The following is a 230,686-nucleotide window of genomic DNA, read 5'->3' on the forward strand; positions in this document are numbered from 1 at the left end:
GCGCAGTGTAGTACGGCCGATCCGATCTCGCCAGCCCGACACGCGACGTTTGGACACCAGACGGCCGGCCGGATCCTGCAGAATCAACTACATGGATCGGGATTTCTTCACCGGAAAGTAGTCTAGCCGCTGACGGCCGGACGCGGCGGGCTTCAACCGCCGCTGCTCGGCCCGCCGACCAGCACGACGTTCAGCAGGATCGCCGTCGGCCGGGCCAGCGCGGCCAGGGACCGGCCTCGCCTCACCGGTTCGGACGTGGAGACGTCCACCGTCGTCGCGCTTGCGCTCTTCATTGAAACAGTTGTTTAATTCACTTGTTTCACGTCGAGAGGTGTCATGAGACGTTCGTGGATCCGGCTCGTTCTCCTCCTCGGGCTCGCCGTCGCGGGCGGCGCGTACTACTACGTGCGCGCGCGTCCCGCCGCCCTCGTGCTCACCGGCATCGTGACGACCGACGACGTGCGGGTGAGCGCGCAGGTGCCCGGCCAGATCGCCCGCCTGCTCGTGAAGGAGGGGGACGCGGTCGCGCGCGGCCAGTTGCTGGCCGAGCTGCGCCCCGACGAGCTGCAGGCGGAGTCGGTCTACTTCGCGCAGGCGGCGGCCGGCGCGTCGTCGCAGGTGCAGCAGAGCGAAGCTGCGCTTCGCTGGGAACGGCAGCAGGTCGAGAACCAGGTGGCCCAGGCCGAGGCGGCGGTGGCCGCCGCCGAGGCCGCGCAGCGGTCGGCCGAGGCCGACCTCGAGCGCGCGCGGCTCACGTTCGAGCGCAACCGTCGCCTCGTCGACCAGGGCGTCGTGGCCGCCGAGGAGTTCGATCAATCGCGGACGGCGCACGACGCGCTCGCGGCCAGAGTGGCGTCGCTCGCGCGGCAGACCGACGCGGCCCGCGCCGCGGCCGCCATCGCGCGCTCGAACGCCGAGCAGGTCGCGATCCGCCAGAGCCAGGTGCAGGCGAGCCGGTTCGAGTCGGCCGCCGCGCGCGCGCAGCGGCGGAAGGCCGACGTGCGGCTCGCCTACACGCAGGTGCTGGCGCCCGCCGCCGGCATCGTGGACGTGCGGGCCGCGCGCGAGGGGGAAGTGGTCACCGCCGGTCAGCCGATCGTGTCGCTCATCGACCCGGACGATCTCTGGGTTCGGGCCGACGTCGAGGAGAGCTACATCGATCGCGTGCGCGTTGGCGACAGCTTGACGATCCGGCTGCCCTCCGGCGCCGAGCGGCCCGGCGTCATCTTCTATCGGGGCGCCGACGCGGGGTTCGCCACGCAGCGCGACGTGAGCCGCACGAAGCGCGACATCCGCACGTTCGAGATCCGGCTGCGCGCCGACAACCGCGACCGCCGGCTCGCCGTTGGCATGACCGCCTACGTGCTGATGCCGGTGGGGCAGTAGCGTGCCGGCCATCAGCGTCCGCCAACTGGTGAAGCGCTTCGGCGACTTCACCGCGGTCAAGGGCATCAGCTTCGACGTCGAGGAGGGGGAGATCTTCGGCCTGCTCGGCCCGAACGGCGCCGGCAAGTCCACGCTCATCCGCATGCTCACCACGCTCATCGAGCCCACGTCGGGGACGGCGGTGATCGCCGGCGCCGACGTCCTGACCCAGGCCGACGAAGTGCGGCGCGCGATTGGCGTGATCCCGCAGGCGATGACGAGCGACACCGAGCTGAGCGTGCGCGAGAACCTGGTCATCTACGCGAAGCTGTACGGCGTGCCGCGCGATCGCCGCAACCGGCTCATCGGCGAGCTGCTCGACGCCGTCGAGCTGACGGCCTGGGCCGACAAGCCGGTCAAGTTCCTGTCGGGCGGCATGCGGCGCCGCGTGGAGATCGCGCGCGGCCTGGTCCACGAACCCCGCGTCTTCTTCCTCGACGAGCCGACCACCGGCCTCGACCCGGTGTCGCGCGTCGCCGTCTGGGACATGCTCCGGCGGATCAAGGAGCAGCGCAGCCTGACGGTGCTGCTCACGACGCACTACATGGACGAGGCCGATCGGCTCTGCGATCACATCGCCATCGTCGACCACGGCGAGCTGAAAGCGCTGGATTCGCCGCTCATGCTCAAGGCGTCGATCGCCGGGACGAATGCGCTCGAGGTCAGCTTCTCGGCCGTGCCGCAGGGCTGGGACGCACGGCTGCGGGCGCTGCCGGCCGTCGGCGAGGTGGCGCGCCAGGATGCAGTGTTCCGCATCGCGACGGCGAACGGTCCGGCCACGACGCGCGCGCTGTTCGACGCGGCCGAGTCGGCCGGCGTGGCCGTGCAGTCGCTCGCGGTGCACAGCACCACGCTCGACGACGTCTTCGTGCACTACACCGGCCGGGCGCTGCGGGACGCGCTCCAGGACCCCGCGCCCCGCGACTTCTCGTTCATGAGGCGCTGACCCGTGTCGCGCACCTGGGCCATCGTCGAACGCGAGCTGCGGCGCTTCCGGCGGAGCCCCACGCTCATCGTGATGTCGCTCATCTTCCCGATCCTGCAGCTCGTCGTCCTGGGGTACGCGTTCGGCGGGAACGTGAAACACCTCCGGCTGGCCATCGTCGACCAGGATCGCGGGGTGCCGGCCATCCGCATCCGCGAGCTGGCGCTCGCGGTATCGGCCAACGCGCAGACGTTCGACCCGGTGCTCTACGCCGATCAGGGGGACGCCGTGGCCGACCTGCGCACCGGCCGGGTGAACGGCGTGCTCACGATTCCGCCCGGCTACTCGCGGCGCGTGCTCGCGAACGACGGCCCTCGGCTCGCGCTGATCGAGGACAACAGCGACAGCTTCGTGACCGCCACGCTGGCCGCGCAGATCGGCAACCTCGTCGCCGCGGCGGGCCGGCCCGCCGTGGACGTCGCGCGCGTCGGCGGCGCGCCGGCGCTCGACGTCGTCGAGGTCTATCCGTACGTGCCGTACATCCAGTACCTGCTGCCCGGCTCGATCGTGATGTCGATCTTCATGATGGTGATGATCGGCGGCGGGATCATCTTCATCGACGACAAGGCGCGCGGGCTGCACGAAGGCTATCTGGTGACGCCGATCTCGAAGCTCGAACTGATCGCCGGCTTCAACCTGTCGGGGACCATCAAAGCCGTGCTGGCCGGCACGGTCCTCATGACGATCGGATCGGTGATCGCCGGCATCCCCGATCCGTTCGCGCCGATGCGGCTCCTGCGCGTCTTCGTCGTGATCGTGTTCACGGCCTTCGCGCTGATCAGCCTGATGTTCCTGATCATGGTCCGCGTCACGGACCCGCTGGTGCCGCGCGCGATCTTCGGGATCCTCAACACGCTGCTGTACTTCCCGAGCGGCGCGGTGTACCCGCAGCAGGGCTTTCCGGGGTGGATGCAGGCGATCGCCGCCGTCGATCCGTTCACCTACGCCGTGCACGCCTTCAAGAGCCTGCTGCTGAAGAACACGGGCTTCGACGCGATCGGTCCGGACCTGCTGTATCTGGCGGCGTTCTCGTTCGTCGGCATGACGCTGGCGGTCAGGCTGTTCCGGAGGACGCTGTGAGACGGGCACCGGCGGATCAGGAGACGCGGCGGCGGCTGCTCGACGCCGCGACGCGCCTCTTCGCGGAGCGCGGGTACTGGCACGTGACGGTGCGCGAGATCTGCGCGGCGGCGCGCGCCAACGTCGCGGCCGTCAATTACCACTTCGGCGACAAGATGGGCCTCTACCGCGAGGTCATCGACTCGGCGGCCGCCGTCGCCCGCGAGAGCACGGCGCTCGCCATCCGGGCGGGCGCGGGCGTCTCGCCGCGCGAGCAGCTCTGCCGCTACATCGACGTGCTGTACCGCCGGATGTCGTCCGCGACCGGGCCGCTCTACCTCCAGCAGATCGTGCACCGCGAGATGACCGAGCCCACCGGGGCCGTGACGACGTTGGTCGATCGGCTGCTGAAGGGACGCTTCGAGTACCTGCAGCAGGTCATCGGCGCCATGCTCCGGTTGCCTCCGACCGACGCGCGCGTCGCGCTCGCGGCGACCACGATTCACGGCATGATCATCATGCACCGCCCGACGCCGCTCTCCGAGCGGATCGGCAAGGCGCTGCAGTTGTCGTTCACGCCGGCCGACGTGAGCGCGCATCTCGTGCAGTTCGCCCTTGGCGGCCTCGACAGCTATGCGGCCGACGGGCGCGCGCGCGAAGCCGTCGTGCGCCGCTCGCGCCGGGCCGGCAGGCGCCCGCCTGTTGCCGAGCAGCACTGAGGCCGGCGCCTCGCCGTCTACTCGTAGAGCAGGAACCGTTGCCGCACGGCGAGGAACGGCTCGACTGCTGCGGCCCAGCCCGCGGCGATGTCCTGCGGCCGCTCGCCGCGCGCCATCGCGTCGCGCAAGCCCGACGAACCGTACAGGATGTCGATCGGCATCTTCGTGTGCTCGTACTCGTACGGCGGGTCGCGCCACGCGAAGCGGTCGGGCGCCGCGCGGCGGAACGCGTCGACGAGCGCCACGCCCGTTGCGACGGCGCGGAACGCGCCGCGGTCGAGCACGTGCACCTGGCACCCGCCGCAGGCCGTCTGCGCGTGTTTCTGGAACGTCGGTTCGAACATCACCGGGCGGAACCGCACGCCGGGCAGGCCGAGCGCATTGAGCGCAGCCGAAAACGGCTCCGGATCCACCCACGGGGCGCCGACGAGCTCGAACGGCCGCGTCGTGCCTCGCCCCTCGGACACGTTCGTCCCTTCGAACAGCACCGTCCCGGGATACACGATGGCGCCCTCGAGCGTCGGCAGGTTGGGCGACGGCAGAATCCACGACAGCCCGGTGGCGTCGAAGTACTGGTCGCGCCGCCAGCCGCGCATCGCCACGACCTCGAGCTTCGCGCCGATGCCGAAGTGCTCGTTGAACAGCCGCGCCAGCTCGCCGATCGTCATGCCGTGTCGCATCGGGATCGGGTACTCGCCCACGAACGACTCGAAGCCGTGATGGAGCATCGGCCCTTCGACCGCCACGCCGCCGATCGGGTTCGGGCGATCGCACACCACGATCGGGAGGCCCTCCCGCGCCGCGGCGACGAGGCAGTGCGCCATCGTGTAGACGTACGTGTAGATCCGCGTGCCCACGTCCTGCAGCTCGACGACGAGCGCGTCGAGGCCGCGGAGCATGTCCCGCGTCGGCTCGCGCGTTTCACTGTAGAGCGAGTAGATCGGGACGCGCCGGCGCACATCCTGCGCGTGCGGCGACTCGATCATGTTGTCCTGGACGTCGGATCGAAACCCATGCTGCGGACCGAAGATCGCCCCGACGCGCACGCCGGCGTCTTCGGCGCGATCGATCGCGTGCGCGAGGTTCGCCGAGACCGACGCCGGGTTGCACACCAGGCCCACGGTCCGGCCTTTGAGAAGCTGCTGCTGGAAGAGCACGTCGGACCCGAGCGTCACGGACATGGAGGAGATGATAGAACGACGGGTACGACGGGTACGACTGGTACGACGGGTACGACGGGCGAGAGGAACGAACTGACGTGGGCCAGCTTCTTCGGGTACGACGGGTGCGATTGGTACGACGGGGCACTGACGCTGGCCAACCTTTTTCGGGTACGCCAGGTGCGACTGGTGCGACGGGTACGACGGGCGAGAGGAACGAACTGACGTGGGCCAGCTTCTTCGGGTACGACGGGTACGACGGGTACGACGGGTACGACAGGCGACTGGAACGCACTGACGCTGGCCAACCTTTTTCGGGTACGACAGGTGCGACTGGTGCGACGGGTACGACGGGCGAGTGGAACGCACTGACGTGGGTCAGCTTCTTCGGGTACGACGGGTACGACTGATACGGCGGGTACGACAGGCGACTGGAACGCACTGACGCTGGCCAACCTTCTTCGGGTACGACGGGTGCGACTGGTACGACGGGTACGACTGGTACGACGGGTACGACAGGCGAGAGGAACGCACTGACGCTGGCCAACTTTCTTCGGATACGACGGGTACGACCGGCACGATGGGTACGCCGAGGACAACCGGTACGACGAGACCCGGCTCCTGTTCGTCAACGGCGTGTTGACTCGCACGCGAGCGCGACGGTTGTTGGGGCCACAACGCCCTCGCTGGTCGTTGTGCGCCTGCCAATCCTCGCGCCGGATTCCGGGCGTTTTCGGAGCGCCGCCGGCGAGACCGCGCGCGGGTGGTGGTCGCGACTTCCGATCCTCCAGCGCCGCATCACCGTGCCGGTGACGGTGCACCCATTTGGCGACCGTCCGGACACTGATGGCCATCCTGCGTGAGCTGGACGGCGGCAACGGTGTCCGCGTGCTGCTCCAGCCGCAGCACTTCGGGAAAGGTGCGGCTTGCTCCGCTCGGGACTGACTCCAGCCCTACTTCCTCACGCGGGCACCAGCGGCTGTCGCATCCTCGCGGTCGTCTTCGCACTACAGCGGAATCTCATTCGGGAGTCCCTCCAGAAACAGTGGCTTGGTGTGGTAACCGCTGTTGTTTCCAGAGATTTCCCGAATGAACAACCTGCGTAGCATTCACAGTTCGGGCGAGACGTCTACTTTCGGTGTAGTCATGGCGCCGGAGCTCGAGCAGTTGGTGGTCTCGGCAACCGACTCTTCGTTCGGGTGCTCGTCCCGAACGTCTCGTCGGAGACTCCACGTTCGCGTTGTCGATCAGCTCGCGGCCGCAGGATGACGCGCAGCGTCTGGGCCCATCCAGGCATCGAGCGCGTCTTCCACAGACTCCTCGGGGTCGTCGACGACGACGATCGTGCGGAGGTCGCGGTGCGGCTCCAAGCGATCCAAGCTGCGGACGACGCGCATCAGCGGGCGGCTGTCGCCTTCGATGGCGAGGCGCTCACGTGTGAGTCGTCAACGACGTTGAGCCTGCGAACTGGCCAGCAGCGGCAAGCGCGTCGCGCATGAACCACCGATCGCACTCGCCACGCGCCGTCATCGCTGGCAGGACGACGGCCCCGGCCAGCCAACCGTCACCGCCGTATGAATCGTACCCGTCGTCCCCGAAAAAGGGTTAGCGCGCGTCAGTTCGTTCCTCTCGCCCGTCGTACCCGTCGCACCCGTCGTACCTGTCGCACCCGAAAAGGTGACGAGCGTCAGTGCGTTCCTGTCGCTTGTCGTACCCGTCGTACCGGTCGTACCTGTCGCACCCGTCGTACCGGTTGTACCTGTCGCACCCGAAAAGGTGACGTGCGTCAGCGCGTTCCTGTCGCCCGTCGTACCCGTCGCACCGGTCGTACCTGTCGCACCCGAAAAGGTGACCCGCGTCAGTGCGTTCCAGTCGCCTGTCGTACCCGTCGTACCTGTCGTACCTGTCGCACCCGAAAAGGTGACGTGCGTCAGTTCGTTCCTGTCGCCCGTCGTACCCGTCGCACCCGTCGCACCCGTCGTACCTGTCGCACCCGTCGTACCCGTGCCCTATCGCTGCCGCCAGACCGTCCAGGCCTCGACGAGCAGTGCGACGCCGAACCAGGTCGCGACCGCGGCCAGCGGCCACGCGAGCAGCCAGGGCACGAAGAAGACGACGACCGCCAGGGCGACGAGCAGGAGGCCGAGCCAGACGACCGGCTGGACCTCGAAGTCCTCGAGCCGGCGGCTGCCCGTGAGCGCGGCGCCGAACGTGCGGCCGACGCCGGCGACCGTCCGCATGACCCGCCGCGACGGCTTGTAGCCCGTCCCGGCGCGGACGCCCGGCAGCCGGCGGGGGCGCGGCGCCGCCGGGCGCGGGCTGCCGAGCACGATCTCCGTCGACCGCGCGAGATCGTCCTCGAACTGCGCGGCGAGCGTCGACGCGACCCCCTCGTGCTCGATCGCGACGTCCATTTCCCAGTTGCCGATCCAGCTCGTGATGTTGAGGTTGGTCGATCCGATCCGCGCCCATCGCTGGTCGGCGATGGCCGTCTTGGCGTGGATCATGGTGCCGTTCCACTCGAAGATGCGGACGCCGGCCTCGAGCAGCGGCCGGTAGAGCGACCGTGACAACGGCACGACCCACCCGACGTCGCTGTTGCGCGGCAGCAGCAGCCGCACGTCCACGCCGTCGCGCGCCGCGCGCTTCAGTCCCTCGAGATACGGGCCCGGCCCGACGAAATACGCGTCGGTGATCCAGAGCGACTGGCGCGCGAGCGCCGCGACGAGCAGATCCAGCCGGAAGAGGTTGGCGGTGAACGGCTCGGTGGGAATCAGCCGCAAGCTGACGTCGCCGGCCGGCGGCACGAACGTCGGCAACGGGACCTCCGACGGCGTGCCGCCCACCAGCCGCCAACTGTCGGCGAACGCCGCCTCCGCGTGCGTGACCGCCGGCCCCGTGATCGCCAGCCCGGTGTCGCGCCAGGGCGCGAGCCCCTTCTCCGGGATCCCGAGCCAGAGCTGGCCGATGCACAGCCCGGAGACGAACGCGATCTCTCCATCCACCGTGAGCAGCTTGCGGTGATTGCGCCGCAGCCAGCCGAGCGCGCTCGACAGGGCGGGCGGATTGAACGCCCTCACTTCGCCGCCAGCGGCGACGAGCGGAGAGAAGAGCCCGCGCAAGGGCCCGAGACCACACCCGAACCAGTCGTAGATCACGCGCACCGCGATGCCCTCGCGCGCCTTGGCGGCGAGCGCCTCGACGAACCGCCGGCCGACGGCATCGCGGTGGACGATGTACATCTCGACGTGGATCGATCGGCGTGCCCGCTCGATCGCGCGCTCCCACGCCGGGTAGTTCTCGGTCGCGTCGCGCAGCACGTCGACGTGGTTGCCGGTGATGAGCGGCGCGCCCGCGGCACGGCTGAACGCCTGATCGGCGAGCGTACGCAGCGTCTCGAGATCCCGCGGCGCCGGTCCGGGACGCACGGCCGTTCTGGTCGGCATGGCTTCAGCGTACGACAGGAGCGCCGGCCGACGGCCACGAGCGGCCGCGCGCCGAGTTGACGCTCCTGAAGTCGAGGCATACAGTCTTTCACAGGTATGTTCGCAGCGAAGCGGCACTGGATCGCCCGCGTGGCGCTGTTCGTCCTGCTCGGGACGTTCTCGTCGCCGCTCTTCGCCGCGATGCACCTCGCTTCGGGCGACGATCCGGCCTGCGATCCCTCCGGGCTCGGGCCACGGCACGCGTCCTCGCAGTTCGAAGCGGCGCAGCCGCCGCCGGCGAGCGGGCACTGCGACGTCTGTCACTGGATCCGCGTCGTGACGCATCGACGCGCCGCCGGGCCGCCGAGGATGGACGTCCCGCGGGCGGCCGAGCTGGTCGCCCCCGCCCCCTACCAGACCTGGATCGGCCAGCCCCTTCTCTCGCCACGCGCGTCACGCGCTCCGCCCGTCGTCTCGCTGTAGTTCCGCGTCGCCGGAGCCCGGCCACCGGCCCGCCAGGTTGGCGGGCGCTGATCCGTGTCATCCGGGTGGACCGATCCCAGTGAGATGCGAGGTGTGAGATGAACCGTCGATTCTGTGTTGTCGCAGCCACGGCTGTCGGAATCGTCGCGGCGCTGGCGTTCGCGGCGCGCGCCGAGGCGCAGCCGGCGCCGCGGACAGCCGCGTCCGCCGCCGACGCGCCCGATGACGTCCGCGCGCTCCGCGAGGAGCTCGATCGGCTGCGAGAGGAGTTCGCCGCGATCCGCCGGCAGTACGACGATCGGCTGTTCGCGCTCGAAGAACGGCTTGCGGCAATCAGCGGAGGGCCGCGCGTGATTGCGCCCGATGCGGCATCCGTTGCGCGTGGTGCGTCCGCTGAGGAAGCGGCGGCGCCACGGTCGCCTGCCCCCGAGCGTCCGGTGCCGCAGGACGCCGCGCTCCAATCCGCCACTCCGCCAAGCTCCGCCCAGGTCTTCAACCCCGCGACCTCGGTGATCGGCAATTTCGTGGCCGCCGCCGGGAGGAACGCGGCGAGTGCCCAGCCTTCGTTCGAGCTGGGCGAAGCCGAGGTTGCCTTTCAGGCCGTCGTGGACCCGTACTCCCGCGCCGACTTCTACCTCGCCGCGTCGCCCGAAGGCCTCGAGATCGAAGAGGGCTACCTCACGTTCACGGCGCTCCCGGCGGACCTGCTCCTGAAGGTCGGCAAGCTTCGCGCGCAGTTCGGGAAGGCGAACACCCTGCACACGCACGCGCGGCCGACGGCCGACGTGCCGCTCGTGGTCGAGAACCTCATCGGCGGCGACGAGGGGCTGTCGGACGCCGGCGTGTCGCTCTCGCGGTTGATTCACAACCCGTACGTGTTCCTGGAGGCGACCGGCGAAGTCTATGCCGGCACGTCGGACGTCTTCGCCACCTCGCGCCGATCGCGGCTGACCTACGTCGGCCGGCTCCGCGCGTACCGCGATCTGACGGAAGACAAGAACCTCGATCTCGGCGCGTCGTTCGCGTACGGGCCCACGGAGGGGTTGCTGCCCGACACGCTGTTCGGGCCGGACGGCGTGGTCCCCGAGCTCGGCAAGCGGCTCATCGGCGTCGACGCGACCTTCCGGTACCGGCCGCTGCGGCGCGCGATCTACAGCCGGCTGAACCTGCGGACCGAGCTGGTCTGGAGCCGCCAGAGCCTGCCGGCCGCCAGCCACACGACGGCATTCGGGTTCTACGGTCTCGGCGAGTACCAGTTCGCACGCCGGTGGTACCTCGGCGCTCGCGTGGATCGCGCCGGCCGCGTCTTCGACGGGACGTCGAAGGACTACGGCGGGTCGTTCTTCGTCACGTTCTGGCCGACCGAGTTCAGCCAGATCCGCAGCCAGTACCGGCGGACGCGTTACGCGGAAGGCCTCACCGCCAACGAGCTGCTCATGCAGGTCAACTTCGCGATCGGGGCTCATGGCGCCCACGTGTTCTAACGCCACGGAGAAGGTCATGCGCACATCAGCGTTCCGTCTCACGTTCCTCGCCGTGCTCGCCGTGCTCGGTGCGGCCGCGCCCGCCCGCGCGGCGCTCAGCGTCGTCACGACCACCGAGGACCTCGCCGCCATCGTGCGCGAGGTCGGCGGTGACAAGGTGACCGTCACGGCCCTGGCGAAGGGCTATCAGGATCCGCACTTCGTGGAGCCGAAGCCGAGCTTCATCCTCGCCGTCAGTCGCGCCAACCTGCTCGTCGTCGTCGGCCGCGAGCTCGAAGTCGGCTGGCTGCCGACGCTCATCACGAGCAGCCGGAACGCCAGGATCCAGCCGGGCGCGCCGGGCTACCTCGATGCCTCGCTCAACGTCCGGATTCTCGAGATCCCGACCGGACAGATCACCCGCGCGATGGGCGACGTCCATCCGCAAGGCAATCCGCACTACTGGCTCGATCCGGCCAACGGCCGCCGCATCGCCGAGGCCGTGCGCGATCGGCTCGCGCAGCTCGCGCCGGCGGACCGCGCGACGTTCGAGAGCCGCTACCAGGACTTCGACCGCCGGCTGGCCGCGGCCGAGAAGCGCTGGGACGCCGCCATGGCGCCGTACAAAGGCACCAAGATCGTCACGTATCACCGCTCGTGGCCGAACTTCATGGATCGCTTCGGCCTCGCCGTGATGGGGTACGTCGAGCCCAAGCCTGGGATCCCGCCGTCGCCGTCGCACACGGTGGAGCTCATCGGCGACATGAAAGCCCAAGGGGTCAAGCTCATCGTCGTCGAGCCGTACTTCGACAAGAAGACGCCACAGGCGATCGCGGCGCAGGTCGGGGGGCTCGTGCTCGAGCTGATGCCGTCGGTCGGCGGCGACAGGAGCATCACCGACTACATCGAGCTCTTCGACTACGACATCGACCTGCTGACGGCGTCGTTGCGGAAAGCGACGGGCCGATAGTGGATCCCGTGCTGCTCACGTTCCTCGCGGCACCCATCGCCGCGAGCCTGATCATCGCCGGCATCCACGCCTACCTCGGCCTGCACGTCGTCGAGCGCGGCGTGATCTTCGTGGATCTGTCGCTCGCGCAGATCGCGTCGCTCGGCGCGGCCATCGCGGTGTGGCAGGGAGCCGATCCGCACGCCCCGTCGGTGTACTGGATGAGCCTCGCGTTCACGATGATCGGCGCCGCCGTGTTCGCGCTCGTCAAGGGGCACGACGCGAACATCCCGCAGGAGGCGATCATCGGCATCTCGTACGCCGTGGCGTCGGCCGCCGTGATCCTCACGATGAGCCAGTCGACGGGCGAAGCCGAGCACTTGAAGGACATGCTCGTGGGCAACATCCTCGCCGTGCAGTGGCCCGAGGTCTGGCTGACCGGCGGCGTCTACTTCGTGATCGGCCTGTTCCACTATGCGTTCCGCCAGCGGTTCCTCGAGATCTCGGTGGATCCCCGGGGCGCCGCGGCGCGCGGCGTCAGCGTGCGCGCCTGGGACTTCCTCTTCTACGCGTCGTTCGGCCTCGTCGTCACCCGGTCGGTCGCGATCGCGGGCGTGCTGCTGGTCTTCTGCTATTTGATCGTGCCGTCGGTCGGCGCCATGCTCTGGGCGCGGCGCATCGGGGCGCGGCTGGCCATCGGCTGGGTGATGGGCGTCCTCGTCTCGATCCTCGGGATGTACTTCTCGGTGGTGTTCGACCTGCCGACCGGCGCCACCATCGTGTGCACCTTCGGCCTCGTGCTCATGGCGATGGCCGCGCTGCGGCCGCTCGTCGCCGGCCGGCGCTGACGGGATTCGGCCGTCCGGCGCCCGCGGTTTGCGGTATAGTGTCCGGTACACCTTATTGGACTGGTCCATGCGGGGCGATTCAGTTCGTGACTTCTACGCGAAGACCCTGGCACTGCTGGGGCTCGGCGTGCTGGCCGGCACTGGCGCGCTCGTGGACTACTGGCCCGCGTCGAAGGTGAACCTCCCCGCGGCCGATCCCGTCTTGGTCATGCCGGACGTCGCCTGGACGGCGATCCCGGCTGCGCCGGTTCGGCCGGTCGAGCTTCGGCTCGCGCCGCTCGTCACGCCGATGACCGCCGCTCCCGCACCCATTCTGCCCGTGCCCGAGCCGGTCTTCGTCATGCCGGCGCTGCAGCGCGTCGTGCTCTCGGCGCCGCCAGCCGACGTCTTGACGCCCGTCGTCTGGACGGCCTCGCAGCCGCACACCGAGATCGCGCTCTCCGATTACCAGCCGTTCGAGCCGGTCGCCGTCCTGGCGTCGAGCGATCTTCGCGAGCCCGTCGCGTCGCTCGCGACGACGTCGTCGCCGGACGACGATGACTGGTGGATTACGGCGGCGGCGAAGCGCACCGGCTCGTCGATCGCGCGTACCGGCGTCCGCACGGGCGCCTCGTTCGTCGGCCTCGTCCGCGCCGTCAACCGCGCGGTGCGGCGGGCGCTCCCGAACTGATCGTCCCGATCCCGCGCCACCTCGGCGACGTCGAGTGAGCCCGTGCGTCCGATCGCTGATTCCATTCTCGAGACGATCGGCGACACGCCGCTCGTGCGGATCCATCGCCTGACCCGGGGCGTCGTGCGCGCCGAGGTGCTCGCCAAGCTCGAGACCTTCAATCCCGGCCACTCGACGAAGGACCGAATGGCCGTCCGGATGATCGAGGACGCCGAGCGGCGCGGACGGCTCGTTCCTGGCGGCGTGATCGTGGAAGGCACGTCGGGCAACACCGGCATGGGGCTGGCGATGGCCGCCGCCGTCAAAGGCTATCGCTGCATCTTCACGACCACCGACAAGCAATCGAAGGAGAAGATGGACGCGTTGCGGGCCTTCGGCGCCGAGGTCGTCGTCTGCCCGACCGACGTGGACCCGGAGGATCCGCGGTCCTACTACTCGGTGGCCGCGCGGATCGAGCGGGAGACGCCGAACGCGTGGCGCGCGAGCCAGTACGACAACCCCGCCAATCCTGCCGCCCACTTCGAGCAGACGGGACCGGAGATTTGGGAGCAGACCGGCGGCCGCATCACGCAGCTCGTGTGCGGCGTCGGCACCGGCGGCACGATCTCGGGTGCGGGCCGCTACCTGAAATCGAAGAATCCGGCCATCAAGGTCTGGGGTATCGACACGTACGGGTCGGCGCTGAAGACGTTCAAGGACACGGGCGTCTTCGACAAGAACGAGAGCTACCCGTACATCACCGAAGGCATCGGCGAGGACTTCCTGCCGGCGAACGTCGACTTCGACGTCATCGATCACTTCGAGAAGGTCACCGACCGCGACGCCGCGATCATGACCCGGCGGTTGACGCGCGAAGAAGGCATCTTCGCCGGCAACTCCGCCGGCGCCGTGATGGCCGGCTTGCTGCAGCTCGCGCCGCACTTCACCGGCGCCGACGTGGTCGTCGCGATTCTCCACGACCACGGCACCCGGTATCTCGCCAAGATGTTCAACGACGAGTGGATGCACGCCCACGGCTTCCTGGACAAGACGGGGCTCGTGGCGCGCGACCTCGTGGCGCACCGGACGCGCCGGACGCTCGTGACGGTCGAGGCGTCCGCGCCCGTGAGCCGCGCCGTGCAGGTCATGACCGAGCACGACTACTCCCAGGTGCCGGTCACCGAGGATGGGCGCATCGTGGGCTCGGTGAACGAGCCATGCCTCTACTCGGCGCTCGTCAACGATCCCGGCGTCCGCCTGCAGCCGGTGCGCACCGTGATGCAGGCAGCGTTTCCGTTCGTCGACATCTCGACGGGGATCGACGCGCTGGCGGCGATGATCACGGCCGACAACCCCGCCGTGCTGGTGCGCGACTTCAAGTCGAACGAGACGTTCATCATCACCCGCTCCGACATCATTCGCGCGATGGGGTAGCGGGGCGAGCGCGGCCGGTGACGCCGGAGCCGCGTGCGATGATGAAGGGCATGGACGAGACCCCTCCCGCCGACGATCTGGCGCAGGGCGCCATCGAGCCGCTCGAGCCGTTGTCTCGCCGGCTGGCGCCGACGCGTCAGCGGCTGCGCCGCCGGACCGGCACGGGCGATCCGGAGCTCGACGCCCGGATCCGCGCGCTCGTGGAATCGATCGAGGTCGATCATCCGGCGCTGCTCGAGGACATCGTGCAGACCGCCTTCGTCATGGCACGCAGCGCGGACCGCGGCGAGATGAAGCTCGTCAGCCGATCGCTGCGGGAGCTGAGCCGCGCGTTCCGCATCTTCGGCCCGTACCGCGGTCGGCGCAAAGTGTCGATCTTCGGATCGGCGCGGACGCAGGCGCACGAACCGGAGTACGTCGCGGCCCGCGACTTCGCGGCCGAGATGAGCCGCCGCGGCTGGATGGTGATCACGGGCGCCGGCCCGGGCATCATGGCCGCCGGGCACGAAGGCGCCGGCGCCGCCAACAGCTTCGGCGTGGGCATCAAGCTGCCGGCCGAGCAGGAAGCCAACGCGTTCATCGCGCGCGATCCCAAGCTCATCGACTTCAAGTACTTCTTCACGCGCAAGATCGCGTTCATCAAGGAGTCGGACGCGTTCGCGCTGCTGCCCGGCGGATTCGGCACGCTCGACGAGGCGTACGAGCTGCTGACGCTCATGCAAACCGGCAAGGCGGCGATCCGGCCGGTCGTGCTGATCGATCCGGAGGGCAGCCGCTACTGGCACGAGTGGCGAACGGGGGTCGAGGAGCATCTCGTCGCGAACCGGCTCGTGTCGGCAGACGATCTGTCGTTCGTCAAGCTCGTCTACGGGATCCCGGAGGCGGTGGAAGAGATCGAGCGGTTCTACGCCAACTACCAGTCCGCGCGGTACGTCGGCGAGCGGCTGGTGATCCGGCTCGAGCACGCGCCGACGCCGGAACAGCTCGCGCGGCTCAACGCACAGTTCTCGGACCTCGTCGCCGCCGGGGCGATTGAGTCGATTCCCACGACCGCCGAAGAGCTCCGCGACAACGACGTCGTCGACCTGCCGCGGATCGCGTTCCAGCCGAAGTACGACTTCGCGCGCCTGCGCCAGTTGATCGACGCCATCAACGCGTTCGCGACGCCGGCCGCGTGACGCGGCGATGGCCCTCGACGCGCGGGCAGACCGGCGCCTGTGCAGCCCGGCGAGCGCAGCCTCGCATGTTCGGGCAGGCGGACGAACGACGATCCCGTTGGCGCGTCGTCCGACGATCCCGCCGACGGGAGACCGGCTGTACGCCGATCCTCAGCGCACGCGGTAGAGCTCGAGCGGGCCGTCGGCGCCGGCCGGCTGCAGGTGGAGCGTCGTGATCAGGAACCGCCGCGCATCGTCCGGTACGCGGTCGCGATCGACGACGACCCAGCCGAGCCCGACCTGCGCGACGAACGCATCGGCGGCGTTCGCCGCGCGCTGGAGGGCCTCGGCCTGCGGCTGGCGCTCCTCGCTCCACGCGATCAGCACCGACGCGTACGGGTGCTGTTCGTAGATCGCTTTGGTGCGCTCGTCGACGCGTGAGAGGTATCCGCCGACGATCGGCTTGCGGTGCGTGGTCTGGTAGAGCAGCGACCCCGGGCCGAAGTTGCCGATCGACGACAAGCCGTCCCGGACGCCGAACGGCACCTCGAGCACGCTCGCGGGACGCGGGTCGTCCGCGATCGTGCGATACACGTCCGGCGTCGCGGCGGTGTAGAGCGGCCGAGGCGCGGGCAGCAGCTCGATCGCCAGCGCGGCGGCGACCGCGGCCACGATCGTCCGGCCCCGCGACGCCGGCGCGGCGTGCAGGATGGCGGCCAGCGCCTGGGCGAAGATCGCCGACAGCCCGAGGAACATGAGGATCCCGAACCGCTGCGGCATGCGGGCATCGCCGATGACCGGCAGGTAGCGCAGGAACGTCCACGGCGTCGGCACGAACGTCTGGTGCCCGGCGACGCGCAGGAAGGGGCCGAACGCGAGCAATGCGAAGCCGATCGTGATCACGAGCCAGAGCCGATCGATTCGAAGGCCGGCGCGTCGCGCGCAGAAGATCGTCGCGGCCGCCACCCACGAGATCGAGAGCACGTTCTCTTCGTAGCGGCCGGGCTGGCGCGCCACCCAGTCGACGATCGCCGACGGCGCCCACGGATGGTTCGGGTTGGGCAGCAGGAACGCCAGCAGGTCGGCGCCGGGAGCGCTCGATCGCCAGAGCACGGGCGCCCGCACGAAACGCGACTCCGCGGCGAGTTGGCCCAGCGCGTAGAGCTCCGGCGCCATCAGGATTGCCGCGGTCGTCGCCATCACGATCGCGCCGATCCAGATCCGGCTCGGCAGCGGCCGCCAGCGGACGGCGAACGTCCACGTCAGCAGCACTCTCGCGGCCACGAGCACCGACAGCAGCAGCATCGGCGTGTACAGCGTCCGCATCGACACGCTGCCGGCGCCTGCGCGCAGCGTGCCGCCGCTCAGCCCGTAGACCGTCGTCATCACGACGACGAGCGCGGCGGCGACGACGTCGATGGTGCGCCTGGCGCCGGCGCCGCGTTGGCGGCGGCCGGCGATCGTGATCTCCACGACCCGGACCGCTGCGACCACCACGGCCAGCATCGCGCAGTAGATCGCGTAGTACGGATCCGAGTACGCGGCCCACGCCACCGCGACGCCCGCGAGCGCGGCATCGCGGACGCGGCGATGCTGCCACGTCACGTCGAACCAGTACAGGAAGAACGGCAGCGCCGCGGCCGAGGCCAGGCTGAAGTGGGCCGTTCCGCGCGCGACGAGAAAGGGCGAGGCCGCGAACATCGCGCCCGCGACCCACGACACGGCCGCGCGGCCGGTGACGTGGTGCGCCAACACGAACATGCCGAGGCCGGAGAGCGCGATACCCAGCATGAAGACGACGTTGAACGCCCCGACGACGCCGAGCCACGGCTGCAGCGGCAACGTCAGCAGGTCCGCCGCAGCCGTGTAGTTGTGCAGGCCGAGCGGCGCGGCGCCCGCCAGCAGGAGGACCATCGAGGTCGAGAAGGGCCAGTGCTGGCGTTCGAGGAGCTCGTGACGGAAGACCCACGTGTTCCAGACGTACACGCCCGTATCGCCTCCGGGGATGCCGGTGACGTGCGTGGAGAGATGGAGAGCCAGCGGCCAGGTCTGGAGGACGGCGAGCAGGCAGTACCCCGCGAAGGCCGGCAGCGCGAGACGTCGAAGAGACGAGGGCATGCGGATCGCGCGCGAGTGATGCGTGTCAGGCTGGGCGCAACCAGCCGACCCACGCCGAGGCGCCCAGCGCGACGGCCCACCCGAGCATGACGATGCACGCGAGACGTGGAACGCGGCCGAGCGGCCAGGCCCAGCTCACGCCGGCCGCCGCGAGCAACACGATGGCCGGGTACGTGCCGAGAAGCGTTCGCGAGATGAACTCGTCCGCGTACCGAACGTAGCGCGGATCGACCGCCGTCATCGTGCCGGCCGCGGTGAAGACGATGAACGCGAGAAGCCAGGCGCCGATCGACAGCACGGCGGGATCGATCGTGCGGCGCCGCGCAAGGGCGGCCGCGCCCACCGCACCGAGCATCAGCACCGGCACGCCGACGGCGCGCATCGTCGCGCCGGCCGCGCGGGCGGCGCGGCCGGACGCCGGCGCGGCCACGGGCGGCGGGCTCGACGAACCCGCCGCGACGGCCGCGCTCGCGCCCGAGGTGCGCGCGGCCGCGAACGTCCGGTACGACTCGCCGAAGTGCGCGTAGTAGAGCGCGATCGAGAAGAGCACCGCCGCCGCCGTGCCCGCGGCAATCACCATACCCGTCACGCGCCGCTCCCGTGGCCCCACCGCAATCGAGAGGCCGGCGAGCGCGGCGAGCGTGAAGGTGAGCAGGGCGAACGTGCTCACGTGCGACAAGAGCGCGAGGGTGACGACCGCCACCCACGCCATCATGGACGCGCGCACCGGCCATCCGACTGGCACGAGCGGGATCATCGCGATCGCGACGAGCGCGACCGACTGGGCGAAGGCGTTCGTCAGGTTCGCGTTGCCGACGACGTCGAAGGGCAGGGGCACGACCGAGGCGATGAGGGCCGCGACGGCGCCCGCGAGCGGATCGCGCCACGCGCGCATCGCCATCAGGCCGAGCACGCCGCAGGCCACGGCGTCGACGACGACGACCACGAGCCGAAGCAGCGTGACGTAGTCGGAGGTCAGGCCGATGAACGGCAGCGCGGCGACGTAGAGGCCGATCGCGTACGGGAACTGCACGCCGCTTTGAATGGGCTGCGTGAACAGGTAGCGGCCGTCGAGCACCCACTCGAGGCGGTGCGCGTGGAACACGGCGTCGATGAGCGGCTTCTCCGGATGGAGCAGGGCGACGAGCTTCAGGTGCGCCATCGCCGCCGGCACGAGCAGCACGGCCAGCTCGAGGAGCGACAGGCGACGCCCCAACCGGCGCTCGACGAGCAGCGCGAGCGCCGCCGACAGCATCGCGATCCACACGCCCACCCACAGCACGGCGCGCCGGTACGCCGGCGCGTAGGGCGCGGGGCCGAGCGTCATCGGCCAAGCCTGGGCTGCGCCCGTGATCACGGCGATGCCGATCGCAAGCGCGGGGCCGCCGCCGGCCAGGGCGGCGGCAACGCCGAACGCGGCCGGTGCCGACGCCGCGGGGATGACGCCGGCGATCGACGGCCACGTCCATCCGTCGGGCTCGCACCGGATCTCGTCGACCTGCACGCCCAGCCGCCGCCGATCGCCGGGCCCCGGCACGAACGTCGGATCGGCGCGCAGCGTCAGGCGCAGGCCGGAGGCGTCGGGCCGCGCCGGCGCCACGACCGTGACGGTTTCGAACTCGTTGCCGAGCATGCGCGGCCCGGTGGCGCGGCCGTCGATCTCGAGCACGACGATCGCCGGAGGCACGGTGTCGGGATGCGCGCCGCGCAGCCGCACGTCGCAGCGCCAGGCCACGCGGCGGCTCGCACCGGCGAGCGTCACGCCGGCGCGCTCGCCGGTCCACGCGAACGTGAGCTCGCCCGCGCGCTCGACCGGGTACAGTCCCGACGTGATGCGCGGAAGGTCTTCGTCCATCTCGAAGACGACCTGCGGGTGCTGCCGCTGCCAGAAGACGACGGCGCACGCGGCGGCCAACGCGCCGGCCGCCGCAGCTACCAGCGCCAGTCGAAGCCGCGCACCCGCAATCGCGTTCATCGCTGGGGGACGACGGCCCGTGCCCGCGTCTCGGCATCGGCGCCGGCGGGAGTCACCGGGACGCGCGTCCAGTCCGCCCAGTGACGATAGCCGACCGACAGCATCGCCATGGCCGGCACGGCGAGGAACACGCCGACGATGCCGCCGAGCTCGGCGCCGATGAGCACGCCCAGGATGATCGTCAGCGGGTGCAGGTGCGTGCCGTGCCCGATGAGACGCGGGTAGATCACGTAGTCCTGCACGATGCGCAGGACGATCAGGAAGGACACCACCCACACGGCGAGCAGCGGCGCCTGCACGGCCGCCACGATGCCGGCCGCCACCGCGGTGACGAGCGGACCGACGAGCGGGATGAACTCGAGCACGCCGGCGGCCGCGCCGAGCAGCGCGGCGTACGGGACGCGCAGCACGGCGAAGCCCAGCCCGCACGTCACGCCGACGATCAGGCAGGCGAGCAGTTGCGCCCTGATGTACGCGGCGATCGCGGTGTTCAGCTCCTGCACGAGCCGGTAGCCCGGACCGCGCCACGCGGAGGGGAGCGCCTGGACCGCGTAGTAGCGGAGCACGTCGACGTCGCGGAGGAAGAAGAACGCGAGCACGGGGATCAGCACGAGCCAGGGCACGAAGCTCACGAGCGAGAGCGACGCGAGGAGCGACTCCTGCCCGTACACCACGCCGGCCGCCACGGCCGCCGCGATCGCCTCGTCAACGTGCGCCTGGAACTCCGGCGGCAGCTTCGCCCGTTCCCAGGCCGCCCAGTCGGCGCTCCACGCGCGCACGGCGCTCACGTAGGCCGGTCCACGCGCCGCGATGTCCGAGGCCTGGAGCGAGAGCCGCGGGACGAGCAGCACGAGCGCGGCGCCCGCCGCGGCCATCATCGCCAGATAGACGAGCCCGGTTGAGATCCCGCGCGAGGTCGTTCGCGACATCGACGGCCGGCGTACCGTGCGCTCCACGGCGGCGACGAGCGGTGCGATCAAGTACGCGAAGAACACCGCCAGCACGACCGCGAGCAGCACGATCTGGATGCGGTAGAGCACGACGAGCGCGAGCGCTGCGGCCAGCACGAGCGCGATCACCTGCGCGGCGGGCCGGAGCACGGCCGGCCGGGACGGCCCGGTCGTCACGGCGTCGCTCCCGCCCGCGGGATGACCGCCACGCGCAGCGAGTCGGTGTGCCCCGGGCCGGCTCGCGGCGAGCCGGCGAGCACGACGACGATGTCGCCGGGCCGCGCGAGCCCGCCGCCGACCGCTTCGGCGATCGCGCGATCCATGACTTCCTCGGTGGAGGCCGCCACGCCCGAGAGCAGCATCGGCTGCACGCCCCAGCAGAGCGACAGCCGCCGCAGCGCCTGCACGTCGCCGGTCAGGCCGTACAACGGCGCGAGCGGCCGGAAGCTCGCCATCTTGCGCGCGGTCGCACCGGTGCGCGTGCAACAGAGGATCGCCTGCGCATCGAGGTCGTGCGCCGCCTGCCAGGCCGCGTGCGCCGTCGCGACGTTGACGTCGGACAAATCGCGGTTGCCGAGCACGAACGACTGGAGCGACGCCGGCGTGAGCTCGGCCTCCGCGCGGCGCGCGAGCCGATCCATCGTCTCGACGACGAGCACGGGGTCGTGGCCGACCGCGGTCTCGGCCGAGAGCATCACGGCGCTCGCCTGATCGAGCACCGCGTTGGCGACGTCGGTCGCCTCCGCGCGCGTCGGCGTGGGGGCCTCGATCATCGACTCGAGCATCTGCGTGGCGACGAGCACCGGTTTGCCGTTCCGCACCGTCTCCCGGATGATCCGCTTCTGCAGGTGCGGCACGTCCTCGATCGGCAGCTCCGTGCCGAGATCGCCGCGGGCCACCATGATGGCGTCCGACGCCGCGATGATCTCGGCGAGGTGGTGCACGGCGGGCGCGGTCTCGATCTTCGCCATGAGCCACGGTCCGCCGCCGCCGACGGCCGCACGGACCGCGCGCACGTCCGCACCGGAGCGGACGAACGAGATCGCGATGATGTCCACCGGGTCGTCGCGGAACGCCGCGATGAGCTCCAGATCTTCGGCCGTCGGCACGGCGGCCCTGAACCGCTCCGTCGGCACGCGGACGCCCTTGCGTCCGACGAGCGTGCCGCCGTTCGTGACGCGCGCGTGGACCTCGTCGCCGGCGATGCGCTCGACGGCCAGGTGCACGATGCCGTCGCCGATGCCGAGCACGTCGCCCGGACGGACGTCGGCGGCGAGCGTGTCGTAGTCCACGACGAAGCGGGCGGCCGTGCTCGGCTCGTCGTGACCGGCGACGAGCGTGACGAGGTCGCCCGGCGCCAACTGGGCCGGCTCGCCGAACCCGGTCGTCCGGACTTTCGGTCCCGGAAGATCGACCATGACGGCGACGGGCTGGCCCAGCGCATCGGCCTCGGCCCGAACCGCCGCGACGAGCGCGCGCTGCGCGTCTCGCGTGCCGTGCGCGAGCGTGATCCGCGCCACGTTCATGCCGGCCGTGATGAGCGCGCGGATGGCCGCCGGCGACGATGAGGCGGGCCCGAGCGTCGCGACGATCTTCGTGCGGCGGATCATCGGAGACGAAGCCACACGGACGCGCCGGACGTCATGGGACGAGAGTCTTGCACAGCTCCGTTGGCGCCGCCACCCCAGGACCCCTTCGCGGCGCCGCCGGGATTTCTCGCGGTGCCGGCGGCCAGGTGAAACGGCGCGGCTCTCTGGCCGTAATCCTGTTGTGGACGAAGTCTTGCAGCACGGGTTTCGTCGACGCTCCGTGAGGCTGGTGTGACTTCGACTCGGCGGATGCCGGACAGGTGCATGGCGGCGGCACTCGTGGTGGCCCTGATCGGGTTGCCCTTGCTCCCCCCGACGCACGTGCATCGGGCCGGTATCGAAAGCCGTTCTGCGGCGATCGCGCACAGTCACGTCATCGCGGATCAGGCCACGAGCGAAGGGGCCCCTCGCGGAGCGTCGCTGGCTCCCCCGCACGGTAACCACGGCAATGCCGTGTTTCTCGTCGCGGCGTACGAACCCACCGCCGGCTCCACCCTCATCACCCCGCCGCTCATCGTCGGCCGGGTCGTCATTTCCGCGCCGGAGCCCGTTCGTGCGGGCGTGGTCGCGCCCTCGGGCGCCCCTGCTCCGCGCGGATCGCCGTCCCCACCCGATCCCGTTCGCGGACCGCCCTCCAGACAGACCTTGGCCTGAGCCGAGGCCCGGAGCTTTTGCGCTCCAGGCCGGAGGCTCGAACGTTGGCTGCCCGTCTGTCTGGAGGAAACCATGTGTACATCGGACCGCCGCGGCGCGCGGCGGCGCGGATGGCGTCGCGCCGCCGGCCGGCTGCTGATGCCGGCCGCCGCCTGCGTGGCGTCGCTCGCTCATGCAGCGGCGGCGCAGCCCGTCCTGCCCCCGCAGGCGCAAGAGACGCGGCCGCCGCTCACGCTCGAGCGAACGATCGCGTCGGCGCTCGCGCGTCATCCGCTCGTCGAAGCGGCGCGCGCGCGCGCCGAAGCGGCCCGCGCAACGAGAACCCTCGTCCAATCGGTGCCGAACCCGATTGCGACCGTCTGGCTCGAGAACATCGGCGTTCAGGGCCGCCCGGCATCGGCAGGAGCCAGCAGGGAAGTGCAGGCGTACGTCACCTGGCCCATCGAGCAGCTCATCAGGCGGCCCGATCGCGTGCGGCAAGCCGAAGCGGAGATCGATGTCGCCGAGGCGGCCGCGGCGCTCGCGCGCCGGCAGGTCGTGAGCGGGGCCGTGCGGGCCTTCTTCGAGCTGGCCCTGGCACAGGCGCTCCGGGATGAAGCCGAGGAGAACCGCGACCGGCTGGCGCAGTTGGCGGCCTACAGCCGGGCGCGCGTCGAGCAAGGCGTCACGGCCGAAGGCGAGCTGCTGCGGATCGAGACCGAACTGGATCAGGTCAGCACGGCCGTGGTCCTCGCCGGCGTCGCGCTCACGCGGAGTCAGGCCGCGCTCGAACCGTACCTGTCGTCTGACGCCATCTCGGGCGGGCTCGACGCCCTCCGCGTCGTGGTGCCCGACGAGCCAGGCGGTGGCCCGGCCGCGCTGCCCGCCGTCGGCGATCTGCTCGAGCGGTCGGCGCGGGCGCGTCCAGAGCTCGTCGCCGGCCGGGCGCGGGTCGAGAGCGCGACCGCGGCGGCCGCCTACGAACGCACCGCGAGCTGGCGACAGCTCGGCCTGACGTTCGGCGGCAAGCAGCTCGACGGGCAGACGTCGATGATCGCGAGCGTCAACCTGGCCGTTCCGATCTTCAACCAGAACCGGGGCGGCATCGCGCGGGCGACGAGCGAGCGGATCGCGGCCGAGGAGGAGCTGCGATGGGCCGAACGGACCGTCGCCGCCGACGTGGAGGGCGCCTATCGGGCCGCGCAACAGCTCACCCGGCAGATCGAGCGGCTGCGCCAGTCCTTTCTCTCGCGCGCCGAGGCCATCCACGAGTACACGGTCGGCGCGTACCAGGAGGGCGGCGCGACGCTGCTGCAGGTGCTCGACGCGACGCGCACGCTCGCCGACGCGCGCCTGACGTTCCTGCGCACGCTCCTGGCCGAGCGCGAGAGCCTGTTCGTGCTCGCGCTCGTCGCCAGCGCCGATCCGAGCGGTGCGCTTCAACTGTTCCACACCTGGACCGGCTCGCCGTCAGCGAGCCCTGCGCGGGGAGCACAGCCATGACCGACCGGCATCATCTGCAGCATCTCTCTCGTCGCGCGGCGGCCGGCGCCGCTCTGCTGGTCTCGGCGATCTCCGTCGCCGGCTGCGGAGGCGATGCGACGCCTGTCGAGCAGCCTGCGGCCGTTGCGCCGGCGGCTGACCGTCTGACCCTGACGCGCGAGCAGGTGGAGCACGGCGGCGTGCGCTGGCAGGCCGTCGAGGCGTGGCGCATGAGCGACACCGTCGCCGTGCCGGGCCAGCTTGCGGCGAACGAGGACCGCACGGTGCGCTCGAGCGCTCCGGCGCGCGCCCGTGTCACGGCGCTGCACGTGCGTCTGGGAGACCGCGTGCGCGCCGGCGAGCCGCTCGTCACGCTGCTCAGCGAGCAGGCCGCGGCCGTGCGATCGGAGTTGTCCAAGGCGCTCGCCGAGCTCACCGCGCAGCAGACGCGGACCCGATATGCGCGTGCGGCGCTCGAGCGTGCCGAGCGGCTCCTCGAGCTCAAGGCGATGTCGCGCCAGGAAGTGGAGCGCGCGCGCGTGGACCTCGACGAGGCGCAGTCGAACCTCGTGCAGGCGCAAGCCGAGGTCGATCGTGCGCGGGCCGTGTCGAGCCAGCTCGGTCCGGCCGACGAGCGAGGCGCGATCGTCCTGACGGCGCCGTTCGCCGGCGTGGTGCTCAGCCGCGACGTCACGCTCGGCAGCGTCGTCGAGGCCGGCACGCCGCTCGTGACCGTGACCGAGCCGGGCACGCTGTGGCTCGAGATCGCCGCGACCGAGCGCGTGGCGCCGCTGTTGGCGCGAGGCGTCGGCGTCACGTTCACGGTCGCGGAGCTCTTGCCCGAGACGTTCCACGCCGTCGTGCAGAGCGTCGGCGCGGCGCTCGATCCGGTCACGCGCACCGTGCCGGTGCGAGCCCTGGTGAAGAATCCTGCCGGGCGGCTTCGACCAGCGATGATGACCACCGTCGTCCTTGCCGTCGGCGTCGCGCGTGACGGCGTGGCGGTGCCGGACGCCGCGCTGCAACGGCTGGACGAGCGCCCGGTCGTGTTCATCGCCACGCCCACGGCCGACGGCGGCGCGCGGTTCGAACGCCGCGACGTCGAGATCGGCACCACCGTCGGCGATCGTGTTCACGTCGTCAACGGTCTCAGGCCCGGCGACGTGATCGTCACCGGCGGGGCATTCGCCGTGAAGTCCCAGTTCGCGCGCGCGGCAGCGCCGGCCCAGTAGGAGGGCGCCATGATCGACCGATTGATCGACGCCGCCCTGCGATTCCGCATCGCCGTCATCGCCGGCACGCTCGCGCTGATTGCGGCGGGCATCTGGGCGGTCACGAGCATCAGCGTGGACGCCTTTCCGGATCTCACCCCGAATCAGGTGCAGGTCATCACGCCGGCCCCCGGGTTGTCGCCCAACGAGGTCGAGAACCTCGTGAGCTACCCGATGGAGATCGCGATGATGGGACTCCCGCGCGCCCAGCTCGTGCGCTCCGTGTCCAAGGCCGGCATCTCGGTCGTGACGATCACGTTCGAAGACGATGTCGATCTGTACTTCGCCAGGACGCTGGTGCAGCAGCGCATGCAGGACGCCGCCGGGAGCCTGCCGGATGGCGTGCGGCCATCGCTCGGGCCGCCCGCGACGCCGATGGGCGAGGTGTTCCAGTACGTGCTCGAGTCGGACGCGCGGTCGCTGATGGAGCTGAAGAGCCTGCAGGAGTACACGATCAAGCCCCTGCTGCGGACGATCCCCGGCGTGGCGGACGTGAACTCGTGGGGCGGACTCGTCCAGCAGTTCCACGTCGAGGCGGATCCCGGCCGCCTGCTGGGCTATGGCCTGGCGCTCGCCGATCTGGAGCGGGCGCTCCGGGAGAACAACGACAACTTCGGCGCCGGCTACCTCGAGAGCCGTGGCGAGCGGTTCACGATTCGCGGCCTCGGCCGGCTCGCCGGCGCTCAGGACATCGCCCGCGTCGTCGTCGCGACCCGCGGCGGCACGCCGATCCACGTGGATGACGTGGCCACGGTGTCGATCGGCCCGATGCCGCGCGAAGGGGCGGTCTCGCGCGACGGGCGCGGCGAGACGGTGGCCGGCATGATCGTGATGCTGAAGGGCGCCAACGGGCGAGAGGTCGTGCGGCTGGTCGAGGAGCAGCTCGCCGGCATCCGGCGCCTGTTGCCCGAGGGCGTGACGATCCGCCCGTTCTACGACCAGGGCGAGGTCGTCGATCGCACGACGCGGACCGTCGTGCGCAACCTCGTCGAAGGCGGTGCGCTCGTCGTGCTCGTGCTGTTCGTGTTCCTCCGGAACCTGCGCGCATCGCTCGTCACCGCCACGGTGATTCCGCTGTCGCTCCTCTTCGCGTTCGTCGCCATGCGGCGCGCCGGCGTGTCGGCGAACCTGATGAGCCTGGGCGCGCTGGACTTCGGGCTGCTCGTGGACGCCTCGGTCGTGATGGTCGAGAACTTCGTGCGGCGGCTCGAGGACCACGACCACGACGCGCCCGCCGAGCGGCTCCGGATCATCCGGCGGGCGGCCGTCGAGGTGGGACGGCCCATCGTGTTCGGCGTCTGCATCATCATCGCCGTCTACATCCCGATCTTCTCGCTGCAGGGGCTCGAGGGCCGCATGTTCGCGCCGATGGCCTTCACCGTCTGCGTCGCCGTCCTCGGGTCGCTGCTGCTGGCACTGACCTACGTCCCGGTCATCGCCTCTCTCCTCCTGAAGCACACGGTCGAGACGCCGTCGCGCTGGTTCGAGGCGCTGCGCCGCGCGTATCGGCGCGTGCTGGACTGGGCGATCGGGCATCGGGCGATCGTGCTCGGCATGGCGGCGGCGCTGCTCGTGGCCGCGCTCGCATCGGTGCCGTTTCTCGGCACCGAGTTCATGCCGGAGCTGGACGAGGGATCGATGCTCATCGAGACGCGGCGGCTGCCGAGCACCTCGCTGCCGCAGGGCATGGCGATCGCGAAGGAGGTCGAAGCTACGCTGCGGCGCTTTCCGGAAGTGACGGGCGTCGTGACCAAGGTCGGCCGTCCCGAGCTGGCGACCGAGACGATGGGGCTGTACGCGGGCGACGTGTACGTGGGCCTGAAGCCGCACGATCAGTGGACCGAGCGGTCGGCCGAGGCGCTCATCACGAGGATGGACGAGGCGCTCCGATCGATTCCCGGCATCGAGTACAACTTCACCGCGCCGATGGCGATGCGCCTCGACGAGGCGATCTCGGGCGTGCGTACGGAGCTCGGCGTGAAGCTGTTCGGCGACGATCTCGCGCGGCTCGAACGCACGGCGCGCGACATCCGCGACGTGATTCGGACCGTGCCGGGCGCGGCCGACACGTCGGTCGACGTCACGGCCGGCGCGATGCAGGTGCAGATCACCCTCGACCGTGGCGCGCTCGCGCGGTACGGGCTGAGCGTCGGCGACGTCCGCGACGCCGTCCGCACGGGCATCGGCGGCGCAGAGGCCACCGAGATCATCGAAGGCCGCAAGCGATTCCCGGTGATCGTTCGCCTCGCGCCGGAGCACCGGGAGACCCCCGAGGCCATCGGCCGCCTGCTCTTGACGACGCCATCTGGCGGCAAGGTGCTGGTCTCGCAGGTGGCCCGCGTCGAGATCGTGCAGGGGCCGGAGCTCATCAACCACGAGAACGGCGAGCGCATGGTCATCGTGCAGAGCAACGTGCGCGGGCGCGATCTCGGCGGGTTCGCCGCCGACGTCCAGCGGCAGATCGCTCGGCGCGTCGATCTGCCGCCGGGCTACCGCGTGACCTATGGCGGGCAGTTCGAGAATCAGCAGCGCGCGATGCAGCGGCTGTCGCTCATCGTGCCGGCCGTGCTCCTGCTGATCGTGATGCTCCTCTACGCCAGCCTCGGTCACGCGCGGCAGGCGCTCCTCGTGATGTTGAACGTGCCGTTCGCCCTCGTGGGCGGAATCGGCGCGCTCTGGCTGCGCGGGCTCCACCTGAACCTCAGCGCGTCGGTCGGGTTCATCGCGCTCTTCGGCATCGCCGTCCTGAACGGCGTCGTGCTCATCGCGTACCTGAACCAGTTGCGCGACAGCGGCCAGCCGCTCGAGGAGGCGGTGCGGGCTGGATCGGAAGTGCGCCTGCGGCCCGTGCTCATGACCGCGCTCGTCGCGAGCTTCGGGTTCATCCCCATGGCCACGTCGACGAGCCCGGGCTCCGAGGTCCAGCGGCCGCTCGCGACCGTCGTGATCGGCGGGCTCGTCACATCGACCGTCCTGACCCTCGTCGTGCTGCCGCTGCTGTACGAATGGCTCGAAGAGAGATGGCCGCGCTGGGCGAACAGGATCGCGCGGCGATTCCGCCCGGGGCAGACGGACGACAGCGCGGGCGCGACCGTGAGATCCTGAACAGTGAACGAAGCGTTGGTACGCGACCGCCTGGCGATGGCCGGCATGACGGCGCGTGCGCGCGATGAGGAGCGTGGAGATGTCGATGATGCACCGCAGGACGGGTCTCGCAATGCTGGCCGCCGCTTTCGCGCTGACGGGAGTTCCGTCCGCGTCGATCGCGCAGACTGCGCCCGGCGTGAACGTCCGGCAGGCCTGGGTCCGTGAGGCCACCGCCGGGCAGGCGAGCACCGCTGCGTACTTCACGATCGAGAACCACGGTTCGGCGCCGCTCACGCTCGTGGGCGTGAGCTCGCCGGTGGCGGCTACCGCGGAGCTCCACACGATGCAGCAGACGCCGGGGCGCGGCGCGATGGGCAATGCGCCGATGGGCGGCATGATGCGCATGGCCCAGGTCGATCGCGTCGTCGTGCCGGTGCACGGCACGGTCGAGTTCAAGCCCGGCGGATATCACGTCATGTTGTTCAAGGTGACGCGCGCGCTGGCGACGGGCGAGGACGTCGAGCTGACGCTTCGGTTCGAGGGCGGCGAGACGAAGACCGTCGTCGCCGTGGTCGGTTCCCGGGCCGCGGTCGCGGCGCCGGGCCAGTGAACGCCGGCGATCGACCATGCGCCGGCGATTGGTGACCCTCGTGATGCTCGCGCTCTCCGCCGCAGGCGTGGGCTGCGGTCGCGGCGGGGACGGCCCGTCGGCGGGGGGCAGCGCGTCGGGCGGCGTCGAGCTGCGCGAGTACCCTCTCGGCGGCGACTTCACGCTCACGAGCCATGAAGGCACACCATTCAGGCTGACGGATGTTCGCGGCAAGATCGTCTTCCTGTTCTTCGGCTACGTGACCTGTCCGGACGTCTGCCCGCTGACCATGTCCAAGCTGGCCGATGCGGTGAAGCGCGTGCCGGTGGCCCGGAACGACGTGGTGGTGCTGTTCGTGACCGTGGACGTGGATCGCGACACGCCAGCAGCCCTCGCGCGGTACGTGCGGTCGTTCGATCTGCCGATGATCGGCCTCACCGGTACTCGCGCCGAAGTGGACGCCGTGGTCGCGCAATACAAGTCGGCGTACGAGATCACGCCGTCGGCGTCGGCCGGCGGGCCCGAGGTGAGCCACACGAGCTACACCTACGCGATCGATCGCGCCGGCAAGGTGCGGGCGCTCATCTCGCACGACGATTCGGCTGAAGATGCCGCGGGCGTGCTACGGTTGTTGCTCGAGGAATAACATGAGCACGAGATCGTACTGGCGTATGACGGTCCTGGTGTGCGCGGCCGGAGTCGCGGCGGCCGTCCCGTTCGCCGCCGATCCGATCGCGGCGGACGAACGGCAGGCCGGGGCGCGGCAGGCGGCACCGCCGGCGTCGCGCGGCGCGTCGCTGAAGCCGCTCACCGATGCCGCCAGCCTGGCTCAGGGACGCGCGCTGTACGAAGGACAGACGTACATGTGCGCGAACTGCCATCGTCCGGATCTCGGCGGCCTCGTGGGCCCGAATCTCGTCGACGATTTCTGGACCTCGGGCTGCTCGGTGACCGACGTCATGACCGCGACCGAGAAGGGATTCCCTGCGCGGGGCATGATGCCGTTCGGCAGCGGCAAGCCGATGACGTCGCAGCAGTTGCACCAGCTCGCCAGCTACATCCTCTCCAAGCGCGGCTCGGCGCCGGCCAACGCCAAGACGCACGATCCCGCGCGCGACAAGCCCTGCAAGTAGCGTCGGCTACCGCGACCGCGTCGCCTTGTAGAGGCCGGGCCGCGTGATCTCCATGTAGCCGGCCGGGTTGGCCGGGGGCGAGAAACCGACGCGTCGGTAGAGCGGGGTCGGTCGAGATCTCGAACGGCCCGCGCGTGCGGCCCGAACGGAGCCGTCGTGCTCATGCCGCGACCGCTGCGGACGCCCGGCCTCGGTCAGGCCGTCGCGGGCTACCGGTTGAAGTACGCGGCCCACTGCTGGTGCGTGTCGGTGCGATGCCGGAACCGCGCGACGCGGCCGGCGCTGTCGAAGTGCCAGAGGTGGATCTGATCCTCTTCCACGATGCGCCGCCCGGTCTGGCGCACGGTGCACTCGAAGTCGAGCACGGCCACCACGAGCGGTCCGTCTTCGAGGAAGCGCTTCGGCTCGAACCGGTGGATGTCGAGCGCGCCAAGGCTCTCGAAGAACCCGACGATGCTGGAGCGGCCGCGTCTGAGGGTGAGCCACGGCGGCGCCGATTCGCCGGCGCCGTACTCCCACTCCACGTCCTCTGCCAGCCGCTCGAGGATTGCCGGAACGTCACCCTGCCCGAACGCCTGGTAGATCGCCTTGACGGTCTCCGCGTGCGACATGAGCCCTCCGTGCGAGTGAGTCGTGCTGCTCAGCTTCCGAGAAGACGCTCATAGTACACGCGCGGCGTCTGCCGGTAGACCACGCGGCGCCCACGGCATTGTGTCTCGAAGAAGCCGGTTGTCGCGTGTGGACCTGCGCTTCGCGGCACATTGGCGAACTTGCCGCACCCCGCCTCCGGGTGGGAAGATGCCCGTTTGGCGGCTTCGAAGCACCGGCAGAAAGGCACGAGCGGATGGTCGTAGTCACGGGAGCGGCGGGGTTCATCGGCGCGCGGCTGGTGCAGGCGCTTCGTGCGCAGGGGCTGGACGTCACGTCCGTGGACCACGGCTCCCACTTCGACACCCGTCCCGAGCACGCGGACGTCGAGTTCGGCACCCGCCTCGAACCGGAGCGCGCGGTCGCCTGGCTCCAGTCGCTCGACGCGCCGCCCCGCGCGATCGTCCACCTCGGCGCGTGCACCGACACGCGGGAGCAGGACGTGGCGTACCTGACGCGCGTGAACCTCCGCGCGTCCCAGGAGCTCTGGCGTTACGCGTCGGACGCTGGCGTGCCGTTCATCTACGCGAGCAGCGCCGCCACCTACGGCGCCGGCGAGCACGGCTACGACGACGACGAGCGTCTCGTCCCGCGGCTAAAGCCGTTGAACAAGTACGGCGAGTCGAAGCAGCAGTTCGATCTCTGGGCGCTCGACGAAGCGCGCGCCGGCGCGCATCCGCCGGCCTGGTGCGGCCTGAAGTTCTTCAACGTGTACGGGTTCGGCGAGCGTCACAAGGGACCGATGGCGAGCGTCGTGCTGCACGCCTACGACCAGATCGCCGCGACCGGCCGGGTGCGGCTCTTCAGGAGCCACGAGCCGGGCGTGCCGGACGGCCACCAGGCCCGCGACTTCGTCTTCGTCGACGACGTCGTCGACGTGCTGGCCTGGCTCGTGAGGCAGCCCACGCCGCGCGGCATCTTCAATCTCGGCACCGGCAAGGCGCGCACGTTCCTCGACCTGGCCCGTGCCGTGTTCGCGGCCGTGGGCCAGCCCGAGCGGATCGATTTCATCGACACGCCGGAGGACGTGCGCCGGCACTACCAGTACTTCACCGAAGCGCGGATGGATCGGCTGCTGGCTCACGGGTACGCGCGGCCGTTCACCACGCTCGAGGACGGCGTCGCATCGTACGTGCGCAGCCTCAGGACCCACGCGGCCGCCTCGGCGGCCGCCGCGGGCCATCGCGATCGGGAGTGAACGCAACGTGGTGAGCGACAATTCTCTCGTCGGCCGCGGCAGGACCATCGGGGTGCTCGGCGCCGGCGTCATGGGGCAGACGCTGCTGAAAGGGCTCTTCGACGCCGGGCTCATCACGCCCAGCCAGGCGTGGGCATCGTGCAAGACCGAGGAGAGCTGCGAGCAGGTGCACGGCGCGCTGGGGGTCCGCGCGGTTCGCGACTACCACGACGCGCTCGCAGACACCGCGTTGCTGCTCCTGTGCGTGAAGCCGTCGCAGGCGCCAGCCGTGCTGGCGACGGTGCGCGACGCGCCGCTGCCGCCCGACGCGCTCTGCATCTCCATCCTCGCCGGCGTGACGACCGCCCAGCTCGAGTCGCTGCACGGCCGCGCCAACCCCTGGGTGCGCGCGATGCCCAACACGCCCTGCGTCGTCGGGGCGGGCATGACCGTCGTGGCCGCCGGCCGGCACGCGACGGCCGCGCACCTGGCGATCGCTGAACGCGTGTTCACCGCGGTCGGCCGCTGCGAGGTGGTCGAAGAGCAGTACTGCAACGCCATCACCGCGCTCAGCGGCAGCGGCCCGGCCTACATGTACCTCGTGCTCGAGGCGCTGGCCGATGCCGGCGTGCGCGTCGGCTTGCGGCGCGATCTCGCGCTCACGCTCGTCGCGCAGACGATGCTCGGCTCCGCGAAGATGGCGCTCGAGACCGGCCGCCATCCGGCGTCGCTGCGCGACGACGTGACGACGCCGGCAGGCTGCACGATCGCCGGGCTGCTGATGCTCGAGGACGGCAAGATCCGATCGGTCCTCGCCCGTGCCGTCGAAGAGGCCACGCGCATCGTCGAACGGCTCGGCAGGCCTGCGGGGCAGGCGAGCCACGCGGAGGACGCCCGGCGATGACGACCGCGTCGAACACCAGGGCCGACGACCTGATCGGCATCGAGGACCGTTGGGGCGCCCACAACTACCATCCGCTGCCGATCGTCGTCGAACGCGCCCAGGGCGTGTGGGTGTACGACGTGAATGGGCGGAAGTACCTCGACTGCCTCAGCGCGTACTCGGCGCTGAACCAGGGGCACGTGCACCCGGCGATCCTCCGGGCGTTCACCGAGCAGGCCGCGCGCGTGACGCTCACGTCGCGCGCGTTTCGCAACGATCAGTTGCCCGCGCTCTGCCGCGAGCTGGCGGAGCGCTGCGGCCTGGACGTCGTGCTGCCGATGAACTCCGGCGCCGAAGCCGTCGAGACCGCGATCAAGGCGGCCCGGCGATGGGGCTACGAGCGGAAGGGGATTCCGGACGGTGCGGCCGAGATCATCGTCTGCGCCAACAACTTCCACGGCCGGACGACGACGATCGTCGGGTTCTCGTCCGATGAGGGCTACCGGCGGCACTTCGGGCCGTTCGCTCCGGGGTTCGTCACGGTCCCGTTCGGCGACGCCGATGCGCTGAAAGCCGCGATCACGCTGCGCACGTGCGCGTTGCTCGTCGAGCCGATCCAGTGCGAGGCGGGCATCAACGTGCCGCCCGACGGCTATCTCGCCGAGGCCGCCTCGGCCTGCGCCGTGGCGAACGTGCTGCTCATGGCCGACGAGATCCAGACGGGACTCGGCCGGACGGGACGCTGGTTCGCGTGCGAGCACGAGGGCGTGCGGCCCGACGTCTACATCCTCGGCAAGGCGTTGTCCGGCGGCTTCTACCCGGTGTCGGCTGTCGTCGGCCGGCGCGACGTGATGGAGGTGTTCACGCCGGGCAGCCACGGCAGCACGTACGGCGGCAGCCCGCTGGGCGCCGCGGTGGCGCGCGCGGCGCTCCAGGTCATCGCCGACGAACAGCTCGTCGAACGCGCCGCCCGGTTGGGCCCCGTGCTGCTGGACGCGCTGCGGGCGCTGCGCTCGCCCGTCGTACGCGAGGTGCGCGGCCGAGGGCTGCTCGTCGGCATCGAGCTCACCGAGCCGGCGCGGCCCTATTGCGAGCGGCTGCTCGAGCGCGGCGTGTTGTGCAAGGAAACGCACGAGCGCGTGATCCGCATCGCTCCGCCGCTCGTCATCGGCGAATCCGAGCTGGAGTGGATGATCGAGCAGGTCCGCGCGGCGTTCGGCTGACGCCGTGGCGGGATCAACTCCTGAGTGACGATCACAGCAGGCCGCGCCGTGTCCGTGCTGTCCGCCGAGAACGTCGTGCGCACCTACGCGGCGGGTGAGTCGCGGGTGACGGCCGTGGCAGGCGTGAGCCTCGCGCTCGAGCGCGGGGAATTCGTCGCGCTCGTCGGCCCGTCCGGCTGCGGCAAGTCCACGCTCCTGCACCTCTGCGGCGCGATGGACCGGCCGACGTCGGGCCGCGTGCGGCTCGACGACGTGGCGCTCGATACGCTGTCGGACGATGAGCTGACGCGCGTGCGGCGCACGCGCGTCGGCTTCGTGTTCCAGTTCTTCAATTTGCTGCCCACGCTCACCGTGAGCGAGAACATCGCGCTGCCGAGGCTGCTCGCCGGCGCCAGGCCGGACGATGCGGATCGGGACGCGCGCGCGCTCGTCGATCGCGTCGGCCTGCAGGCGCGCGCCGGGCACTATCCGCGGCAGCTCTCGGGCGGCGAACTGCAGCGCGCGGCGCTCGCGCGTGCCCTGATCCATCGGCCGGCGCTGATCATCGCCGACGAACCGACCGGCAATCTCGATTCGGAGAACGGGCGGATCGTGCTCGATCTGCTGACGGCGCTCAACCGCGAGACCGGGGTCACGATGCTGCTCGCCACGCACGCGCCCGAGATCGCCGCGGCGGCGCACCGGGTGATCCGGATGCGCGACGGCCGGATCGAAGCCGACACGCCGGCGCATGCGGCTGTTTAGGTGGTTCATCCTCCGCCGGCTGGTTCACGAGCGGCTCCGCTCGGCGACCGCGGTCCTCGGCATCGCGCTCGGCATCGGCGTCGTGGTGGCGATTCAGTTGACGAACGCGAGCTCGCTGCGCGGCTTCCAGGCCGCGCTCGACACCGTCTCGGGCCGCGCGTCGCTCGAGATCGTCGGCACCGGCGTGGGCCTCGACGAGACGCGGCTCGCCGAGATCGCCTGGCTTCGCGAATTCGGCGACGTCGCGCCGCTCGTCGAGGGCGAGCTCGTGATCCGCCAGGAGGGGCGGGCCGCCGAGACGCTGCGCGTGCTCGGCGTCGACGCGCTGCGCGACCGCGCCTTCCGCGACTACGCGCTCGTGGATGCCGGCGTCGAGCCGGGCGATCGGCTGCTCGATCGATTGCTCGATCCGCACGCCGCCATCCTCACCGCGCGGTTCGCCGCATCGCGCGGGCTCTCGATCGGGTCGACCGTGACGGTCCTCGCGGGCGATCGCCAGGTGCCGCTCGTGGTGCGCGGCCTGCTCGAGGACGAAGGGCCCGCGCGCGCGCTCGATGGCCGCTTCGTGCTGATGGACATCGCAGCCGCCCAGCTCGCCCTCGACGAGATCGGCCGGCTCGATCGTGTGGAGGTCAGGCTCGCGGACGGCATCGGCGTCGACGCGGCCGAGCAGGCGATCGCCGCGCGGCTGCCGGCCGGCATGCTCGTCGAGCGGCCCGCGCAACGGGGGCGCGAGGTCGAGCAGATGCTCGCCGCGTTCCATCTCAACCTCACCGCGCTCTCGTACGTCGCGCTCGTCGTCGGCCTGTTCCTCGTCTACAACACCATCTCGGTGGCGGTGCTCTCGCGGCGCGACGAGATCGGCATCCTGCGCGCGCTGGGCGTCGGCCGGTGGACGGTGCGCGCGCTGTTCCTGGCGGAGGCGGCGGCGCTGGCGGCGGCCGGCACCGCCGCCGGCATCGCGATTGGGCGGCTGCTCGCCGACGCGACGGTTGCGCTCACGGCCACGACGGTTTCGACGCTGTACGTGGCGACGGCGGCAGCGCCGCCCGCGCTCGACGCGCGGATCCTCCTGCTGGCCGTGCTGACCGGGGTGCCGCTCTCGCTCGTGGCTGCGGCGGTGCCGGCCAACGAGGCCGCGCGCGTGCCGCCGATCGCCGCCATCAGAGGCGAGGAGGTCGGCGGCACCTCCGCGCGGATGTCGATCCGGGGCGTCGCGCCCGGCCTCGCGCTGATCGGCGCGGGCGGCTGGCTCGCGACGCTGGGACCGGTGAACGGCCTACCGCTGTTCGGGTACGCGTCGGCGCTCGCCATCATCTTCGGCGCGTCGCTGCTCGTGCCGTCGCTGCTGCACGTGGCCGCGGGCGCGTTGGAGCGGCCGATCCGGCGGCGGCTCGGCGTCGAGGCGTGGCTCGCGCTGACGAACGTGGCCGCGTCGGTGCGGCGGCTCTCGATCTCGGTGGCGGCGCTCGCCGTCAGCCTCTCGATGATGGTGGCGATCGCCGTGATGATCGGCAGCTTCCGGGAGACGGTCGTCTACTGGGTCGAGCAGACGCTGCGGGCCGACCTGTTCGTCAGCCCGGGTTCGACGGGCCGGCCCGGCGTCGACGCCACCCTGTCCTCGGACGTCGTCGAGCGCATCGTCTCCAGTCCCGGCGTCGCGGCGGCCGATCGCTACCGCATCACGGACGTCCCGTACGACGGCGTACGCGTGCGGGTGGGCGGGGGCGACTTCGGCGTGCTGCTGGCGCACGGCTCGCTGCAGTTCAAGGCGCCGCCGGACGCGCGCGTGGCCATGCGCGGCGCGATGGGGCGCGACGCGGTCGTCGCGTCGGAGCCGTTCACGCTCAAGCACGGCAAGCAGGTGGGCGACGAGGTGCTCGTGCCGACGCGCGCGGGGCCGCGGCCGTTCAGGATCGCCGCCGTGTACTACGACTACTCGAACGATCGCGGCGTGCTGATGATGGATCGCGCCGTGTTCGAGCGCCATTTCGGCGACGTCGGCGTGAGCGGCGTCACGGTCTACCTCGAGGCCGGCGTCGATCCGGAACGGGCGCGCGAGCGGCTGCTGGCCGCCGCCGGCGACCGCCGCATCTTCGTCAACACCAACCAGGCCCTGCGGGCCGAGGTGCTCCGCATCTTCGACAGCACGTTCACGATCACCTATGCGCTCGAGATCATCGCGATCGTCGTCGCGATGCTCGGCGTGTCGGGCACGCTCGTCACGCTGATCCTCGAGCGCGAGCGCGAGGTCACGATTCTCCGGCTCGTCGGCACCGACCGGCGGCAGATCCGGCGCATCGTCCTCGGGGAAGCGGTGCTGATCGGCCTCGTCAGCCAGGCCATCGGCATCGTCGTCGGGCTCGCGCTCTCGATGGTGTTGATCTACGTGATCAACGTGCAGAGCTTCGGCTGGACCATCCAGTTCCATCTTCCGTGGGCGTTCCTGGCGCAGTCGTCGCTGCTCATGGTCGCCGCGACCGCCGTGGCCGGCCTGTATCCCGCGAGCCGGGCGGTGCGGCTGACGATGAGGCGGGACGAGTAGGAGGGCTGGCGGGCGAGCGGAACGACGCCGGCGCTCCAGGTCGATTCCAGGCGTCTGCGTGACGCGGTGGTTGAATCATGGTCGCGACGCTGCGCTATGTCGGCGGACAGTGCACGACAGATACGTTCTGAAGTGTGACAGGGGCGGAGCTATTTGCTGTCGCGCCAGGGCGCCAACGTTTCGTCGTCCATCAGCTCGAATAGGCGTTCCGGTCGGGCCGTGTTGGTCAGGCCGCCAACAGCTGATCGCCAGATATCGATGCGGTCGCTCGAGCGACGGGACTGCTTGATACGCGAGACCACGACGATTGCCGAGACTGCAGGACCGATCAGGAAGTCATCGTCCTGCGTCAAGAAGAGGATCTGCTCGTCCTGGAGGCGTTCGCGAACCCGCGTGTCAGAAGCGCCGCGCAAACCAAGCGTGATGATGTGCTCAGCAGCGAATCCGTCAGCGTGCAGGCGCCGGAGCAGCCCGAGGGGGAAAGTTCTCGTCGAGCAGAACCTTCACGACGCCTGTCGAACCGCCGGCGGCAGGTGTGCCGCGACGTGGGCGGCGTAGCTGAGAGCCGACCGCACTTGTTCGACGGACAGCGCGTACTCCTCGGCCACCGTTTCGACCGTCTCATCCGCGGCGACGGCGCCGACGGTCGTGGCGACATCGATCCGCGTGCCGGTGAGACAGGGCTTCCCGAACCGAACGTCGGGATCCATCGAAATGCCCGGGAATACCTCCATGTCCTGCACCGTTGACTCTACCATGCGACGGAGATCAGCCTCTCACGACCTCCCCAGGCCGAGCGGCACGAACATCCCGAGACCAAAATGACAGAACTCGCCGATAGCGAAAGGCCGTGCGGGTTGTGACGAGTCGAAGCGGACTCTGAGCATAACTCCTGGTCCCTTCGCTCGGTCCCGCCTATCGCGGACGCGCTGGAACCCAAGGGCCGGGACGAAACGCAGGCCATCTGCTACGAACACGCCGCGACTCACTCCAAGCGGCACAGGATCGTCAGGGTTTCGCACGCAGGCGTTGGGATAACGCGGGTCATCGATCTCGGGGGCTGAAGTTGCCAGACTGTCCATAATAGTTCCAACTGCAATCCCCCCGCGCTCGACGACGACTTCACCACGCGTGTCCTTCAGCTCGTTCTGCACGTGAGCGACGAACCGCCGCCGCAGATCACGCTCGCGGTGGCGACCGAGGGACGACGGATCGTAGTCGAAAACGATCTCGTCAATTCGAGCAGCGGCAGGTACATGACTCTCTTGCAGCGACCTGCCGATCTGTGCCTTCAGTGATCGTCGTCTTCCGGAGCGACGCGTCAGATGAACGGGGCAGAAGTAAGGAGTCGCCGACACGAAGTCGAGAGTAGACCCGGAGCGTGCCAAGCTGCTTGGACAATCCTCCCACTTCCCCTCGAAGAGAGGTGTCAGCAGCAGGTCGTGGCGGGATGGGCCATGCTGCCGGATGCGGTTGAGGGTCCTCAACGCGGCTGCGTCTCTCTCTGAGAAGCCGTTCTTGCAGAGCAGAACGAGGTGATCCAGGAACCCGTCGCCGTCCTCGTCAACCGGCCACCAGTAGGCGTGATCCGAGTGAGAACCTGCACCGTTGCAGAACGGTACGACTTGTTCGCCGTCCGAGTCAGCAAACAAGTCGTGCCGCCGCTCGTCTTCGCGAAATCGCTTCCCCGACAGCTGGGGCGAGCAGAGGTTGCCGTTCTGAAGGCCGAAGATCGCCATCGCTGCCGAACGAGTCTGCTGGGCAATCGCGAGCGTCGCTGTCAACGGCGGAAGCGCCAGCTTGTGAACGGTAGCCGTGTTGATGGCATACCGGAACGCCTGCCGCTGAAGACACGGTTGCAGTGCGCCTTGAGCGAGTGGCACACGCGGAGCGCCTCGGCGAACGGGCAGACGGAAGATCTCTCGAGGCACCGCGTAGTGGAGCCACCGTGTGCCCCAAGGGCGATCGTCGTGCTTCATCGACTCGCCGGTTTGCGGGAGCAGCGAACGCACCAGCAGCTCCGGCTCGCCTGCCTCTGGCGTCCTGAACTGTCCTCGGAGAAACGCTGACTGACCAGAGTCCCACCCCAGCCGCTTCTCGACCGCGTAGTCGCGGTACTCGCGGAGACCCTGACGACCGAAATGTTTGGCGAATGCTGTGTCGTCTTCCACGGCGACGCACGGCCAGTGAGTGTCGCCGGGCTCGAACACGGCGCCCTCAAGTTCCGCATCGCACCACGACTCGGAGCGACCGAAGTAGAGCAAGCGGCTCAGCAGGCGCTGCAACTGCTTCCCATCCTTGCTCGCGCGTTCGACATGTCTGTGGGCAAGCGAGTCTGGCCATTCGAACACGAGAGGCTGCTCGACGTCGATAGCGGCGAAGGTATCGAACACGGCGGAGCCGGTGCTGCGTCCGGAGGCAACTCGGAAAAAGTGACGCGTGTGCCCGACTCCGGTGCGGGGCAACCAGACAACAGGCGGGGTTGACAACTCGGCCAGCAATCGAGCAAGCACCGTGAATGGAAGGGGATCCGTGCGGTCTACCCAGAACGAATCGTCTTCTTCGATCCGCTTCGCAGAGCGGTGTTTCCCAACCGGCGAGCGGGCTGTGAACCAGTCGTCCGCAATGACGCCTTGATGACTGGGATCCGGCAGCGTGGTAAGCCCACGCCCGGCCACTGCGACCAAAGCTCGAAGGAGTCGCCACGGAGACGGTGGCCACTCTACTCGGCCTTCGTTCGGAGCAGCGTGCCAGGGATGGAGGTGGGCTCGGCCAGTGAGAAAGCGGATGCGAACGACGGTTGCCATCTCAGGAACCGAGGACTTCGAGTGGTTTGAATCCGCCGCCCTTCGCAGTCGCGGAGAGGGCGTCGACGGTTGCACCGCCAAACGTCTTTGCCCGGGACTTAGGCGTAAAGGCGGCATTGATGGCTTCGCGTAAGTTTGGCTTGATCGTCAACCCGGCTTCGGGGTCGAGGACGCACGCCGTGCGCAGCCGAGGGAACGAACCGAGGAGCCTGTTGATCTTGTACAGCGCGAACGAGGCGAGGAACGTCTCCTGCCCTTCATCCAGCCCTAAACCTTTCAACGAGTCGACGTGGAAGGTGAGGTGCAGCTTGATCTCGGACGAGGAGAAGTGCTGAGTAGTGTACGGAATACTAGCTTCCTCTCCGACTACGGTGACGTAGCCACGCATGACTCCGCCCGCGTTCACCGGTTCCGCGTCCTTGGCCGTGATGGTTGCCGAGAGCAGACGCGGAAACCGGATTCGGCCGTCGAGCTTCTCGAGAAAGACACCGTGAAGCAGGCAGGCAGGATCTAGGTAGAAGAGGCGCCTCGCAATTCGTGGCAGGTGAACGGGACGTTGCTTGTTCACGTCGAGGAGGCTCTCCAGAACGGTCTTGAACGGCCGGTTGTTGTGCTTGGCTTTCTCGACGAGTTCATCAGACGCCAACCGGTGGGGTTCTGTTAGGGAGCTGGTCAGGTCTTCCCTGCTCTTGTTCACTGTGTCCCGGACGATCACGTACGGGATGCCCGCGCAGTCGGCGTTGTAGCGACACGGTTTCTGCGGGTCGAGACAGAGAGCCTCCATCCAGTTGGCGAGCGATTGTGCCGATTCGACGAGGAGATAGTCGGCTGGCGCACCGTTGTTCATAGCCTTGTAGAGCGCAGGCCCAAGATTCGGAAAGCCGGTCGGCTGAAAGCGCCTGTCAAACCCGTCGGCAACCTTGAGTGCCACTGCCATGTACCACCGGCGATTAGTTTGACGCAAGGTGGCAGGAGTGATCGGTTCAGACGGTTGCGTGTTCGGCGATTGTTGAGCGGTCATCATTATCCTCTCGGGTTGGTCTGATGATCAGCCTTGCGAGATCCGCCGCGAACGTAATCGGCACGAGAAGCAGCCCCGCCAGACGACAACAGTCCGCTGTTGAAAGCACGAACCCGGCGGAGAAGCTCCGGCTCGTCGCGAACAGCGGGGGATAGCCGACCTCGTGCAGGCGGCGGGCGGCGGCGGTGCACGCTTCTTCCCCACGTCCGGCCATCAGCAGATCCAGGATGTGAAGGTTACCGGGCGCATGCGGCTCGGCCCCGTTGCGTGCCTGACCAGGCCTCGGCGGCAGTCGCCCGCCAAGGAAGCACAGTTTCAGCAGCGCGTATGCGCGTGGCAGTTGCGCCGCAGCGTCCAACCGAGCGAGCCAAGCGCTGGTCATGTCGGCTTGGTCGTCACTGTCGGCATGGAAAGCCGTATTGTCCGAGTTGCTGTTTCCGTCTTTGAAGACCACGTCGCCAACGACTCCTGGCGTCGTGACCTTGATCGGTCGCCACGGACGAATCAGTGCGAAGGCGTGGAGCAGCTCGCCGAGACGGCCGTCGTCCATCTCACCTTGCCACAGCGCCAGCAACTCGCTCGGCCCAGCGCCGTAAGGAGAAAAAAGGGGCAAGCCCTTGCCGGAGCCTGCGTGAGCATCAATCAGCCGGCGTTGCAGCACCGATGCACAGTTGATGAGAATGTCGTGCCCCCGTAACCAGACGGCACGTCCACTCTCGGGCTCCCACTTCCAAGACGCTCCCTGCTCTGCGCGGACAGCCCGAACGAGGTTTTCCCGAATTGGTCCCACGGCACTCGCCTCGGGCCGTCGTGAGTGCTCCGATCTCTTGCCCCAAGCGCAAATCGTACCGACTGCGCGCGCCAGGCGCCATTCGGTTGTACCGTCGTCCCACAAATCCGCAAGCTTCGGGGGATTCGACGGGGCCACGTGTTTCAAGCGGAGCCAATCGTAGGACAAGGAAGGCGCACACGGAACGTTTGGGCCGTCCTTTCTGTCAGGCATCTTGCCTTCGCGATCGTGAATTCGACCATCAGTGATCGCGCACTCGCACTCTAGCGCCGCGACCGCGACCGCGACCTTCATCAGGCGTACAGGCAAATCGGTCGTCAGCTCGGCGTCCTCCGCCCTGTGCGACTGCAGTCCTACCCGGGATGCGTCGAAGATGGCCTCCTCCAGGCGCCGACGGGCCGCGACAATTCTGCGCGGCTGGGAATCACTATTGACAATAGCCCACCTGCCGGACGCATCGAGTACACCCTCTTCGTAGTCGAGGACATCGTTCAACAGTTCGAGGTCAGAGTCGGGCGAGACGCCGTACAAACCGAGCGGCACGGCGAGCGTGGAGGTCTGATCCTTTTTGCCGAAGGAGCCGCTTCGTCGTAGCAGACCGTACCGCTGGAACGCCGCGATGCCCCGATCGCAACCATGGCGGCCAAGGGCACGCACAAACTGTGTAGCGAGTCGCGCATCGTGCCCGCTCACCTGTATTCGCCCCTCCGAGAACAGAGCTGTGAGGTCGCGCAGGGTCGCCGGCTGGTTCCAGACAGGACACCAGGCCTCCCCGGAAGAGATTCCCTTTGGAGACCCCTCGATCTCCGTCGCGCCGGCTGCTGGGTTGCCACCCAATGAAGATGCGCAATAGAACGGGAAGGCGGGCGTTGCCTTGCGGGCATTCATCCGCCGAGCCATGCTACCAGCGAAGAGCAGAACACCTTCAAAAAGAAGAACCACATCCCATGCGGCACCCCGGCAACCGCTTTCAAAGCCCTGTCCGCTGTTGGGAGTCTCTTTCCGGGACGGGTAGAAGAGTCCGATCGAGTAGGCGTAGGATAGATTGCCATTTCCAGGGACGCCCCAGAGTGCTGTGGCCAGCCACTGGCGCGCATCAGCCGACCTGCGGGACAGGACGTCTGCGAGCGCGGTATACAACCGCATGATCATTCCGCCGCTGCCCTCCGCCGCTCCGTCGCCGAGTAAGGAGAACCATTGGCGCTCCTTGCGGAAACGGTTGGTCGAGATTTTGGGGTGACCGACGGTGTCCAGCCACGTCGTGACACGACGATCGTCGCTCGCATTGCGCGTGCGTTCGATGAGTCGAGCCTGAGCTGCGCTCTTTCGCCCGATATTGCGGCCCTGTTCGCTTTCGGTATTCAAAGCCTCGAACAACGGTGGATCGTCGATGCCCTTCAGCTCGTCGACCCATTTGGTCATGTCACTCGAGACCGTGAGACTGAATTCGTGAGCGAAATCTCGAATCGCCGATCGATATGCGCTTGTGCCCGGCCCGGAGTGTTGAAGAACGGCAGATAACGCTCTTTGAGCCGCCCTATCTCGGTCGATGGTCTTCTTGCCCTGTTCGCCCGCCTTGGCCTTCTTCGCAGCCTTCTTCTGTCTGTCGTATGGCAAAACGGCTGTGTTCTTCTGCCATGGAGCGAGGAAGGGACTGAACTCGCAGGCTTCGAGTAGGAATGTCTCGAGCCACGCTCGCCGTGCTGCTTCGTCCCATGGAACGGGACAGGACGAGCCGGCCTCACCCGCCGGGATGCGGAAGCTGGCGTTGTCGGGGAGCCACAAGTGAAAGACGCCGTGCTTCCACCAGCAACGCACCTCAGCCGAAATCTGTTCGGAGACAAGTCGGAAGACGCCCAGTGCCTTCAGGTAGTCGCCAAGCGGTTCGGGGGCGCATCCGTGGAGTTGCAGCGTCGCCATGATCAAGCGTCCCGCAGACCTGTCGCCAGGATGCTGCCTGCAGCGGCCGACGCACGCTCGTCAGCTGCCCGAACCAATGCTTCAAGGTACCCAATGCAAAACGGTCCATAGGTCTCGAGCAGTTCTCGGGTTCGAGCGGCCCACGAGGCGCCATAGCGCGCTGAGCACAGCTCCATGGAGTCGAGCGATAGCACTAGGGCAGGCGTCATCACCGCTTGAGCCAAATCGGTCGGTGTATCCGGCGACGGCACTCGACAGGCGCGAACGTCGTCTCCATCCTGGACTCCTTGACAGCGGCGAATCGGCTTGTCATTCACCCTTCGAGGGATCGGATCGCGCTGGCCAGGGTCGTAATCGTCTTCGGTCGATCGCAGGCCGAGCCGGATCTTGCCGTGGTGGCAAACCACAAGATAGAGCAACAGATTGAACCTCAGTCGATCCAGGTTCGCGATGGGGCCGAGCGCACTCCTGGCCTCGTGGTTGATGGCGAACGGGACATCGACGGGGTCGAGAGCCCTTCGCAACTCGTCGTCGAGCGCCAATGCCGCATGATCACGACAGGCCAGGCGCAACGTTTCGAGCAGAGCAAGCGCGCTGGCAAGCTCGTGGCGAAAGCCTCGGCGCCTCACGAAGGCACGGTCAGCTTCCCCGGTGTCTTCCTCGTCACGAAAGAACGACTTCCACGCCGCCTGAGGAGCCTTCGCGGGGTGATCTCCTTTTTGCAACATGGCCCATTGCTCGCGCGCCTCGTGCTTCAGCTTTGCCGGGAATTGTGACTGGGCCTTGCCCACGTCGTGCCATGGTGGCACGAAGCCGAGGGGCTTAACGAGGTCCGCCGTTGCCAAGGCGGCGCCGATCTCAGCATCGCCCAGAATGACAGCGAGTTCCCGGGCCACGTCGATGCTGTGCTCATGAATGCTCCGCCAGGCCGCGATGGCATTCTCGTCGTCGTCGACACCTCCGTCCTCGTCGTTCGATTGGGCGACACTCGATCGTTGACACGGCTCCGGTATCGATGCCGTGTCTCCGTTCCACCCCTCAACTGAGTCATATCCGCCTGCGTCCCTGTGGAGAAGAAATAGCTGGCCGGGATAGATGCGGTTGGGATTCTTCAACCCGATCCAACCCTTCCGCCAGTCCCGCATCCAAATCCGGTCTTCACCTTTCTTCTTCAACTCGTCAAAGAAGGCGCGAAAACGCCACGATGCGACCGGGCACAGCTCGTCGCGTGTCGGCAGAAGCTTCTTGAACGGACAACCAGCGCGGGGACCGCTCTTCCACATTTCCGTCGCGCCCAACCCGGAATCATCGTCGCGCCAGAAGACGAGCACATCGAGGTCCTCGCCGTCGCGCATGAACGGCGCGACGTCAATGTCGGCCCCCGAGAGGTCTGGCGTCGTGTCGAATAGATTGAAGAGATCCCGCGTCTGAGGGACGAGTCGAGGATCGAAGGGAAACGCTGTTCGAACCTCCGGTGAATCGCCCAGATCCGAGCGGCCGATCAGGGCGACCACGATTTGGCCAAGTGATACGTCAATCGCGTTCGCAGTGCCAGGCGGCCGGACAGCGCTGCTTCGCCAGCGAGATCGGCGCGACCGGTTAGGCATGCGAAGGCTCCGTCGTCCTGCACGTGGCGGTGGCCAGACGGGCGGGCGCCTACCTTCTGCTTCGATCAGCACATCGCGACAGGCCTTGATGTCCAGAGCCTCATAAGGGCGCGCCGCGGCATCCTGTCCGGGCGAGGTCGCTTCGCGGAGCTTTTCGAACGCGCTGAAATCGATCCAGAACGCTTGCCCCGATTCGCCAGCGCGACGCGCGCATCGACCCAGGCGCTGGATCAAGGACGCCAGGGGACACAGTTCCGTGTACAGCACTGAAGCCGAGATGTCGACGCCCGCCTCGATAACCTGAGTGGCGACGATGATCCGGGGGCCGGAATGGCGCCCCTCTCCTTTCTCGAATGCTTTGAGCTTGTCTGGCCAGTTGGCGCGTTCATGGCCTCGGAACCGCGAATGGAGCAAGAGGAGGTGGTCATCGTCAAAGAGAACATGCTGCGATGTGCCTTTCCTGAGTGCCTTCAGGGCCCGATAAACCGCAACGGCCCGCTCGACCGTGTTGCAGATCACGAGTGTCAACAGATCTTCGGTTTCTTCGATATCGCCGGCCAACCGCTTGCCGGTCCGATTTCGCGAGTCCGCCAGGTGTGTGGCGACCGCGTTCGCGTACTCTGCCCAAACCGGCTCTTTGTTCTCACCAGCCGAAGCACGCAAGTCTATGGGAGCGCGATGGAGGGTCTTGGGGATGGTAAAGAGTTCTGCGGACTCCTTCTGCCGATCCAGCGTCAGCCGGTCTTTCCAGAGCGCCTCGACGCAGCTCCGCATCGCCACTGACTTCTTGAACCAATGTTCCGCGGAGGTGGCGCTCATCCACCACGAGTACGCTGGCACCAGCGTCGCACAAGTTTTCTCTGACTGCTCGCCGCAGTCGGAGCGCTGCAACGCTAGTTGCTCTCGCCACGCCTGAAGCTGAAGGCTCGTGGTTAACCCACTGCTCATGACCTGCACTTCGTCCAGCACCCACAGGCAGTCCGCGTTGAGCAGGCCGAAATGCATGGGCCATCGGTAACGGCTCATGCCGTAGCCACGATTCAGCGCACGAGAAAGGAGCATGTCCTGCGTGCCAATGATGACGGCCGGCCTCTCAGGGTAGAGATCCCAACTACGCCGGCGCGCATCGAGATCCTCACCGCCCATCAGGACGATGGGCGAATGCTCTGCCAGCCAGGCCAGAAGCCGTGACGAGGGTGAAAGGCGGGTAACCAGAAACGCTTCAATTGGGACCTGCCGCGTACCGTCCTGGAGCGATGTGCGAACCCGTTTCGCATCCTCGCCGGAGAGCTGAGCGATCCGTTCGTTCACCTTGGCTCGTTCCGGGGTGTCGTCGCTCGATGCAGCCAGCGCCAGACGCAGCAGCCAGAGCAGAACATCCTTCCTTTCGACCTGCTCGACGAGCGTACGCATCGGGAGGCAGTACACGAGACGCCGAGGCCAAGCCGCGTTCTGGAGCACGACGCGGTTCCATAACCAGGCGAAGACTACACCGGCGGTCTTACCACAGCCCGTAGGAATGTTGATGAGACGGGACGCGCACGCGTTCCCCTTCTGCAGCGTTTCGGGCCTCGTCAAGTCGGCCTCCGCGCCGCAAGCGAGCCGGCACTGCCAGTCCATTGGCGCGAAGCCCGCGGCTGCCTTGACGAACGCACGAAAGTCGATTGCCTGCTGCGCCATCACTTATCTCGGGAGAACTGACGTCACCCCGCCTTGAGTAGCGGAATTGTCTAGAGTCCGGCGGTTACTTTCGCCGCGTTCGTCGCCGCCGTCAACTGCCGCGCATAGGCGGCGGGTGTGAGCCCGCCCAGTCCCTTCTTCGGCCGCTCTTCGTCGTATTCCCGTCGCCAGGTCTCGATGACGGCCTGCGCATGGGCCACGCTGGCAAACCAGTGCTCGTTGAGGCACTCGTCGCGGAAGCGCCCGTTGAACGATTCGATGTAGGCGTTCTGCGTGGGCTTGCCCGGATCGATCAGCTTCAGCGTGACGCCGCGCGTGGGCGCCCAGGTCAGCAAGGTGCGCCCGCAGAACTCCGGGCCGTTGTCCGTCCGCAGCACCTGCGGGAGGCCGCGGGTGATGGCCAGCGTCTCGAGCACGCGGGTGACCGATCCACCACCCAGCGCCCGCGCCGGCACCACCGCGATCGCTTCCGTGGTCGCGTCGTCGACGATCGTCAGGCCCTTCAGCACGCGGCCCTCAGCGGTCCGGTCGAAGACGAAGTCGGCTGACCAGACCTCGTTCGGGGCTTGGGGCCTGGCCAGCGGCTGCCGATCGGCGAGCGGGACCTTCTTCCGACGCCGACGTCGCACCTGCAGCCGCGCCTCCGCGTAGAGGCGCTCCACGCGCTTGTGATTGACCAGGCGGCCCTCCTGCCGCAGCTTCAGGTAGATCATCCCGGCGCCATACCGGCGGTGGCGGTGCGCCAACGCGACGATGCGGCCGAGCACGCTGGGGTCGGGGTCGGGCCGCGGCACGTAGCGGAGCGCCGCCGCACTCATGTGCACGACGCGCAGCGCGTGCCGCTCGCGGAGTCCGCGGGCCACCATCGTCCGCACCACCTCGCGTCGAGCCGGTGCGGTCACCACTTTTTTCGCAGCACCTCACGGGTCACCTCGTTTTTCAACAGGGCGTCCGCGAGCAGCTTCTTCAGCCGGCCGTTTTCGATCTCGAGCTCCTTCAGGCGCTTGGCGTCGGAGACGCTCATGCCGCCGAACTTGCTCCGCCAGAGGTAGTAGCTGCCCTCCGAGAACCCGTGCGTCCGGCACAGGTCCTTCACCGGCAGCCCCGCATCGGCCTCCCGCAGGAAGCCCACGATCTGCGCTTCCGTGAACCGCTTCTTCATCGCCCGACCTTTCGCTAGGCCGGACTCTAAACCGAAACGCTACTCAGATCGGGGGAGACGTCAATGGTGCCGCTTCAATGAGGCCGCGGTTCATCAACCGCGGAAAGGAACGGTCCTTCCGGCTCAAGATCCGGCACCAGTGGCTTCAATGAGGCCGCGGTTCATCAACCGCGGAAAGCACCTCCCGCCCCTCACGCGCCGCCAATGTGCCGGCGCTTCAATGAGGCCGCGGTTCATCAACCGCGGAAAGGCGACGGACGGCACGGCGCTCCTCGCCGATCTCGAGCTTCAATGAGGCCGCGGTTCATCGACCGCGGAAAGCTTCGCCGACTGGTACGAGGCCCAGCACACGACCCAGCTTCAATGAGGCCGCGGTTCATCAACCGCGGAAAGCCGGTGGAGCCGCCCGAGAGCGTCGCGCCGATCTTGCTTCAATGAGGCCGCGGTTCATCAACCGCGGAAAGCGACCTGCCCGTGCCCCAAGTCCACGCGGGGCCACTTGCTTCAATGAGGCCGCGGTTCATCAACCGCGGAAAGGGCTTTCGACGGAAACAGATCCTCGATCAGGCACCCGCTTCAATGAGGCCGCGGTTCATCAACCGCGGAAAGGCGGCGGCACGACGGCGAAAGAGATCAGCCAGTTCGCTTCAATGAGGCCGCGGTTCATCAACCGCGGAAAGGTCCGATCTCCACGGAAGATCACCAGCACACTCGGGCTTCAATGAGGCCGCGGTTCATCAACCGCGGAAAGGTCGCCCGAAACTGTCGCACGTGACCCACGATCTTGCTTCAATGAGGCCGCGGTTCATCAACCGCGGAAAGGAACGTCTCGGTGACCCAGGTCTGCGCGTTGCCGTAGCTTCAATGAGGCCGCGGTTCATCAACCGCGGAAAGGAGGCGTTCGCGTTTCTGCGGCCGGCGCTGCCGGAGCTTCAATGAGGCCGCGGTTCATCAACCGCGGAAAGTCGACGTTCCATCAGTAGCGCATACGCCGCCCGATTGCTTCAATGAGGCCGCGGTTCATCAACCGCAGAAAGAGCGTCGCCGTCACCTCCGGTGATCCACCCCTGCTAGCTTCAATGAGGCCGCGGTTCATCAACCGCGGAAAGACGCGGGCCACAATCAGCGCCGCGTTCCACCGATCGCGCTTCAATGAGGCCGCGGTTCATCAACCGCGGAAAGTCGAGGTGGGCCCAATTCCCACGGACCGCGTGCCAGCTTCAATGAGGCCGCGGTTCATCAACCGCGGAAAGCTGATCGGCGGATGGGAGGACGACTGGATTGCCCGGCTTCAATGAGGCCGCGGTTCATCAACCGCGGAAAGCCATGACGATGCTGCGCCTGGCGCCTGATGCCTCGCTAGCTTCAATGAGGCCGCGGTTCATCAACCGCGGAAAGGTCGTGCGCCTTGCCCGGGAACGCGATGCCGTCCCCTTCGCTTCAATGAGGCCGCGGTTCATCAACCGCGGAAAGGCGGATCTCTGCCGGCTGCTCGGCTACCGGACGTACTCGCTTCAATGAGGCCGCGGTTCATCAACCGCGGAAAGGCGGCGGGCGCGATCGTCCCCTGGGATGCCGACGCGCAGCTTCAATGAGGCCGCGGTGCATCAACCGCGGAAAGCCCACCGCAGCGCCGGTGCCCATCAGATAGCTGGCGCTTCAATGAGGCCGCGGTTCATCAACCGCGGAAAGATCGGGCGGCGCTACGACCTGCTCGGCGAAGTGCTGCTTCAATGAGGCCGCGGTTCATCAACCGCGGAAAGCGTGCGATGGGTCCGGTACCAGTCGGCGAACGTGGCGCTTCAATGAGGCCGCGGTTCATCAACCGCGGAAAGGATCTCGTCAATGGTCGCGTCCGTCCCCGTGCGCGCGCTTCAATGAGGCCGCGGTTCATCAACCGCGGAAAGCGGTCTGGGTGATGATCTTTTCGCCGTCCGCGTCCGGCTTCAATGAGGCCGCGGTTCATCAACCGCGGAAAGCAGTCCTGGATCGTCACGAGCCCGGCATCGTCCGCGTCGGGCTTCAATGAGGCCGCGGTTCATCAACCGCGGAAAGGGATGCGGGCTTTACCATCGATGTCCCGGAGATTGCGGCGCTTCAATGAGGCCGCGGTTCATCAACCGCGGAAAGAGGGTCTTGTAGCTCTCGGCCAGTTGCTCTTCGTGGCTTCAATGAGGCCGCGGTTCATCAACCGCGGAAAGGGCGCAGGGAGGATTGTGCGATGGGGTATCTCGACGCTTCAATGAGGCCGCGGGTCATCAACCGCGGAAAGCCGGGGTCTCGCCGAGCGCAAGGTGCTGTCGTGCCGCTTCAATGAGGCCGCGGTTCATCAACCGCGGAAAGACGTCAATAGCTGGAGCGACTACCTGCGTCTCAGCTCGAGCTTCAATGAGGCCGCGGTTCATCAACCGCGGAAAGAATCGCCACATAACCCCCGGAAGTCGACCGCATCGACGCTTCAATGAGGCCGCGGTTCATCAACCGCGGAAAGTTGGCCGCACTGATCCACCGCTAACTCCCGCGCGGTAGTCGGGCTTCAATGAGGCCGCGGTTCATCAACCGCGGAAAGGCGATCGACGCCGTGCGATCGCGGCAGGGCGCCGTGCTTCAATGAGGCCGCGGTTCATCAACCGCGGAAAGTACACGCACGGCCGGCCGGCCTTGTCCTGTCCCATGCTTCAATGAGGCCGCGGTTCATCAACCGCGGAAAGCCCACGCCGGTCCTCGCCGCAGCGAAAGGAAAGTGTTGCTTCAATGAGGCCGCGGTTCATCAACCGCGGAAAGTGACGCACAACTATTGATCAGAAGCTCGAGGGGGTGCTTCAATGAGGCCGCGGTTCATCAACCGCGGAAAGGACACGCAACTCCTTTCCCTACAATCACTTACCGTTGGCTTCAATGAGGCCGCGGTTCATCAACCGCGGAAAGCCCCCACCTCCGAACCTCGTCTATCGCGTTCTGCGTGAAGCTTCAATGAGGCCGCGGTTCATCAACCGCGGAAAGCGCTCATCGTGGCCGGGTTGAAATCGGCGCGCGCTTGGCTTCAATGAGGCCGCGGTTCATCAACCGCGGAAAGCAGCGCGCGGGCGGCGCGTCGCGGGCGGGCGATGTGCTTCAATGAGGCCGCGGTTCATCAACCGCGGAAAGAGATACCACGTGTGACCGTCGTCGGTGCTCGCCAAGCTTCAATGAGGCCGCGGTTCATCAACCGCGGAAAGCCGACGATCCGATCCCCCGGCGCTCCTCGCCGTAGTGCTTCAATGAGGCCGCGGTTCATCAACCGCGGAAAGACGAAGGCGTTCAGCGGCCAGTCGCCGCGCAGCGAGCTTCAATGAGGCCGCGGTTCATCAACCGCGGAAAGGCGTCGAACGCCGACTGGCTGTCGAGGGCGTCCTCGCTTCAATGAGGCCGCGGTTCATCAACCGCGGAAAGCTCTTGGGGAAACTCGCCCCGCACCTTCGCGATGTAAATCGCTTCAATGAGGCCGCGGTTCATCAACCGCGGAAAGCGTGCCACGTGTCGAGATAGCCGCCGTCCTGCACGGCTTCAATGAGGCCGCGGTTCATCAACCGCGGAAAGTCGGCACCAACTACGGACTCGTCTACGACAGCACCAACGCTTCAATGAGGCCGCGGTTCATCAACCGCGGAAAGGGCTGACCGGCTAAGTATACCGTTTTCAACGACCTGCAAGGCCATTCGCGAGTGCCACGCCGCGGGACACGCGCGAGGAACCGCGCGCTGGTTGCGAACACCCCGGAACTGACTGACACCAAAGAACTTCACCCCTCGCGAGCGGTTGCCGCAGTCTGGCGATCACCTCGCCGCTCGCGTCACCGCGTCTCGAACGTGGGATACCGGTCGATCTCCCCGCAGATGAACCGCGCGAGGAGCCGAGCCTGGATTTCGAGCACGCGGCGGTAGCTGACACGGTAGTCGAACACGGGATGGGTGACAAGCGCGTCCATCCGCTGTTCGTACGCGCGCAGCAGCCCCTTCCGGCCCCCCGGCGTCAGCGACACGGCAGGCCCGGCCCGCACGAAGTCGTTCGCCTGCACCATGCCGGTGTTGAGCGCCGTCAGCACCGCCGAGTCGGCGACGAGCGGGCGGAACATCTCCATCAAGTCGAGCGCGAGCGCCGCGCGGCCGAAGCGCGGCTGGTGGAAGAACCCCCAGTAAGGATCGAGCCCGACGCTCGTGCAGACGATCGTGAGGTCCTTGGTGAGCAGGCTGTAGGCCAGCGAGAGCAGCGCATTCACCGGATCGCGCGGCGGACGACGGTTCCGGTGCTCGAATCGCAACGGCTCGACGCCGCCGTTGCCCACCTTGATCATGCCGCCGAAGTGCTGGAAGTAGAGGCGCGCCGCCGTCCCCTCCAGGCCGAGCAGCTCGTCCAGCCCCTGCGCGCGCTCGGCGGCGACGGCAAGCGCCCTCATGCGCTCCAACACCGGCCTCGGCGGCTCGACGTGATTGCGCTGGAGCAGCGTGCGCTGATTCCGGATCTTCGCCGCGGTGATCCGGCTCGCGACGGCCCGGCAGAACACGGGCTGATCGGCACGGCGAAACTGCTCCGCGCGCAGGTACGCATTGCGGATGCCGAGCCCCTGGGTGAGGCCGTAGAACCATCCGCCACCCGAGAAATACGCGATCGGCTTCTCCGACTCGCACAACGCGTGCACGGCCGGCGCGCTGACGGTGACGTTGCCGAAGACGTTCACCTGGCTGACGTCGATCAGCCGCGCGTCCTGCGCGACCTTCCGATCCCGATCCCGGATCTGCAACGTCTCGCCAGCCTTGCCGATCGAGAACCCCTGGCCGACGACGTAGAGCGGGCGCAGGTCGTCACGGGAAGGCACGAGCCGGCGGACTTCGGGCGGCAGATCAGCGGCTGCGGCCCGCGCCGGCTCGATCAGCCAGGGCTGCACGGTGTCGTCTTCGGCCGGCCGCAGCCTGGCCACCGCGGTTTCGTCGGGTAGGCAGATGCCGACCAGCGAACAGCGCGGGCACTTCGGGCTGTCGAGGAGCGGCGGCGGAATCACGCCCGCGCCGGCGAGCGCGCGGGCCGCGTCCACCTGACGCCGGACGTCGGCGGCCACCTCGTCCGTGATGCGGACGCGCACGCGCTGCTTCGTCGCCGCGTAGTAGAGGACGCCTTCGTCGCAGGCGTAGCCGTTGGCCCTGAGAATCACGGCCTGCGCGGCGATCTGGATGCGATCCGCCGGCCAGGCCTCCGGCCCATCGTCGGCGTCCATCGGCCGGCCCTTCTTGTAGTCGACCGGTATCGCGCGGCCCGCGGCGACGTCCACGAGATCGAGCTTCGCGATCAGACGCAGGTCGTCGGAGGCGAGCTGCACGGATCTCGCGGAGCCCGCGACGCCTTCGGCGACCTCTTCTGGCGGCGGCAGCGTGTCGGTGTCGACATCCACGGTGCCGTGCCGCAGCGAGCCTTCGACGGTGTCGGTGTTGTGGGCGAACACGCTTTCGACCCACTCGTAGTAGAAGAGCCGTGGACAATAGACGAACTCGTTGAGCATCCGTGCCGGCAGGTAGTCGGGAAGCGGACGGGAGCCTGGAGCCTCGCCGGCCATGGCGGCAGGAGACGTCGCGCCGGACTCGCGCGCGGCCACCACGCTATCCCGCGATGATGCAGGGCGCATCGACGAGTGAATACGCCTTGCCGAGCGATGCGATCACACGATCGCCGCGACCATCCGAAGGGCCGAGGTCGACGAAGAGCACCTGATCTTTGCGGTGGTCGATGATCTCGCCGAGCGCATGGCGGCAGCGGGCGAGGTCCATGCCGCCGAGCTGGCACTCGAAGATCGAGTACTGGATCCGATCGCCGAACCCGCGCATCGTCTTGTACACCCGCGCGAGCCGCTTGTCGTCGCAGATGTCGTAGCAGACCAGGTAGGTCTTGCGCATGGGAGGGCCCGAGCGAGGTTATCGGCCGGCCGCGCGCCCCGCTGTAGGAATGCAGGGCGTCACGAGTCGAAAACCGTCGCGCGTCACGCGGCCGACAAGTCCTGCCGATGCAATGACATGTAAAGGGCCTGCCGCTCACTACGGACTGCCAAAACGGGTAGATGCGATGGAGATCCATGCTGTGGGGCTCGACCAAAACAGGTTGCGCATGCCGACCCAATCCGTCGAACCGCGATGCAAACCTTCCGCTTCCGCACACCAGTCTGGTGCAGCGGATGCCTCGATCGTCTGTTCCGCACGACCGCATCGTCTCCTTCCTCGAGCATCATGGCTGGCGGTCGCCAGCATCATCCCTTCCCGTCGATCGCAATGTGGCGGATCGGCGCGGCGAATCTGGTCCGCGCGTGATGCGAACCGCCTCCAAGCCCGATGCAAACGTCCTGGCACCATCCACCAAACTTTCAGCGGTTTCAGAAATCTTCAGGATCGGCAGAACGACTTCGGGTGTGTCCCCCTGCCAGGATGCCTGCAAGGAGGCAACACCATGACCCGACACGAACGAGTCCGATACGAAATGCTGTTGAGAATCCGCGATTTCGGGACCGCTCACCGCGAGCTGTTCCCGGAGTCGTTGTCCGGCCAGCGGGCATTCGCCGACGTGGGGCGCGCCATCGAGCAGATCGAGGCGCACAGCACGGCACGGCTCACTGCTGGCCGGGAGAGCCGCCGATCCAAGGCGGCGAGGCGCGCCGCCATGCTCGATCGGATGCGCGCGATCGCGCGGACGTCGAAAGGCGTTCGCACGGCGGCCGGCACCGCGCTCGCGTTGCCGATGCCGGTGAGGAAGGCCGACGTCGCGGTCCTGACCGCGGCCCGTTCCTTCCTGAGCGAAGCCGAGGCCCATCACGATCAGTTCATCAGCCTCGGCCTGCCCCCCACCTGCTCCAGCGAGCTTCGCGAGGCGGCCGACGCCTTCGACGCCGCGCTGGCAGACCGGCGTGCCGGACGTTCCACGACGGCGGCCGCCCAGGCGGGCATCAGGGCGGCGCTGACCCTCGGGGCCAAGGCCGCCAGGACGCTCGACATCGTGGTGGTCAACACCGTGGGGCACGATCCCGTCCTCATCGCCGCCTGGCGGCGCGACCGCACGATCGTCGAAGGCAAAGGACAGGGAGGTGCCACACCCGGCAGCGGGGACGCGGCGCCGGCGATCGTCGCGACGATGCCGGCCGCTGAAGCGAGTGACGACGCGCCGGCTCAGGCGCACACGACGGATGACCCGTTGCGGCGGGTGTCATGACGTGCCGTTGGTACCGAACCCGCTCCGGCGAGACGTGGCTGGACGGGACGCGCTGACGATGGCGGGGGTCGGGCCGCCGTGCCTGGCCCCCGCACGTTGAACGTGCATCGGGCCTCTCAGGCCATCGCGACCTCCCGGAGCCGAGGCAACGAGCTCTCGTTTCCGACTCCTTGTCGCCACCAATAACCACACGTGAACGCTGACGGCACCCGAGACTACAATGACCGGCCATGCCGGCCGGCACCGGCTTCAGCTTCGGCCCCTTCCATCTCGACGTGCGGTCGCGGCGGCTGCGCCGCGACGACATGGCGATCGATCTGCCAGCCCGCCAATTCGATCTGCTCGCCACGCTCGTCGTCAACCCAGGCGTCACGCTGAGCAAGGACCTGCTCACCAAAGCGGCGTGGCGCGACGTTGCGGTGGGCGACAACAGCCTGGTGCAGGCGATCTCGCAGTTGCGCGCCAGGCTCGACGAGAACGACGACCGCCGCTACATCCGTACCGTGTCGGGCCGCGGGTACTGTTTCGTCGCGCCCGTCGTGCCCACCGACGCCGACGGCCCGCACGCTGAGGTCGACGCACTGCTCGCGCCGTATCGTGCGCTCCTCGAGGGGCGCGCGGCGCTCGAGACCCTCGAGCGGCCGAGGATCGCCACGGCGAAGTCGACGTTCGAACGGCTGCTCACGCGCGACCGCCGCGATCCGCGGTTCCACGTGGGCCTCGCCAACGCCTGCGTGCTGCTCTACGAATCGACGCGTGCCGAGCCCGCACCCGACACGGATGCGCTGCGCCTGGCGGTGGCGCACGCGCGCGAGGCCTGCCGGCTCGACCCGAAGTACGGCGAGGCGTGGGCGACGCTCGGCTTCGTGCTCGACCGCGCGGGCCAGCCGGCCGATGCGCTCGCCGCCCTGCACTTCGCCGTCGACCTCGAACCCGACAATTGGAGACACCTGCTGCGCCTCTCGTACGGCAGTTGGGGCGACGCGCGGCTGCGCGCCGGGCGGCGCACGCTCTCGGTCTGTCCGCGCCTGCCGATGGCGCATCTGCTCGTCGCCACGGTCTACGTCGGCCGTGGCGCGCTCGCCGCGGCCGAATCGGAAATCGACGCGGCGCTCGCGGCGATGACCAGCCCATCGAGCGCCGCCGCGGGGTGCTCGACCGTGGCGGTCCACTGGCTCAACGGCCTCCTTCTCGCCGTGCGCGGACGAGACGACGATGCGGTGGCCGCGTTCGAACGCGAGCTCGCGGGAGAGTCGCGCGGTCATCTCTACGCACGCGAGTGCTGCGCGAACGCGTGGTACGCGATCGGCGCGTGCAGGCTGCGCCAGGGCGAGGCGGCCGCCGCGCGCGCTGGGTTCGAGCAGGCGATCGTGCGCCTGCCTCGGCATCCGATGGCTCGTGCCGGGCTGCTGCTCGCGAAGCCTGGCGCGCTCGACGCCATGGCAGCACCTCTCGAGCCGGCAGCGTCGATCGACGTCGCCATCGCACGAGCCGCGCTCCGCGTTGCACACGGTGACGTCGCCACGGCGGTGCGGCTCGTTGGCGCGGCGCTCGCCGCGGCGCCGCCAGGGAATGCCGGTTGGCTCGTGCCCATCGATCCGCTCCTCGGCGCACAGCGGGATCTCGCGTCCTGGGCGCCCGTGCTGGCGGCGCTGCACGAGCGGGCGATGTAGGGCACACTTCCCGTGACTGCATCGCGCGCCCCGATGTCTCCACTCAGGCACACACGGCGCTGCTGGAAGGAGGACGATGTGCTGCCCGTCGACGGGATCACGCTGGAGCTGATTGCGCGGACTCTGCCCAGGCTGAGTCTCGCAGTGCCGCACAACTTGAAGTCGATTCGAGCTCACCAGGAAACCAGCGCGCTCGTGTTCGAGATGGACGACGGATTCCTCGTCACCGTGCCGGTGTCCGAGGATCGAGATCACTACTGCTTCGAACTGCCCGGAGGCCATGTGGCAGTCATGGCCAAAGAACAAATATTGGGCAGGGCTCACTAGCCGCCGCGCCTGGCCGCGCGAGCGCCGCGTCGATGATCGGCCGCACAATGGACGCATGGCGCGCTGGATTCCGGTCACGGTCACGCTGACGGCCGCGCTCGTCGTCGCCGCCGTAACGCCATCCCCCACGACAGCGACGCAGGGGCCGGCCCGGCGTCGAGCCACGCCGTCGCCAGGCTGGAAAGACGCCGCGCCCGGACGTCTGATCGTGCTGCCGCGGGATCACGCCAGCCATCCGGACTTCAAGATCGAGTGGTGGTACTACACGGGGAACCTGAACGCGGCCGACGGCCGGCGGTTCGGCTACCAGGTGACCTTCTTCCGCATCGGCGTCGATCCGATGCCGGCGAACCCGTCGCGCTGGGCGGTGCGCGATCTCTTCATGGCGCACCTGGCGGTGTCGGACGTCGACGGCAAGCAGTACCGGTTCGCCGATCGCATGAACCGCACGGGGCCAGGGTGGGCCGGCGCCGCGACGGACCGTTATCGCGTGTGGAACGAGGACTGGCAGGCGACGCTCGATCCCGACGGCACGCACCGGCTGACCGCGACGACCGCGGACTTCGGCGTCGATCTGACGCTCGCACCGGGCAAGCCCCCCGTCCTTCACGGCGACCGCGGCTACAGCCGGAAAGGATCGACGCCCGGCAACGCGTCGCACTACTACTCGCTCACGCGCATGCCGACGCGCGGCACGATCGTGGCCGGCGGCCGGCGGATCGCCGTGACGGGCACAAGTTGGATGGATCACGAGTTCGGCACGAGCTTCCTCGAGCCAACCCAGGTCGGCTGGGACTGGTTCTCCATCCAGCTCGACGACGGGCGCGAGCTGATGCTGTTCGAGCTGAGGCAGAAAGACGGCGGCGTCGATCCGCGATCGAGCGGCACGCTCGTCGATGCCGACGGCGCGGCGACGCCGGTCCGCCTCGACAGCGGCTTCCGGCTGGAGCCGGGACGACGATGGACGTCGCGGGCGAGCGGCGCGACCTATCCCGTGGAGTGGCGTGTGCGCGTGCCGGCGGCGGCGCTCGATTTGGCGGTGTCGGCCGCGCTCGACGATCAGGAACTGCGCACCGAGCGATCGACGGGCGTCACGTATTGGGAAGGCGCCGTCGACGTGGCCGGCACGTCTGGCGGCCGGCGCGTCGCCGGGCGCGGCTACCTCGAGATGACGGGCTACTCGGGGCAGGTCATGGGCGACTTCCTCAGATAGCCGCGCCGTCCCGATTCGTCCGCATTCTGTCCGCGCCGTTGTTCCGGCCGCGGCTTCATCGTAGGCTCAGAGCATGACCACCCGACTCGCTCCCCTTGCCGTGCTCGCCGCCTCGCTGGCGTTCGCCTCGTCCACCGCGTTCGCCCAGACCTGCCCGGATCCCGCGGCGATCACCAAGGGCGTGGACCGTCCTCTCGCGGCCGTGCGCTACCTGGCGGACGATGCCCTGGCCGGGCGGCGCGCGGGGACGGATGGAGAGCGTTGCGCGGCCGAGTACATCGCGAGCGAGTTCGCCCGCCTGGGCCTCGCGCCCGCGGGCGAGCAGGGCACCTGGTTCCAGAGCCTGCCGCTCGCCTCGGCGCTGAACCCGCACGCGCCGGGCGGCACGGGCCGCAACGTGATCGCCGCGCTGCGCGGATCGGACGAGGCGCTGCGCAACGAGTGGGTCGTGATCGGCGCGCACTACGACCATCTCGGCGAGGGCGGCGCGGGCTCGCTCGCGCCGAACGAGAAGGCCATCCACAACGGCGCCGACGACAACGCCTCCGGCGTGGCGGCGATGCTCGCAGCGGCCGCGCGTCTCACCGCCGGCCCCGCGCCCGCGCGCAGCGTCCTGTTCATCGCGTTCACGGGCGAAGAGGCCGGGCTGCTCGGCTCGGCGTACTTCGTGAAGCACCTCACCGTCGGCGCCGGCCGGGTCGTCGGCATGATCAACCTCGACATGGTGGGCCGCCTCGGCCAGGGCACGCTGATCGTGTACGGCGTGGACACGGCACAGGAGTGGCGCGGGCTGGTCGATCCGGCGGCGGCGCGCGCGGGCCTGCCGATCGCGGTGCGCGGCGAGGGCTACGGCCCGAGCGATCACACGTCCTTCTACACGGCCGACATCCCGGTGCTGCACCTCTTCACGAACACGCACGGCGACTACCACAAGCCCAGCGACGACTGGGACAAGATCGACGTGCCCGGCCTCGAGAAGGTGACGGCGATGGTCGCCGACATCGCGACCTCCGTCGCGAACCGGCGTCCGGCGCTGACGCTGCGGCGTGGGGCCGGCGAGCCGCCGCGGGCCTCGAGCGCCAGCTCCGGCACGGCGGCCGCGTACCTCGGCACCGTGCCGGACTTCACGCCGGTCGATCGCGGCGTGAAGCTGAGTGGCGTGACCGCCGGGTCGCCCGCCGACAAGGCCACGCTCAAGGCGGGCGACATCGTGATCGGCATCGGCACCCACGACGTCCCCGACCTCCAGGGCATGACCGACGCGCTGCGCGCCTACAAGCCGGGCGACACCGTGACCGTCAAAGTCATCCGCGACGGCGAGACGAAGACGTTCGAGGTCACGCTCGGAAGCCGCGCGGGCCGGTAGACGCTCGCCTCGCGGATGCTCCACCAGCCGCCGCCTTGAAGCCGGCGGGGGACGCCGCGCGTGCGGTCGCAGGCGTTTTCGCACGCACGCCCCGGAACGCGCCCCGCCGGAAGGGCGTATGGAACAGGGAGCATGATCATCCCCACGTTCGGCGCCGTGCTGCTGCTGGCGATCGCGCTCCTTTTCGTTCCGAGTCCTGCATCGGCGCAGCCGCCCGCCGCCGATGTGCGCACGGTCGCGGCCGAGCGGCTCGCGCCGGGCGAGGCGGTGCGGATCGACGGCATTCGCGACGAGCCGGCGTGGCAACGCGTCGCTCCCGCGACCGGTTTCCTCCAGCGCGAGCCCGTGAACGGCGCGCCGGCGTCGGAGCGCACCGACGTGCGCCTCCTGTACGACGATCACCGGCTCCTGCTCGCGATCGATCTGCACGACAGCGCTCCCGACGCCGTGCTGAGCAACCAGATGCAGCGCGACGAAGAGTTCGACACGGATGACAGCTTCGCGTGGTCGATCGACACGTTCCTCGACGGCCGCACCGGCTACTACTTCGAGATCAACCCTGCCGGCGCGATGGCGGACGGCCTGATTCTTTCGCCCGGCAGCGGAAACGGCGGCGACGGATCCGTGAATCGATCGTGGGACGGCATCTGGATCGCCAGGGCGCGCCGGACCGGCACGGGCTGGGCGGCCGAGGTGGAGATTCCGTTTCGCACGCTGAACTTCGACCCGGCGCTCACGCAGTGGGGCGTCAACTTCCGGCGCACCGTGCGGCGCAAGAACGAGGAGAGCATCTGGACCGGTCACGCGCTCAACCAGGGGCTGACGCGCATGGTGAACGCCGGACGGGTCGTGGGATTCCGCGGTCTCTCGCAGGGGCTGGGGCTCGACCTCGTGCCGTACGGCGTCGCGAACGTGTCGAGCGCGCCCGGCCGCGGCCGGCCCGATCCCACGGGCGGCCGGGGCGCCGGGCTCGACGCCTTCTACAACATCACGCCGGCGCTCCGTCTGAACTTCAGCCTCAACACCGACTTCGCCGAGACGGAAGTCGACGAGCGGCGCGTGAACCTCACGCGCTTCCCGCTGTTCTTCCCCGAGAAGCGCGCCTTCTTCCTCGAAGGCTCGAGCTACTTCGACTTCGGCCGCGGGTCTGGCGACGCGGTGATGCCCTTCTTCTCGCGCCGGATCGGGCGAGACGACCGCGGTGAGCCGCAGCGAATCGACGCCGGCGCGAAGCTCACCGGCCGCGCCGGCGCGTTCGACGTCGGGCTGCTCCAGGTGCGCACGGGCGGCGACGATCGAGTCGGGGAGGACTTCTCGGTGCTCCGCGTGCGGCGCCGCTTGTTCCAGCAGTCGTACGTCGGCGCGCTGTACACGCGACGGTCGTCGCGGGCGCCCGGCGACGTCGATCGCCACACCGTCGGGCTCGACGTCGGCCTGCAGACGTCCACGTTCCGCGGCGACAAGAACCTCGACGTGAACGCGTTCTTCCTCGACACCGGCGGGCCGGATGCACCCGGCGGCGGCGCCGGCTTCGGCGCCAGCGTCGCGTATCCGAACGATCCCTGGACGGCGAGCTTCTCGGCGCTCGAGCTGCAGGCCGGCTACAGTCCTGCCCTCGGTTTCGTCGAGCGCCGGGGATTCCGGCGGTTCAACCCGGAGCTGGAATGGGCGCCGCGCGTCGCCGATCACCCGTGGATTCGCGGGCTCGAGCTCTCGCTCGACTGGGACGTCCAGAACGACACGCGCAACCGTGCGCTCACGCGCGAGATGGAGCTGACGGTGCTCCAGGTCAACGCCCACGACGGCGGCCGCTACCAGTTCGTCGTCACGCCGCAGTACGAGCGGCTCGAGGAGGACTTCGAGATCTCGGACGGCGTCGTGCTGCCGGCCGGCGCCGAGTACCGGTTCACGCGCTACCAGATCGAGGCGGAGACGTCCGATTCACGGCCGGTGTCGATCGCGCCGCAGGTCACGTGGGGCGAGTTCTTCTCGGGCCGCCGGCGCGACTACGCGCTGCAGATCGGCGTCCGGCCGCGGCGCGGCGTGTCGTTCGCCGTCGAGGCCGAACGGAGCGTGCTCGACCTGGCGGAAGGCAGCTTCACGGCCGACGTGGTCCGGCTGGCCGCCAACACCCAGTTCAGCCCCTGGATCTCGCTGGCGAACAACGTCCAGTACGACACCGTGAGCGGCGAGCTGGGCTGGCAGGCGCGCTTCCGCTGGATCCGTCGTCCCGGCAACGATCTGTTCGTCGTCTACACGCACAACTGGCGCGAGCTCATGACGCCCGGTCAGCGCCGGCGGCTCTCGACGCTCGACAATCGGCTCGCGACGAAGCTCGTGTATACACTGAGGTTCTAACGACGCGACGAAGGGCAAAGGGCAAAGGGCAGAGGGCAGAGGGCAAAGGTAAAGGGGAAAAGAGGGACGAAGGGAAAAGGGGAAAGGGAAGACCGAAATGCGGCGGACTGCCCGGCGATCGAATCGCAGCGAGGCATAGAATCGCAGAAGAGGAGAAGACGAATCGATGCCGGCCGTGAGTCGTGCGATGTCGGGGGCGGGGGCGGGCGAGATTGCGGGGCATGGGCGGGTATCGGTGGCGCGGTGGTTGTTCGTCTGCGCGGCGCTCGTGTTCGCGATGGTGGTGCTGGGCGGTGCGACGCGGTTGACGCACTCGGGGCTGTCGATCGTCGAGTGGCAGCCGCTCGTCGGCACGATCCCGCCGCTTTCGGACGCCGACTGGCAGGAGCAGTTCGAGAAGTACCAGCTCACGCCCGAGTACCGGCTCGTGAACCACGACATGGACGTCGAGGGGTTCAAGCGCATCTTCTGGCTCGAGTACTTCCACCGGCTGCTCGGCCGGCTGATCGGGATCGTCTTCTTCCTGCCGTTCCTCTACTTCGTGGTGCGCCGCCAGATCGAGCGGCCGCTGGCATGGAAGCTCGCGGGGATTTTCGTGCTCGGCGGCCTGCAGGGTGCGATGGGGTGGTACATGGTGGCCAGCGGCCTCGTGGACGACCCGCGCGTGAGCCAGTTCCGGCTGACCGCGCATCTCGCGCTGGCCGTCCTGATCTACGCGGCCATTCTCTGGACGGCGCTCGACCTCCTGCCGGCCGGTCCGGCGCCCGCCGATCCGGCGGCCAGCGCGCGGCTACGCTGGCGCAGTTGGGCCGTCACCGCGCTCGTGGCGCTGCTCATCGTCTCGGGCGGGTTCGTCGCCGGCATCCGCGCCGGCCGCGCCTACAACACGTTCCCGCTGATGAACGGCCACGTCCTGCCGCCCGAAGCGTTCATGCTCGACCCGTGGTACCAGAACTTCTTCTACAACATGGCCACGGTGCAGTTCACGCACCGGCTGTTCGCATGGACGCTGGTGCTCGCCGGCCCGTGGCTGTGGTGGACGACGCGCGCGGCGGGGCTGACCGCGCGGGTGCGCGCGCTCGGCCACCTGCTCCTGGCCGCGATCGCGATCCAGATCACGCTCGGCATCACCACGCTGCTCTTCGTGGTGCCGGTCTCGCTCGGCACGGCGCATCAAGCCGGCGCCCTGGGCGTCCTCACCGTCGTGCTGATGTTGAACCACGCGCTCGCACGGACGCCTGGGCGGAGATGGCACGTCCACCCATGAAGCCGTGAAGCACGCGGCCGTGGCGCGTGCGTCGGAGGTCCGGTTCGCCAACCCATCCGGCCCCGGTCGGCCATTCAAGGCCGTACAATGCCGGCGTGCCGGACGCGCTCGCTGACATCCTCGAACGCTACTGGGGCTACGGCTCGTTCCGCCCGCTGCAGCGTGAGGCCATGGCGGCGATCGTGGCGCGCCGCGATTCGCTCGTCGTGCTGCCCACTGGCGGCGGCAAGTCGCTCTGCTTCCAGGCGCCGGCGCTCCTCGGCGACGGCGTCGCGCTCGTGATCTCGCCGCTGATCGCGTTGATGAAGGATCAGGTCGACACGCTCGTCGCCAACGGCGTGCCGGCGGCGTCGTACCACAGCGGTCTGACGCCGGACGCGCGCCGCGCCGTGGCCGGCGGCGTGCGCGCCGGCCGCTACCGGCTGCTGTACGTCGCGCCGGAACGGCTCGTCGGCGAGGCCAGCGCCGGGTTCCTGTCGCTCTTGGGCGATCGCGCGCCGTCATTCGTCGCCATCGACGAGGCGCACTGCATCAGCCAGTGGGGCCACGACTTCCGGCCCGAATACCGGCAGCTCGCGCGGCTGCGCGAGCGGTGGCCGGACGTGGGGCTGCACGCGTTCACCGCCACCGCCACGGCCCGTGTGCGCCGCGACATCGTCGCCCAGCTCGGCCTGCGCGATCCGCTCGAGATGATCGGATCGTTCGATCGTCCGAACCTGGTCTACCGCGTGCTGCCGCGCGCGAATCTGAAGAAGCAGATCCAGGACGTCCTCGCGCGCCACGCGCGCGAAGCGGGCATCGTCTATTGCCAGTCGCGTCGCGAAGTGGACGCGCTCGCCGCCTGGCTGTCGGGCACGGGCGTCCGCGCCGTGCCCTATCACGCCGGGCTCGACGACGACGTCCGTCACCGGAATCAGGACGCGTTCCTCAACGAGGACGTCGACGTCGTCGTCGCCACGGTCGCGTTCGGCATGGGCATCGATCGATCCGACGTGCGGTTCGTCGTCCACGCCGGCCTTCCGCAGTCGCTCGAGCACTACCAGCAGGAAGCGGGCCGCGCCGGGCGCGACGGCCTCGAGGCCGAGTGCGTGCTGATCTACTCGGCCGCCGACGCGATCCGATGGCGGGCCATGTTCGGCGAGGAGAGCGACGGCCGCGAGGCCAAGCTCGCGCTGCTTCGCGACATCGAGCGGTACGCCGCGAGCGTCGGCTGCCGGCACCGGCGTCTCGTGAGCTACTTCGGCGAGCCGTTCACGAAAGACGCCTGCGGCGCGTGCGACGTCTGCCTGGGCGAGCTCGAGCCGGTCGCCGAGCCGGTGCCGCTCGCGCGCAAGATCCTGTCCGCCGTCGCGCGCGTCGATCAGCGCTTCGGCGTCGCGCACGTGGCGAACGTGCTGCGCGGCCGCGCCACCGAGCTCGTGAGCGGACGCGGGCACGATCGGCTGAGCGTGTTCGGCCTGCTGCGCGACGCGTCCGCCGACGAGATTCGCGGTTACGTCGATCAGCTCGTCGCGCGCGGGCTGCTCAGGGTCACCGACGATGCCTATCCGGTGCTCAAGCTGACCGCTGACGGCGTCGGCCTGATGAGGGATCCTGACGCGCTCGCCGACCTGGTGCTCGCGCGGCAGCGGAAGCCCGAGCGTGGGCAGCCGGAGCGGCGGACCACGGCCGGCGGCGATTCGTGGGAGGGCGTCGATCGCGACCTCTTCGACCGGCTCCGCGCGCTCCGCCAGTCGCTGGCGAAGGCGCGCGGCGTGCCGCCGTACATCGTCTTCCACGACCGGACGTTGCGCGACGTCGCGCGCCAGCGCCCGGCGTCGACGGCGGCGCTCGCCCACGTGTACGGCATGGGCGTCAGCAAGATCGAGCTGTTCGGCGCGGCCATCGTCGACGTCGTCCGTGAGCACGCCGCGTCGATGGACCGCGTGCCGGGAGAGGTCGCATGAGGCGCCGCGAGTTCCTGGCTGCCGCCGCCACGCTGGCGGCCTCGACCGCGGGGATGCCGATCGCCGCCGCGCGGGCGCAGTCGCGGATCGCGCTGCCGTTCGAGAACGGCGAGCGCTCGCTCGTCGCGTTCCCGGAGAAGCGCCCGCTCATCGTCCTGACCACGCGGCCGCCGCAGCTCGAGACGCCGTTCAGTGTCTTCGACGAGGGCGTGCTGACGCCGAACGACGCGTTCTTCGTGCGCTATCACTGGGCGGCGATTCCGACGTCGATCGACGAGCGGACCTACCGGCTGCGCGTCGGCGGCGCCGTGTCGACGCCGCTGGAGCTCTCGCTCGAGGCCCTGGCGGCGCTCGCGCCTCCGGTGGACGTCGTCGCCGTGAACCAGTGTTCCGGCAACGGCCGCGGCCTCTTCCGGCCTCGAGTCAACGGCGGCCAGCTCGCGAACGGCGCGATGGGCAACGCGCGCTGGACCGGCGTGCCGCTCGGCGCCGTGCTGCGCGCCGCCGGCGTGAGCGCGGCCGCGAAGCAGGTGACCTTCGACGGCCTGGATCGGCCGCCGATGGGCACCGGGCCCGACTTCGTCAAGGCGCTCGACATCGATCACGCGCTCGATGGCAGCGTCCTCATCGCCTGGGCCATGAACGGCGCCGACCTGCCGATGCTGAACGGCTATCCGCTGCGCCTGGTCGTGCCGGGCTACTACGGCACCTACTGGATCAAACACCTCACGCACATCGACGTGCGCGACGCCGCGTTCGACGGGTTCTGGATGAGCAGCGCGTACCGGATTCCCGCGAACTCCTGTGCCTGCGTCGAGCCTGGCGCGCCGCCGGCCGCGACCGTGCCGATCGGCCGCTTCAACGTGCGGTCGTTCATCACGAGCCACCTCGACGGCGCGACGATTCCCGCCGGCCGCGAGACGACCGTTCGCGGGATCGCGTTCGACGGCGGCTCGGGGATCCGCGAGGTGGCGTTCTCGGCCGACGGCGGCCGCACGTGGCAGCCGACGCGGCTGGGACAGGATCTCGGCCGCTACTCGTTCCGCGAGTGGACGACGACGTTCAGGCCGGCGGCGCTTGGGCCCGTCGACCTGCAGGCTCGCGCAACCAGCCAGCAGGGCGAGACTCAACCGGCGGCGCCGCGCTGGAACGCCGCCGGCTACATGCGCAACGTGATCGAAACGACGCGCGTGACGGTCGCGTAGGACGAGCCATGACGACGAAGTCGCGGCGACATCTGGCGGCGTGGAGCGGCCTCGTGGTCGTCACCGGTGCGGCGCTGATCGCGGCGCAACTGACCGTGACGCTGCCGCCCGACACGGCTGTCTATCGGCCGAGCGATCTGCCTGGCTACGCCCTCGTCCAACGCCATTGCCTCGCCTGCCACTCCGCCGAGTACGTGCTCGTCCAGCCCCCCACGTCGTCGCGTGCCTACTGGGACGCGACGGTGAAGAAGATGAAGGCGCCGTTCGGCGCGGCGTTTCCCGACGAGGACATTCCTTCCATCGTGGACTACCTCGCGCAAACGTACGGACGGTGACGCGTCTATACTCGTGCCTTCCCGTTCAACGTTGGAGGGCTCAGATGGCTCCTCGTCGCGGCACGATACGGTCGGCGTGGCTCGGGTTGGCCTGCGTTTGTGCGCTCGTCGCCGGCGTATCGGCGCAGGATCTCGGCCGGATCGTGTCTCAGGCGGTCGTGACGCCGGACGATCCGCTCTGGGCCGGCGTGCAGGAACCGCCTGCGCCCGCGCCGCCCGCGGAGTCTCCGGCGCAGGCCGGTGACGCCGATCAGGCCGGACGTGCCGGCGGCCGTGGGCCACAGCCCACCCAGCCGCGTCCGTACGGCCAGGTCATCACCGCCGCCGCGCGCACCGACGACGGCATCTTCAAAGTGCACCGCGTGAACGAGCAGTTGTACTTCGAGATCCCGAAGGCGCAGCTCGGCAAGGACTTCCTCTGGGTGAGCCAGATCAAGCGGACGACGATCGGGGCGGGCTACGGCGGGCAGGCCGCGGGCAGCCGCGTCGTGCGCTGGGATCTGTCGGGAAACCGCGTCCTCTTGAAGATCATCGACTACAGCATCGTCGCCGACACCGCGGCGCCGATTGCGCGCGCGGTGGCGGACGCGAACCATCCCGCGATCGCGCGCGCGTTCAACGTCGCCGCGTTCAACCCGTCGGGCGATCCGGTGATCGACGTGACGGCCATGTTCGCGACGGAGATGCCCGAGCTGTCGGTGCGCGGGCGGATCGGCGCGCGCGGGTTCGACGGCGCGCGGACGTTCATCGAGAAGGTCGTCTCGTTTCCCGAGAACGTCAACGTCGACGTCACGCAGACCTACACCGCGCCCGTCGACGCCGGCGGCCCTGGGGGCGCCGGCCGTGCCGGCATCCGCGGCAACAGCGCGACCGTCGTCGCCGCCTACAGCATGGTGAAGCTGCCCGAGACGCCGATGATGCCGCGGCTGTTCGACGAGCGCGTCGGGTACTTCTCGCAGTCGCACTACGACTTCGGGCGCGACGACCACCGCGCCAAGCAGCGCACCTTCATCACGCGCTATCGGCTGGAGAAGCAGGATCCGGCGGCGGCGCTCTCCGAGCCCGTGAAGCCCATCGTCTACTACGTGGATCCGGCGACGCCGGCGAAGTTCGTTCCGTGGGTCAAGCGGGGCGTCGAGGACTGGCAGCCAGCATTCGAGGCGGCCGGATTCCGCCGCGCCATCGTCGCGCGCGACGCGCCTGCCGACGATCCCGACTGGAGCCCCGAAGACGCGAGGTACTCGGTGATCCGCTGGCTGCCGTCGACGATCGAGAACGCCCAGGGGCCGCACATCCACGATCCGAGGACGGGCGAGATCCTCGAAGCGGACATCCAGTTCTACCACAACATCCAGAACCTGCTCCGCGACTGGTACTTCGTGCAGGTGGGCGCGCTCGACTCGCGCGCGAGGACGCTGCCGCTGTCCGAGGAGCTGATGGGCGAGCTCATCCGGCACGTCGTCGCGCACGAGGTCGGACACACGCTCGGGTTCCAGCACAACATGAAGGCGAGCTCGATGTACTCGCTGCAGCAGGTGCGCGATCGGGCGTGGGTGAAGGCGAACGGCCACACGCCGACGATCATGGACTACTCGCGGTTCAACTACGTCGCGCAGCCCGAGGACGGTATCGACGTGGCCGATCTGATTCCGAAGATCGGACCGTACGACAAGTGGGCGACGATGTGGGGGTACACGCCCATTCCGGGCGCGAGTACGCCGGACGACGAGCGGCCGATGCTCGACGAGTGGGCGCGCCAGCAGGACGCGACGCCGTACTACCGGTTCTCGACGCCGGGCGGCATCGGCGATCCCGGCAACAACACCGAAGCCGTCGGCGACGCCGACGCGGTCGCGGCGACCACGCTGGGGATGAAGAACCTGCAGCGCGTGTCCGAGATGCTGCTCACGGCGACGTCCACGCGTGCGGGCGAGCCGTACGACGACCTGACGCAGGTCTTCGGCAGGATGGTGGGGCAGTGGACGCTCGAGATGGGCCACGTCGTCCAGCTCGTCGGCGGCGTCTCGTCCCAGCAGAAGCACGTCGGACAGCAGGGCGTGCGGTTCACCACGGTGCCCAAGGCCCGGCAGGTCGAGGCCGTGCAGTACCTGCTCGCCAACGCGTTCGTGACGCCGTCCATGTTCGTGAAGCCCGAACTGCTGCGCCGGATGGAGCCGGCCGGCGCGATGCTGCGGGTTCGCAACGCCCAGACCTCGGTGCTCAACCAGTTGCTCTCGGTGCCGCGGATCCAGCGCATGGTGGAGCAGGGCGCGATCGACGGGCCGGAGGCCTACTCGGCCCTCCAGATGCTCGGCGACGTGCGGCGGGGGATCTGGTCCGAGCTGGCGACGCCCGGGCGCGCGATCGATCCGTTCCGCCGCGAGACGCAGCGCGCGTATCTCGACACGCTCGACAACCGGATCAACGGCGGGCCGGTATCGGTGACCGAGGTCAGCGCGCTCTTGCGCGGCGAGCTGCGCGCGCTCGACGCGCAAATCCGCACGGCGCTCTCGGCCGCCAGCGATCGCGTCACGCGGCTGCACCTCGAGGACGTGCGCGGGCACATCGCGCGGATTCTGGATCCGCAAGTGCCTCGAGCGGCCGCACAGGCCGCCGGCGCGGCGCGCGGCGCCGGCCCGGGCGGCACGGGCGATCGCGCCTTCGACTTCGAGAACGACCCGCTCCTGCGCGCGCCGGAAGGGTGCTGGACGACGCTGAGCCTCTGGTGACGTCGACGCGGAACAGCGAGCTCGCCCGTCGTCAGCGGGCGAGCCCGTACGTACGGATCGCGGTGCCGCCCAGCACGGCATCGCGCTCGTCCTCGGACCAGGCAGCGACGGTGTCGAGCACGATCGCCATCGTCTCCTCGTACGTCGCCGCGAGCGTGCAGACCGGCCAGTCGGATCCAATCATCAGCCGTCCGGGTCCGAAGCACTCGATCGCCGCGTCGAGATAGGGCCGCACGTTCTCGCGAGTCCACGACGACCAGTCGGCCTCCGTCACCATGCCGGAGAGCTTGCAGACGACGTTCGGCAGGCGCGCCATGGCGCCGAGGTGCCGGCGCCACTCCCGGATCTCGCCGGCTGCGATGCGCGGCTTGGCGATGTGATCGAGCACGAAGCGCTGGCGTGGGAAGCGAGCGGCGAAGTCCACGGCTTCGGGCAGTTGCCGCTCGACCACGAGCACGTCGTAGGCCAGGCCGAAGCGCTCGAGGTGGGCGATTCCCCGGAGGAAGTCGTCGCGCAACATGAACCCGTCCGGCTCGGCTTGCACGATGTGACGCACCCCGACGAGACGAGGATGCTGGCTGAGCTCGTCCAACTGGACGACGGCCTCGTCGGAGCACAGATCGACCCAGCCGACCACGCCGCGGATCGACGGGTGCTCGTCGGCGAGGCGCAGCAGCCAGCGAGTCTCCTCGACGTTCTGGAGGACCTGGACAAGGACCGATCCGTCGAAGCCCGCGGCTCCGAGATGCGGGGCGAGATCGGGGGGAAGGAAATCACGCTGGATCGCGGCCATGCGATCCGTGATCCACGGATGCGCGGCGGCCGAGTAGCGCCAGAAGTGCTGATGGCTGTCGATGCGCACGGTCTCCTCGGATCTTTGCAGATCGGCTATCTTACCGGGATGCAGACGCGAGCATTCCGGACCGTCTCGTGGTGTCTTCTGGCCGCCGGCCTGGTCGCCGCGTGCGGCGGCGGCGCGAATTCCGGCGGTCCTGGCGCATCGACCACGCTCCGGATCGCGGTCATCCCCAAGGGCACGACGCAGGAGTTCTGGAAGTCGGTCCACGCGGGCGCGGTCAAGGGCAGCCGCGACGCAGGCGTCGAGATCATCTGGAAGGGGCCCGTGCGCGAGGACGACCGCGACGAGCAGATCAAGGTCGTCGAGACCTTCGTCGCGCAGAAGGTCGACGGCATCGTCGTCGCGCCGCTCGACGATCGCGCGATCGTGCCCGCGCTGACCGAGGCGCGCGGCCGGAACATCCCCGTGCTCGTCTTCGATTCCGGCGTGCAGTGGGACGGCCACGTCAGCTTCGTCGCGACCGACAACGAGAAGGCGGGAAGCCTCGGCGGCGAGCGGCTCGGCGAGGTGCTCGGCGGCAAGGGCCGCGTCATCATGATGCGCTACCAGGAAGGTTCCGCCAGCACGATGGCGCGCGAGTCCGGCTTCATGAAGACGATGGCGGAGAAGTTCCCGACCGTCCAGGTCGTGTCGTCGAACCAGTACGGCGGGCCCACCACCGAGACCGCCTACACCGTGGCCGAGAAGCTGCTCTCGACCTATCGCGACGTCGACGGCATCTTCTGCCCGAACGAGTCCACCACCTTCGCGATGATGCTCGCGCTCGACGCGGCACGGCTCACCGGCAAGGTGCGGCTGGTCGGGTTCGACGCCAGCCCGAAGCTCATCGAGGGGCTGCAGGCGGGCAAGATCGACGGCCTCGTCGTGCAGAACCCGTTCGCGATGGGCGAGCAGGGCGTGAAGCTGCTCGTGCAGAAGATCAAGGGGCAGGACATCCCCGCGCGGGTCGACACCGGGGCCACGATGGTCACGAAGGACAACATGGAGCAGCCGGACGTCCGCACGCTGCTCCATCCCGACCTGGCGACCTACCTCAACTGACCGCAATGGACGCGACGGGCCCGAGCCTGCTGCGAATGCGCGGCATCGAGAAACACTTCGGTCCGGTGCGTGCGCTCTCGGGCGTCGATCTCGACGTCGCGTCGGGCGAGGTGCACGCGCTCATCGGCGAGAACGGCGCGGGCAAGAGCACGCTGATGAAGGTGCTGTCGGGCGCCCATCGGCCCGACAGCGGCGAGATGGAGCTCGGCGGGCAGCCGTACACGCCCGAGGGCCCGCTCGACGCGCGGCGCCAGGGCGTCGCGATGATCTACCAGGACCTCGCGCTCGCGCCGCATCTCACCGTCGAGCAGAACATCACGCTCGGCCGCGAGCCGTCGAAGGCGGGCGTCGTCGACCGGGGTGCGCAGCGCGCGTCGGTGGAGCGCGCGCTCCGATGGCTCGACGAGCCCGGCCTCACGCCGGACCGGCCGGTGATGGCGCTGCCGCCCGGCCCGCGCCAGCTCGTCGAAGTGGCCCGCGCGCTCGCCGGCGACTCGCGCGTCGTCGTGATGGACGAGCCGACGAGCTCGCTGTCGAAGCGCGAAACCCGACGGCTGTTCGAGGTGATCGACCGGCTGCGCGAGCGCGGCGTGAGCGTCATCTACATCAGCCACTTCCTCGAGGAAGTCCGGCAGGTCGCGGATCGGTACACCGTGCTGCGCGACGGGCGCACGGTCGAGTCCGGCACGGTGCCGAAGGGCGACGGCGACGAGGCGGCGTTCATCCGTCACGTCATCGAGGCGATGGCGGGGCGGAGCCTCGAGTCGGCGTTTCCGCACGTGCCGCACACGCCCGGTGAGGTCGTCCTCGAGCTCGACGGCCTGTCGGGCGCGCGGCTGCCCGATCGCGCGAGCCTGACGCTCCGCCACGGCGAGATCCTCGGCCTCGCCGGCCTCGTCGGCGCCGGGCGGACGGAGCTGCTGCGCGCGCTCTTCGGCCTCGATCCGATCCGGGCCGGCCGCGTGACGATCGGCGGCGACGTGGACGCCGGCAGGGATCCGGCCGATCGCCTCGCGCAGGGCGTGGGCCTGCTCTCGGAGGATCGCACCGGCGAAGGGCTCGCGCTCAACATGTCCATCGCCGACAACCTGACGCTGTCGAAGCCCACCGCGCGCTTCGGCGTGATCTCGAGAACCGCGCAGCGCCGGGCGACGGCCGAGACCACCGCGACGCTCGCGTTGAAGCACCGCGACGCGACGCAGGCCGTCGGAGAGCTGTCGGGCGGGAACCAGCAGAAGGTCGCGCTGGCGCGGCTGCTGCACCACGACGTGGACATCCTGCTCTTCGACGAGCCGACGCGCGGCATCGACGTCGGCACCAAGGCCGAGATCTACCGGCTGATGGGCCAGCTCGCCCGGCAGGGCAAGGCGATCCTCTTCGTCAGCAGCTACCTGCCGGAGCTGCTCGGCGTCTGCGACCGGATCGCGGTGATGAGCCGCGGCAGGCTCGGCCCGGCCCGGCCGGTCGCCGAGTGGACGGAGGCCGCCCTCCTGGAGTCGGCGACCGCGGCGGACTATGCCTGAGCGATCGCGCGCGCGGCTGGGACAGCTCGTCGGACCGTTTCTCGGGCTCCTCGGCGTGTCGGCGCTGTTCGCAGCGCTCGTGCCCGACACGTTCCTCTCGATCTACAACTTCCAGACGGTCGCGGCGCAGACGGTCATCGTCGGGCTCGGCGCGCTCGGCATGACGTTCGTGATCGTGAGCGGCGGCATCGACCTGTCGGTCGGATCGCTCATCGCGCTGTCCTCGGTCGTCACGGCGCTCGCCCTGCGCCACGACTGGTCGCCCGTGGCCGCCTCGCTCGCGGGCGTGGCATCGGGCGCGCTCGCCGGCCTCGTCAACGGCGTGCTGATCACGCGCCTGCGCGTCGTGCCGTTCATCGTGACGCTCGGCAGCATGGGCATCGCCCGGGGCCTCGCGAAGTATCTCGCCGAGGAGCAGAAGATCGACGCGCCCGCCGCCTGGCTCGCCGGCGTGATGGCCAAGACGCCGGAGCCTGCCTGGCTGTCGATGGCCTGGGGCACGTGGCTCATGTTCGGCCTCGCCCTCGTGATGGGCTTCGTGCTGCGCCGCACCGTGTTCGGCGTGCACACCTACGCGATCGGATCGAACGAGGCGACCGCGAGGCTCTGCGGCATCCAGGTGCCGCGCGTGAAGGTCGCCATCTACACGCTCTCGGGCCTCTTCGCCGGCCTCGCGGGCGTGATGCAGTTCGCCCGCCTGACCGTCGGCGACCCGACGACGGCGATCGGCAAGGAGCTGGACATCATCGCGGCCGTCGTCATCGGCGGCACGAGCCTGTCGGGCGGAACCGGCGGCATCAGCGGCTCGCTCATCGGCGCGTTCCTCATGAGCGTGCTGGCCGACGGCTGCACGCTGACCGGCGTGCCGAACTACGTCCAGGAGATCGTCATCGGCGCCATCATCATCCTGGCGGTCGCGGTCGATCGCTGGCGGCAGCGCCGGCCGAGCGCCTGAGCGCGGATCCTGGGCCGCGCGCGCTTCGACGTCAGAACACGCCGATCAGCCGCAGCGCGGCGATGGCGGCGAACGTCAGCAGCAGCCCGTCGAAGACCCCCTGTGAGACGCGGTGCAGCAGCCACCGCCCGATGACCGATCCGACGACGATCGCCGGCACGAGCACGAGGTTGAAGAGCAGCGTGTGGACGTCGATCAGGCCCAGGCCCGCGCTGAGCGGCACCTTGATCACGTTGATGACGAAGAAGAACCACGCGATCGTGCCGGTGAACTCCATCTTCGAGAGGCCCATCGCGAGCAGGTACAGCGTCATCACCGGCCCGCCGGCATTGGCGAGCATCGTCGTGATGCCGGCGAGGATGCCGAGCGACCAGGCGTACACCCGTCCGGTCGGCATGCGATCGGCGATCGCCGGGCTCTGCAGCCGCAGGACGTGCATGATCGTGAGCGCCAGGATGATCCAGCCCAGCACCGGCGCGTAGCTGGCCTCGCTGAGCCAGTTGATGAGGAACACGCCCGCGCCGATGCCGGCGAGCGCGGGCGGCATCGTGCGCCACAGGTACTCCCAGCGCACGTGCCGGTGGAATCGCCCGATCGCCAGGAGGTCGCCGACGATGAGCATCGGGAGCACGACGCCCGTCGAGGCGCGGGCGCCGAACAGCAGCGCGAAGACGATGACGTGGAGGAGCAGCACGCCGGGGAACCCCGACTTGCTGATGCCGACGCCGACGGCAGCGAGCGTGGCGAGCGCCCATTGGCTCGCGGAGAAGTCGGGCATCCCGCAGATTCTAGCCTCGCGGCGTCTCCGATCCGTTCGCGAGGCCAGCCGCGACGACGCGCGGCTGCTGCGGTCGTGCTGGCTCTCGATGCGCGAATGCAGTACAAGGAACGTCCAGACGGCAGATCGCCGACATGTCCGACGTCCCGCCACCCGTCGTGCCCGCCTCGAGCGCCGCGCGCGATCGCCACCGTGCGCGCGCTCTGCGGATCGCCGTGTGTGGTGCCAGCCGGCACGGGAAGAGCACGCTGATCGATCGCCTGCGGGATCGGTTGCCGCCCGCCCTGGACGGTTCGACGTTCACCGAGCTCGCCGATTCGGCGTCCGGCGGCCCTTTCGCGCACGAGGTGGCGAGACGGGCACCCGCGCCGGACGCCGTGCTGATCGTCGTCGACGCGCGGCACGGGATGGTCGACGAGACGCGGCGCCAGGTGCTGGTCGCTTCGCTCGCCGGCGTTCGGGCCGCGATCCTCGTCGTCACCAAGGTGGACCTCGCCGGCTACGCGGAGTCCCGCTTTCGCGACGTTGCGTCGAGCGGCGTGGCGTTCGCGTCGGCCGTCGGGCTGCCGGAGACGATCGCCATCCCGGTCGCGGCGCTCGACGCCGAGAACGTGATCGCAGCCGGCGCGCGCATGGGCTGGTGGCACGGCCCGTCGGTCGCGGGCGCGCTCGACGCGCTCGACCGTGACCGCATCGATGGCCGGCCCACGCCGCTGCGCCTGGCAGTGGAGGACGTGGCGGTCGAGCCGGGCGGGTGCCGCATCGCCGGAACGCTGACGTCGGGCGTGCTTCGCCCCGGCGACCGCATCCGCGCGCAGCCGTCGGGGCGTGAGTCGTCCGTTCGCAGCATCGAGATTGGCGCCGTGTCGTTGCAGGAAGCGGAGGCCGGCGCGTCCGTCGTCGTGCGCCTGGCCGACGAGGTCGGCGTGCGGCGCGGCGATCTATTGTCGGCGGCCGCGGCGCCGGCGGAGGTTGCCGATCAGTTCGAGACCACCATCGTGTGGATGGGCCGTGAGCCGCTCTTCGCCGGCCGTCGATATGGGCTGGCCGCCGGCGGCGATCCGGTGCCGATGCAGGTCACCGACCTGAAGTACCGGTTCGACCTCGAGACGCTGGCGCATGCGGCCGCGAGAACGCTGGCGGTGGGCGACGTGGGCGTCTGCAACGTCAGCCTCGATCGGCCGATGCCGTTCGACGCGGCGCGCGAGCATCTCGGTACGGGCGGCTTCTCCATCGTCGATCCGGCCAGCGCGGCGGTGCTCGGCGCGGGCTTCGTGCACTTCGCGCTGCGGCGCGCGCACAACATCCACGCCCAGCCGACCGACGTGGACAGACGGGCACGGGCCGCCCTCAAGAAGCAGCAGCCGTGCGTGCTGTGGTTCACGGGGCTGTCCGGCGCCGGCAAGTCCACCATCGCCAACCTGGTGGAAGCGCGGCTGCACGCCATGGGCCGGCACACGTACCTGCTCGACGGCGACAACGTCAGGCACGGGCTGAGCAAGGATCTCGGGTTCACGCCGGCCGATCGCGTGGAGAACATCCGCAGGATCGGCGAGGTCGCGCGGCTGATGGTCGACGCCGGGTTGATCGTGCTGACGGCGTTCATCTCGCCGTTCCGCGCCGAGCGGCGGCTCGCGCGGAGCCTGCTCGCCGACGGCGAGTTCCTCGAGGTCTTCGTCGACGCGCCGCTCGCCGTCGCCGAGTCGCGCGATCCCAAGGGCCTCTACGCCAAGGCGCGGCGCGGCGAGCTGCGAAACTTCACGGGCATCGACTCGCCGTACGAGACGCCAGAACGCGCGGAGCTGGTGCTGAAAACGGACGAGCTGTCGCCCGAGGAGTCCGCCGGCCGCGTGATCGCCCTGCTGAGGGAACGGCGGAGGATCTGACGACGCCATCCAGGAATTTCCGAGCTTCGTCGACGATCGCCGGCGGGTGTGACCACGTCTGCCTCACGGCGTCCACTCGCCCGCCCGCATGACCGGTTCGAGGCTGCCGTCGGCGCGTACGCCGTCGACGTCCAGCTCGCCCGATCCGATCATGAAGTCGGCGTGGGCCGCACTGCGGTTGCCGCCCGCGCGCTCGAACTCCTCGTCCGTCATGCACTCGCCGTTCTCGAGCGTGAACCGGTAGGCCGACCCGAGCGCGAGATGGCTCGCGGCGTTCTCGTCGAACAGCGTGCTGTAGAAGAGCAGCCCCGACTGTCCGACCGGCGAGCTGTGAGGCACGAGCGCGACCTCGCCGAGCCGGGCGGCGCCCTCGTCGGTCGCGACGAGCTGGCGCAGCATCTCTTCACCCGTACGCGCGTGCAGATCGACGACGCGGCCGTGCTCGAAGCGGAGGGTGAAGTCCTCGATGACCGTGCCGCCGTGGACGAGCGGTTTGGTCGCGCGCACCGTGCCATCCACGCGCAGCCGATCCGCCACCGAGAACACCTCCTCGGTCGGCAGGTTCGGGGTGAACCGGATGCCTTGCCGGCTGGCGGACTGGCCGGCCACCCAGACGTGGCCGTCCGGGAGCCCGAGCGTGAGATCGGTGCCGGGACCGCGATAGCGGAGCGCGCGATAGCGCGCGCGGTTCAACCCGTCACGCCGCGACGCCAGCTCCGCGAGGTGCTGCTGCCACGCGGCGACCGGATCCGCCGAGTCCACCCGGCAGAGCCGGAAGATCGCGTCCCACAGGCGCGGCATCTGCTCGGCCGCGGGCGCATCGGGGAAGACCTTGGCGGCCCAGCCGGGATCGGCGGCCGCGGCGACGCACCAGGGCGCGGCGTTGCGGGAGAGCAGCTCGCGGAACGGCCGCACGCTGCGCGCCGTGGCGAGCTGCAGCGCTCCGACGAGATCGGCTGGCTGACCGCTGAGGTAGTCGGGGTCGTTCGCGTAGATGGAGAGCACGGCGTGCCCGGCCTCCACGTGCTCGACGAGCGCCTTCGGCAACCAGCCCGAGTACGCGCCGAAGGTGTCGCGGCGCGCGTGCGCGAACCGCACGAGCTGCAGCGCCTCGTCGCCCCAGACGGCCTCCACGAGCTCGGCGCCCGCCTCGTACGCGCTGCGCGCCACCGCGCGCACGAGCGGCGCGGCCTCGAGCGACGCACCGCCGTTGGCCAGTGGCCCGACGATCAGGAGCCGTTGCCCGCCGCGCAGGTCGAGGCCGATCCGCACGACGAGGTCGCCATACGCCTGGAGCAGACGATCGAAGGACGCGGGCATCACGAAAGTGTATCGTGGCGCCCGCGCCGGCGCGGTCCCTCGCGCTAGTTGGCCGGTAGCGGCGGCTGATGATCGGCGATGTACTTGCGCGCGAAGTCCTCGAGCCGCTTGTTGTTGAGCCCGATCTTGTGGGCTTCCTCGGCGGCCGCGTCCACCGTCCAGTGGTCGCGGAGCACGCGCCGGATCATCCAGAACGCGCCGACGCGCACCGCGGCGGTGCAGTGGATGAACATCGGGCGGTTCGACGGGCTGTCGGTCAGCGTGAGGAACGCGTCCACCTGTTCGGGCTGCGCGTCCGGGAACACGACCGGGATGTTGAAGTACTTCAGGCCGGCGTCCTTGACGGCCTGCATTTCCTCTTCCATGCGGTACTCGCTGGGCGTGCGCAGGTTCAGCACGGCCTTGACGCCTTCGGCTTTCAGCTTCGCGAACGCCTCCGGCTTCGGCTGGCCGCCCGTGCAGAACTCCGTGTTGACCCGCAGGAAGTTCCTGATCGAGCCGCCGAGGTCCGCCGCCTGGGCGAACACGGCATGCGGCGCCAGCACGAGCAGCGTCAGCAACGGCAGTGTCCCTCTGAATCGGATGTGTCGCATGTGTTCACGTCGGAGCGTGCGCTCCGCCTCCTTTCGAAACCCGGTCGATCTGGATCCTCGGCGCGCTCGGGCTCGTGTCATCTGCCCCGTGCGGGCGCCGGCGGCGCCGGCGTGGCGCTGGCGAGCTTCAGCAGCGCGGCGCGCGCCTCGGGTGCCTTGCCAGCCGCCACGGACAACATGCGGCTCCGGCCGGCTCCGGCGGTGTGCGCGAACGCGCCGCCAGGACCGAGGTTGACGTTGCCCGCCGCGCCTGCATCGAGGAGGCCCGATTCCGGCTTCACCGCATAGTGCACGGCGGCGAGATCGTCCAGAGGCACCTCGTACGGCGGCGTCTTGAACGCGCGATAGGCGTCGACCGCCGGATGCGCCGGGAACCCGGCGAACGCCTGGTCCAGCACGTCGGTGCCTGCCTTCAAGCTCGCGCCGACGTCTGCGCCGCACACGGCGATCGGCGTCGGCCAGTCCGAGAAGATCCGGAGGAGCGCCGGCAGATCCTGACGCACGGCGGACGTGTCGGTCACGACGAGGCGCTTCACGCGCTTGGCGTACTCCTCGCGGGTGCCGGGCAAGTCGAGCGTGCGGGCGAGCGACGTCGCCGGCGCGCTCAGCACGACCACCGACTCGGCGCTGAAGGTGACGCCGTTGCGGATGACCGCCTCGGCCTGTGACGTGTCGGCGATCCGCTGCAGGCCGCGCCGGTACAGCGGTTCGCCCGCGCCGTTCCGGCGAGCGACCGCCGCCCTGACCATCGGCGGGTCGGCCGGCATCGGCTCCGACACGGTCAGGCCGACGGCGAGCGCCTGGTTGCCGTTGCGTTCGTTCGGGACGAAGAGGCGCACGATGAGGTCGCAGAAGACCGCGGCCTCGAATCCCGCGCCCGAGACGCAGACGGATCCGACGCGCGCCAGGCGCTGGTCGGCCATCGCGCAGAGCATCGCGAGGGCCAGCGCCGCGTCGGGCCGCTGCATGGCGGTGACGTAGACGACGCCGATGGGCGGGGGCCCGGCCGGGCCGCGCCCCTGCTGGGGGCTCGCGTCGATCATGCCGCGGCCATGCTCAGCTCAGCGACAAGCCGTTCAGCCGGCCGGTCGAATCGCCCACGTGCTCGCCGCGGACGCCGGCGTGCTCGATCATCGTCGCGAAGAGATTCGTCACCGGCGTCTCGCGCTGATACACGATGTGCCGGCCTGGCGAGACGAGGCCGCCGCCGCGGCCGGCGAGCAGCGTCGGCAGCCGATCGTGCGTGTGGACGTTGCCGTCCGACAGGCCGCTGCCGTAGCAGACGAGCGAGTGATCGAGGAGCGACCCGTCGCCGTCGGGCGTGGCCTTCATCTTCTTCAGGAACTCGGCGAAGAGCGTCGCGTGCAGCACGTTGATCTTCCGCACCTTCTCGAGCATGTCCATGTTGCCCATGTGGTGCGTGAGCGGATGGTGGCCGTCCGCGACGCCGATCTCCGGATAGGCCCGCACGGATCCTTCGCGGCCGACGAGCAGCGTCGAGATGCGCGTGACGTCGGCCTTGAACGCCAGGATCAGCATGTCGGTCATCAGCCGGAAGTAGTCGGGGAACTCCGCCGGCACGCCGAAGGGCTTCTCCATTCCCGGATCGATGACCATCCCCTCGGTCTCGGCCACGGCCACCTGCCGTTCGATCTCGCGCACCGAGGTGAGGTACTCGTCGAGCTTGCGGCGGTCGCTGCCGCCGAGCGTCTGTTCCAGGCCGCGGCGGCTGTCGAGGATGCCATCGAGGATGCTGCGGCGCATCGACAGGCGCCGCGCCCGCGCTTCCGGCGGTTCGGCGACGTCGGTGCCGAAGAGCCGCTCGAACAGTTGGCGCGGATCCGAGATGGGCGGGAGCGGCTGGGTCGGCGTCTTCCACGACACGTTGTACGCGTACGCGCACGAGTAGCCGCTGTCGCAGTTGCCGGCGAGCCTGGCCTCCTCGAGGCCCAGCTCGAGCGAGGGCAATCGCGTCTCGCGGCCGATCGCGTTGGCCGCGATCTGATCGGCGGAGATCCCGAGCTTCAGGTCGGCGCCGGCGGTCTTGTACACCTCGACGCCGGTCATGTAGGAGCCGAGCGCGCGGCCGTGGTCGCCGGCACCCGCCTGCAGCGGCCGGCCCCAGTGCGTCGTCAGATTCGACAGCACGAGGACGTCCTGTTTCACCGGCTCGAGCGGGGCGAGAATCTCCGGCAGCGCCGTGAGCGCGCCCTCCGCGCCGGGCGTCCAGCCGCGCATGTCGATGCCGTTCGGCAGGTAGAACCACGCGAGCCGCAGCGGGCGCGCCGCGTTCGTCCGCGCGAACGCGGGCGTCATCGCGTCCAGGAACGGCAGGCTGATGACCGCGCCCATGCTCTTGAGCACGGTGCGGCGGGAGAGCGTCTTGCGCGTGGCGATCATGGACGTCGAGCCTCCTCCGCGGCCGGACGGGCCGGACCGCGGCGCTGCTGGAACGGCGTGCTTTCGACTATGGCGAGCACGAGCGCCTGGAGCCGGAACTCCGCGGCCGTCGTCTGCCGGACGATGGCGCGGATGGCGGGGCGATCGAACGGCTCCACGCCGCGGCCGAGCGCGTAGGTGAGCATCTTCTCGGCCAGCCCTTTCGTGAAATCGGGCGCGCTCTCGAGCAGCAGCGCCTTCAGCTCGGCCGGCCCAGAGAACGTGCGGCCGTTCGGGAACGCGCCGCTCGAGTCGATCGGGAACTTGCCGTCGCCGGTCCGCCACTTGCCCGTGGCGTCGTAGTTCTCCAGCGCGAAGCCGAGCGGGTCCATGCGCGTATGGCAGCTCGCGCAGATCGCCTGCGTCCGATGTGCTTCCATGCGCTGGCGCAGCGTGCCGGCCGTGCCGACGGCCGCCTCGTCGAGCGCGGGCACGTCGGCCGGCGGGGGAGGCGGCGGCGTGTTGAACACGTTCTCGAGCAGGTACTTGCCGCGCAGCACCACGGACGTCCGCGTGGGATAGGCCGAGACCGTCAGCACGCTGGCCTGTGTGAACACGCCGCCGCGCTGGTCGGTCGAGAGCTCCACGCGGCGGAACTCCGGCCCCTTCACGTCGCCGATGCCGTAGTGACGGGCGAGCAGCTCGTTGAGGAACGTGTACTTCGCGTCGATGAAGTCGGTCACCGGCCGGTCGCCGCGCAGGATCGCGTCGAAGAACATCGTCGTCTCCGTCCGCATCGCGTCGCGCAGCTCCGGCGTCCACTCCGGGTAGCGCTCGGCATCGCGCGTGATGGCGTCGAGGCTTCGCGTCTCGAGCCACTGGCTGCCGAAGTGCTCGGCGAGCGCGCGCGACTTCGGATCGGCCAGCATGCGCGCGACCTCACGGCGCAGGACCGCGGGCTCGTGCAGCCGGTTCGACTCGGCGAGACGCAGCAGCGGCTCGTCCGGCATCGAGCTCCAGAGGAAGTAGCTCAGCCGCGAGGCCAGCTCGACGTCTCGCAGCGGCGCGATCCGTCCGGGCGCGGGATCCCGCTCGATGCGGAACAGGAACGACGGCGACACGAGCATGGCCGTGAGCGCGAACTGCAGGCGCTGGCGCGGGCCGTAGCCGGCGGCCTGCGCCCGGTCGTACACCGCGAGCAACTCGTCGGCGTCGGCCCTGGTCACCGGCCGCCGGTACGCGCGATGGGCGAGCGCCTCGAGGATGCGGCGGGCGCAGCCGCGCCCCTGATCCGGAGGGCAGACGAGCGCGGGGTTCGCGGCCGCGACGGGCGACGCCGGGGCGTACGGGCCGGCGACGTCGATGAACTCCGGATAGATGTTCTGGGCCGGGTTGCGGCGCGAGGCGACCGGTATCCGTTCGAGCGTGGTGTCGTCGACGAACTCCGCGCGGAACACATGGCGGTTGCCCGTGAGGAACACGCGGGCTTCCTCGACCGCGCGCTGCGTGGCGCCGCCCTGCCGGTTCACCGCGCTGATCTGCACGGGCACCTGGGCCGTCCGGATCGGCCGGCCATCGACCGAAATCCGCACCGTGACGGGCGGGTCCGCCTCGCCGCGGTGCCCGGTGATCGCGACCTTGACGATGTACTCGGCGTCGTGGGCGAGCACGTCCGACAGCTCCACGGCGTTGTCGCCGATGCGGCGCACCTTGGATCGCCGCGTGAAGATCGCCGGCGACGGCAGGGGATCGCCGCCGACGAGGCGCGAAGCGATCTGCTCGGCGGCCGCGAGGTACTTCTGCATCAGCGTCGGCGACACCGTCAGGACGTCGCCGATCGTGTCGAAGCCGTACCCCGAGTCGTCGGGCGGAAACTCCTCGGCGGCGTCGAAGTCGATGCCGAGCAGGTCGCGGATCGTGTTGCCGTACTCGACGCGGTTGAGCCGGCGCGCCGTCACGCGCCCCGGATCGGGTGGCATCCGAAGGTCAGCCTCTTCGAAGGCGCGATCGAGGTACGCGACCATCGCCGCGCGGTCGCGTTCCTCGAGCGGCTCGAAGTTGGGATCCGGCTGCGGCATCTCGTACGACCGCACCTTGGCGAGGATCGTTTCCCACTCGTTGCGGTGGGTGTCAATCGACTCCGGCCAGAGGTACGTCTCGATCGGGGCGTTCGCGATTCGGTTGTGGCACTGCGAGCAGATGTACGTGAGGACCGGTTCGACGTCGCGCGCGAACTCGGCGGCCGTCAGCCGCGGCGCGGCCTCGGGCGGGCGCCCCGTCGTCTTCGCCGTCGTGCCCACCGAGGCCGCGGCCGCCGGCGCACGTCCCGGCGCCGTACGTTCGCCCGCCGGCGCATGGCTCACGGCCGGCGCGGGGCGCGCGCCGGCGGATGCGGCGGCGTTGCCCGGTGTGGATTGCCCGGCTCGAACGGCCAGGGCCGCCGACACGACGGCGACCATGGCTGCGCTCAGTCGGAGGCTTGCGGGACGCATCATCCGGGCACCCTGCACGAGCCGCCGCGCGCTCCTGACATGGCGCGTCCGGCCGTTCGGTCTGGCGTAGAATGCCTGCCACCCTATCACAGACCAGGGCCGATCGAGAGGTCCGATGCGCAGACACAGGCAGCCTTCTGCACTCGTCGTCACGTTCGCGATCACGCTGTCGGCGGCCGCGGGCGCGGCACAATTGCCCGCCGGGCTGACCCCGGCGCCGCCGCCGCAGTCGATCCCCGAGCCCGGTCCGGCGACGGCCGGGCCGTACGCGCCGCGAGCCATCCTGCCGGGTGGCGTGGTGGTGACGCTGTACCCGCCCGGCTCTCCGTTCCTGAAGGCCGACCGGGTTCGCGAACCCGAGGTCTACAACATGACGGCCAACGTCCCCGGCCGCATCCAGAGCATCGTCAACATCCACAACCCGTCGATCGAGTTCCACCCGGCGGATCGAGGCACCAGCACCGGCGCCGTCGTCATCCTCGTCGCCGGAGGCGGACACAACACGTTGAACGTCGGCACCGAGGGCAGCGACTTCGTGCCGTTCTTCTACCAGTACGGCGTCGGCACGATCATCCTGCGCAACCGGCTCCGGCGCGATGGCTACGATGCCCAGACCGACGCGGTCTACGACGCCGAGCAGGCGATCCGCATGGTGCGGGCCCGTGCCCAGGAATGGCAGGTGGATCCGCGGAAGATCGGCATCATGGGCTTCTCGGCAGGCGCCGAGCTGGCAGCGCCCGCGGCCGTGAGCTACCCGGCGTTCGAGGCCGCGAACGCGAGCGCCGCGGACCCGCTCGCCGGCATCAGCGCGCGGCCGGACTTCGTCGTGCTCGTCTATCCGGGACCGACGCCGTTCGCGCGGAACCCGGGGACCGCGATCCCCGCCGACGCGCCGCCCGTCTTCATCACGAGCGCCGGCTCGGGCGACGCGCAGCACGCCATCTGGGCCGACGAGCTCTTCGCGGCGTTCCTCAAGGCGCGCGTGCCCAACCTGGAGATGCACATCTACGGGAATGGCGTCCACGCCAACGGCATGAAGGACCGGGACGGCACGCCGTTCGGCACGTGGCACGTGCGGCTCGTCGACTGGGTCCGCGATCTCGGCTTCCTGCAGAAGCCGGGCGTCGAAACCCGCGCTGCACGGGATGTCGCCGCGTATCGGGCCGCGCGCGAGCGGCGCGCGACCAGCGGGTCGAACTGACGCCCCGAGCCCTCTGGCCCGTTCGTGGGGTCGGCGGGCAGGCCGGCCGGCGCTACACTGCAGCGGCCACGACGATGAGGCTCAGCGTGCCCCGGCGACGCCGTTTCCAGGCGACCGCACTCCTTGTCGCGGGCGCCGCGGCGTGTGCGCCACCTTCGACGCCCGCGCCAGGAAGTCCGCCGGCCGTGGCGGCTGCCGGCGTGACGCCAGCGGCATCGCCCGCTGCCGGCGCGCCGCCGGCGATGGCGGTCGCGTCTGGATCGAGTCCGGCGGCTGCCGTCGTGCCCAAAGTCGTGCCCAACGTCGCACCCAATAACGCCGCACCGCCGGCACCTGCGGCCGAGCCGGCGGGCGCGGCGTCGCTCGACGTGCCGGAAGACGGGCTCTCGACGACGCCTCCCGGTACGCCGGTGGATCGCGAAGCGGCGCTGCGCACGGAGGTCGAGGCCTGGAAGCGCGTCCCCTATCGCGACAACGGCCAGACACGGCGCGGCATCGGCAACGCCGGCTTCGTCCGCGCGGTCGTCAAGGTCACGCTCGGCGCGGACATTCCCGACACCTACGACGAGCAGGTCCGCACGGGCAAGCTCGTCGAGCGCGATGCGCTCCAGCCAGGCGACCTCGTCTTCTTCGAGGGCAGCGGTTTCGGCCCGTTCCGATCGCACAGCGTCGGCCTCTTCCTGGGCGGGCGCGACGTCGCGCTCGCGCGGAAAGAGAGCGGCGTCACGATCGTCAGGCTGAGCGATCCGACGTGGTCGTCGAAGTACAAGACCGCGCGGCGGGTGCCGAGCGGCGCCGTGGCGCCGCCCGTCTTCGATCTCGCCACGTACGGCTCGGACCGCGCCCGGCTGCTGCGCGACATCGCGCAGGCCTGGACGGGCGTGCTCTATCGCACGGGCGGCAAGACGTTCGAGGGCATCGGCAACGACGAGTTCGTCCGCGAGGTGTACGGTGCGATCTACGAGACCGATCTCGAGGGCGAGCCGAACGACTGGCAGAAGATGGGGCAAGCCGTCGCCCGCGACAAGCTCGAGCCCGGCGACATCGTCATCTACGACGCGGGCGGCATCGGCCAGATCGTGAGCCAGCGTCATGCCGGGCTCTATCTCGGCGGCGGCGAGATCGTCGCCGCGGTGCGCGGGTCGGCCGTGCGGGTCGTGAAGCTCACCGACCCGAAGTGGTCGCGCGCCTACAAGGGCGCACGCCGCATCGACCCGGACGTGCTCGCGCGGCTCGAGGAAGCGCGCGAAGAGCGTGCAGCGGCGCGGGCAGGCCGCGGCGCCGTGCCGGAGGCCGGCAGCGCGTACCGGCCATCGGCGGCGACTGGCGCCGTCGTGCCGATGTCGCCGCACGTCGTCAGCGAGCCGGAACGCCGCCTGCGCGACGTGACCGAGACCTGGCGCGGGACCCCGTACAAGCTCGGCGGCACGTCGCGATCCGGCATCGACTGCTCGGCGTTCTCACGCGTCCTCTACCAGGCCGTGTACGACGTCGAGCTGCCGAGGACGGCCGAGCAGCAGGAGCAGCTCGGCACGAAGGTCGATCGCAAGACGCTACGGGCAGGCGACTTGATCTTCTTCCGCACGCAGGGCATGGGCCCGTTCTTCAAGAGCCGTCACGTCGGCGTGTACTTGGGCGGCGGGCAATTCGCCCAGGCGTCCGGGCGACGCGGGGTGACGGTTTCCAGCCTCGAGAACCGCTACTGGAGCCGCAAGTACCATTCGGCCCGGCGCGTGGCGCGTCCAGCCTGACGGTTGGGCCGGGCGCGCCGTTCTCGTAGAATGGCGGCGATGACCGGCATCCAGCGCAGCTACTGGAGGGTGCTCGCCGTCTGGCTCCTGACGCTCGCCGGCCTGTTCGCTTTCCAGCAGTACTTCTCGTGATGCGGCGGCGCCGGTCGTTCCTCGGGCCAGGGCGCCCCACCGCTCGCGCCTGACATGCACGCGCTCGACTGGATCGTCCTCGTCGGCGTGATGGGCTGGATCGTCTGGGACGGCATGCGCCGGACCAAGGACAGCGGCCAGCTCGCCGGGTACTTCCTCGCGAATCGATCGATCCCCTGGTGGGCCGCCGGCCTGTCGGTCATGGCCACGCAGCTCAGCGCGATCACGATGATCGGCACGACCGGACAGGGCTACACCGACGGCATCCGGTTCATCCAGTTCTACTTCGCGCTGCCGCTCGCGATGATCGTGCTCTCGGTCACGCTCGTTCCTTTCTTCTACCACTCCGGCGTCTACACCGCGTACGAGTACCTGGAGCGCCGCTTCGACGGCAAGACCCGCAGCCTGACCAGCCTGCTGTTCCTGCTCTCGCGTGGGCTGTCGTGCGGCGCGGTCGTCTCGGCGCCGGCCGTCGTGCTCTCGCTCGTGCTCGGCTGGGACCTGACGGCGACCGCGCTCGTCATCACGATCCCGGCCGTCGTGTACACGATGGTGGGCGGCGTGCAGGCGGTCACCTGGACCGACGTGAAGGTCATGTCGCTCACGGTCATCGGCCTCGTCGCCGTGATCGCCGTCGCCGTGCTCGGGTTTCCGGCCGGGGTGAGCATCCCGGACGGCTTGCGCGTGGCAGCCGCGACCGGCCGCCTGCGCACGTTCGACTTCTCGTTCGACCTCGCCAACCCGTACACGTTCTGGTCGGGCACGATCGCGGCGCTGTTCCTCTTCTGTTCGTACTTCGGGACGGACCAGAGCCAGGTCCAGCGCTATCTCACGGCGCGATCGGCCGACGAGGCGCGGCGCTCGCTGCTGATGAGCGCCTACTGGAAGATCCCGCTCCAGTTGCTGGTGCTCCTCCTCGGCGTGATGGTCTACGTGTTCTACACGTTCAACGCCCCGCCGCTCATCTTCAGCGCCGTGCACAGCCGGCAGGTCATGGAGAGCGCCGCGGCGCCCGCCTTCACGGCGCTCGAGCTCGAGTTCGGCGCCGCGTACGACGCCAGGCGCCAGGCCGCGGAGCGGTACGTCGAGGCGCGCCGTGCCGGCGACCCGATGGCCGCCGCGCTCGGCGCCGACCGGCTCCGCGTCCAGGACGCCGCCGTCGACGATGTGCGCCGCCGAGCGGCGGAGCTCGTGCGCGAAACGGCGGGCGATCGCCAGTTCTCGGACGTCAACTACATCATCCCGACCTTCATCCTCACCCGGCTGCCAGCCGGCGTGGTCGGCCTGCTGATGCTCGTCATCATGCTGTCGGCGACCGATACGATCGCCGGCGAGCTGAACTCGCTCGCGACCGCCACCGTCATCGATTTCTACAAGCGCTGGTTCCGGCCTGCGGAAGCGGACGGCCACTATCTCATCGTGTCGAAGGTGGCGACGGGGCTCTGGGGGCTGTTCGCCTGCGCGGTGGCGGTCTGGGCCGCGGCGCTGGGCTCGCTGATCGAGGTCGTCAACCGGTTCGGGTCCTTCTTCTATGGCTCGATCCTCGGCGTGTTCATCCTGGCCGTCGGTGTGCCGATGGCGACCGGAACCGGCGCGTTCGTCGGGCTGATTGCCGGCATGAGCGCGGTCGCGTGGGTCGCGTCGTTCACCCGCATCGCCTTCCTCTGGCACAACGTCGTCGGCGCGGTGGTCGTCGTGATTGCGGGCGTGATCGTGAGCCGCATCGAGCGCGCGATCGCGCCTCGCCGGTAGCGGCCGACGCAACCAGGCGGAGCCGCGCTGATGAGCCCGTGGAGGAAGGACTGATGCCGTCCCGCAGGCGCACGCAACTTCGAGTGCTGCTGGCGTGCCTCGTCCTGCAGTACGGCGTGCTGTCGGGCGCGCCCGTGCGGAAGGAAGAGCTGGACGAGCTTCGCCGGGCGCTCAGCGCGCCGGCCATCGCCGAGGTCCAGCGCAAGGAGGGCGATCCGCCCGACGACGCCACACGGGTCCTCGAACCGTGACCCGTGTGGCGACCGACACCTGCCTACCGGCGCCGTCCGGCCTTTCGCTTGCCAACCGGCTTGCGAGCCGACCGGCCTCGGGCCGGAGCCGCTTTCCGGGCGGCCTTCGCGGCCTTCCGCGGCGCGGCGGCCTTCCTCGATGCGGCCTTTCGCGGCGCGGCCTTGCTGCTCCTGGCAGCGGGCTTGGCTTTGGCTCGGCGGGCGGCGGGTCTCGCCGCCGGCGCCGCCGGCCTGGCCGGCCGGGCCTTGCGTTTCGGCGCTGACTTGCGTGCGGCTGGAGCGGGCGGTGCCGGCATCTCTGCCGGCTGCGCGGCCGCTCCTGCGTCGGTGGCCGTGTTCGTGTCGGGTCCTTCAGTCTGCTGTGTCGCCATAGCACCTCGCGTGCGCAGAGTATAGAGGAAGTGCGATGCCGTCGTGAGACGATAAGCGCCGATCATGACCAACTTCCTCGATCTCCATGGGCGCATCGCGCTCGTCACCGGCGCGTCGTCCGGGATCGGCGCCGCGACGGCGCTCGTGCTGGCGGATCTCGGCGCCGCGGTGGCGATTGGCTACTACCGCAACGACGCCGGCGCGGTGGCGACGCGCGATCGCATCGTCGCCGCTCACGGGCGATCGGTGGCGTTCAAGGCCGACCTGCGGCGAACCGACGACGTGCGGGCGCTCGTGGACGAGACGACGGCCGTGCTCGGCCCGATCGACATCCTCGTGAACAACGCAGGATCGCTCGTCGTCCGGCAGCGGCTCGCCGATCTGACCGAGGAGCGCGTCGACGAGGTGCTCGCGCTCAATCTCAAGAGCGCGATGTTCGCGTCGCAAGCCGTCGTGCCGTCGATGGCCGCGCGGCGTCGCGGCGCCATCGTCAACGTGGCGTCGATCGCCGGCCAGAGCGGCGGCGGGCCGGGCGCCGGCGCGTATGCGGCCGCCAAAGCCGCGTTATCGGCCCACACCAAGTCGCTCGCCCGCGAGCTGGCGCCGCAGGGGATTCGCGTGAACGCCGTCGCGCCGGGCGTGATCGACACGCCCTTCCACGAGACGTTCTCGACGCCGGACGCGATGCGCGCGTTCGTCGCGAACATCCCGATGGGCCGGATCGGCACCGCCATGGAGTGCGCGACCGTCATCGCGTTTCTCGCGTCCGACGCCGCGAGCTTCGTCACGGGCACGACGGTCGACGTGAATGGAGGACAACTGATGAGGTGAGAAGAGACCTGTCAGGGCAAAGGGCAGAGGGCAAAGGGCGAAGGTAAAGGGGGAAGGGAAAAGGAAGGGAAGAAGGGAAAAGGGAAAAGGCAGGGCAGAGGGAAGAGGGCAAAGGACGAAGGCAGGGCAGAGGACGAAGGCAGGGCAGAGGGCGAAGGCAGGGCAGAGGGCAGAGGTAAGGCAGGCGCCTAGCGTTCGCGCAGCCGGCGGACCGACGTGGTGAGCATGGCTACGAACTCGCGGGCCTCGGTTATGAGTGGCTCGACATCGGATGTCAGGGCTGGTCTCGTGGCGGCGATCAGGCGCAGCCAGTACAGCGTTTCGCGGGATTCACGCAGGGCGATGGCGTACTTCGTGGCCATGTCGCGCCGGCTGAAGGCGACCTGGCCTTCCTCGATGTTCGCGCCGATCGACGCGGCGGCTCGGAAGGATTGACGGGCCATGTGGGCCAGATCGTCATCTCCATGCCTGGCCGTCATCTGCCGGCACAGGTTCGAGACGCCCACCGAGAAGTTGAACGCCCGCCCCGCCAGGTCCTGCCTCGTCCGCTCCGCCACGCCCACGAGTGCGGCAGGACTCGTGCCGACGCATCTTCTCAGAGCATCCCTTCGCTGGCATCGCCGGTTGGCAATTCCTGCAAACGTTCACCGCGCGGACCATGGCAAGAACTGCGTGCGGGTCTCCCTTCCCTTTGGAGCGCGTTTCAAAACTCCCGCGGCGTGGGTGGCGCCGGACGGGGCCGTCCCGCGTGGCGCGCAGGCGACGCCCATGATCACGCGCGTCGCGCCGAGCACCACGTGGGGCTGTCCGGCGACAGGCCCCGCGCGCGCCGAGTGTTGAAACACCCGCCCTTTGCCCTTACATCATGCCTTCCTTCACACAGCCGTTGACGAAGGCGGCGCGGGCGGCGGCCGGCGAATCGATCACCTTGTAGAACTCCTCGAGGTAGGCCTTCGACTGGGACCGTGACGCGTCGTTGAATTCCGCCTGCTGATCGTAGAGCGCCATGATCGCGGGGCGGGCGGTGCGGAATCGCTCGAAGTAGGGCGCAAGCTCCTCGAGCGGCCGGCACGGACCTCGATAGACGCGCTCCCGGACGGATCGGTGGTGGAACACCGTCCGATCCACCACGGCGTAGATCGTGTTGACGAGGCCCGAGTAGTCGAAATCGTAGGGCACCGGGAAGCGGCGGCCGTCGGGACGCTCCACGACGTCGACGTTGTGAAGCCCATAGAGCGACACGTCGGTGTTGCCGATCATGTACTCGAAGAGCGCGACGAGCGTGAAGTAGTCCTGGTCCACGTGCCGGAAGCGGAGCCCGCGGTCCTGCCACACCCGTCCGCCCAGCCGCCGAGCCACGTCGTCATCGTCCTCGAGGAAGAGCCCCAGGCGCGTGGCGATCGGCTTGCCGGTGGCGCCTTCGACGTAGGTGCCCCGCGCCAGCCGCGCGCGGAACGACATGGGCGTGAGCACGTTGAGGACGCGGTAGACCGTGTACTCGCGGATGACGTACTGCTCGAACGTGGCGTTCGAGCGGCAGTGCGTGCCGAGCTTGATGGCGCTGTGCCCTTCGAACAGCGTGCCGGCCACCTGGTTCTTCACGAACTCCAGGCGAAGCGGGGAGAAGTCGCAGAGCTTCGGGTTCCGCCGCGAGTGACCGCGCCCGCGAACCCGCACCGGCATGGACTTCGGCGTGCCGTCGGCGTCGGTGAAGGTGAGCGTGCCGGGGAACGTCTGCGTGCTGGCCGGGTTGCGATCGCGATCGACGGCGCGGAAGTCCGTCGTCAGCGTGAACTCGAGCGTGCGGCTGTCCTGGAACAGCCGGCGCCGCTCCGCGTCCACGCGCCGCGCGTTGAGTGTCTCGGCGCTCGGCCATGCCGGCGGACCGGCTGGCTTGGCGGCCGCCGGCGCGTTCGACCCGGCCGGCGCCGGCGCCTGCGTCGCTGCGGGCACTTGGCCCATCGTCAGCGCGACAGTCAGCAGTCCGAACGTGGCAATCCACGGTCGCATGCGTCCTCCTGGTCAGCGGGCGGCAGCCGCCGCGGGTACGGGGAGCGGCGGAAGACGGCCGAGCAGCTCGCGGCCTTGCGGATAGATGGCCGTCGCAGCGTCGCCGACGAGCTCCAACGCGGACGGCCGGCCCGTCGGTACGTACTCGGGCTGCATGCCCGTGTCGATGACGAACACGCGGCCGCCGAACTTCACGGCGATCCGGCCCGACTCCTGCGGCGTGTGCGCGACGACCATCGCGCGCGCCTGCTGTCCCGCGAGGATGGCGTCGACCTCCGGCGCGAAGGTGTCCGGCCCTTGCGCGAGACCCCGGTACCAGAGCGGGCCGTCCGATCGCATCGACCACGCTTCTGCCGGGTTCGCCGTCGTCGCCGCCATGTCGTCGGTGATGTCGCGGCGAATCCTGTCGTTGATCTCGCCGCAGGAGAGGGCGGCATCGGCCGGGCTGATCCCGCCGTGCACGAAGACGACGTCGTTGATGCGCACGACGGCGTTCAGCCGGCGCAGATAAGCCCCGTACGTCTCCCTCGCGCCGAACGCGCGGATCATCTCGAGCGCGCCGAGCGGCTGGCTGGCGAAGTGTTTCTTGAGCTGCGGATCCTCCACCGCGTCCACGAACTCGGCGCGGAGCGCGGCGGACGATCGGGTCGCGAACGCCTGGTACTCGCCTGCCGTCGTGTAGCGGTAGTCGCCGACGAGCCGCATCACCTCGTGATTGCCGAGCAGCACGTGTACCCGGCCGCCGGCCGAGGAGGCCTCGCCCTCGAGCCGCCGGTACAGATCGAGGACGCGCCTCGAGTCCGGGCCACGGTCGACGACGTCGCCGACCTGGACGAGATGCGTCTTGCCACCCGACCATCGCAGGCGATCGGTGACGACACCCGCGGTGCGCAGGATCTGGACGAGCTGGTCGTAGGCGCCGTGCACGTCGCCGATCGCGACCACGCGCTGGACGCCGGTGAATTCACACTCCGGGCCGCGCGCCGCCGAGGCTGCCTGGAGCAGGCTGGCGAGCGCGGCCACGACAACGAGTCGCCGCATGGGAACGGTCTGATTCTATACGGACTGCGCGCGCCGCCGTCCGATCCGAGCCGTGCCATGGTGCGCAGCCCGCGTCGCCCACACCCGCGCCGGCACCGTCACGTCGAGACATGCCGCGCCACGACGTTCGGCGGCAGGACGTGGGCGGATGCGATTCCATTGGCTTAGACTGGAGACACACGAGACACGCGATGCGGCGGTTGGTGACACCGGCGGCGGTTCTGACAGCGGGCCTGGCGTGCAGCGTCGTCCTGCTCGCGCGGCAGGGCCAGGACGACGTGCAGACGTTCCGGACGGGCGTCGATCTGATCCGGCTCGACGTGTCGGTGCTCGACAAGGCGCGCCGGCCGGTGCGCGGCCTCGCCGCCGGCGACTTCACGGTGCTCGAGAACGGCCGTCCCCAGCGCATCGTGGCCGTGACGGAGGTGAACGCCGACGAGCAGGCGGCGCAGACGAGCGCCTGGATCCGCCACACCGTGCGCGACGTCACCGGCAACGACCTCGCCGATCAGCTCGACGGCGGGCGCGCGCTCGCCATCGTGCTCGATGAGGCGAACATCCCGATCGACAGCGCGATGCAGGTCGCCACGCGCGACGTCGCGCGGCACATCGTCGACGTGCTCGGGCCGACCGATCTCGCCGCGATCGTCTTTCCGCTGAATCCCGGCAAGACGCAGGACTTCACGAACGACCGCCAGAAGCTCTACGACGCCATCGACAGGTTCAAGGCGGAGCAGCGGCAGTACGAATGGCTCGACCCAGACACCGTCGGCCCCAGGCAGGGGGACATGCGCCGGTACAGCTCGCTGCTGAACGTGGACCCCTGCCTGCGCGAGCGTCCGGCGGTGCCGGCGCTGCGCGCCGTCACGTCGCGCCTCGCCACGGTGCCGAACCAGCGCAAGGCGGTCTTCTTCGTGAGCGTGGGCGTGCCGCTCCCGTTCTCGTCCGGCCGCTCACGGTGTCAGAGCCTGCTCTACGACGAGCTGCGGGCGACCTACCGCGAGGCGCAACGGGCGAACGTCAACATCAACACGATCGATCCGGGCGCCGGCCGTGCGTTCGCGGACCTGCTCCAGGAATCGCGCGTCGTGAACGGGCGCATGACGCAGGCGGCCGACACCTTCAGCGCGCACATGCAGGTCGAGCTGCGGCACGACTTCCTCGAGACCGCCGCGTCCCAGACGGGCGGACGAGCCGTGGCGAGCTCCGAGACGGTCCGGGAGGAGATCGACCAGATCTTCGCCGAGAACGCGTCGTACTACCTCGTCGGCTACGAGACCTCGAACGCCGAGCCCGACGGCAAGTTCCGGCGTGTCGAGGTCAAGGTCAACGCGCGCGACGACGTCAGCGTGCGGGCGAGCGGCGGCTACTGGGCGCCGGACAAGCAGCGTCCGGTGGCGAACGAGCGCCGCGAGGCGCCCTCGTCGAACCCCTTGAACGTCGCCGGGCTCCCCAACCCGCAGGGGCTCGTGCTGCGCGTCGCGGTCCATCCGGTTGCCCGGGTGGCGGCCGCCGCGCGGCGCAACGACATCGAGGTCGCGGCGGTCGTGAGCGTGCGAGTGCCGGCGCCGCGCCAGCCGTTGCCCGAGACGCTGACGCTCGTTCGGACCATCGCCGACAGCCAGGGACGCACGACCCAGCCGGTCCAGGAAGTCCGCACGCTCACGCTGGAGCCGCTGGCCGGCGATACGGTGCGCTACGAAGTCTGGTCGCGCTTCGCGCTGCCTCCCGGACACTACGAGGTCAGGTTCAACGCGGCGAGCAAGGTCGCCGACAGCAGCGGATCGGTCTACGTTCCGCTCGACGTTCCCGATCTGTCGCGCAACGGCATCATCATGTCGAGCGTCGTCCTTGGCACCGATGCCGCGGAGCCGCGCGCGGACCCGTTCGGCAGCGTCATCCCGATCGTGCCGACCGCCCAGCGCGAGTTCGCCGCGACCGATCGCGTCCGGACGTTCCTCCGCGTGTTCCAGGGAGGCACGACGCCGCTCGGCCCCGTGACGATCGACACGCGCCTCGTCGGCGCCGACGATCGGGCCGGCGTCAGGACGACCGAGACGATCCCCGCCGACCGATTCGACGCGGGCCGTTCGGCGACGTTCGCCGGCGACGTGCCGCTGAACGGGCTTCCGGCCGGCATGTACCTGATGAGCGTGACGGCCACGCTCGAAGGCGGCCGCAGCACGCGGCGCGACGTCGTCTTCCGCGTGCGATGAGATCCGATCTGCTGCGACAGGGCGCGGCCGGCGCCGCCGCCAGCGTCGGCATTGCGCTGGCCGTCGGGTTCCTTCCCGTGCCGCTCCGGCCGGTCGACGTCACGACATCGGCGCCCGTGCGGGCGGCGCGCGTGCCCGTCCCGGTCGAGCAGTTGACGTTCGACGACGCGGTCGCGCGTGCGGCGGCGCTGCCGCGGCTGCGCAGCTTGCTCGTCGCCGTGGATGGCCGCCTCCTCGTCGAGCGCTATTTCCACGGCGTGAGCGCCGCGCGCTCCGCGAACATCAAGTCGGCGTCCAAGAGCGTGCTCGCCATGCTCGTCGGCATCGCCATCGATCGCGGAGAGATCGGCAGCATCGCCGATCCGGTCGGGCGGTATCTGCCGGAGTACGTCCGGGGCGCGCCCGAGAAGGCGGCCATCACGATCGAGGACCTGCTCACGATGCGGTCGGGGTTGGAGTCCACGAGCAGCCGCAACTACGGCCGCTGGGTCCAGAGCGCGAACTGGGTGAGGTTCGTCCTCGAGCGTCCGATGATCGACGAGCCCGGCGGCCGGATGATCTACAGCACCGGCAGCTCGCACGTGCTGTCGGCGATCCTGACGAAAGCCACGCGCAGCTCGACGTTCGAGTTCGCGCGCCGCACGCTGGCCGGTCCGCTCGGCATCGACCTGCCGCCGTGGCAGCGCGATCCCCAGGGCATCTATCTCGGCGGCAACGAGATGGCGATGAAGCCGCGCGACATGCTTCGCATCGGCGAGCTCGTCCTCGGCCGCGGGCGGTATCGCGGCCGCCAGGTCGTGCCCGAGGCGTGGCTCGAGACGTCGATGGTCCCGCGGACGACGTCGGCGTGGAGCGGCCGGGAGTACGGGTACGGGTGGTGGCTGCGGTCGTCGGCCGGCGTGCCGACGTCGTTCGCCTGGGGCTACGGCGGCCAGTTCATCTTCGTCCTGCCTGCCATCCGCACGGTCGTCGTCGCGACGTCGGTCACCGAGCCCGGGACCGAACGTCACGATCATCTGCAGGCGATCTACGACATGCTCGACACAGCGATCGTTCCCACCGTCGAGACGGCGTTTCCGCAGACCTGAGGCGGACGCAGGCGTCGGGCCGCGATGTCGGCCTTGCTACGCCGGAATCGCGTCGACATCGCGCCGCAAGCGCGCGGTGATGTCGTCGACGGCCGCTGCCACGCCATCGGGCACGTCGACCGCGAGCTCGGCAATCGACGCGCCCTGGCTGGCGTTGCGTGCCCCGACGATGCAGCCGGTCAAGCCGGGCGTGCGGAAGAGCACGCCGACGCACAACTGCGCGCAGCTCATGCCGTTCTCGGCCGCGAGCGCCCGGAGCTCGTCCACCGCGTCGAGGTTCCGCTGGAACCGCGCGCCCTGGTAGTCCTTGTGTTCGCCGCGCGCGTCACCGGGCGGGAACTGCTTGTCGCGGGGCCATGTGCCGAAGAGCAGGCCGCGGAAGAGCGGCGAGTACACGATGGCGCCGACGTTGTGCTTCGCGCACCAGGGCAGTTGGGCGGAGCCCACGGCGGGACGGAGCAGGTTGTAGGGCGCCTGGAGCGAGTGCAGCGGCACGCCCGTGGCGAGCCACTCGTCGAGCTGGGCGACGGAGTAGTTGCAGACGCCGATCGCCCGGATCTTGCCAGCGGTGAGCAGCGTCTCGCAGGCTCCGGCCGTTTCGGCGATGTCCTGCGGCGCCGGCCAGTGGATCTGGAAGAGATCGATGCAGTCGACGCCGAGCCGCTTCAGGCTCGCGTCGCACTCGGCCAGCACGTCGCTCCGAGAGGCCGATCGCCGCCGGATCGAGCTGTCGTCCCCCTCGCCGTACTTCGTGAACACGAGGGGCCGCTTCGAGGCCGGAAGCTGCTGGATGGCGCGACCGACCACCCGTTCGGAGTGGCCCGAGCCGTAGATGGGCGCCGTGTCGATCCAGTTGATGCCGTGATCGATAGCCGCATGGATGGCCTCGACGCTCTGCTGGTCGTCCTGCCCGCCCCACATCCATCCGCCGATCGCCCAACTGCCGAGGCCGATCCGCGTGATCTCCAGTCCCGACGTGCCCAGGGGATATCGTGTCATCCGGCTATTCTCTCACTTCGGTTGGTCGTCCCATATCCACCGCAGGATGTCGGGAAGGATGGCACCGCCGTGGTTGTCGGAGTGGTTGCCGTCGCCCCACACGTACTTCATCTGGTAGCGCGGGCCAGAGACCTTTCGGGCGTCGGCGGCAGCGTTCGCGTACTCGATCGCCGAGACCATCTGCTGGTTGGCGAGGAACCAGTTGCCGTGCTCGTTGCTCAGGTCGTTCGAGCCGTCCTGGAAGAAGATCTTCAGCGGCTCGATCGGGTGCTTCCGGATCAGCGTCGGGTAGAGATCGCCGCCCGGCACCATCGGTTGCCCGTCGCGCGCCGGGCGGTAGCCGATCGACGTGTAGCTGCCGATGAGGCTGATCACGTTGCGGAACTGGTCGGGCCGGTGCCAGGCGACCGTGAACGCGCAGATCGCGCCGCTGCTGGCGCCGCCGATCGCGCGGCCTGCCGGATCGCCGGTGAGCCGGTACGTCCGGCCGACCTCCGGCAGCATCTCTTCGACGATGAAGCGCGCGTAGCTGTCGTTCAGCGCGTCGTATTCCTGCGCGCGGTTGTTCGGGTTGCCGGTGCCGAGCGCGTCCGGGTACTCGTCGCCGCGCTGCCCGGGCGTGATGAAGATGCCGATCGTGACGGGAATGGCGCGGGCGTGCACGAGGTTCTCGAGCACCTGCGGCACGCGCAGGACGCCGTCCGGGTTGACCGCGCGCTGGCCGTCCTGGAAGACGAGGACGTTGGCCGGCTTCGAGCTGTCGTACGCGGCCGGCACGTACACCCAGTACTTGCGGACCGTGTTCGCGAGGATCCGGCTGCGGAAGAGGAACGGCCCTTCGAGCCGGCCCTTCGGGACGCCGGCGCGGGGCAGCGAGTCTGGACCGAGGGGGTAGTCGCCCGGGCGCCTGTCCTGACCCGCCAGCCTGGCGGCGCCGAGCGTCAGCCCGGCCGAGACGACAACGCCGACGAACGTGAGGACGCGCCGCCGCCGCAGGGTGTGGCTCATGCGGCGTAGTGTAATGCGGCGAGCCGGGCCGGCGATCAGCCGAACAGCTTCTCGACGTAGCGCCGTTCCTCGGTGCCGAACCAGGGCGGCTGCCCGGCGGCGGCGTTCTCGAGCGTCCGCTCCGGACGGGACGTCGCGGGGATCGTGACGTGCGTGCGCGTATCGCTCAGGATCCACTTCAGCAGCACCTGCGCCCACGTCTCGACGCCGAACCGCCGCAGCGGCTGGAGCGCGGTCTCCGGCGGCAGACGCTGGAGGAGCGCCCCTTCGCCGAAGGGGCGCATCACGATCACGCCGAGGCCGAGGTCGGCGGCGAGCGGCAGGATGCGCCGCTCGACGTCGCGCTCCCGCGGGTTCAGCGGGATCTGCACGGCGCCGATCTCGCCGGTCTTCATCACCTGTTCGAGCTCGCCGAAGGCGCCCGGGCTGTAGTGCGTCGCGCCGATCACCTTGACGCGCCCTTCGGCCTTCAGCCGCTTCAGGCTCTCGAGACGTTCGCGCCACGCCAACAGGTTGTGAATCTGGAAGATCTCGACACGGCCGCCGAAACACGCGAGCGAGAAGTCGATCTGCTGCTGCGCCTGCCTCGAGGAGGACGACCAGACCTTGGTCGCGACGATCGCGTCGCGGCGCAACGGCTCGAGCGCCCGGCCGAGGATCGTTTCCGACCGGCCGTACATCGGCGAGGAGTCGTACACGCGCACGCCCGCCGCGTGCGCGGCCGAGACCACGCGCATCGCCTGGGCTTCACCCTCGCGCCCCACGTCGAGCGTGCGCCACGAGCCGAGGCCGACGACCGGTACGCGGAGTCCCGTCTTGCCGAAGTCGCGGAGTTCCATCTCCAGATGATAGTGGGCGTTCGCGGCGCATCGGCGGCCGCGGTGCGTGACACAATGGCGCCTCGGAGGCGGTCGAGCGTGAGCGCAGGGCGAAAAGTGGCGATCGTGACGGGCGCGGGCAGCGGCATCGGGCGCGCGGTCGCGATCGGGATGCTGCAGGAGGGCTACGCGGTCGTGCTGGCCGGCCGGCGGCTCGACGCGCTCGAGGGAACAGCGCAGGCGGCCGGCGCCAGCGGCGTACATGCCCGGCCGGTCTCGACCGACGTGACGAATCCGGCGAGCGTGCGTGCGCTCTTCGAGGCCACCGAGCAGGCGTTCGGCCGGCTCGACGTGCTCTTCAACAACGCCGGCATTGCCGCGCCGGCCGTGCCGCTCGAGGACCTCACGGCCGATCAGTGGCGGGCCGTCGTCGACGTGAACCTGACCGGCCCGTTTCTCTGCACGCAGCAGGCGTTCGCGCTGATGAAGCGCCAGACGCCGCGCGGCGGCCGGATCATCAACAACGGATCGATCTCGGCGATGGCGCCGAGGCCCAACTCCGCGCCCTACACCGCCACGAAGCACGCCATCACGGGCCTGACGAAGTCCACGTCGCTCGACGGCCGCACGCACGACATCGCCTGCGGCCAGATCGACATCGGCAACGCCGCCACGGACATGACCGTCCGGATGTCGGCCGGCATCGTCCAGGCGAACGGCGCGGTCGCCGTCGAGCCGGTCATGGACGTGCAGCACGTGGTGCGCGCGGTCCTCTACATGGCGTCGCTGCCGCTCGAGGCGAACGTGCAGTTCATGACCGTCATGGCCACGAAGATGCCGCTCGTCGGCCGGGGTTGAACGGACGCACACGATGACACGACCGACCGTCGCGCTGCTGGGACTGGGCATCATGGGATCCAGGATGGCTCGGCGCCTCCTGGACGCCGGCGTGCCGCTGGTCGTCTACAACCGGTCGCCGGACCGCGCGGCACCGCTCGTCGCGCTGGGCGCGTCGCGCGAAGACACGGCGCGGCAGGCGGCGGCCGGCGCCCAGGTCGTGCTCAGCATGGTGAGCGACGACGCGGCGTCGCGCGCGGTGTGGCTGGGGCCGGACGGCGCGCTGGCCGGTGCGCGGCCCGGCAGCACGCTCGTCGAGTCGAGCACGGTCACGGTCTCGTGGGTCCGCGAGCTGGCCCGCGCCGCGGCGGCCGTCTCGCTCGAGGTCCTCGACGCGCCGGTCACCGGCAGCCGGCACCAGGCGGGCGCCGGCGAGCTGAACTTCTTCGTGGGCGGCTCGGCCGCGGCGCTCGAGCGCGTGCGCCCGGTGCTCGGCCTCATGGCGCGATCCATCACGCATCTCGGCCCCACCGGCAGCGGCGCCCTGATGAAGCTGATCAACAACTTCCTGTGCGGCGTCCAGGTGGCGGCGCTCGCCGAGGCGCTGGCGATGATCGAACGCAGCCCGCTCGACCGCGATCAGGCCGTGGACCTGCTCGTCAGCGGCGCGCCCGGCAGCCCGATCGTCAAGACCGTCGCCAGCCGCATCCTGGCCGGCGACTTCACGCCCAACTTCATGCTCAAGCTCCTCGCCAAGGATCTGCGCTACGCGATCGCCGAAGCGCACGTCCTCTCGGTGGACGTGAGCACGGCCGTCAACGCGCTCACGCTCTTCGACCGGTCGATCGGCCGCGGCGACGGCGAGAAGGACATGGCGGCCCTCGTCGAGCAGTTCCGCAGAAAGTAGCGCGTTCCGTCCTCCGAACTTGATACGATGTCTGGCTGCGGATCGACCGGACCGGTCGCCCGTGACACGACGTTTCATTTCTTCAGAGGGGAACCACGCGTATGGGAGATGCCGGCGAAGCGCTGATCGATGCCGAGGCCAGGATTCAGGAACGCATGGAGGAGCTGGCGCGCGATCGCGCCGAGAAGCAGGAGCGGCGCGTCGTTTCCGCGGAGACGGTGCAGGCGATCGAATCGCTCCGGCTCGCCAGGCTCGACCTCGAGCGTCAGCAGTCGAACACCGCGCACGAAGGCCGCCGCCGGGTGATCGGCCAGGCCGTGGCCGAGCTCGACCGCCGCATTGCCGACCTCACCGCGCGGCTGAACTGACGCGCGCCGTGCGCGCGTCGAGCGGCGCCGCCCGCCTGCCGGCGCTAAGATCGTCTCGTGGCCGATCACGGCATCGTTTTGTTCGACGGTACGTGCGCGTTCTGCGAACGGGCCGTCCTCTTCATCGCGCGACGTGATCCGCGCCGGTACTTCAGGTTCGGTGCGTCGCAGGCGCCGGGCGCCGCGGCGCTGCTCGCCGAACACGGGCTGACCCGCGACACGGCCCGCAGCATCATCCTCATCGAACAGGGACGCGCCTACCTGCGTTCGACCGCGACGCTGCGCATCGCGGCGCGGCTGACGTGGCCCTGGTCGCTCGCCCGGACCCTGCTGCTCGTGCCGACGCCACTCCGCGACGCCGCCTACCGGATCGTCGCCGGGATCCGGCATCGAATCGCGGGCCGCTCCAATACCTGCGAGATCCCCCCGCCCGAGATCCGGAGCAGGATGCTGTGACCGCCGATCGGTGAGCGCGTCGCCAGCCTCGAGACCGCGCGCGAGCCAGTCCGAGCATGTGCGCTCGTGCAGTCACCGACGTGAGATGTCGCCGTCGCGGAGGGCCTGCACGAGGCCGTTCACTCGCTGTGCCGCGCGGCTCTTCAACAGGACGACGTCGCCTTCGCCCAGATCGGACAGCCATCGGGTCGCCTCGCTCGCCTGCCGAACGACATGGATCGCGTCCGCCGAAAGGCCGCCGTCCCTCAGGCCGGCTCGCACCGAGGTCATGGAGTGACCCATTTCGACCAGGATGGCGCGGGTGGCAATTCTGCCAATCCGGGTCGCGAGCCGCCGGTGCCGTCGACGGATCGACGGGCCGGGCTCGTCGATGCCGCTGAAGAGCACGATCCGGCGCCGCGCCGGGATGGCCTCCAGGACGTCCAGCGCGGCGTCGATCGTTTCCTCTCCGGCCTTCACGTCGTCGCGCAGCACGACCGCACCTCCCGGGAGGAGAACGGGCTGCAGCCGCGCTTCGGCCGGGCCCAGCGCGGCGAGCCGGTCGAGCATCTCGTCGAGCGGGATGCCCTCGTGGAGCCCGACGGCGACGGCGGCCAGCACCGCGTAGACCGCGGGCTTGCCCAGGAGCTTCGTGCGCACGATGCGAGTGATCCCCGCCGTCCGCAGCGTGCATCGCGTCGCGCGGACGCTTTCGACGACCAGCTCTTCGGCTCTCACGTCGTTCGCCGTGCCGAAGCCGAATGTCACCACGCGCGCGCGCGTCTCGCCGGCCATCCAGCGAACGTTCGGATCGTCGCCGTTCAAGACCGCGAGCCCCGACGCTGGCAGCGCGCGCACCATCTCGGCCTTCTCGTGGCGGGTCACGTCCAACGTCTTGAAGCTCCGGCTGTGGTCGCTGCCGATCGACATCACGACGACGACGTCCGGCCCGAGCATGCGGGCTCGGGGGGCCATCTGACCGGGACCGTCGATTCCGACTTCCAGCACCGCCCATCGCTGGCCTGACCGGGTGGTGAGCAGCCCCCTGGCGATGCTCTGCCAGGTATTTCGTCCGCGACGCGGATACGGCATGCCGAGAGCGACGAGAATCGCCCGCGTCGCCGTCGTCTTGCCGAACGATCCGACGACCGCGACGACACGCGTCCGGCGCAGGATCGTGCGGCGATATCGGCCCAGCATCCAGCTCAGTGCCGGTCTCAGCCAGCGGTTGAAGATCAGCACGTACCGCGAACGCAGGGCGCGCCGGCGCCGGCCGAAGACGCGGCCGAGCGTGATCATGCCTGCGACCAGCCGCGGGCGAGCAGCCGACAGGTGTGGCAGGCGGCCATGTTCAACGGACAAGCCGTCACACGGCATCGGACATCACGACCTTGGAGCGCAAGCGCGATGCGTTCCAGCCGCTGCACGCGGCGGCCTTTCAGCAGCAGGAGATCGCCTTCGCCGAGATCGGACACGAGCGAGGTCGCCTTGGCGACGTCGTGCACGACCTCGATCGCCTCGGGCGCCAGGCCTCCCTGCTTCAACCCGGTTCGCAGCGGGGAGAGGTCGGCTCCGACATCGAACACGATGGCCTGAGCGGCCACCCGTCCGATCCGCTGGCCGATGTGGCGATAGCGCGCGGTCGAGGACGGGCCGGGGGACTCGATGCCTCCGAACACGACGATCCGTCTCTGCGCGGGCAACGTCTCGAACAGGTCGAGGGCCGTGTGGATGGTTTCCTCACTGGCCTTGAAGGCGTCGTTCAGCACGACCGCTCCGTTCGGCAGAGCGATAGGCTCCATGCGTCCCGGTTCGGCCGTGCAGTCCGACACCCGCGCCAGCGCCTCGTCGAGCGCCATGCCCTCGTGGCTCGCGACCGCGACGGCCGCGAGCACCGCGTACACCGCCGGCCGGCCCAAGAGCCGCGTTCGAACCTCGCGCGCACCGCTCGGCGTGTGGAGCGTGAACCTCGTGCCTTGCAGCCCGTCGCTCACCACATCGGTGGCCCGGACGTCGTTGGCGGCGTCGAAGCCGAAGGTCACGACGCGGGCTCGAGCTTCGCCGGCCATCCACCGGACGTGGGGGTCGTCGCCGTTCAGCACCGCCAGCCCGGTGGCCGGCAGCGCACGCACCGCCTCGACCTTCTCCTGGCGCGTCGCCTCGAGCGTCCGGAAGCTCCGGTTGTGCTCGCTGCCGATGGACGTGACGACGACCACGTCGGGCCAAACGACGTGCGCGCGCCCCGCCATCTGCCCGGGTCCGCTGATGCCCAGCTCCACCACCATCCGGCGGTGCCAAGGCCGGGTGCCGAGCACGACCGCCGTGATTCCAAGCCGGGTATTGCGCCCCACGTTGCGCCGCGGCAGCCCGAGCGCCGACAGGATCACGGTCATCGTCGTGCTCTTGCCGAAAGAGCCGACCACGACGATCGCGCGGGTCGACCTCAGGACAGTCCGGCGATACAGACTGGCCAAAGCGATCAGTCCAGGTCCGCCCCAGACCTTGCTCCATTTGCGGAGGGCACGGCGGCCAACGCGCCAGGGCAGGGACGTCCGGGGGATCCGAAGCAGGCGTTGCACTTTCGATGTGTACGCGTTCGCGCCGCGCCGTGCGGCCTCGTTCACGCCGCGCTGAGACGTGCCTCAGTACGTGGCCGCGAGCGCCGCGGATCCGCCCGACACTTTGACTTGCTGCGCCGGCGTCAGGCGGGAGCCGTCGAACGCGAAGACCTGCAGTTCCTTCTCGACCATGCATCCCACCACGACGGTCTTCGCGTCCGCGCTCCAGACGATGCCCTGACACCAGTGGCCGATCCTCGCCTCGGCCGCCGGCGTGAGGCTGCCCTTCGCGAGCGCGAACACCTTCAGCAGTCCGAAATCGTTGAAGGCGGGCGACGCCTTCGGCGCGCTCGAACCGTTCATCACCATCGCGGCGACGTATTTTCCGTCCGGCGAGAGCGCGACCGATTCGACCGTCGGGCCTGCGACGGCGTGCGCGACGGTGCGGGGGCCTCCCGCTGCCGCGAGATCGATCGCGTTGACGACGTCCACGCCTCCGCCGGCCTGGCCCGCGCCGGTGTTGCCCACGACCGCGACATCGCCGGCCTTCGTGACGGCGATCTGGTAGGGCCTGAACCCGGCGCCGACGTCGCGCTTCGTGTAGCTCACCTCGACGCCGTTCACCGCCAGGATCGAGATCAGGCTGTCGTTGTTGCGCGTCACGAGCGCCGTGCGTCCGTCTGGCGTGAAGGCGATCCCGCTCGGTCCCGATGCCGGCGCGCCGAGATCCACCGTGCCGGCGGGCGTCACGCGCGCGCCGTCGATCCGGAACACCGAGACCGTGCCGGCGATGCGGTTGGCGACGAGCGCCAGCGTCCCGGCGGGGTTGATCGCGACCCCCGACGCGCCCGCGCCCGCCTTCAGCGTCGCGATCACCTTCACGGGCGACGCCTTGATGTCGATGACGCTGACGGTGTCGTCCGGCACCGTCGCCGACGGATTCGCCGGATCGACCTTCGTCGCGGACGTGACGATCGCCATCGACCGATCGGGCGTGATCGCGGCGCTCGAAGGCGGGCCGACGACCGAGACTGGGGCCTGGACCTCGCCGATCGTCTTCAGCCGGCCGCCGGACAGCTCGAGCACCGTGACGGTGTCGGGCGCCGGGTTGCGCACCGTCGTCTGCACGCCGTCGACGAGCACGAGCGTGTTGTCATTGGCCGAGACGACGATCTGCGCGGCCGCCGGGCTCGCGCAGACGACAGTGGACACCAGCACCAGACCACGAAGCGACGACGTCACGGGATCCTCCTTCGGGCTGAACGCCTACGAGACCGACAACGCCGCCGGTTTCGGATTGATGCCGAACCAGCAGAGCGCGCCGAACAGATACAGCGCGCCCGTGATGTACATCGGCGCGTCCCAGTTCGCGTAGTACTGGACGATGTAGCCGGTCACGAGCGGGCTGAGGAATCCGGCCACCTGGCCCGCCGTGTTCATCGTCGCGCCGACGACGCCCGAGTGCACGCCGCCGACGTCCACCGCCGTATTCCAGGCCGCGGCGAGCAGCAGGTTCGAGCAGGCGGCACCGATCGCGAGCAGCACGGCCGCGGCGTACGGGTTGGCGATGAACGTGCCCGCGATCATGAAGCAGCCGGCGGAGGCGAGCGAGATGAACCCGACGATCGTGCGGCCCCGGCGCGTGCCGAACGCGCGCGTCGCCCGATCCGTCGCGACGCCGCCCGCGAGATCCGCCACCGCGCTCAGCGTCATCGGGAGCCCGGCGATCAATCCCAGCGTGACCGCCTCGAAGCCGCGCGACTCCCGGAAGTAGGTCGGCATCCAGGTGATGAAGATGTAGAACCCGTAGACCTGCGTGAAGTACATCAGGCAGAGAAAGACGATCGAGCGGTTCGCCAGCAGTTGGCGCCACGGCGTGTGCGAGAAGTCGTGGCCGTGCGAGGCGATGACGCCGCGCTCGATGTAGTCGCGCTCTTCGGGGCTGACCGCCGGGTGCTCTCGCGGCGTGTCGCGGAACCAGCGGTACCAGGCGAGAGCCCAGACGAACCCGATCGCGCCGAAGATCGCGAAGAGCGCCCGCCAGTGGACGTAGAACAGCAGCGTCGTGACGAGGATCGGCGTGAGGCCGGCGGCCGCGTGCGCGCCCGAGAAGAACAGGCCCTGGACGGTGCCGCGTTCCCGCTGCGGGATCCACTTCGAGAAGGCGATCGCCACGTTGGGCCAGGCGCCGGCTTCGCCCGCGCCGAAGAGGAACCGGGTCAGGAGCAGTTGCCAGTAGCTGAAGACCGCGCCGGTCAGCACGGTGAACGTCGACCACCAGACCACGATGCGCGTGAGGATCCGGCGGGCGCCGACGCGATCGCCCCACCAGCCGGTCGGGATCTCGAACAGGCCGTACGACAGCACGAACGCGCTGAAGACCCAGCTCATCTGCACCGTGCTGAGGCCGAGGTCACGGCGCATGTCGGTCGCCGTGACGGAGATGCACACGCGGTCGAGGTACGTGATCGCCGCGAGCAGCATCGTCATGCCCAGCACCTTGTGCCGGACGCGCGTGGGCAGCCGGGTCGCACGTTCTTGCGAGACCTGTGGCAGAGGTGGCGTCACGATGCCGGGAGGTTATCAGAAGCGGCGGGCCCGGCGCGCGCGATCGCGGTGGGTTGGCGGGCCGGAATTTCCTGTATTCTCGCCTCCATGCCGCCCGACATCGTCGTGACCGCCCCCGAGTACGAGCGGGTGGGCACCGTGTTTCCACACACGCCGCTCGTCCGCTGCCACGTGTGCGTGCCGGAGGAGGACGTGCTCGCCGAGACGATCGCGCGGACGGGCGCCCGCCATGCCATCGTCGGGTCGCTCGTCTATCGCGATCGCCTGTATGCGGCGCTCGGCCCCGGCAGCGTGCTCGCCCGCTTCGGCGTCGGCTACGACGGGATCGACCTCGCCGCGGCGTCGGCGCGCGGGATCCTCTGCACGAACACGCCCGGCGTGCTGGACCAGTCGGTTGCCGAGCTGGCCATGTTGCTGATCGCCGCGGCGGCCCGGCACGTCGTCGCCCTGGACGCGTCGATGCGGCGCGGTGAGTGGGCGCCCCGCGGCGGCGCCGAGCTCGCCGGCCGGACGCTCGCGATCATCGGGAGCGGCCGGATCGGCGCGGCGACGGCGCGGATCGCCGCCAACGGCTACGGCATGCGCGTGATCGGATGCCGCCGCTCGGCCAGGGATCTGGACGACGAGTCGAGCCAGACCGGGTTCTCGCAGTTGACGAACCGGTTCGAAGACGCCGTCAGGCACGCGGACTACGTGTGCCTGCTCATCCCCGGCACGGCCGAGAACGCGCAGTTCGTCAATCGCGAACGCCTGGCCATGCTGCAGCCGCACGCTTGGCTCGTCAACGTCGCGCGCGGCAGCGTCGTCGACGAGGCCGCGCTCTACGACGCGCTCTCCTCCGGCCGGCTCGCCGGCGCGGCGCTCGACGTCTTCGCGCGGGAACCCTACGTGCCGGCGGATCCTTCGCGCGACCTGCGGACGCTCCCGAACGTGGTGCTCGTGCCCCATATCGGCAGCAATACCGCGGCCGCGAACCAGCGGATGTCCGAACGGGCCATTCGCAATGTGCTGCTCGGCGAATCCAGGGAGTTCGGCGAGATGGACCTCCTGAATCCGGCCGTGCTCATTGCCTGAAACTTCCGCCCGGCTCCCGGGTTAGACGGGTGACATGGCAGCCGGTAGGCCAGGTCCGAGATGACCGATGCCGCCGAGTTCGAGGCGTTCGTCCGTGAATACCAGGACATGGTCTTCGCCACGGCGGTCCGGCTACTGGGCAACCCGAGTGAGGCGGAGGACGTGGCGCAGACGGTGTTTCTCCGGGCGTTCGAGCGGTTCGGCACCGCGGGGCCAGGCCCCGCCGCTCCTGGATGGCTCAAGACCGTGGCGACGAACCTCTGCCTGAATCATCTGTCCCGGTACCGCAACCGGTGGCGCTTCTTCAGCGAGCTGAGCCGGGATCGGGATGACGAGGCCGCGTCGCCGTTCGAAGCGATCCTCGCCGGCGGGTCGTCGCCCGCCGAGGATCTGGAGGCTGCGGACCGGCAGGCCCTGGTGGAGCAGGCGCTGCAGGGCCTGCCGCACCATCAGCGCGTGCCGCTCGTGCTGTACCACTTCGAGCAGAAGAACTATCAGGAGATTGCGGGCTTGCTCGGCGTGTCGCTGGGCAAGCTGAAGACCGACATGCATCGGGGCCGGCTGGCCCTGAAACGGTACCTGGAACGCCATGCAGCCCGATGACCTCGAGCGGCTGATCGATCGCGAGCTGCGCGCGCTGCCGGCGCCGCGTGCGCCGCGCTCGCTCGTGCCCCGCGTGATGGCCGCCATCGACGCGCGCCAGGCGATGCCGTGGTATCGGCGCGGATGGTCGCAGTGGCCGCCGGTCTGGCGGACGACCTCGCTGGCAGCACTCACGGTCGTCGCCGTGGCGCTGCTGATCGGCTGGCCGGCCCTGGCAGGAAGCCTGGGCGGCTGGCAGCCCGACGCCGGCACGGTCGTGCCGGCCCGGATTCGGGCGATCGGCGACGCGGCTGCGATGGCGCTCGACGCGTCGCGGGTGCTCTGGCGGGTGCTCATCGAGCCGGTCATGGGCTACCTGGTGGCGTTCGTGTTGACGATGGTCGTGGCGTGTGTGGCGTTCGGCACCGCGCTGGATCGCGTGGCCCTGGGAGGGCCTTCCGAGCTATGAAGCTGACACGTCTCGTTCTCCTCCTCTTCCTCGCGATGGGCGCGCCTCACGCCGCCAGAGCCCAGGCGGCTGCGCCCGCCGCGCCAGCGGCCGCAGAGGTCCCCTCGGCTGAACGGCCGGCGGCGCGCGCGGCGCAGCCTCCACAGACCCCGCGCGGCCGCGGCACCACCGTCGAGGTCCCCGAGACGCCCGGTCAATCCACGACCGACTTCGGCGAGGTGCGCATCTCGCGAACCGCCGTGCGCGTCGGCAGCTCCTACGAGCTCGACAGCGGCGCCAACGTCGAGGATGTCGCGGTCGTGATGGGCAGCGCGACGATCAACGGGCACGTGCACGGCGACCTGGCGGTCGTGCTCGGCGACCTGCAGCTCGGGCCGACGGCCATCGTCGACGGCGACGTCGCGGTGGTCGGCGGGTCGGCCACGGCTGCCGAAGGCGCGGCCATTCGCAATGAGCTCGTCATCGTGGGCGGCACGCTGACGGCGCCGCCCGGCTTCCGGCCCGAGGGCGAGCAGGTCATCGTCGGCACGCCGTACGTCGGATCCGCCCTGCGGAGCTTCACGCCCTGGATCACGCGCGGTCTGCTGTGGGGCCGCGTCATCGTGCCGAGCCTCGGCTGGATCTGGTGGATCGTGGGGTTGTCGGCGCTGATCTACGTCGCGATTGCCGTGCTCTTTCCGGGCGCCGTGGCGTCGGTCGTGCGCACGATCGTCAGCCGGCCGCTGAGCGCGTTCTTCGCAGGGTTGCTGACGCTGCTGCTGGTCGGGCCGATCTCCACGATTCTGGCCATCTCGGTCGTGGGCATCGTCGTCATCCCGTTCCTCTTCTTCGCCGTGCTGATCGGTGGCCTGGTAGGAAAGGTCTCGGTGTTCTCGTGGATCGGCCGGACGGTCATGCCAGGCAGCCCAGCCAGCCCAGCCAGTGAAGAAGAGAGCACGGGTCGGGGCCTCGGCGCGATGCTCATCGGGCTCGTCGTCATCATCGTGCTCTACATGGTGCCGATCGTCGGGCTGATGACCTGGGCCGTCGTCGGTCTGCTCGGGCTCGGCGCGGCCGTGCTGACGATGATCCGGGCGATGCGGAACGAACGGGCGGCGCGCGCCGCCAAGACGCCGCCTCCTGTGCCGCCGCGGTCATCCCCGGGCGAACCGCTCGGCGGCCCCGAGGGACCCATCACCGGCGGGCAGTCGCCAGTTCCCGGCGCGGCCATGTCGTTCGCGTCCGCGGAAGGGATGGCCGCAGCCGCCGACGAGGCGTCCGGGTTTCCCGCCGGCGCAGGCGCGCTTCCGCCGCCACCGGCCGCTGCCGCGGTGGTGGGGAATCTGACGGCCTATCCGAGGGCCAGCTTCCTGGATCGGCTCGCGGCCGGCGTGGTCGATGCCGTGGTCGTCGCCGTCGTCATCAACCTGCTCGACTTCCATCGCGGGCCGTTCGACAACTTCTTCGTGGTGCTGCTCATCTACAACATTGCGTTCTGGGCCTGGAAGGGCACGACGATCGGCGGCATCGTCACCAGCCTTCGCGTCGTCCGCGTCGACGGCGGCCCGCTTCAGCCCGTGGATGCGATCGTTCGAGGGCTCAGCAGCCTGCTTTCGCTGGCCGCGCTGGGCATCGGGTTCTTCTGGATCCTGCTCGACAGCAATCGCGAGCGGCAGGCGTGGCACGACATCATTGCCGGCACGCTCGTCGTGAGGGTGCCGCGCGATCTGCCGCTGTCCTGAGTCGACACGACGTGCGAGCAGGGCGCGGCCGGCGGCCGTGCCTACTGCTCGCGCTGGACGTTCTTGAGCATCACCGGGCTCGCGTTGTAGTTCTCGAGCGCAACCGTTCCCGTGCCCTTGTCGGCGAGCACCTTCGTCGCGATCGACATCTTGCCTTCGCCCTTGCCGTCGGGGCCGATGCGAAGCTCGACGACGGTGAACGGGTACTCGGTCGTCTTGCCGCCCTGGCGCAGCTCGCCGAAGCTCATCGGCCGTTCGGTGACCAGCACGATCCGGTCGCTCGTGCCGACCTTGTCCTTGCGGGCGTAGCGCAGGTTGTAGCCGACGTCGTGCGGCGATCGGATCGTGCCGACCGGCTTGAAGCCCTGCAGGACGGCGAGCATCTTCTTCGGGCCCTGCTCGTTCAGGGCCGTCGTGAGCTCGGTCCGCTCGGCGTCGGTCGACCATCGGGAGATCTGAATCTGCATCTGCCCGGTCGCCGTGCCCGTCGGCGCGTCGAGGTTGACGGCCGTTGCGCTGAACTTCTCCAGGGGTGGTTGCGCGGCGCGGAGCCCAGCCGCGCCCATCGCGACGGCCAGCACCGGTACCAAGACACGCGCTGCAATCGACATAGCGCCTCCAGTCGAGCGAGGCGTGTGCAACTCGCGGGCCACGCCTCGGCGAGCAGTGACGCGCGACAGGCGGTTCGGAAATGTACCGGCCAGAGGGCAACGGCGCGCGCGGTGGTTGGCGCGTTGCCCTCTGCCGGTTGGTGTGCGGACAGGCCGGCTCAGTACTCCCGGATCTTCGGGACCTCGTCCCACTTCTTGTCGTCGAGGAAGATGCCGCGCATGAGGTAGTAGGCGGGCATCGTGCCGTTCTTGCGCTGGTCGGCGGTGAGCGGCGTCAGGACGTGGGCGAGCGTCTTCATCTCCAGGTCGGCCATCGCGGCGGCCTGCGCGGCGTAGTCGCCGACCGCCTTGTCGATCGCGGCGGCCTGGCCGGCCTGCACGGCCGCGAAGAGCGCCGCGCGTGCGGCCTTGAGCCCGGCTCGAATCGGCGCGGCCTGCGCATAGGCGGCGTCGAGCGTCGCCTTCATCTCCTTCTTCTGGTCCTTCTCGAGGGCGAACGTGTCGGACAGGATCTCCATGCGCGACCGCAGATCCACGGCGGCGCCGCCGCCGCTGCCTCCGCCGCGGCCGCCGCGTCCCTGGGCGAACGCCGCGCCGCTCACGACGCACACCGCGACCATCGCGCCGGCGATCGCGGCGCCGTGAACACGAGCCCGGGCCGTCATCGGCCACCTCCGGTCGGGCGGCCGCTTCCGGGCGCCCCGGCGCTTCTCGGCCGCGGTGGCAGGAACATCCCGGCCATCACGTCGAACGCCTGCTCGGCGCGCTTCTGCTGGTCCGGCTTGAGCAGCGCGGCGATCTTCTGGAACGCCTCGGTCTCGACCGCGGCCATCTTGGCCGCCTCGAGCTGGTACTCGGCCAGCAATTGCTTCGCCGAGTCGGGCTCGTTCCGCAGCTCTGCGTTGACGAGGCCCATGCGCGTGTTCGACATCGCCTGGCCGATCGGCGCGGCCTGCCGGCTGGCAGCTTGCAGGATTTCGTCGACGGCCGGAATCTGCGTGGCGTCGAGCCTCAGGTGCTGCTGGAACTGTTCGATGAGCGATAGTGGCTGCCCGATGGCGGGCAGCGGCGTCTCCCGGGCGCCGGTCAGGCCACCGCCGCCTCGCTGGGCGACGAGGGGGACCGAACCGAGGAGGAGGACGAAGACAAGGACGACATGACGAAATGACAAGACGAGACCTCCACGCCGGAAATACGCACGGAGGGGACGAGCATTTACTGGGACGCGCATCTCGCTTCTCGGCGGTCAGCCCCGATCGCGGGCGGGATCGCCCTTCCTCACCACCCAGGTCGTCATCGACCGCTGGTCCTGCACGACCGTCGTCTTGATGGGATCCAGCAACTGACCGCCGAGCGCCCCCGTGCGGTCGAGCAGCAGCGCCTCGTCGACCAGATACCGCTCCGTGCCGTCAGGCAGCCGGAAGCGCCGACCGTCTGGCCGGACCTGGCGGACGCGCGATTCGAGGCCGATCGTCGAGGCCAGCCGGCAGAACAGCATGCCGCCGGGCTGGAGCAGCCGCCACGCCTCGGCGAGCATCGCCTCGAACTGCTGGTCGTCGCGCGCGAAGTGCAGCACGGCGCTGGCGATGACGACGGTCGCGACGCCGTCGGGGAAGGAGGTCCGTTCGATCGGCTCGACGCGGAAGTTGTCGTGCGGCAGCGCCGGGGCGAGTGCCGCCGCGATCTCCCGCACGGCCGCAATCGCGTCGGCATCGGCATCGACGCCGTAGACGTCATAGCCCTGCCGGAGGAAGAAGACGAGGTTGCGTCCGAAACCGCATCCCGCGTCGAAGACGCGATCGCCCGGCCGGATGCGGCCGCGGAGCAACTGGTCGAAGAGGTAGATGTCGATGCCCCCGAACTCGCGCTCGAGGTCGGCGGGGCCGAGCGGGACGGGCGCAGCCGGGGGGCGTCGTGCGGACGTCATTCGCGGCCGGAGGTTTTCAGGCTCCCGGACGGATGACCGATGCCGGCGTAGCCGTCGTGCGACGTCACCGGTGGGTTCCCGACCGGCCGGCCGCCCGTGCCGAGCACCGCCAGCAGCGACAGCGGATCGACGCGTGCGCCGGCCGCGCGGACCGTCCAGTGCAGATGCGGGCCGGTGACGCGGCCGGTCGCGCCGACGGCGCCGAGCACCGCGCCCGCCGGTACGCTCGCGCCTTCCGCGACGTTCATGCGCGAGAGGTGGGCGAACAGCGAGACCAGCCCGGTGCCGTGATCGACCACCACGGTGTTGCCCGTGTAGTAGAGCGCGCGGGCGAGCCGCACGCGGCCGGCCGCCGGCGAGCGCACGGGCGTGCCGGCGGGGCTGGCGAAATCCGCGCCGCCATGTGGACTGCGCGCCTCGCCGTTGAACACGCTGCGGGAGCCGAACGCCGAATTCGCCGGTTGCGGCACCGGCTGCCGGAATGCGCCGCTCCAGAGCGGCTCGGCTGCCGACGACTGCCACACCGTGTCGAGCAGCCGCGCTTCCGCTTCGATGCGCGCCTGGACGTCGGGCGGCGGGTTCACGAACTGCGGCGCGACGGTCAGGCGCCGCGTCGGAAACCGGCGGTCCGTGACGGTGAGCGCGTGCGTCACGGCCGCGGCGATCGGCGGGCCGGCCTCGATGCTGACGTCGTGCAGCCCCGGCTCGACGTCGAGATCGATGCCGACCAGCACGCGCCACGTTGCCGCGCCGGCTTTGTAGGGTACGAGGTCCCGATCGAAGGCCCGAACGTGCAGCGCCTCGACCGGCGCTGCGGTGGCGATCGTCAGCAGCACGAGCTCGCCGGGCTGAATCTGCCGCGCCGTCACCGAGACGAGGACCGGCGGCGTCTGCGCCGCGAGCGGCAGAGTCAGCACGAGGGCCGTCACGACGTGCCACGACGACTTGAGCATGTGCACTGGCCGAGCGACGACCATCGCCAATCCGCCCGGCGTTGTCAACCGGAGACGATGCGGCGGCCGTCAGGTCAGCAGTTCCTCCAGCGCCCGCCGGACGGCCTCGATCGCCTCGCCTTCCGAATGGGCGGTGCGCGCGATGCGCGCGATGCGTTCGGCGGAGCCCGGATGCTGATCGGCCGCCTGATCGAGCCGCGGCTCGGCGATCATCCCGGCGCCGGCCGTGAAGTTGGTCGTCGGCTCGATGAGGACGAAACAGCCGGTGCCGCGATGGTCGGCGTAGCGGTCGTAGATGAGCGCGCGCGACGTTTCGACGGTGACGCGGCCGATGTCGTTGAGCAGCAGCCGCGTGTCGACCTGCGCGGTCGTCGTGCCCGACGCGTGCTTGAGGACGTACAGGCGATGCGGCTCGAGCGGCCGCTCGTCCATCCAGACCAGGTCGGCCGTGAAGCGCTTGCCGAACTCGATGTGCGTGTTGGTGATGACGTCGCCGCGGCTGATGTCGAGCTCGTCTTCGAGCACGAGCGTGACCGACATCGGCGCGAACGCCACGTCGAGGTCGCCGTCCCACGTGACGATCCGCCGCACGCGCGAGGACCGCACCGAGGGCCAGGCGGTGATCGGATCGCCGACGCGCACGGTGCCGGCGAGGATCTGCCCGGCGTAGCCGCGAAAGTCCTGGTCGGGGCGGAGCACGAGCTGCACGGGGAAGCGGAGCGCCTTGTCCGCCGCGTCGCGCGCGACCTCCACCGTCTCGAGGTACTCGAGCAGGCTGGGGCCGTCGAACCAGGGCGTCCGATCGCTCCGCGTGATCACGTTGTCGCCGTTGAGGGCGCTGAGCGGAATCGGGTAGACGGCGGCGCCCGCCAGCATCTCCGCGAACTCGGAGGCGATGCCCTCGAAGACGTCGCGGTCGAAGTCGACGAGGTCCATCTTGTTGACGGCCACCGCGAAGTGACGGATGCCGAGCAGACGCGCGATCCGCGCGTGGCGCCGCGACTGATCGAGCACGCCGTGCCGCGCGTCGACGAGCAGGATCGCGACGTCGGCCGTGGACGCCCCCGTGGCCATGTTCCGCGTGTACTGCTCGTGCCCGGGCGTGTCGGCCAGGATGAACTTGCGGCGGGCGGTGGCGAAGTAGCGGTAGGCGACGTCGATCGTGATGCCCTGCTCGCGCTCGGCCCGGAGGCCGTCGGTGAACAGCGAGAAGTCGATCGGGCCGGCCGTCCGGTTGCGCGACGCCTTCTCGACCGACGAGATCTGGTCCTCGTACACCCCGCGCGAGTCGTAGAGCAGCCGGCCGATCAGCGTGCTCTTGCCGTCGTCGACGCTCCCGGCCGTGCAGATGCGCAGCAGTCCCGACATCAGAAGTAGCCTTCCCGCTTCTTGATCTCCATCGAGCCGTCCTGGTCGTGATCGATCACGCGGAGCTGCCGCTCGGAGTTGCGGGCGCCGACGAGCTCCTCGATGATCTTCGGCACCGTGTCGGCCTCGGAGCGGATCGCGCCCGTGCAGGGCGAGCAGCCGAGCGATCGCATCCGGCACATGACGAGCTGCGGCTTCTCGCCGGGGCGCAGCGGCACGAACGGCTGCTCGACCGGGATCAGCGATTCGCCGCGGACGACGACCTCGCGCGGCTTCGCGAAGTAGAGCGGCACGACCGGGATCCGCTCCTCGTGGATGTACTGCCACACGTCGATCTCGGTCCAGTTCGACAGCGGGAACACGCGGATGCTCTCGCCCGGCCGGACGCGGCCGTTGAGCAGTTGCCAGAGCTCGGGCCGCTGGCGCTTCGGATCCCACTGCCCCTTCTCGTCGCGGAGCGAGAACACGCGCTCCTTCGCGCGGGAGCGCTCCTCGTCGCGCCGCGCGCCGCCGAACGCCGCGTCGAACTGACCCGCCGCCAGCCCGTCGAGCAGCGCGCGCGTCTTCAGCAGCCCGCAGCAGCGCTGCGTGCCCACGGCGAACGGCTGCGTGCCGGCGGCAATCGCGTCGGTGTTGGTGTGCACGATCAGCCGGGCGCCGATCTCGGCGGTGTACCGATCGCGGAACTCGATCATCTCCCGGAACTTGTACGTCGTGTCGATGTGGAGCAGCGGGAACGGAATCGGCCCCGGGTAGAACGCCTTCTGCGCGAGCCGGAGCAGGACCGACGAGTCCTTGCCGATCGAGTAGAGCATCACGGGCCGCTCGAACTCGGCGACGACCTCGCGCATGATCGCGATGCTCTCCGCTTCGAGCGCGCGCAGGTGGTCGAGCGTCGGCGGCGGGAGCGGAGCCGGCTCCGCCGAGAGCCGCGGCTTCGTAGCGTCCTGAACGGTGTGCATCAGATCACGAACTCCTCGTCGAAGGCCGACCGATCGGCCCTGAGCCGCCACGACCGGGCTTCTTTCGCCTGGCCCTGGCGCACGGAGAGAATCACGTAGCTCAGGTTCGGCCACGCATGGTCCAGGTCGAACTGCGACGGCTCGGCCGGATGGTCGGGGTGCGAGTGATAGAACCCGAGCAGCGACAGCCCCGTGTCGTTGGCCCGCGTCTCGGCGCGGCGGTACTCCTCCGGTCCCACGAGGAACCGCCGCCGCTGCTGCTCGGGCGTGAACGTGTTGTCGAGCGGGAACGCGCGCGTGACCGCGCCGGCCTTCGGCCCGAGCAGCGCGCCGCAGCATTCGTTGGGATAGACGCGGGCTGCGTGGCGGCGCATGGCGACGAGCTCGACGTCCGCGATCCGCAGGTGCGCCGGCGCCGTCGGATCGGCCGGCGCGGTCTCCTCGGTATCCGTCACGTCCCACAGCGGCTCGGACAGATAGCGGTCGCCGCCGTCGGGAAAGATCATCACGATGACGGCCTGCTGGAGGCCGCTCGCGATTTCGAGCGACGCGGCGAGCGCGGCGCCGCTCGACGGCCCGACGAACAGCCCCTCTTCCTTGGACAGCCGGCGCGCCAGCCGGTGCGCCTCGTCGGTCGCCGCCCGCGCCGAGATGTCGGCCAGCGTGGGATCGTAGATGGGCGGCACGATGGCCGACGCCATGTGCTTCAGCCCTTCCAGCCCATGGAGCGGCGAGTCCGGCTGCACCGACACGAGCGTGACGTCCGGCTTGTCCTGCTTCAGGCGGCGACCGGTGCCCATGAACGTACCGCTCGTGCCGAGGCCGGCCACGAAGTGGGTGATACGCCCTTCGGTCTGCTCGAGGATCTCGACGCCCGTGGTGTTGAAGTGGGCACGCCAGTTCTCGGGGTTGCTGTACTGGTCGGGGTAGAAATAGCGGTGCGGATCGCGATCGTGAATCGCCCGCGCCTGACGGATCGCCCCGTCGGTCCCCTCCATCGGATCGGTCAGGATCAAGTCCGCGCCGTAGATCTGCAGGAGGCGCTTGCGCTCCGGTGTGACGTTCGAGGGGACGCAGAGCCGCACGTGGTGCCCCCGCGCGGCGCCGAGCATCGCGTAGGCGATGCCGGTGTTGCCCGACGTCGCGTCGAGCAGGACCTTGCCGGGACCGAGCGCGCCGGATCGTTCGCCGGCCAGCACCATCGCACGCGCGGCGCGGTCCTTGACCGAGCCGCCCGGGTTGCGCATCTCGAGCTTCGCGTACAGCTCGATGTCCGCACGCGGCTCGAAGCGCCGCAGCCGGACGAGCGGCGTGTGGCCGATCCAGTCGATCACCGTGGGCGGCGCGGCGAGGCGGCGATCTGCGATGAGTGCGGCCATGCGTCCTCGAATGCTCCGAAAAAACAAAAGGCCCGGAACCAGAGGTCCGGGCCTGTCTCGGGCGCCTTGCTGCAGGCGACCGTGAATGTTCGTTCAGCTCACGGCCGCGTGCGCCCTCGACAGACCTTGGTGGGCCGACAACAGAGGCAGACCGCCGCGCCGTTGCAACAGAACGACATGCTCGTATTGTGGTCGGACGTGCGCCGTTAGTCAAATCGGCGGCACGTACCTACTCCGCGCCGCGCCACGCGAGGCCGCCGCCGCGTACCCGGCTGACGCTGGCCGGATCCGGATCCATGTCGGGCGCTCGATTGAGCGTTGGCCGCAGAAACGCGAACCGCGAACCGTCCCGGTCGAAGTCGGTCGGCTCGACCCGCCCCGAGGCGTCCATCACCGACGGCCGGACGTCCACGTGGTTGTAGCCGAGCGCGTGCCCCAGCTCATGCGCCCGCAGCGAACGCCGGTAGGGACCCGCCGAGGCGTCGAACGCCTCGTCCAGCATCACGATCGCCGCCTGCACCTGACCGGCGCCGTTCCACGCCCATCTCGTGTATCCCCAGAACGTGGAGCCGTCGGTCAGCCCGCTGAAGCGCGCAACGACGATGGCGCCGGGACGTTCGAGGGCGACGGTTTCACCCTCGGCCGCGCCCTCCACGACGACGTCCGCGAAGCGATCGTATCGTCCGCCGGTCAACTGCGGCATGGTCCAGAGCAGATCGGCGCGCAGCGCCTCCACGTCCTCGTCGCCCATGACCTTCGCCGTCGCGACGGCCGTCGCGGCGTCGACCGCTGCGAAGCGCAGCACGCGCCGCTGGATCACGAGCCGTGGCGTCGTCGTCCACCGCCGGAGCACGCCGTCGCGCCGGAACATCTGATCGAACGCGGCGAGATCGAGACGGCGCGGCATCAGCGTGAGCGTCGCGGGCTCCGTGGTGACCGGCACCTGAGTGACGCGCTCGACCGTCGCGCTCGACGTCACGGTCACGCGCACCGATGGCGTCGCGCTCGCCAGCTGCAGTTCGAATGCGCCGGTCACCCGGCTCGTGGCCGCGTTGCCGCGCTCGTCCCGAATGGTCGCGCCGCCTATCGCATCGTCCGTGAGGGCATCAACCGTCATGCCGAGCATCAGCGGCCCAGTCGGTACGGGTTCGGGCTGCGGCGACGGCGTCGGCGTGGGAACCGGCGCGGGATTCGGAACCGGTCCTGGCGAGGGGTCCGGGGCCGGCGACGGTGCAGGTGACGGCGATGGCGACGGTGACGATGTGGCGCCAGTGCGACGGAGCAGCAGGCGGACGCTCTGATGCTCGCTGAGCGCGACGTCCTGCGATGCGGCGTCATATCCTTCCGCCGTCACGCGGACGCTCACCGTGCCGCTTTGAAGATCAGTAACGCTGAACCGGCCATCGTCTGCCGTGGTCGTGGTCGCCGTGCGAGGCGTGGCGTCGGTGACCGCCACGATGGCGCCGGCGACCGGCGTTTCGGTATCGACCCGCACGACCATGCCGTCGAGCGCCAGGGCGCTGGCGCTCGTCACGGGTGAGGGCGACGTCGGCGACGTGCCGGACCGATCGCAACCGCTGCCAGCCAGTGCGGCCAGCAGCGCGATCGTTGCGGCCACCTCCCATCGGTGTACGCAGGCGTTGCGCATCGGCACAACCGCCTTTCCGCTGGGGCCGCCGTGTGTTCCTGCTGCAACCCGCGTGCCCAGCGGCGGACGGCGTGGCTTCAGCGATCACGCTGCCTGCTGGAGAACGGCGATAGGCCAGTCTTTCCACCGGCCGGCTCCCCTGGACCTCTGCCACATCGCGTGCTAACGTTAGGGTTCTCATGGCGCTGTGCTGTACCTGCTGCCGTTGTCAGGCGTGTCCCTGCGAATCAAGGCACGCCGGTCCGGTGGGGGCGCATCGCGAATGATCTGAAGCACACGCGCCAGACGAGCTCAGCCCGCGGATCCGGTTTCGGGTCGCGGGCTTTTTCTTTTCGGGGTCGCGAGAGAGGTTTTGGGTGCATGAGGTGAGAGGGGACGACGACGGCCGCGAGCTGCTGCCGCTGTTCCTGAAGCTGGCCGGCCGTTCCGTGCTCGTCGTCGGCGGCGGCGTTGTCGCGACGAGCAAGATTGCCGCGCTCGCCGCGACGGGCGCACGCATCACGGTCGTGGCCCCGGAGATCGCTCAGCCCATTCGGCAGAGCGGCGCTGCGCTTCGCGAGCGGCCGTTCGAGGAACGTGACCTCGACGGGCAGTGGCTGGTGATCTCGGCGGCTCCCCCGGACGTCAATCGCGTCGTCGCCGACGCCGCGGCACGGCGGCAGATCTTCATCAATGCCGTCGACGATCCGGCCAACGCCACCGCGTATTTCGGCGGTGTCGTGAGGCGCGCGGGCGTGACGGTGGCGATTTCGACGGACGGGCGTGCGCCGGCCATCGCGGGCCTGCTGCGGGAAGGTCTGGAGGCGCTGCTGCCCGACGATCTCGACCGCTGGCTGGAGCGCGCCGACGTGCTGAAGCACGAGTGGCGGAGCACGGGCGTGCCGATGGCGCGCCGGCGCCCGCAGTTGCTCGAGGCGTTGAATCGTCTCTACGAGGCTCGGCGGGATGCCGCCGATCAGGGCGCATCATGACGAGCCGAGCGCATCGCCGTGGTGCCGTCCGGCCCGCCGGCCGTGAGCGGCGCGGCTTCGTGTCGCTCGTCGGCGCCGGCCCCGGCAGCCCCGATCTGCTGACGTACCGCGCGATTCAGCGGCTCCAAGACGCCGACGTCGTCTTCTACGACGGGCTGGTACCGCGGGCGATGCTGGCGCTGGCCGCGGACGCCGAGCACATCTCGGTCGCGCGTCGTGCAGGTTCGGCGACGCTGTCGCAGGAAGACGTCAACGTGCAGTTGATCGAGCGCGCCCGTCGCGGTCAGCGCGTGGTGCGGCTCAAGTCCGGCGATCCGTTCGTGCTCGGCCGTGGCGGCGAAGAAGTCCTCGCCCTCTCGAGCGCCGGTGTCTCGTTCGACGTCGTGCCGGGCGTCTCGTCCGCGATCGCCGCGCCGGCGCTCGCCGGCATTCCGGTGACGCATCGCGGGATGTCGTCGGGATTCGTCGTCGTGAGCGGGCACGCGGCCTCGGCCTACGAGCCGCTGCTCGGGTCGCTCGCACCGGAGTCGGCGACGGTCGTCGTGCTCATGGGACTGGGCCGGCGCCGCGCCATCGGCGAGACGCTGCGGCGCGCCGGATGGGCGGGCGCCACGCCGACGGCGATCGTGAGGAACGCGTCCCGGCCGGATCAGCACGTGTGGTGCGGCACGCTCGACGCGCTCGGCGTGGGCGACGCCGGCGCCGACGAGGCCGCCGACGACGATCCCGGCGTCATCGTGATCGGTCAGGTCGTGTCGCTGGCGACCGCCCCTGATCTCGCCCGTTCGTTCGCGCCAGAGGAGACCGTATGGCAGCCATCGACGACCCCAAGACGCTAGGACGCGCGCGCCTGTCGTTCGCGAAGGAGTCGGACATCGACGAGTTCGTGGACATGCTCGCGAAATTCGAGTCCGGCGAGATCGCGCCGGACCAGTGGCGCAGCTTCCGGTTGCTGCGCGGCACGTACGGCCAGCGACAGACCGAGGACGCCCAGATGCAGCGGATCAAGATCCCGCAGGGCATCCTGACCGTCGAGCAGATGGAGGCGCTCGCCGACGCGTGCGAGAAGTACTCGCGCGGCTTCGGGCACATCACGACGCGGCAGAACATCCAGCTCCACTTCGTGAAGCTGCACGAGGCCGACGAGGTCATGCGTCGCGTCGCCCAGGCCGGCATCACGACGCGCGAGGCCTGCGGCAACTCCGTCCGCAACATCACCGCGTGCGCGTACGCCGGCATCTCGGCGACCGAGCCGTTCGACGTGACGCCGTACTCCGAGATGATGACCCGCTACTTCCTGCGCCACCGGCTGAGCTCGTCGCTGCCGCGGAAGTTCAAGATCGGCTTCGAGGGCTGCGCGGAGGATCACGTCAAAGCGGCGATCAACGACGTGGCCTGGCTCGGGCGCACCGAGAACGGCCGGCGCGGCTTCCGCGTGCTGGTGGGCGGAGGCACGGCGACGATGCCCGTGAGCGGGCGCGTGCTGTACGAGTTCCTCCCGGCCGAAGAGATGCTGAACGTCGCGGAAGCCGTCCTTCGTGTCTTCCATGCGCTCGGCGACTACAAGCACAAGCTTCGGAACCGGATGAAGTTCCTGATGAAGAGCCTTGGATGGGATCGGTGGCACGCCGAGTTCGAGGCGGCGCTCGCGCAGGTCCTGGCCGAGGGCGGCGTGCCGCTGCCGTTCGACCCGGCGCGCGGGCCAGAGGAGCAGCCGCCCGCGCACCGCGCGGCGCCGCCGTCGATCGAGAGCATCGCCGCGCGCGTTCGCAGCGGCGAGGTCCGCGGCCCGGGCATCACGCCGGAGCCCGAGCCGGCGCTCCGCACGACCGACGTCGAGTTCAGCCGATGGGCGGCCACCAACGTGCGGCGGCAGAAGCAGGCCGGCTACGTCGCGGTCGTCGCGACGATCCCGCTCGGCGATCTCACGGGCAACCAGTTCCGCGTGCTGGCGGATCTCGCGCAGGCCTACAGCGACGGCACCGTGCGCGTGACGCCGACGCAGAACCTGGTGTTCCGGTGGGTGCGCGAGCAGGACGCGCGCGCGCTCTACGATCGGCTGGCGGCGGCCGGCCTCGGGCTCGGCGACGCGGACACGATCGCCGACGTGGTGAGCTGCCCCGGCGCCGAGTCGTGCAAGCTCGCCGTGACGCAGTCGCGCGGCCTCGGCAAGTACCTCACCGACTACATCCGCGAGCATCCGTCGCTCATCCCGCTGGCGCCGTCGCTCGACGTCAAGATCAGCGGCTGCCCGAACGGCTGCGGCCAGCACCACATCGCCGCCGTCGGCTTCCAGGGCGGCCTGCGCAAGCTCGACGGCCGCGCGGCGCCGCAGTATTTCGTGATGATCGGCGGCGGCGTGGATGCGATGGGCGCGACGTTCGGCCGCATCGCCGCCAAGGTGCCGGCCCGGCGCGGCGCTGAAGCGCTCGAACGGCTGGCGCGTCTCTACGCCGATGAGCGGCGCGACGACGAGACGGCCGCCGCGTACTTCAACCGGGTCGATCTGGCGACCGTGAAGAAGCGGCTCGCGGACCTGGAGATCCTGACGAAGGAGAACGCGACCCCGGACGACTTCATCGATCTCGCGGACACGACCGAGTTCGCGCCCGAGACGATGGAAGGCGAGTGCGCGTCGTAGCCGGCGTCCGGCCCTGACGCTCGTGCGGACGGGACGCGACGCCGGCGGCTAGTGGCCGCCGCCTTCGCCCGTGAGCTCCTTGACCACGTCGCCGATGACCTGCTTGGCGTCGCCGAACAGCATGAGCGTGTTGTTCGCGTAGTAGAGGTCGTTGTCGATGCCCGCGAAGCCGGGGTTCATGCTCCGCTTGATGGCGAGCACCGCCTGGGCCCTGTCGGCGTCGATGATCGGCATGCCGTAGATCGGGCTCTGCGCATCCGTTCTCGCGGCCGGGTTCACGACGTCGTTCGCGCCGATGACGAGCGCGACCCCGACCTGTGGCATCTCCGGGTTGATGTCGTCCATCTCGACGAGCCGGTCGTAGGGAATGTCCGCCTCGGCGAGCAGCACGTTCATGTGGCCCGGCATGCGCCCCGCGACCGGGTGCACGGCGAACCGCACGTCGACGCCGCGTTTCGTCAACTGATCGTAGAGGTCGCGCACCCGGTGCTGGGCCTGGGCGACGGCCATCCCATAGCCGGGGACGATGACGACGCTCTCGGCGTTGGCGAGCAGCTCGGCTGCGTCGGTCGGCGTCGCGCTCTTGACGGTGCGCTGCTCGGCCGCGCGCGCGGCCGCCTGGACGGTGCCGAACGCGCCGAACAGGACGTTCGTCACCGACCGGTTCATCGCCCGGCACATGATGATCGACAGCACGAACCCGGAGGCGCCGTCGAGCGCGCCGGCCGCGATGAGCAGCTTGTTCTCGAGCACGAACCCCATCGCCACCGCCGCGAGCCCGGCGTACGAGTTGAGGAACGAGATGACGGTCGGCATGTCGGCGCCGCCGATCGGCAGGATCAGCAGCACGCCGAAGACGAGCGCGAGCCCGATCACGATCGGGAACATCCACGCCTGCGTCGGATCGATCGTGAGCGCGACGGCGAGCACGGCGGCCGCGCCGAGCAGCAGGAAGCTGACGACGTTCTGCCCGCGGTAGGTGACCGGACGCGTCGTGATCCACTCGGCGAGCTTGCCGGCCGCCATGAGCCCGCCGGTGCACGTCAGGCAGCCGAGGATGACCTCGCCGGCGACGACCGCCATGCGGAACTGCGTGAGGTCGCCTTCGGCGAGCCACAGGTAGTACTTCGCCGTGCCGACGAGCGCCGCCGCCATGCCGCCGAACGCTTGCGACAGCCCCGTCCGCTCGGGCACGGCGGTGAGCGGCACGCGCGCGAGCGGGATGCCGAGCAGCGTCCCGGCGACGGCGCCGGCGGCGATCCACTTGTACGTGACGATCTCAGGGTTGAGCAGCGTGCCGCCGACCGCGAGCAGCATGCCGGCGACCGCGGCGGCGACGGCGCGACGCGCGGTCGCGGGCTGGCTCATCCATCGGAGCGCCAGGATGAAGAGCGCCGCCGCGATCAGGTAGAAGAAATCGGTGAGGCTGCCGAACGTCACGATCGGCCATCCTCGCGGCGCTTGAACATGCGAAGCATCCGGTCGGTGATCAAATAGCCGCTGACCAGGTTGGTCGTGGACGCGAACACGGCGATGGCACCGAGCCAGGTGCTCAGACCGTGCTCCTCTCCCGCCACGATCAACGCGCCGACGACCGCGATGGACGAGATCGCGTTGGTGAGCGACATCAGCGGCGTGTGCAGCAGCCGCGACACCCTGCGGATGACGTCCATGCCCAGGAAGCCCGCGAGCATGAAGACGAAGAAGGCCGTGACGAGATCCATAGCGACGGAGTTATATCAATCTCTCGAGCGTTTGGACATTTCCGGCGGCGCGCGCGACCCGTCTGCACATCGAACGACGTCCGCATGCAGCCCAGACGAGCGACACGAAGGAACGCGGTCTTGCGTTCGGCGGCGGGCGCGCTGAGTTGGACACCAGCCGGCGAAGTGCGATCATCCGGGCGACACGGGAGCAGCGACGGCGGCGGCCCGGACGCGCACCGTGCACCGCGCGCGCCGGACGGGCCGCAGGCACAGGACTCATGAAGAGACGACGGGTCGGATGGAGAACGGGCGCCGCCGCGATGCTCGCGGCGGTCGTGATGGCGGCGCCGGTGGCGTCCGGGCGCGTCGCGCAGGATCGTCTCCCCACGCTGCCCGGCTACGACGCCTACGCCCGCATGCAGGAGGCGATGCGTGGCGGGGTGGTCGATCCCGGCGCGCAGGAGGTCGTCTGGGCGCCCGACGGCCGATCCGTGCGGTATCGCCGCGATGGCCGAGTGCGGCGGTTCGATCTCGAGACCGCGAGCGAGACCGACGACGCCGCGCCGTCGCCGGCGCTCGCCGCGAGCTCGACGGCCGATCCGTGTCCGCGCGTGCCCGTCGACCGCGGCCGGCAGCGCGCCTGCGCGGCCTCGCCAGATGGATCGATGAAGGCGTTCTACCGCGATCGGAACCTGATCGTCAGCCGCGCCGACGGCTCCGGTGAAGTCGCGGTCACGACGGATGGGTCCGAGGCGAGCCGAGTGAAGTACGGCTCGGCGAGCTGGGTCTACGGTGAGGAGCTCGACCAGGTGACGGCGATCTGGTGGGCGCCGGACGGCCGGCGCGTCGCGTTCTACCGCATGGACGAGCGCCGCGTCCGCGACTACTACGTGCTGCTCGACCAGACGGCGCTCCAGGACACGGTCGACGTCGAGGCGTACCCGAAAGCCGGCAGCCCGAATCCCGTCGCCGACGTGCTGGTGTACGACCTGGCGTCGCGCCGGACGATCACGATGGACGTGCGGGAGGGCCGGCCGTTCGCCGACGACGTCCTGGGTCACTACGTGTTCGCCGTCGACTGGGCGCCCGACGGCAGCGAGGTGCGGATGCACCGCACGAATCGCCTGCAGAACACGCTCGAGCTCGTCGGCTGCGCGCCCGACACCGGCCGCTGCCGCGTCCTCGTGCGCGAGGAGTGGCCGAGCGGATGGGTCGAGCATCGGCCGACGTTCCGGCTCCTCGCCGACGGCCGCCGTTTCATCTGGGCCTCCCACCGCGACGGGCGGCGCCGTTACTACCTCTACGACGTCACCGGCCGGCTCTTGACGCCGCTCACGCGCGGCACGGGCACGGATGCCGGTGCGCTGCTCAAGGTCGACGAGGCCGCCGGCGTCATGTTCTACATGGCCAACGACGGCGACAACCGGCTCAAGGCGCAGCTCCATCGCGTGCGGCTCGACGGCAGCGACGATCGAAGGCTGACGGATCCGGCGTTCCATCACCGCGTCACGATCTCGCCCGACAGCCGTCTGTTCGTCGACGTCGCGCAGACGCACGAGCGGCCGCCCGCGAGCCGGATCGTCTCGGCCGCCGACGGCGGCATCGTCGCGACGCTCGGCGTCGCGAGCCTCGAGAAGTTCGACGCCTTGAAGCTCGCGCGGCTGGAGCAGTTCACGTTCACGGCGGCCGACGGTGCGACGCCGCTGTACGGCACGATCGCGTTTCCGAGCACGTTCGATCCGTCGCGCCGGTACCCGGTGCTGCTCTCGGTGTACGGCGGGCCGGAGGACGCGAGCCTCACGCCGGGCGAGACCTTCGACGTGCCGCCGGTTCGGGCGGAGCTCGGGTTTCTCGTCGTGACGCTCGGCACGCGCGCGGCGCCCGGCCTCGGCCGGCGGACGCTCGACAGCCTGTATCGCAAGCTCGGCCAGACGGAGGTCGACGACATCGCCGCCGGCCTTCGCGCGATCGCGGCACGGCCGTACGTGGATCCGCAGCGCATCGGGATCCACGGCACGTCGTACGGCGGCTACGTCGCGCTCATGGCGCTCGTGCGGTACCCGGAACTCTTCGCGGCCGCGTCCGCCTCGTCGCCCGTCACCGACTGGCGCCTGTACGACTCGATCTACACGGAGCGCTACATGGGGCTGCCCGACGAGAACCGCGACGGCTACGACAAGGGGAGCGTGATGCGCTACGCTGGAAATCTGCGCGGTCGCCTGCTCCTCTATTTCGGCACCGCCGACAACAACGTGCATCCGAGCAACTCGCTGCAGCTCCTGGACGTGCTCGCCAGGATGGGCAAGAGCGTCGAGGTGCAGGTCGGCCCGGACCTCGGGCACAGCGGCGTGCCGATGACGCGCATGCTCGAGTTCTTCGTGGACCATCTGATCGTTCGTCCCGACCGGCTCCGGGTGCCCTGACATGCGACGAACCGTCCTGATCGTGTTGAGCGGCGTGGCCGTCGCGGGCCTGCTCGCGTTCGGCCTCACGAAGCGGCTCATCGACTCGGAAGCCGGCCGCGGCGGGCGCGCGCCGCTGACCGCGGGCGCCGGCGTGACGCTGCAGTGGTCCGACCGGCCCGTGGATTTGCCGGCGCTGCGCCTGACCGATCTCGACGGCCGGACGATCACGAACGACAGCCTGCGCGGCAAGGTGGTGCTGGTCAATTTCTGGGCGACCTGGTGCGGGCCCTGCCGAGAGGAGATCCCGATGCTCGTCGGGCTCCAGGAGTACTACCGCGACTGGGCGGTCGTGCTCGGCGTGTCGATCGACGAGCGGCCCGCCGACGAAGTCCGGGCGTTTGCCGCCAACCTGAAGGTCAACTATCCCATCGTCATGTCATCGCGCGCGCTCGAGGCCGCGTTCGGCGGCATCCCGGCGGTGCCGTCCACGTTCGTCGTGAACCCTGACGGCAAGATGGTGCAGCGTCACATCGGGGCGCTGCCGGCGGCCCGAACGGAGCACGAGATCCGGGCGCTCGCCGGGCTCTTCACCGAGGCCACCGTCGAGACGGTGCCGGACAGCGGCCAGGTGTTCCTCTCGAACGCCGCGTTCGCCACGACCAGTCCCGGAATCGACATGACGGGGCTGCCGGCCGCCGAGAAGGAAGCGCTGCTGAAGACGCTCAACACCGATCGCTGCACGTGCGGCTGCGGCCTCACGGTCGCGCAATGCCGCATCAACGATCCGAGCTGCGAGGTGAGCCTGCCGCTGGCGCAGCGGCTCCTCGAATCGGCCAGGCGCGGGGCCGGCGCCACTCAGCAAATCGGCCCCTGATTGCCGGGTTGACCGCCCGGGGCGTCGTCAGTATCATTAAATCCGGATTATCGGATTGATGACGACGCCCGCGCTGCCGTTGCTCGATTCGTTCTCCGCGCTCGCCGACGCGACGCGCTGCCGAATGCTCTGGTTGCTCGAGCAGCACGAGCTGACGGTCGGCGAGCTCTGCGCGGTGCTCCAATTGCCCCAATCCACGGTCAGCCGTCACCTCAAGACGCTCGCCGACGCCGGCTGGGTGACCTCGCGGCGCGACGGCACGAGCCGCTACTACGCGCTGGCGATCGCGGCGGCCTCCGGCCACGCCGAGCTGTGGGAGCTGACGCGGGCCCAGTTCGCCGGCCGGCCTGGCATCGAGCAGGATGCGCGGCGGCTGGCCGCGGTGCTGGCGCGGCGCGGCGAAGCGTCGCAGCGCTTCTTCGCCTCGTCGTCCGGCGAGTGGGATCGGCTGCGCGACGAGCTGTTCGGCCGCGCGACGACGGTGCACGCGCTCATGGCGCTGTTGCCGGCGGCCTGGACGGTTGGCGATCTCGGCTGCGGCACCGGCGCGATCGTGTCGCTCCTCGCGCCGCACGTCCGCACGGTGATCGGCGTCGACGCCTCGGACGAGATGCTCGCCGCGGCGCGCCGCCGGACGGCGTCGTTTCCCAACGTCGACTTGCGGCGCGGATCGCTCGAAGCGTTGCCGATCGCCGCGGCGACGCTCGACGCCGCCCTGATGGTGCTCGTGCTGCACCATCTGCCGTCGCCCGTGCCGGCGCTGGCTGAGGCGTTCCGCGCGCTCAAGCCGGGCGCGCGGCTGCTCGTCGTGGACATGGCGCCGCACGAGCGCGAGGAGTACCGCCAGCAGATGGGGCACGTCTGGCTGGGATTCTCGGAGGATCAGTTGCGGAGGTTCGCCGAACAGGCGGGCTTCCCGTCGCTTGCGATGTACCCGCTGCCGCCGGCCGACGAGGCCAAAGGCCCCGCGCTCTTCGCGGCGGTCGCAGAGAAACCTGAAGACGCGCGGGCCGACACCCGCGCCTGAGAAGGAGAGTCAATGTCCACTGCTGTCGCTCAACACCACCCCTTCGATCTCGCCCGCCAGGCCGGACGGCTGCCGTACAAGGTCGCCGACCTGAACCTCGCCGAGTGGGGCCGCAAGGAGATTCGCCTCGCCGAAGACGAGATGCCCGGGTTGATGGCGCTTCGCGCGCGGTACGCGGGCAACAAGCCGCTCGCCGGCGCGCGCGTCATGGGATCGCTGCACATGACGATCCAGACGGCGGTGCTGATCGAGACGCTCGACGCGCTCGGCGCCGACGTCCGCTGGGTCTCGTGCAACATCTTCTCGACCCAGGACCATGCTGCCGCGGCGGTCGTCGTCGGACGCCCCGAGACCGGCGGCACGGCGGCGTCGCCGCGCGGCATTCCCGTGTTCGCGTGGAAGGGTGAAACGCTCGACGACTACTGGTGGTGCACGAAGGAAGCGCTGCTCTGGCCCGACGGCAGCGGGCCGACCCTCATCGTCGACGACGGCGGAGACGCGACGCTGTTCGTGCACAAGGCCTACGAGTTCGAGAAGGCCGGCAGGGTGCCGGCGTTCGATCCGGCGGCCGAGCCGGAGGAGTGGGGCGTCATCCTCGAGACGCTGCGCGTCGAGCTCGAACGCCATCCCGGCGTCTGGACCAGCGTGGCGACCGGGATTCGCGGCGTCTCGGAGGAGACGACCACGGGCGTGCACCGGCTCTACGAGATGAAGAAGAACGGGTCGCTGCTCTTCGCGGCGATCAACGTCAATGACTCGGTGACGAAGAGCAAGTTCGACAACATCTACGGTTGCCGCCACTCGCTGCCCGACGGCCTGGCCCGCGCCACCGACGTCATGCTCGGCGGCAAGCTGGCCGTGGTCTTCGGCTACGGCGAAGTCGGCAAGGGGTGCGCGCAGGCACTGCGGGGCCAGGGATGCCGTGTCGTGATCACCGAGATCGACCCGATCTGCGCCCTCCAGGCCGCGATGGAAGGCTACGAGGTCGTCACCATCGACGACGTCGTGGAGAAGGCCGACATCTTCATCACGGCCACCGGCAACTTCAACATCATCACCGTCGACCACATGGCCCGCATGAAGGACAAGGCCATCGTCGGCAACATCGGCCACTTCGACAACGAGATCGACATGGCTGGCATCAAAAAGGTGCCCGGCATCGTCCGGAACACCATCAAGCCGCAGTACGACGAGTGGCAGTTCCCGGACGGCCACAGCGTGCTCGTGCTCGCCGAAGGGCGTCTCCTGAACCTTGGGTGCGCCACCGGCCACCCCAGCTTCGTGATGTCCGCGTCGTTCACGAACCAGGTGCTCGCGCAGCTCGAGCTGCACGCGAACGCGGAGAAGATCGGCAGGAACGTCCTCATGCTGCCGAAGCACCTCGACGAAGAGGTCGCGAGGCTGCACCTCGAGAAGCTCGGCGTGAAGCTCACGCGGCTGACCGACGAGCAGGCCCGATACATCGGCGTGCCGGTGAACGGTCCGTACAAGCCCGAGCACTACCGGTACTGAACGGATGCGAGTGGACGTCGCGGCCGTCCGTCGGCAGGCGGGGCACTATGATAGCCGCCGATGACGGCCGCCTTCGTCCACGTCGGCTACGCGTTGATGCTCGCCGCGCTCGTCGCGCGCGACATCCTGTGGCTGCGCGGGTTGCTCGCCTGCGCGCAGTCGCTCATCGGGTTCTACGCGTGGCGGATGGGCGTGCCGGCGATCGCGGCGTGGAACCTGCTCTTCGTCGGCGTCAACGCCACGTGGGTGGCGCGCATCCTCCACGAGCGCCGCGCCGTGTCGCTGCCGGCCGATCTGCGCGCGCTCTACGAACGCCACTTCGCGGCGCTCACGCCGCCTGAATTCCTGCGGTGGTGGCGGCAGGGCCGGCGCACGCGGCTGCGCGGCGTCCGGTTGGCGCGAGACGGCGAGGTGCCGGACGCGCTCTACTTCGTGATGGAGGGCGTGGTGCGGATCACGCGCCGCGGCGAGGCCGTCGCCGAGCTGCCCGCCGGCTACTTCGTGGCGGAGATGAGCCTCATCACCGGCCAGCCGGCGAACGCGGACGCCGACGCGGTCGGCGAGGTCGACGTCGTGCAATGGCCGCTCGACGAACTGTCGAGCCTGCGCGCGCGCAACCCCGTGCTCTGGACGAAGATCCAGTCGGTCATCGGCCACGACCTCGTGAACAAGATCAACCGGAAGGAGCCGGTCTCGGCCCTCTAGCCCGGGATCAGGTCCGAACCGAGGACCAGGGACGCCCGGGACCAGGACCGTGGGCGCAGGGCGGCTAAGATAAAAGGTATATACCGATGATCCACCGCACCGATGACCTCCGGATCCGGCAGCTCAAGCCGCTGATTCCTCCCGCGATTCTGCTGGAGGAGGTGCCGACGACAGAGGCAGTGTCGACGCTCGTGGCGCGCACGCGCCAGCAGATCGCCGACGTCCTTCATGGCCGCGACGATCGCCTGCTCGTCGTCGTGGGGCCCTGCTCGCTGCACGATCCGGCGGCCGGGCTCGAGTACGCGACGAGGCTCGCCGAGGTCAGCCACGCGCTCGGCGAAGACCTCTTGATCGTCATGCGCGTCTACTTCGAGAAGCCGCGCACGATCGTCGGATGGAAGGGGCTCATCAACGATCCACACCTCGACGGAAGCTTCGCGATCAACGAGGGGCTGCGGATCGCGCGCCGGTTCCTGCTGAGCGTCAACGCGCTCGGGCTCGCCGCCGCCACCGAGTTCCTGGATCCCATCACGCCGCAGTTCCTCGCGGACCTCGTGTCGTGGGGGTCGATCGGTGCACGCACGTCGGAGAGCCAGGTCCATCGCGAGCTGGCGTCCGGGCTGTCGATGCCGGTCGGGTTCAAGAACGCGACGGACGGATCCGTGCAGGTGGCGATCGACGCGGTGCGATCGGCGGCGCATCCGCACCAGTTCCTCTCCGTCACGAAGCAGGGCTTGGCGGCGATCGTCGCGACGAACGGCAATCCCGACTGCCACATCATCCTGCGCGGCGGCACGAGCGGACCGAACTACTCGGAGGCGCACGTGCAGCACGTGGCCGAGGAGCTCGGCGCGGCCGGGTTGCCGCCGCGGCTCATGGTCGACTGCAGCCACGCGAACAGCGGCAAGGATCCTCGCCGGCAGCCGATCGTGCTGCGCGACCTGGCGGATCAGATCGGGCGCGGCAGCCGCGCGCTCTTTGGCGTCATGCTGGAGAGCTTTCTCGTCGGGGGGCGACAGGCCGTCGCTCCGGGCCAGCCGCTCGTCTACGGCCAGAGCATCACGGACGGCTGTCTCGAATGGGAGGCCACCGCACCGCTCCTCACCGAGCTCGCGGTGGCCGTACGCGAACGGCGGCAGACCTCCGTCTCGGCGATCTGACCCAGCGCATCGGGGCATCGGGAGAGCGGCTCAGCGGGACATCGCATCGGATCATCGGATCATCGGGACATCGAGCATCGGCAGTCCCGATGGTTCGCCCCGATGTCCCGACGATCCGATAGCCCGATGGTCCGATAACCCGATGATCCGATGGCCCGGCGAGCTGCTCGTCGAGTCATCGGTCACCGGCTCAGCGGGACGTCGCATCGAATCAACGGGCTATCGAGCCGGGGAGTTCCGATGGTCCGCCCCGATGTCCCGATAACCCGATGATCCGATGCCCCGATGACTAGGCTCCTGCCTTGGTAATCGGCGTGACGAGGATCTTGCGGAAGGTCACGAGCGAGTGGTCGCCCTGGATCATGAGCGGGCCGGGCGCCAGTTCGTCGTTGTCGAGCGCGCCGCCGGTGAAGGCGGGCAGCTCGGCGTTGTTGTGGATCCGGACGTCGTTGAACCACACCGAGATCCGGTTGCCGACGACGATGGCCTCGAGCTTCTGCCATTCGCCGGCGGGCTTGCCGGCGTAGAAGTCGGCGGCCTTCCATCCGTAGATGGCGCCGAGGCTCTGCCGGCCGGCGGTGGCGCCGCCGATCGCGCCGAGCGAAAGCTGCAGCTCGTAGCGGCCGCGGATGTAGAACCCGCTGTTCTGCCGTTCGTCGAGGTTCAGCTCGGCCTCGACCTTGAAGTCCTTGAACTTCTCCTTCGTGTAGATGTTGCAGGTCGGCTTCTCGCCAGGGCCCGGCACGGCGTTCTTCATCGTGCCGTTCGTGAACGTCCAGCGGTTCACGCACTCGGTCTGCCAGGTGTCGGGCGTGAACCCGGTCCAGGCCTCCTGCCCCGCACCCGGGCCGACGATCACGACCGGCTTGCCGTACGTGTGGATGCCGTTGGCGTTGGCGTACGGCCAGACCGGCTGGTGGGTGCCCACCCACTTGATCGTGCGCGGGGCCGGGGCAGGGGCCGGAGCCGCGGGTGCGGCGGCGGCGCGGCCGGCGGCCGGCGCGGCGCCGGCTTCACCGCCGCCAGCCCGTCCCCGGCCGGCGTTCGGATTCGGCGCGCACGGCGGTCCCGGCAGCTCGTGCTGCCCGACGAGCTTGCCGCCCTCGACCTTCGCGCGGTAGATCGGGCCGCACGGGCGCACGGGGCTGTCGAGCGTGCCCTCGCCGGCGCCCTTCTGCCAGACCAGCTCGCCATTCTGAACGCTGATCGAGGCGACCGGCGTCGCGTGCGCCGACCGATCGAGGAACATGCCGTGGAGCTTGCCGTCCTTCTCGGTGACCTCGAGCCAGTAGATCAGGTTGGTGTCGGGCGCGACGCCCCGGAGATTCCATCGTCCCAGGAACTGGGCCTGCGGCTGCTGCGCGAACACCGAGGCGGTGGCCGCGGCCAGCAGGCCGGCGATCATCAACTTCACACGCATGACTGCACTCCTTCCGAACCTCACGAATCAGAACCTTCGTCCGCCCGCGACGACCTGCCTCGGGCGCGCGTCTCTCGAATGCGCTAGAGCGAATACCCCCGACGGTACGCGCGCGTCAGGAACTGGCCGGCGGCCGGGCTGTTGGTGACCTCCATCCGGGCGCCGTCGTAGTGGAGCTTGGTCTTGGCCCGCAGCGACGCGACGCCGAGCAGCATGATCTCGTTGAGATGCGCGGCATAGCTGAACGGGCACGAAATCGTGTCGCGGCCCCGGATGGCGTTCACCCAGTTGAGCTCGTGCGACTCGTGCGGCACGCGGTCCATCGTTTCCTTCGGCGGGCCGTAGCTGTTGTGGCGCTCGGCCGGCAGCAGGCGCGGCTTCTGGCCGTAGGTTTCCTGCACCATCTTGCCCTTGGTGCCGATGTACAGAATCCCGCCCGCCGGATCGACACGCTCGTCGCCGAGCTCCTCGGGACGCGGCGGCATGAGCCCGCCGTCGTACCAGACCATCTTCACCGCCGGCTTGCCCTGCCGCGGCGCGAACTCGTAGTAGGTCATGGTCGCGGCCGGATACGTGTCGCCGTTGAACGGCGTCGCGATCGTCTCGATCGACGTCGGCAGCCCGAGATCGAGCGCCCACACCGGATGGTCGACGAGGTGCGCTCCCATGTCGCCGAGCGCGCCCTGGCCCCAGTCGACCCAGCCGCGCCAGTTGAACGGGTGATAGATCGGGTGGTACTCGACCTCGGGCGCCACGCCCAGGAAGAGATCCCAGGCGAGGCCGTCCGGCACGGGGTACTGACCCATCGCCGCGGCGAGCCGCTGGTTGACGCCGTTGTTGTTCCAGCTCAGCTTGCTGGCGTCGCCGCGCATCGCCGCCGGGCGCGGAACGCCCTGCGGCCAGTAGCCGAGCGGCCGGTTCGTCCAGACGTGGACTTCGGTGACGTCGCCGAGCGCGCCGCCCCGGATGTACTCCTGGCCGCGCCGCGCGTCGTCCTGCGAGTGGCCCTGGTTGCCCATCTGCGTGACGAGCTTCGGATTCGCCGCGGCCTGCTTCACGAGGTGCCGGCACTCGTGCACGGACCAGCAGAGCGGCTTCTGCACGTACACGTGCTTGCCGGCGCTCATCGACGCCGACGCGATGATGGCGTGCATGTGGTCCGGCGTGGCGACGACCACGCCGTCGATGTCCTTCTGCTTGTCGAGCATCTCGCGGTAGTCGCGATACTTCGCCACCTTGGGCATCTGCTCGTCGACGAAGCGCTTCAGCGTGGCGGACGGATCGGGCGCGGCCCACTTCGCGTTGGCGGCCTGCTGCGCCTTCGACGGGCCGAAGCTCCGGTACGCGGACACCGGCGCCGCCGGCGCGCTCGCCGCAGGGCGGGCCGCCGCCGGCGCGGCGGCCGGGTAGACGCGGTCGCGCCACTGCTTGAGCTTGTTCTCGAGCAGCGTGTTGTCGACGTCGCAGATCGCCACGATGTTGTGGCTCATCAGGTTCTGCGCGTTCGACGCGCCCATGCCGCCGATGCCGACGATCGCGACGTTCGCCGTGTCGCTCGGCGCCTGGACGCCGCGTCCGAGCACGCGGCGCGGCACGATCATGAAGCCTGCGGCGCCGGCCGCCGTCGACACGAAGTCTCGCCGGGTCAGGCCCGGACGCTGAGGGGGATGACCTTGGTCGCTCACAGTCGCCTCCTTCGGACAGGCTGCGGCACGCCGCGGCGGGCCGGCACCGAGATACGGGAGTGGGGGAAACGCTCGCACGATTTGGCTTCATGGTCAAGCGAGCCGCGGCCCTGTGACCCTGAGGCCGGTTGCAGACCTCCGGCCGGGGACGGCACAATGGCCGAAGACCGATGACGCTCATCCTTCATGACTTGGCGCCCATGCACTGGGCGCTCGCAGGCGCGGGCATCGCCGCCGTGACGCTGGTCCTGCTCTGGGTCGGCAACCGCCGCCTGGGCATCTCGACCGGGTTCGAAGACCTCTGCAGTCTGGCGCTGCCGCTGCCGTATTTCCGGCGTGGCTCGCTGCTCGGCGCGCGGCGCTGGCGGCTGCCGTTCCTCGCGGGCCTCGTGCTCGGCGGCGCGCTGTCGGCCCTCGTCGGCGGCGGTTGGGCGCCGACGTGGGATCTGGGCATGTTCGACCGGATCGTCCAATGGGGCCCCGCGGGCAAGCTCGCCTGGATGTTCGCCGGCGGCCTGCTCATCGGCTTCGGGACGCGGCTCGCCGGCGGCTGTACGAGCGGCCACGGCATCTTCGGCCTCTCGAACCTCGAAGCCCCGAGCCTCGTCTCGACGTTGGGTTTCATGGGCAGCGGCGCGGTGACGACGCACCTCGTCTATCGCGTGCTGTTCGGCTGAGCGCGATGCTGTATCTCGTGCTCGGCACGGTCTTCGGGTTCATCCTCAGCCGATCGGGCGCGGCCGATTACGACTTCATCCAGGCGATGTTCTTGTTCCAGAGCACTCAGCTCTACGGGATCATCGGCACGGCGGTGCTCGTCACGGCACCCGGCCTGTGGCTGCTGAAGCGGCGCGGCCGCACGATCGCGGGCCGCCCGCTCGCGATCGAGCGCAAGGCGTTCACGCGCGGCACCCTGGTCGGCGGTCTGCTCTTCGGCGTGGGCTGGTCGATGGCCGGCATGTGCCCGGGCCCGATGTTCGTCAACATCGGCGAGGGCAAGCTCTACGCGCTGGCCGCCCTGGCCGGCGCGCTCACCGGCGCCGGGTTGCTCGGTGCCGTCTACCCGCGCCTCCAGCGTCCGCTCACGCTGCCGCCGATCACGGTCGGCACGGGAGAGGGATAGGTCGGCGGGCGTGCGCGCTGCCGATCTTCATTCGGAGACTGCCGGCTGAGCCGATTCTCGGTGCGCCGATCGAGGATGGGCGATGCACGCTGAGTACGCGTCGCGGCTCGAGGAGCGGCGGCGAACGCTCGCCGCGCTCGAACGCGTGCACGCGCGCTTCAGCTACGTCAGACTCGGTCTCGCCGCGGCGGCGATCGCGACGATCGGCGTCGGCGGCTGGGGCGCGGCGGCCTGGCTGGCCCTGCCCATCGGCGCGTTGCTCGTCGTCGCCTTCCTGCACGCGCGGCTGCTGAACCGGCGCGACGCCGCTCGAGCCGCGATCGCGTTCTACGAGCGTGCGCTCGATCGGCTGGCGGGCCGATGGGCCGGCCGCGGCCGCAGCGGCGACCGCTTCAAGCCCGCCGATCATCTGTACGCCAGCGACCTCGACCTGTTCGGGCGCGGCAGCCTCTTCGATCTCGTCGCGACGGTGCGGACGGACGAAGGCGAGGAGACGCTCGCGCGCTGGCTCCTGGCCCCGGCGCCGCCCGACGTCGTCCGCGCGCGCCAGGCCGCCGTGCGCGAGCTGTCGCCGCGCCTGGACCTGCGCGAAGCGGTGGCCGTCGTGGGGCAGGCCGTGCGCGACCAGGTCAAGGCGCGGCTCCTGCGCGCGTGGGCCTCGTCGCCCCGGCGGCTGCCGGGCGGGCCGATCCGCCTGCTGTTCCCGGTGCTCGCCGCGATCTCGATCGCGACGCTCGCGCTCTGGCTGGTCCGCACCGGCGGCGACCTGAGGGATCCGCTCGCCTACGTCGTGCTCGCGGTGCTGGCGGCGCAGGGACTCGCCGCTCAGATCTTCCGCAACCGCGTGCACGACGTCGCGCACGCGGTGGACGAGCCGTCACACGAGCTCGACGCGTTCGCCAGCCTTCTCGAGATCCTCGAGCGGGAGCGGTTCCAGACCGACCACCTCCGGCGCTTGCAGGCCGACATCGTTGGCGACGACGTGGCGTCCGGCGAGATCCGCCGGCTGTCGCAGTACGTCGCCATGCTCGCGTCGCGCGAGAACGTGCTCTTCGCGCTGCCCGCGTCGCTCGTCCTCTGGACCACGCAGTGGGCGTGCGCCGTCGAGGCGTGGCGAGCGCGCCGCGGCCCGGCGCTCACGCGCTGGCTCGCGGCCGTCGGCGAGCTCGAGGCGCTGCTCGCGTTCGCGACGCTGGCGGCCGAACATCCGGACTACGCGTTTCCGGAGATCGCCGACGGGCCGCCGAGGCTGACGGCCGAGGCGATCGCCCACCCGGCGTTGCCGGAGCGCGCCGTGGCGAACGACGTGTCGCTCGGCGACGGCCCGGTGCGGCTGCTGATCGTCAGCGGCTCCAACATGTCGGGCAAGAGCACGCTCCTGCGCACGCTCGGCGTGAACGTCGTGCTCGCTCAGGCGGGCGCGCCCGTGCGCGCCGCGCGGCTCGTGCTGACGCCGCTCGACATCGGCGCCTCCATCAGCATCCACGACTCGCTCCTCGACGGCCGGTCGAGGTTCTTCACCGAAATCCAGCGGCTCAAGCGCATCGCCGATCTCGCGGAAGGTCGCCGCGGGCACGTGCTGTTCCTGCTCGACGAGATTCTCGGCGGCACGAACTCGCACGACCGGCGCGTGGGCGCCGAAGCGCTTCTCGCGGCGCTCGCGGCCTCCGGCGCCGTCGGTCTCGCAACGACGCACGACCTCGCGCTCGCCGAGATCGCCGAGCGGCTCGCGCCCGCCGCGGCCAACGTGCACTTCGAGGATCAGCTCCTCGACGGCACGCTCGCGTTCGACTACCGCATCCGCCCGGGGCTCGTGCGCACGAGCAACGCGCTGCGCTTGATGCGCGGCATCGGGTTCAAGGTCTGATCGCGCGATCGCCGCGATCGTGCTCTGTGCAATTGCGTGCAGGTCTGCTACGATGCGTGCGCTCGATTCGTACGGGAGGCCATCCGAGGTGTCCGATAAAGACCCGGGAAGTATCGGTTCCAGCTCCGCCCTGCAGGATCAATTCAAAGACGAAGCAGAGTTCGAACCGAAGCCGTCGAAGGCCGAGCGCGAAGGATTGCCGCCCGGCTATCGCATGCGGGCCGACGCCCATTACGTCGACAATCTGACGTCCCGCCGTGAGCGCGTGCTCGCCGACGCGTCGCGGGGCGACGCCGATCGCGCGGATGCCCGCGATCGCACCGACAGGCTGCTGGCCCAGCTCGCCGAGGATCTCGCGACCATCGACTCCGCCGTCGCGGCGCTCTCCGGCGACGCGTCGCGCCTCGCACGGCGCGTCAACGTGGATCTCGCCAAGTCGCAGGTCTGGCGTGCGACGTGGGCGCTCCGAGCGAACGCGATCCTCGCCGGCACGGCGCGCACGCAGATCCGGCCGCGCCCGCTCGCGTTCCTGCTCGGTCAGGTGCGCGGCGGCTGGGCCGCCGAATGCCGCCTGCTCGGCGTGTCGCTCGAGGTGCAGGCTTCCGACTGGAACGCCGTCGTCTCGGTCGACGAGTCGAGCGTGATCGCCGGGCTGACGGGCGCGATCATCGCGACGATCGGCGTGCTCGGCCAGCCGGAAGGGGCCACGCTGGTGCTGTCGGCGGCGGCGGCGGGCGGCGAGCTCCGCACCGTCGAGATCACGCAGGACGATGTGGTCGTTGCGCCGCAGGTCGCGCAGCGCTTCTTCGATGCGACGTGGGCGGAGCGGCCGGGCGGCTGGATCGCGGGGCTCGGCGCCGCGGCCGCGAAGGCGGTCGCGCAGCAGCACGGCGGCGACGCGCGGTTCGAGAGCGACGTCGACGCCGGCAGCACGATCACGCTCGGGTTCTCGCGCCGCTAGGCGCACGAGCTCCCGCGTACACCTTCCTCAAGAACGGGCCTCGGCTCCCTCTTCGTCGGTCCGCTGCGCGCGCAGCATCGTCGCGAGCGGAGCCGTCGTCGCCGCATAGAGCGCGGCGGCGATCCAGAAGTTCCCGTCGATCTCGATCCACATCGAGATCGCGACGCCGGCGATCGACGCCAGCACGCCGAACGCACCGTTGATCCCCCACGCCCAGGCGGTGACCGAGGGCGTGCGGCTCAGCAGACGCACGCCGATCGGAAAGCAGAGGCCGAGCAGCATCGAGAGCGGCGCGGTGAACGCCAGCACCCAGCCGGTGCGGGCGGCGAGACCGGCCGTGACGGTCCGCGCGAGCACGGACGGCAGCGCGAGCGCGGTGAGCAGCAGCACCGCTGCGACGGCGAGCGGCACGAGCCGGACGGCGCGGCCCGCGAGCGACAGGCGCTCGGACGCGAAGCTGCCGAGCCCGGTGAACAGCAGCATCGAGCAGAGCACGATCGCGAGCGTGTAGGTCGGGTGGCCGATGTACACCGCGAACCGCTGCAGCAGCCCGATCTGGATGAGCATGTACCCGAAGCCGATCGCGGCGAAGAAGGCCATCGACCAGGCGAAGCGCCCGCCGGGCATGGGCGGCCGCCCGGCTCGCGCGAGCGGCCACACGATGATGGTGAGCACGAGCGCGGTGGCGATGCCGAGCAGCGTCAGCAGCATCAGCGTGGCGCGCAGGTTGCCGCTGAGCGCGCCGCTCTGGCCGAGCGTCGACAGCGCGAGAATCGCGCGCGGCTTCAGCATGTTGAAGTAGTAGGGCCGGCGGTCGGTGGGAGGCGAGTAGTCGTAGAACGGATCGGCCGTCGCGCGGTCCAGCGCGTCGCGCGTCGTGCTCCGGCCGATCCGGCCGAGCAGGCCCGTGCCCTCGCGCCACGGCGCGAGCAGCACGGTGAACCCGCGCGGCGACACCACGGCGTCGAGCCGGCGCTCGTCGTCGCCGGTGAACGGCGCGGTCGAGATCATCAGCGTCGCGACCGAACCGCGCGACACGAGGAGCAGGTGATCGGCGGGCGCCGCGACGCCGCGATCGAGCAGCGCGGCCACGCCGAGCGCGGCCAGCCGGCTGGTCTCCGAGACGTTGTGAGGATCGAACCAGCGCGACACGCTCAGCACGCCGCCGGGCTCGAGCCGGTCGAGGAAGACGCGCCACGCATCGAGCGTGTAGAGGCCGTTCTCCGAGAGCGTGAAGGCGCCGGCGCCGGTCGCCGCCCACGTGTCCACGAGCGACATCTGGATCACGTCGAAGCGCCGATCGGTCCGCGTCAGGTACGCACGGCCATCGTCGTGCACGAGCGTGACCTGCGGCTGGAGCGCGATCCGGGCGAAGTCCCGGTGGCTGCCGGTCAGCAGGTCGATCATGATCCGGTTGACGTCGATGCCCGTGATGCTGGGGTTCCGTCCCCACAACGCCGAGAGGATGTCGCGTCCGCCGCCGACGCCGATCACGGCCACGTCGCCGTGGCGCAGCGAGTAGGGCAGCGCGGTCACGTCGTAGCTCACCCATTCGAGCGCGGCCGGATCGCCGTTCCACTGGGTGATCGGCGTGCCGGCCTCGCCGTCGATCGCGAGCCAGGCCGTGCGGTTCCTGAAGCGCTCGGCGCCGATGCCCGGACCCCACATGAACGCCGGCTCGTCGCCCGGGCGCTGCACGAGCACGTAGGAATGGCTGTTCCAGCGCGTCACGGCGTTGAGCGCGTTCGTGAGCCACAACTGCCGGTTCTTCGGATAGATCACCTGGAACAACTCGGTCCCGGTCGTGTTGACGATGGCCGTCGCGGTGATGGCGCCGCCGAGCACGAGCGCCGCGGTCCCTCGTCGTCCGGCGAATCGCGCGAAGCACCAGGCCGCCGCCGCGGCCGCCGATCCTGCGAGCAGGATGGCCGAGCTCACGTTCGTCCGCTCGAGCAGCGGCACGACGAGGGCGCACGCCGTCGCCGCGCCGACGAGGTCGACGGCGTACAGCCGCCCGATCGGGCCGCCGCACCGCGTGAGCGCGCTCGTCACGACGATGCCGGAGAGCACGAAGGGCACGGCGAGCGCGATCGTCGACCAGCCGACGGAGAGCAGCTCCATCGGCGTCACGCGTGTGAGCGGCAGGAACGGCAACGACAGCGTCAACAGGTGCGACGCCGGAATCGCGCACGTGAGCACGAGCGCCGTTGTCGCGAGCGTCGTGCGCGCGCGCTCGCCGGCAAACGCGGGCCGGAGGAACACGAACACCGCGCCGGCGGCCATGCCGAGCATGGCCAGCGACACCGCGAAGAACGACAGGTGATACCAGGTGAGCACCGACAGCAGCCGCGCGTCGAGAATCTCGAGCAGCAGCGTTGAGAACGTCGCGAAGAACAGACCGGTGGCGAGCCAGCGGGTCGAGCGCATGGACGGCGCCCGGCGGCTCAGCGTGCCGTCGCGGGCGGTGCGGCACCGCGCGACGGCTGAGACGCCGGCGCGGCGCCGAGGCTCAGCAGGTTGGCGAGCAGTTGGTACGCCCCCGGCACGCCGGCCGGCAGTTCCCGCCACAGCCCGAGCCCGACGTAGATCCACCGGCCCTTGCCGGCGCGCGCTTCGACCAGCGCGCCGCGCTTCGGGCCCGGGTTGTTCGAGAAGGGGTCCTCCATTTCGACCAGATCCGTGTACTCCGGTGCCTTCTCGCCGAGGAAGTACAGCCCGCGTTCCTGCACCCACCCGGCCCAGGCGTCGGGGCCGATGCGGTTGGGCGCGGTGAAGATCGGGTGCGCTGGCGCGAGCACGCGCACCGGCGCGTTCTCGTCGGTGACGCGATTCGACGACGTCTTGGCGGGATAGGGCCCGTACTGCGCGTCGTTGAACGCCTGGCGGTTGTAGTTGACGATCAGCACGCCGCCGTCGCGGACGTACTGCAGCAGGCGCTGGTTGTTGGCGACGAGCGCCGTCCGGTTCTCGTACGCGCGGACGCCGGTGACGATCACGCGAAAACGGGACAGGTCGCCGGCGGCGAGGTCGTCGTCGCCGAGCAGCGTCACCGGCACGCCGAGCTGCTCGATCGCCTGCGGGATCCGGTCGCCCGCGCCCATGACGTAGCCGACGGTCAGGCCGCGGGCGACGCGGACGTCGAGGACGTTCACGAGCGCCCGTGCCTCGCGGAAGAGCAGGCGCCGCCGGATGTGCGGGTACTCGATCGTCTGGTAGCCGATGCCGATCGGATCCGTGCCGGTCTCGAACTGCGCGCGGATCGCCGTCTGACCCTGGCGCGCGGTCGCCGGCGGCGTCACGGTGAAGGCGACGGTGATCTCTTCGTCCGGCCGCGAGAGCGAGACCACCTTCGGCGCGGGCGTGACGGTCCATCCCTGCGGCACGAGCAGGCGAGGCGTGCCGCTCACCGGCCCGGGTGAGTTGTTGCGCACCGTCACGCGCACGTCGCGGCGGCTGGCGGCGCCGACGGGCACGACGAGCAGGTCGGGCGCGAGCGTCACCGATACCGGCGGCGTCACGAGCAGCTCCGAGCGCTTCTCGCCGGCGATCATGTCGTTGCCGTCGCGCGCCTCGATCGGCAGCGTCTTCTCGACGAGCCCGCCCCCGATCGTCAAGCCGAAATGGGCGGTGAACGGCGTCGGCGCGAACGGCGCGCCGAACGGCACGTCCGGCCCGTAGACGTAGCGCGCGGCGCCAGGCTCGTGGGTGAACGGCACGTCCGCGTAGCGCGCGTTACCGGGGATGACGACCGATTCGCTGCACACCTGCGCGTCGCCCGGCGCGAGGTCCTGCAGGCCGCACGGCGACGTCCGCGTGCCGCCCGCGTCGGCGCGCGTCAGCCGGACGGACGCCGGCCCGCGGTTGGCGACGTGGAGCGTGACGCCGACCGGCTGTCCGCGCGTGACGATCAGATCGTCAGCGACGGCGTCGAGCCGGACGGCCGCGGCCGCAATCAGCGCGTCCTGGAACTGCCGCTCCTTCTGAGCGAGCCGGAAGTCGATCTCCCATCGGCGCGACTCGTCGATCGCCATCGCCTCGAGGGCGGCGCGGAGCGCGCGCACCTGCCGCAGGCCGGCGGCCAGCGGTGGGATGGCCGCCGTCGCGCCCGCGCTCTTGAACGTTGCGTGCGCCTCGTCGGCCGTCTTGGACAGCGCGTCGAGCGCGGACTGCAGCGGTGCGGGCGGTACGGGCGCGGCGAACCGGACGAGACCGGTCAGCGACAGATCGAGCCCGTCGAGCATCGTTCGCTCTTCGCGCTGGAGCTGTCCGGGGATCGTGCAGTCCTGCAGGTGATAGCCGCGCCCGCCTCTGCCGCCGCCGGGCAGCGGCAGCAACTGCGGGAAGTCCTGGCAGCGGTGCATCGACCGCCCCTCGGCGCCGACTTCCTCGTAGGTGCGGCCGAGCGTCGGATCGTACGTCACGGTCTGGACCGGCGTCGTCGCCACCGCCGCGCCCCGCCCGGCGCCTCCGCCCCCGACCGTGTAGTAGAACTTCGCGGGCTGCCATGGCCGCAGCCCGCCGGCGATCTGGTCTGGATACCGCGCCGGATCGGCCGCCGCGCGAAACGCCTCGGCGGCGATGCGCGTCGAGGCCTGGTGGTGCAGGCCGCCCGCCGTGCCGTCCCAGAGAAAGCCGGCCATGACGTCGGGCCGGATCGCGCGGATGTGGCGCACGTAGTCGCCGACGATCGCCTCGCGGCCCCATTTCTCGTAGGCCTCGTCGATGCTGAAGGAGAACCCGAAATCCACGGCGCGGGTGAAGTACTGCTCCGCGCCGTCGAACCGGTGCGCGGCGAGCAGTTCCTCGCTGCGGAGCACGGCCAGCGCGTCGAAGATCTCGGGGCCGATCTCGTTCTGGCCGCCGTCGCCCCGCGTCGCCGTGACGAGCACGGTGCGCAGGCCGAGCCCGTGCGCCATCAGCGCGAGCAGCGCGTTGTGCTCATCGTCCGGATGCGCCGTCGTCGCCATGAACGTGCCGGTCGTCCGGAGCTTGCGCAGGAGCAGCTCGAGCTGCACGTCGCCCGCCTGCCCGTCGATCGGGTGGAGGCGCAGTTGCGCGGGCAGGCCGGCACCGGTGAAGACGAGCGCCAACATCGCAGCGACGACGGGCAGCCAGCGGAAGCGTGCGAGCATGCCGGGTAGAATACCCAGTTTTTCCCGAGCCGGCGCGCGGATGACGGTGGACGGCAGATCGGGTACAGTTTTTCCTGCGTCATGAGGATCTTCACCTTCGACACGACGCTGCGCGACGGCACCCAGGGCGAGGCCGTGTCGTTCTCCGTCGACGACAAGCTGCTGATCGCCCGGAAGCTCGACGAGCTCGGCATCGACTACATCGAGGGCGGCTGGCCCGGGTCGAACCCCAAGGACAAGGAGTTCTTCGCGCGCGCGGCCGCGCTCCCGCTGACGCACGCGCGGCTCACCGCGTTCGGCGCCACGCGCATGGCGAAGTACCGGGTGGACGAGGACCCGAGCGTCGCGGCGCTCGTCAGCGCCGGCACGCCGGTCGTGTCCGTGTTCGGCAAGACCTGGGATCTCCATGTCCACCGCGCGCTCGGGATCTCGCTCGAGGAGAACCTCGCGCTCATCGCCGAGACCGTGCGGCACCTCGAGGCGCACGGCAAGGAGGTCGTCTACGACGCGGAGCACTTCTTCGACGGGTACGCGGCCAACCGCGACTACGCGCTGCGCACGCTGGAGGCGGCCGTGCGTGCGGGGGCCAACGTGCTGTGCCTGTGCGACACGAACGGCGGCACGCTCGTCGATCGGCTCGGCCACGCGGTGCGCGACGTGCGGCAGCGGTTCGACGGCGTGATCGGCATCCACCCGCACAACGACTCGCACCTGGGCGTGGCCAACGCGCTCGCGGCGATCGAGGCCGGCGCGACCCACGTCCAGGGATGCCTGAACGGGTACGGCGAGCGATGCGGCAACGCGAACCTCGCCTCGATCATCGCCAACCTCGAGCTGAAGCTCGGCCATCGGACGATCGGGCCCGACCGGCTGAAAGCGCTGACCGGCACCTGCCGGTTCATCGCGGATCTGGCGAACCTGCCGCTGCCGAGCGATCAACCGTTCGTCGGCCGCAGCGCCTTCGCGCACAAGGGCGGCGTGCACGTGGCCGCGGTGCTCAAGGACCGCGCCACCTACGAACACATCGTGCCGGAGCTCGTCGGCAACCAGCAGCGGGTGCTCGTGAGCGACCTTGCCGGCCGCGGCAACATCACCTACAAGCTGAAGGAACAGGGGCTCGCCGAGAAGCTCGACGAGGCGGCGCGCCGATCGCTGCTCGCGCGCATCAAGCAGATGGAGTACGAGGGCTACGAGCTCGAGGCCGCCGAAGGCACTTTCGAGCTGCTCGTGCGCGAAGCGCTCCAACCCGGCCTGCAGTTCTTCGACGTCGATCACTACACCGTGTCGATGCGCTCGAGCGGCGGCGTCTCGGACGCCACCGCGACCGTCACGCTGCGGCTGCACGACGGCGTCCACGAGGCAGCGGCGTCGGGACACGGGCCGTTCAACGCCCTGCACGTCTGCCTGCGGTCGTGCCTGTCGGAGCTGTACCCGCAGATCACCGACGTGCGGCTCACCGACTACAAAGTGCGCGTCCTCGACTCCTACAAGGGCACCGCCGCCCAGGTGCGCGTGCTCATCGAGTGGTCCGATCACCGCACGAGCTGGACGACGGTCGGCGTGTCGGACAACGTCATCGAGGCGAGCTGGCGCGCGCTCGTCGACGCCGTCCGGCTCGAGCTCATGCGCCTGCACGAGCGCGACGGGTCGATCGAGCGGCTGGCGACGACGACGTAGTCCGGTCGTGTCGGCCGGCGGCCGGCCGATGCCGGGCGCCTCGTTCTATCCTCTGGTGATCCTCTGATCGAGATGGCCGCGAAGCAGAGTGCGGGGCTCCTGATGTTCCGGCGACGGTCCGGCCGGCTCGAGGTGCTGCTCGCGCACCCCGGCGGGCCGTTCTGGCAGGGGAAGCACGCAGGCGCGTGGACGATCCCGAAGGGCGGCATCCACGACGGCGAGCAGCCGTCCGACAGCGCGATTCGCGAGTTCCGCGAGGAAACGGGATTCGAGCCGCGCGGCCCGTACATTCCGCTGGGGCAGGTCGTCCAACGCAGCGGCAAGGTCGTGCACGCGTGGGCGTTCGAGGGCGATTGCGATCCCGCCCGTCTCGTGAGCATGCTCACGACCGCCGAGTGGCCGCCTCGATCCGGACGGCAGATCTCCATCCCCGAGATCGACCGGATCCAGTTCTTCTCGATCGACGAGGCCCGCGCGCTCATCAATCCGGCGCAGGCGGCGCTGCTCGACCGGCTCGTGCGCGCGCTCGAGCACGGCCACGCGCGCTGACGTCGCGCACCGGTGACGTTCCGGTCCGAGGCTGGCCCGCGCTCAGCCGACGTGGATCCGCGGGCGCCGCATGGGATCGGGTTCGGCCTGGCGGAGCACCTCGCGACAGACCGGCGCGGTGTCGCCCTCGCCGAACGCGAGGAACCGCAGCACGTACGTGATCGGGTTGCCCTCGGTCCAGCCGAAGTAGGCGTGGGGGATGGCGTAGGTCCGGTCGCGCAGATCGAGGAGCAGGCCGGCGATCGCGTTCGGCACCGCGGGGCTCGTGCAGCGCAGGATCCTGAACTCGCCCACGCGCACGCCGCTGACGTGCAGCACCTCCGAGAACGCCGACGCGTCGCCCGGGCGGACCTCGAGGAACAGGACGACGTCGGTCGCCGGCAGGTGGTGCGTGTGGCGCGCGTTCTGGAACTTGCGCTGATAGGCCTCGCGCGTCCCGCCGTTCGGCCGCGACGCGATGATCCGCAGCGATCGGCGACCGGCGGCCTCGTGGATGAAGCCGAGCGCCACCTCGTCGTACTCGACGCCCTCGATCCTGAGCTCCATCGACCGCGCGACCCGCGAGACGAGCGACGACAGGATGATGCCGACGATGAACGCGCCCGCGATCTTCGCGCCTTCGGGCTTCTCGATCACGTTCACGACGGTGGTGTAGACGAAGATGGCCGCGATCCCGAAGAACGCCCGCCGCCGCGCCGACTGCGCCAGCGTCACCGCGATGGCCGCCGACGTGATCAGCACGAGCACGCCGGTGGCGTAGGCGCCGCCCTGCTTGTTGACGTCCGCGTCGAACGCGATCGTGACGACGATGCAGATCGCCGTGATCACGAGCACGAGCGGCCGGGTGGCCCGCGCCCAGGCGGGGGCCATGCCGTACCGCGGCAGGTACTGCGGCACGAGGTTGAGCAGGCCGGCGAGCGCCGAGGCCCCCGCGAACCAGAGCGTGCCGATGGTCGCGAGATCGTAGAGCGTGCCGAAGCCGTGCCCCAGATCGCGGTGCGCGAGGTAGGCGAGCGCGCGGCCGTCCGCTTCGCCGCCGTCCACCAGCGCTGCCGCCGGCACCTGCATCGTGACCGCGAGCGAGCTGCCGATGAGCAGCACGCTCATGATGCACGCGGCCGTCGTCAAGAGCTTGCGGGTGTTGGCGATGCGCGACTGCAGGCGCGCCTCGTCGGTGTCGCCGTCGCCGGCGACGAGCGGCATCACGGCCACGCCCGTCTCGAACCCGGAGAGCCCGAGCGCCAGCTTGGGGAACAGCAGCACCGACAGGCCGGCCCACATCCACGGCTCCGGCTGCTGCGCGTAGAGGTTCGATCGCCACGCCGCGATCAGCGACGGATGGCGGACGATCGCGATGACCTCCCAGCCGACGATGATGACGTTGACGACCAGGTAGACGGCGACGAGCGCGACGGCCAGCCAGATCGCCTCGCGAAAGCCCTTCAGGAACACGCCGCCGAGCGCGGTGACGAGCAGCACCGTCATGACGACCGGGTGGCGCATCCACGCAGGGGTGAACGGATTCTCGATGATGTGCGCCGTCGCGTCGGCGGCCGACAGCGTGATCGTGATGATGAAGCTCGTGGCCGCGAACCCCAGCAGGCAGAGCACCATCGCCTTGCCCCGCCACCGGGGCAGCCGATCCTCGAGCACCGAGAGGCTGCCCTGGCCGTTCGGGCTGAGCGCGGCGATCCGGCGGTACACCGGGAGGGCGCCGGCCAGCGTGAGCAGCACGAGCACGAGCGTCGCGAACGGCGACAGGAATCCGGCCGCGACGAACGCGATGCTCGGCTGATAGCCCAGCGTGGAGAAGTAGTCGACGCCGGTCAGGCAGACGACCTGCCACCAGGGCGCCGTGTGCGGCCGCTCGTGCGCCTCGCCGCGCTCGCTCGGGCCCGCCATGAGCCAGCGCCGCAGCCCGGTGCGTTGCATCCTAGCGGCAGCGACGGACGACAACGGCCCCTCCGGAGGGCGGCGCGAGACGAACGCGGCGACGGGCTGGCACGAGGTCAGTCAACGAACGACACGGCCGTGCCTTCGGCCAGCTCGGCCGCGCCGCCGACGATGACGCGGTCGCCGACCTCCAGGCCGGCCACGATTTCCGTGAGCGTGCTGGTCGAGAGGCCGGGACGCACATCGCGGCGATGGGCGCGGCGATCGTCGCCCGCGATCATCACGAACGGCGACAGGTCGTCGCGCAGCAGCGCGGACGTCGGGATCGCCAGCGCGTTCGTGCGCTGATCGAGCAGGATCTCGGCGCTGACCGGCGCGTCCAGTTGCAGGCCGGTGGTGTCGCTCAGCGCGAGCCGCACCTGGCCGGTGGGCGCCGTCGGATCCGTGATGGTCGACTTCTGCGCGACGGTCGCGGCGATGTCGGCCGCGCCGGCGATCGGCCTGACCACGGCGGTCTGCCCGGGGATCACGCGCGCCATCTGCGCGATCGGCAGGTCGACCGCGACCTGGTAGCGCGCCGGGTCGATCACCTGGAGGACGGGATCGATCTCGGCACGCACGAACTCGCCCACCGCGCGGAAGACGCGCGTGACGGTGCCGGGGAAGCGCGCGCGCACGGTGGCGCGATCGGTCTCGATCGTCGCGGCCCTGAGCTGGGTGACCGCCTGCGCGTGGACCGCATCGGCCGCGGTCTGCTCGATCCGCGCGGCCTCTAGCGTCGCGCGCGCCGCGATCCCGCGATCGACGAGGGTGGACAGCCGGGCGACCTCGGCCTTGGCGCGCTCGACGCGCGCGGCCGCATCCGCGACGGCGAGCTCGCGCGCCGCCAGCTCCTGCGCGAGCGACGGAATCTCGAAACGTACCAGCAGATCGCCCGTGGCGACCGCCTCGCCTTCGTGTTTCGGCAGCTCCGCGATCTGCGCGGCTTCGGGAGCGACGATCGTCAGCTCGCCCGCGGGCGACGGCACGACGGTCCCCGAGGCCGTGAAGGCGTCGCGCAGCGTCTCGAGGCGCGCGGCCTGCACCGACACGCCGACCGGGCCGGCGGCCGCCGCCGGTTCCGCGCCGCGCCGGCAGGCGCCTGCCGCGAGCGCGGCCAGCGATGCCGCGAGCGCCAGGATCCACGGACGAGACCGTACCCGCACGGCACAAGTCTAAAGGGTTTCGGCCGTCGGGTGTGGCCGGTCCGCCGCCCGCGCCCCGCATGGTAGATTCAGCACGCATGTCGCTGCACGCCGTGGTCGTGACCGCCGCCGACCGCCCCGGGCTGCTGTTCCAGTTGACCAGGGTCTTCGCCGATCACGCCGCGAACATCACGTCGATCGACCTCCACACCACCGACGACCGGCCGACGATCTACTTCGAGTTCACGGTGGACGACGGCACGAGCGGCCGCGTGCTCGCCGACCTTGCCGCCGTGCCGGGGGTGTCGGGCGTGGACGAGATGCCGGCCTTCGTCAAGATCTACGGCAAGCGCATCATCGTGATGGGCGGCGGCGCGCAGGTCGGCTTCGTGGCGATGGGCGCGATCGCGGAGGCCGATCGGCACAACATCCGCGGCGAGCGCATCTCGATCGACACGATCCCGCTCGTCGGCGAGAAGGAGCTGGCGGCAGCGGTGCGCGCCGTCGTCAGCCTGCCGCGCGTGAAGCTGCTGGTGCTGGCCGGCTCGCTCATGGGTGGCGACATCACCGAGGCGGTCGAAGAGGTGCGCCGGCAGGGGCTCCGCGTGATCTCGCTGAACATGGCCGGCAGCGTGCCCGACGCCGCGGACCTCGTCGTGAGCGATCCGGTGCAGGCCGGCGTCATGGCGGTCATGGCGGTGGCCGACACGGCGAAGTTCGATCTGATGCGGCAGTTGAAACGGCGGTACTGAGATGGCCGACGCCGACGTCCCCGGTCGCCCGGACGGTCCCGCGTTCATCGGGCGGTATCGCATCCGCGCGCGTCTCGCGGCCGACGCCGTCGGCGAGACGTTCCACGGTTTCGATCCATTGATCGAACGCTCGGTCGTCATTCGCGTGTTCCACTGGCCGGCGCTGAACCCCGACGAGAGCCAGGCGCTGACGCTCCGGTTCTTCCAGGAGATGCAGCGCATCGGCGTGCTCATGCACCCGGGCATCGTCCCGCTCTTCGACGCGGGCGACTGTTCGTCGGGCTTGTTCATGGCCAGCGAGTACGTCGACGGCTCCAGCCTCGCCGACGTGCTCGCGCAGGAGGGGCCGCGCGATCTCGAGCGTGCGATGACGATGCTCGGTCAGATCGCCGAGGCGATCGACTACGCGCACCGGCAGGGTGTGGCTCACCAGGATCTCAAGCCGACGAACGTTCGGCTGGGCGCGGACACGATGATCCGCATCGGCGGCTTCGGCGTGGCGCAGGTCGTGACGGCGATGCGCGGATCGGCCGGCCGGCCGCCGTCGCCGTACTGCGCGCCGGAGATCGCCGGCGGCACGCCGGGCGACGGCCGCGCCGACGTCTTCGCCGTCGGCGCGCTCGCGGTGGCGCTGCTCGGCGACGACGCGCGGCCCGGGCGTCCGGACGAGCCGCCGGTCGTGTCGGCCGGTCCGCTGCCGCACGTCCTGGCGGCGAGAGGCGCGTCGGCGGATGGCTGGGCGTCGTTCGGCGCGCGCGCGCTCGCGGCGCATCCCGCGGATCGCTTCGCCACGGCAGAGCAGTTGCTGCGCGAGCTCGCGGCGCTCGCCGGCTTCGACTACGCGCCCGCCGCTCCCGCCTGGGATCCGTTCGGTCCGCCCATCGCCAGGCCGGGCGATTCCGGCGCGCGCGAGAGCCCGGCGCATCCGGACGGCAGCTCGTCGGATTCGTCGGATTCGTCGGACTCGTCGGCCGCGACGGCCACGCACACGCCGGCGTCCGCGCCCGGCGCGCGTCCGTCTGGCGACGACGACCTGACCGTCACGAAGATGTGAAGCGGTCTGCACATCTGCCGCGTTCTGGCCGCAACCCGCACGCCGAATTACGTTAGTATTCCGCTGGCAGCCGGCGCAGGTGTCGTGCCGGTCCTTCGAAGAAAGGTCCCCAGCCGATGCTGACCGCCCATGGCGTTACCCACCCGGGACGCGTCCGGCCGACCAATGAGGATTCGCTGCTCGCGGACCCGGACCTCGGCCTGTACCTCGTCGCCGACGGGATGGGTGGCCACAACGCCGGCGAAGTTGCGTCCCGGCTGGCGGTCGAGGCGATCCGCGGATTCCTGGTGCTCTCGCGCGAGGGCGAGGACTTCACCTGGCCGTACGGCCTCGACCCGCACCTGTCGTTCCAGGCCAATCGGCTCATGACGGCCGTCAAGCTCGCGAACCGGCGCGTGTTCAAGGCCGGCGAGAGCCGCGACGAGTACACCGGCCTCGGCACCACGATCGTCGCGGCGCTCTTCACCGGCCCGCTCGTCACCTTCACGGGCGTCGGCGACAGCCGGATCTATCTTTTCTCCCAGGGCCGGTTCGAACAGATCACCGAAGACGACTCGTGGGTGGCCACCGTGCTCGGCCGCCAGCCGGGCGCCGACAGGGCGGCGCTCGCGTCGCATCCGATGCGCCACGTGCTCACGAACGTGCTCGGCGCGCGCGAGCCGCTCGAGATGGACGTCGCCGAACGCACGCTGGCGCCCGGCGATCGCCTGCTGCTCTGCAGCGACGGCCTGCACGGCGCGCTGAGCGACGGCGCGATGGCGGGCGTGCTCGCCAGCGAGCCGAGCGCGCGCGCCGCGGCCGACCGGCTGCTCGAGGACGCGCTCGCGACCGAGGCGCCCGACAACATCACCGCGCTCGTGATCGAGGTGGGCGCCGCATGACGGAGTCGCGCCCGGCGACGCCCGCGCCCGGCGAGGCCGCGATGCCGGCCCGGGTCGGCCGGTACGAGCTCGTCGAGAAGATCGGCCGCGGCGGCATGGGCGTCGTCTACCGCGGCCGCGACTCGGTGCTCGGACGGCCGGTCGCGGTGAAGATGCTCGTGTCCGACGTCGACGTCTCGGAAGAGACGCGCGAGCGATTCTTCCGCGAGGCGCGATCCGCCGGCCAGCTCACGCACCGCAACATCATCACGATCTACGACTTCGGCGAGGAGGGCGGCCGCGCCTACATCGTGATGGAGCTCTTGCAGGGCGAGAGCCTGACGTCGCTGCTCGCCCGCACGCCGCTGATCGCGACCGAACAGCAGCTCGACATCATGGCGCGCGTCTCCGAGGGGCTCGCCTTCGCGCACGCGCGCGGCATCGTCCACCGCGACGTCAAGCCTGCGAATCTGTTCGTCACGGCCGATAACCAGATCAAGATCCTGGACTTCGGCGTGGCGCGGATCGCCTCGTCGAAGCTGACGCGCAGCGGCTTGATCGTCGGCACGCCCGACTACATGTCGCCCGAACAGGTCATGGGGCAGGTCGTCGACGAGCGCTCCGATGTCTTCTCGGCGGGCGCCGTCTTCTACCAGTTGCTCAGCGGCCGCAAGCCGTTCGCCGCCGACAAGCTGCCGCAGATCCTGCAGAACGTCATGAGCGTCGAGCCGCCGCCGCTCGGCGCCGACGTGCCGGCCGATCTGGCCGCGCTCGTGATGACGGCGCTCGAGAAGGATCCGGCCCGCCGGTACCAACGGATGATCGAGCTGCTCGCCGGCGTCACGCGATTCCGCCAGACGTGGGATCGGCAGACGCGGGATCTGGCGCTGGGCGCCGCGGAGCTGTACCAGGACACCGAGCGGCTCATCCGCGAGCGGGTGGCGCGCGGCGGGCCGGACGAGGACGTGGCGGCCGTGCCGTACCTGCGCGAGCTGCCGCTGTTTCAGGAACGGGGTTCGGACGTGCTGAAGGTCGTGCCGTTTCGCCGGGCCAGGATTCTCGAGATTCTCGGCGCGCTGCGCGAGCAGCACGCCCGGCTGGTGTCCGCGTCATGAGCTCGACGCCGAGCAAGATCGGACGCTACGAGATCCTCGAGCTCGTCGGCCGTGGCGGCATGGGGGTGCTCTATCGCGCGCACGATCCCATGCTCGAGCGCGACGTCGCGCTGAAGATGATGCTCGTGGACTTCACGAACGACCCGGCCGCTCGCGGCCGGTTCGAGCGCGAGGCCAAGGCCGTCGCCCGGCTCCAGCACCGCAACGTCGTCACCATCCATGAGCTGGGAGACGCCGAGGGCGCGCCCTACATCGTGATGGAGTTCCTGAGCGGCAAGGATCTCGACGCGCTGCTCAGGAGCGACCAGCCGCTCTCGCTGGCCCAGAAGCTCGACATCGCCGCGCAGGTCTGCGACGGGCTCGCGTACGCGCACGAGCAGGGCATCGTGCACCGCGACATCAAGCCCGGCAACATCCGCGTGCTCGAGGACGGCACGGTCAAGATCCTCGACTTCGGCATCGCCAAGTTCGCGGTGGGATCGGCGACGCAGACCGGGTCGATCCTCGGCACGCCGAGCTACATGTCGCCCGAGCAGATCATGGGGCAGCCGGTCGACGGCCGGGCCGACCTGTTCTCGGTGGGCGTGCTGCTCTACGAGCTCCTGAGCGGCCGCAAGCCGTTCGCCGGCGACGCGCCGACGGCGGTGGTCTACCAGATCATGCACGTCGACCCGCCGGCGTTGAGCGAGCTCGTCCCGGACCTGCCGGACGCGCTCTACGCGATCGTCGACCGCGCCCTCCAGAAGAACCCGAACGAGCGGTACAGCCGCGCGAGCGAGATGGCGGCCGATCTCCAGATGACGAAGATGATGCTGGACCTGCCGCTGAACCAGGCCGGCGCGTCATCGGCCGAGGGCACGGGCAAGCTCCACGCGACCGTCCTGCGCGAGCGCACGGCGACCGGCGCGCAGCAGCCGATCCTCAACGCGAAGATGCGGCCGTCGGCCGTCGAGGCGGCGGCGGACGCCGCGCCGAGGCAGCGCGCGGCCGAGTCGGGATCGAGGCCGCTCGTCATCGGCGCCGTCGCGGCCGTCGTGATCGCGGTCGCCGCGGGCGCCTACGTGATGAGCCGCGGCACGGCGGAGACGCCGCCGGCCGCCGGGCCGGCGCCGTCGGCGTCGCCGGCATCTTCTGCGCCGACCGAGCCCTCGGCGGCGAGCGGTCCCGCGCCAGCCGCGTCGCCGGCCGGCGCGGTGACCTCGGCGGCCGTGATGATCGCCTCGAAGCCCGCGGGGGCGAAGATCAGCGTGAACGGGCAGGACAGCGGCAAGCTGACGCCGGCCGCCGTCACCGTCAGCGCGGGCGACAAGCTGACGCTCGCGCTCGCCGGCTACGAGCCGAGCGCCGCCGCCGTGACCGACCGTGACGTGCGCGATGGCGCGATCACGTTCAACTTCAGCCGGAAGACCGGGCCCGTCACGCTCGTCGTCTCCGGGCCGTACGCCTTCGATCTCGTGCAGGGCGGCAAGGTCGTCTCCCAGGCCGCGACGCGGCACGAGCTGACCGTCCAGCCCGGCGCCGCCGTGACGGCGCGCAGCTCCGAGTACCTGCTGAGCTACGCCGTGCCGCTCGACTTCGGCCAGGGGCGCAACGAGCGGCAGATCCCGCCGCCCGGCACGCTCACGGTGTTCTCGGCCGTCGAGACCTGCTCGGTGATGATCAACGGGCGCGATGCCGGGTTCCCGCCGATCTCCCGGAAGCCCGTGGCGGCCGGTTCGTACACGGTGGGGCTAAAATGCCCCGACGGCAAGTCGGCCCCGCCCCAGAGAGTGTCGATCGCTCCGGGCGGCAGCGAGCGCGTCACCTTCGGGCCGCCTCAGCCGTAGCCAGGATCTCCATGCCGACGACGTTCTCCGCGCTGCGACCCTGGAGCCTCGCGCTCTGCATCAGCGTCATCCTGCCGGTGGCCGCCGCGCCGGCGCGGGCAGGGCAGTCGGCGGGCGCCGACGACGAGGTGGCGCGCCGGCAGCTCGAGAGCGGCCGCGCGTTCGTGCGCCAGGGCAACTACGTCGAGGCGCTGAAGGACTTCAAGGCGGTCGCCGAGACGCACGGCACGAGCTCGGTCGCCGACAACGCGCTGCTCGAAATCGCGCGGTACTACCTCGACACGGCGGGCGACACCAAGGAAGCGACCGCGGCCGTCGAGGCGATCCTCAAGACGTATCCGACCTCCGACTCCGCGCCGGAGGCCTACCTGATGGCCGGCCGCCTCGCGCTCGCGCGCGGCCACGCCGCGGCGGATCTCGACGCGGCGCTCGCCAACTTCGAACGCGTGATCCGGCTGTTCCCGGCCTCCGACGTCGTGCCGCGCTCTCTCGTGCTGGCCGCCGAGGCGCACTGGTTCGCCGGCCGGTACGAAACGGCGCTCGGCAACCTGATGCGCGTCGCGCTGGAGTACCCCGACAATCCGGCCGCCGCCGACGCGTATCTCTCGAGCGCGCGCGTGTTCCTGAGCCTGGGCGATCCGGTGTCCGCGCTCGAGCACCTCCAGCGCGTCCGCGACCAGTATCCGGAGTCGCCCGCGGCAGCCACGGCGCTGTCGAGGATCTCGATTCTCCACCGGTTGTACGTGCGCCCGCCGCGGCGGCCGCCGTTCGTTCTCGCGGCCGAGCCCGTGGGACCGGCGCGAATGCGTGACGTCAAGGCGCTGGCGATGACCGCGCGCGGCGCGCTCTACTGGGCGAACGACGATGTGGCCGGCGTCGTGCTGCCGGGCGACGCGCCGGCGTTCGGCACCGGGCTCAAGCCCCGCAATCTCGTCGTCGACATGACGGGTGCCGTGTGGGTGCTCGAGGCGGCGGCGCTGCGGCCTCTCGCCGGCCCATCGGTCCCGCTCGTCGTCACGCGCGGGACCGGCGCACAGGAGCCGTTGAAACGCGCCGACGCGGCCGTGCAGGTCGCGAACGGCGACTGGCTGGTCATGGACGAGACCGAGCGCGGCATCCAGCAGTTCTCCCGAGCCGGCGCGTACATCGGGCCGTTCGCCCTCGCCAAGGTCTCGAAGCTGGTGATGAGCAGCCTCGACGAGATCACCGCGCTGGACCGCGACGAGAAAGCCGTCCTCTTCTACGACGCCACCGGCCGGGTGACGAGCCGCGTGCCGCTCAAGGGGCCGGGATACGAGCTGTCGAATCCGGTGGACTTCGCGTTCGACGCGCTCGGACATCTGTACGTCCTCGGCCGCGACGCGATCGCGGTCTTCTCGCCGTACGCGGCTCCGCCGGCCCCATCGGGCGCGGCGCCCGCGGCCTCGCCAGCCGGGCGAACCGCGGCGCCGGCCAGCCCATACCGGCTGCTCACGATCTTCTCGGAACCCGAGAACAGCCCGGCCGGCTTGCGGCGCGCGACGGCCTTCGCGCTCGACACGAGCGGCGCCGTGTACGTCTTCGACGAACGCGCCGCACGCGTGCTGGTGTACCGATGATGATGACCTCGCGATGGTGGCGCGGCCTCGCGCTCGTGGCGGCGACGTTCCTCACCGGGCCCGCTCGTCCGGCCGCGCAGGTGCCGCTGCCGGCGCCGGCCGCACCGCAGGCGCCGGCCGGCACGCTGGAGCTCCTGCTCGACCAGGGCCGGCGGCTCTTCGATGCATTCCAGTACGACCAGGCGCTGCCGCTGTTCGATCGGCTCATCCTCGCGCTGTCGCCGGGAGGCCAGGCGTCGCGGCCCGATCTGCTCACCCAGGTGTTGGAGCTGCGCGCGCGCTCGCGCTTCGCGCTCGGCGACACGCAAGGCGCGGAGCAGGACTTCTCCGCGCTGCTCGCCCTCAACCCCGGATACAAGCTCGCCGCGGGCGTCTCGCCTCGCGTGGTCGCCTCGTTCGACTCGGTGCGCAAGCTCGTCGTCGGTCAGGTGCTGATGTCGCTGACGCCGGCGGGCGAGGTGCAGATCGACGGCCGCACCGTGGCGCTCGGACCCGACCAGGCGCCGGTCGACCTCGCCGCGGGTGACCACCAGGCCGCGGCGACGCGCCAGGGCTACGCGCCGCTGCAACAGCGGTTCTCCGTCGCGCCCGGCGAGTCGACGACGCTCGCGCTCGTGATGGAGCGCGTGTCGGCGACGTTGACGCTCTCGTCGATTCCCGACGGCGTCGAGGTGTGGCTCGACGGCACGTCGCGCGGCACGACCGCGCGGGGAGCCGCGGCGCCCGGGCCGTCCGCGCCGCTCGTCATCGGCGATCTGCCGACCGGCCCCCATCGGCTGCAGCTCCGCCGCGCCTGCTTCCAGGACGTCGAGCGCACGATCACGGTGGCGCGGCCCGAAGATCTGCAATTGGACGCTCTCCGCCTCACGCCGGCCGTCGCGTCGGTACGAGTGCAAGCGAGCGAGGCGGGCGCCGCCGTGTTCCTCGACGGCGTCGCCAAGGGCTCGGCGCCCGCGGAGATCAGCGACCTGTGCGCCGGCAGTCACGTGATAGAGGTGCGCGGCGCCGGCGGCCGGTACGTCGATCGGCGCGAATGGAAGACGGGCGACAGCGTCGCGTTGAACGCGGTGCTCGAGCCGGCCTTCGCGATCGTCGGCGCCCAGGCAGCGGCCGCCGATCTGCGCGACGAGGCCGAGCGAGCGCTCGCGGCCGCCACGAACGCGCTCGTGTACGCGCCGGCGGCGGCCGATCTCGAACGCGCGCTGGCCGGCGAGAACGTGCCGGCCAACTGGCTCGACCCGCTCGCGCCCGGAGGCAGCCGCACGTCGAAGGACGTCGTGCGCGATCTGTCGCGTCGCCTGAGCGCCAAGCTCGCCACACAGGGCGTCGCCGCCGTGGCGGCCGGCACCGATCGCTCGGAGCTGTCGGTGGCGATCCTCGCCGCCGGCAGCGCCGAACCCGATCTGCTCACGTTCCGGCCCGCCGATCCGGCATCGCGCGCGCGCGCGGTCGAGCGTCTCAGCGCGCCGCTGCCGCCGGTCGTCCGGCCGTCGATGGGGACGTCGGTCGTCGACGTCGACGGCGTGCCGGGTGCGGTGGTCGTTCGCGTCGGCGGCGCGGGCGGGGCGGCGGGACTGGCGGTCGGCGACGTGATCGTCGGGGCCGGCGGCGCACCGGTCGCGACGGTCCGCGATCTGCGCGGCCGGATCGCGGCGCTCCGGCCCGGCGCGCTCGATCTGCCGCTCGACGTGAGAGCGCCCGACGGCACCGCGAGAACCGTCACCGGGGCCATCGCGCTCGTGCCCGATACGCTTCCGCTCCGCGACAGCCGGCTGCCGTACAACCGCGCGATCGTCGATCTGCAGCAGCTCGTGCGGTCGTCGTCGAACGCGCTCGAGAAGGCCGCGGCGCGCGTCAACCTGGCGATTGCGCAGCTACGGGTCGGCAACGTCGCCGAGGCCGAGACGGAACTGCGCGCCGCCGACCTGCCGGCCGGCCCGGGCGTGTCGGCCGGCACGGTCGCCTATCTGCTCGGGCTGTCCCTCGAAGCGGCTGGCCGCACGGCCGACGCGCGTGCCGCGTTCACGAAGGCGGCCGACGCGACCGACGCGCGCCTGTCGGCCGATGGCCCGCTCGTCGGGCCGCTGGCGCGTCAGAAGCTCGGCCGCTGAGCGCGGCGCCAGTCGCGCCCGGCGCGGCGGCAGGGAAGCCGGTCATCGGCCACGACGTCGACGTCATGCCCATTTCGCCGTTCGCCAGGCCCGGCAGAGTCCGGTTGCAGGTCGCCGATCTGGCGCGCTCCATCTCGTACTACCGCGACGTCATCGGGCTGCAGGTGCGATCGCAGGATGCGGGCCGCGCCGAGCTCGCGCCGAAGTCCGACGACGATCGGGTGCTCGTGGAGATCGAGGAACGCCGGGGCGCGACGCCGGTGCCGCGGCGCGCGAACTGGGGGCTGTATCACTTCGCGCTGCTCGTGCCCGATCGCGCGGCGCTCGGCCGGTTCGCGGCCCACGTCCTGCCCTCGGGGCGCGCGAGCGGCGCCGCCGATCACGCCGTGAGCGAAGCGATCTACCTGTCCGATCCCGACGGGCTCGGCATCGAGGTGTACGCCGACCGCCCGCGCGAGCGCTGGCGACGACAGGCCGATGGCGAGCTGCACATGGTGACGGCGCCGCTCGACGTCGAGTCGCTGATCGACGAGGCGGGCGGACGGCCGTGGACCGGCGCGCCGGCCGGCACCGTGATGGGGCACGTGCACCTGCACGTCGGCGACATCGACCAGGCCTCGGCCTTCTATCACGACGCCATGGGCCTCGACCGCGTCGTCTGGTCGTATCCCGGCGCGTTGTTCCTGTCGGCCGGCGGCTATCACCACCACCTCGGCGTGAACACGTGGGGCGCCGCCCGGCCGGCCCGCGACGATCAGGCCAGGCTGCTGTCGTGGGATCTCGAGCTGCCCGATCGCGCCGCGGCCGCGCTCGTGGCGGACGGCCTGCGGGCTCATGGCCATCCGGTCGACCAGGACGAAGTCGGGTGGACGGCATCCGATCCGTGGGGCACGGCGGTGCGAATCCGGACAACGGGCACCCGCGGCTGAGGGCGCTCCGAGCTCCTGCGGCAGGGAGTCGGCCCCGGCGGTCAGCTTCACCGCGGCGCACCCGCGGCTGAGAGCGCTTCGAGCTCCTGCGGCGGGGGTGGCGCCGGACGGGTCCGCCCCGCGTGGCGCGCAGGCGACGCCTGTGATCACGCGCGTTGTGCGGGCACCACGCGGGGCTGTCCGGCGACAGGAGGACCCGCTCGCCGAGTTTTGAAACACACGCTGAGGCCGCGTGCTACGATGCCCAGTCCCCATCAGCTTGCGGAGGAGCCTTTCGTCATGAAGCCTCTCTCTCGTCGCGTCGTCTGGGCCATCGTCGGCGTCGCCGCTGCCGGCATCTGGCTCGCCGGTTCGGTCGTCGCGCAGCAGCGCTCGGCCCCCGGCATGGTCAAAGCCGCCACGGCGTTTCTCGCGAGCCTCACGCCGGAACAGCGGCAGAAGGCCGCGTTTCCGATCGCATCGGACGGCTGCAAGTCCACGCCGCCCGGCGCGGATTGCGAATGGCTGCGCTGGCACTTCATCCCCGCCAGCATGTTCGAGCGCCATGGCGTGCCGCTCAAGGAGATGACCGACGTGCAGCGGCAGCGCGCGCAGGATCTCTTGCACGCCAGCCTCAGCCAGGTGGGGTACACGACGGCGACGACGATCATGAGCCTCGAGCTCGTGTTGCGGGTGACGGAAGGCGCCGACGAGACGGGGCGTTCCGGCGGCCAGCCGATCGGCCAGTTCGCCGCGGCCGCGCCGGCGCCGACGCCCGGCGCGGCCTGCGGGCTCGGCGACCTCAGCGCGATTGCGCCGGCCGCGGCTCCTGCTCCAGCGGCCGGGCAGGCGCGTCGTGGCGGCGGTGGCCAGGGCGGTGGCCAGGGCGGCGGCGGTGGGCAAGGTGGCGGCCAGGGTGGCGGCGGCGCGCGAGGCGGTGGCGGCCGTGCTGGTGGAGGCGGCGGCGGAGGCGCGCCGATCATCCGCGATCCCGACTTGTATTACTTCTCCGTGTTCGGCGATCCGTCGAGCAAGGGATCCTGGGGCTGGCGCGTCGAGGGACATCACGTCTCGCTGCGCTTCGGCGTCGACAACGGCAAGGTGTCGGTGTCGACGACGCCGCAGTTCCTCGGCGCGAACCCGGCCCGCGTGCCCGAGGGCGCGCCCAACGCGGGGCTTCGCGCGCTGGCCGCGCAGGAAGACACGGCCCGCGCGCTCGTGCAGTCGTTGAACCCGGCGCAGTGCTCCGCCGCGATCGTCGCGGCGACGCCGCGAGGCGACATCGCGACCGGCACGACGCTGAACGTCGATCCGATCAATCCCAGGGGGCTGGCCGCGTCGCAGATGACCGCCTCGCAGCGCGAAATGCTCATGAAGGTGATCGAGAGCTACGCGAACGTGATGCCGGCCGACATCGCAGCCGACCGGCTCAACCGGATCAAGACGGCGGGCATCGAGAAGGTGACGTTCGCCTGGGCCGGCTCGAGCGAGCCGCGGCAGCGATACCACTATCAGGTGCAGGGCCCGACGTTCGTGATCGAGCACAACAACACGCAGAACAACGGCAACCACGTCCACTCCGTGTGGCGCGAGTTCAACGGCGACTTCGGCCGCGACGTGCTCGCCGAGCACATGGCCATGTACCCGCACTAGCATCGGATCATCGGGACATCGGAATATCGGGACATCGGATCGGGGGCATCGGGACATCGAGCATCGGGAGATCGGAACGCCGGGTCGGGCTATCGGGGCATCGAGCATCGAACATCGCGCGATGGTCCGATGAACCGATGCGATGACCCGATACTCCGATGACCCGATGCGATAGCCGATGCCCCGATGTCCCGATAACCCGATGTCCCGATGCGATAGCCGATGTCCCGATGGTCCGATGTCCCGATGCGATAGCCCGATGACCCGATGACCCGATGACGGAGGTCCATCAATGTTCGTGATCGTCGCGCAGTGGTATGCGAAGGAAGGCAAGGAGCGGGAGGTGGCCGCGTTGGCGAGCCAGATGATTCCGCACGCCCGGTCGGAGGCGGGTTGCCGGTACTTCACGGTCAACCAGCACGCGGAGGATCCGCGGCGGTTCGTGCTGTACGAGCAGTTCGTCGATCGCGCGGCGTTCGAGGCGCACACGCAGACGCCCGCGTTCAAGGAGCTGGTGGTCGGCCGCATCGTCCCGCTGCTCGAGACGCGCGTGCGCGACGTGTTCCACGCGATCGAGCCCGCCGGCGCCGGCGAGCCGCGCGTGCACTGAGGGCCGGTCATGAGCCCTCGCGTGACCCGCAAGTCCAATCCCCGGCCGACGCGCCGCGACGCCATGCGGCTGATCGGCACCGCGGCGGGCGCGGCCGCCGCGGCCGGCCCGGCCGTCTTCGCCCAGAACCCCGGACCGCCCACCGTCGTGACGATGCCGCCGAGGGATTTCGCTCCGGGCGCGCCGCCCACGCTCTACTTCAACGATCCCGACGTGCTCTCGGCGGATCCGGCGTTCGATCGGCTCGTCCAGCCCAACGCGCCGATCCAGCGGCTGTGGACCGGCGGGTTGTGGCTCGAAGGGCCCGCCTGGAACAGCGTCGGCCGCTTCCTCGTGTTCAGCGACATCCCGAACAACCGGCAGCACCGCTGGCTCGAAGACGACGGCCACGTGTCGGTGTTCCGCGCGCCGGCGAACCACAGCAACGGGAACACGTTCGACTTCGAGGGCCGGCAGCTCTCGTGCGAGCACCTCATGCGCCGCGTCGTGCGGTACGAGCACGACGGCACCATCACGGTGATCGCCGACGCCTTCGAGGGCAAACACCTCAGCTCGCCCAACGACGTCGTCGCGCATCCGGACGGGAGCTGCTGGTTCACCGATCCGCCGTACGGTGCGAGCCTCTACGAGGGCCAGCCGGATCGCAGCGGCGGTCCCACCAACCCTGAAGGGCGCCTGCGGACGCGTGTCGGACAACCTGCCGAGGCTGGTGGCCTGCGCCGCGAGCTGCCGAACGCGATCTACCGCGTCGATCCGTCGGGCCGCGTGGACCGCGTGGCGACCGAGGACCTCGTGCCGGATCCGAACGGGCTCGCGTTCTCTCCGGACTTCAAGCGGCTCTACGTGGCGAGCACGGGCAAGGGGCCCGGCGACACGCACGCCGGCGGCAAGGGCGACCTGCACGTGTTCGACGTCACCGCGGACAACCGGCTCGCGAATCACCGGCTCTTCTCCGACTGCATGGTCGACGGCGTGCGCTGCGCGCCCGACGGCGTGCGGTGCGACGTCGACGGCAACATCTGGTGCTCGAGCAACGCCGGCCGCGCCGTCGGCTACAACGGCGTCACGATCTGGTCACCGGCCGGCCGGCTCCTCGGCCGCATTCGCCTGCCCGAGGTCTGCGGGAACATCTGCTTCGGCGGTCCCAAGCGCAATCGCCTGTTCATGGTGGCGAGCCAGTCGCTCTACGCGATCTACGTCAACACGCAAGGCGCCGGGCCGGCATGAGGGCTTCGACGCGGGAGTCGTGAGTGCTGAGCGCTGTGCTCTTGGACGGCCGATGGCTGGAGCGGCACACGTGCGATGCCGGGTAGAGCCGCTGGCGCTCTGGGCACGCGATCGCTTCCTCCGGGGACCGGCACGTGATGTCCAGCGTGCGGTAATCCAGCACGGCCGCTACGGCTTCTAGCACGAGAACCTGGCCAAGCTCCTATCGTCGACCGTGCCTTCCTTCCCCCCGCTCCGCGACGCGGTTCGCCCTCCGGTCCGCGTGCTCTTCGTCGGCATCAATCCCGGGATTCGATCGGCGCTGACCGGGCATCACTTCGCGGGGTACTCGAACCGGTTCTGGAAGCTCCTGTTCGACTCGGGTCTCGTGCCCGAGCCGATCGGATATGCCGACGATCGCCGGCTGCCCGAGTGGGCCCTTGGCATCACGAACCTCATCGCGCGCGCGACGCCCGGCATCGACGCGCTGCGTCCGGACGAGTACGTCGAGGGCGTGCGGAAGCTGCGGCGGAAAGTACGGCGCTGGCGGCCCGAAGTCGTGGCGTTCGTCGGCGTCACCGTCTATCGCGCCGTGCGCGGCGGGTCCCGGATCACGCCGGTCGCGCTCGGCTTGCAAGCCGACACGTTCGAATCCGCGCGCGTCTTCGTGGTGCCCAACCCCAGCGGCCGGAACGCGAACTTCTCGTACGACGAGATGCTCGCCGCCTTTCGCGCGCTGGCGCGCGACGTCAGCCGTAAGCCTCGGCCTATCCCGACCATCCGCCGTCGATGACCTGGAGCGTGCCGGTGGTGAACGCGGACTCGTCGGAGGCGAGGTACACGGCGAGCGCGGCGATCTCCTCGGGGCGGCCGAGGCGTCCCATCGGCTGCCGAGCCTTGAAGGCGGCGAGCACGGCCTCCGCGCTCTCGTCGCTCGCCACGGCCTGCGCGGCGATCCGCTCGCGGAGCGACGGCGAGTCGACCGTGCCGGGGCAGATCGCATTGCAGCGGATGCCGGTCGTGACGTAGTCGGCCGCGATCGCGCGGGTGAGCCCGGCCACCGCGGCCTTCGTCGTGCAGTACACGAACCGGTTCGGGACGCCGCGGGTGACGCCGGCGATCGACGCGATGTTGACGATCGATCCGCCGCCGCGCGCGAGCATGCCCGGCAGGAACGCGCGGATCACCCGGTACATCGACCGGACGTTCACGTCGACAGAGCGATCGAACGCCTCCTCGTCGCACTCGAGGATCGATCCGGCATGCACGTACCCGGCGCAGTTGACGAGCACCGTCACGCCGGTGAACCGCTCGGCCGCGTCGGCGATCGCCGCCTTGTCGGTCACGTCGAGCGCGAGCGTCGCACGGCGCGTCCGCGCGGCCAGATCATCCAGGGCCGCGCCGTTGACGTCCGTCGCGACGACCGCGGCGCCCTCGCGCGCGAACGCTTCCGCAATCGCCCGCCCGATGCCCTGTCCAGCCGCCGTGATGAACGCCGTCTTGCCGGCGAGACGCCCGCTCATGACTCAACGCCCACGGCTCGCGGCTACTCCGTTTCGGTCTGCTTCCGTCTTCTTCATCTTCCCCTCGGCACCGTGAAGATCGCGGCCGCGCCCACGATCTGGACGGCCGCCACGACGTACAGGCCCGTCTCGGGGCTGTGGGTCACGTCGCGCAGCCAGCCGACGACGTACGGGCTCACGAAGCCGGCGAGGTTTCCGATGGAGTTGATGGCCGCGATGCCGGCCGCGGCGGCCGTGCCGGTCAGAAACGCCGTCGGCAGACCCCAGAAGAGCGGCGTCGAGCTGATCAGGCCCGCCGCCGCGATCGACAGGCACGTCACGGCGAGCCCGGTCCTGGCGCCGGCTTGCGCGGTGAGGCACAAGCCCACGGCGCCGAGCAGCAGCGGGATGGCGGCGTGCCAGCGACGCTCGCGCCGCCGGTCGGCGCTGCGGCCGAACAGCAGCATCGCGACCACCGCGACGGTGTAGGGGATCGCGGTGAGCAGCCCGATCTCGAACGTGCCGCTGACGCCGGCCGCCTGCACGAGCGTCGGCATCCAGAACGTGAGGCCGTACTGTCCCATGACGGCGCAGAAGTAGATGAACGACATCAGCCAGATCCGCCGGTCGGCCAGCACCGCCCGCACCGACGGATGTTCGACGATGCCCGCGGCGTCGTCGGCGAGGCGCTGTTCGAGCAGCCGCTTCTCGTCCTCGGTGAGCCATCGCGCCGGCCGGATGCCGTTGTCGAGGTAGAACATGACGGCGACGCCGAGCACGAGCGCGGGGATCGCTTCGATGACGAACAGCCACTGCCAGCCGGCCCAGCCGCTCGTGCCGTGGAATGCGGCCATGATCCAGCCCGAGAGCGGCCCGCCGAAGATGCCCGACACCGGGATGGCTGTCATGAAGAGCGCGATCACGCGCGCGCGGCGGTCGCTGGGAAACCAGTAGGTCAGATACAGGATGATGCCCGGGTAGAAGCCGGCCTCCGCGATGCCCAGCAGGAAGCGGAGCGCGTAGAACGTGAGCGGCGTCTCGACGAACACGAACGCGGCCGACACCAGCCCCCACGAGATCATGATGCGGCCGATCCACAGACGGGCGCCGACGCGGTGGAGGACGACGTTGCTCGGCACCTCGAACAGGAAGTAGCCGATGAAGAACATGCCGGCGCCGAGGCCGTAGATCGTCTCGCTGAACTGCAGATCCTGCAGCATCTCGAGCTTGGCGAAGCCGACGTTCACGCGGTCGAGATACGCGACCACGTAGCAGACCATCAGGAAGGGGAGCAGCCGCCAGGTGACCTTGCGATAGACGGCGTCTTCGAGCGGAGCAGACACGGCGGGCGACGTCATCGTCAGCGCGCCGACAGTCTACAGGCAAACGCTATGATCGTCGGGATGCGGAAGTTCGCGGCGAACCTGGGATTCCTGTTCACCGAGCGGCCGTTCCTCGAGCGGTTCGGCGCGGCGGCGCGCGCCGGGTTCGCGGCGGTCGAGCTGCTCGTGCCGTTCGACACGCCGGCGGAGGCGATCGCGCGCGAGCTCGAGCGTCACCGTCTGGTGAACCTCGGCTTCAACATCGGCCCGGGCGATTGGGCCGCCGGCGAGCGTGGCATCGCGTCGTTGCCCGGGCGCGAAGAAGAATTCCGGCGAAGCGTCGCGCAGGCGCTCGCGTACGCCGAGACGCTCCGCACGCCGCAGTTCCATCCGCTCGCCGGCATCGTGCCGCCAGGAGGCGACCGCGCCCGCCATCGCGCCACCTACGTCGAGAACCTGCGATTCGCCGCGCGTGAAGCCGCGCGGCACGGCCGCACGGTCGTGATCGAGACGCTCAACGCGCGCGACATGCCCGGCTACTTCCTGACCACGTGGGCGGACGCCGACGCGATCCGCGAGGCGGTCGGCGAGCCGAACCTCAAGCTGCAGATGGACCTGTACCACACGCAGGTCGCCGAGGGGGATCTCACGACGAAGCTCCGGCGGTACGCCGGCGCGATCGTCCACGTCCAGGTCGCGGGCGTGCCGGATCGTCACGAGCCAGACGAGGGCGAGGTGGATTACCGGCACATCTTCCGGGTGCTCGACGAGGTCGGCTATTCCGGCTGGATCGGCTGCGAGTACCGTCCTCGCGGACGCACGGAGGATGGGCTGGGGTGGAGGGAGCGGCGCGAAGAATCGTGAAATCGTGCGTTCCGAGTTGAGTCGTGTCAGACTATGCGCGGCCAGTCACAGCGCACAACTCATAGAGCACCACTCATCGCGCACAACTCATCACTCAGAACCGCTCGAGCGTTCCCTCTCCGTGCCGCCCCGTCCCATCGCCGATGTCGCCGCTTCCGCGGGCCTTCTGCCCGACGAGCTCGACGTGTGCGGCGCGCATCGCGGCAAAGTGCGGCTCTCGGTGCTGCGCCGGCTCGCCGATCGGCCCGACGGCAAGCTGGTGATCGTCACGGCGATCACGCCGACGAAGGCCGGTGAAGGCAAGACCACGACGAGCATCGCGCTCGCCGAAGGGCTCGGACGTATCGGCCGCCGCGTCATGCTCGCGCTCCGGCAGCCGTCGATGGGCCCGGTGTTCGGCACGAAGGGCGGCGGCACCGGCGGCGGCCGCGCGCAGCTCGTGCCGATGGAGGAGATCAACCTCCACCTCAACGGCGACTTCCACGCCGTCGCGGCGGCGCACAACCTGCTGGCCGCCGCGATCGACGCGTCGATCTACCACGGCAACCCGCTCCGCATCGATCCGAGCTCGGTCGTCTGGCCGCGCACGGTGGACATGAACGAGCGGCAGTTGCGGTACTTCGTCGGCGGGCTCGGCGGCAAGCCGCACGGGACGCCGCGTGAAGGGCAGTTCGTCATCACCGCGGCCTCCGAGGTCATGGCCGTGCTCGCGCTCGCCGTCGATCTCGCCGACCTCCGGCGCCGGCTCGGCCGGATCGTCGTGGCCAGCGACGCGGCCGGCGCGCCGGTGACGGCCGAGGATCTGCGGGTGGCCGGCGCGATGACGGTCATCATGAAGCAGGCGCTCCTGCCGAACCTCGTGCAGACGGGCGAGGGGCAGCCGGCGCTGGTGCACGCGGGCCCGTTCGGCAACATCGCGCACGGCGCCAGCTCCGTGCTCGCCGCTCGCGTCGCGTTGAAGCTCGCCGATCTCGTCGTCACGGAGGCCGGCTTCGCGAGCGATCTCGGCTTCCAGAAGTTCTGCGACATCGTGTGCCCGGCCGCCGGCGTCGCACCGAGCGCGGCCGTGCTCGTCACGACCGTGCGGGCCCTGAAGTCGCACGGCGGCGTCCCGTTCGAGTCGCTGGCGTTCGAGAATCCGGACGCCATCGCGCGCGGCGCCGAGAACCTTGCCGCGCACATCGACATCGTGCGGCAGTACGGGCTGCCGTGCGTCGTCGCCGTCAATCGCTTCCCGAGCGACACGGCCGGCGAGCTGGAGCTCGTTGGACGGCTCGCGCGCGAGGCGGGGGCCGACGTGGTCGTGGCGCACGACGGCTACGGACAGGGCGGCGCCGGCTCGACCGATCTCGCATCGGCCGTCGCGGCCGCGTGCGAGCAGCCGTCGCGCTTCGCGCCGCTGTCGCCGCCCGGCACGCCCGTCGAGGAACAGATCCGCGCCATCGCCACGCGGCTCTACGGCGCGAGCCGCATCGATCTCGAGACGTCGGCCACGCAGGATCTCGCCCGGCTCACGGCGCTCGGCCTCGGCGCGGCACCCGTGTGCATGGCCAAGACGCACCTGTCGCTCTCGCACGACCCGGCGTTGCGCAACCGGCCGAGGAACTTCGTGCTGCCGGTGCGCGGCCTCGTGCCCAGCGCCGGCGCCGGCTTCGTCGTGGCGCTGTGCGGCGAGATGCAGCGCATGCCCGGCCTCGGACGCACGCCGGCCTTCATGGGCATCGACATCGACGCCGACGGACGGACCGTCGGGTTGACCTGACCGATTCGTCAGCCGCCGCGGTCCCGATCTGCTATGGTGCGTCTGCCATGAGCGTCGATCGCGCCGTGGCGGCGCGAGTCGACGAGGCGACGAGGTCACGATGCCCAAGTATCTGTGCGAGGCCGACTACTCTCAGCAGGGGACGAGCGGGCTGATCAAGGACGGCGGCTCGAAGCGACGCGCCGCGGTCGAAGCCGCCACGAAGTCGGTGGGCGGGACGTTGGAGGCCTTCTACTACGCCTTCGGCATCCGCGACGTCGTCATCATCGTCGACCTGCCCGACAACGTCACGGCGGCCGCGCTGTCGTTGGCGGTGGGCGCGACAGGGGCCGTGACGCTCAAGACGACGCCCCTCATCACGTGCGAAGAGATCGACGCGGCCGCGAAGAAAGCCGTGCGCTACCGCGCGCCGGGCGCAAAGAAATAGCACGCTGAGGCGCTTGACGGGGGGCCGGGGCGCGGCCATGCTGGAACGATATGCAGCGTGTGTACGTCTCGGCCGGCAAGACGCAGTGCCGGTTCTGCGGTGAGGACGTGGCCGTGAACCGGCTGTCGGTCCACATCGCCCAGAAGCACCCCCGGCCCGGCCCGGCCGATACCCGGCCTTCGCTCGTCCGCAAGCAGGGCACCCGTCGCAAGGCGGCCTCACCGCGCACGTGAAGCCCTGGGAGGTGCTCGCCAGGGCACGCACCCCTCACGACACGGAGCTCACCCTCACGAGGCACGTGAGCGAGTTCGCGATTCTGGCCGACGGCCGCAGCCTGATGTCGAGCCGGACGCACTACTCGGAGGACGTCCTCGCACGGCTCGGATGCCGCCGCGCGAGCGCGATCGCCGCGCCCGTGGTCCTGATCGGCGGCCTCGGGATGGGGTTCACGTTGCGGGCGGCGCTCGACGCGCTGCCGGCCACCGCGTCGGTGATCGTGGCGGAGCTCGTTCCGGAGGTCCTGGCGTGGAATCGCGGGCCGCTCGCGTCGCTCGCCGAGCATCCGCTCGACGATCCGCGCGTGCGCGTCGAGCTCGACGACGTCGGCGCGGTGATGCGCGCGCGCCCACGGGCGTTCGACGTCGTCCTGCTCGACGTGGACAACGGGCCGGTGGCGTTCGCCGACACCGCCAACGCCCGGTTGTACGAAGAGGCGGGCATCGCGAACGCCCATCGATCGCTCCAGCCAGGCGGCGTCCTCGCGGTCTGGTCAGCCAACGACACGCGCGCATTCGCCCGGCGCCTCCGCGCGCGCGGCTTCGGCGTCGAGTCGCATCGGGTCGGCGCCGGCCCTGGGAACCGCGGGCAGAGGTACACGATCGTCGTGGCGACCGCGCCGCCGTCCGGCGTGGGGCCCGTACTATAAAATTCGATCGGCAATGCTGATCCTTCCGGGCGCGGCAGCGCTGTCCCCCTTCCGCCTGCAACGCCTGCGTGGGACCGTGCGCGACGCCGCCGCGGGCGTCAGCGCCCTCGCGTCGCAGTACATCCACTTCGCGGATCTCGCGGGCGATCTCGACGCGCGCGAGCGCGGCGTGCTCGATCGCCTGCTCCAGTACGGGCCGCGCCGCGAGGCCGTGGACGATGCCGGCGAGCTGTTTCTCGTCGTGCCTCGCCCGGGCACCGTGTCGCCCTGGTCGAGCAAGGCCACCGACATCGCCCACAACGCGGGGCTCTCGAAGATCCGCCGCGTGGAACGCGGGATCGCGTACTACGTCACGGGCGACGCGGAGCTCGTCGCCGAAGCCCGCGCGCGCATCGCCGCCGGTCTGCACGACCGCATGGTCGAGACCGTGTTCTTCCATCTCGACGAGGCCGCCCGGCTGTTCGAGCAGGGATCGCCGCGTCCGCTCGTCACGATCGATCTCGCCGCCGGCGGGCGCGACGCGCTCGTCCGGGCGAACCGCGAGCTCGGCCTGGCGCTCGCCGACGACGAGATCGACTATCTCTCCGCGGCGTTCGCGGCGCTCGGCCGGAATCCGACCGACGTCGAGCTGATGATGTTCGCCCAGGCGAACAGCGAGCACTGCCGCCACAAGATCTTCAACGCCACGTGGGACGTGGACGGCGTCGAGCAGGCGCGCAGCCTGTTCGGCATGATCCGGCACACCTACGAGCGCGGCGACACGCGCGACGTGCTCAGCGCGTACTCCGACAACGCCGCGGTGATCCGCGGACACGAGGCGCGCCGGTTCTTTCCCGAGCCCGGCTCCGCGCAGTTCGGCTACCACGCCGAGCCCGTGCACATCATGATGAAGGTCGAGACGCACAACCACCCGACGGCCATCGCGCCGTATCCGGGCGCGTCGACCGGATCGGGCGGCGAGATTCGCGACGAGGGCGCCGTCGGGTGCGGCGCGCGGCCCAAGGCCGGGCTGGTCGGGTTCAGCGTCTCGAACCTCCGCGTGCCGGGGTACGAGCAGCCGTGGGAGGAAGATCACGGCAAGCCGGATCGCATCGTGTCGGCCATGCAGATCATGATCGACGGGCCGATCGGCGCGGCGGCGTTCAACAACGAGTTCGGCCGGCCGGCGATCTGCGGCTACTTCCGCACGCTCGAGCTGCGGCATCGCGGCCGCGTGCGCGGCTATCACAAGCCGATCATGGTGGCCGGCGGGCTGGGCAACATCCGCGAGGGCCATGTCCGCAAGCGCGACATGCCCGCCGGCTCGCTGCTCGTCGTGCTGGGCGGTCCGGCCATGCTGATCGGGCTCGGCGGCGGCGCGGCGTCGTCGATGAGCGCCGGCGCGAGCGACGCCGATCTGGACTTCGCGTCGGTGCAGCGCGACAACGCCGAGATGGAGCATCGCTGCCAGGAAGTGATCGATCGCTGCTGGCAGATGGGCGATCGCAACCCCATCCGGTTCATCCACGACGTCGGCGCCGGCGGCCTGTCGAACGCGCTGCCGGAGCTCGTCAAGGACGGCGGCCGCGGCGCCGCGATCGATCTGCGCCGGATCCCGACCGCCGACGCCTCGCTGTCGCCGCTCGAGATCTGGTGCAACGAGGCGCAGGAGCGCTACGTGCTCGCGATCGCTCCCGGCGATCTCGACGTCTTCCGTGACCTCTGCGCGCGCGAGCGCTGCCCGTTCGCCGTCGTCGGCGAGGCGCTCGCCGAGCCGCACCTGCACGTCGCCGATCCCGTGCTGGGCGGCGCGCCCGTCGACGTGCCGCTGTCCGTGCTGTTCGGCAAGCCGCCGCGCATGCACCGCACGGTCAACCGGCACGCCGCGCCGCGCGCGGCCGTGTCGTTCGGCGACGTGAGCCTCGTCGACGCGGCCGACCGCGTGCTCCGGATGCCGGCGGTCGCCGGCAAGGGCTTCCTCGTCACGATCGGCGATCGCAGCGTCACCGGCCTGGTCAGCCGGGATCAGATGGTCGGCCCGTGGCAGGTGCCGGTCGCCGATGCCGGCGTCACGCTGACGGGCTACGACGGCTATGCCGGCGAGGCCATGGCGATGGGCGAGCGCGCGCCGCTCGCGCTCATCGACGCTCCGGCGTCGGGGCGCATGGCCGTCGCCGAGGCGATCACGAACATCGCCAGCGCGCCCATCGCGAAGCTCTTCGACGTGAAGCTCTCCGCCAACTGGATGGCCGCGGCCGGCCAGCCCGGCGAGGACCAGGCGCTCTTCGACACGGTCCGCGCGGTCGCGATGGATCTCTGCCCGGCGCTCGGCCTGATCATTCCGGTCGGCAAGGACTCGATGTCCATGCAGACGCGATGGAGCGACGACGGCGCCGAGCGCTCGGTCACGGCGCCGCTCTCGCTCGTCGTTTCCGCGTTCGCGCCGGTCGTCGACGTGCGGCACGTCGTCACGCCGCAGCTTCGGCCCGACGAGGATGCCGTGCTGCTCCTCGTCGATCTCGGCGCGGGCCGCGCGCGGCTCGGCGGCTCGGCGCTCGCCCTCGCATGGAACCGGCTCGGCGGCGCGCCGCCGGACCTCGACGATCCGGCGCGGCTCGCCGCGTTCTTCGAGGTCGTCCAGAGCTGCCTGCAGGATCGGCTGCTCGTCGCCTATCACGATCGATCGGACGGCGGGCTCTTCGCCGCGCTCTCGGAGATGGCGTTCGCCGGGCACTGCGGGCTCGACGTCGACACGACGGCGCTCGGCCCCGATTCGCTCGCGGCGCTCTTCAACGAGGAGCTCGGCGCCGTGATCCAGGTGCGCGTGAGCGACCTGGCGGCCGTACGCCAGCGGTTCGCCGCGGCCGGGCTGGGCGCGATGACGCACGCGATCGGGCGCGCCGTGCCTGGCGACGTCGTGCGGTTCACCTACGAGGGTGCCGAGCGCTATCGCGCGTCGCGCGTCGATCTGCACCGTGCCTGGGCGGAGCTGAGCTACGCGATGCAGAGCCGCCGCGACAACCCCGACTGCGCGCGCGAGGAGTACGAGAGCCTTCTCGACGCGGACGATCCCGGGCTGTCGGCCGCGCTCACGTACTCGCCGGCCGACGACGTCGCGGCGCCGTACATCGCGACGGGCGCGCGGCCGCGCGTCGCGATCCTGCGCGAGCAGGGGGTGAACGGCCAGTACGAGATGGCGGCCGCCTTCGAGCGCGCGGGATTCGACGCGTTCGACGTCCACATGAGCGACGTGCTGACCGGGCGGGTGGACCTGGCGGCGTTCCACGGCCTCGCGGCGTGCGGCGGCTTCTCCTACGGCGACGTGCTGGGCGCCGGAGAGGGCTGGGCCAAGACGATCCTGTTCAACGCGCGCGCGCGCGATCAGTTCGCGGCGTTCTTCGCGCGCCCCGACACGTTCTCGGTCGGCATCTGCAACGGCTGCCAGATGATCTCCGCGCTCCACGAGATCGTGCCGGGCGCCGCGCACTGGCCGCGCTTCGTCCGCAACCTGTCCGAGCAGTACGAGGCGCGCGTCGCGCTCGTCCGGGTCGAGCGCAGCCCGTCCGTGCTCTTCGCCGGCATGCACGGCTCGCAGATCCCCATCGTCGTCGCGCACGGCGAGGGGCGGGCGGAGTTCGGCGACGCCGGCACGCTCGAGGCCCTCGAGGCGCGCGGTGGCGTCGCGCTACGCTGGGTCGACACCCGCGGCCAACCGACCCAGCGGTTTCCCTCGAACCCGAACGGATCGGCGAGCGCCATCGCGGCCGTGTGCTCGGACGACGGCCGCGTGACGATCACGATGCCGCACCCGGAGCGCGTCTTCCGGACCGTTCAGAATTCCTGGGCGCCCGCCGGATGGGGAGAAGACGGCGCCTGGATGCGGATGTTCCGCAACGCGCGCGTCTGGCTCGGGTAGCGTCTCGTCACGCAGAGCTCGTCATTCAGCGCTCACGCCTTCCCGAGCTGAAGGTCCACGCGAAACCTCGGCGAGCCAGAGCCCGCTACTTCAACTGCGGCAGGAGCGTCTTCGCGAGGTTGATGACGTTCGGCTGGATGGACGCGGCCGTGCGGCCCATCGGCACGTCCATCTGAATCGTCATGACGTGCGTGCCGGCGCGAACGTACAGCTCGGCCCATTCTCCCCGGTTGTCCCTGAAGTACGCAGCCTCACCCACGCCCGGCACCGGCACCCAGGTCTTGTTCCGCTGCTTCTCGAAGTAGGCCGCGGTGAACGGATCGACCTGCAGCGTGATCCCTCCGTACGTGCACTCCGATCCGTTCGCGCCGAGCGCGCTGCCGTTGGGCGGAACGCGCATCACCAGATCGAGCGCCTTCTTGTCGTACGCCGTGACTTGCGTGACGAGTTGGCTCGTGAGCAGCGAGCAGGCGCGATTGGCGGCCGCCGGCGCCGTGCTGCGGCCCGCCTGGCCCGCCGCGGTCTCTGAGGCCAGCCCGACCACCGCGGGCAACACGATCAGCGATCCAAGACGCACGGGTCCTCCTGTTCGATGAGGCGAGCGAGCGCGTCGACGTCGCCCGCTCGATCGACCGTCGCGATTGTAGCTCGGCGGATCGCGATCCGCTTTCTGGCGTCACGATGAAGACCGGCCGCTGATGGACTTCACGCCTTCATCCACCGCATATCCGCCATTCCGGCACATCGCGGGCGAGCGACAGCGCCTTGCAGGATTGATCACGTTGCCGATCGCTCGGCAGGCTCTCAGTGGGAGGCCCGGCCCAGACCGATGCGTCGCTCAGCCCGGCACTGCCACAATGGTGAGCCGATGTCCGCGCATGCGTCGACCTCGCATCGTCCGATCATGCCGGCCGAGGTGCTTCGGTTCCTTCGGCCCACCGCCGGCGACGTTGTCGTGGACTGCACGCTCGGCGGTGGGGGACATGCCGAGATCGTCCTGCCGTGCCTGCGGCCCGGCGGCCGGCTGATCGGGCTCGACGTCGACGGCGGCGAGCTGGCGCGCACCACGGACCGGCTCCGAGGTCTGGGCTTTGGCCCGGACGTGTTCACGCCGGTGCACGGCGATTTCCGCGGGCTGCCGAACGCGCTCGCTGGCGCCGGCGTGAGCGCGGTGCAGGGCGTGTTCGTGGACCTCGGCGTCTCGTCCATGCAGGCGGCGAGCCCGGCGCGCGGGTTCTCCTACAAGGTGCCGGGCCCGCTCGACATGCGCTTCGACCCGACGCGCGACGAGACGGCCGCCGACCTGCTCGCACGATCGACGGAGACCGATCTCGAGGCGATGCTCGCGGCTCACGCGGACGAACCGCATGCCGCGCTCATCGCCAGCCTGCTGAAGCGAGCGCCGCTCCCTACCACGCAGGCGCTCGAACGGCGTGTCCGGCTGGGACTTGCCGGCGCGCTGCCGGGGATCGGCAAGCCCGCGCTGAAGACGTCCGTCCGCCGCACGTTCCAGGCGCTGCGGATCGCGGTCAACGACGAGCTCGCGGCGCTCGACGCGTTGCTCGCCTTCGTGCCGCACGTGCTCGCGCCAGGTGGCCGCCTCGTCGTGCTCACGTTCCACTCGGGCGAGGATCGCCGCGTGAAGCAGGCGTATCGCGCCGGCGCGCGCGCGGGTCTCTTCGCCGCGGTGTCCCGGACCGTGACGCGATCGTCGAAAGACGAAACGCGCGCCAATCGCCGCGCGTCGTCGGCCAAGCTGCGCTGGGCCATACGCGCGCGGTGACGGCCTGCGCCATGCCGGGCGTGGCCGGGGCGGCCGCTCGCCGTGGCCGTCGTGCGGCTGGCACCGCTGCTTCTCGAGCATCCGTGGGAGTGCGACGTGCACGAGCGCGGCGGCTGGTAACCAACGTTCCCGTCGAGTAAGACGCCGCGCCCCTGCGGCACCACATGCCAGCCATCCCGGCAGGTCGCCGTGCGGGCAACATCCCCAGCCTTCGCAGTTGATCTCCAACGACGACGATGGCATCGTCGTCGGAAGGATGGGCGTGATGAAGGCACATGAAGCTGTCGTGAGCTATCTCGACGGTGCTGAGGATCGGCGGAAGCGCGAGCTGATCTGGGGCGTGGTTCGCGAGCCGCCGGCACCGTTCTGGCCACATCAGGAGGTCGTCACCCGCGCGACGGTGCTCCTTTACCAGCACGTGGCGCCGCGCGAGCTCGGGAAGGTCACCGGCGCGCCGCTCGACGTCGTGCTCGACGGCAGTCGCGGTCTCATCGTACAGCCCGACGTGGTGTTCCTGTCGACCGAGCGGCTGCGTCTCGTGCGCCATCAGGTGTGGGGCGCGCCCGATCTCGTGGTGGAAGTCGAATCGCGCGGCACGCGCCGGTACGACCGCGTCTCGAAGCGCCGATGGTACGGCGAGTACGGCGCCCGCGAATACTGGCTGATCGACGTGGAGCGCCGTGCCATCACGGTCGTGCGGTTCGGCGAGGACGGCGTCGAGACGTCGCGGACGTTCCGCGGCCGCGCGCGGATCCGATCGACGGTGTTGCCAGACTTCGCCGAACCGGCGGCGGCGTTCTTCGACTGACCGATCGTGCGCCGGTCAGCCTCGACCGCGAGACTGTTCCCCTAATCTCCGCCCGCGCCCTTGAAGTGATCGGCCTCGTCGGCGAACAGCACGTTGAAGGTGGTGAGCGAGCCGTAGCACCCGCTGACGTAACTCTGCAGCCGGATCTTGACGTCGTCGGGCAGCTCGGACGCGTTCACCTGCTGTTCGAGCGTGCGCAGGCGATTTCTGAGCATGACGATCTTGTGGAAGAACGTCTCGATCGGAATCGTCTTCTCCTGCAATGCCGAGTTGCCTGGCCGGAGCACGAGCGTGCCGCCGCGCCATTTCTCGGCCGGCACGACGGCTGAGATGCCGGCCTCTTCACGGATGACGCGTCGCAGGAGCAGTTCGAGATCGGCGGCAGTACCGGGAGGTGTCGTCATAGGGTCGGCGGTCCGTTCGCGATCGGCGACGATGGGGAAGGGCGCGCGGTCGGATGGACGACGCTCGCCGTAGAGCGGCGTGGCCGGCGGAGCAGTCGGGGCCGGGTTCGAGGCACCGATGCGGGGGCCACCACGGTAGTGATGGTCGCTCCCACAGTAGCCGCACGTCACCCGCAGCGGCCAGCCGTTCGCGTCCACCGCGACGATCGTGTGGATCCGGTCGGTCTTGCAGACGCGGCAGTGGTCTTCGATCGACTCCCCGGCACGGCGCCTGTCCGGCGCGGGCGGCGTGGACATGGAGACCCATGATGCCATGCGACGGGTCACGGGCGCCCGGCGCGCGATGTCCGCGCTGACATCCAGTCGATCCGGCCGCCTCATCGCTCCGAAGTACCGATGACCGTCACCGCCATCGCGCGGCCGTGCATCGAGTTCGCTGGTAAGTCCTTTTGTAACAGACGGTTGCGGCGAAGCATCCACGTGTGATCGCCAGACGAGATGGGTGTCGGTGCCAGCCAAGTTGGGTGCGAGCGCCAAACAAGACGGGTGCGAGTGCCACACGAGATGGGTGTGACTGCCTGAGCCGATGGGTGGGCGTGGCGGCGACGTCGAGTGACGCCGACGTCGATGTCGGGTGGGCATGCGATTCACGATGGGTGAGCGCTTCGGCGAAATGGGTGCGCACGCTCGCCAAGCCGGGTTGTACGTCGGGGGAACGTGGGTAGTGGTGCGGTTCGCGATTGGTGAGCCCCGCGCGTGAATGGCTGACATCGCCGGACCGGATGGGTGCGAGCACGAGCGTGGATGCCTTGGGCCGGGGGGAGTCGATAGGTGTTCGCCGGCGCCAGGCGGGTAGCCGTCCGAACTCAACAGGCCGAGCGCGGCGTCGGTTCGTCGAAGGATCCCGAGGAAACCAAGCCGTACCGGCGGCGTCGCCCCGGTCTTGCGGAGCCGCCGCGGGTGTGAGGCTCGGAGCTGGCGGTCCGGGATCCGGGCATCCCGGCGACAACCGGTGTCTAAGTTCCCAACCGACGTCATGACCTCGCCGCCCGGGCAGCTTCGCGCGCTGACTGAGGTGTTCTTCGCACGGTTCTTCGAAAGCGAGAACACGGCGAACCGTACGGACCCCACGCGGTCGTTCCTGTGGCTGGTCGGCATCGTCAGCGGTCCCGGCATCCTGTTCGCGTTCTATCGGCACTTCGAGTGGGAATGGGTCGCGCGGTCGCGGAACGAGCTCGCGCTCGATGCGATCGCGCGCGCTGACGTGACGTCCTATCTCGTCTGGACGTGCGCGGCGGTGGCGGTGGTCGCGGCCGGGCGCTGGCCGACGCTGCTGCTCGACCAGCGCGACGCGCTGATTCTCGGCGCGCTGCCGGTGCGAAGGCCGACGATGCTTCTCGCCAAGCTCGTCGCGCTCGGCCGCTACACCGCCCTCCTGGCGATCGGCATGCACGCGGGCGCCTCGCTCCTGTACGGCATGGGCCTCGGCCTCGTGCGCACGCCGACGGCCGCGACACGAACGTTCCTCGCGCACTTCGCCGCCAGTGCCGGTCTCACGGTGTTCGTCATGGCCGTCGTGGTCACGATTCAGGCCGCCGGCCTCCTCCTGGTCGGACCACGCCGGTTCGTGCGCGCGTCGACGACACTGCAGATGGCGTTCGTCGGTCTGGTGCTGCTCGTCTGTGTCGCCACGCCCGGCGCCGCCGAGTTGAATGCGCCGGGCTTCGCTGCCGCGCCGTCCGGTCAGGCCTGGCTGCCGACGCTGTGGTTTCTCGGCATCTTCGAGGTGGTCGCCGGCACGCCAGCCCACGCGCTGCACCGGCTCGCTGGTGTCGGTGCCGCCGCGCTCGCCGTCACGTGCGCCGTGGCTCTCGTGGCCTTCCCGCTCGCCGGTCACGTGGTGCTGCGGTCGATTGCGGCGTCGGCCGCGCCGTCGCTTCCGTTGCTCCGGCGGCTGACCGCACAGGTGCCGCGGCTCCTCGCCGGCGAGTCGCCGGTGCGCGCCGCCGTGCAGTTCGCGCTCGCCTCGCTCGGACGCGCGCCCGCCCCGCGCCTGGTACTCGCGCTCGCGTACGCGGTGGCGATCGCCGCGCTCGTGCCCGCGTTCGCGCACCTTCACGCCGGTGACGCCGCGCCGCAGGGGATGTCCACCGTTCCAGAGCTCGCCTTCCCGTTCGTCGTCGCCTTCTTCACGCTGCTGGGTTTTCGGATCGCCATCAGCACGCCGGTCGAACTGCAGGGCCGCTGGCTGTTTCTTCACGTCGACTTCCCGCCGCTCGCGGGCCGAACGGCGGTCTGGCGTCTCCTGTTCGCGCTGGCCGTCGTGCCGTGCGTCCTATTGACCCTTGCCGTCGGCGCGTCGTTGTGGGGACCGGCGTGGGGCATCGCGCGCGCCGCCGTCGCCTTCACCGCCGGCATCTTCGCGCTCGAGATCTTTCTCTGGGGTTATGTCGGGATGCCGTGCTCGCGGCCGCCGGCGGCCGAGGGCTTCAGAAGCCGCTGGCTCGCGTTGCTGCTCGGCCTCGAGCTCTTCTGCTATGAATCGGCCGCCGCGCAGCTTCGCTGGCAGAACAGCCTTGGACCGATCGCGGCACAGGCCGCGCTCTTCGCCATCGGGGCGGTGGTGGCGCACGCCGGTGGGCGCTGGGCCGCGATCACCAACGCGGACGTCGACGATGATGACGCCGTCATCCGGCTGAATCTCGAGGTCGTCGGACGAGCCGTATCTTCGACCGCGAGACCGGCCGCGGCCAACGGCGCACGAGGCAGGTGAACCACGCAGGAGGACGCATGCTCGAGGTTCGTGACGTCTCGAAACGCTACGGCGCCTTCACCGCGGTGCGGCACGTCAGCTTCGCCGTGAAGCCCGGCGAAGTCCTCGGCTACCTCGGGCCCAACGGGTCGGGCAAGTCCACGACCGTCCGCATGCTCGTGGGGCTGATGCCGCCCACGAGCGGCGCTATTCTCCTCGATGGTGAGGACATCCATCGCGATCTCGTCGCATACAAGGCGCAGATCGGGTACGTGCCGGAGGAGGCACACGTCTACACGTATCTCACGGGGCCCGAGTACCTGCGACTGAGCGGCCGCCTGCGGGGCATTCCCGACGGCCTGCTCGACCGCAAGATCGATCGTCTGCTGAACCTGTTCGAGCTCGATACCGACTACCACGCGCCGCTGTCGTCGTTCTCGAAAGGGATGCGGCAGAAAGTGTTGCTGTCCGCCGCGCTCCTTCACAACCCCCGGATCGTCGTCCTCGACGAGCCGGCGTCGGGGCTGGACGTGTCGACGGCGCTCGTGCTGCGCACGGTCGTACGCTCGCTGGCCGACGACGGCCGCATCATCTTCTACAGCTCGCACGAGCTCGACACCGTCGAGCGCATCAGCACGCGCGTGATGATCCTGCACGAGGGGACGGTCGTGGCCGACGACTCGCCACAGCGGCTGCGCGAGCTGGCGCACGTGCCGTCGCTCGAAGACGTCTTCGCCAAGCTGACCGTGCGCCAGCAGCTCGACGAGATCGCCGGGGGCGTCATCGAGGCCGTGCGCCTGCGATAGGACGGCAAGGCAGATCGAGCCTGATGCTCCCTCGCGGCGGCGCGTTGCCGCGTCTGCGACCCTCGCGCTGGCCGACGCGCTCGAGGGTGCGTTGCCGCCCCGCCGGCCACGGAGCGCTGGAACGCTAGCGCCCGCCGAGCAGGCTGCCGAGCTGCTCGTCGTCGATCACCGGTGTGACCTCGAACTTCAGCAGATCCGACCAGCTCAGCGACCACTGGGCCAGGAGCGCCGGGTCCGCGGCCTCGGAGATCGTCCATCCGCGATTGCCGGCCACGTCGTGCCAGCGGGCCAGCAGCTTCACGCCAGGCGGAGGCGCGCCGTGCGACTGTTTGAACCGCGCGATTGCTGCGTCACGTTGACCGGGGTAGCACCGTGTATTCCGTGATGAACCGCATCGGACCTCCTCGCGCTCAGGGCGAACGGCCATGGTACCGGCGAAAAGCTGTCGGCCGGGGGACGCATCCCAGCACGGCATCTTCATGACGTCGGCGCTGGAACCGGCGCATGCGCGACCGCGTGGGGCCACGGGTTCCGCGATAATGGCAGCCACCGCGTCTTCCCGTGCGCCGCCGCCGTGGCGGGCGCCGGCCCGGCCGCGCCGAACCTGTACCTGACGAGAGGCCATGCGACCTGAGTTGGCGGCGATCGTCGGCGAGCTCGAAACCGCGCAGGCCAGGCTGGCGCGGCTGGCGGCTGCGACGCCCGGCGAGCGCTGGTCCGAGCGCCACGACCCGAACCGCTGGTCGATCGCCGAGTGCGTCGCGCACCTGAACCTCACGAGCCGCGCGTTCGAGCCGCTGATCGTCGCGGCGCTGCGGGATGCGCGATCGCTCGGCCGGCCCGCGCGGCGGCGCTACCGGCAGGACGCGGTGGGGTGGCTCGTCGGCAGGGTGGTGGGGCCGATGCCCGCCGCACTACGCCGGCTCGCTGCCGGCCGTGTGCGGGCCCCGGCGCCGTTCGTCCCGCAGGGCGCGCTGCCGCGCGGTGAGGTCCTGACCGAGTTCGAGACCCACCAGGCACGGCAGATCGCACTCACGGGCGAGGCCGAAGGGCTGCCGATCGACGAGGTGTGGATCCTCTCCCCGTTCGACGGCCGAGTCCGCTACACGCTCTTCTCGACGCTCGTCATCCTCGCGCGCCACCAGCATCGTCATCTTCAGCAGGCCGAGGAGGTGTGGTGAGCGCCATCGGGATGTGATGCTGCATGACGGCTGCGATGCGCGCCGCGCGCGCCTTTGCCGACTCGGCGCCCGGGCCCTCGAACAGCGCGTCCACGGTCGCGTCGAACAGCGCGAGCCATCGCGTGAACTCGCGCGGGCCGAGCGGCGTCATCCGCGCGAGCCCGACGTGCGCGCCCATCGGATCGCCGCGATAGGCCGCCGCCCCGAACAGCACGGTCTGCCAGAAGTCGTACATCTTCGGAAGGTGCGCGGCCCAATCCACGCGCGCGACGTCGTCGAAGATCGGCCCGAGGACCTCGTCGTCGCGTACGCGCAGATAGAAGGCGTCGACGAGCTGCTCGACGTCGCCGCGGGTGAGAAGGTCGTCCATCGTCTTCACCATATCGCCTGAGCGAACGGGCCGCCAGCGGCTGGCCCGAGCGGCGCCGCGCGGCTTGCGTCGCGGGGCCGTCCGCGCGTATTCTGCGCCGACCGTGACAGGCCACCGCGATCGCCGCGCGTCTCGCTCGGCCGGCCGCCGTTCGATCCGGTCGCCATGTCGGCCAGTGCGCAGGGTGCCGTTCCGTCGCCGGCCGGACCGCGGGCCGGGACCGTTGGAGCGATCGTGTTGAATAGAAAATGGCATCAGGCGCACGTCATGCCCAAGAACGCGAGCATGTCGGCGCGCGTGCGGTGGCACGTCGGTCACGCGCGGGCGTGCGGCTGCCGTGAGATGCCGAGCAGCATCGTCGAAGAGCTGCGGCGGCTCGGCCGGCCGGTGCCTCCGCGACGCTCGCCGGCGAGTCGAGCGAAAGCCGACGCCTGACGCGCGCGCCGCAGGGCATCCCGCGCGCCGCGTCAGCACTGCGAGGAGTCGATCCATGTGGCTCGCGCTCGTCATCGTCCTCGTGGCTCCCATCGTGGTCGTCGCGGGCATCGCCGCGCTCAAGCCGAAGACGTTTCGCGTGGAACGGCGCGCGCGGATCGACGCCGCGCCCGAGCGCGTCTTCTCGTTCTTGAACGACTTCCATCAGTGGCCCGTGTGGTCGCCCTGGGAGAAGCTCGACCCGGCGATGCGGCGCACGCACCGCGGCAGAGAGCGCGGCGCCGGCGCCGTCTACGAGTGGGACGGCAACAAGAAGGCGGGCAGAGGCCGGATGGAGATCCTCGAGGCGGTGCCGCCCTCGAGGCTCGTGATCGGGCTCCACTTCCTGGCGCCCTTCGAGGCCCACAACACGACGGAGTTCGTCCTGACGCCGGCCGGCAGCGGCACCGACGTGACGTGGGCGATGTACGGTGTGAGCCCGTTCCTGATGAACGTGATGACGGTGTTCACGTCGATGGACAAGCTGGTCGGCAAGGACTTCGAGGCCGGCCTCGCGAACCTCGAGCGTGCCGCCGGAGCGTAGGAGCCGATCCCCGTGCCGTCGATGACCATGACCATGACCAAGTCCCCCGTGCTCCGCTGGTCGGCCGCGCTGATCGTGTCGGCGGCTGTCGCGGCCTCCGCCACGCTGCGATCGGCGCCGCAGACGCCCGCGGCGCCAGACCGGACGGCGCACGTCGTGCTGATCACGCTCGACGGGTTCCCGGCCCTGGCGCTCGACGATCCGACGAACGCCGTGCCAACGCTCAGGAAGCTCGCGGCGCGCGGTGCCATCGCGAAACGGCTCCGGCCGATCGATCCGACCGTCACGTGGCCGAACCACACCGCCATGGTGACGGGCGTGCACCCGGACAGGCATCGCGTGCTCTACAACGGCCTGCTCGTCAGGGAGCCCGGCATGCCACCGCGCACCGAGCCATGGCGCGACAAGGCCGACATGGTGAAGGCGCCGACCGTGTACGACGTGGCGCACGCCGCCGGGCTGACGACCGCCCAGGTCGACTGGGTCGCGCTGTGGAACGCGCCGACGATCACGTGGGAGTTCCGCGAGCGGCCGAGCCTGAACGAGTCGATCCCGCGCGAGATGGTACAGGCCGGCGCGCTCACCGCGGATGACGTCGCCCAGTTCGGCACGCGCAGCATCGTCTGGCGCGACGAGATCTGGACCCAGGCCGCCGAGCACATCCTCCGCACGCACCGGCCGAACCTCCTGCTGTTCCATCTGCTGACGCTCGACTCGACGCACCATCGCTACGGACCCGGCACGCTCGCGGCGCAAGCCGCCATGGCGCACCTCGACGATCAGGTCGCGCGCATCGTCAAGGCCGTGGACGAGAGCGGGCTGTCCGAGCGCACGACGTTCATCATCGCGTCGGACCACGGCTTCAAGCGCGTGAAGCGGCAGGTGCGGCCGAACGCGGCGCTCGCGCAGGCCGGGCTCATCGGCGCCGCCGACGGCAAGATCACGCGCGCCGACGCGTACGTCGTGCCGGAGGGCGGCACCGCGTTCGGCTTCGTGACGCGGCCGGATCCGGCTGGCGACGTCCTGAGGAAGGTTCGAGCCGCCCTCGCCGGCATCGAGGGCATCGAGCGCGTCGTCGAGCCGGCCGATTACCCGCGCTACGGCCTGCCGTCGCCCGCTGCGAGCGATCAGATCGGCGAGCTCGTGCTGGTCGCGAAGGACGGGTACGCGTTCACCGGCGCGGTCGAGCTGCCGGTCGTCGTCGACGCGACCGAGGGGAGCCTCGGCGCGCACGGCTACGTGACGAGCGATCCGGACATCCAGGCGATCTTCATCGCGGCCGGCCGGGGCATCGCATCCGGCACGAGGCTCGAGACGGTCAACACGATCGACATCGCGCCGACGATCGCCCGGTTGCTCGGCCTGCCGTTCGGTCCGGTGGACGGCCGCGTGCTCACCGACGTGCTGCGCGTTCCGGCCCCCTGACGCGCGAGCCGCACGCGGCTGCGGCCAGGCCGAGCGCGCCTTCAGGCGCACATCGCGACGACGCCGGATGCGGCGAGCGCGCCGGCACCCGCGGAGACGCCGCGGAAGTCAGAACATCATGATGCCGATGCCGCCGCGAATCGGCACGACGCGGCGTCCGACCTGGCTTTCGATCGTCAGAAAGGCGCGCGGCGTGACCGTGACCTTCAGTCCGAGGCGGCCGAACACGTGCGTGCGCGTGGTGGTGATCGTGTCGGTGGAGAAGCCGTCTATCGGCAGCTCGGCTGGCGATATCGTGACCCCCTGCGCGCGGTACCCGTCCCGATCGCGAGTGGTCAGCGGACCGGGCGCCGGCGGTCTCGCGGATCGTTCGTCGTACGAGGACTGCACGTTGACCGCCAGTCCAACGCCCACGTACGGCTGCCAGCGCCGGTCCGGCCACGGCGAGTACAACTGCGAGATCGACGGCCGCAGCAGACGGTAGTGATGCTCGTACCAGATCAGCGTGTGGCTGGTCGCCGTCTCGACGATCTGGCCGTCGAACGTATCGGTGCGGTCGTAGCAGAGGCACGCAATCTCGAATTCGGTCGCCGTGCGCGGCGTCCATCGCCAGGCGACGGCGCCCTCGAGCGACGGCGCGTCCCTCGGGGCCGCGTAGCCCGGCGAGTTGAGCGGATAGCGCCCGGGGCCGAGGTCGAGCCGGACACCGCCGAATGCGAACGTGACGTCCGCGCGAGGCCGCTGCCGCAGCACGGTGCCGGCCTGACGCGCGAACACGACGGGCGCACGCTGGTTTCGCCAATCGATGTAGGCGCCGATCAGCGAGAACGTCAGCACGTTGCTCACGAGCGCGCTGGCGCATCCGCTCGCGTCGTGGCATCCGCCGGCGAGCACCGCCGCGCCGAGCCCGGCGCCGACGGCACCGCCCTTCAGGAACCCGTCGCGCACCGGGTCGGCCTCGAAGCGGCGGACTTGCTGCACGTCGCCGGCGTCGATGCGCTCGTCGTGGCCTCGAACCGACAGCACGAGCCCGGTCGGCATCGCCGCGCGAAGACGGCCGCGCAGCCAGCGGTTCCGGACGTCGACGATGTCGACGCGGTCGCCAGTCCGAAGAACACCGGCGAGCTCGACGAAGTCGCGCACCGGGATCTCTGGAGCCGGCGGCGTATCGCTCTGTGCGCCAGCCGCCGCGGGAGCGGACTGCGCGCTGGTGCTCGCCGGCGTCAGGACGACGATGGCGAGAAGCAGTGCGATGGAGAGCAGTGCGGGCCGGCCCATCGGTATGTGAGCTCGTTCGGCAGACGCTGAATGTCCATCGTGCAAGCCCACGACCACCTCGTCCGGACCGAGGGCGCGCCCCCGTCGGCTCGTCGAATCGTAGCTCACGAGAAGTTTCCGGAGGGCCCCGGCGTTGTCGCCCGAGCGCCCACCGCTGATGCGACGATGTCGACGAGGCGCGGCCAATGGGCGCCTCGCCAGTACGGCCGCCTGCAGTCCATGCATTGCCAGAAGTCGTCCTGACCGCCGCCTTCGCCGGCAATGGTGAAGCGTCGCGATGGCCGTCCGGCCGTATCGGTGCGGCGGGAAATGCGATAGGCTCGTGTCTCTGAGGTGCCGCCCGCACCTCGCCCAAGGAGGTCAGTTGATGCGAGCGTTTCTGGCGTTCGGACTGGTGGTGTGTCTCTCCGGCGCCGCCATCGCGCAGGCGCCACCCGCTGCGGCGCCACCGGTGCCGACCGTCGTCAAGGTCGGCGACATGGCACCGGACTTCACGCTGCAAGGCACCGACGGCAAGACCCACAAGCTGTCGGACTACCGCGGCAAACAGGCCGTCGTGCTCGCCTGGTTCCCGAAGGCGTTCACGGCAGGGTGCACGATTGAGTGCAAGTCGCTGGCGGACAACGGCGACAAGATCCAGAAATACCAGGTCACCTACTTCATGGCGAGCGTCGATCCGCTGGAGGACAACATCAAGTTCGCCAAGGCGACGTCCGTCACGCTGGGGCAGGGCGCCAACGCCCGGGTCGTCGAGAAGAAGGAAGCGGACTTCCCGATGCTGAGCGACCCGACCAAAGTCACCGCGCGCGCCTACGGCGTCGTGGACGACACGCACCCGTCAGCGATGCGCTGGACGTTCTACATCGACAAGACCGGCCGCGTCGCCGCGATCGACACGGCGGTGCGTCCGGCGACGTCGGCGGAAGACATGCTGGCGAAGCTGGCCGAGCTGAAGATCCCGCTGAAGTAACCGCTGCAGCAGTCGTGGCCCCGGGGCTTCATCAGCCCCGGGCGCCCTCTCTCCAGGACAAGCGCACACCGATCCGGCGCGAAGCGGCCTCGCGCGCGTGCCCACCTGCGTCTCGTTCGGACGGTCTCGCCGCTAGCCGCCGAGCAGCTTCCCGAATTCCTGATCGTCGAGCACCGGCGTCGTCTCGAACGTCAGCAGGTCGGACCAGCCCATGACCCATTTCGCGATCGCCGAAGCGTCCGATGTTTCGGACAGCGTCCACCCTCGATGGCCTGTGGCGTCGTGCCACCTGCCCAGCAACGTGACGCCGGCCGGCGGCGCTCCGTGGGACTGCTTGAAACGCGCGATCGCCGCGTCTCTGTTGCCGGGACCAACCGTGAAGGTCGTGATGAAGCGCATGCGGGCCTCCTGCCGGGCGGTCGACACCCGAGATGTCATCCGCCGTGGCGTTGTGATGTGGTGAGCGCGCCATCCTAGCACGGCTCCCGGGCCTGCGCTCGGTCTACGAGGCGCGCCGCCACGCCGCGACCGCCGCGACGTAGCAGATCGCGATGATCAGCAGCAGGCCGTTGAAGCCAGTGAGGAGCGACAGGTACTCGCCGACGCCGCCCACCATCGCCCCCAGCAGGTTCGTGCCGTAGTCGCGCGCCACCGACGTGGAGTGTTTGAGCACCGTGCCGAACAGCAGGCCCGCGCAGACGATGGGGCTGAAGACGAGCGCGGCGTAGACGAGCGACTCGATCGCCCGGCTCTCGACACCGATGCGGCCGACCGGCAGCAGGTAGTTCGCCCCGAGCAGCGCGACCAGCACGCCGCAGACGAGCCACGGCCGCCGAATCTCGACCTTCGCCACGATGAAGTTCGCGACGAGCGCCATCGTCAACACCGAGGCGATGACGAGCGACGCCACGAACCAGGTCGAGCCCCAGAGCAGCGCGAACTGGATGATCGACTTGGTCTCGAGGAGCATGAACGCCGCGCCGAGCAGGAAGGACGTCCACGACCACGTCCCGCGCTGCCCGCGCATGGCCAGCATGACGGCGGCGACCGACACGATGAGAATCAGCGCGAGCGCCCACACGTAGTGCGCCGGCATGTGGCGATCCCGCAGGTAGAGGAACGGCCAGTCGTCGGTCGCCGGCTCGATGGAGGGATCGCGCCGGTGCACGCGCGCGGGGCTGGGGTCGTGCGACTGGCCGAAGGCGGTGACGCGATCCGGGACGACCGGATCCGCCGTCAGCGTCTTCAGCCGAGGGCCCGCCATCATGACGCCGAGGTACGACCGCGCTTCGTGCACGTGCACGCGCGGCTCCTCGCCGAACGCGATCGCCGCCTGGTTGGCGAGCCGATCGACCAGCCAGCGCTCCCGGAAGTAGTTGTAGACGACGAGCAGGCCGTTCGGCGCGAGCCGGTCGCGCACGGATCGGAACGACTCGGTGGTGAACATGTAGCTCTCGAGCCGCACGCCCGAGAAGCTCGACTGCAACGTCAGCGAGTCGATCAGCGCGAACACCACGAGGTCGTACCGCTTCGTCGTCGTCCTGAGGAAGTGCCGCGCGTCATCGTTGATTCGCGTGACGCGCGGGTCCGAGTACGGACGATCGGGGTGGTGCTGCGCGCCGAGCCTGAGGATGACCGGATCGATCTCGACCGCGTCCACGTGCTTCGCGCCGTGCCGGAGCGCCGCCGCGACGTCGGTGCCGGACCCGGCCCCGAGCACGAGCACGTTCTCGAACGTGTCGCCGAAGGCCATGTACGGCCACTGGTAGAAGTACTCCTTCTGCTCCACCGGCGCCATCGACTGGTGGAAGATGTTGTTCACCTCGATGACGGTATCGGGGCCGTCCTGGCCCACGGTGATCTTGTAGTAGGGCGACCAGATCGCGCCGGCCGCCATCCGCGCGACGATCGCGAGCGAGACGCCGAGCAGGAGCACGTTGACGCCGAGCAGCCAGCGGCGGGGCCGGCCGGCCGCGCCCGGTTCCGCCGACGCGAGCAGCGGCAGCGCCGCGGCGAACCCGACGCCGAACCAGGCGGCGGGCGGGAGCTCCTGCCACGACATCACGCCGAACGCGGCCACGCCCGCCAGGCTTCCGGCCAGGTTGATCGTGTAGGCCCTGAGAGGCGGCAGCTCCGCCATCTCGCGGCCCATCCGCTGCGCGAGCGTCGCGAACAACGCGGCGACGACGACGAAGATGACGGGCAGGAGGGTGGTGCTCTCGACGAGCGTGACCTTCTCGGCGGTGCCGCTCGTGAAGTAGATGCTGCCGGCCGCCTGGATCCCCACCTCGAGCCTGAACACGCGCACGAGCGCGACGACGGCCGTGACGAGCAGCGGGAACCAGGCGAACAGCCGCGCGCGCGCCGGCGCGACCAGGCAGCCGATGCCGATGCCGAGAAACGTCGCGAGCAGGATGAAGTTCGAGAAGTAGGCGAGCAGCCGGATGTAGGCCGGCATCCAGCGGATCAGCGCCACTTCGAGAAAGAGCACGAGAAACGACGAGAGGAAGACGCGGGTCGCCTGGTGGGGATGTGTCATTCGTGTCGGCCGCGGGGCGCCGCAGAGGACGACTGATTGTAGTAGAAGCGGCAGACCGTCAGGATCGGCCGTGACGGTCGTCGATGTGAAAGACCTCGTGGAGCTCGCGCGAGACGGGGGAGTCGTCGGGATTCGACGGCATGATCTCCCGCATGGAGCGCCACCAGCGGCGGCAGACGTCCGTCTCGGCGATCGCCTTCCAGCGCGCTTCGTCCTCGATCTCCACGTACGCGAACAGATCGTGTGTCGCCTCGTCGAGGTAGATCGAGTACGTGCGGACGCCGTGGGCGATCAACGCGGCTTCGAGCTCGGGCCAGATGGGCCGATGCCGCTGCTCGTACTCGGCGTGCCGGCCCGGGTGCACGCTCATGCGAAAGGCTTTGCGGATCATGCGGAAGGCCGGCGACAGTGTCTCTGCCGCCGGCCAGAGGTTCGTCGAAGGTCGAGCGTCGCGGCGCGCTACTTCACGGCGTCGATGCCAGCCTGCGCGAAGAGCTCGTCGTTCTGCGAGCTGGATCCGCCGACGCCGATCGCGCCGACGACCTTGCCGGCCTTCACGATAGGCAGGCCGCCCTGCACGGCCATGATGGGTGCGCCGGTGGCGGCGGCCGGCGTGACGGTGGCCGACACCGGCGTGCCGGCCGCAACGGCATCCTGGAGCGCCTTCGTCGGCACGCCGAACAGGATCGCCGCGCGCGCCTTGGCCTGCGACGCCGTCACCGCGACGCTGGCCGCGCCGTCCATCCGGCGGAAGTACACGAGATCGCCGTTCGCGTCCACGACCGCGATCGCCACCTTCGCGTTCGCGGCGTTGGCCGCCGCTTCGGTCGCATCCATCGCCTTTTTCGCCGTCGCGAAGTCCACCTGTGCCGGCGCGCCGCCGCGGCCGCCACCGCCGCCTGGACCGCCGGCGCCGCCCTGCCTGCCCATACCGCCGGCCGGTCCCTGAACGGGCGCCTGGCCCTGCGCGAACGTGAGCGGCGAGGCGAACGCCGCCGCCGCGAACAGCATCAGTCCTACGAACCGTCGAGTCATCGTCTCGTGCTCCTCGCTTGGCGCTTGGCACCCAGAGTCGTGGCTGCGCCGACGCCCGCGCACGCCTCGGCGTGCCCGGGCAGGCTACCACGCCACGTCGAGCGATCGGAACACGGCCTTGCGGCCGGCGCCGGCTGCTCGTATATCGTGTGCGCGTGTCCGCCGACTTCCTGGCGTTCGACATCGGGGCCGAGAGCGGCCGGGCGATGCTCGGCCGGCTCGCCGGCGGCCGGCTCTCGCTCGACGAGCTGGCCCGCTTCTCGAACCTCCCGCGACGGATCGACGGGTCGCTTCGATGGGACTTCGACGCGATCTGGCAGGCGGTGCGTGAGGGGCTGGCCGCGGCCGTCGCGAGGGGCGTTTCGCCCGTCAGCATCGGCGTCGACGCGTGGGGCGTCGACTACGGCCTGATCGACGCCGAGGGCGATCTCGTCGAGCCGCCGTATCACTACCGCGACCATCGCACGGACGGCATGGTCGATCGCGTGAGCGCGCTCATCGGACGCGCGCGGCTGTACGAGACGACCGGCGTCCAGTGCCTCGCGATCAACACGATCTATCAGCTCCGCGCGGCCGTCGAGCAGACGCCGGCCGTCATCGAACGGGCCGAGCGGCTCTTGACCATTCCGGACCTCGTCAACTACCGGCTCACCGGCCGCGCCGCGTGCGAGTTCACGAACGCCTCGACGACGCAGTGCGTGAACGCGAGGACGCGCCGGTGGGCGACGGACATCCTGCGCGACCTGGAGATCCCGCCGAGGCTCTTCGGCGAGATCGTCGAGCCCGGCACGGTGCTCGGCCCTCTCGCCGCGCACGCCAGCGTCGAGCTGGCCGGCACGCCCGTCGTCGCGCCGGCGTGCCACGACACCGGCTCGGCGGTGGCGGCCGTGCGCACCGGCGGCGGCACGGCGTTTCTCAGCAGCGGCACCTGGTCCTTGCTCGGCATCGAGGTGCCGGCGCCGGCGCTCACGGAAGAGGCGCGCGAGCTGAACTTCACGAACGAAGGCGGCGTCGCGGGCACGACGCGCCTGCTGAAGAACATCGCGGGATTGTGGCTGCTGCAGGCGTGCCGGCAGCGATGGGCGGCCGGGAGCGCGGCGCCCGCGTACGAGGACCTCGTCGCGGCGGCGCGCGACGCACCGCCGATCCGGACGATCGTCGACGTGGACGATCCCGTGTTCCTGAACCCCGATGACATGCCCGCCGCCATCGCGGCGTACGCCCGCCGCACCGGCCAACCCGTGCCCGATTGCCCGGCGGCGTTCACGCGCTGCATCTTCGAGAGCTTCGCGCGCAAGTACCGCGAGGTGACCGACGCCATCGAGCGGCTCGCCGGCCAACGGATCCACACGATCCGCGTCGTCGGCGGCGGCGCGAAGAACGCGCTGCTCACGCAGCTCACCGCCGACGCGACCGGCCGGACGGTGCTGGCCGGCCCGGTCGAGGCGACCGCGCTCGGCAACATCGCCGTTCAGATGGTCGCCACCGGGCACGCGACGTCGATCGACGAGGCCCGCGGGATCATCGAACGATCGTGGCCCGCGGACCGGTACGAGCCGCGAGAGACGGAACCCGGACGGCGCTGAGGCGCGAGGCCTCAGCGCTCTCCGTTCGATTGGTTGGACGAAGAGCGCGTTTCAAGACTCCCGGCGGGGGGCGCCGGAGGGGGCCGCTCCGCGTGGCGCGCGGGCGACGCCCGTGATCACGCGCGTTGTGCCGAGCACCACGTGGGGCTGTCCGGCGACAGGACCCGCGCTCGCCCAGTTTCGAACACGCCCTAGGCGACCGGCGTGCGTTGTTCGACGGCGAACCCCGGCTTCTTGGCGATCCGCTTGCGCCAGGCGAGGAATCGCCGCAGGGCGAGGGCGAGGCCCGTGTAGACCAGGACGGCGCCGCCTGCGCTGACCAGACCGGCGATCGTCTGGCCGGTGAAGCCGTAGATCTCGCCGGTGTGCGCGAACCGCAGCCAGGTGCGCATCCGGCGCCCCGGCGTCTGCGCCGAGAAGTCTTCCCACTTCTGAACGGCGCCGGTCGAGGCGTCGAGGGTCAGCGTGCCGCGGCGGTTCGGCTGCCCGGCGTCGCCCTGATCGATCGTGAAGACGACCGGCGCGCGCTCGGAGGCCGGCACCCGGAGCGCGAGCATCTGCCACCCGGGCTGGAACTGCATGGCGCGGGCGACCAGATCGTCGACGCCGGATCCAATCGACGGCGCCGGCTGGGCGCGCTCCGTGGCGCCGGGCATCGAGGCCGACTCACCGCGCGCGGGTCTCGGCTCGCCACCCGCCCGGCCGCCGCGGCCGCCGCCGCCCCGTCCACCGCCTGCGCCCGGCCCTCCGGGTCCGCCGCCACGGCCGGCCGCGGGCGCCGGCGGATCTTCGCCCATCGCGCGATAGACGAGATCGCTCGACCACGGATACGAGATCACCGTGCCGGAGTAGACGACGATCGCGAGCGGAATCGCGGACCAGAAGCCGATCACGTTGTGCCAGTTGAAGTCGCGCGCCTTCGCCCGCACCCCGCGCTTGAACCACAGCACGTTGCGGAACTGCGTCCAGGTCAGCGTGCGCGGCCACCAGAGGTACACGCCGCTCAGCACGACGAAGAGGAACATCAGGTTCGCCGCACCGGTCAGCGCCCGGCCCGTCGGACGCTGCTCGCCCGACATCGCGAGCCATCGATGCCAGTTCGTCATCGACGTGAAGAAGGCGCGCATTCGCTGGCCCGTGCCCTCGCCGTACACCTCTGCGCTGTACGGGTTGACGTACACCGTTTGCGGCCCGATCGCGAGCGCCGCCGGCGCAGACGGATCCGACCGCCACGTGATCGTCGTCACCGGCGCGTCGGCGTCGACCGCGCGCGCGGCGGCGAGCAGGCTCGACACCGGCGCGCGCGAGTCGCCCGACCCGGGCGTCGCGCGGAAGTGCCGCGTGTCGGCCCAGAACTGCATCTCCTTCTGGTAGGTGAGCGCGACGCCCGTCACGCACATGATCAGGATGACGACGCCGCCGGCGACGCCGCAGGCGAGGTGGCACCAGAACAGGATTCGGCGCAGGATCGCCATCACAGCTCCGCCCACTGCCGGAGCAGGTTGTGGTACACGCCCGTGAGCTGCACCGCCACCGGATGGTCGGGAAGCTCCTCGCTGAGGCGCTGAATGGCCGTGTCGAGGTCGAAGAGCAGCGTGCGCTGCCCGTCGTCGCGGATCAGGCTCTGAATCCAGAAGAAGGACGCGATGCGTGCGCCGCGGGTGACCGGCGTCACGTGGTGCAGGCTCGTGGACGGATAGAGCACCATCTGGCCCGCGGGCAGCTTGATCTGGTGCACGCCGTAGGTGTCCTCGACCGTGAGCTCACCGCCGTCGTACTCGTCGGGCTCCGACAGGAACAGCGTGGCGGACAGATCCGTGCGCAGGCGATCGCGCCCGCCGGCCACCTGCCGGATCGCGTTGTCGACGTGGCTGCCGAACGACCCGCCGCCTTCGTACTTGTTGAACATCGGCGGGTAGACGCGGAGCGGCAGCGCGGCCGACACGAACAGCGGATGCCGCTGCAGCGCCTGGACGATCTGGGCCCCGAGGTTGCGGGCCGTCGGATGGTCCTCCGGGATCTGCAGGTTGTCTTTCGCCCGCGCCGACTGCGGGCCTGCGGTGACGCGGCCGTCCACCCAGGGCGCGCCGTCGAGCGCGCGCCGGACGGTGGCGACCTCGGCCGCCGTGAGCACATCAGGGACTTGAAGCAGCATGATCAGAATCCGAAGTCAGCCGTGACCTGCACCGTGCGGCGCGGTCCGGGAATGTAGTGGCCACCGCCGACGCGGTCGACGTAGCGCTCGTCGCCGAGGTTCGTGCCGTTGACGCGCAGCGTGAGATAGCGGTTCACGCCGTAGGAGGCCATCGCGTTCACGAGCCAGTAGCTCGGCACCTTCAGGTCGGTGGTGGTGTTGCGGAACACGGCGTCCATGTACTGCGCGCCGCCGCCGACCGACAGCCCCCGCCGTACCTCCCACGTCGTCCAGAGGCTCGCCGTGCGGCTGGGCGTCAACGCGAGGTCGCGCCCGTCCTCGACGTCGTTGGCCGAGTCCACGATCTTGCTGTCGAGCTGCGAGAAGCCGGCGAGCGCGGTCCAGCCGGGAAGGATCTGCCCCGACACGCCGAGCTCGACGCCGCGCACGCGCTGGCGTCCGGCGAGCACGAACGGATCGCTCGAGAGGTTGCGCGTGCGCGCGTTGGTCTTCTCCGTGTCGAAGACGGCGCCGGTGACGAGCAGGCGATCGCCGTAGGCCGACCACTTCGTGCCCACCTCGACGTTGCGCGACTTCTCCGGCTTCAGGTTCACGCTGTTGGCCGACGTGTCGGTGGCGCCGAGCGCCGCACCGACGGTGCCGGCGTCCGAGGACGGATTGAACGACGTGCCGTAGCCGGCATAGATGCTGCTGCCCGTCGTCGGCCTGAAGACGATGCCGGCGCGGCCGCTCAGCATGCGGTCCACGCGCTCCAGCGCCGTCACCGCGCCGGTCGCCAGCGTCGTGAGGCGATAGTCGACGTCCGATCGATCCCACCGCAGGCCGCCCGTTGCCTGCCATCGCGCGCCGAGATCGACCGTGTCGAAGAGGTACACGCCCACCGTGGACGTCCGCGTCTCGCTCGGATTGCCGGTGATGTCGGGCATCGGGCCGAACGGCGACTGCCGCGGATCCGGACTCTGCAGCGTCACCTGCGGCTGGTTGGTCGTCTGCGCGGAGTTCTTCGTGGCCGTCTCCTCGCGCGCCACCTCGAGCCCGCCCGCGATCGCGTGCGCCAGCCCTGCGGTGCGGCCGTTCCACGACACGCTCGTCTGGTTCGCCAGCGCGTCGTTCTCCATGAACCGGCGCTGGAGCTGCCGGTTGGGCGGCCGCGGCGCGGTGATGGCGTGATCGCGTTCCGTCTGGCCGTACCGCGACAGGTTGCGCAGCGTCAGGCCCGGCCGCACGTCGTGCTCGACGCGCACCGTCGCCATGTCGTTGTCGATGTGCTCGAAGTCGTAGTTCGCGAGACCGTAGAAGTTGCTCTGGTCGACGGCCGGCGTCGCGTTGAACGCACCGGTCGGGTAGACCTGTCCGGTCGCCGGGTCGGTGTAGGTCCCCCACGGCAGGCCGTAGTCGGGCACGTTGCGTTGCCGCAGGTGCTGAGAGCTGAGCGTCACCCGCGTCGCCCCGTCCATACCGAACGCCACGGAGGGCGCGACGGCCCAGCTCTCGTTCTCGACGACCTGCCGGCCCGGCACGCCCGCGTCCTGCCACATCACGTTGACGCGCGCGGCGGCGGGCGACCCGAGCGCCGTGAACGGCTCGTTCATGTCGAGCGTGCCGCGCCGGAAGTCGGCGCCGCCGAGGCCGGCCGTGGCCCGGCGCAGCGACCGGAGCTGTGGCGTCTTCGTCGCGAGGTTGATGGCGCCGCCCGTCGACCCGCGCCCGCCGAACGACGACGAGGGCCCTTTGATGACCTCGACCTGTTCGAGGTTGAACGCATCGCGCGAGTACGGCGCCACGTCGCGGACGCCGTCCACGTAGATGTCGCCCGAGGCGGAGAAGCCGCGCATCGTCAGCGTGTCGCCGGGCAGGCCGCCGCCGCCCTCACCGGCCTGCATCGTGATGCCCGGCACGTTGCGCAGCACGTCGCGCAGGTTCGTCGCGCCCTGCGATTCGATCACGTTCCGTGAGACGACCGTGATGGTCTGCGGCGTCTGGACGATCGGCGCCGTGAACTTGGGCGAGCTCACCGCCGGCAGCGACGCCGACACCGTCACGTCCTCGCGCGTGGCCTCGATCTCGACGATGACCGTGGTCGCATCCACGAAGCGGTGCGACAGCCGGCTGTCGCTCAGAAGCTGCGCGAGCGCCTGGCCGGGCGTGAGTGTCCCGCGCACGGCCGGATTCGTCAGCGCTCGAACCAGCTCGGGCGCCACGCGCACCGTGATGCGCGTGAGCGCCGCGAACTGCTGGAGGCCCACCGAGAGCGGACCCGGCGCGATGTCGAACGTGAGCGTGCCCTGGACGTTCTGGGCTTGCGCCTGCGGCGCTTGCCCGGGCCAGGCCTCGGGACCGGCGGCCGCCGGCGTGAGGCCGGACCGGTAGACCGCCGCGAACACGTCTTCCGGCTTCTCCCAAGGGCCGATCAGCCGTTCGATCCGCTGGACGATGGCGTCCGAGGCCGAGCGGGTGCGCGACGGCGCCGCCGGCAGCGCCGCCGACGCGGGCGCGGGCAACGCGGCCCCGATCGCCGCCGACGAGACGACGGCAGCCACGGTGTTCCAGGAGCGGGATCGCGTCGCAGCGACGCGGGACGGAATGGACGAGCGGGAGGACCTGACAGGATATTTCGCCATGAACGACTCCTCATGGCGTGCGACGGCCCGGAACCCGCTACAATTGCAGCGCCGGACGGACCATGCGTCACACGCGTGGATCAAAAACGGTCTCGCCAGACTGGCGTTCGGCAGCCCGTCGGGTGTCATCGCACCCGACGGGCCTCTCTGTTCGTAACTGAGAAACGTCTCAGTTGCCGTCGGGGAGTCTAACTCCGACCAAATTGGTCCGTCAACTCGGGCCACCCCTGCTGTCACGTCTGCGTGCTCGAATCGGTCGAGCTCGGCCGCGTACTTCGGTGAGCCGCGGCCGGGCGCCGCGTCACCTTCTTCCCCGTACGCCGCAAGCCGTGAGCCGCAAGCCAAAGCGCGCGGGAGGCGTCGGACTCCGCTCGTATACTTGCGGGCGATGGAGAACACGGCGAAGCACGGATCCGCGGGCCAGGCGGTGGGGACGGCCCGGTGGCCGTTGAAGGCGCTGACCGATCTCTGGGACGACGGCGAGGCGGCGCGGCTGGCCGCGACGCCGCTCGAGCTCCTGCGCTATCGATCGAACCTGCTCGGCGCGGACCTGCGGATCACGAACTTCGGCGGCGGCAACACCAGCTCGAAGTACACCGCGGTGGATCCGCTGACCGGCGAGCCGGTGCGCGTCATGGCCGTCAAGGGGAGCGGCGGCGATCTGCGATCGATCACCTCGGCCGGCTTCGCCGTGCTGTACCTCGACGCGCTCGAGCGGCTGATCGGCCGCTATCGGGGCGAGGCGCACGAGGACGAGATGGTCGCGTGCTACCCGCTCTGCACCTGCGGCGAGCGCGGCGCTGCGCCGTCCATCGACACGCCGCTCCACGCGTTCCTGCCGTTCGATCACGTCGATCACCTGCACCCGGACTGGGCGATCGCGCTCGCGGCCAGCGCCAACGGGCTCGCACGGCTCGACGAGTTCAACGCGCACTACGGGCGCCGCATCGCCTGGCTGCCGTGGCAGCGTCCGGGCTTCGAGCTGGGGCTCATGCTGCGGCGCGCGGTCGAGGCCCATCCCGGCTGCGACGGCATCCTCCTCGGCGGCCACGGCCTGTTCACGTGGGGCGCGACGCCGCGCGAGTGCTACCGATCGAGCCTCGAGACCATCGACCAGATGGGCGACTTCATCGCCGCGCACGACACGAGGCGGCGCGTGCCGCGGTTCGGCGGCGCACGATACGCGACGTCATCGCTCGATCGCGACGCGGCGGCCGGCGCGATCCTTCCGGTGCTTCGCGGTGTCGTCTCGACGGGACGCCGGACGATCGGTCACTGGGACTCGTCGGACGACGCGCTGACGTTCGCCGGCTCGGTGTGGGCCGACGAACTGTGCCGCCTCGGGACGAGCTGCCCCGATCACTTCCTGCGGACGCGGATCTGCCCGATGTACGTGCCGTGGGACCCGTCCTCCGGCCTCGCCGCGCTGGAGGCGCTCGTTCGCGAGCGGGTCGTGCAGTACCGCACCGACTACACGGCGTACTACGAATCGTTCGCGGCGCCGGACAGCCCGGCACTCCGCGATCGCAACCCGTCGGTCGTCGTCGTTCCCGGGCTGGGCGTGTTCGGCTTCGCCAGGGACAGGCGCGAAGCGCGCATCACCACCGAGTTCTTTCTGAACGCGATCCGGGTGATGGCTGGGGCGAACGCGCTCGAGGGTGACGCGGTGGACGGCCCGGTGCCGCAAGCACGCCGGCCCGATCGAGCCGAGGGCTTCGCCCACGCGCACAATTACGTGGCGCTGCCGCGACGCGAGGCGTTCCGGATCGAGTACTGGGCGCTCGAGGAAGCCAAGCTCCAGCGCATGCCGCCGGAGAAGGAGCTCAGCCGGCGGATTGCGCTCGTCGTCGGCGCGTCGAGCGGCATCGGACGGGAAGTGGCCGTCGAGCTCGCGCGGCGCGGCGCGCACGTCGTGCTCGCCGATCTCGACGAGGCCGGCGCCGCGGCGGCGGCACGGGATGCGGCGGCCGTCTCGTCCGGCGAACACGTGATGGCGGCCGCAGCCGATCTCTCGTCGCGCGCGAGCCTGCGCGCGACGATCGACCGCGCCCTCCGGCACTTCGGCGGGATCGACGTCGTGATCAACACGGCCGCGATCTACCCGACGCCGCCGCCGGGCACGCCGATCGAGCAGGTGTGGGCGCAGGCGCTGGCGCTCAACGTCACGAGCAACCACGTGCTGGCCGACGAGGCGGCGCGCGTGTTCCGCGCGCAGCAGCTCCCCGCGTCGATCGTCCTCACCAGCTCGGCGAACGCCGTCGTGCCGAAGTCGGGCAGCGAGCCCTACGACGTCAGCAAGGCGGCGGTGAACCACCTGATCCACGAGCTGGCGATCGGCCTCGGCCCGCTCGTGCGCGTCAACGGCATCGCGCCGGCGACGGTCGTCGCCGGCTCCGCGATGTTCCCGCGCGATCGGGTGATCGTCTCGTTGGAGAAGTACAAGATCCCGTTCGACGCGACGGAGCCGACGGAGAGCCTTCGAGCGAAGCTCGCGCAGTTCTATGCCGGCCGCACGATCACGCGCCAGCCGATCACCCCGGCCGACTGCGCGCGCGCGATCGTCTGGCTCGCCGGCGACCAGAGTGCCCGGACGACCGGGCACGTCATCCCGGTGGACGGGGGGCTCGCCGAGGCGTTCCTGAGATGAGCCGACCGGCCGACGTCCCCTGACCTCTCGAGCCGAACGACGCGACGTCCGAACAGCAGATTGCCGCGGCGCTGGACCGTTTCCGCATCGAGCTCTCGTCCACCGCTTCGAACGCGACTCGAGCGCCCGCCTCCGGCGGCCGTACTCGCCTGCCGGCTCAGATGAGCCCGTGCGCGACCATCGCGCGCGCGACCTTGATGAACCCGGCGATGTTCGCGCCGAGCACGTAGTTGCCGGGCGCGCCGAACTCTTCGGCCGTTTCCCATGCGGCGGCATGGATCCCGGTCATGATCTCGGCGAGCTTCTTCTCGGTGAACTCGAACGACCAGGAGTCGCGGCTCGCGTTCTGCTGCATCTCGAGCGCCGAGGTGGCCACGCCGCCCGCGTTGGCCGCCTTCCCGGGGCCGTAGGCGATGCCGGCCTCGAGGAACACGCGGACGCCTTCGGGCGTGGTCGGCATGTTGGCGCCCTCGGCCACCGCGACGCAGCCGTTCTTCACGAGGGCGCGCGCGTCGCGGCCGTTCAGCTCGTTCTGGGTCGCCGACGGCATCGCGATCTGACAGGGCACCTCCCAGATGTTCCCGCCCGGCACGTACGTCGCGTGAGGGCGGCACTTCACGTACTCGGCGATGCGCCGCCGTTCGACCTCCTTGAGGTCCTTCACGACCTCCAGATCGATGCCCCGTTCGTCGACGATGACGCCCTGCGAGTCCGAGCAGGCCACCACGCGGGCGCCGAGCTGGTGAAGCTTCTCGATCGTGTAGATCGCGACGTTGCCGGCGCCCGAGACCACGCACGTCTTGCCCTCGAGCGAGTCGCGGCGCACCGCCAGCATCTCGCGCATGAAGTACACCGCGCCGTAGCCGGTGGCCTCCCGGCGGACGAGCGCGCCGCCCCACCCGATGCCCTTGCCGGTCAGCACCCCGGATTCGTACCTGTTCGTGATCCGTTTGTACTGCCCGAACAAGTAGCCCAGCTCGCGGCCGCCGACGCCGATGTCGCCCGCGGGCACGTCGGTGTACTCGCCGAGATGCCGGTACAGCTCGGTCATGAAGCTCTGGCAGAAGCGCATCACCTCGCTGTCGGACCGGCCTTTGGGATCGAAGTCCGAGCCGCCCTTGGCCCCGCCGATCGGCATGCCGGTGAGCGCGTTCTTGAAGATCTGCTCGAAGCCGAGGAACTTGACGATGCCGAGGTAGACGGACGGATGGAAGCGGATGCCGCCCTTGTAGGGGCCGAGCGCGCTGTTGAACTCCACGCGAAACCCGCGGTTGATGTGCACCTCGCCGCGATCGTCCTGCCACGGGACGCGGAAGATGATCTGGCGCTCGGGCTCGCAGATGCGCTCGATGATGCGCTCGCGGGCGAACTCGGGATACTTCACGAGCACGGGACCGAGCGACTCGAGCACTTCGCGGACGGCCTGATGGAATTCGTCTTCGCCCGGGTTGCGGGCTTTGACCTGCTGGTAGATGGCTTCGATGTTCTCGTCGAGGACGGCGGTCATGGATCCCTTCGTGCGTGCGGCTGCTCGAGCGCGGAGCGAACGGCGATCGGTTGATTGTACTCGGCGGCGGCGGAGCCAGTCGTGGAGTGGCCATGCCGGGCAGGTGCAGCCTGCGGGGTGAGGAAGGAGTTGGCCCTGGCCGGCGTGTTCTCTGATATCGTTCGCGGCACGCCAGGTAGCCACACACCGGATGGGCGGCCGACGATGACGCTCGGCAGCCGCATCGCCGAGGTGCACGACGAGTCCTCGCTTTCGACGGGTGACGCGGGCCGGGCGAGACAGCATCCGGGCGACGTCTCCTGACCTCTCGACGCGAACGACGCCGATGTCCGAACAGCAGATTGCCGCAGCGCTGGACCGTTTCCGCATCGAGCTTCCGTCCTGGGGCTTCGCCGATACCGGCACGCGGTTCGGCGTGTTCCGTCAACCGGCCGCGGCGCACACGCTGGCCGAGAAGCTCGCGGACGCGGGCGTGGTGCACGCGCTCACCGGCGTGTGCCCGTCGGTGGCGCTGCACGTCGACTGGGATCTGCCGGGCGGGTTGGCCGACGTCGACGCCGTGAAGCAGGCAGCGCGCGCCGCTGGTGTGCGGCCGGGCGCCATCAATCCGAACTGGTTCCGGGACCAGGCCTACAAGTTCGGATCGTTCGGCCATCCGGATCCGGCCGTTCGGCGGAAAGCGATCGATCACGGGCTCGCCAGCGTCGAGATCGCCGCACAGCTCGGCAGCCGCGACGTGTCGTGCTGGTTCGCCGATGGCTCGAACTACCCGGGTACGGCCAACATCCGCCAGCGCCGCCTCTGGTTCGAGGAGGGGTTGGCGACGCTGCACGAGCAGCTCGGGCACGCCGGCCGGCTGCTCGTCGAGTACAAGCCGTTCGAGCCGGCCTTCTACCATACCGACATCGCGGACTGGGGGATGGCGCTGCTGCTCGCCCGGGCGGCCGGGCCGCGCGCCAAAGTGCTCGTCGACACCGGGCACCACTACGCCGCGCAGAACATCGAGCAGATCGTGGCGTGGCTGCTCGCCGAGGGCATGCTCGGCGGCTTCCACTTCAACGATCGGCGGTACGCCGACGACGACCTGACGATCGGATCGATCGACCCGTACCAGGTGTTCCGCATCTTCCACGAGATCCGGTTCTTCGAGTGGGAGACCGGCGAGCCGGCCGACATCGCGTACGTCATCGATCAGAGCCACAACCTGAAGGGCAAGATCGAGGCGATGATCCAGACCGTCGGCATGGCGCAGGCGCTCGTCGCGAAGGCCGCGCTCGTCGACTGCGAGCGGCTCGCGCGCGCGCAGCAGGCCTGCGATCTCGTCGCGGCCGAGTCCTGCCTGCAGGACGCCTTCGCCACCGACGTGCGGCCGGCGATCGCCGCCTGGCGCACCGCGCACGGTCTGCCAGCCGATCCGCTCGCGGCGTTCCGCGCGAGCGGCTACCTCGAGCGCATCACCCGCGAGCGTGCGCGCCGCGACGCCCCGGTGGCGGCGGCTCTCGGTTCCGCCGAGTACGCCGACTCGCGCGAGCCGTCCTGATCGAAGTCCGATCCGCGGGAACCTCGGAGCCGTGCCCTCGATGCTCGTCGCCTCGGCGCTCCGCAAGTCGTTCGCGGGCGTCCGGGCCCTGACGGATCTCTCCTTCACCCTCGAGGCCGGCGAGGTACACGCGCTCGTCGGCGAGAACGGCGCCGGCAAGTCCACGTTCGTCCGGATCCTCACCGGGGCCGAGACGCCTGACAGCGGGTCGCTCGCGATCGGCGGCCAGGCCGTGTCCGGGTTGACGCCCGCGATCGCGAAGGCGCTCGGCATCGCCGCGATCCACCAGCATCCGGCGCTCTTCCCGCACCTGACCGTGGCGGAGAACGTCGCGCTCGTGCTCGAGTCGGGCCGACCGTGGACGCGCGTGGACTGGCGCGCGCGCACGACGCGCGCCGGCGAGCTGCTCGGGCGGATCGGCGCGGCGATCGATCCCGGCCGCTGCGTCGAGACGCTGAGCCTGCCCGAGCAGCAGCTCGTCGAGATCGCGAAGGCCGTCGGCGCGGACGCGCGAATCGTCCTCATGGACGAGCCGACCGCCTCGCTCACCGGCCGCGAGGTCGACACCCTCTTCGACGTCGTCGATCGCCTGCGCCGGGCGGGCACGGGCGTGATCTACATCTCGCACCGGCTGGAGGAGATCCCGCGCGTGGCCGGCCGCGTCACGGTGATTCGCGACGGGCGCACGATGGCCGCCGGCCTGCCGCCCGACACCGACAGCCGGCAGCTCGTCCGGCTGATGGCCGGGCGCGGCGACGAAGACGCTCGGATCGTCGTTCCCGTGCGGGCGCGGCCGGAGCCGGCCGCGCCCGTGCTCGAGCTCCGTCACGTCAGCAGCCGCGCGGCCGGTGTGCGCGACGTAACGTTCGGCGTCAGCCGCGGCGAGATCGTCGGCCTGGCCGGCCTCGTCGGTGCCGGCCGGACGGAGCTGGCCGAAGCGCTGTTCGGCCTGCGCCCGGTCGACGACGGCGAGGTCGTGATCGAGGGACGTCCGATGCGGTTCGCTTCGCCAACCGAGGCCATCGACGCCGGCGTCGCGTACCTTCCCGAGGATCGCCGCCGGCACGGCGTGCTGGCGGAGATGAGCGTCACGGCGAACACGAGCTTGGCGAGCCTCGGCAGGATCTCGCGCGGCGGCCTCGTCGACCGCGCCGCGGAATCGAGGCTGGCGCAGTCGTTCGTCGGTCGCTTCGCGATCAAGACCCCGTCGATCGCCGCGTTGGCCGGCACGCTCTCGGGCGGCAACCAGCAGAAGGTGGCGCTCGCCCGCTGGCTGGCGACGGGGCCGTCGCTTCTCATCCTCGACGAGCCCACGCAAGGCGTCGACGTCGCCGCGAAAGCCGAGATCCACCAGCTCATCCGCGAGCTGTCCGCGGACGGCCTCGCGGTGCTGCTCATCTCGTCCGAGCTGGCCGAGCTGCTCGTGTTGAGCGACCGGGTCGTCGTCATGCGCCGCGGCCGTGTTGCCGGCATCGTGGCGGGGGGGACGGCCACCGAGGAATCGATCGCGGCGCTCGCGATCGCGCCGGGCGACACGTTGGGCGGGAGGCCCTCCGCGTGACGCGCCTCTCGCGCATCGAGATCACGCTTGCCGTGATCGTCGCCGCCGCGGCCGGCGTGCTGGCGATCGCCGCGCCGCGGTTCTTCGAGCCGGCGAATCTGCGCGACGTCCTGCTGGCCAATCTGCCGGTCGCGATCGTGGCCGTTGGCGCGACGATCGTCGTGCTCACCGGCGAGATCGACATCTCGGTCGGATCGACGTTCGCGGTGTGCAGCGTGGCGGCCGGCGCGCTCGCGTCGGCGGGCGCGCCGCTGCCGCTGGCGCTCGCGACGGCGCTCGTGGCCGGCGGCGTCATCGGCGCGGCGAACGGCGCGCTCGTCGCGTACGCGCGGATGCCGTCGATCGTCGTCACGCTGGCCGCGATGGTCGCGTTGCGCGACGGGCTGCGCTGGGTCACCGAAGGAGCGTGGATCCAGGATCTGCCTGCCGGATTCCAGTGGTTCGGCTTGTCGCAGGCCGCGTATCCCTACGTCGCGTTCGCGGCCGTGGCCGCGCTCGTCGCCGGCGCGGCCTGGGGGCTCGCCATGACGCGCGGAGGCCGCGCGGTGTACGCCACCGGCTCCAATCCCGTCGCGGCGCGGCTGGCGGCCATCGACGTGCCGCGCGTGCGCTTCGCCGTGTTCGTCGCGGCCGGCGCGCTCACCGCGCTCGCGGCCGTCGTCAACGCGGTGCGCTTCAACCAGATTCCGAGCAACACGGGTCTCGGCCTGGAGATGAAGGTCATCGCGGCCGTGGTCGTCGGCGGCGCCGCGACCAGCGGCGGACGCGGATCGATCCTCGGGACGATGCTGGGCGTCGTGCTGCTCGGCATCTCCGGGCCGGCGCTGACGTTTCTGGGCGCGAGCCCGTACTGGGAGCGTGCGCTGCAGGGCGTCATCGTGCTCGCGGCCGTGGGCGCGGACGCCATCCGGTCGGCGCGGCCGTTCGCGCGGCGGCTCCAGGGGACGCACCGTGAGCTCGCGTGAACGCACGCCGGCCGCCGAATGGCGGCTCGCCGCCGTGCTCGCAGTCGAGTGCGCCGTGTTCGCGCTCGTGGCCGAGCGGTTCGCCACGGCGGGCAACGTGTTCGAGATCGCGCGGCTCAGCGTCGAGCTCGGTCTCATTGCGATCGCGTTGACGCCGGTGATCGTCACCGGCGGCATCGACGTGTCGGTCGGATCGCTGCTCGGCCTGTCGGCCGTCGTGTTCGGCAGCGCGATGGTGGACGCGAAGCTGCCGCCCCTCGCGGCCATTGCCGCGACGATCGCGGTAGGCGCGGCGGGCGGCGCGCTCAACGCGCTGTTCGTCGCGCGCTTCCGGATTCCGCCGCTCATCGTCACGCTCGGCACGATGGCCCTGTTTCGCGGCATCGCCGAGGGCGTGACCGAGGGAGCCCGCAACTACTCGGGGTTTCCCGAGCGGCTGGTCGCGCTCGGGCAGGGGTACCTGTGGGGCGGCGTGCCGGCGCAACTGCCGATTCTGATCGCCGCGGCCGCCGGCTACGCCATCCTGCTGCACCGCTCGATCGTGGGGCGCGGATGGCAGGCGATCGGGTTCGGCGAAGCGGGCGCCCTCTACGCCGGCATCCCCGTGAGCCGTCGTCTCGCCCAGGCGTACGTGCTGACGGGCGCGGTCACGGGCCTGGCGGCGGTGATCTACGTCGCGCACCTCGGCCAGGCGCGCGCGGACGCGGGCACGGGCTACGAGCTGTCGGCCATCACGGCGGTCGTGCTCGGCGGCGCGTCGGTCGCCGGCGGCCGTGGCACGATCGGCGGCACGCTGCTCGGGTTGTTCATCGTGGCCGTCCTGCAGAACGGCCTGCAGCTCGCGGCGCTGCCGTCCGAGCTCGTCGGCGTGCTGACCGGCGTCGTGCTCATCGCGGCGATCGCGCTCGACCGCCGGCGCGGTGCGGGCGTCGCGGCTCGATCGCCGGCAGTCGTCGAAGGAGAGATGCCCGTGAAGAACAGTCAAGTGGCCGTCCTCTGCGCCGCCATGCTCGCGGCCGCGCTGATCGTGGCCGGGACGAACGTGTGGATGGTGCAGACGTTCCGCTTCGCCGGCGCGCCCGCCGCGGCGCCGACGCCCTCGGCCGCGGGACGACGTCCCGTGATCGCGATGATGCCGAAGGCGAAAGGCGATCCGTACTTCGTGAGCTGCCGGGCCGGGGCGGAGGAAGCCGCACGCGATCTCGGGGTCGAGCTGATCTGGGACGGCCCAACGGCCCTCGACGCCGCGAAACAGAACGAGCTCGTCGAGAGCTGGATCACGCGACAGGTGGACGCGATTGCCGTGTCGGTCGAGAACCGCGCCGGCATCTCGACCGTGCTGCGCAAGGCGCGGGCGCGCGGCATCAGGGTGCTCGCCTGGGACGCGGACGCAGAGCCCGACGCGCGCGACTACTTCGTGAACCAGGCCACGCCCGAGGGCATCGGCCGCACGCTCGTCGACGAGGCGGCGCGGCTGATGGGCGATCGCGGCGCGTTCGCGATCGTCACCGGCGCGCTCAGCGCGGCGAATCAGAACGCGTGGATCGCCGCCATCAGAGAACGGCTCGCGGCGGCGCACCCGGCAATGACGCTGGCCGTGATCCGTCCGAGCGACGACGACCGGGACAAGGCGTTCGCCGAGACGCAGACGATCCTGCGCACGCACCCTGAGGCGACGCTCGTGATGGCGATCTCCGCACCCGCGGTGCCGGGCGCGGCCGAAGCGGTCCGCCAGGCCGGGCGCACGGACGTGAAGGTCATGGGCCTGTCGCTGCCGAACATGAACAAGCCGTACGTCCACGGCGGCGTGGTGCAGACGGTGGTGCTCTGGAACACCACGAACCTCGGCTACCTGACGGTACAGGCCGCCGCCCAGGCCGTGCGCGGCCAGCTCGGTCCCAACGCGACGTCGATGACCGCCGGCCGCCTCGGCCCGATCGAGATCCGCGGCGCCGAGATCGTTCTCGGCGATCCGCTCGTGATGACGAAGGCGAACATCGATCAGTTCGACTTCTGAGAGCCGAACGGGTTCGACGAGCACGACCGTCGAGGTGCTCGTTGAATCGGGGCGCCGCGGGGTGGCCGACGGCGGCGCGAACGGTCGCCGCCTCGTCGTGCGCGAGCAGGCGAGGGTCCGTTGGGCGAGCTCGCTCGATTCCGCGAACGACGCCCGTCACGAACGCGAGCGATGCTGGTTTCCGCTGTTACTTCGCGAAGTACGTATAGGTCAGCGTCCACGCGGTCGTGGCGCCCGGTGCGGTCGACACGTCGACGAACGGCTCCATCGACACCACGCTGCGGATCGACCAGAACGCCAGACGCGCGAGCGGGCAGTCGGCGGTCACGCGAACGCCCGCACCGGTGGCCGTGTTCTCCGTCGTGATGTCGTAGTCGGCCGGGGTCGTGCCGAACCCGGTGATCGAGAACGTCACCCGGTCCTCGCCGGACAGCACCTTCTTGTAGAGGATCTGCTTCCCGCGAATCTCGGCGAACGCCGGATCGGGCGGCGTGGTGGTCTTGATGTCGAACGGCACGCTGATGCGGATGTCCGGGCCCGTCGTGCCGCCGTCGAGCGTCAGGAAGTTGTGGTTGTACTGCGTGGCCTGGATCGGCTGTCGGCCGACGTTCGTCAGGCGGTGCTCGATCGTCATCTCGGGCCGGCCGGGCGACAGGCGCAGCGTCTTCTCATAGCGGTAGCCGTAGCCCGAGGCCGGATCGTTCACTTCTTGTGTGAACGACACGCGGTCGGCCGCCGGCGTCACGGTCCATTTCCCGGCATCGACGATCTCGTAGTTGGCGTAGCCGCTGTAGTTCGCGTCGGTCGCGCGGCGCAGCACGCCGACGCCGATCTTGACGAACGTGCCGCCGACGCTGGCTGCCGTGTAGCCCAGCGCGGGCTGGAACTCCTCGGCCGGTCCGGTCATCGTGCTCTGCGCGCCGGTCACGATCTCGCCGTCGCGGTACACGAAGTCCCGCACGGGCGGATCGCTCTTCGCGAACCACGGACCGTAGAAGTCGTGCCCCTTGTGCTCGAGGGAGGCGACGACGCCGGACCAGTCGAAGCGCGTGGACCGATAGAAGCCGCGCGCCGCGTCGGGCAGATGGATGCGCGCGCGGATCTGGCCGTTGGTGATGAGCGCGTCGGGAGGCTGCGGCTGGACGATGGTCACGGTGGAGGCGTCTCCGGGAAGAAGGCCGGCGCGCGGCCCGGCGCCGAGGCACACGAACGCGGCGGCCGCCGCGGCTGACGTCAGGGTTGTCCGGGTCATGCGGCGGAGAATAGCATTGCGCCATGTCAAAAGTCCGCTGGGGTGTGATCAGCACCGCCAACATCGGCCTCGCGAAAGTGATTCCCGGCATGCAGAAGGGGCGGCACACCGCCGTCACCGCCATCGCGTCGCGCGACCAGTCGAGGGCCGACGCGGCGGCCGCCATGCTCGGCCTCGCGAAGGCCTACGGGTCGTACGAAGCGCTGCTGGCCGATCCCGACGTCGATGTCGTGTACATCCCGACGCCGAACCACCTCCACGTGCCGCTCGCGCTCCAATCGATCGACGCCGGCAAGCACGTGCTCGTCGAGAAACCCGTGGCGCTCGATGCCACGCAGGCCCGCGAGCTGGCCGCCGCCGCGGCGGCTCACCCCACGCTCAAGATCATGGAGGCGTTCATGTACCGCCATCACCCGCAGTGGGTGATGGCGAAAGAGCTCGCCACCAACGGATCGATCGGCGAGCTGCGCACCGTGCAGACGGCGTTCTCCTACTACAACGTCGATCCGGCGAACGTTCGCAACATGGGCAGCCTCGGCGGAGGCGGTGGGCTGATGGACATCGGCTGCTACCCGATCTCGCTCTCCCGGTTCCTCTTCGACGCCGAGCCCTCGCGCGTCGCCGCCATCGTCGACGTCGATCCGGCGTTCAACGTGGATCGGCTGGCGTCGGGCATCATGGACTTCGGGCGCGGCACCGCGACCTTCACCGTGGGCACGCAGATCGTGCCCTACCAGCGGGTGACGATCTTCGGCACCGACGGCTGCGTCGAGATCGAGATCCCGTTCAACGCGCCGCCGTCCGGTTCGCATTGCTTGTGGCATCGGCGAGGCGACGAGACGACCACGCACGATGTCGGCGGGCACGACCAGTACACGATCCAGGGCGACCTCATGTCGCGCGCGATTCTCGACGACGCGCCCGTTCCCACGCCCATCGGCGATGCCGTCGCCAACATGGCCGTGATCGACGCCATGTTCGAGAGCGCGAAGACGCGGTCCTGGGTCCTGGGTCCCGGGTCCCGGGTTCCAGGAACGCGCTGACGCTGGCCCACCTCAGATCTTCCGATTTCCCGATAATCCGATGTCCCTATGCTCGATCACCCGATATCCCGATACGCCATGCGCCGATACACGATCGCGATTGTCGCTGTTCTCGCCACCGTTACGTCGTGCGCACCTGCCGGCAACCCGAAGGTTCCGGCTGGTGCCAAGAGCTCGGGCGGCCTTCACGGCGTCATCCAGACGGACAAAGGACCGATCGAGATCGAGTTCCTCCCCGCCGACGCGCCGCGCGCGGTCGAGAACTTCCGGCTGCTGGCCGAGCACGGCTACTACGACGGCTTGACGTTCCACCGCATCGTGAGAGGCTTCATGATTCAGGGCGGCGATCCGGCCGGCGACGGCACGGGAGGAGAGAGCGCGTGGGGCGATCCGTTTCCGGACGAGATCGCGCCCGGGTCGCCTCTCTACCGCGGCGGCTATCGCCGCGGCCTCGTCGCGATGGCCAATGCCGGCCCGAATACCAATGGCAGCCAGTTCTTCATCCTCCAGCAGGACTACCCGCTGCCGCCGGCGTACGTGATCTTCGCGAGGGTCACGTCCGGCATGGCCGTCGTGGACGCGCTCGCCGAGACGCCGACGAGTCTCGGACCGGATGGCGAGATGAGCCGCCCGGTGACGCCCCCGGTGATCAGGACCGTGCACATCAAGCCCTGACGTGGCGGGCCCATCGTGCAGCGTTCCCGGCGGCATCGGCCGTTTCGGTGCGTGCACTGGAATCTCGGTGCCGCCGCACCGAGATCATCTCGACGGCATCGTCGATATCACGCTTCGACTGGCAGGATCGTCTGGCCGCGCAACGGCGTTCGCCGCTAACGCGACAGCCATGCGCGCACGGCCGTCCAGTCCAACGAGTCGATGAGCGCGCGGTTGATGACGCAGCCACCGCGTCCGGTCTCTGCCATCGACTGCGCGGTGAGGCAGCGGGTGAAGCTCCCGATCATCAGCACCTGAGGCGCGGATCGCGGCAGCGTCTTGTCGAAGTACGCCCAGTTCGGTTTGACGAGCGCGCGACACGGCGACGGTGCCGCCGCCTTCGCCTTGAACCTGCCATCGATGGATCCGGCGTCCTTGTCGTAGCACGACGCGGCATCGCGTGCCGCGGGCGACAGCGTGGCCAATGCCCGCTCGGCCGCGCGGTACTCCTCCTCGACGGCGCGGACGGCGCGATCCTCCGGTCCGCCTGGCGCCAGCCGTTCGCGATTGGCGGCCTCGATCTGCCGGTCGGCCGCCTCCATGTTGGCGAGCAGTTCCGGCCCGTTCGGGACCGTGGCTGCCGCCTGTGTCCATCCCGCCCGGCGGGCGGCGCGCTTTGCCGGCGTCTGCCACTCGGCGAACTCGGCGACCTGCTTCGCAAAGGCGTTCCGTTGGGTCTCGTACGCGAGGCGTCGTTCGGCGACGGCCGGGGCCAAGGCGTCGCCGAGCGGCACCGGCAGCCAGAGCGGCCGGTCGTGTCTCTTCAGCACGTACACATCGTCGAAGCGTGAAAGGCCGGCCACCGACGTCCCGCCCTCCGGCTCGACGAAACCTTCGAGAGCGTCGGCCTGCCATTCCGTTGGGCGTCTTCCCGTGAACACGTCGCTGCCGATCCTGTTGACGAAGAACTGGAGCAACGCCGTTTCGCCACCTTTCAGATCTTCGTTCGCGAGCTTGCCGTTCCGCATGTACTCGATGAGCGGGAACGCGCCGAAGGAGAGGCCGCCCGCGAGCGGGACGGCTCGTCCCGCCGGCTGACCCGGCGCCGGCGCGGCGTAACCGTCGAGATGCCCCCAGATCTCGGCCGCGAACCCGATGGGCTCGGCCACCGCCGGCGCGCGCTTGACGATCGCGCCAAGTTCCTGGAGCCGCGCCTCATAGGCCTGGACTTCCGCCGGCGTGGCGCCACGCGCGGCACGTGCCGTGGCGATGGCCGTGAACGACCACGGCCGCCACGGCCCACGTTCCGTGGGTCGATAACGGAGCTGCGCGGCGAGCGTGGCCGAGACGAGGACGCCGATGACGAGGAGGCTGACGACGAGCGCGGGGAGACGCATGGCGTATTGTCCCGCATCTATCCGGACGCCGAACCTGGCGATCATCCCCGGCCGTTCTTTGATATCGTTCGCGCACGCGAACAACCAACGGACGGACGGGCGATGCCCAAATCCGATGTCCAAGGCCACTGTCCCAATGGATGTGCCTCTCTCGAACGGCACCTAGCCCGTTCAATGTCCACATGACACCTCAGCGAATCCGGAACTGTCCATGCAGGTGATTCGATCTCCACGCGTGTACGACGTCTGCATCGTCGGCTCCGGCGCAGGCGGTGGCACCGTCGCGAAGGTGCTGACCGAGGCTGGGGCGAACGTCGTGATGCTCGAGGGCGGGCCGATGTGGGACTCGGCGAAGGACTCCGCCATGTTCGCGTGGAACTACGAGTCGCCGACGCGCGGCTATGGCGGCGACAAGAAGCCGTTCGGCGCGTTCGACGGGTGCATCGGCGGCTGGGAGATCGAGGGCGAGCCCTACACGGTGGGGCGTGGGGCCTGGCGCTGGTTCCGCGGCCGCATGCTCGGCGGCCGCACGCACCACTGGGGACGCATCTCCCTCAGGTTCGGCCCCGACGACTTCCGGCGGAAGAGCCTCGACGGGTTGGGCGACGACTGGCCCATCACGTACGACGACATGAAGCCGTACTACGACAAGCTCGACAGCTTCGTCGGCATCTTCGGCGAGAACCACGCCGCCCGCACCGGCCTGCACAACGAGCCCGACGGCATCTTCCTGCCGCCGCCGAGGCCGCGCGCCCACGAGCTGCTGATCAAGAGAGCGTGCGACCAGCTCAGGATTCCGATTGTCGCGTCCCGGCTGTCGATCCTCACGCGCGCGCACAACGGCCGCGCCGCCTGCCACTACTGCGGGCAATGCGGGCGCGGCTGCGCGACGCACTCCAACTTCTCGAGCGTCTCGGTGATGCTGCCGCCCGCGCTGAAGACCGGGCAGCTCACCATCGTCCCGAACGCGATGGCGCGCGAGGTGACGACCGGCGACGACGGCCTGGCCACCGGCGTCGCGTACGTCGACACGCAGAAGCTCACCGACCACCACGTGCGCGCGCGCGTCGTCGTCGTGGCCGCGAGCTGCGGCGAGTCGGCGCGCCTGCTGCTCAACTCCAAATCGCCGCGCCATCCGAACGGCCTCGCGAACTCGAGCGGCGTCGTCGGCAAGTACCTCACCGACTCCACCGGGCTGAGCGTCGGCGGTCATGTCCCCGCGCTCGCGGGCCTGCCGCGATACAACGCCGACGGCACCGGCGGCGCGCATCTCTACCTCCCGTGGTGGGGCGACAACAAGGCGCTCGGGTTTCCGCGCGGGTATCACGTCGAGCTCGGCGGCGGGTACGGCATGCCGGGCTACGGGTTCCTGTCGGGCATTCACAACTTCCCGGGCAGCCGCGGCGGCGGGTACGGCGCGGAGCTCAAGGACGAGTACCGGCGCTACTACGGATCGTTCGTGAACTTCGCCGGGCGCGGCGAACAGGTCGCGCGCGCGGACAACTACGTCGAGATCGATCCGAACGTCGTGGACAAGTACGGCATTCCGGTGCTGCGCTTCCACCACACGTGGAGCGACCACGAGCGGCTGCAGGCGAAGCACATGCAGGAGACGTTCAGGTCGATCATCGAGGCGATGGGCGGCACGCCCACGTCGCCGATGCCGACGGCCGCCGAGGACTATGGGCTCGCGGTCGGCGGGCTCATCATCCACGAGGCCGGCGCCGTGCGGATGGGCCACGACGCCACGACGTCGGCGCTCAACCGGTACTGCCAGGCGCACGACGCGAAGAACCTGTTCGTCGCCGACGGCGCGCCGTTCGTCTCGCAAGCCGACAAGAACCTCACCTGGACGATCATGGCGCTCGCCTGGCGCACGGCCGAGTACATCGCGGACGAGCGGCGGAAGGGGAACCTCTGATGGCGAAGCTCACTCGGCGCACGATGCTGCAGGCCGTAGGCGCCACCGCTGCCGCCGCGTTCACGTGGACGGCGGAGGAGGCGACGGCGGCCGCAACGCAGGCCCAGCAGGCCCGGGCGCAGGCGGCCGCGACCGGCAAACCCTACGCGCGCAAGTTCTTCACTGCTCACGAATACGCGACGGTCACCGTGCTCTCGAACCTCATCATCCCGAAGGATGCGCGCTCGGGGAGCGCCTCGGACGCCGGCGTGCCGGAGTTCATCGACTTCATCGTCTCCGATCAACCGGCGCGGCAGACGGCGGCGCGCGGCGGCCTGCGCTGGCTCGACGCCGAGTGCACGGCGCGCTTCGATCGCCGGTTCACCGACTGCACCGACGTTCAACGGCGACAGGTGCTCGACGACATCGCGTGGCCGCGCCGCGCGCGGCCGGAGCTCAGCCAGGGTGTTGCGTTCTTCACGGCGATGCGCGACCTCGTGGCGACGGGATTCTGGTCGAGCCGGGTCGGCGTCGCGGACATCGGCTACCAGGGCAACCGTCCGGTCGCCGAATGGACGGGCGCGCCGGCGGACGTGCTGAGCAGGTTGGGCGTCGCGTACGAGTCGTAGGTCGTCCTTCGAGGTTCGTTCCGAGGGGTTGAGACTCTCGAGACAGCCACCGCCACGGGTCTTCGGCCTCGGGGCAGTCGCCGCCTTCAGGGTACGGACAGCGTCCAGGAGGTTGGCCGATGAAGCGCTGGCAGCGAGTTCTCGCGTACACCTTCGTCGTGCTGCTGGTCGTGCTGGCCGGCGGCATTTCCGCGACGGTCGGCTGGCGTCCCGTGCTGGGTCCGCGGGCGCGGCCGCTGACGGATCGCACGTTCACGCCGAGTCCGGAGCGGCTGGCGCGCGGCGCCTATCTCCTGTCCGCGGTGACGCCGTGTCTCGCGTGTCACTCGGAATCGGTCGAGCCCGGCGCCATGTGGGTGCCGAAACCTGGCACCGAAGGCGGCGGGCAGCCCTGGCCCGAACCGGCGCTGTCCTGGGTCGTCACGCCGAACATCACGCCGGATCGGGACACCGGGATCGGCGGTTGGTCCGACGATGCGATCGCGCGCGCCGTGCGGGAGGGGATCGGCCATGACGGTCGGGCGCTCTTCCCGTTGATGCCGTACCAGAAGTTCCGCCGGATGTCGGATGAAGATCTCGCGTCGGTGGTGACCTACCTCCGCACGCTGTCGCCGCTGCGGCGCGAACGCCCGCGGTCCGCCATTCCGTTTCCCGTGAACCGGCTGATCAACGCGGCGCCGGAGCCGCTCGACGCTCCGGTGCCCGAGCCGGATCGTTCGACGCCGGAGAAGCGCGGCGCCTACCTCGTGAACCTCGCCGTCTGCGCCGATTGCCACACGCCCGTCGACGCGAACAATCAGCCGATCGCCGGCATGGACCTCGCCGGCGGCAACACCGTCGAACTGCCGGGCCGGCCGATCGTGGCGGCAGCCAACCTCACGCCGGCGCCCAACGGGATCCCGTACTACACCGAGGAGATCTTCGCCGGCGCGCTCCGCACCGGCCACGTCGGTGCACGAGAGCTCTCGGAGGTCATGCCGTGGCGCTTCTTCCGCCACATGACCGACGAGGATCTCGCGTCGATCTTCGCGTATCTCGAGACGCTGCCGCCGGTCGATCACTACGTCGACAACGCGCTCGCGCCGACGATGTGCGCCCGCTGCGGACACGTGCACGGTGGCGGCGAGCGGAACAAGAAGCCCGCGTAGCGAGCGTGTGTTCTCCCGGCACGCGACGTTCATCTGCGGCGGCTGAGGGTTTCCGGCGACGACGGTCGGGCGTCGCTCCAGGCTGACGGCGACTCGAGCGAACCCGTGCGACACTGGTCGTTCGATGAGCGAATGGCAGTCGGCTGAGCACGCGGCGGCGTATCTCCAGCGGGCGGATCACGTGGCCCATCGTGCGGAGGGAGAAGCGGCGCTCGTCGACGAGATTCCCGCCGGCGTGCGGCGCGTGCTCGACCTCGGGGCGGGCGACGGCCGGCTGCTGGATCTCGTGCTCCGCGCGCGACCGCAAGCATCCGGCGTCGCCGTGGATTTCTCGCCGGTGATGCTCGATCGCCTCGCAGAGCGGTACGGCGGTGCTGCGCGCGTGGACGTCGTGGCGCACGATCTCCAGCATCCGTTGCCTGCCGCGCTCGGACCGTTCGACGCGGTGATCTCCAGCTTCGCGATCCACCATCTGGAGCACGACAGAAAGCGAGCGCTGTACGGGGAGATCTTCGCGCGGTTGCAGCCCGGCGGCGTCTTCTGCAATCTCGAGCACGTCGCATCGGCGTCGCCGTACGGGCACGCGCGGTTCCTGGCGGACATGGGCATCACGGCCGCCGACGAGGACCCGTCGAACAGGCTGCTGGACGTGCACACGCAGCTCGAGTGGTTGCGCGAGATCGGTTTCGTGAACGTCGACTGCTACTGGAAATGGCGCGAGCTGGCGCTTCTGGCGGGCAGCGCCCCTGACGTATCATCGACACGAGTGGCATGATGCGACCCGCCGCCGGCGACTATCCGTCGTCCTTTCAGGCCTACGTCGACCGCGTTCCCGAGACCGATATCGTCCCTGCGCTCGCTGCGCAGATCGACGTCGTCAGGCGCTTCGCAGCGGCGGTGCCGGCCGACACGGAGCGGTTTGCGTACGCGCCCGGGAAGTGGACGCTTCGGCAAGCGGTCGGGCACCTCGGCGACATCGAGCGCGTCTTCGGCTACCGGGCGCTCGCGTTCAGCCGGGGCGACACGGCCGCGCTGCCCGGGATCGACGAGAACGCGTACGTCGAGCACGCCACGTTCAACGACGCGACGCTCGCGGATCTCGTCGAGGAGCTCGCGCTGCTGCGCCGAGCGAACGTGTGCATGTTCCGGACGCTGACCGAGGCGCAGTGGGCGGCTTCCGGCGTGGCGAACGGCCGGAGCATCACGGTGCGCGCGCTCGCCTTCGTGCTGGCCGGCCACGTGCGACATCACCTCGACCTCTTCCGCGACCGTTACGGCGTGGCCATCGACGGCTGACGGCCTGCAGCGCGTGTGTTCCAGGAGCGTGACATGTTCCGTATCGTGATGCTGCTGCTCCTGTGCTCGGTCGCGCTCGGGGCGCAGGGGGCGCGGCCGCCGGTCTCCACGTCGAAGCCGGCCCCGGCCGCGAAACCCGTTCCGGCTCCCAAGCCCGCGAGCCCTCGCACACCCGCCGCGCCGGTGCCGGCCCAGCCTCCGCCGCCATCGTCGAGTGCTCCGGCCTCGCAGGCGATGGCCCCGCTTTCCGATGAGCAGAAGACGATCTACGCGCTCGGCCTCCTCATGCAGCGGTCGATCCGCCAGTTCGACCTCTCGCCGGAGGAGATCGAGATCATCAAGCGCGCGCTCGTCGACGGCGCGGCCGGCACGCCGGCGATCGACCTCAACGAGTGGGGGCCGACGATCGAGCCGTTCGCGACGGTGCGCGGAGAGCGTGCGATGACGAGGGAAAAGGCGGTGGCAGCCGCCTACCTCGAGCGAGCGGCATCCGAGCTCGGGGCGGTGAAGACCGCGTCGGGCCTCGTCTATCGCGACATCACCGCCGGCACCGGGGCATCGCCGAGCGCGCGCGACACCGTCAAGGTCCACTATCGCGGGACGCTCGTCAACGGCACCGTGTTCGACAGCTCCTACGATCGCGGCGAGCCGGCCACGTTTCCGCTGACCGGCGTCGTGCCGTGCTGGACCGAAGGCGTGCAGCGGATGAAGGTCGGCGGCAAGGCACGGCTGGTGTGCCCGTCCGATCTCGCGTACGGCGATGCCGGAGCGCCAACGATACCCGCGGGCGCGGCGCTCGTGTTCGACATCGAACTGCTGGAGATCGTCAGGACGGTTCCCTAGCGCGATCTCGGATTCCGTCGCCCGTCGTACCCGTCGTACCCGCGAGCTATCCGTCTCAACCCGTCCGCGACGCGCCGAAGGCTGCCGCGGCCGGTCGCCAGCCGAAAGACGCCGACCGTCGCGAGCGCCGTCGCAATCCAGAACGTCCGGTTGTCGAGATATGCCCGCACCGGCCCTCCGGCGGCGGCGTAACCGGCGAGCAGCTCGCGCTCGAGCGTGGGCGTCAGCGGCCAGCTCGTGACGGCCCTCGCGAGGTCGAACGCCGGCGGACGAAGCGACAGCCGTTCCTCGTCGATCAGCCGCAGTCGTCCGGCCCGCGTGCGCACGATGTTGCCGGGGGACGGATCGCCATGGCTGATCGCCGTTCGCGTGTCGGTCGGCAGCGCGAGGCGCATGAGCGCGCGAGCCTCCGCCTCGCTGAGCAATGCCCGCGCGCGGAACGCTCTCGCCACGCGGGTCACGAGCCATCGCGTGTTCACGTAGGTCGTCGGGGCGACGGGCGGCGCGGGCGCTCGATGGAGCCGCGCGAGAAGGCGGCCAACGCCGCGGACGAGCCGGGCCGTTCCGGTGGCGGACGCACCGGTGCGCAGCCGGTCGAGCGGTGTCCCCTCGACGTACTCCACGACGAGGCAGCGCCCGAGCCGCAGGATTGGTCGAGGCAGCGTCGTGCCCGCGACCTGCAGCATTCGCCAGACGTCGTCGGCTCGCGCCGCCGTCGGGTAGAGGCGCATCTTCACGCGTCGGCCGTCCACCAGATCGAGCCCTGACACCGGCGACTCGGCGCGGCTCGACAGGCGCGCCTCGCGAGCCACGTGCAGGCCGTGAGCGGCCAGCAGTCTCGCGCGCCGGGCTGTCAGCACGGCCGCTCCAGGCACGCCGCGATCAACGTCGCCAGCGAGGCATTGGCCCTCACGTCAGGCACGCCGATCGCGTAGCAGGCGACCGCGGGCACCAGCGCGCGACAGCGGCGCATCATCTCGTTCGCCTCCGGCGGCGTGGCGCCGAGCGTGAAGACCTCCGAGCAGAATCGCCCGCTGGCGCGGCACAACAACGCTCCGTCGATCGCCGTGGCCGCCCGCTCGTCGTCGAGCCTGTCGACGAAAGCGCTTTCGCGATCCGCGTTCGGGAACACCACGGCGCCAACGGGGGCGCACGCCTCGGACGCGCACGGCAGCGCCGCGCAGAGCTGCGGCGGGCTGATGTGCCACGCGTCCTGCCATGTCCGCGGCGGTCGCGGTCCAGCCGCCAGCCTTGCCTCGCGATGCTGGAGCAGATCCCCGCAATGCGCCAGCCTCGCGGCGATGGACGGCAACAGCTCGCGCGACCCCGACCGGATCGCGACGACGGTCGGCACGGCCAGCGCAGCAGGCGGCGTACCGTGCCGCACGACCACGCGATCGTTCGACAGGAAACCGACGCCTGTCTGCTCCAGCAGCCGCAGCATCGTCGTTGTCTTCCCCGAGTGCTTGGGGCCGGCGATCAGCACCGCACGACCGCGGGTCACGATCGCCGCCGCGTGCAGCACGACCGCGCCGCGTGCGATCGAGTGGTTGTGGGCGTACTCGCGCACGACGCGCAGCACGTGGGCTCGTGCCTGGAGCCGATCGCCGTAGACACCCACTCTGGTCGAGCGGCCATCGTCTTCGACGGCGTAGACGATGCCGTCGGTGGCGTCGTGCACAGCCAGACCGCGGGACGTCCGCCGGACCGGCAGCTCGAGCGGGCTCGAGTCCTGTGCGAACGCCACGCACGTGTCCGAATCGCGATCGCCGGCCGTGGGGGGCGCAATCGGATCGAGCCCGACGCGCACGTCGACGGCTTGCATTGGAACGTCCGCGACAGCGAAGGCTGGCGTCAGGAACTCCTCGAGCCACGTGTGCTCGTCGGCATCTGCCTCGATGCCGATCGTGAGCCCGTTGTGCGCGTAGGCCCGAATCATGGCGGCGCGTCCCACGCCGCGATCGCGTGCGGGCGACGTCCGAGCGCTGTGGCCGCCCGCCAGAAATGGACCGCGCCCCACGCCAGGCAACCCGCCGTCACGACGATCGACGCCTGGAGCCCGTCAGTGGACGCGCGGGCGCAGGCATCCGCGATCGCCGGCACGGCGCCGGCGCCAAAGCACGACGTCCGGTAGTCGCCGAGCATGAAGGCGCGGCTGGCGAAGGCGTCGCTGGCCACGCCCATCAGCGTCGGCCCGAGACCCTGGCCGAGCACGTTCATGGCGAGGAGCACGACGGCAGATGCCGACGCCCGCATGCGCGCGCTGACGATGTTCTGCGCCAGCGCGAACGTCGGTCCCATGTACGTCGTCAGGCTCACCGCGCCGGCGACCAGATAGCCGAGCGTCGCGGCCACCGTCTCCTGGCGAAACGCGACGACGTACAGCGGGAACGCGAGCGCGACGCCAAACGCCGGGATGCCGGCGTACCATCGGACGTGTCTTCGTGCGGCGAGATCGGTCATGAAGCCGCCGGCCAGGATGCCCGCCACGCCCGATGCGCCTGCGACGACGCCGAACCAGAGACCCGCATCCGCCATACCGATGCCGAACCGACGCACGAGATAGGTCGGTCCGAACAGGTTGATGCCGGTCGCCGCCACGCTCGTGAGCGAGGCCCCCATCACCATGTGGCCGAAGACCGGATCGCGGAAAAGACCGCGCATCATGTTGCGGAACGGCGGCGGCGCGGCGGCCGCGCCGTGCCGATCCAGCGCTCCGCGGACGGGTTCACGGAGCGTGACGATCACGAGCAGCGCGAGGACGAGACCCGGCAGCCCGACCGCGGCCATGGCCGTCCGCCAGCCGTACATCTGGCTGAGCCATCCGCCGGCGACGCTGCCGGCCACCGCTCCGAGCGGCGCGCCCAACGTGAACAGCGCGAGCATCGAGGCGCGGCGGTGAGCGGGAAACGTGTCCGAGAGCAGCGAATGCGACGCGGGGACGACGCCCGCTTCGCCGATTCCGACGCCGAGGCGATAGATCAGCAGGCCGGCGTAGGACCGTGCCGTGCCGAACAGCGCGGTCATGAGCGACCACACCGCGATCGACGAACCGATGATGAGGACACGGCTGCGTCGCTCGGCGAGCCGCGCCACCGGAATACCGCAGGCCGAGAAGAGGAGGGCGAAGGCGAGGCCGCCCAGCAGGCCGAACTCGACGTCGCTCAGTCCGAACTCCCTGATGATGGCCGGGCCGATCACGGCGACGATGACGCGATCGACGAAGGCGAACGTGTAGGCGGTGATCAGCACCACCATCAGCCAGAGCCGGTACGCCACGATCAGGCGCCCCCTGCCGAGTGCGGCGCTCTCGCGACGCGCATCTGCCAGGCGACGCGTCCACCGGAGATCAGCCGGCGGACGCTGACGTCGCGAACGTTGGCGGGGAAGCCGGCCCACCAAAACGCGGCGAGATAGCGCGCCAGCGAGCCCGGGTAGATCCGGGCGAACCAGCGGAGGTTGGCCGGCGTGCGCGGCGGCGCGAACACCAGCGTGAGCCGTTCATCGGCGGTCAGCGGCACGATCGCGGACCGCCATGCTGCCAACATCGACACGAGATGAGGCAGTTCGTCCCGGACCTCGAAGAGCTCGATCACGAGCATCAGCACGTTCGCGAAGACACCGGCGAGCCGCGCGGCATCACGGCGCGCGAAGAATCGATCCCAGTCGACGCGGGCATCGACATCGCGCAGCAGCAGGTAGAGATCGACCAGTGCCCGAAGCTGCGTCGATCCATGCGCGAGCTCCTCGAAGATCGACAGCGCGATCAGGACGATGGTCCACTCGTCCGAGAGCGTACGGCAGCGCACGCCGTCGATCGTGAGGTCCACCGCCTCGTCCCAGATCGGTCGTTCCTCCAGATGGAACGCGGGCGCGCCGCGCAGGCAGCGATGGACGTCCAGCTTGATCGTGGCGAGCGCGAAGGTCACCGCGTGGGCGTCGTAGCCGAGACGGACGCATCCGTGCGTCCTGAGCACCGCGCTGGCGCGGCGCCTGTCGTTCTGCCGCACCAGCAGATCGATGTCGTGCTGCGGCCGCCCCTCGAGGCTGCCGTACAGCCGGACCGCAAGGGGAAACCCTTTGAGCAGCAGCACGTTCACGCCCGCTGCGGCCAGGTGCCGCTGTAGCTCGTCGAAGGTTCGAAGCAGCGCCGCGTTGGACGGCCATGGTTTCGCCCGCCACGACTCGAACCGTTCGGCGAGCGCCGGCGCGAGGGCGCGCGAGAGATCCTCGGCGCTCGTCGCGTTCAGGATCAGGCGGATGAGCCGGTGCGTGCCGAGGACGCGAATGATCTCATCGGGATCCTCCGTCAGCCGCTGCAGCGCCTCGACGAGCGGGCCGGAGTGGCGCCGGCCGGCGTGCCTGGCCACCTGGACGTAGCGCTCGCGTTCGGACATGCGCGATATAAGGTATGCGATGGGTCGACCGGCCGCCGCGGTGTTCTGCATGCCCGACCGCGGCCACTTCCAGCAGCTCCGGCCGGTGATCGCCGGGCTCTCCCGGACGGGCTTCCGCCCTCACGTCTACACGCACGAGCGCTTCCGGCCAGACATCGAACGCCTCGGGGGCGTGTGCGTCGATCTGTTCTCGCGCTACGCGATCGAGCAGGCCGACGGCGAGTCGTGGCCGTTCGCCTGCCGGTACGTGACGTTTGCGGCGGCCTACGGCGACGCCATCGCGCAGGAGGTTCGCGCCATCGCGCCGACCGTCGTCGTCCACGACACGTTCGCGGTGATCGGCCGCGTCGTCGCCCACGTGTTGCGGCTCCCGCGCGTGAACGTCTGCGCGGGACACAACGTCGACCCGGACCGGTACATCCCCATCATGGCGGCGCACCCTCGAGTCCACGTGTCGCCGCAGTGCAAGGCGGCCGTGGCGCGCCTACGCGATGACTACGGCGTCGCGGACGCTTCGCCGTTCTCGTACGTATCGAACCTCAGCCCGGATCTCAATCTCTACGGCGAGCCGCCGGAGTTCTTGCCCGAGGCCGGGCGCGCGTGCTTCGAGCCGGTGGCGTTCTTCGGATCGATTCTCGAGGAGGACGCGGCCCGTGACGTGCCGGCTCGCCCGTACTTCGATGGCCGCCCTCGTGTCGGGCTGAAGGTGTACGTGTCGTTCGGATCCTTCATCGTGCCGTTTCGTCTTCAGGAAGCGACCGCGGCGTTCGAGGCGATCGCCGCCGGCGTGTCGCGTCATCCCGGGATGCAGGCGGTCATCACGCTCGGCGGCGTGACGGTGCCCGCCGAGGTCGGCGCGTCGATCGCGCGACGCGGTGTGCGGATCGAGCCGAACGTGGACCAGCGGCGCATCCTCCAGGAGGCCGACGTCTTCGTCACGCACCACGGCTTGAACTCGACGCACGAGAGCATCGTGCACCGGGTGCCGATGCTCTCGTATCCGTTCATCTGGGATCAGCCTGCGCTGGCGGCGACGTGCCAGCGGCTCGGCCTCGCAATTTCGCTCACCACCTCGCCGATGGCGCCGCTCTCGGAGGAGGATGTCGATCGAGCCTTCGCGACGTTTGCGGCCGGGCGCGATCGATTGACGGCGAACCTGGCGCGAGCGCGCGATTGGGAAATGGCCGTGATCGCCTCGAGGCCGGTCGTGCTTCGACGCATCAGGGAGCTGTGCGCGTAGGCCGGTACGCGCGTGCCGCGGGCGCCCGATCGCGATCCGGCACGAGGATCGTGATTAGATTCTCCTCGTGACGACACTTCCACGCCTGCAACGGCGCCCCTCGGCGATCTCCGGATGGGGCGTGTATGCCGCCGAAAACATCGCCGCCGGCACCCGCATCGTCGAGTACAAAGGCGAGCTGATCTCGCAGGCCGAGGCGTGGCGGCGCGAGCAGCGCTATCTGCCTCGCCATCGGATCTGGATCTTCATCATCAACGATCGCTGGTCTCGGGATGCGGCTGTCGGCGGCAACATCGCGCGGTACATCAACCACTCGTGCCGGCCGAACTGCCATGTGGACATCATCGGGCGCTCGGTCTGGATCTTCGCGTCGCGCCGCCTCCGCAAAGGCGAAGAGCTGACCTACGACTACAACACCGACGGGGTCGCCGAGATCGAATGCCGATGCCGGAAAGGGTGCCGGCGGATCCTCTGAGGACGGATCGCACGCGCATCGCCGCCCTGAGCAGAATCTAGTGCAGTTCGCGCGGCCGCGTGGTTTCGTCACCGCACCGATACTCTGCCAGCGTGGTGCGCTCGGACATGGACGCCTCCCGACGACGCTCTCATCGTTGAACGGGCGAGTCGAGCGTCGTCCGGCGCATGTTCTCGTGCTGCGCGTTCCCGAAGGTCCGGACGAAAATTCGCCGGCCGACACCGCGTTCGGCTGGCATAAGCTAGCCGCTACCGGAGCGCCCCATGGGCTCATCACAGGACGCGGCGTCGTTCGCGCTGGTGGCGGGATGGATCGGCATGCTCGCCGGCGTCGTCTCGGGTGCGGGCATCGGCCTCTTCTTCCACGACGAACGCTGGCTGGGCGGGTACGGCACGTTCAGGCGGCGGCTGCTCCGGCTGGGCCACATCTCGTTCTTCGGGCTCGGATTCCTCAACATCCTCTTCGGCCTGACGGTCACGACCGCGGGTCTCGGCGGATCGACCGTGCCGGTCGCGTCCGTCGCGCTCGTCATCGGCGCCATCACGATGCCGGCGTGCTGTTTCCTCTCGGCATGGCGAGAGCCGTTTCGGCAGTTGTTTCCGATTCCCGTGATTGCGGTCGGGAGCGGCATCGTCTGCACGCTCCTCGCGTGGAGCCGGCCATGAGGATCGGGTTGATCGCCATGAGCGGCGTGCGGGCGTACAACCCCGAGCTGACGGCGCTGGGGCTGACGCTGCCGGGCTTCGTCGAGCGGAACAGGACGATCGCGTCGCTGCCGAGTCTCGGTCTGCTCACGCTCGCCGGCCTCACGCCACCGTCCGTCGCCGTCGAGTACCGCGACGTGCCGGAGCCGGACGCGCTCGACGCGCTGCCCGGCCCGTTCGACGTCGTGGCGATCTCGAGCTTCACGGCGCAGATGCCGGAAGCCTACCGGCTCGCCGATCGCTACCGGGCGGCCGGCACGCACGTCGTGCTCGGCGGCCTGCACGTGACGGCCGTGCCCGACGACGCGCGCGCGCACGCCGACACGATCGTGCTGGGCGAGGGTGAGCTCGCCTGGCCGCGCGTCGTCGCGGATCTCGCTCGGAAGACCGCGGCGCCGGTGTACGACGCGCGCGCGGCGAGCTTCGACTTGGCGCACGCCCCCATGCCGCGGTTCGATCTTCTCGACGTTCGCCGCTACAACCGGCTCACGGTCCAGACGCAGCGCGGGTGCCCGTTCCGCTGCGAGTTCTGCGCCGCGTCGATCCGGATCTCGCCGCGCTACAAGGTCAAACCGGTCGACAGGGTGATGCGTGAGATCCGCGAGATCCGGTCGATCTGGCCGTCGCCGTTCATCGAGTTCGCCGACGACAACACCTTCGTCAACAAGACCCACGCGAAGGCGCTCATGCGGGCGCTGGCCCGCGAAGGCGTGCGGTGGTTCACCGAAACCGACATCTCGGTGGCCGACGATGAGGAGCTGCTCGGGCTGATGCGCGACAGCGGCTGCGCGCAGGTGCTCATCGGCCTGGAGAGCCCGACGGCGGCCGGGCTCGACGGGCTGGAGCAACGATCGAACTGGAAGGCGCGGCAGCTCGCGCGCTACGGGCGGGCGATCGAGCGGATCCAGGATCACGGCATCACGGTGAACGGGTGCTTCATCCTCGGCCTGGACGGCGCCGGCGCGGACAGCTTCGAATCGATCTGGACGTTCGTCCGCGACAGCGGCTTGTACGAGGTGCAGATCACCGTGCAGACGGCGTTTCCCGGCACGCCGCTCTACGAGCGCCTTCGCCGCGAAGGACGGCTGATCCGCGAGGGCGCGTGGGAGCTGTGCACGCTGTTCGACGTGAACTTCCGGCCAACCCACATGAGCGTCGCCGACCTGGAAACGGGTTTGCGGGATCTCGCTGCCCGTCTGTACAGCGACGAAGCGACGCGTGAACGGCGCCGCCGCTTCTTCCGGCGCCGCCGCGCCCTCCGGCCGGAGAAGGGCGCGCCCATCCGAAGCGAGGCCTCATGACGCCGTCCTGGATTCGCCCCCTGTTTCTCGTCGCTGCGTTGTTCGACGGCGTGCTCGGCGTCGCCGTCCTGCTGTTCGCCAGGCCGATCTTCGCGCTGTTCGGCGTCGAGCCGCCGAATCACCTTGGCTACGTGCAGTTTCCGGCGATGCTCCTGATCGTCTTCGCGGCGATGTTCGTTCGCATCGCGAACGATCCGGTGTCGCGCCGCGATCTCATCCCGTACGGGATCGGCTTGAAGCTGGCGTACACGATCTCCGTCTTCTGGCACGAGCTCACCGGCGGCGTGCCATGGATGTGGATCCCCTGGGCCTGGGCCGACGTCGTGTTCCTCGTGCTGTTCGTCATCGCGTGGCGGCAGACGAAGCCGGCGCGGTAGAGCGGGACGCCCCGATTATCTGAATCTCTCCGCTATGAGGCCGATCACAGAGCCGAAACGCCGTGCGCACCCGGCGGTCTGCTCGATCGCGTTCGTGTGAGAGCTCCGCAGCCTGGCGAAACATGCGGTCCCGTATAGACGAGCCGCGGTTTCTCTTCGTCCTCACCCAGCCGTATTCGGGGTCCACGGCACTGGCCCGCGTGCTGAGCACCGCGTCGGGCGCCGCGCTGCTGCACCCGAGCGGCGAAGGACAGTGGCTCGTGCCGGAGATGTCCGATGCCGCCCGCTGGGATCCGGCAAAGGTGATGGACTGGGCGGCGATTCGCGCGGCGTGGCTCGCCCGGATCGACGAGCTCTGCCAGACGACGCCCGTCACCGTGGTGATCGAGAAGAGCCCGCCGAACCTCGTTCGAATCGACCAACTGATGCGCGTGTTCCCGAACCACCTGCTGATGGCGCTCACCCGGCATCCGCTCGCACAGTGCGCCAGCGTGCTCGTGCGTCATCACGCTCCGGAGCAGAAGACCCCGGACGAGCGCGTCGAGATCGTCCGTCGTCTCGCGGACATCTGGCTCGAACGGGCACGGTGGATGCAGCATTGGATCGGGCAGTTCGACGTGACGCGGTGTTCGTACGAGGCGTTCTGTGCGCGTCCTGCTGCGTGCATCGAGGCGCTCACGCCTGGCGCGCCGGAGTTCGCGACGGTCGACGTGCACGCGACCTTCGACGTCAAGGACTACCCGCGACAGGGGCTGCTGGATCAGAACCGTCGTCAGATCGAGATGCTGACGAGCCTGGAGCGTGACGCGATTGCGCAGCAGCTCGGGCGCGATGCCGCGCTCGTTTCGTTCTTCGGCTACGACGTCGGCTGAGTCCGACGCAGTTCTCGTCCGTCCTCGTCGCCTCGGAGGAACGATCGATCTCGCTGCTGCCGCGTCTCGGATACGATCGCTGCATCGCCGACGCTTGGCGGCGCGACAGCGCGACCTCCGCGCGGGCGCGTTCGGCTCGCCATCATCATCGCGCGCGGCGTGGGCTGCTGCGCCATCCGTTCGGAGGCGCCGGCGCTATACTCACGGCCCTGAGACCCGTGCACCGGTTTTCCATCACGCGCTGGACCCTGTGGGCGTAGGCCATCACGCTGTGAACCGCACGACGCGGCTGGCCGAGGCTGTGGTGGCGGCCGTCTCTCCGGTGCTCTGATCGTGACGATGTCGGCCGAACTGGTGTCGTGGACGCTCCTCGCGGCCGTAGCCTACGCCTACGTTGGCTATCCGCTCCTGGTGTGGGCAGCGAGCCGCGTCATGCCTCCGCGCACGATGGCGCCCGTCGACCTTGCCGCCGCGCACGTTCCGTCGATCGCCATCGTGTTCGCGTCGCGCGACGAGCTGGCCACGGTGGCCAGCCGGCTGCGGAACCTCACGTCGCTCAACTACCCGCCAGCACGGCTCGAGCTGCTGGTCGGCCTCGATGGCGCTGCCAGCCCGGCCGGCGAGCTCGACGAGTGGCTGGCGGATCCACGCGTGACGATCGTCCGATCCGCGGACCGGGTGGGCAAGACCGCGTTGCTCAACAGGCTGATCGCCAGCTCGTCGGCCGACCTCGTCGTCTTCACGGACGCGAACGCCGAGTTCGATCGCGACGCGCTGCGGTATCTGGCCGCGCGGTTCGACGACCCCGGCGTCGGCTGCGTGACGGGCGAGCTCGTGTACTGCAACGACGCGGAGCCGGTCGTGCGCGCGGGAGAGGGGTTGTACTGGCGGCTCGAGAATGCGATCAAGAAGGCCGAGAGCCGTTTCGGCGGCACGCTCGTCGTCTCCGGTGCCATCTACGCGATCAGGCGTTCGCTCGTCGCGCCGCTGCCGCCAGACGTTTCCGACGACTCGACGAACCCGCTGCGCGCGCTCGCCGCCGGCCGCCGCGTCGAGGTCGAGCCGCGCGCGCGGGCGTACGAACGGGCCGCGACTCGTCTCGATGAGGAGTTCCAGCGGAAGGCGCGCATGGTGACGCGCCAGCTCGGCGCGCACGCGCAGGTCGGGTTCTTCCTCGTGCCATTCCGGCCGCTGCTCGCCCTTCGGCTCGCGAGCCACAAATGGCTGCGCTGGCTGGTGCCGTATTTCCTTCTTGCATCCGCCGCGATCAATCTCGCCGTCGGCGGCCCGCTGCAGCGCGCTATGCTGCTGACGCTGGCGGTCGGCGTGTCGGCGCTGTGCGCCGGCACGTTCCTGCAGAAACGGAGGGCGCGCGTCCCTTCGATCCTACGGTTGTGGACGTATTTCTGTACCGTGAACGCCGCGGCGTTCGTTGGCGTGTTCGACTTCATCCGGCGGCGCCAGCGCGTCGTGTGGGCCATCAGCCCGAGCACGCGGAGCTGACGGCAGGTCGTGCGAGGGCGACGCCGAACCTGCCGCGCGGATGCCGGACCGATGGGCGTACATCTTCCACAGGCCCTGTGTCGCGCGCACGCTCCTGAAGGCCCATGACGGCAGCAGGCCGCGCCGCGGACGCAGCGCGATCGTCTCGCCTGCCTTCGCTCGCGGCCCATCCGCGTCGAGCGCGCGGAACGCATCGACCAGCCGATCGACGAGGATCTGCCGCTTCGGACGCCGGCTCGCGTGCGGCGCCTGCCGGCGTCCCATGACGGTCGGGTTGGTGTTGATCTCGTACACCTGCAACCGCCCGTCGGCGAACCCGTAATCGATGCGGCCGTAGTCGATGCCGGCCAGCTCGAACAGGGGAGCCAGCCGCGCCGCGTGCGGGTTGTCGCGCACGTACTCGTACTCTTCCGTCGCGATGTCCGCAGTGACCACGCGGTAGTGGCCCTTGACCAGCCAGGAGCGGGCGACGATGAGATGGCTGGGAATGATGCGGCCGCGGACGAACAGGGCGCCGTACTTGCGGTAGAGCCCGTCGCCGTCTGGCGTGGCCACGCACTCGGTCACGATCAGTTGCTCACGCCAGGAGCGGCGGCGGCCGAGCCGGTCGATCGCCGACGCCAGATCCGACGGGTTGGAAATCAGCGGCGTTCTCGGCCCGCCGTGATCGTGTTCGCATCGCACGAAGACGGGGAACCGCACGCCGCCGAGGTCATCGGATGCGCGGAACACGCGGAAGTCGTTCACGCCGCGGTCGTGCAGGAGGCGGAGCAAATCGTACCGGAGCAGGACGCGGCGCGGGTCGTTCAGCACGCGCGCCGCGCCGGTCGCGGACAGCGCCGCGGCCAGATCGCGCACGGCGGCGGCATCGGCGCCGGGTACACGGTCGAGATCGGCGAAGAGGTACGTTCCCGGATCGACCTGCCGGCGCGTGAGGATGTACGGATACGTGACGATCCGGATCGTGTCATCGAGCGCGCCGCCGCAGTTGGCGGTGAGGTTGCGAATCGGCCGATCGAACTGGGGGGTGACGAGAACGTGAATCACGGGCGAGGAGTGCGATCAGCCGCGGATCGCGACGAGCCCGACCCGGTCGGGTTGACCCGCCGCGCTTCCGCGGAACGGCGTCAGCGTCGTCTGCCGGAATCCGGCCGCGTCGAACAGCGCGTAGAGCTCGTCGGTTGATCGGAGCGGCCGGACAGTCTTGCGGCGCAGCCATTCCTCCGCCCATGCCTGGGCGATCGGCCGCGTGATGCCGAGCGCCACGCACGCCGACTCGTCGATGTTGCGGATCCGCATCGAGATGGCCGGCGCGTCGGCCAGATCCATCTGCCGGGCGACCTCCGTGGTCGCGAGGTGCGGGCGGAGCCGGCCGGCGGTCACGACCGTGCCGCCGGGCGCGAGCAGGTCGTACCAGTGCCGGACGAGGCCGGCGCGTGCCTCGGGCTCGAACTGCCCGATGAACGAGTGGGTGCAAATCAGATCGAACGCGCCTTGGCGATCGAGCGAGCGCACGTCGCCGTGGTGGACGTCGACGGCCGCGCCGGCGCTGCAGGCGTACGCCAGGCACGCCTCGAGCGGCGTCCGACAGCAGTCGGCGACGGTCACGTGCGGGCTGCGGCCGGCCGCGCGGAAGGCTGCCAGCACGCAGCTCAACGTGCCGGCATCTGCGGCCCCAGAGACGAGCACCCGCTCGCCCCGGGCGGCTG

General features: G+C 70.1%; 188 protein-coding genes, 1 pseudogene and 1 CRISPR repeat array (1 of these 190 cut by a window edge). Of the genes and pseudogenes, 114 read left to right on the forward strand and 75 right to left on the reverse strand.

What is annotated here, in order from left to right; genetic code table 11:
• Window positions 1-152: 152 nt before the first annotated feature.
• Entirely contained in the window at window positions 153-293 is a 141-nt protein-coding gene (locus IT184_14860) for a hypothetical protein (GenBank protein ID MCC7010084.1), read from the reverse strand.
• A gap of 43 nt (window positions 294-336) precedes the next feature.
• Here IT184_14860 and IT184_14865 point away from each other — a divergent pair, with 43 nt between their 5' ends.
• Genes IT184_14865 through IT184_14880 form a run of 4 tightly spaced genes read left to right on the forward strand, consistent with a single transcriptional unit; the run spans window position 337 to window position 4,188 of the window.
• On the forward strand, window positions 337-1,386 hold the full coding sequence (locus tag IT184_14865; protein MCC7010085.1) for an efflux RND transporter periplasmic adaptor subunit: 1,050 nt from the start codon (window positions 337-339) through the stop codon (window positions 1,384-1,386).
• Window position 1,387: 1 nt separating this feature from the next.
• Window positions 1,388-2,371, forward strand: coding sequence for an ATP-binding cassette domain-containing protein (locus IT184_14870; GenBank protein ID MCC7010086.1), 984 nt, complete (start codon window positions 1,388-1,390; stop codon window positions 2,369-2,371).
• Between the two features lie 3 nt (window positions 2,372-2,374).
• Window positions 2,375-3,490 (forward strand): ABC transporter permease, encoded by a 1,116-nt coding sequence (locus IT184_14875; GenBank protein MCC7010087.1) that lies wholly within the window; start codon window positions 2,375-2,377, stop codon window positions 3,488-3,490.
• Complete coding sequence (locus IT184_14880) at window positions 3,487-4,188, forward strand: CerR family C-terminal domain-containing protein (protein ID MCC7010088.1); 702 nt, start codon at window positions 3,487-3,489, stop codon at window positions 4,186-4,188. Before IT184_14875 ends, IT184_14880 begins: the two co-directional genes overlap by 4 nt.
• 17 nt (window positions 4,189-4,205) lie before the next feature.
• On the opposite strand, the gene IT184_14885 is transcribed toward IT184_14880, so the two are convergent.
• Complete coding sequence (locus tag IT184_14885) at window positions 4,206-5,369, reverse strand: DUF1343 domain-containing protein (protein MCC7010089.1); 1,164 nt, start codon at window positions 5,367-5,369, stop codon at window positions 4,206-4,208.
• Window positions 5,370-7,357: 1,988 nt separating this feature from the next.
• Window positions 7,358-8,794, reverse strand: a complete 1,437-nt coding sequence (locus tag IT184_14890) for a cardiolipin synthase B (GenBank protein ID MCC7010090.1) — start codon at window positions 8,792-8,794, stop codon at window positions 7,358-7,360.
• A 96-nt stretch (window positions 8,795-8,890) separates the two neighbouring features.
• On the opposite strand from IT184_14890, the gene IT184_14895 reads away from it, so the two are divergent.
• The 7 genes from IT184_14895 (at window position 8,891) to IT184_14925 (ending at window position 15,777) form a co-directional block, all read left to right on the forward strand.
• Window positions 8,891-9,256, forward strand: a complete 366-nt coding sequence (locus IT184_14895; protein ID MCC7010091.1) for a hypothetical protein — start codon at window positions 8,891-8,893, stop codon at window positions 9,254-9,256.
• A 98-nt stretch (window positions 9,257-9,354) separates the two neighbouring features.
• Window positions 9,355-10,740: a hypothetical protein gene (locus tag IT184_14900; protein ID MCC7010092.1), complete on the forward strand. Its 1,386-nt coding sequence runs from the start codon at window positions 9,355-9,357 to the stop codon at window positions 10,738-10,740.
• 16 nt (window positions 10,741-10,756) lie between these two features.
• A complete protein-coding gene (locus IT184_14905) occupies window positions 10,757-11,689 on the forward strand; it encodes a zinc ABC transporter substrate-binding protein (protein MCC7010093.1) in 933 nt (310 codons plus the stop codon).
• Between the two features lie 8 nt (window positions 11,690-11,697).
• Window positions 11,698-12,516 (forward strand): metal ABC transporter permease, encoded by an 819-nt coding sequence (locus tag IT184_14910; GenBank protein ID MCC7010094.1) that lies wholly within the window; start codon window positions 11,698-11,700, stop codon window positions 12,514-12,516.
• 67 nt (window positions 12,517-12,583) lie between these two features.
• Window positions 12,584-13,186 (forward strand): hypothetical protein, encoded by a 603-nt coding sequence (locus tag IT184_14915; protein MCC7010095.1) that lies wholly within the window; start codon window positions 12,584-12,586, stop codon window positions 13,184-13,186.
• 51 nt (window positions 13,187-13,237) lie between these two features.
• Window positions 13,238-14,599, forward strand: a complete 1,362-nt coding sequence (locus tag IT184_14920; protein MCC7010096.1) for a pyridoxal-phosphate dependent enzyme — start codon at window positions 13,238-13,240, stop codon at window positions 14,597-14,599.
• A 50-nt stretch (window positions 14,600-14,649) separates the two neighbouring features.
• Window positions 14,650-15,777, forward strand: a complete 1,128-nt coding sequence (locus tag IT184_14925; GenBank protein ID MCC7010097.1) for a TIGR00730 family Rossman fold protein — start codon at window positions 14,650-14,652, stop codon at window positions 15,775-15,777.
• Between the two features lie 150 nt (window positions 15,778-15,927).
• Here the strand turns inward: IT184_14925 and IT184_14930 are convergent, their stop codons facing one another.
• The 4 genes from IT184_14930 to pyk are packed head-to-tail and all read right to left on the reverse strand — an operon-like array spanning window position 15,928 to window position 22,409.
• Window positions 15,928-17,874 carry a hypothetical protein gene (locus tag IT184_14930; protein MCC7010098.1) on the reverse strand — a complete coding sequence of 649 codons (1,947 nt, stop codon included), beginning with the start codon at window positions 17,872-17,874 and terminating at the stop codon, window positions 15,928-15,930.
• 25 nt (window positions 17,875-17,899) lie between these two features.
• The gene (locus IT184_14935; protein ID MCC7010099.1) at window positions 17,900-19,849 is read right to left on the reverse strand and encodes a hypothetical protein; all 1,950 of its coding nucleotides are present in this window, start codon (window positions 19,847-19,849) and stop codon (window positions 17,900-17,902) included.
• Window positions 19,846-20,976 carry an AI-2E family transporter gene (locus IT184_14940; GenBank protein MCC7010100.1) on the reverse strand — a complete coding sequence of 377 codons (1,131 nt, stop codon included), beginning with the start codon at window positions 20,974-20,976 and terminating at the stop codon, window positions 19,846-19,848. The genes IT184_14935 and IT184_14940 overlap by 4 nt, the downstream gene beginning before the upstream one ends.
• A complete protein-coding gene (gene pyk, locus IT184_14945) occupies window positions 20,973-22,409 on the reverse strand; it encodes a pyruvate kinase (protein ID MCC7010101.1) in 1,437 nt (478 codons plus the stop codon). Before pyk ends, IT184_14940 begins: the two co-directional genes overlap by 4 nt.
• A 705-nt stretch (window positions 22,410-23,114) precedes the next feature.
• Here pyk and IT184_14950 point away from each other — a divergent pair.
• The 6 genes from IT184_14950 (at window position 23,115) to IT184_14975 (ending at window position 30,583) form a co-directional block, all read left to right on the forward strand.
• Complete coding sequence (locus IT184_14950; protein ID MCC7010102.1) at window positions 23,115-24,524, forward strand: TolC family protein; 1,410 nt, start codon at window positions 23,115-23,117, stop codon at window positions 24,522-24,524.
• Entirely contained in the window at window positions 24,521-25,735 is a 1,215-nt protein-coding gene (locus IT184_14955) for an efflux RND transporter periplasmic adaptor subunit (GenBank protein MCC7010103.1), read from the forward strand. Before IT184_14950 ends, IT184_14955 begins: the two co-directional genes overlap by 4 nt.
• 9 nt (window positions 25,736-25,744) lie before the next feature.
• Complete coding sequence (locus tag IT184_14960; protein MCC7010104.1) at window positions 25,745-28,879, forward strand: efflux RND transporter permease subunit; 3,135 nt, start codon at window positions 25,745-25,747, stop codon at window positions 28,877-28,879.
• A 112-nt stretch (window positions 28,880-28,991) separates the two neighbouring features.
• Complete coding sequence (locus IT184_14965) at window positions 28,992-29,471, forward strand: copper chaperone PCu(A)C (protein ID MCC7010105.1); 480 nt, start codon at window positions 28,992-28,994, stop codon at window positions 29,469-29,471.
• A 16-nt stretch (window positions 29,472-29,487) separates the two neighbouring features.
• Window positions 29,488-30,096, forward strand: a complete 609-nt coding sequence (locus IT184_14970; protein MCC7010106.1) for an SCO family protein — start codon at window positions 29,488-29,490, stop codon at window positions 30,094-30,096.
• A gap of 1 nt (window position 30,097) precedes the next feature.
• The gene (locus IT184_14975) at window positions 30,098-30,583 is read left to right on the forward strand and encodes a c-type cytochrome (GenBank protein ID MCC7010107.1); all 486 of its coding nucleotides are present in this window, start codon (window positions 30,098-30,100) and stop codon (window positions 30,581-30,583) included.
• A gap of 209 nt (window positions 30,584-30,792) precedes the next feature.
• Here the strand turns inward: IT184_14975 and IT184_14980 are convergent, their stop codons facing one another.
• A complete protein-coding gene (locus IT184_14980; GenBank protein MCC7010108.1) occupies window positions 30,793-31,194 on the reverse strand; it encodes a nuclear transport factor 2 family protein in 402 nt (133 codons plus the stop codon).
• A 233-nt stretch (window positions 31,195-31,427) separates the two neighbouring features.
• Here IT184_14980 and rfaD point away from each other — a divergent pair, with 233 nt between their 5' ends.
• Genes rfaD through IT184_15005 form a run of 5 tightly spaced genes read left to right on the forward strand, consistent with a single transcriptional unit; the run spans window position 31,428 to window position 37,803 of the window.
• A complete protein-coding gene (gene rfaD, locus IT184_14985; GenBank protein ID MCC7010109.1) occupies window positions 31,428-32,429 on the forward strand; it encodes an ADP-glyceromanno-heptose 6-epimerase in 1,002 nt (333 codons plus the stop codon).
• A gap of 10 nt (window positions 32,430-32,439) precedes the next feature.
• A complete protein-coding gene (proC, locus tag IT184_14990) occupies window positions 32,440-33,312 on the forward strand; it encodes a pyrroline-5-carboxylate reductase (GenBank protein ID MCC7010110.1) in 873 nt (290 codons plus the stop codon).
• On the forward strand, window positions 33,309-34,514 hold the full coding sequence (gene rocD, locus IT184_14995; GenBank protein MCC7010111.1) for an ornithine--oxo-acid transaminase: 1,206 nt from the start codon (window positions 33,309-33,311) through the stop codon (window positions 34,512-34,514). The genes proC and rocD overlap by 4 nt, the downstream gene beginning before the upstream one ends.
• A gap of 48 nt (window positions 34,515-34,562) precedes the next feature.
• On the forward strand, window positions 34,563-35,258 hold the full coding sequence (locus tag IT184_15000; GenBank protein ID MCC7010112.1) for an ABC transporter ATP-binding protein: 696 nt from the start codon (window positions 34,563-34,565) through the stop codon (window positions 35,256-35,258).
• Window positions 35,245-37,803 (forward strand): ABC transporter permease, encoded by a 2,559-nt coding sequence (locus IT184_15005; protein MCC7010113.1) that lies wholly within the window; start codon window positions 35,245-35,247, stop codon window positions 37,801-37,803. The genes IT184_15000 and IT184_15005 overlap by 14 nt, the downstream gene beginning before the upstream one ends.
• A gap of 149 nt (window positions 37,804-37,952) precedes the next feature.
• Here the strand turns inward: IT184_15005 and IT184_15010 are convergent, their stop codons facing one another.
• From IT184_15010 to cas2, 9 genes are all read right to left on the reverse strand, one after another.
• Window positions 37,953-38,273 (reverse strand): DUF5615 family PIN-like protein, encoded by a 321-nt coding sequence (locus IT184_15010; protein MCC7010114.1) that lies wholly within the window; start codon window positions 38,271-38,273, stop codon window positions 37,953-37,955.
• A gap of 33 nt (window positions 38,274-38,306) precedes the next feature.
• Window positions 38,307-38,561, reverse strand: coding sequence for a DUF433 domain-containing protein (locus tag IT184_15015; protein ID MCC7010115.1), 255 nt, complete (start codon window positions 38,559-38,561; stop codon window positions 38,307-38,309).
• Window positions 38,562-38,579: 18 nt separating this feature from the next.
• Window positions 38,580-40,481 (reverse strand): hypothetical protein, encoded by a 1,902-nt coding sequence (locus IT184_15020; protein MCC7010116.1) that lies wholly within the window; start codon window positions 40,479-40,481, stop codon window positions 38,580-38,582.
• Window positions 40,482-40,611: 130 nt separating this feature from the next.
• Window positions 40,612-41,547 (reverse strand): type I-U CRISPR-associated protein Cas7, encoded by a 936-nt coding sequence (cas7u, locus tag IT184_15025; GenBank protein ID MCC7010117.1) that lies wholly within the window; start codon window positions 41,545-41,547, stop codon window positions 40,612-40,614.
• 46 nt (window positions 41,548-41,593) lie between these two features.
• The gene (gene csx17 / locus IT184_15030; GenBank protein ID MCC7010118.1) at window positions 41,594-44,341 is read right to left on the reverse strand and encodes a type I-U CRISPR-associated protein Csx17; all 2,748 of its coding nucleotides are present in this window, start codon (window positions 44,339-44,341) and stop codon (window positions 41,594-41,596) included.
• Window positions 44,342-44,343: 2 nt separating this feature from the next.
• Window positions 44,344-47,628 (reverse strand): hypothetical protein, encoded by a 3,285-nt coding sequence (locus IT184_15035; GenBank protein MCC7010119.1) that lies wholly within the window; start codon window positions 47,626-47,628, stop codon window positions 44,344-44,346.
• 50 nt (window positions 47,629-47,678) lie between these two features.
• Window positions 47,679-48,790 (reverse strand): IS3 family transposase gene (locus IT184_15040; protein ID MCC7010120.1). Its coding sequence is split into 2 segments (ribosomal slippage): window positions 47,679-48,532 and window positions 48,532-48,790, totalling 1,113 coding nucleotides; the frame shifts between segments, so codons are not numbered across the junction.
• A gap of 71 nt (window positions 48,791-48,861) precedes the next feature.
• A CRISPR array of direct repeats spans window positions 48,862-52,443; the repeat unit is 36 nt; unit sequence GCTTCAATGAGGCCGCGGTTCATCAACCGCGGAAAG.
• A 179-nt stretch (window positions 52,444-52,622) separates the two neighbouring features.
• Entirely contained in the window at window positions 52,623-54,323 is a 1,701-nt protein-coding gene (gene cas1 / locus IT184_15045; protein ID MCC7010121.1) for a CRISPR-associated endonuclease Cas1, read from the reverse strand.
• 97 nt (window positions 54,324-54,420) lie between these two features.
• Entirely contained in the window at window positions 54,421-54,714 is a 294-nt protein-coding gene (gene cas2 / locus IT184_15050) for a CRISPR-associated endonuclease Cas2 (protein ID MCC7010122.1), read from the reverse strand.
• Between the two features lie 166 nt (window positions 54,715-54,880).
• On the opposite strand from cas2, the gene IT184_15055 reads away from it, so the two are divergent.
• From IT184_15055 to IT184_15105, 11 genes are all read left to right on the forward strand, one after another.
• The gene (locus IT184_15055) at window positions 54,881-56,014 is read left to right on the forward strand and encodes a hypothetical protein (protein MCC7010123.1); all 1,134 of its coding nucleotides are present in this window, start codon (window positions 54,881-54,883) and stop codon (window positions 56,012-56,014) included.
• A gap of 230 nt (window positions 56,015-56,244) precedes the next feature.
• Window positions 56,245-57,687, forward strand: coding sequence for a winged helix-turn-helix domain-containing protein (locus tag IT184_15060; protein ID MCC7010124.1), 1,443 nt, complete (start codon window positions 56,245-56,247; stop codon window positions 57,685-57,687).
• 78 nt (window positions 57,688-57,765) lie between these two features.
• Entirely contained in the window at window positions 57,766-58,014 is a 249-nt protein-coding gene (locus tag IT184_15065; GenBank protein ID MCC7010125.1) for a hypothetical protein, read from the forward strand.
• Window positions 58,015-58,069: 55 nt separating this feature from the next.
• Window positions 58,070-59,227, forward strand: a complete 1,158-nt coding sequence (locus IT184_15070) for a carotenoid 1,2-hydratase (protein MCC7010126.1) — start codon at window positions 58,070-58,072, stop codon at window positions 59,225-59,227.
• Between the two features lie 73 nt (window positions 59,228-59,300).
• On the forward strand, window positions 59,301-60,593 hold the full coding sequence (locus IT184_15075) for a M20/M25/M40 family metallo-hydrolase (GenBank protein ID MCC7010127.1): 1,293 nt from the start codon (window positions 59,301-59,303) through the stop codon (window positions 60,591-60,593).
• A gap of 132 nt (window positions 60,594-60,725) precedes the next feature.
• On the forward strand, window positions 60,726-62,951 hold the full coding sequence (locus IT184_15080; GenBank protein MCC7010128.1) for a carbohydrate binding family 9 domain-containing protein: 2,226 nt from the start codon (window positions 60,726-60,728) through the stop codon (window positions 62,949-62,951).
• Window positions 62,952-63,138: 187 nt separating this feature from the next.
• Window positions 63,139-64,218, forward strand: coding sequence for a COX15/CtaA family protein (locus IT184_15085; protein ID MCC7010129.1), 1,080 nt, complete (start codon window positions 63,139-63,141; stop codon window positions 64,216-64,218).
• A 95-nt stretch (window positions 64,219-64,313) separates the two neighbouring features.
• Window positions 64,314-66,164 carry a DNA helicase RecQ gene (gene recQ, locus IT184_15090; protein MCC7010130.1) on the forward strand — a complete coding sequence of 617 codons (1,851 nt, stop codon included), beginning with the start codon at window positions 64,314-64,316 and terminating at the stop codon, window positions 66,162-66,164.
• Window positions 66,161-67,369 carry a molybdopterin-dependent oxidoreductase gene (locus IT184_15095; GenBank protein MCC7010131.1) on the forward strand — a complete coding sequence of 403 codons (1,209 nt, stop codon included), beginning with the start codon at window positions 66,161-66,163 and terminating at the stop codon, window positions 67,367-67,369. The genes recQ and IT184_15095 overlap by 4 nt, the downstream gene beginning before the upstream one ends.
• Window positions 67,370-67,401: 32 nt before the next feature.
• Window positions 67,402-67,704 (forward strand): cytochrome c, encoded by a 303-nt coding sequence (locus IT184_15100; protein ID MCC7010132.1) that lies wholly within the window; start codon window positions 67,402-67,404, stop codon window positions 67,702-67,704.
• Between the two features lie 44 nt (window positions 67,705-67,748).
• Window positions 67,749-70,433 (forward strand): zinc-dependent metalloprotease, encoded by a 2,685-nt coding sequence (locus tag IT184_15105; GenBank protein MCC7010133.1) that lies wholly within the window; start codon window positions 67,749-67,751, stop codon window positions 70,431-70,433.
• A 31-nt stretch (window positions 70,434-70,464) separates the two neighbouring features.
• Here the strand turns inward: IT184_15105 and IT184_15110 are convergent, their stop codons facing one another.
• Complete coding sequence (locus IT184_15110) at window positions 70,465-71,295, reverse strand: amidohydrolase family protein (GenBank protein ID MCC7010134.1); 831 nt, start codon at window positions 71,293-71,295, stop codon at window positions 70,465-70,467.
• Window positions 71,296-71,334: 39 nt separating this feature from the next.
• Between IT184_15110 and IT184_15115 the strand changes: the two genes are divergently transcribed.
• Genes IT184_15115 through IT184_15125 form a run of 3 tightly spaced genes read left to right on the forward strand, consistent with a single transcriptional unit; the run spans window position 71,335 to window position 74,811 of the window.
• Window positions 71,335-72,333, forward strand: coding sequence for a substrate-binding domain-containing protein (locus IT184_15115; protein ID MCC7010135.1), 999 nt, complete (start codon window positions 71,335-71,337; stop codon window positions 72,331-72,333).
• A 5-nt stretch (window positions 72,334-72,338) separates the two neighbouring features.
• Entirely contained in the window at window positions 72,339-73,856 is a 1,518-nt protein-coding gene (locus IT184_15120; protein MCC7010136.1) for a sugar ABC transporter ATP-binding protein, read from the forward strand.
• Window positions 73,849-74,811 carry an ABC transporter permease gene (locus tag IT184_15125; protein MCC7010137.1) on the forward strand — a complete coding sequence of 321 codons (963 nt, stop codon included), beginning with the start codon at window positions 73,849-73,851 and terminating at the stop codon, window positions 74,809-74,811. Before IT184_15120 ends, IT184_15125 begins: the two co-directional genes overlap by 8 nt.
• A gap of 31 nt (window positions 74,812-74,842) precedes the next feature.
• Here IT184_15125 and IT184_15130 read toward each other — a convergent pair whose 3' ends face one another.
• A complete protein-coding gene (locus IT184_15130) occupies window positions 74,843-75,589 on the reverse strand; it encodes a sulfite exporter TauE/SafE family protein (GenBank protein ID MCC7010138.1) in 747 nt (248 codons plus the stop codon).
• A gap of 134 nt (window positions 75,590-75,723) precedes the next feature.
• On the opposite strand from IT184_15130, the gene cysC reads away from it, so the two are divergent.
• Complete coding sequence (gene cysC, locus IT184_15135) at window positions 75,724-77,475, forward strand: adenylyl-sulfate kinase (GenBank protein MCC7010139.1); 1,752 nt, start codon at window positions 75,724-75,726, stop codon at window positions 77,473-77,475.
• Between the two features lie 63 nt (window positions 77,476-77,538).
• On the opposite strand, the gene IT184_15140 is transcribed toward cysC, so the two are convergent.
• From IT184_15140 to IT184_15160, 5 genes are all read right to left on the reverse strand, one after another.
• Window positions 77,539-78,795 (reverse strand): aminopeptidase, encoded by a 1,257-nt coding sequence (locus tag IT184_15140; GenBank protein MCC7010140.1) that lies wholly within the window; start codon window positions 78,793-78,795, stop codon window positions 77,539-77,541.
• A gap of 44 nt (window positions 78,796-78,839) precedes the next feature.
• Window positions 78,840-79,388 carry a protein tyrosine phosphatase family protein gene (locus tag IT184_15145; protein MCC7010141.1) on the reverse strand — a complete coding sequence of 183 codons (549 nt, stop codon included), beginning with the start codon at window positions 79,386-79,388 and terminating at the stop codon, window positions 78,840-78,842.
• A 77-nt stretch (window positions 79,389-79,465) separates the two neighbouring features.
• Window positions 79,466-80,431, reverse strand: a complete 966-nt coding sequence (locus tag IT184_15150; GenBank protein ID MCC7010142.1) for a hypothetical protein — start codon at window positions 80,429-80,431, stop codon at window positions 79,466-79,468.
• Window positions 80,432-80,444: 13 nt separating this feature from the next.
• Window positions 80,445-81,788: a DUF1552 domain-containing protein gene (locus IT184_15155; GenBank protein ID MCC7010143.1), complete on the reverse strand. Its 1,344-nt coding sequence runs from the start codon at window positions 81,786-81,788 to the stop codon at window positions 80,445-80,447.
• On the reverse strand, window positions 81,785-84,226 hold the full coding sequence (locus IT184_15160; GenBank protein ID MCC7010144.1) for a DUF1592 domain-containing protein: 2,442 nt from the start codon (window positions 84,224-84,226) through the stop codon (window positions 81,785-81,787). Before IT184_15160 ends, IT184_15155 begins: the two co-directional genes overlap by 4 nt.
• 148 nt (window positions 84,227-84,374) lie before the next feature.
• Here IT184_15160 and IT184_15165 point away from each other — a divergent pair, with 148 nt between their 5' ends.
• From IT184_15165 to IT184_15185, 5 genes are all read left to right on the forward strand, one after another.
• Complete coding sequence (locus IT184_15165) at window positions 84,375-85,460, forward strand: alpha/beta hydrolase fold domain-containing protein (protein ID MCC7010145.1); 1,086 nt, start codon at window positions 84,375-84,377, stop codon at window positions 85,458-85,460.
• 200 nt (window positions 85,461-85,660) lie between these two features.
• On the forward strand, window positions 85,661-87,211 hold the full coding sequence (locus IT184_15170) for a C40 family peptidase (GenBank protein ID MCC7010146.1): 1,551 nt from the start codon (window positions 85,661-85,663) through the stop codon (window positions 87,209-87,211).
• Window positions 87,212-87,397: 186 nt separating this feature from the next.
• The gene (locus tag IT184_15175) at window positions 87,398-89,095 is read left to right on the forward strand and encodes a sodium:solute symporter (protein ID MCC7010147.1); all 1,698 of its coding nucleotides are present in this window, start codon (window positions 87,398-87,400) and stop codon (window positions 89,093-89,095) included.
• Window positions 89,096-89,148: 53 nt separating this feature from the next.
• On the forward strand, window positions 89,149-89,346 hold the full coding sequence (locus IT184_15180) for a hypothetical protein (protein MCC7010148.1): 198 nt from the start codon (window positions 89,149-89,151) through the stop codon (window positions 89,344-89,346).
• A gap of 435 nt (window positions 89,347-89,781) precedes the next feature.
• Window positions 89,782-90,549, forward strand: coding sequence for a glucose 1-dehydrogenase (locus tag IT184_15185; GenBank protein ID MCC7010149.1), 768 nt, complete (start codon window positions 89,782-89,784; stop codon window positions 90,547-90,549).
• 188 nt (window positions 90,550-90,737) lie between these two features.
• Here IT184_15185 and IT184_15190 read toward each other — a convergent pair whose 3' ends face one another.
• The 3 genes from IT184_15190 to IT184_15200 form a co-directional block, all read right to left on the reverse strand.
• On the reverse strand, window positions 90,738-91,106 hold the full coding sequence (locus IT184_15190) for a four helix bundle protein (protein MCC7010150.1): 369 nt from the start codon (window positions 91,104-91,106) through the stop codon (window positions 90,738-90,740).
• 301 nt (window positions 91,107-91,407) lie between these two features.
• Window positions 91,408-92,559, reverse strand: a complete 1,152-nt coding sequence (locus tag IT184_15195; GenBank protein MCC7010151.1) for a hypothetical protein — start codon at window positions 92,557-92,559, stop codon at window positions 91,408-91,410.
• Between the two features lie 12 nt (window positions 92,560-92,571).
• Complete coding sequence (locus IT184_15200) at window positions 92,572-93,600, reverse strand: metallophosphoesterase (GenBank protein ID MCC7010152.1); 1,029 nt, start codon at window positions 93,598-93,600, stop codon at window positions 92,572-92,574.
• A gap of 191 nt (window positions 93,601-93,791) precedes the next feature.
• Here IT184_15200 and IT184_15205 point away from each other — a divergent pair, with 191 nt between their 5' ends.
• The gene (locus IT184_15205; protein MCC7010153.1) at window positions 93,792-95,816 is read left to right on the forward strand and encodes a VWA domain-containing protein; all 2,025 of its coding nucleotides are present in this window, start codon (window positions 93,792-93,794) and stop codon (window positions 95,814-95,816) included.
• Window positions 95,813-96,904, forward strand: coding sequence for a serine hydrolase (locus tag IT184_15210; GenBank protein ID MCC7010154.1), 1,092 nt, complete (start codon window positions 95,813-95,815; stop codon window positions 96,902-96,904). The genes IT184_15205 and IT184_15210 overlap by 4 nt, the downstream gene beginning before the upstream one ends.
• Window positions 96,905-96,940: 36 nt before the next feature.
• On the opposite strand, the gene IT184_15215 is transcribed toward IT184_15210, so the two are convergent.
• The 3 genes from IT184_15215 to IT184_15225 are packed head-to-tail and all read right to left on the reverse strand — an operon-like array spanning window position 96,941 to window position 99,750.
• The gene (locus tag IT184_15215) at window positions 96,941-97,903 is read right to left on the reverse strand and encodes an aldo/keto reductase (GenBank protein MCC7010155.1); all 963 of its coding nucleotides are present in this window, start codon (window positions 97,901-97,903) and stop codon (window positions 96,941-96,943) included.
• Between the two features lie 12 nt (window positions 97,904-97,915).
• Window positions 97,916-98,911: an esterase family protein gene (locus tag IT184_15220; protein ID MCC7010156.1), complete on the reverse strand. Its 996-nt coding sequence runs from the start codon at window positions 98,909-98,911 to the stop codon at window positions 97,916-97,918.
• Window positions 98,912-98,946: 35 nt separating this feature from the next.
• Window positions 98,947-99,750, reverse strand: a complete 804-nt coding sequence (locus tag IT184_15225; GenBank protein ID MCC7010157.1) for an aldo/keto reductase — start codon at window positions 99,748-99,750, stop codon at window positions 98,947-98,949.
• 54 nt (window positions 99,751-99,804) lie between these two features.
• Between IT184_15225 and IT184_15230 the strand changes: the two genes are divergently transcribed.
• The 4 genes from IT184_15230 to IT184_15245 all read left to right on the forward strand — a co-directional run bounded on the left by IT184_15230 (window position 99,805) and on the right by IT184_15245 (window position 102,297).
• Window positions 99,805-100,587 (forward strand): SDR family oxidoreductase, encoded by a 783-nt coding sequence (locus tag IT184_15230; GenBank protein ID MCC7010158.1) that lies wholly within the window; start codon window positions 99,805-99,807, stop codon window positions 100,585-100,587.
• Between the two features lie 13 nt (window positions 100,588-100,600).
• Window positions 100,601-101,473, forward strand: coding sequence for an NAD(P)-dependent oxidoreductase (locus IT184_15235; protein ID MCC7010159.1), 873 nt, complete (start codon window positions 100,601-100,603; stop codon window positions 101,471-101,473).
• Between the two features lie 101 nt (window positions 101,474-101,574).
• Window positions 101,575-101,841, forward strand: a complete 267-nt coding sequence (locus tag IT184_15240; GenBank protein MCC7010160.1) for a hypothetical protein — start codon at window positions 101,575-101,577, stop codon at window positions 101,839-101,841.
• Window positions 101,842-101,898: 57 nt separating this feature from the next.
• A complete protein-coding gene (locus tag IT184_15245; GenBank protein MCC7010161.1) occupies window positions 101,899-102,297 on the forward strand; it encodes a DUF393 domain-containing protein in 399 nt (132 codons plus the stop codon).
• Window positions 102,298-102,369: 72 nt separating this feature from the next.
• On the opposite strand, the gene IT184_15250 is transcribed toward IT184_15245, so the two are convergent.
• The 4 genes from IT184_15250 to IT184_15265 form a co-directional block, all read right to left on the reverse strand.
• Window positions 102,370-103,575 (reverse strand): hypothetical protein, encoded by a 1,206-nt coding sequence (locus IT184_15250; protein ID MCC7010162.1) that lies wholly within the window; start codon window positions 103,573-103,575, stop codon window positions 102,370-102,372.
• Window positions 103,572-104,669 (reverse strand): hypothetical protein, encoded by a 1,098-nt coding sequence (locus IT184_15255; protein MCC7010163.1) that lies wholly within the window; start codon window positions 104,667-104,669, stop codon window positions 103,572-103,574. Before IT184_15255 ends, IT184_15250 begins: the two co-directional genes overlap by 4 nt.
• A 249-nt stretch (window positions 104,670-104,918) precedes the next feature.
• Window positions 104,919-106,076 carry a YncE family protein gene (locus IT184_15260; protein MCC7010164.1) on the reverse strand — a complete coding sequence of 386 codons (1,158 nt, stop codon included), beginning with the start codon at window positions 106,074-106,076 and terminating at the stop codon, window positions 104,919-104,921.
• A 24-nt stretch (window positions 106,077-106,100) separates the two neighbouring features.
• Complete coding sequence (locus IT184_15265; protein MCC7010165.1) at window positions 106,101-107,318, reverse strand: MFS transporter; 1,218 nt, start codon at window positions 107,316-107,318, stop codon at window positions 106,101-106,103.
• A 171-nt stretch (window positions 107,319-107,489) separates the two neighbouring features.
• Between IT184_15265 and IT184_15270 the strand changes: the two genes are divergently transcribed.
• From IT184_15270 to IT184_15285, 4 genes are read left to right on the forward strand one after another with little or no spacing between them, the layout of a single operon-like run.
• Window positions 107,490-108,476 (forward strand): NAD(P)-binding domain-containing protein, encoded by a 987-nt coding sequence (locus IT184_15270; protein ID MCC7010166.1) that lies wholly within the window; start codon window positions 107,490-107,492, stop codon window positions 108,474-108,476.
• Window positions 108,477-108,536: 60 nt separating this feature from the next.
• Window positions 108,537-109,079 carry an RNA polymerase sigma factor gene (locus tag IT184_15275; protein ID MCC7010167.1) on the forward strand — a complete coding sequence of 181 codons (543 nt, stop codon included), beginning with the start codon at window positions 108,537-108,539 and terminating at the stop codon, window positions 109,077-109,079.
• Complete coding sequence (locus IT184_15280) at window positions 109,066-109,527, forward strand: hypothetical protein (protein MCC7010168.1); 462 nt, start codon at window positions 109,066-109,068, stop codon at window positions 109,525-109,527. Before IT184_15275 ends, IT184_15280 begins: the two co-directional genes overlap by 14 nt.
• Window positions 109,524-111,248, forward strand: a complete 1,725-nt coding sequence (locus tag IT184_15285) for an RDD family protein (GenBank protein MCC7010169.1) — start codon at window positions 109,524-109,526, stop codon at window positions 111,246-111,248. Before IT184_15280 ends, IT184_15285 begins: the two co-directional genes overlap by 4 nt.
• Window positions 111,249-111,289: 41 nt before the next feature.
• Here the strand turns inward: IT184_15285 and IT184_15290 are convergent, their stop codons facing one another.
• The 9 genes from IT184_15290 to IT184_15330 form a co-directional block, all read right to left on the reverse strand.
• Window positions 111,290-111,859, reverse strand: coding sequence for a hypothetical protein (locus IT184_15290; protein ID MCC7010170.1), 570 nt, complete (start codon window positions 111,857-111,859; stop codon window positions 111,290-111,292).
• Between the two features lie 158 nt (window positions 111,860-112,017).
• Complete coding sequence (locus tag IT184_15295) at window positions 112,018-112,524, reverse strand: periplasmic heavy metal sensor (GenBank protein MCC7010171.1); 507 nt, start codon at window positions 112,522-112,524, stop codon at window positions 112,018-112,020.
• On the reverse strand, window positions 112,521-113,030 hold the full coding sequence (locus tag IT184_15300; protein ID MCC7010172.1) for a hypothetical protein: 510 nt from the start codon (window positions 113,028-113,030) through the stop codon (window positions 112,521-112,523). The genes IT184_15295 and IT184_15300 overlap by 4 nt, the downstream gene beginning before the upstream one ends.
• A 75-nt stretch (window positions 113,031-113,105) precedes the next feature.
• Window positions 113,106-113,786: a class I SAM-dependent methyltransferase gene (locus IT184_15305; protein ID MCC7010173.1), complete on the reverse strand. Its 681-nt coding sequence runs from the start codon at window positions 113,784-113,786 to the stop codon at window positions 113,106-113,108.
• Window positions 113,783-114,739 (reverse strand): M23 family metallopeptidase, encoded by a 957-nt coding sequence (locus tag IT184_15310; GenBank protein ID MCC7010174.1) that lies wholly within the window; start codon window positions 114,737-114,739, stop codon window positions 113,783-113,785. Before IT184_15310 ends, IT184_15305 begins: the two co-directional genes overlap by 4 nt.
• A gap of 69 nt (window positions 114,740-114,808) precedes the next feature.
• Entirely contained in the window at window positions 114,809-116,107 is a 1,299-nt protein-coding gene (locus IT184_15315) for a GTP-binding protein (GenBank protein ID MCC7010175.1), read from the reverse strand.
• Window positions 116,107-117,069: a sulfate adenylyltransferase subunit CysD gene (cysD, locus tag IT184_15320; GenBank protein MCC7010176.1), complete on the reverse strand. Its 963-nt coding sequence runs from the start codon at window positions 117,067-117,069 to the stop codon at window positions 116,107-116,109. The genes IT184_15315 and cysD overlap by 1 nt, the downstream gene beginning before the upstream one ends.
• Window positions 117,069-118,448, reverse strand: coding sequence for a pyridoxal-phosphate dependent enzyme (locus IT184_15325; GenBank protein MCC7010177.1), 1,380 nt, complete (start codon window positions 118,446-118,448; stop codon window positions 117,069-117,071). The genes cysD and IT184_15325 overlap by 1 nt, the downstream gene beginning before the upstream one ends.
• Before the next feature lie 229 nt (window positions 118,449-118,677).
• Window positions 118,678-120,066: a carboxypeptidase regulatory-like domain-containing protein gene (locus IT184_15330; GenBank protein ID MCC7010178.1), complete on the reverse strand. Its 1,389-nt coding sequence runs from the start codon at window positions 120,064-120,066 to the stop codon at window positions 118,678-118,680.
• 395 nt (window positions 120,067-120,461) lie between these two features.
• Between IT184_15330 and IT184_15335 the strand changes: the two genes are divergently transcribed.
• The 3 genes from IT184_15335 to IT184_15345 are packed head-to-tail and all read left to right on the forward strand — an operon-like array spanning window position 120,462 to window position 123,708.
• Window positions 120,462-121,067 carry a bifunctional precorrin-2 dehydrogenase/sirohydrochlorin ferrochelatase gene (locus IT184_15335; protein MCC7010179.1) on the forward strand — a complete coding sequence of 202 codons (606 nt, stop codon included), beginning with the start codon at window positions 120,462-120,464 and terminating at the stop codon, window positions 121,065-121,067.
• Window positions 121,064-121,906 carry a uroporphyrinogen-III C-methyltransferase gene (gene cobA, locus IT184_15340; protein MCC7010180.1) on the forward strand — a complete coding sequence of 281 codons (843 nt, stop codon included), beginning with the start codon at window positions 121,064-121,066 and terminating at the stop codon, window positions 121,904-121,906. Before IT184_15335 ends, cobA begins: the two co-directional genes overlap by 4 nt.
• Entirely contained in the window at window positions 121,876-123,708 is a 1,833-nt protein-coding gene (locus IT184_15345) for a nitrite/sulfite reductase (GenBank protein MCC7010181.1), read from the forward strand. The genes cobA and IT184_15345 overlap by 31 nt, the downstream gene beginning before the upstream one ends.
• A 48-nt stretch (window positions 123,709-123,756) precedes the next feature.
• Here the strand turns inward: IT184_15345 and IT184_15350 are convergent, their stop codons facing one another.
• On the reverse strand, window positions 123,757-125,148 hold the full coding sequence (locus tag IT184_15350) for an NAD(P)(+) transhydrogenase (Re/Si-specific) subunit beta (GenBank protein MCC7010182.1): 1,392 nt from the start codon (window positions 125,146-125,148) through the stop codon (window positions 123,757-123,759).
• Window positions 125,145-125,432, reverse strand: a complete 288-nt coding sequence (locus tag IT184_15355) for an NAD(P) transhydrogenase subunit alpha (protein ID MCC7010183.1) — start codon at window positions 125,430-125,432, stop codon at window positions 125,145-125,147. The genes IT184_15350 and IT184_15355 overlap by 4 nt, the downstream gene beginning before the upstream one ends.
• A gap of 260 nt (window positions 125,433-125,692) precedes the next feature.
• Between IT184_15355 and IT184_15360 the strand changes: the two genes are divergently transcribed.
• The 6 genes from IT184_15360 (at window position 125,693) to IT184_15385 (ending at window position 133,097) form a co-directional block, all read left to right on the forward strand.
• Window positions 125,693-127,837 (forward strand): DPP IV N-terminal domain-containing protein, encoded by a 2,145-nt coding sequence (locus tag IT184_15360; GenBank protein ID MCC7010184.1) that lies wholly within the window; start codon window positions 125,693-125,695, stop codon window positions 127,835-127,837.
• Window position 127,838: 1 nt separating this feature from the next.
• Window positions 127,839-128,693 carry a TlpA family protein disulfide reductase gene (locus tag IT184_15365; GenBank protein ID MCC7010185.1) on the forward strand — a complete coding sequence of 285 codons (855 nt, stop codon included), beginning with the start codon at window positions 127,839-127,841 and terminating at the stop codon, window positions 128,691-128,693.
• Between the two features lie 58 nt (window positions 128,694-128,751).
• Window positions 128,752-129,720 carry an ArsR family transcriptional regulator gene (locus IT184_15370; GenBank protein ID MCC7010186.1) on the forward strand — a complete coding sequence of 323 codons (969 nt, stop codon included), beginning with the start codon at window positions 128,752-128,754 and terminating at the stop codon, window positions 129,718-129,720.
• A gap of 12 nt (window positions 129,721-129,732) precedes the next feature.
• Entirely contained in the window at window positions 129,733-131,232 is a 1,500-nt protein-coding gene (locus tag IT184_15375; GenBank protein MCC7010187.1) for an adenosylhomocysteinase, read from the forward strand.
• Window positions 131,233-131,292: 60 nt separating this feature from the next.
• Window positions 131,293-131,937, forward strand: a complete 645-nt coding sequence (locus IT184_15380; protein ID MCC7010188.1) for a cyclic nucleotide-binding domain-containing protein — start codon at window positions 131,293-131,295, stop codon at window positions 131,935-131,937.
• A gap of 86 nt (window positions 131,938-132,023) precedes the next feature.
• Window positions 132,024-133,097 (forward strand): 3-deoxy-7-phosphoheptulonate synthase, encoded by a 1,074-nt coding sequence (locus tag IT184_15385; protein ID MCC7010189.1) that lies wholly within the window; start codon window positions 132,024-132,026, stop codon window positions 133,095-133,097.
• Window positions 133,098-133,386: 289 nt separating this feature from the next.
• Here IT184_15385 and IT184_15390 read toward each other — a convergent pair whose 3' ends face one another.
• Together IT184_15390 and IT184_15395 are read right to left on the reverse strand one after the other, a co-directional pair.
• Window positions 133,387-134,517: a DUF1080 domain-containing protein gene (locus IT184_15390; GenBank protein MCC7010190.1), complete on the reverse strand. Its 1,131-nt coding sequence runs from the start codon at window positions 134,515-134,517 to the stop codon at window positions 133,387-133,389.
• Between the two features lie 83 nt (window positions 134,518-134,600).
• A complete protein-coding gene (locus tag IT184_15395; GenBank protein ID MCC7010191.1) occupies window positions 134,601-136,202 on the reverse strand; it encodes a Gfo/Idh/MocA family oxidoreductase in 1,602 nt (533 codons plus the stop codon).
• A 170-nt stretch (window positions 136,203-136,372) separates the two neighbouring features.
• Here IT184_15395 and IT184_15400 point away from each other — a divergent pair, with 170 nt between their 5' ends.
• From IT184_15400 to IT184_15415, 4 genes are all read left to right on the forward strand, one after another.
• Entirely contained in the window at window positions 136,373-136,879 is a 507-nt protein-coding gene (locus IT184_15400) for a YeeE/YedE family protein (GenBank protein MCC7010192.1), read from the forward strand.
• A 5-nt stretch (window positions 136,880-136,884) separates the two neighbouring features.
• Entirely contained in the window at window positions 136,885-137,325 is a 441-nt protein-coding gene (locus IT184_15405) for a YeeE/YedE family protein (protein MCC7010193.1), read from the forward strand.
• An 82-nt stretch (window positions 137,326-137,407) separates the two neighbouring features.
• Complete coding sequence (locus IT184_15410) at window positions 137,408-139,192, forward strand: DNA mismatch repair protein MutS (protein ID MCC7010194.1); 1,785 nt, start codon at window positions 137,408-137,410, stop codon at window positions 139,190-139,192.
• 88 nt (window positions 139,193-139,280) lie between these two features.
• Window positions 139,281-140,153 carry a hypothetical protein gene (locus IT184_15415; protein MCC7010195.1) on the forward strand — a complete coding sequence of 291 codons (873 nt, stop codon included), beginning with the start codon at window positions 139,281-139,283 and terminating at the stop codon, window positions 140,151-140,153.
• Between the two features lie 27 nt (window positions 140,154-140,180).
• On the opposite strand, the gene IT184_15420 is transcribed toward IT184_15415, so the two are convergent.
• Window positions 140,181-142,580 (reverse strand): class I SAM-dependent methyltransferase, encoded by a 2,400-nt coding sequence (locus IT184_15420; protein ID MCC7010196.1) that lies wholly within the window; start codon window positions 142,578-142,580, stop codon window positions 140,181-140,183.
• Between the two features lie 17 nt (window positions 142,581-142,597).
• Window positions 142,598-145,285, reverse strand: a complete 2,688-nt coding sequence (locus tag IT184_15425; GenBank protein MCC7010197.1) for a PIG-L family deacetylase — start codon at window positions 145,283-145,285, stop codon at window positions 142,598-142,600.
• Between the two features lie 81 nt (window positions 145,286-145,366).
• Between IT184_15425 and IT184_15430 the strand changes: the two genes are divergently transcribed.
• Together IT184_15430 and IT184_15435 are read left to right on the forward strand one after the other, a co-directional pair.
• A complete protein-coding gene (locus tag IT184_15430) occupies window positions 145,367-146,962 on the forward strand; it encodes a citramalate synthase (protein MCC7010198.1) in 1,596 nt (531 codons plus the stop codon).
• Between the two features lie 72 nt (window positions 146,963-147,034).
• Complete coding sequence (locus tag IT184_15435; protein ID MCC7010199.1) at window positions 147,035-147,511, forward strand: NUDIX domain-containing protein; 477 nt, start codon at window positions 147,035-147,037, stop codon at window positions 147,509-147,511.
• A gap of 42 nt (window positions 147,512-147,553) precedes the next feature.
• On the opposite strand, the gene IT184_15440 is transcribed toward IT184_15435, so the two are convergent.
• Both IT184_15440 and IT184_15445 read right to left on the reverse strand, forming a co-directional pair.
• On the reverse strand, window positions 147,554-149,341 hold the full coding sequence (locus IT184_15440; protein ID MCC7010200.1) for an amino acid transporter: 1,788 nt from the start codon (window positions 149,339-149,341) through the stop codon (window positions 147,554-147,556).
• Between the two features lie 179 nt (window positions 149,342-149,520).
• Window positions 149,521-150,609, reverse strand: a complete 1,089-nt coding sequence (locus tag IT184_15445) for an efflux RND transporter periplasmic adaptor subunit (protein MCC7010201.1) — start codon at window positions 150,607-150,609, stop codon at window positions 149,521-149,523.
• 77 nt (window positions 150,610-150,686) lie between these two features.
• Here IT184_15445 and IT184_15450 point away from each other — a divergent pair, with 77 nt between their 5' ends.
• The 12 genes from IT184_15450 to IT184_15505 all read left to right on the forward strand — a co-directional run bounded on the left by IT184_15450 (window position 150,687) and on the right by IT184_15505 (window position 165,074).
• The gene (locus tag IT184_15450; GenBank protein MCC7010202.1) at window positions 150,687-151,340 is read left to right on the forward strand and encodes a DUF5612 domain-containing protein; all 654 of its coding nucleotides are present in this window, start codon (window positions 150,687-150,689) and stop codon (window positions 151,338-151,340) included.
• Window position 151,341: 1 nt separating this feature from the next.
• On the forward strand, window positions 151,342-152,394 hold the full coding sequence (locus tag IT184_15455) for a serine/threonine protein kinase (protein MCC7010203.1): 1,053 nt from the start codon (window positions 151,342-151,344) through the stop codon (window positions 152,392-152,394).
• Between the two features lie 116 nt (window positions 152,395-152,510).
• Entirely contained in the window at window positions 152,511-153,275 is a 765-nt protein-coding gene (locus IT184_15460; GenBank protein ID MCC7010204.1) for a serine/threonine-protein phosphatase, read from the forward strand.
• Window positions 153,272-154,369 carry a serine/threonine protein kinase gene (locus tag IT184_15465; protein ID MCC7010205.1) on the forward strand — a complete coding sequence of 366 codons (1,098 nt, stop codon included), beginning with the start codon at window positions 153,272-153,274 and terminating at the stop codon, window positions 154,367-154,369. Before IT184_15460 ends, IT184_15465 begins: the two co-directional genes overlap by 4 nt.
• On the forward strand, window positions 154,366-156,195 hold the full coding sequence (locus tag IT184_15470) for a serine/threonine protein kinase (GenBank protein ID MCC7010206.1): 1,830 nt from the start codon (window positions 154,366-154,368) through the stop codon (window positions 156,193-156,195). Before IT184_15465 ends, IT184_15470 begins: the two co-directional genes overlap by 4 nt.
• Window positions 156,196-156,206: 11 nt before the next feature.
• Window positions 156,207-157,793 carry a tetratricopeptide repeat protein gene (locus IT184_15475; protein ID MCC7010207.1) on the forward strand — a complete coding sequence of 529 codons (1,587 nt, stop codon included), beginning with the start codon at window positions 156,207-156,209 and terminating at the stop codon, window positions 157,791-157,793.
• The gene (locus tag IT184_15480; GenBank protein MCC7010208.1) at window positions 157,790-159,904 is read left to right on the forward strand and encodes a PEGA domain-containing protein; all 2,115 of its coding nucleotides are present in this window, start codon (window positions 157,790-157,792) and stop codon (window positions 159,902-159,904) included. Before IT184_15475 ends, IT184_15480 begins: the two co-directional genes overlap by 4 nt.
• A gap of 65 nt (window positions 159,905-159,969) precedes the next feature.
• Window positions 159,970-160,833: a VOC family protein gene (locus tag IT184_15485; protein MCC7010209.1), complete on the forward strand. Its 864-nt coding sequence runs from the start codon at window positions 159,970-159,972 to the stop codon at window positions 160,831-160,833.
• A gap of 279 nt (window positions 160,834-161,112) precedes the next feature.
• Window positions 161,113-162,465, forward strand: a complete 1,353-nt coding sequence (locus IT184_15490) for a DUF3500 domain-containing protein (GenBank protein ID MCC7010210.1) — start codon at window positions 161,113-161,115, stop codon at window positions 162,463-162,465.
• 292 nt (window positions 162,466-162,757) lie between these two features.
• Window positions 162,758-163,075, forward strand: coding sequence for an antibiotic biosynthesis monooxygenase (locus IT184_15495; protein ID MCC7010211.1), 318 nt, complete (start codon window positions 162,758-162,760; stop codon window positions 163,073-163,075).
• Between the two features lie 9 nt (window positions 163,076-163,084).
• Window positions 163,085-164,302, forward strand: coding sequence for an SMP-30/gluconolactonase/LRE family protein (locus IT184_15500; GenBank protein ID MCC7010212.1), 1,218 nt, complete (start codon window positions 163,085-163,087; stop codon window positions 164,300-164,302).
• A 214-nt stretch (window positions 164,303-164,516) separates the two neighbouring features.
• Window positions 164,517-165,074 (forward strand): mismatch-specific DNA-glycosylase, encoded by a 558-nt coding sequence (locus tag IT184_15505; protein ID MCC7010213.1) that lies wholly within the window; start codon window positions 164,517-164,519, stop codon window positions 165,072-165,074.
• On the opposite strand, the gene IT184_15510 is transcribed toward IT184_15505, so the two are convergent.
• Both IT184_15510 and IT184_15515 read right to left on the reverse strand, forming a co-directional pair.
• On the reverse strand, window positions 165,049-165,804 hold the full coding sequence (locus IT184_15510; GenBank protein ID MCC7010214.1) for an SDR family oxidoreductase: 756 nt from the start codon (window positions 165,802-165,804) through the stop codon (window positions 165,049-165,051). The two genes, IT184_15505 and IT184_15510, sit on opposite strands and share 26 nt — an antisense overlap.
• 53 nt (window positions 165,805-165,857) lie before the next feature.
• The gene (locus IT184_15515; protein ID MCC7010215.1) at window positions 165,858-167,141 is read right to left on the reverse strand and encodes an MFS transporter; all 1,284 of its coding nucleotides are present in this window, start codon (window positions 167,139-167,141) and stop codon (window positions 165,858-165,860) included.
• A 45-nt stretch (window positions 167,142-167,186) separates the two neighbouring features.
• On the opposite strand from IT184_15515, the gene IT184_15520 reads away from it, so the two are divergent.
• From IT184_15520 to purL, 6 genes are all read left to right on the forward strand, one after another.
• Entirely contained in the window at window positions 167,187-167,969 is a 783-nt protein-coding gene (locus tag IT184_15520) for a TIM barrel protein (protein MCC7010216.1), read from the forward strand.
• A complete protein-coding gene (locus tag IT184_15525) occupies window positions 167,932-169,731 on the forward strand; it encodes a formate--tetrahydrofolate ligase (GenBank protein MCC7010217.1) in 1,800 nt (599 codons plus the stop codon). The genes IT184_15520 and IT184_15525 overlap by 38 nt, the downstream gene beginning before the upstream one ends.
• A gap of 100 nt (window positions 169,732-169,831) precedes the next feature.
• Window positions 169,832-170,158, forward strand: coding sequence for a GYD domain-containing protein (locus tag IT184_15530; GenBank protein MCC7010218.1), 327 nt, complete (start codon window positions 169,832-169,834; stop codon window positions 170,156-170,158).
• A gap of 50 nt (window positions 170,159-170,208) precedes the next feature.
• Entirely contained in the window at window positions 170,209-170,391 is a 183-nt protein-coding gene (locus tag IT184_15535) for a hypothetical protein (protein MCC7010219.1), read from the forward strand.
• Window positions 170,392-170,495: 104 nt separating this feature from the next.
• Complete coding sequence (locus IT184_15540; protein ID MCC7010220.1) at window positions 170,496-171,083, forward strand: hypothetical protein; 588 nt, start codon at window positions 170,496-170,498, stop codon at window positions 171,081-171,083.
• A 13-nt stretch (window positions 171,084-171,096) separates the two neighbouring features.
• On the forward strand, window positions 171,097-174,978 hold the full coding sequence (gene purL / locus IT184_15545; GenBank protein ID MCC7010221.1) for a phosphoribosylformylglycinamidine synthase: 3,882 nt from the start codon (window positions 171,097-171,099) through the stop codon (window positions 174,976-174,978).
• Window positions 174,979-175,063: 85 nt separating this feature from the next.
• Here purL and IT184_15550 read toward each other — a convergent pair whose 3' ends face one another.
• Window positions 175,064-175,555, reverse strand: a complete 492-nt coding sequence (locus IT184_15550; GenBank protein ID MCC7010222.1) for a hypothetical protein — start codon at window positions 175,553-175,555, stop codon at window positions 175,064-175,066.
• 291 nt (window positions 175,556-175,846) lie between these two features.
• Between IT184_15550 and rsmH the strand changes: the two genes are divergently transcribed.
• Window positions 175,847-176,761 (forward strand): 16S rRNA (cytosine(1402)-N(4))-methyltransferase RsmH, encoded by a 915-nt coding sequence (gene rsmH, locus IT184_15555; protein ID MCC7010223.1) that lies wholly within the window; start codon window positions 175,847-175,849, stop codon window positions 176,759-176,761.
• A gap of 265 nt (window positions 176,762-177,026) precedes the next feature.
• The gene (locus IT184_15560) at window positions 177,027-177,569 is read left to right on the forward strand and encodes a Uma2 family endonuclease (GenBank protein ID MCC7010224.1); all 543 of its coding nucleotides are present in this window, start codon (window positions 177,027-177,029) and stop codon (window positions 177,567-177,569) included.
• A 41-nt stretch (window positions 177,570-177,610) separates the two neighbouring features.
• On the opposite strand, the gene IT184_15565 is transcribed toward IT184_15560, so the two are convergent.
• Window positions 177,611-178,270: a hypothetical protein gene (locus IT184_15565; protein MCC7010225.1), complete on the reverse strand. Its 660-nt coding sequence runs from the start codon at window positions 178,268-178,270 to the stop codon at window positions 177,611-177,613.
• Window positions 178,271-178,985: 715 nt separating this feature from the next.
• Between IT184_15565 and IT184_15570 the strand changes: the two genes are divergently transcribed.
• Window positions 178,986-180,746: a hypothetical protein gene (locus IT184_15570; GenBank protein MCC7010226.1), complete on the forward strand. Its 1,761-nt coding sequence runs from the start codon at window positions 178,986-178,988 to the stop codon at window positions 180,744-180,746.
• 17 nt (window positions 180,747-180,763) lie between these two features.
• Complete coding sequence (locus tag IT184_15575) at window positions 180,764-181,531, forward strand: ABC transporter ATP-binding protein (GenBank protein ID MCC7010227.1); 768 nt, start codon at window positions 180,764-180,766, stop codon at window positions 181,529-181,531.
• A gap of 124 nt (window positions 181,532-181,655) precedes the next feature.
• Here the strand turns inward: IT184_15575 and IT184_15580 are convergent.
• A pseudogene (locus tag IT184_15580) lies at window positions 181,656-181,926 on the reverse strand (DUF3303 family protein).
• A 228-nt stretch (window positions 181,927-182,154) separates the two neighbouring features.
• Between IT184_15580 and IT184_15585 the strand changes: the two are divergent.
• Window positions 182,155-182,712 carry a DinB family protein gene (locus IT184_15585; protein ID MCC7010228.1) on the forward strand — a complete coding sequence of 186 codons (558 nt, stop codon included), beginning with the start codon at window positions 182,155-182,157 and terminating at the stop codon, window positions 182,710-182,712.
• Here the strand turns inward: IT184_15585 and IT184_15590 are convergent.
• Window positions 182,657-183,082 (reverse strand): group III truncated hemoglobin, encoded by a 426-nt coding sequence (locus tag IT184_15590; protein ID MCC7010229.1) that lies wholly within the window; start codon window positions 183,080-183,082, stop codon window positions 182,657-182,659. The two genes, IT184_15585 and IT184_15590, sit on opposite strands and share 56 nt — an antisense overlap.
• 490 nt (window positions 183,083-183,572) lie before the next feature.
• On the opposite strand from IT184_15590, the gene IT184_15595 reads away from it, so the two are divergent.
• A complete protein-coding gene (locus tag IT184_15595; GenBank protein MCC7010230.1) occupies window positions 183,573-184,100 on the forward strand; it encodes an SRPBCC family protein in 528 nt (175 codons plus the stop codon).
• 33 nt (window positions 184,101-184,133) lie between these two features.
• Window positions 184,134-185,525, forward strand: a complete 1,392-nt coding sequence (locus tag IT184_15600; protein MCC7010231.1) for an alkaline phosphatase family protein — start codon at window positions 184,134-184,136, stop codon at window positions 185,523-185,525.
• Between the two features lie 108 nt (window positions 185,526-185,633).
• Here IT184_15600 and IT184_15605 read toward each other — a convergent pair whose 3' ends face one another.
• Window positions 185,634-186,803, reverse strand: a complete 1,170-nt coding sequence (locus IT184_15605) for a hypothetical protein (protein MCC7010232.1) — start codon at window positions 186,801-186,803, stop codon at window positions 185,634-185,636.
• A gap of 104 nt (window positions 186,804-186,907) precedes the next feature.
• A complete protein-coding gene (locus IT184_15610; GenBank protein ID MCC7010233.1) occupies window positions 186,908-187,024 on the reverse strand; it encodes a hypothetical protein in 117 nt (38 codons plus the stop codon).
• Between the two features lie 146 nt (window positions 187,025-187,170).
• On the opposite strand from IT184_15610, the gene IT184_15615 reads away from it, so the two are divergent.
• Window positions 187,171-187,773, forward strand: a complete 603-nt coding sequence (locus tag IT184_15615; GenBank protein ID MCC7010234.1) for a redoxin domain-containing protein — start codon at window positions 187,171-187,173, stop codon at window positions 187,771-187,773.
• Between the two features lie 132 nt (window positions 187,774-187,905).
• Here the strand turns inward: IT184_15615 and IT184_15620 are convergent, their stop codons facing one another.
• The 4 genes from IT184_15620 to IT184_15635 all read right to left on the reverse strand — a co-directional run bounded on the left by IT184_15620 (window position 187,906) and on the right by IT184_15635 (window position 191,347).
• On the reverse strand, window positions 187,906-188,172 hold the full coding sequence (locus tag IT184_15620; protein ID MCC7010235.1) for a DUF3303 family protein: 267 nt from the start codon (window positions 188,170-188,172) through the stop codon (window positions 187,906-187,908).
• A gap of 103 nt (window positions 188,173-188,275) precedes the next feature.
• Entirely contained in the window at window positions 188,276-190,312 is a 2,037-nt protein-coding gene (locus tag IT184_15625; GenBank protein MCC7010236.1) for a spermidine synthase, read from the reverse strand.
• Window positions 190,313-190,370: 58 nt separating this feature from the next.
• Window positions 190,371-190,703, reverse strand: a complete 333-nt coding sequence (rhaM, locus tag IT184_15630) for an L-rhamnose mutarotase (protein MCC7010237.1) — start codon at window positions 190,701-190,703, stop codon at window positions 190,371-190,373.
• 68 nt (window positions 190,704-190,771) lie between these two features.
• Window positions 190,772-191,347, reverse strand: coding sequence for a heme-binding protein (locus IT184_15635; GenBank protein ID MCC7010238.1), 576 nt, complete (start codon window positions 191,345-191,347; stop codon window positions 190,772-190,774).
• Window positions 191,348-191,496: 149 nt separating this feature from the next.
• On the opposite strand from IT184_15635, the gene IT184_15640 reads away from it, so the two are divergent.
• A complete protein-coding gene (locus IT184_15640) occupies window positions 191,497-192,933 on the forward strand; it encodes a rhamnulokinase (protein ID MCC7010239.1) in 1,437 nt (478 codons plus the stop codon).
• A 191-nt stretch (window positions 192,934-193,124) separates the two neighbouring features.
• Here the strand turns inward: IT184_15640 and IT184_15645 are convergent, their stop codons facing one another.
• From IT184_15645 to IT184_15655, 3 genes are read right to left on the reverse strand one after another with little or no spacing between them, the layout of a single operon-like run.
• Entirely contained in the window at window positions 193,125-194,408 is a 1,284-nt protein-coding gene (locus IT184_15645; GenBank protein MCC7010240.1) for a PepSY domain-containing protein, read from the reverse strand.
• On the reverse strand, window positions 194,408-195,088 hold the full coding sequence (locus tag IT184_15650; protein MCC7010241.1) for a Fe2+-dependent dioxygenase: 681 nt from the start codon (window positions 195,086-195,088) through the stop codon (window positions 194,408-194,410). Before IT184_15650 ends, IT184_15645 begins: the two co-directional genes overlap by 1 nt.
• Before the next feature lie 2 nt (window positions 195,089-195,090).
• Entirely contained in the window at window positions 195,091-197,628 is a 2,538-nt protein-coding gene (locus IT184_15655; protein ID MCC7010242.1) for a TonB-dependent siderophore receptor, read from the reverse strand.
• Window positions 197,629-198,097: 469 nt separating this feature from the next.
• Here IT184_15655 and IT184_15660 point away from each other — a divergent pair, with 469 nt between their 5' ends.
• Window positions 198,098-200,356: a bifunctional rhamnulose-1-phosphate aldolase/short-chain dehydrogenase gene (locus IT184_15660; GenBank protein ID MCC7010243.1), complete on the forward strand. Its 2,259-nt coding sequence runs from the start codon at window positions 198,098-198,100 to the stop codon at window positions 200,354-200,356.
• 157 nt (window positions 200,357-200,513) lie between these two features.
• Here IT184_15660 and gdhA read toward each other — a convergent pair whose 3' ends face one another.
• Complete coding sequence (gdhA, locus tag IT184_15665; protein MCC7010244.1) at window positions 200,514-201,863, reverse strand: NADP-specific glutamate dehydrogenase; 1,350 nt, start codon at window positions 201,861-201,863, stop codon at window positions 200,514-200,516.
• A gap of 325 nt (window positions 201,864-202,188) precedes the next feature.
• Here gdhA and IT184_15670 point away from each other — a divergent pair, with 325 nt between their 5' ends.
• From IT184_15670 to IT184_15685, 4 genes are read left to right on the forward strand one after another with little or no spacing between them, the layout of a single operon-like run.
• Window positions 202,189-203,403 (forward strand): TIM barrel protein, encoded by a 1,215-nt coding sequence (locus tag IT184_15670; protein ID MCC7010245.1) that lies wholly within the window; start codon window positions 202,189-202,191, stop codon window positions 203,401-203,403.
• 40 nt (window positions 203,404-203,443) lie between these two features.
• Window positions 203,444-204,964: a sugar ABC transporter ATP-binding protein gene (locus tag IT184_15675; GenBank protein MCC7010246.1), complete on the forward strand. Its 1,521-nt coding sequence runs from the start codon at window positions 203,444-203,446 to the stop codon at window positions 204,962-204,964.
• Window positions 204,961-205,929: an ABC transporter permease gene (locus IT184_15680; GenBank protein ID MCC7010247.1), complete on the forward strand. Its 969-nt coding sequence runs from the start codon at window positions 204,961-204,963 to the stop codon at window positions 205,927-205,929. Before IT184_15675 ends, IT184_15680 begins: the two co-directional genes overlap by 4 nt.
• Complete coding sequence (locus tag IT184_15685) at window positions 205,916-207,946, forward strand: substrate-binding domain-containing protein (GenBank protein ID MCC7010248.1); 2,031 nt, start codon at window positions 205,916-205,918, stop codon at window positions 207,944-207,946. The genes IT184_15680 and IT184_15685 overlap by 14 nt, the downstream gene beginning before the upstream one ends.
• A gap of 187 nt (window positions 207,947-208,133) precedes the next feature.
• Here the strand turns inward: IT184_15685 and IT184_15690 are convergent, their stop codons facing one another.
• A complete protein-coding gene (locus tag IT184_15690; protein ID MCC7010249.1) occupies window positions 208,134-209,198 on the reverse strand; it encodes a hypothetical protein in 1,065 nt (354 codons plus the stop codon).
• Window positions 209,199-209,221: 23 nt separating this feature from the next.
• On the opposite strand from IT184_15690, the gene IT184_15695 reads away from it, so the two are divergent.
• Window positions 209,222-210,241, forward strand: coding sequence for a Gfo/Idh/MocA family oxidoreductase (locus tag IT184_15695; protein ID MCC7010250.1), 1,020 nt, complete (start codon window positions 209,222-209,224; stop codon window positions 210,239-210,241).
• A gap of 78 nt (window positions 210,242-210,319) precedes the next feature.
• The gene (locus IT184_15700) at window positions 210,320-210,916 is read left to right on the forward strand and encodes a peptidylprolyl isomerase (GenBank protein MCC7010251.1); all 597 of its coding nucleotides are present in this window, start codon (window positions 210,320-210,322) and stop codon (window positions 210,914-210,916) included.
• 155 nt (window positions 210,917-211,071) lie between these two features.
• Here IT184_15700 and IT184_15705 read toward each other — a convergent pair whose 3' ends face one another.
• On the reverse strand, window positions 211,072-212,292 hold the full coding sequence (locus IT184_15705; protein MCC7010252.1) for a hypothetical protein: 1,221 nt from the start codon (window positions 212,290-212,292) through the stop codon (window positions 211,072-211,074).
• 211 nt (window positions 212,293-212,503) lie between these two features.
• Here IT184_15705 and IT184_15710 point away from each other — a divergent pair, with 211 nt between their 5' ends.
• From IT184_15710 to IT184_15735, 6 genes are all read left to right on the forward strand, one after another.
• A complete protein-coding gene (locus IT184_15710) occupies window positions 212,504-214,213 on the forward strand; it encodes a GMC family oxidoreductase (GenBank protein MCC7010253.1) in 1,710 nt (569 codons plus the stop codon).
• A complete protein-coding gene (locus IT184_15715; protein MCC7010254.1) occupies window positions 214,213-214,821 on the forward strand; it encodes a gluconate 2-dehydrogenase subunit 3 family protein in 609 nt (202 codons plus the stop codon). The genes IT184_15710 and IT184_15715 overlap by 1 nt, the downstream gene beginning before the upstream one ends.
• 119 nt (window positions 214,822-214,940) lie before the next feature.
• Complete coding sequence (locus IT184_15720; protein ID MCC7010255.1) at window positions 214,941-215,969, forward strand: cytochrome c; 1,029 nt, start codon at window positions 214,941-214,943, stop codon at window positions 215,967-215,969.
• Window positions 215,970-216,093: 124 nt separating this feature from the next.
• Complete coding sequence (locus IT184_15725) at window positions 216,094-216,744, forward strand: class I SAM-dependent methyltransferase (GenBank protein ID MCC7010256.1); 651 nt, start codon at window positions 216,094-216,096, stop codon at window positions 216,742-216,744.
• Window positions 216,741-217,265: a DinB family protein gene (locus IT184_15730; protein ID MCC7010257.1), complete on the forward strand. Its 525-nt coding sequence runs from the start codon at window positions 216,741-216,743 to the stop codon at window positions 217,263-217,265. The genes IT184_15725 and IT184_15730 overlap by 4 nt, the downstream gene beginning before the upstream one ends.
• 234 nt (window positions 217,266-217,499) lie before the next feature.
• Complete coding sequence (locus IT184_15735; GenBank protein ID MCC7010258.1) at window positions 217,500-218,108, forward strand: FKBP-type peptidyl-prolyl cis-trans isomerase; 609 nt, start codon at window positions 217,500-217,502, stop codon at window positions 218,106-218,108.
• Here the strand turns inward: IT184_15735 and IT184_15740 are convergent.
• Genes IT184_15740 through IT184_15755 form a run of 4 tightly spaced genes read right to left on the reverse strand, consistent with a single transcriptional unit; the run spans window position 218,105 to window position 222,505 of the window.
• Window positions 218,105-218,968: an aminoglycoside phosphotransferase family protein gene (locus tag IT184_15740; protein ID MCC7010259.1), complete on the reverse strand. Its 864-nt coding sequence runs from the start codon at window positions 218,966-218,968 to the stop codon at window positions 218,105-218,107. The genes IT184_15735 and IT184_15740 overlap by 4 nt on opposite strands.
• Entirely contained in the window at window positions 218,962-220,047 is a 1,086-nt protein-coding gene (locus tag IT184_15745) for a hypothetical protein (protein ID MCC7010260.1), read from the reverse strand. Before IT184_15745 ends, IT184_15740 begins: the two co-directional genes overlap by 7 nt.
• Window positions 220,044-221,387, reverse strand: a complete 1,344-nt coding sequence (locus IT184_15750; GenBank protein MCC7010261.1) for an MFS transporter — start codon at window positions 221,385-221,387, stop codon at window positions 220,044-220,046. Before IT184_15750 ends, IT184_15745 begins: the two co-directional genes overlap by 4 nt.
• 2 nt (window positions 221,388-221,389) lie before the next feature.
• The gene (locus IT184_15755) at window positions 221,390-222,505 is read right to left on the reverse strand and encodes a nucleotidyltransferase family protein (protein MCC7010262.1); all 1,116 of its coding nucleotides are present in this window, start codon (window positions 222,503-222,505) and stop codon (window positions 221,390-221,392) included.
• Window positions 222,506-222,524: 19 nt separating this feature from the next.
• Between IT184_15755 and IT184_15760 the strand changes: the two genes are divergently transcribed.
• From IT184_15760 to IT184_15790, 7 genes are all read left to right on the forward strand, one after another.
• The gene (locus tag IT184_15760) at window positions 222,525-223,745 is read left to right on the forward strand and encodes a hypothetical protein (protein MCC7010263.1); all 1,221 of its coding nucleotides are present in this window, start codon (window positions 222,525-222,527) and stop codon (window positions 223,743-223,745) included.
• 67 nt (window positions 223,746-223,812) lie between these two features.
• Entirely contained in the window at window positions 223,813-224,220 is a 408-nt protein-coding gene (locus IT184_15765; protein ID MCC7010264.1) for an SET domain-containing protein-lysine N-methyltransferase, read from the forward strand.
• Window positions 224,221-224,483: 263 nt separating this feature from the next.
• The gene (locus IT184_15770; protein MCC7010265.1) at window positions 224,484-224,885 is read left to right on the forward strand and encodes a hypothetical protein; all 402 of its coding nucleotides are present in this window, start codon (window positions 224,484-224,486) and stop codon (window positions 224,883-224,885) included.
• Window positions 224,882-226,225 carry a B12-binding domain-containing radical SAM protein gene (locus IT184_15775; GenBank protein ID MCC7010266.1) on the forward strand — a complete coding sequence of 448 codons (1,344 nt, stop codon included), beginning with the start codon at window positions 224,882-224,884 and terminating at the stop codon, window positions 226,223-226,225. The genes IT184_15770 and IT184_15775 overlap by 4 nt, the downstream gene beginning before the upstream one ends.
• On the forward strand, window positions 226,222-226,602 hold the full coding sequence (locus IT184_15780; GenBank protein MCC7010267.1) for a hypothetical protein: 381 nt from the start codon (window positions 226,222-226,224) through the stop codon (window positions 226,600-226,602). Before IT184_15775 ends, IT184_15780 begins: the two co-directional genes overlap by 4 nt.
• 122 nt (window positions 226,603-226,724) lie before the next feature.
• Window positions 226,725-227,474, forward strand: a complete 750-nt coding sequence (locus IT184_15785) for a sulfotransferase (GenBank protein ID MCC7010268.1) — start codon at window positions 226,725-226,727, stop codon at window positions 227,472-227,474.
• 339 nt (window positions 227,475-227,813) lie between these two features.
• The gene (locus IT184_15790; protein MCC7010269.1) at window positions 227,814-228,977 is read left to right on the forward strand and encodes a glycosyltransferase; all 1,164 of its coding nucleotides are present in this window, start codon (window positions 227,814-227,816) and stop codon (window positions 228,975-228,977) included.
• On the opposite strand, the gene IT184_15795 is transcribed toward IT184_15790, so the two are convergent.
• Together IT184_15795 and IT184_15800 are read right to left on the reverse strand one after the other, a co-directional pair.
• Entirely contained in the window at window positions 228,861-230,024 is a 1,164-nt protein-coding gene (locus IT184_15795; protein ID MCC7010270.1) for a hypothetical protein, read from the reverse strand. The genes IT184_15790 and IT184_15795 overlap by 117 nt on opposite strands.
• A 15-nt stretch (window positions 230,025-230,039) precedes the next feature.
• Window positions 230,040-230,686: the 3' portion of a class I SAM-dependent methyltransferase gene (locus IT184_15800; GenBank protein MCC7010271.1), read on the reverse strand. 208 nt of this gene lie beyond the right edge of the window; only the last 647 of its 855 coding nucleotides appear in the window; its start codon lies off the right edge, out of view; the stop codon is at window positions 230,040-230,042.

This window comes from Acidobacteriota bacterium (assembly GCA_020853395.1).
Taxonomy (GTDB): Bacteria; Acidobacteriota; Vicinamibacteria; order Vicinamibacterales; family SCN-69-37; genus JADYYY01.

Excerpts from the sequence above, each read along its gene's own strand:
- IT184_14860 (MCC7010084.1), bottom strand. The coding sequence starts at position 293 with ATGAAGAGCGCAAGCGCGACGACGGTGGACGTCTCCACGTCCGAACCG.
- IT184_14865 (MCC7010085.1), top strand. The coding sequence starts at position 337 with ATGAGACGTTCGTGGATCCGGCTCGTTCTCCTCCTCGGGCTCGCCGTC.
- IT184_14885 (MCC7010089.1), bottom strand. The coding sequence starts at position 5,369 with ATGTCCGTGACGCTCGGGTCCGACGTGCTCTTCCAGCAGCAGCTTCTC.
- IT184_14890 (MCC7010090.1), bottom strand. The coding sequence starts at position 8,794 with ATGCCGACCAGAACGGCCGTGCGTCCCGGACCGGCGCCGCGGGATCTC.
- IT184_14895 (MCC7010091.1), top strand. The coding sequence starts at position 8,891 with ATGTTCGCAGCGAAGCGGCACTGGATCGCCCGCGTGGCGCTGTTCGTC.
- IT184_14900 (MCC7010092.1), top strand. The coding sequence starts at position 9,355 with ATGAACCGTCGATTCTGTGTTGTCGCAGCCACGGCTGTCGGAATCGTC.
- IT184_14905 (MCC7010093.1), top strand. The coding sequence starts at position 10,757 with ATGCGCACATCAGCGTTCCGTCTCACGTTCCTCGCCGTGCTCGCCGTG.
- IT184_14915 (MCC7010095.1), top strand. The coding sequence starts at position 12,584 with ATGCGGGGCGATTCAGTTCGTGACTTCTACGCGAAGACCCTGGCACTG.
- IT184_14925 (MCC7010097.1), top strand. The coding sequence starts at position 14,650 with ATGGACGAGACCCCTCCCGCCGACGATCTGGCGCAGGGCGCCATCGAG.
- IT184_14930 (MCC7010098.1), bottom strand. The coding sequence starts at position 17,874 with ATGCCCTCGTCTCTTCGACGTCTCGCGCTGCCGGCCTTCGCGGGGTAC.
- IT184_14935 (MCC7010099.1), bottom strand. The coding sequence starts at position 19,849 with ATGAACGCGATTGCGGGTGCGCGGCTTCGACTGGCGCTGGTAGCTGCG.
- pyk (MCC7010101.1), bottom strand. The coding sequence starts at position 22,409 with ATGATCCGCCGCACGAAGATCGTCGCGACGCTCGGGCCCGCCTCATCG.
- IT184_14950 (MCC7010102.1), top strand. The coding sequence starts at position 23,115 with ATGTGTACATCGGACCGCCGCGGCGCGCGGCGGCGCGGATGGCGTCGC.
- IT184_14955 (MCC7010103.1), top strand. The coding sequence starts at position 24,521 with ATGACCGACCGGCATCATCTGCAGCATCTCTCTCGTCGCGCGGCGGCC.
- IT184_14960 (MCC7010104.1), top strand. The coding sequence starts at position 25,745 with ATGATCGACCGATTGATCGACGCCGCCCTGCGATTCCGCATCGCCGTC.
- IT184_14965 (MCC7010105.1), top strand. The coding sequence starts at position 28,992 with ATGCTGGCCGCCGCTTTCGCGCTGACGGGAGTTCCGTCCGCGTCGATC.
- IT184_14970 (MCC7010106.1), top strand. The coding sequence starts at position 29,488 with ATGCGCCGGCGATTGGTGACCCTCGTGATGCTCGCGCTCTCCGCCGCA.
- IT184_14975 (MCC7010107.1), top strand. The coding sequence starts at position 30,098 with ATGAGCACGAGATCGTACTGGCGTATGACGGTCCTGGTGTGCGCGGCC.
- IT184_14980 (MCC7010108.1), bottom strand. The coding sequence starts at position 31,194 with ATGTCGCACGCGGAGACCGTCAAGGCGATCTACCAGGCGTTCGGGCAG.
- rfaD (MCC7010109.1), top strand. The coding sequence starts at position 31,428 with ATGGTCGTAGTCACGGGAGCGGCGGGGTTCATCGGCGCGCGGCTGGTG.
- rocD (MCC7010111.1), top strand. The coding sequence starts at position 33,309 with ATGACGACCGCGTCGAACACCAGGGCCGACGACCTGATCGGCATCGAG.
- IT184_15005 (MCC7010113.1), top strand. The coding sequence starts at position 35,245 with ATGCGGCTGTTTAGGTGGTTCATCCTCCGCCGGCTGGTTCACGAGCGG.
- IT184_15015 (MCC7010115.1), bottom strand. The coding sequence starts at position 38,561 with ATGGTAGAGTCAACGGTGCAGGACATGGAGGTATTCCCGGGCATTTCG.
- cas7u (MCC7010117.1), bottom strand. The coding sequence starts at position 41,547 with ATGGCAGTGGCACTCAAGGTTGCCGACGGGTTTGACAGGCGCTTTCAG.
- csx17 (MCC7010118.1), bottom strand. The coding sequence starts at position 44,341 with ATGGCGACGCTGCAACTCCACGGATGCGCCCCCGAACCGCTTGGCGAC.
- IT184_15035 (MCC7010119.1), bottom strand. The coding sequence starts at position 47,628 with ATGGCGCAGCAGGCAATCGACTTTCGTGCGTTCGTCAAGGCAGCCGCG.
- cas1 (MCC7010121.1), bottom strand. The coding sequence starts at position 54,323 with ATGCTCAACGAGTTCGTCTATTGTCCACGGCTCTTCTACTACGAGTGG.
- cas2 (MCC7010122.1), bottom strand. The coding sequence starts at position 54,714 with ATGCGCAAGACCTACCTGGTCTGCTACGACATCTGCGACGACAAGCGG.
- IT184_15055 (MCC7010123.1), top strand. The coding sequence starts at position 54,881 with ATGGAGATCCATGCTGTGGGGCTCGACCAAAACAGGTTGCGCATGCCG.
- IT184_15060 (MCC7010124.1), top strand. The coding sequence starts at position 56,245 with ATGCCGGCCGGCACCGGCTTCAGCTTCGGCCCCTTCCATCTCGACGTG.
- IT184_15070 (MCC7010126.1), top strand. The coding sequence starts at position 58,070 with ATGGCGCGCTGGATTCCGGTCACGGTCACGCTGACGGCCGCGCTCGTC.
- IT184_15075 (MCC7010127.1), top strand. The coding sequence starts at position 59,301 with ATGACCACCCGACTCGCTCCCCTTGCCGTGCTCGCCGCCTCGCTGGCG.
- IT184_15080 (MCC7010128.1), top strand. The coding sequence starts at position 60,726 with ATGATCATCCCCACGTTCGGCGCCGTGCTGCTGCTGGCGATCGCGCTC.
- IT184_15085 (MCC7010129.1), top strand. The coding sequence starts at position 63,139 with ATGTCGGGGGCGGGGGCGGGCGAGATTGCGGGGCATGGGCGGGTATCG.
- IT184_15095 (MCC7010131.1), top strand. The coding sequence starts at position 66,161 with ATGAGGCGCCGCGAGTTCCTGGCTGCCGCCGCCACGCTGGCGGCCTCG.
- IT184_15105 (MCC7010133.1), top strand. The coding sequence starts at position 67,749 with ATGGCTCCTCGTCGCGGCACGATACGGTCGGCGTGGCTCGGGTTGGCC.
- IT184_15115 (MCC7010135.1), top strand. The coding sequence starts at position 71,335 with ATGCAGACGCGAGCATTCCGGACCGTCTCGTGGTGTCTTCTGGCCGCC.
- IT184_15120 (MCC7010136.1), top strand. The coding sequence starts at position 72,339 with ATGGACGCGACGGGCCCGAGCCTGCTGCGAATGCGCGGCATCGAGAAA.
- IT184_15125 (MCC7010137.1), top strand. The coding sequence starts at position 73,849 with ATGCCTGAGCGATCGCGCGCGCGGCTGGGACAGCTCGTCGGACCGTTT.
- IT184_15130 (MCC7010138.1), bottom strand. The coding sequence starts at position 75,589 with ATGCCCGACTTCTCCGCGAGCCAATGGGCGCTCGCCACGCTCGCTGCC.
- cysC (MCC7010139.1), top strand. The coding sequence starts at position 75,724 with ATGTCCGACGTCCCGCCACCCGTCGTGCCCGCCTCGAGCGCCGCGCGC.
- IT184_15140 (MCC7010140.1), bottom strand. The coding sequence starts at position 78,795 with ATGCCCGCGTCCTTCGATCGTCTGCTCCAGGCGTATGGCGACCTCGTC.
- IT184_15145 (MCC7010141.1), bottom strand. The coding sequence starts at position 79,388 with ATGCGACACATCCGATTCAGAGGGACACTGCCGTTGCTGACGCTGCTC.
- IT184_15150 (MCC7010142.1), bottom strand. The coding sequence starts at position 80,431 with ATGATCGACGCGAGCCCCCAGCAGGGGCGCGGCCCGGCCGGGCCCCCG.
- IT184_15155 (MCC7010143.1), bottom strand. The coding sequence starts at position 81,788 with ATGATCGCCACGCGCAAGACGCTCTCCCGCCGCACCGTGCTCAAGAGC.
- IT184_15160 (MCC7010144.1), bottom strand. The coding sequence starts at position 84,226 with ATGGTCGCCGTCGTGTCGGCGGCCCTGGCCGTTCGAGCCGGGCAATCC.
- IT184_15165 (MCC7010145.1), top strand. The coding sequence starts at position 84,375 with ATGCGCAGACACAGGCAGCCTTCTGCACTCGTCGTCACGTTCGCGATC.
- IT184_15175 (MCC7010147.1), top strand. The coding sequence starts at position 87,398 with ATGCACGCGCTCGACTGGATCGTCCTCGTCGGCGTGATGGGCTGGATC.
- IT184_15180 (MCC7010148.1), top strand. The coding sequence starts at position 89,149 with ATGCCGTCCCGCAGGCGCACGCAACTTCGAGTGCTGCTGGCGTGCCTC.
- IT184_15185 (MCC7010149.1), top strand. The coding sequence starts at position 89,782 with ATGACCAACTTCCTCGATCTCCATGGGCGCATCGCGCTCGTCACCGGC.
- IT184_15195 (MCC7010151.1), bottom strand. The coding sequence starts at position 92,559 with ATGCGACCGTGGATTGCCACGTTCGGACTGCTGACTGTCGCGCTGACG.
- IT184_15200 (MCC7010152.1), bottom strand. The coding sequence starts at position 93,600 with ATGCGGCGACTCGTTGTCGTGGCCGCGCTCGCCAGCCTGCTCCAGGCA.
- IT184_15205 (MCC7010153.1), top strand. The coding sequence starts at position 93,792 with ATGCGGCGGTTGGTGACACCGGCGGCGGTTCTGACAGCGGGCCTGGCG.
- IT184_15210 (MCC7010154.1), top strand. The coding sequence starts at position 95,813 with ATGAGATCCGATCTGCTGCGACAGGGCGCGGCCGGCGCCGCCGCCAGC.
- IT184_15215 (MCC7010155.1), bottom strand. The coding sequence starts at position 97,903 with ATGACACGATATCCCCTGGGCACGTCGGGACTGGAGATCACGCGGATC.
- IT184_15220 (MCC7010156.1), bottom strand. The coding sequence starts at position 98,911 with ATGAGCCACACCCTGCGGCGGCGGCGCGTCCTCACGTTCGTCGGCGTT.
- IT184_15225 (MCC7010157.1), bottom strand. The coding sequence starts at position 99,750 with ATGGAACTCCGCGACTTCGGCAAGACGGGACTCCGCGTACCGGTCGTC.
- IT184_15230 (MCC7010158.1), top strand. The coding sequence starts at position 99,805 with ATGGCGCCTCGGAGGCGGTCGAGCGTGAGCGCAGGGCGAAAAGTGGCG.
- IT184_15235 (MCC7010159.1), top strand. The coding sequence starts at position 100,601 with ATGACACGACCGACCGTCGCGCTGCTGGGACTGGGCATCATGGGATCC.
- IT184_15240 (MCC7010160.1), top strand. The coding sequence starts at position 101,575 with ATGGGAGATGCCGGCGAAGCGCTGATCGATGCCGAGGCCAGGATTCAG.
- IT184_15250 (MCC7010162.1), bottom strand. The coding sequence starts at position 103,575 with ATGATCACGCTCGGCCGCGTCTTCGGCCGGCGCCGGCGCGCCCTGCGT.
- IT184_15255 (MCC7010163.1), bottom strand. The coding sequence starts at position 104,669 with ATGACCGTGATCCTGTCGGCGCTCGGGCTGCCGCGGCGCAACGTGGGG.
- IT184_15265 (MCC7010165.1), bottom strand. The coding sequence starts at position 107,318 with ATGCTGCTCGCGGCGATCACGTACCTCGACCGCGTGTGCATCTCCGTC.
- IT184_15270 (MCC7010166.1), top strand. The coding sequence starts at position 107,490 with ATGCCGCCCGACATCGTCGTGACCGCCCCCGAGTACGAGCGGGTGGGC.
- IT184_15275 (MCC7010167.1), top strand. The coding sequence starts at position 108,537 with ATGACCGATGCCGCCGAGTTCGAGGCGTTCGTCCGTGAATACCAGGAC.
- IT184_15280 (MCC7010168.1), top strand. The coding sequence starts at position 109,066 with ATGCAGCCCGATGACCTCGAGCGGCTGATCGATCGCGAGCTGCGCGCG.
- IT184_15285 (MCC7010169.1), top strand. The coding sequence starts at position 109,524 with ATGAAGCTGACACGTCTCGTTCTCCTCCTCTTCCTCGCGATGGGCGCG.
- IT184_15290 (MCC7010170.1), bottom strand. The coding sequence starts at position 111,859 with ATGTCGATTGCAGCGCGTGTCTTGGTACCGGTGCTGGCCGTCGCGATG.
- IT184_15295 (MCC7010171.1), bottom strand. The coding sequence starts at position 112,524 with ATGACGGCCCGGGCTCGTGTTCACGGCGCCGCGATCGCCGGCGCGATG.
- IT184_15305 (MCC7010173.1), bottom strand. The coding sequence starts at position 113,786 with ATGACGTCCGCACGACGCCCCCCGGCTGCGCCCGTCCCGCTCGGCCCC.
- IT184_15310 (MCC7010174.1), bottom strand. The coding sequence starts at position 114,739 with ATGCTCAAGTCGTCGTGGCACGTCGTGACGGCCCTCGTGCTGACTCTG.
- IT184_15315 (MCC7010175.1), bottom strand. The coding sequence starts at position 116,107 with ATGTCGGGACTGCTGCGCATCTGCACGGCCGGGAGCGTCGACGACGGC.
- cysD (MCC7010176.1), bottom strand. The coding sequence starts at position 117,069 with ATGCACACCGTTCAGGACGCTACGAAGCCGCGGCTCTCGGCGGAGCCG.
- IT184_15325 (MCC7010177.1), bottom strand. The coding sequence starts at position 118,448 with ATGGCCGCACTCATCGCAGATCGCCGCCTCGCCGCGCCGCCCACGGTG.
- cobA (MCC7010180.1), top strand. The coding sequence starts at position 121,064 with ATGACGAGCCGAGCGCATCGCCGTGGTGCCGTCCGGCCCGCCGGCCGT.
- IT184_15345 (MCC7010181.1), top strand. The coding sequence starts at position 121,876 with ATGGCAGCCATCGACGACCCCAAGACGCTAGGACGCGCGCGCCTGTCG.
- IT184_15355 (MCC7010183.1), bottom strand. The coding sequence starts at position 125,432 with ATGGATCTCGTCACGGCCTTCTTCGTCTTCATGCTCGCGGGCTTCCTG.
- IT184_15360 (MCC7010184.1), top strand. The coding sequence starts at position 125,693 with ATGAAGAGACGACGGGTCGGATGGAGAACGGGCGCCGCCGCGATGCTC.
- IT184_15365 (MCC7010185.1), top strand. The coding sequence starts at position 127,839 with ATGCGACGAACCGTCCTGATCGTGTTGAGCGGCGTGGCCGTCGCGGGC.
- IT184_15370 (MCC7010186.1), top strand. The coding sequence starts at position 128,752 with ATGACGACGCCCGCGCTGCCGTTGCTCGATTCGTTCTCCGCGCTCGCC.
- IT184_15375 (MCC7010187.1), top strand. The coding sequence starts at position 129,733 with ATGTCCACTGCTGTCGCTCAACACCACCCCTTCGATCTCGCCCGCCAG.
- IT184_15380 (MCC7010188.1), top strand. The coding sequence starts at position 131,293 with ATGACGGCCGCCTTCGTCCACGTCGGCTACGCGTTGATGCTCGCCGCG.
- IT184_15385 (MCC7010189.1), top strand. The coding sequence starts at position 132,024 with ATGATCCACCGCACCGATGACCTCCGGATCCGGCAGCTCAAGCCGCTG.
- IT184_15390 (MCC7010190.1), bottom strand. The coding sequence starts at position 134,517 with ATGCGTGTGAAGTTGATGATCGCCGGCCTGCTGGCCGCGGCCACCGCC.
- IT184_15400 (MCC7010192.1), top strand. The coding sequence starts at position 136,373 with ATGACGCTCATCCTTCATGACTTGGCGCCCATGCACTGGGCGCTCGCA.
- IT184_15405 (MCC7010193.1), top strand. The coding sequence starts at position 136,885 with ATGCTGTATCTCGTGCTCGGCACGGTCTTCGGGTTCATCCTCAGCCGA.
- IT184_15410 (MCC7010194.1), top strand. The coding sequence starts at position 137,408 with ATGCACGCTGAGTACGCGTCGCGGCTCGAGGAGCGGCGGCGAACGCTC.
- IT184_15420 (MCC7010196.1), bottom strand. The coding sequence starts at position 142,580 with ATGCGCTCGACCCGCTGGCTCGCCACCGGTCTGTTCTTCGCGACGTTC.
- IT184_15425 (MCC7010197.1), bottom strand. The coding sequence starts at position 145,285 with ATGCTCGCACGCTTCCGCTGGCTGCCCGTCGTCGCTGCGATGTTGGCG.
- IT184_15430 (MCC7010198.1), top strand. The coding sequence starts at position 145,367 with ATGAGGATCTTCACCTTCGACACGACGCTGCGCGACGGCACCCAGGGC.
- IT184_15435 (MCC7010199.1), top strand. The coding sequence starts at position 147,035 with ATGGCCGCGAAGCAGAGTGCGGGGCTCCTGATGTTCCGGCGACGGTCC.
- IT184_15450 (MCC7010202.1), top strand. The coding sequence starts at position 150,687 with ATGTCGCTGCACGCCGTGGTCGTGACCGCCGCCGACCGCCCCGGGCTG.
- IT184_15455 (MCC7010203.1), top strand. The coding sequence starts at position 151,342 with ATGGCCGACGCCGACGTCCCCGGTCGCCCGGACGGTCCCGCGTTCATC.
- IT184_15460 (MCC7010204.1), top strand. The coding sequence starts at position 152,511 with ATGCTGACCGCCCATGGCGTTACCCACCCGGGACGCGTCCGGCCGACC.
- IT184_15465 (MCC7010205.1), top strand. The coding sequence starts at position 153,272 with ATGACGGAGTCGCGCCCGGCGACGCCCGCGCCCGGCGAGGCCGCGATG.
- IT184_15470 (MCC7010206.1), top strand. The coding sequence starts at position 154,366 with ATGAGCTCGACGCCGAGCAAGATCGGACGCTACGAGATCCTCGAGCTC.
- IT184_15475 (MCC7010207.1), top strand. The coding sequence starts at position 156,207 with ATGCCGACGACGTTCTCCGCGCTGCGACCCTGGAGCCTCGCGCTCTGC.
- IT184_15480 (MCC7010208.1), top strand. The coding sequence starts at position 157,790 with ATGATGATGACCTCGCGATGGTGGCGCGGCCTCGCGCTCGTGGCGGCG.
- IT184_15485 (MCC7010209.1), top strand. The coding sequence starts at position 159,970 with ATGCCCATTTCGCCGTTCGCCAGGCCCGGCAGAGTCCGGTTGCAGGTC.
- IT184_15490 (MCC7010210.1), top strand. The coding sequence starts at position 161,113 with ATGAAGCCTCTCTCTCGTCGCGTCGTCTGGGCCATCGTCGGCGTCGCC.
- IT184_15495 (MCC7010211.1), top strand. The coding sequence starts at position 162,758 with ATGTTCGTGATCGTCGCGCAGTGGTATGCGAAGGAAGGCAAGGAGCGG.
- IT184_15500 (MCC7010212.1), top strand. The coding sequence starts at position 163,085 with ATGAGCCCTCGCGTGACCCGCAAGTCCAATCCCCGGCCGACGCGCCGC.
- IT184_15510 (MCC7010214.1), bottom strand. The coding sequence starts at position 165,804 with ATGAGCGGGCGTCTCGCCGGCAAGACGGCGTTCATCACGGCGGCTGGA.
- IT184_15515 (MCC7010215.1), bottom strand. The coding sequence starts at position 167,141 with ATGACGTCGCCCGCCGTGTCTGCTCCGCTCGAAGACGCCGTCTATCGC.
- IT184_15520 (MCC7010216.1), top strand. The coding sequence starts at position 167,187 with ATGCGGAAGTTCGCGGCGAACCTGGGATTCCTGTTCACCGAGCGGCCG.
- IT184_15525 (MCC7010217.1), top strand. The coding sequence starts at position 167,932 with ATGGGCTGGGGTGGAGGGAGCGGCGCGAAGAATCGTGAAATCGTGCGT.
- IT184_15530 (MCC7010218.1), top strand. The coding sequence starts at position 169,832 with ATGCCCAAGTATCTGTGCGAGGCCGACTACTCTCAGCAGGGGACGAGC.
- IT184_15535 (MCC7010219.1), top strand. The coding sequence starts at position 170,209 with ATGCAGCGTGTGTACGTCTCGGCCGGCAAGACGCAGTGCCGGTTCTGC.
- IT184_15540 (MCC7010220.1), top strand. The coding sequence starts at position 170,496 with ATGTCGAGCCGGACGCACTACTCGGAGGACGTCCTCGCACGGCTCGGA.
- purL (MCC7010221.1), top strand. The coding sequence starts at position 171,097 with ATGCTGATCCTTCCGGGCGCGGCAGCGCTGTCCCCCTTCCGCCTGCAA.
- rsmH (MCC7010223.1), top strand. The coding sequence starts at position 175,847 with ATGTCCGCGCATGCGTCGACCTCGCATCGTCCGATCATGCCGGCCGAG.
- IT184_15560 (MCC7010224.1), top strand. The coding sequence starts at position 177,027 with ATGAAGGCACATGAAGCTGTCGTGAGCTATCTCGACGGTGCTGAGGAT.
- IT184_15565 (MCC7010225.1), bottom strand. The coding sequence starts at position 178,270 with ATGTCCACGCCGCCCGCGCCGGACAGGCGCCGTGCCGGGGAGTCGATC.
- IT184_15575 (MCC7010227.1), top strand. The coding sequence starts at position 180,764 with ATGCTCGAGGTTCGTGACGTCTCGAAACGCTACGGCGCCTTCACCGCG.
- IT184_15585 (MCC7010228.1), top strand. The coding sequence starts at position 182,155 with ATGCGACCTGAGTTGGCGGCGATCGTCGGCGAGCTCGAAACCGCGCAG.
- IT184_15590 (MCC7010229.1), bottom strand. The coding sequence starts at position 183,082 with ATGGACGACCTTCTCACCCGCGGCGACGTCGAGCAGCTCGTCGACGCC.
- IT184_15595 (MCC7010230.1), top strand. The coding sequence starts at position 183,573 with ATGTGGCTCGCGCTCGTCATCGTCCTCGTGGCTCCCATCGTGGTCGTC.
- IT184_15600 (MCC7010231.1), top strand. The coding sequence starts at position 184,134 with ATGACCAAGTCCCCCGTGCTCCGCTGGTCGGCCGCGCTGATCGTGTCG.
- IT184_15605 (MCC7010232.1), bottom strand. The coding sequence starts at position 186,803 with ATGGGCCGGCCCGCACTGCTCTCCATCGCACTGCTTCTCGCCATCGTC.
- IT184_15610 (MCC7010233.1), bottom strand. The coding sequence starts at position 187,024 with ATGGACTGCAGGCGGCCGTACTGGCGAGGCGCCCATTGGCCGCGCCTC.
- IT184_15615 (MCC7010234.1), top strand. The coding sequence starts at position 187,171 with ATGCGAGCGTTTCTGGCGTTCGGACTGGTGGTGTGTCTCTCCGGCGCC.
- IT184_15620 (MCC7010235.1), bottom strand. The coding sequence starts at position 188,172 with ATGCGCTTCATCACGACCTTCACGGTTGGTCCCGGCAACAGAGACGCG.
- IT184_15625 (MCC7010236.1), bottom strand. The coding sequence starts at position 190,312 with ATGACACATCCCCACCAGGCGACCCGCGTCTTCCTCTCGTCGTTTCTC.
- rhaM (MCC7010237.1), bottom strand. The coding sequence starts at position 190,703 with ATGATCCGCAAAGCCTTTCGCATGAGCGTGCACCCGGGCCGGCACGCC.
- IT184_15635 (MCC7010238.1), bottom strand. The coding sequence starts at position 191,347 with ATGACTCGACGGTTCGTAGGACTGATGCTGTTCGCGGCGGCGGCGTTC.
- IT184_15645 (MCC7010240.1), bottom strand. The coding sequence starts at position 194,408 with ATGGCGATCCTGCGCCGAATCCTGTTCTGGTGCCACCTCGCCTGCGGC.
- IT184_15650 (MCC7010241.1), bottom strand. The coding sequence starts at position 195,088 with ATGCTGCTTCAAGTCCCTGATGTGCTCACGGCGGCCGAGGTCGCCACC.
- IT184_15660 (MCC7010243.1), top strand. The coding sequence starts at position 198,098 with ATGGAGAACACGGCGAAGCACGGATCCGCGGGCCAGGCGGTGGGGACG.
- gdhA (MCC7010244.1), bottom strand. The coding sequence starts at position 201,863 with ATGACCGCCGTCCTCGACGAGAACATCGAAGCCATCTACCAGCAGGTC.
- IT184_15670 (MCC7010245.1), top strand. The coding sequence starts at position 202,189 with ATGTCCGAACAGCAGATTGCCGCAGCGCTGGACCGTTTCCGCATCGAG.
- IT184_15675 (MCC7010246.1), top strand. The coding sequence starts at position 203,444 with ATGCTCGTCGCCTCGGCGCTCCGCAAGTCGTTCGCGGGCGTCCGGGCC.
- IT184_15690 (MCC7010249.1), bottom strand. The coding sequence starts at position 209,198 with ATGACCCGGACAACCCTGACGTCAGCCGCGGCGGCCGCCGCGTTCGTG.
- IT184_15695 (MCC7010250.1), top strand. The coding sequence starts at position 209,222 with ATGTCAAAAGTCCGCTGGGGTGTGATCAGCACCGCCAACATCGGCCTC.
- IT184_15700 (MCC7010251.1), top strand. The coding sequence starts at position 210,320 with ATGCGCCGATACACGATCGCGATTGTCGCTGTTCTCGCCACCGTTACG.
- IT184_15705 (MCC7010252.1), bottom strand. The coding sequence starts at position 212,292 with ATGCGTCTCCCCGCGCTCGTCGTCAGCCTCCTCGTCATCGGCGTCCTC.
- IT184_15710 (MCC7010253.1), top strand. The coding sequence starts at position 212,504 with ATGCAGGTGATTCGATCTCCACGCGTGTACGACGTCTGCATCGTCGGC.
- IT184_15715 (MCC7010254.1), top strand. The coding sequence starts at position 214,213 with ATGGCGAAGCTCACTCGGCGCACGATGCTGCAGGCCGTAGGCGCCACC.
- IT184_15720 (MCC7010255.1), top strand. The coding sequence starts at position 214,941 with ATGAAGCGCTGGCAGCGAGTTCTCGCGTACACCTTCGTCGTGCTGCTG.
- IT184_15725 (MCC7010256.1), top strand. The coding sequence starts at position 216,094 with ATGAGCGAATGGCAGTCGGCTGAGCACGCGGCGGCGTATCTCCAGCGG.
- IT184_15730 (MCC7010257.1), top strand. The coding sequence starts at position 216,741 with ATGATGCGACCCGCCGCCGGCGACTATCCGTCGTCCTTTCAGGCCTAC.
- IT184_15735 (MCC7010258.1), top strand. The coding sequence starts at position 217,500 with ATGGCCCCGCTTTCCGATGAGCAGAAGACGATCTACGCGCTCGGCCTC.
- IT184_15745 (MCC7010260.1), bottom strand. The coding sequence starts at position 220,047 with ATGATTCGGGCCTACGCGCACAACGGGCTCACGATCGGCATCGAGGCA.
- IT184_15755 (MCC7010262.1), bottom strand. The coding sequence starts at position 222,505 with ATGTCCGAACGCGAGCGCTACGTCCAGGTGGCCAGGCACGCCGGCCGG.
- IT184_15760 (MCC7010263.1), top strand. The coding sequence starts at position 222,525 with ATGGGTCGACCGGCCGCCGCGGTGTTCTGCATGCCCGACCGCGGCCAC.
- IT184_15770 (MCC7010265.1), top strand. The coding sequence starts at position 224,484 with ATGGGCTCATCACAGGACGCGGCGTCGTTCGCGCTGGTGGCGGGATGG.
- IT184_15775 (MCC7010266.1), top strand. The coding sequence starts at position 224,882 with ATGAGGATCGGGTTGATCGCCATGAGCGGCGTGCGGGCGTACAACCCC.
- IT184_15780 (MCC7010267.1), top strand. The coding sequence starts at position 226,222 with ATGACGCCGTCCTGGATTCGCCCCCTGTTTCTCGTCGCTGCGTTGTTC.
- IT184_15785 (MCC7010268.1), top strand. The coding sequence starts at position 226,725 with ATGCGGTCCCGTATAGACGAGCCGCGGTTTCTCTTCGTCCTCACCCAG.
- IT184_15790 (MCC7010269.1), top strand. The coding sequence starts at position 227,814 with ATGTCGGCCGAACTGGTGTCGTGGACGCTCCTCGCGGCCGTAGCCTAC.